222 protein-coding genes, 1 tRNA gene, 1 rRNA gene and 3 riboswitches (1 of these 227 only partly in view) are annotated in these 228,450 nt (G+C 51.4%); of the genes, 115 read left to right on the top strand and 109 right to left on the bottom strand.

What is annotated here, in order from left to right:
- The 3 genes from Q7T66_RS01165 to Q7T66_RS01155 all read left to right on the top strand — a co-directional run.
- Positions 1-469 carry the 3' portion of an asparaginase domain-containing protein gene (locus Q7T66_RS01165; protein WP_304931414.1) on the top strand. It extends 17 nt beyond the left edge of the window, so 469 of the gene's 486 nt are visible here — the last part of the coding sequence; its start codon lies off the left edge, out of view; the stop codon is at positions 467-469.
- Positions 470-759: 290 nt separating this feature from the next.
- A complete protein-coding gene (locus Q7T66_RS01160; RefSeq protein WP_304931413.1) occupies positions 760-2,604 on the top strand; it encodes a DUF4153 domain-containing protein in 1,845 nt (614 codons plus the stop codon).
- 273 nt (positions 2,605-2,877) lie between these two features.
- Positions 2,878-3,105 (top strand): Lar family restriction alleviation protein, encoded by a 228-nt coding sequence (locus Q7T66_RS01155; RefSeq protein WP_304931412.1) that lies wholly within the window; start codon positions 2,878-2,880, stop codon positions 3,103-3,105.
- 173 nt (positions 3,106-3,278) lie between these two features.
- Here the strand turns inward: Q7T66_RS01155 and Q7T66_RS01150 are convergent, their stop codons facing one another.
- The 7 genes from Q7T66_RS01150 to rpmH form a co-directional block, all read right to left on the bottom strand.
- Entirely contained in the window at positions 3,279-3,404 is a 126-nt protein-coding gene (locus Q7T66_RS01150; RefSeq protein WP_304931411.1) for a hypothetical protein, read from the bottom strand.
- Positions 3,405-3,703: 299 nt separating this feature from the next.
- Positions 3,704-5,932 carry an NADP-dependent isocitrate dehydrogenase gene (locus Q7T66_RS01145; protein ID WP_304931410.1) on the bottom strand — a complete coding sequence of 743 codons (2,229 nt, stop codon included), beginning with the start codon at positions 5,930-5,932 and terminating at the stop codon, positions 3,704-3,706.
- 136 nt (positions 5,933-6,068) lie between these two features.
- A complete protein-coding gene (mnmE, locus tag Q7T66_RS01140) occupies positions 6,069-7,469 on the bottom strand; it encodes a tRNA uridine-5-carboxymethylaminomethyl(34) synthesis GTPase MnmE (RefSeq protein ID WP_304931409.1) in 1,401 nt (466 codons plus the stop codon).
- Positions 7,470-7,580: 111 nt separating this feature from the next.
- A complete protein-coding gene (yidC, locus tag Q7T66_RS01135; RefSeq protein WP_304931407.1) occupies positions 7,581-9,296 on the bottom strand; it encodes a membrane protein insertase YidC in 1,716 nt (571 codons plus the stop codon).
- 18 nt (positions 9,297-9,314) lie between these two features.
- The gene (yidD, locus tag Q7T66_RS01130; protein ID WP_112990398.1) at positions 9,315-9,581 is read right to left on the bottom strand and encodes a membrane protein insertion efficiency factor YidD; all 267 of its coding nucleotides are present in this window, start codon (positions 9,579-9,581) and stop codon (positions 9,315-9,317) included.
- Positions 9,578-9,988 (bottom strand): ribonuclease P protein component, encoded by a 411-nt coding sequence (gene rnpA / locus Q7T66_RS01125; RefSeq protein WP_304931404.1) that lies wholly within the window; start codon positions 9,986-9,988, stop codon positions 9,578-9,580. Before rnpA ends, yidD begins: the two co-directional genes overlap by 4 nt.
- Positions 9,989-10,000: 12 nt before the next feature.
- On the bottom strand, positions 10,001-10,135 hold the full coding sequence (rpmH, locus tag Q7T66_RS01120) for a 50S ribosomal protein L34 (RefSeq protein ID WP_011872825.1): 135 nt from the start codon (positions 10,133-10,135) through the stop codon (positions 10,001-10,003).
- A gap of 343 nt (positions 10,136-10,478) precedes the next feature.
- Here rpmH and dnaA point away from each other — a divergent pair, with 343 nt between their 5' ends.
- The 5 genes from dnaA (at position 10,479) to Q7T66_RS01095 (ending at position 21,886) form a co-directional block, all read left to right on the top strand.
- Entirely contained in the window at positions 10,479-11,861 is a 1,383-nt protein-coding gene (dnaA, locus tag Q7T66_RS01115; protein ID WP_304931403.1) for a chromosomal replication initiator protein DnaA, read from the top strand.
- 429 nt (positions 11,862-12,290) lie between these two features.
- On the top strand, positions 12,291-13,397 hold the full coding sequence (gene dnaN / locus Q7T66_RS01110; RefSeq protein ID WP_304931401.1) for a DNA polymerase III subunit beta: 1,107 nt from the start codon (positions 12,291-12,293) through the stop codon (positions 13,395-13,397).
- Between the two features lie 340 nt (positions 13,398-13,737).
- Positions 13,738-16,245 carry a DNA topoisomerase (ATP-hydrolyzing) subunit B gene (gene gyrB, locus Q7T66_RS01105; RefSeq protein WP_304931399.1) on the top strand — a complete coding sequence of 836 codons (2,508 nt, stop codon included), beginning with the start codon at positions 13,738-13,740 and terminating at the stop codon, positions 16,243-16,245.
- A 132-nt stretch (positions 16,246-16,377) separates the two neighbouring features.
- On the top strand, positions 16,378-20,943 hold the full coding sequence (locus tag Q7T66_RS01100; protein WP_304931398.1) for an ATP-binding protein: 4,566 nt from the start codon (positions 16,378-16,380) through the stop codon (positions 20,941-20,943).
- A gap of 85 nt (positions 20,944-21,028) precedes the next feature.
- A complete protein-coding gene (locus Q7T66_RS01095; RefSeq protein WP_304931397.1) occupies positions 21,029-21,886 on the top strand; it encodes a DUF6216 family protein in 858 nt (285 codons plus the stop codon).
- Between the two features lie 160 nt (positions 21,887-22,046).
- Here Q7T66_RS01095 and Q7T66_RS01090 read toward each other — a convergent pair whose 3' ends face one another.
- Positions 22,047-22,328, bottom strand: coding sequence for a hypothetical protein (locus tag Q7T66_RS01090; RefSeq protein ID WP_304931396.1), 282 nt, complete (start codon positions 22,326-22,328; stop codon positions 22,047-22,049).
- A 350-nt stretch (positions 22,329-22,678) separates the two neighbouring features.
- On the opposite strand from Q7T66_RS01090, the gene Q7T66_RS01085 reads away from it, so the two are divergent.
- Entirely contained in the window at positions 22,679-23,791 is a 1,113-nt protein-coding gene (locus Q7T66_RS01085) for an NADH:flavin oxidoreductase/NADH oxidase (protein WP_304931395.1), read from the top strand.
- Positions 23,792-23,865: 74 nt separating this feature from the next.
- Here the strand turns inward: Q7T66_RS01085 and Q7T66_RS01080 are convergent, their stop codons facing one another.
- Positions 23,866-24,456, bottom strand: a complete 591-nt coding sequence (locus tag Q7T66_RS01080) for a hemerythrin domain-containing protein (RefSeq protein ID WP_304931394.1) — start codon at positions 24,454-24,456, stop codon at positions 23,866-23,868.
- A gap of 279 nt (positions 24,457-24,735) precedes the next feature.
- Here Q7T66_RS01080 and Q7T66_RS01075 point away from each other — a divergent pair, with 279 nt between their 5' ends.
- Positions 24,736-25,998, top strand: coding sequence for a YihY/virulence factor BrkB family protein (locus Q7T66_RS01075; RefSeq protein ID WP_304931393.1), 1,263 nt, complete (start codon positions 24,736-24,738; stop codon positions 25,996-25,998).
- A 177-nt stretch (positions 25,999-26,175) separates the two neighbouring features.
- Here the strand turns inward: Q7T66_RS01075 and Q7T66_RS01070 are convergent, their stop codons facing one another.
- Positions 26,176-26,589, bottom strand: a complete 414-nt coding sequence (locus tag Q7T66_RS01070; protein ID WP_304931392.1) for a hypothetical protein — start codon at positions 26,587-26,589, stop codon at positions 26,176-26,178.
- A 344-nt stretch (positions 26,590-26,933) separates the two neighbouring features.
- Between Q7T66_RS01070 and Q7T66_RS01065 the strand changes: the two genes are divergently transcribed.
- Positions 26,934-27,308: a DUF427 domain-containing protein gene (locus tag Q7T66_RS01065; RefSeq protein ID WP_304931391.1), complete on the top strand. Its 375-nt coding sequence runs from the start codon at positions 26,934-26,936 to the stop codon at positions 27,306-27,308.
- A gap of 68 nt (positions 27,309-27,376) precedes the next feature.
- Positions 27,377-27,538, top strand: coding sequence for a hypothetical protein (locus Q7T66_RS01060; protein WP_304931390.1), 162 nt, complete (start codon positions 27,377-27,379; stop codon positions 27,536-27,538).
- A gap of 35 nt (positions 27,539-27,573) precedes the next feature.
- Here the strand turns inward: Q7T66_RS01060 and Q7T66_RS01055 are convergent, their stop codons facing one another.
- Both Q7T66_RS01055 and Q7T66_RS01050 read right to left on the bottom strand, forming a co-directional pair.
- On the bottom strand, positions 27,574-29,253 hold the full coding sequence (locus tag Q7T66_RS01055) for an FAD-dependent oxidoreductase (RefSeq protein ID WP_304931389.1): 1,680 nt from the start codon (positions 29,251-29,253) through the stop codon (positions 27,574-27,576).
- Between the two features lie 222 nt (positions 29,254-29,475).
- Positions 29,476-30,048: a hypothetical protein gene (locus Q7T66_RS01050; protein ID WP_304931388.1), complete on the bottom strand. Its 573-nt coding sequence runs from the start codon at positions 30,046-30,048 to the stop codon at positions 29,476-29,478.
- 244 nt (positions 30,049-30,292) lie between these two features.
- Here Q7T66_RS01050 and Q7T66_RS01045 point away from each other — a divergent pair, with 244 nt between their 5' ends.
- Positions 30,293-30,511 carry a hypothetical protein gene (locus tag Q7T66_RS01045; RefSeq protein WP_304931387.1) on the top strand — a complete coding sequence of 73 codons (219 nt, stop codon included), beginning with the start codon at positions 30,293-30,295 and terminating at the stop codon, positions 30,509-30,511.
- 114 nt (positions 30,512-30,625) lie between these two features.
- On the opposite strand, the gene Q7T66_RS01040 is transcribed toward Q7T66_RS01045, so the two are convergent.
- The 7 genes from Q7T66_RS01040 to Q7T66_RS01010 all read right to left on the bottom strand — a co-directional run bounded on the left by Q7T66_RS01040 (position 30,626) and on the right by Q7T66_RS01010 (position 37,725).
- A complete protein-coding gene (locus Q7T66_RS01040) occupies positions 30,626-30,850 on the bottom strand; it encodes a hypothetical protein (RefSeq protein WP_304931386.1) in 225 nt (74 codons plus the stop codon).
- A 99-nt stretch (positions 30,851-30,949) separates the two neighbouring features.
- Positions 30,950-32,098: a DSD1 family PLP-dependent enzyme gene (locus Q7T66_RS01035; protein WP_304931385.1), complete on the bottom strand. Its 1,149-nt coding sequence runs from the start codon at positions 32,096-32,098 to the stop codon at positions 30,950-30,952.
- A gap of 8 nt (positions 32,099-32,106) precedes the next feature.
- Positions 32,107-32,841, bottom strand: coding sequence for an amino acid ABC transporter ATP-binding protein (locus tag Q7T66_RS01030; RefSeq protein WP_304931384.1), 735 nt, complete (start codon positions 32,839-32,841; stop codon positions 32,107-32,109).
- Positions 32,838-33,518, bottom strand: coding sequence for an ABC transporter permease subunit (locus Q7T66_RS01025; protein ID WP_304931383.1), 681 nt, complete (start codon positions 33,516-33,518; stop codon positions 32,838-32,840). The genes Q7T66_RS01030 and Q7T66_RS01025 overlap by 4 nt, the downstream gene beginning before the upstream one ends.
- 11 nt (positions 33,519-33,529) lie before the next feature.
- Positions 33,530-34,261, bottom strand: a complete 732-nt coding sequence (locus Q7T66_RS01020; RefSeq protein ID WP_304931382.1) for an amino acid ABC transporter permease — start codon at positions 34,259-34,261, stop codon at positions 33,530-33,532.
- An 82-nt stretch (positions 34,262-34,343) separates the two neighbouring features.
- Positions 34,344-35,240 (bottom strand): glutamate/aspartate ABC transporter substrate-binding protein, encoded by an 897-nt coding sequence (locus tag Q7T66_RS01015; RefSeq protein WP_304931381.1) that lies wholly within the window; start codon positions 35,238-35,240, stop codon positions 34,344-34,346.
- 126 nt (positions 35,241-35,366) lie between these two features.
- A riboswitch (glycine riboswitch) is annotated at positions 35,367-35,464 on the bottom strand.
- Positions 35,465-35,548, bottom strand: a riboswitch (glycine riboswitch).
- A 275-nt stretch (positions 35,549-35,823) separates the two neighbouring features.
- Positions 35,824-37,725 (bottom strand): methyl-accepting chemotaxis protein, encoded by a 1,902-nt coding sequence (locus Q7T66_RS01010; protein ID WP_304931380.1) that lies wholly within the window; start codon positions 37,723-37,725, stop codon positions 35,824-35,826.
- A 379-nt stretch (positions 37,726-38,104) separates the two neighbouring features.
- Here Q7T66_RS01010 and Q7T66_RS01005 point away from each other — a divergent pair, with 379 nt between their 5' ends.
- Positions 38,105-38,710 (top strand): trans-aconitate 2-methyltransferase, encoded by a 606-nt coding sequence (locus Q7T66_RS01005; RefSeq protein ID WP_304931379.1) that lies wholly within the window; start codon positions 38,105-38,107, stop codon positions 38,708-38,710.
- Positions 38,711-38,776: 66 nt separating this feature from the next.
- Here Q7T66_RS01005 and Q7T66_RS01000 read toward each other — a convergent pair whose 3' ends face one another.
- The gene (locus Q7T66_RS01000; RefSeq protein WP_304931378.1) at positions 38,777-39,508 is read right to left on the bottom strand and encodes an OmpW family protein; all 732 of its coding nucleotides are present in this window, start codon (positions 39,506-39,508) and stop codon (positions 38,777-38,779) included.
- A 393-nt stretch (positions 39,509-39,901) separates the two neighbouring features.
- Here Q7T66_RS01000 and Q7T66_RS00995 point away from each other — a divergent pair, with 393 nt between their 5' ends.
- Positions 39,902-40,267, top strand: coding sequence for a hypothetical protein (locus Q7T66_RS00995; RefSeq protein WP_304931377.1), 366 nt, complete (start codon positions 39,902-39,904; stop codon positions 40,265-40,267).
- Positions 40,268-40,319: 52 nt separating this feature from the next.
- Here the strand turns inward: Q7T66_RS00995 and Q7T66_RS00990 are convergent, their stop codons facing one another.
- From Q7T66_RS00990 to Q7T66_RS00960, 7 genes are all read right to left on the bottom strand, one after another.
- Positions 40,320-41,552, bottom strand: a complete 1,233-nt coding sequence (locus tag Q7T66_RS00990; RefSeq protein WP_304931376.1) for a M20/M25/M40 family metallo-hydrolase — start codon at positions 41,550-41,552, stop codon at positions 40,320-40,322.
- An 88-nt stretch (positions 41,553-41,640) separates the two neighbouring features.
- A complete protein-coding gene (locus Q7T66_RS00985; RefSeq protein WP_304931375.1) occupies positions 41,641-42,915 on the bottom strand; it encodes an allantoate amidohydrolase in 1,275 nt (424 codons plus the stop codon).
- A 70-nt stretch (positions 42,916-42,985) separates the two neighbouring features.
- Positions 42,986-43,714, bottom strand: coding sequence for an amino acid ABC transporter ATP-binding protein (locus Q7T66_RS00980; RefSeq protein ID WP_304931374.1), 729 nt, complete (start codon positions 43,712-43,714; stop codon positions 42,986-42,988).
- The gene (locus tag Q7T66_RS00975; RefSeq protein ID WP_304931373.1) at positions 43,695-44,351 is read right to left on the bottom strand and encodes an amino acid ABC transporter permease; all 657 of its coding nucleotides are present in this window, start codon (positions 44,349-44,351) and stop codon (positions 43,695-43,697) included. Before Q7T66_RS00975 ends, Q7T66_RS00980 begins: the two co-directional genes overlap by 20 nt.
- Positions 44,348-45,019 (bottom strand): amino acid ABC transporter permease, encoded by a 672-nt coding sequence (locus Q7T66_RS00970; protein ID WP_304931371.1) that lies wholly within the window; start codon positions 45,017-45,019, stop codon positions 44,348-44,350. Before Q7T66_RS00970 ends, Q7T66_RS00975 begins: the two co-directional genes overlap by 4 nt.
- 84 nt (positions 45,020-45,103) lie before the next feature.
- Positions 45,104-45,883 (bottom strand): transporter substrate-binding domain-containing protein, encoded by a 780-nt coding sequence (locus Q7T66_RS00965; protein WP_304931370.1) that lies wholly within the window; start codon positions 45,881-45,883, stop codon positions 45,104-45,106.
- A complete protein-coding gene (locus Q7T66_RS00960; RefSeq protein ID WP_304931369.1) occupies positions 45,880-46,755 on the bottom strand; it encodes a GntR family transcriptional regulator in 876 nt (291 codons plus the stop codon). The genes Q7T66_RS00965 and Q7T66_RS00960 overlap by 4 nt, the downstream gene beginning before the upstream one ends.
- 384 nt (positions 46,756-47,139) lie before the next feature.
- Between Q7T66_RS00960 and Q7T66_RS00955 the strand changes: the two genes are divergently transcribed.
- Positions 47,140-47,502, top strand: coding sequence for a YgiW/YdeI family stress tolerance OB fold protein (locus Q7T66_RS00955; protein ID WP_304931368.1), 363 nt, complete (start codon positions 47,140-47,142; stop codon positions 47,500-47,502).
- A gap of 103 nt (positions 47,503-47,605) precedes the next feature.
- On the opposite strand, the gene ahpF is transcribed toward Q7T66_RS00955, so the two are convergent.
- Entirely contained in the window at positions 47,606-49,201 is a 1,596-nt protein-coding gene (ahpF, locus tag Q7T66_RS00950) for an alkyl hydroperoxide reductase subunit F (protein WP_304931366.1), read from the bottom strand.
- Positions 49,202-49,290: 89 nt separating this feature from the next.
- Positions 49,291-49,854 carry an alkyl hydroperoxide reductase subunit C gene (gene ahpC, locus Q7T66_RS00945; RefSeq protein ID WP_304931365.1) on the bottom strand — a complete coding sequence of 188 codons (564 nt, stop codon included), beginning with the start codon at positions 49,852-49,854 and terminating at the stop codon, positions 49,291-49,293.
- Positions 49,855-50,218: 364 nt separating this feature from the next.
- On the opposite strand from ahpC, the gene Q7T66_RS00940 reads away from it, so the two are divergent.
- The 6 genes from Q7T66_RS00940 (at position 50,219) to Q7T66_RS00915 (ending at position 54,009) form a co-directional block, all read left to right on the top strand.
- Complete coding sequence (locus Q7T66_RS00940; RefSeq protein ID WP_304931364.1) at positions 50,219-51,085, top strand: pirin family protein; 867 nt, start codon at positions 50,219-50,221, stop codon at positions 51,083-51,085.
- A 208-nt stretch (positions 51,086-51,293) separates the two neighbouring features.
- Positions 51,294-52,058 (top strand): class II aldolase/adducin family protein, encoded by a 765-nt coding sequence (locus tag Q7T66_RS00935; RefSeq protein WP_304931363.1) that lies wholly within the window; start codon positions 51,294-51,296, stop codon positions 52,056-52,058.
- Between the two features lie 78 nt (positions 52,059-52,136).
- The gene (locus Q7T66_RS00930; protein ID WP_304931362.1) at positions 52,137-52,322 is read left to right on the top strand and encodes a 4-oxalocrotonate tautomerase; all 186 of its coding nucleotides are present in this window, start codon (positions 52,137-52,139) and stop codon (positions 52,320-52,322) included.
- Positions 52,323-52,404: 82 nt separating this feature from the next.
- The gene (arfB, locus tag Q7T66_RS00925; protein WP_304931361.1) at positions 52,405-52,815 is read left to right on the top strand and encodes an alternative ribosome rescue aminoacyl-tRNA hydrolase ArfB; all 411 of its coding nucleotides are present in this window, start codon (positions 52,405-52,407) and stop codon (positions 52,813-52,815) included.
- A 124-nt stretch (positions 52,816-52,939) separates the two neighbouring features.
- Entirely contained in the window at positions 52,940-53,515 is a 576-nt protein-coding gene (locus Q7T66_RS00920) for a GreA/GreB family elongation factor (RefSeq protein WP_304931360.1), read from the top strand.
- Between the two features lie 104 nt (positions 53,516-53,619).
- Positions 53,620-54,009 (top strand): hypothetical protein, encoded by a 390-nt coding sequence (locus tag Q7T66_RS00915; RefSeq protein ID WP_304931359.1) that lies wholly within the window; start codon positions 53,620-53,622, stop codon positions 54,007-54,009.
- A gap of 124 nt (positions 54,010-54,133) precedes the next feature.
- Here the strand turns inward: Q7T66_RS00915 and Q7T66_RS00910 are convergent, their stop codons facing one another.
- Positions 54,134-54,262 (bottom strand): hypothetical protein, encoded by a 129-nt coding sequence (locus Q7T66_RS00910; protein ID WP_304931358.1) that lies wholly within the window; start codon positions 54,260-54,262, stop codon positions 54,134-54,136.
- A 10-nt stretch (positions 54,263-54,272) separates the two neighbouring features.
- A riboswitch (TPP riboswitch) is annotated at positions 54,273-54,373 on the top strand.
- A gap of 74 nt (positions 54,374-54,447) precedes the next feature.
- Here Q7T66_RS00910 and Q7T66_RS00905 point away from each other — a divergent pair.
- Positions 54,448-56,640, top strand: coding sequence for a TonB-dependent siderophore receptor (locus Q7T66_RS00905; RefSeq protein ID WP_304931357.1), 2,193 nt, complete (start codon positions 54,448-54,450; stop codon positions 56,638-56,640).
- Between the two features lie 56 nt (positions 56,641-56,696).
- On the opposite strand, the gene Q7T66_RS00900 is transcribed toward Q7T66_RS00905, so the two are convergent.
- The 3 genes from Q7T66_RS00900 to Q7T66_RS00890 form a co-directional block, all read right to left on the bottom strand.
- Complete coding sequence (locus tag Q7T66_RS00900; protein WP_304931356.1) at positions 56,697-57,227, bottom strand: ATP-binding protein; 531 nt, start codon at positions 57,225-57,227, stop codon at positions 56,697-56,699.
- Complete coding sequence (gene pnuC, locus Q7T66_RS00895; RefSeq protein ID WP_304931354.1) at positions 57,224-57,832, bottom strand: nicotinamide riboside transporter PnuC; 609 nt, start codon at positions 57,830-57,832, stop codon at positions 57,224-57,226. The genes Q7T66_RS00900 and pnuC overlap by 4 nt, the downstream gene beginning before the upstream one ends.
- 152 nt (positions 57,833-57,984) lie before the next feature.
- Positions 57,985-58,482, bottom strand: coding sequence for a pyridoxamine 5'-phosphate oxidase family protein (locus Q7T66_RS00890; protein WP_304931352.1), 498 nt, complete (start codon positions 58,480-58,482; stop codon positions 57,985-57,987).
- Positions 58,483-58,575: 93 nt separating this feature from the next.
- Here Q7T66_RS00890 and Q7T66_RS00885 point away from each other — a divergent pair, with 93 nt between their 5' ends.
- From Q7T66_RS00885 to Q7T66_RS00835, 11 genes are all read left to right on the top strand, one after another.
- A complete protein-coding gene (locus tag Q7T66_RS00885; RefSeq protein ID WP_304931350.1) occupies positions 58,576-58,890 on the top strand; it encodes a hypothetical protein in 315 nt (104 codons plus the stop codon).
- A gap of 234 nt (positions 58,891-59,124) precedes the next feature.
- On the top strand, positions 59,125-60,633 hold the full coding sequence (locus Q7T66_RS00880; protein ID WP_304931349.1) for an ATPase domain-containing protein: 1,509 nt from the start codon (positions 59,125-59,127) through the stop codon (positions 60,631-60,633).
- Positions 60,634-60,642: 9 nt separating this feature from the next.
- Positions 60,643-62,160 carry a response regulator gene (locus Q7T66_RS00875; RefSeq protein WP_304931348.1) on the top strand — a complete coding sequence of 506 codons (1,518 nt, stop codon included), beginning with the start codon at positions 60,643-60,645 and terminating at the stop codon, positions 62,158-62,160.
- A 91-nt stretch (positions 62,161-62,251) separates the two neighbouring features.
- Entirely contained in the window at positions 62,252-62,629 is a 378-nt protein-coding gene (locus tag Q7T66_RS00870; RefSeq protein ID WP_304931347.1) for a response regulator, read from the top strand.
- A 163-nt stretch (positions 62,630-62,792) separates the two neighbouring features.
- Entirely contained in the window at positions 62,793-63,554 is a 762-nt protein-coding gene (locus tag Q7T66_RS00865) for a CerR family C-terminal domain-containing protein (protein WP_304931346.1), read from the top strand.
- Positions 63,554-65,038 carry an efflux transporter outer membrane subunit gene (locus Q7T66_RS00860; RefSeq protein ID WP_304931345.1) on the top strand — a complete coding sequence of 495 codons (1,485 nt, stop codon included), beginning with the start codon at positions 63,554-63,556 and terminating at the stop codon, positions 65,036-65,038. The genes Q7T66_RS00865 and Q7T66_RS00860 overlap by 1 nt, the downstream gene beginning before the upstream one ends.
- A gap of 32 nt (positions 65,039-65,070) precedes the next feature.
- A complete protein-coding gene (locus Q7T66_RS00855) occupies positions 65,071-66,342 on the top strand; it encodes an efflux RND transporter periplasmic adaptor subunit (protein WP_304931344.1) in 1,272 nt (423 codons plus the stop codon).
- Positions 66,343-66,350: 8 nt separating this feature from the next.
- The gene (locus Q7T66_RS00850) at positions 66,351-69,461 is read left to right on the top strand and encodes an efflux RND transporter permease subunit (protein WP_304931343.1); all 3,111 of its coding nucleotides are present in this window, start codon (positions 66,351-66,353) and stop codon (positions 69,459-69,461) included.
- A gap of 72 nt (positions 69,462-69,533) precedes the next feature.
- Entirely contained in the window at positions 69,534-69,890 is a 357-nt protein-coding gene (locus Q7T66_RS00845) for a glutaredoxin (protein WP_304931342.1), read from the top strand.
- Positions 69,891-69,900: 10 nt separating this feature from the next.
- Entirely contained in the window at positions 69,901-70,653 is a 753-nt protein-coding gene (locus Q7T66_RS00840; RefSeq protein ID WP_304931341.1) for a PIG-L deacetylase family protein, read from the top strand.
- A gap of 31 nt (positions 70,654-70,684) precedes the next feature.
- A complete protein-coding gene (locus tag Q7T66_RS00835; RefSeq protein WP_304931340.1) occupies positions 70,685-70,924 on the top strand; it encodes a hypothetical protein in 240 nt (79 codons plus the stop codon).
- A 27-nt stretch (positions 70,925-70,951) separates the two neighbouring features.
- On the opposite strand, the gene Q7T66_RS00830 is transcribed toward Q7T66_RS00835, so the two are convergent.
- Together Q7T66_RS00830 and Q7T66_RS00825 are read right to left on the bottom strand one after the other, a co-directional pair.
- Positions 70,952-71,299 (bottom strand): antibiotic biosynthesis monooxygenase, encoded by a 348-nt coding sequence (locus tag Q7T66_RS00830; RefSeq protein ID WP_304931339.1) that lies wholly within the window; start codon positions 71,297-71,299, stop codon positions 70,952-70,954.
- A gap of 91 nt (positions 71,300-71,390) precedes the next feature.
- Positions 71,391-71,891, bottom strand: a complete 501-nt coding sequence (locus tag Q7T66_RS00825) for a hypothetical protein (protein WP_304931337.1) — start codon at positions 71,889-71,891, stop codon at positions 71,391-71,393.
- A 264-nt stretch (positions 71,892-72,155) separates the two neighbouring features.
- Between Q7T66_RS00825 and Q7T66_RS00820 the strand changes: the two genes are divergently transcribed.
- Positions 72,156-73,259 carry an acyltransferase gene (locus tag Q7T66_RS00820; RefSeq protein WP_304931335.1) on the top strand — a complete coding sequence of 368 codons (1,104 nt, stop codon included), beginning with the start codon at positions 72,156-72,158 and terminating at the stop codon, positions 73,257-73,259.
- A 13-nt stretch (positions 73,260-73,272) separates the two neighbouring features.
- Here the strand turns inward: Q7T66_RS00820 and Q7T66_RS00815 are convergent, their stop codons facing one another.
- The 5 genes from Q7T66_RS00815 to Q7T66_RS00795 form a co-directional block, all read right to left on the bottom strand.
- Positions 73,273-74,973, bottom strand: coding sequence for a phosphoethanolamine transferase (locus Q7T66_RS00815; RefSeq protein WP_370691585.1), 1,701 nt, complete (start codon positions 74,971-74,973; stop codon positions 73,273-73,275).
- Positions 74,974-75,158: 185 nt separating this feature from the next.
- Positions 75,159-76,430, bottom strand: a complete 1,272-nt coding sequence (locus Q7T66_RS00810) for a HAMP domain-containing sensor histidine kinase (RefSeq protein WP_304931333.1) — start codon at positions 76,428-76,430, stop codon at positions 75,159-75,161.
- An 8-nt stretch (positions 76,431-76,438) separates the two neighbouring features.
- On the bottom strand, positions 76,439-77,128 hold the full coding sequence (locus tag Q7T66_RS00805) for a response regulator transcription factor (RefSeq protein WP_304931332.1): 690 nt from the start codon (positions 77,126-77,128) through the stop codon (positions 76,439-76,441).
- 49 nt (positions 77,129-77,177) lie between these two features.
- On the bottom strand, positions 77,178-77,372 hold the full coding sequence (locus Q7T66_RS00800; RefSeq protein ID WP_304931331.1) for a DUF1653 domain-containing protein: 195 nt from the start codon (positions 77,370-77,372) through the stop codon (positions 77,178-77,180).
- A 31-nt stretch (positions 77,373-77,403) separates the two neighbouring features.
- Positions 77,404-77,685 (bottom strand): hypothetical protein, encoded by a 282-nt coding sequence (locus tag Q7T66_RS00795; protein WP_304931330.1) that lies wholly within the window; start codon positions 77,683-77,685, stop codon positions 77,404-77,406.
- Positions 77,686-77,882: 197 nt separating this feature from the next.
- On the opposite strand from Q7T66_RS00795, the gene Q7T66_RS00790 reads away from it, so the two are divergent.
- The 3 genes from Q7T66_RS00790 (at position 77,883) to Q7T66_RS00780 (ending at position 80,736) form a co-directional block, all read left to right on the top strand.
- Positions 77,883-78,605, top strand: coding sequence for a response regulator (locus tag Q7T66_RS00790; RefSeq protein ID WP_304931329.1), 723 nt, complete (start codon positions 77,883-77,885; stop codon positions 78,603-78,605).
- Positions 78,602-79,675, top strand: coding sequence for an ATP-binding protein (locus tag Q7T66_RS00785; RefSeq protein WP_304931328.1), 1,074 nt, complete (start codon positions 78,602-78,604; stop codon positions 79,673-79,675). Before Q7T66_RS00790 ends, Q7T66_RS00785 begins: the two co-directional genes overlap by 4 nt.
- 167 nt (positions 79,676-79,842) lie before the next feature.
- Positions 79,843-80,736: an EF-hand domain-containing protein gene (locus Q7T66_RS00780; RefSeq protein WP_304931327.1), complete on the top strand. Its 894-nt coding sequence runs from the start codon at positions 79,843-79,845 to the stop codon at positions 80,734-80,736.
- A gap of 7 nt (positions 80,737-80,743) precedes the next feature.
- Here the strand turns inward: Q7T66_RS00780 and Q7T66_RS00775 are convergent, their stop codons facing one another.
- Both Q7T66_RS00775 and Q7T66_RS00770 read right to left on the bottom strand, forming a co-directional pair.
- On the bottom strand, positions 80,744-81,883 hold the full coding sequence (locus Q7T66_RS00775; protein ID WP_304931702.1) for a PQQ-dependent sugar dehydrogenase: 1,140 nt from the start codon (positions 81,881-81,883) through the stop codon (positions 80,744-80,746).
- A gap of 123 nt (positions 81,884-82,006) precedes the next feature.
- Positions 82,007-82,237, bottom strand: a complete 231-nt coding sequence (locus tag Q7T66_RS00770) for a DUF6139 family protein (RefSeq protein WP_304931326.1) — start codon at positions 82,235-82,237, stop codon at positions 82,007-82,009.
- A 335-nt stretch (positions 82,238-82,572) separates the two neighbouring features.
- Here Q7T66_RS00770 and Q7T66_RS00765 point away from each other — a divergent pair, with 335 nt between their 5' ends.
- Entirely contained in the window at positions 82,573-82,782 is a 210-nt protein-coding gene (locus Q7T66_RS00765; RefSeq protein WP_304931325.1) for a hypothetical protein, read from the top strand.
- Here the strand turns inward: Q7T66_RS00765 and Q7T66_RS00760 are convergent.
- From Q7T66_RS00760 to Q7T66_RS00740, 5 genes are all read right to left on the bottom strand, one after another.
- Positions 82,747-83,574, bottom strand: a complete 828-nt coding sequence (locus Q7T66_RS00760) for a ParA family protein (RefSeq protein ID WP_304931324.1) — start codon at positions 83,572-83,574, stop codon at positions 82,747-82,749. The genes Q7T66_RS00765 and Q7T66_RS00760 overlap by 36 nt on opposite strands.
- 158 nt (positions 83,575-83,732) lie before the next feature.
- Positions 83,733-85,265: a PepSY domain-containing protein gene (locus Q7T66_RS00755; protein ID WP_304931323.1), complete on the bottom strand. Its 1,533-nt coding sequence runs from the start codon at positions 85,263-85,265 to the stop codon at positions 83,733-83,735.
- A 12-nt stretch (positions 85,266-85,277) separates the two neighbouring features.
- A complete protein-coding gene (locus Q7T66_RS00750; RefSeq protein ID WP_370691584.1) occupies positions 85,278-87,458 on the bottom strand; it encodes a TonB-dependent receptor in 2,181 nt (726 codons plus the stop codon).
- A 198-nt stretch (positions 87,459-87,656) separates the two neighbouring features.
- Positions 87,657-87,881, bottom strand: a complete 225-nt coding sequence (locus Q7T66_RS00745) for a hypothetical protein (RefSeq protein WP_304931322.1) — start codon at positions 87,879-87,881, stop codon at positions 87,657-87,659.
- Positions 87,882-87,978: 97 nt separating this feature from the next.
- Entirely contained in the window at positions 87,979-88,374 is a 396-nt protein-coding gene (locus Q7T66_RS00740) for a DUF2946 domain-containing protein (protein ID WP_304931321.1), read from the bottom strand.
- A gap of 218 nt (positions 88,375-88,592) precedes the next feature.
- Between Q7T66_RS00740 and Q7T66_RS00735 the strand changes: the two genes are divergently transcribed.
- The 4 genes from Q7T66_RS00735 to Q7T66_RS00720 all read left to right on the top strand — a co-directional run bounded on the left by Q7T66_RS00735 (position 88,593) and on the right by Q7T66_RS00720 (position 90,884).
- The gene (locus Q7T66_RS00735; protein WP_304931320.1) at positions 88,593-89,240 is read left to right on the top strand and encodes a DUF2238 domain-containing protein; all 648 of its coding nucleotides are present in this window, start codon (positions 88,593-88,595) and stop codon (positions 89,238-89,240) included.
- Positions 89,241-89,259: 19 nt separating this feature from the next.
- Entirely contained in the window at positions 89,260-89,814 is a 555-nt protein-coding gene (locus tag Q7T66_RS00730; protein WP_304931319.1) for a DUF1003 domain-containing protein, read from the top strand.
- Between the two features lie 12 nt (positions 89,815-89,826).
- Complete coding sequence (locus tag Q7T66_RS00725; protein ID WP_304931318.1) at positions 89,827-90,306, top strand: thioesterase domain-containing protein; 480 nt, start codon at positions 89,827-89,829, stop codon at positions 90,304-90,306.
- A gap of 239 nt (positions 90,307-90,545) precedes the next feature.
- Positions 90,546-90,884 carry a DUF3144 domain-containing protein gene (locus Q7T66_RS00720; protein ID WP_304931316.1) on the top strand — a complete coding sequence of 113 codons (339 nt, stop codon included), beginning with the start codon at positions 90,546-90,548 and terminating at the stop codon, positions 90,882-90,884.
- Positions 90,885-90,989: 105 nt separating this feature from the next.
- On the opposite strand, the gene Q7T66_RS00715 is transcribed toward Q7T66_RS00720, so the two are convergent.
- Complete coding sequence (locus Q7T66_RS00715; protein WP_304931313.1) at positions 90,990-91,292, bottom strand: antibiotic biosynthesis monooxygenase; 303 nt, start codon at positions 91,290-91,292, stop codon at positions 90,990-90,992.
- 266 nt (positions 91,293-91,558) lie between these two features.
- Here Q7T66_RS00715 and Q7T66_RS00710 point away from each other — a divergent pair, with 266 nt between their 5' ends.
- Together Q7T66_RS00710 and Q7T66_RS00705 are read left to right on the top strand one after the other, a co-directional pair.
- Positions 91,559-92,014: a CreA family protein gene (locus Q7T66_RS00710; RefSeq protein WP_370691592.1), complete on the top strand. Its 456-nt coding sequence runs from the start codon at positions 91,559-91,561 to the stop codon at positions 92,012-92,014.
- Between the two features lie 24 nt (positions 92,015-92,038).
- A complete protein-coding gene (locus tag Q7T66_RS00705) occupies positions 92,039-93,061 on the top strand; it encodes an AI-2E family transporter (protein WP_304931309.1) in 1,023 nt (340 codons plus the stop codon).
- Positions 93,062-93,143: 82 nt separating this feature from the next.
- On the opposite strand, the gene Q7T66_RS00700 is transcribed toward Q7T66_RS00705, so the two are convergent.
- Complete coding sequence (locus Q7T66_RS00700) at positions 93,144-94,391, bottom strand: TIGR03862 family flavoprotein (protein WP_304931308.1); 1,248 nt, start codon at positions 94,389-94,391, stop codon at positions 93,144-93,146.
- 220 nt (positions 94,392-94,611) lie between these two features.
- Here Q7T66_RS00700 and Q7T66_RS00695 point away from each other — a divergent pair, with 220 nt between their 5' ends.
- Both Q7T66_RS00695 and sugE read left to right on the top strand, forming a co-directional pair.
- A complete protein-coding gene (locus Q7T66_RS00695) occupies positions 94,612-95,184 on the top strand; it encodes a DNA-3-methyladenine glycosylase I (RefSeq protein WP_304931307.1) in 573 nt (190 codons plus the stop codon).
- 641 nt (positions 95,185-95,825) lie between these two features.
- Entirely contained in the window at positions 95,826-96,146 is a 321-nt protein-coding gene (gene sugE / locus Q7T66_RS00690; RefSeq protein WP_304931306.1) for a quaternary ammonium compound efflux SMR transporter SugE, read from the top strand.
- 61 nt (positions 96,147-96,207) lie between these two features.
- On the opposite strand, the gene Q7T66_RS00685 is transcribed toward sugE, so the two are convergent.
- The 3 genes from Q7T66_RS00685 to Q7T66_RS00675 form a co-directional block, all read right to left on the bottom strand.
- A complete protein-coding gene (locus Q7T66_RS00685) occupies positions 96,208-96,741 on the bottom strand; it encodes an SET domain-containing protein (RefSeq protein WP_304931305.1) in 534 nt (177 codons plus the stop codon).
- 379 nt (positions 96,742-97,120) lie between these two features.
- Complete coding sequence (locus tag Q7T66_RS00680; protein WP_304931304.1) at positions 97,121-98,821, bottom strand: methyl-accepting chemotaxis protein; 1,701 nt, start codon at positions 98,819-98,821, stop codon at positions 97,121-97,123.
- Between the two features lie 101 nt (positions 98,822-98,922).
- Positions 98,923-99,420 (bottom strand): chemotaxis protein CheW, encoded by a 498-nt coding sequence (locus tag Q7T66_RS00675; protein ID WP_304931303.1) that lies wholly within the window; start codon positions 99,418-99,420, stop codon positions 98,923-98,925.
- Between the two features lie 437 nt (positions 99,421-99,857).
- On the opposite strand from Q7T66_RS00675, the gene Q7T66_RS00670 reads away from it, so the two are divergent.
- Positions 99,858-101,483: an NAD(P)/FAD-dependent oxidoreductase gene (locus tag Q7T66_RS00670; protein ID WP_304931302.1), complete on the top strand. Its 1,626-nt coding sequence runs from the start codon at positions 99,858-99,860 to the stop codon at positions 101,481-101,483.
- A gap of 81 nt (positions 101,484-101,564) precedes the next feature.
- Here Q7T66_RS00670 and corA read toward each other — a convergent pair whose 3' ends face one another.
- Complete coding sequence (corA, locus tag Q7T66_RS00665) at positions 101,565-102,530, bottom strand: magnesium/cobalt transporter CorA (RefSeq protein WP_304931301.1); 966 nt, start codon at positions 102,528-102,530, stop codon at positions 101,565-101,567.
- 146 nt (positions 102,531-102,676) lie between these two features.
- Entirely contained in the window at positions 102,677-103,555 is an 879-nt protein-coding gene (locus Q7T66_RS00660) for a M15 family metallopeptidase (RefSeq protein ID WP_304931300.1), read from the bottom strand.
- 167 nt (positions 103,556-103,722) lie between these two features.
- Between Q7T66_RS00660 and Q7T66_RS00655 the strand changes: the two genes are divergently transcribed.
- Positions 103,723-105,258 (top strand): B12-binding domain-containing radical SAM protein, encoded by a 1,536-nt coding sequence (locus Q7T66_RS00655; RefSeq protein WP_304931700.1) that lies wholly within the window; start codon positions 103,723-103,725, stop codon positions 105,256-105,258.
- 55 nt (positions 105,259-105,313) lie between these two features.
- On the opposite strand, the gene Q7T66_RS00650 is transcribed toward Q7T66_RS00655, so the two are convergent.
- Together Q7T66_RS00650 and Q7T66_RS00645 are read right to left on the bottom strand one after the other, a co-directional pair.
- Positions 105,314-105,529, bottom strand: a complete 216-nt coding sequence (locus Q7T66_RS00650) for a DUF3717 domain-containing protein (protein WP_304931299.1) — start codon at positions 105,527-105,529, stop codon at positions 105,314-105,316.
- A gap of 43 nt (positions 105,530-105,572) precedes the next feature.
- On the bottom strand, positions 105,573-105,713 hold the full coding sequence (locus Q7T66_RS00645) for a hypothetical protein (protein ID WP_304931298.1): 141 nt from the start codon (positions 105,711-105,713) through the stop codon (positions 105,573-105,575).
- Here Q7T66_RS00645 and Q7T66_RS00640 point away from each other — a divergent pair.
- Positions 105,712-107,397: a SulP family inorganic anion transporter gene (locus Q7T66_RS00640; protein ID WP_304931297.1), complete on the top strand. Its 1,686-nt coding sequence runs from the start codon at positions 105,712-105,714 to the stop codon at positions 107,395-107,397. The two genes, Q7T66_RS00645 and Q7T66_RS00640, sit on opposite strands and share 2 nt — an antisense overlap.
- A gap of 125 nt (positions 107,398-107,522) precedes the next feature.
- The gene (locus Q7T66_RS00635; RefSeq protein WP_304931296.1) at positions 107,523-108,095 is read left to right on the top strand and encodes a DUF2062 domain-containing protein; all 573 of its coding nucleotides are present in this window, start codon (positions 107,523-107,525) and stop codon (positions 108,093-108,095) included.
- Between the two features lie 109 nt (positions 108,096-108,204).
- Here Q7T66_RS00635 and Q7T66_RS00630 read toward each other — a convergent pair whose 3' ends face one another.
- On the bottom strand, positions 108,205-108,975 hold the full coding sequence (locus Q7T66_RS00630; RefSeq protein WP_304931295.1) for a TerC family protein: 771 nt from the start codon (positions 108,973-108,975) through the stop codon (positions 108,205-108,207).
- 339 nt (positions 108,976-109,314) lie between these two features.
- On the opposite strand from Q7T66_RS00630, the gene Q7T66_RS00625 reads away from it, so the two are divergent.
- The 7 genes from Q7T66_RS00625 (at position 109,315) to Q7T66_RS00595 (ending at position 115,996) form a co-directional block, all read left to right on the top strand.
- Positions 109,315-109,713 carry a gamma-glutamylcyclotransferase family protein gene (locus Q7T66_RS00625; protein ID WP_304931294.1) on the top strand — a complete coding sequence of 133 codons (399 nt, stop codon included), beginning with the start codon at positions 109,315-109,317 and terminating at the stop codon, positions 109,711-109,713.
- Between the two features lie 78 nt (positions 109,714-109,791).
- Entirely contained in the window at positions 109,792-111,531 is a 1,740-nt protein-coding gene (gene argS / locus Q7T66_RS00620; protein WP_304931293.1) for an arginine--tRNA ligase, read from the top strand.
- A gap of 10 nt (positions 111,532-111,541) precedes the next feature.
- The gene (locus Q7T66_RS00615; protein WP_304931292.1) at positions 111,542-112,177 is read left to right on the top strand and encodes an SPOR domain-containing protein; all 636 of its coding nucleotides are present in this window, start codon (positions 111,542-111,544) and stop codon (positions 112,175-112,177) included.
- Between the two features lie 26 nt (positions 112,178-112,203).
- Entirely contained in the window at positions 112,204-112,875 is a 672-nt protein-coding gene (locus Q7T66_RS00610; protein WP_304931291.1) for a thiol:disulfide interchange protein DsbA/DsbL, read from the top strand.
- Positions 112,876-112,994: 119 nt separating this feature from the next.
- Positions 112,995-113,780 carry an SDR family oxidoreductase gene (locus Q7T66_RS00605; RefSeq protein ID WP_304931290.1) on the top strand — a complete coding sequence of 262 codons (786 nt, stop codon included), beginning with the start codon at positions 112,995-112,997 and terminating at the stop codon, positions 113,778-113,780.
- Between the two features lie 17 nt (positions 113,781-113,797).
- Positions 113,798-114,934, top strand: a complete 1,137-nt coding sequence (locus tag Q7T66_RS00600; protein ID WP_304931288.1) for a hypothetical protein — start codon at positions 113,798-113,800, stop codon at positions 114,932-114,934.
- Between the two features lie 276 nt (positions 114,935-115,210).
- The gene (locus Q7T66_RS00595) at positions 115,211-115,996 is read left to right on the top strand and encodes an SDR family NAD(P)-dependent oxidoreductase (RefSeq protein ID WP_304931287.1); all 786 of its coding nucleotides are present in this window, start codon (positions 115,211-115,213) and stop codon (positions 115,994-115,996) included.
- A gap of 114 nt (positions 115,997-116,110) precedes the next feature.
- Here the strand turns inward: Q7T66_RS00595 and Q7T66_RS00590 are convergent, their stop codons facing one another.
- Complete coding sequence (locus tag Q7T66_RS00590; RefSeq protein WP_304931699.1) at positions 116,111-117,175, bottom strand: MBL fold metallo-hydrolase; 1,065 nt, start codon at positions 117,173-117,175, stop codon at positions 116,111-116,113.
- 173 nt (positions 117,176-117,348) lie between these two features.
- Between Q7T66_RS00590 and Q7T66_RS00585 the strand changes: the two genes are divergently transcribed.
- From Q7T66_RS00585 to Q7T66_RS00560, 6 genes are all read left to right on the top strand, one after another.
- A complete protein-coding gene (locus Q7T66_RS00585; RefSeq protein WP_304931286.1) occupies positions 117,349-117,756 on the top strand; it encodes a YchJ family protein in 408 nt (135 codons plus the stop codon).
- A 57-nt stretch (positions 117,757-117,813) separates the two neighbouring features.
- Positions 117,814-119,160 (top strand): adenosylmethionine--8-amino-7-oxononanoate transaminase, encoded by a 1,347-nt coding sequence (gene bioA, locus Q7T66_RS00580; protein WP_304931284.1) that lies wholly within the window; start codon positions 117,814-117,816, stop codon positions 119,158-119,160.
- Positions 119,157-120,341, top strand: coding sequence for an 8-amino-7-oxononanoate synthase (gene bioF / locus Q7T66_RS00575; RefSeq protein WP_304931283.1), 1,185 nt, complete (start codon positions 119,157-119,159; stop codon positions 120,339-120,341). The genes bioA and bioF overlap by 4 nt, the downstream gene beginning before the upstream one ends.
- A 1-nt stretch (position 120,342) precedes the next feature.
- Entirely contained in the window at positions 120,343-121,077 is a 735-nt protein-coding gene (gene bioD, locus Q7T66_RS00570) for a dethiobiotin synthase (RefSeq protein WP_304931282.1), read from the top strand.
- A gap of 35 nt (positions 121,078-121,112) precedes the next feature.
- Positions 121,113-122,132 (top strand): biotin synthase BioB, encoded by a 1,020-nt coding sequence (gene bioB, locus Q7T66_RS00565; protein ID WP_304931281.1) that lies wholly within the window; start codon positions 121,113-121,115, stop codon positions 122,130-122,132.
- A gap of 112 nt (positions 122,133-122,244) precedes the next feature.
- A complete protein-coding gene (locus Q7T66_RS00560) occupies positions 122,245-123,183 on the top strand; it encodes a hydroxymethylglutaryl-CoA lyase (protein WP_304931280.1) in 939 nt (312 codons plus the stop codon).
- Between the two features lie 139 nt (positions 123,184-123,322).
- Here the strand turns inward: Q7T66_RS00560 and Q7T66_RS00555 are convergent, their stop codons facing one another.
- The 3 genes from Q7T66_RS00555 to Q7T66_RS00545 form a co-directional block, all read right to left on the bottom strand.
- Positions 123,323-125,221 carry a TRAP transporter large permease subunit gene (locus Q7T66_RS00555; RefSeq protein ID WP_304931279.1) on the bottom strand — a complete coding sequence of 633 codons (1,899 nt, stop codon included), beginning with the start codon at positions 125,219-125,221 and terminating at the stop codon, positions 123,323-123,325.
- A complete protein-coding gene (locus Q7T66_RS00550; protein WP_304931278.1) occupies positions 125,218-125,886 on the bottom strand; it encodes a TRAP transporter small permease subunit in 669 nt (222 codons plus the stop codon). The genes Q7T66_RS00555 and Q7T66_RS00550 overlap by 4 nt, the downstream gene beginning before the upstream one ends.
- 95 nt (positions 125,887-125,981) lie before the next feature.
- On the bottom strand, positions 125,982-127,127 hold the full coding sequence (locus tag Q7T66_RS00545) for a TRAP transporter substrate-binding protein (RefSeq protein WP_304931277.1): 1,146 nt from the start codon (positions 127,125-127,127) through the stop codon (positions 125,982-125,984).
- A 575-nt stretch (positions 127,128-127,702) separates the two neighbouring features.
- Here Q7T66_RS00545 and Q7T66_RS00540 point away from each other — a divergent pair.
- The 6 genes from Q7T66_RS00540 (at position 127,703) to Q7T66_RS00515 (ending at position 131,602) form a co-directional block, all read left to right on the top strand.
- Complete coding sequence (locus Q7T66_RS00540; RefSeq protein ID WP_304931276.1) at positions 127,703-128,182, top strand: GNAT family N-acetyltransferase; 480 nt, start codon at positions 127,703-127,705, stop codon at positions 128,180-128,182.
- Between the two features lie 133 nt (positions 128,183-128,315).
- Positions 128,316-128,648, top strand: a complete 333-nt coding sequence (locus Q7T66_RS00535) for a YnfA family protein (protein WP_304931275.1) — start codon at positions 128,316-128,318, stop codon at positions 128,646-128,648.
- Positions 128,641-128,886 carry a DUF1289 domain-containing protein gene (locus Q7T66_RS00530; protein ID WP_304931274.1) on the top strand — a complete coding sequence of 82 codons (246 nt, stop codon included), beginning with the start codon at positions 128,641-128,643 and terminating at the stop codon, positions 128,884-128,886. The genes Q7T66_RS00535 and Q7T66_RS00530 overlap by 8 nt, the downstream gene beginning before the upstream one ends.
- 70 nt (positions 128,887-128,956) lie before the next feature.
- On the top strand, positions 128,957-129,418 hold the full coding sequence (locus Q7T66_RS00525; RefSeq protein ID WP_304931273.1) for a hypothetical protein: 462 nt from the start codon (positions 128,957-128,959) through the stop codon (positions 129,416-129,418).
- Positions 129,419-129,523: 105 nt separating this feature from the next.
- On the top strand, positions 129,524-131,026 hold the full coding sequence (locus tag Q7T66_RS00520; RefSeq protein WP_304931272.1) for a DNA-3-methyladenine glycosylase 2 family protein: 1,503 nt from the start codon (positions 129,524-129,526) through the stop codon (positions 131,024-131,026).
- A gap of 84 nt (positions 131,027-131,110) precedes the next feature.
- Positions 131,111-131,602, top strand: coding sequence for a methylated-DNA--[protein]-cysteine S-methyltransferase (locus Q7T66_RS00515; RefSeq protein ID WP_304931271.1), 492 nt, complete (start codon positions 131,111-131,113; stop codon positions 131,600-131,602).
- On the opposite strand, the gene Q7T66_RS00510 is transcribed toward Q7T66_RS00515, so the two are convergent.
- The 7 genes from Q7T66_RS00510 to Q7T66_RS00480 form a co-directional block, all read right to left on the bottom strand.
- Positions 131,603-132,184, bottom strand: coding sequence for a peroxiredoxin (locus Q7T66_RS00510; RefSeq protein ID WP_304931270.1), 582 nt, complete (start codon positions 132,182-132,184; stop codon positions 131,603-131,605).
- Between the two features lie 141 nt (positions 132,185-132,325).
- The gene (locus tag Q7T66_RS00505) at positions 132,326-133,117 is read right to left on the bottom strand and encodes a carboxylesterase (protein WP_304931269.1); all 792 of its coding nucleotides are present in this window, start codon (positions 133,115-133,117) and stop codon (positions 132,326-132,328) included.
- Positions 133,118-133,183: 66 nt separating this feature from the next.
- Entirely contained in the window at positions 133,184-133,528 is a 345-nt protein-coding gene (locus Q7T66_RS00500; protein WP_304931268.1) for a DUF4870 domain-containing protein, read from the bottom strand.
- A 207-nt stretch (positions 133,529-133,735) separates the two neighbouring features.
- The gene (locus Q7T66_RS00495) at positions 133,736-136,402 is read right to left on the bottom strand and encodes a DNA topoisomerase III (protein WP_304931267.1); all 2,667 of its coding nucleotides are present in this window, start codon (positions 136,400-136,402) and stop codon (positions 133,736-133,738) included.
- Positions 136,403-136,669: 267 nt separating this feature from the next.
- Complete coding sequence (locus Q7T66_RS00490) at positions 136,670-137,146, bottom strand: DUF494 family protein (protein ID WP_304931266.1); 477 nt, start codon at positions 137,144-137,146, stop codon at positions 136,670-136,672.
- A 267-nt stretch (positions 137,147-137,413) separates the two neighbouring features.
- Positions 137,414-138,541: a DNA-processing protein DprA gene (gene dprA, locus Q7T66_RS00485; RefSeq protein WP_304931698.1), complete on the bottom strand. Its 1,128-nt coding sequence runs from the start codon at positions 138,539-138,541 to the stop codon at positions 137,414-137,416.
- 123 nt (positions 138,542-138,664) lie between these two features.
- Positions 138,665-139,765, bottom strand: coding sequence for a LysM peptidoglycan-binding domain-containing protein (locus Q7T66_RS00480; RefSeq protein ID WP_304931265.1), 1,101 nt, complete (start codon positions 139,763-139,765; stop codon positions 138,665-138,667).
- A gap of 175 nt (positions 139,766-139,940) precedes the next feature.
- Between Q7T66_RS00480 and def the strand changes: the two genes are divergently transcribed.
- From def to cls, 4 genes are all read left to right on the top strand, one after another.
- Positions 139,941-140,471: a peptide deformylase gene (gene def / locus Q7T66_RS00475; RefSeq protein WP_304931264.1), complete on the top strand. Its 531-nt coding sequence runs from the start codon at positions 139,941-139,943 to the stop codon at positions 140,469-140,471.
- A gap of 127 nt (positions 140,472-140,598) precedes the next feature.
- Positions 140,599-141,552 (top strand): methionyl-tRNA formyltransferase, encoded by a 954-nt coding sequence (gene fmt / locus Q7T66_RS00470; RefSeq protein ID WP_304931263.1) that lies wholly within the window; start codon positions 140,599-140,601, stop codon positions 141,550-141,552.
- Between the two features lie 237 nt (positions 141,553-141,789).
- Positions 141,790-145,566, top strand: coding sequence for a methionine synthase (gene metH, locus Q7T66_RS00465; RefSeq protein ID WP_304931697.1), 3,777 nt, complete (start codon positions 141,790-141,792; stop codon positions 145,564-145,566).
- A 13-nt stretch (positions 145,567-145,579) separates the two neighbouring features.
- Positions 145,580-146,887: a cardiolipin synthase gene (gene cls, locus Q7T66_RS00460; protein ID WP_304931261.1), complete on the top strand. Its 1,308-nt coding sequence runs from the start codon at positions 145,580-145,582 to the stop codon at positions 146,885-146,887.
- Positions 146,888-146,900: 13 nt separating this feature from the next.
- Here cls and Q7T66_RS00455 read toward each other — a convergent pair whose 3' ends face one another.
- A complete protein-coding gene (locus Q7T66_RS00455; RefSeq protein WP_304931260.1) occupies positions 146,901-147,689 on the bottom strand; it encodes a class II glutamine amidotransferase in 789 nt (262 codons plus the stop codon).
- Between the two features lie 254 nt (positions 147,690-147,943).
- On the opposite strand from Q7T66_RS00455, the gene Q7T66_RS00450 reads away from it, so the two are divergent.
- Positions 147,944-149,155, top strand: coding sequence for an alpha-D-ribose 1-methylphosphonate 5-triphosphate diphosphatase (locus tag Q7T66_RS00450; RefSeq protein ID WP_304931259.1), 1,212 nt, complete (start codon positions 147,944-147,946; stop codon positions 149,153-149,155).
- Positions 149,156-149,194: 39 nt separating this feature from the next.
- Here the strand turns inward: Q7T66_RS00450 and Q7T66_RS00445 are convergent, their stop codons facing one another.
- From Q7T66_RS00445 to Q7T66_RS00405, 9 genes are all read right to left on the bottom strand, one after another.
- Complete coding sequence (locus Q7T66_RS00445) at positions 149,195-149,863, bottom strand: tRNA (guanosine(46)-N(7))-methyltransferase TrmB (RefSeq protein WP_304931258.1); 669 nt, start codon at positions 149,861-149,863, stop codon at positions 149,195-149,197.
- 157 nt (positions 149,864-150,020) lie between these two features.
- A complete protein-coding gene (locus tag Q7T66_RS00440; RefSeq protein ID WP_304931257.1) occupies positions 150,021-150,278 on the bottom strand; it encodes a DUF3567 domain-containing protein in 258 nt (85 codons plus the stop codon).
- Between the two features lie 209 nt (positions 150,279-150,487).
- On the bottom strand, positions 150,488-150,856 hold the full coding sequence (locus Q7T66_RS00435; RefSeq protein ID WP_304931256.1) for a GTPase: 369 nt from the start codon (positions 150,854-150,856) through the stop codon (positions 150,488-150,490).
- Positions 150,853-151,575, bottom strand: a complete 723-nt coding sequence (locus tag Q7T66_RS00430; protein WP_304931255.1) for a response regulator — start codon at positions 151,573-151,575, stop codon at positions 150,853-150,855. The genes Q7T66_RS00435 and Q7T66_RS00430 overlap by 4 nt, the downstream gene beginning before the upstream one ends.
- Positions 151,576-151,634: 59 nt before the next feature.
- Positions 151,635-153,935, bottom strand: coding sequence for an ATP-binding protein (locus Q7T66_RS00425; protein ID WP_304931254.1), 2,301 nt, complete (start codon positions 153,933-153,935; stop codon positions 151,635-151,637).
- A complete protein-coding gene (locus Q7T66_RS00420; protein WP_370691583.1) occupies positions 153,932-154,516 on the bottom strand; it encodes a DUF4390 domain-containing protein in 585 nt (194 codons plus the stop codon). Before Q7T66_RS00420 ends, Q7T66_RS00425 begins: the two co-directional genes overlap by 4 nt.
- Before the next feature lie 51 nt (positions 154,517-154,567).
- Positions 154,568-155,884, bottom strand: a complete 1,317-nt coding sequence (gene rsmB, locus Q7T66_RS00415; RefSeq protein ID WP_304931253.1) for a 16S rRNA (cytosine(967)-C(5))-methyltransferase RsmB — start codon at positions 155,882-155,884, stop codon at positions 154,568-154,570.
- Between the two features lie 433 nt (positions 155,885-156,317).
- Positions 156,318-156,662 carry a DUF1840 domain-containing protein gene (locus Q7T66_RS00410; RefSeq protein WP_304931252.1) on the bottom strand — a complete coding sequence of 115 codons (345 nt, stop codon included), beginning with the start codon at positions 156,660-156,662 and terminating at the stop codon, positions 156,318-156,320.
- 119 nt (positions 156,663-156,781) lie between these two features.
- On the bottom strand, positions 156,782-157,330 hold the full coding sequence (locus Q7T66_RS00405; RefSeq protein WP_304931251.1) for a hypothetical protein: 549 nt from the start codon (positions 157,328-157,330) through the stop codon (positions 156,782-156,784).
- A gap of 175 nt (positions 157,331-157,505) precedes the next feature.
- On the opposite strand from Q7T66_RS00405, the gene Q7T66_RS00400 reads away from it, so the two are divergent.
- From Q7T66_RS00400 to Q7T66_RS00390, 3 genes are all read left to right on the top strand, one after another.
- Positions 157,506-158,291, top strand: coding sequence for a 5'-3' exonuclease H3TH domain-containing protein (locus Q7T66_RS00400; RefSeq protein ID WP_304931250.1), 786 nt, complete (start codon positions 157,506-157,508; stop codon positions 158,289-158,291).
- A gap of 39 nt (positions 158,292-158,330) precedes the next feature.
- Positions 158,331-158,576 carry a hypothetical protein gene (locus tag Q7T66_RS00395; RefSeq protein ID WP_304931249.1) on the top strand — a complete coding sequence of 82 codons (246 nt, stop codon included), beginning with the start codon at positions 158,331-158,333 and terminating at the stop codon, positions 158,574-158,576.
- Positions 158,577-158,672: 96 nt separating this feature from the next.
- Positions 158,673-158,984: a hypothetical protein gene (locus tag Q7T66_RS00390; protein ID WP_304931248.1), complete on the top strand. Its 312-nt coding sequence runs from the start codon at positions 158,673-158,675 to the stop codon at positions 158,982-158,984.
- A 108-nt stretch (positions 158,985-159,092) separates the two neighbouring features.
- Here Q7T66_RS00390 and Q7T66_RS00385 read toward each other — a convergent pair whose 3' ends face one another.
- From Q7T66_RS00385 to Q7T66_RS00370, 4 genes are all read right to left on the bottom strand, one after another.
- Positions 159,093-160,649, bottom strand: a complete 1,557-nt coding sequence (locus Q7T66_RS00385; RefSeq protein WP_304931247.1) for an amidase family protein — start codon at positions 160,647-160,649, stop codon at positions 159,093-159,095.
- 98 nt (positions 160,650-160,747) lie between these two features.
- Positions 160,748-162,271, bottom strand: a complete 1,524-nt coding sequence (locus Q7T66_RS00380) for a YifB family Mg chelatase-like AAA ATPase (RefSeq protein WP_304931246.1) — start codon at positions 162,269-162,271, stop codon at positions 160,748-160,750.
- A gap of 41 nt (positions 162,272-162,312) precedes the next feature.
- Complete coding sequence (locus Q7T66_RS00375) at positions 162,313-162,666, bottom strand: aminoacyl-tRNA synthetase (protein WP_304931244.1); 354 nt, start codon at positions 162,664-162,666, stop codon at positions 162,313-162,315.
- 183 nt (positions 162,667-162,849) lie between these two features.
- Positions 162,850-163,089 carry an accessory factor UbiK family protein gene (locus tag Q7T66_RS00370; RefSeq protein ID WP_304931243.1) on the bottom strand — a complete coding sequence of 80 codons (240 nt, stop codon included), beginning with the start codon at positions 163,087-163,089 and terminating at the stop codon, positions 162,850-162,852.
- A 229-nt stretch (positions 163,090-163,318) separates the two neighbouring features.
- Between Q7T66_RS00370 and Q7T66_RS00365 the strand changes: the two genes are divergently transcribed.
- The 8 genes from Q7T66_RS00365 to ptsP all read left to right on the top strand — a co-directional run bounded on the left by Q7T66_RS00365 (position 163,319) and on the right by ptsP (position 171,198).
- Positions 163,319-164,062 carry a TorF family putative porin gene (locus tag Q7T66_RS00365; protein WP_304931242.1) on the top strand — a complete coding sequence of 248 codons (744 nt, stop codon included), beginning with the start codon at positions 163,319-163,321 and terminating at the stop codon, positions 164,060-164,062.
- Positions 164,063-164,088: 26 nt separating this feature from the next.
- Positions 164,089-164,427, top strand: a complete 339-nt coding sequence (locus Q7T66_RS00360) for a P-II family nitrogen regulator (protein WP_112990278.1) — start codon at positions 164,089-164,091, stop codon at positions 164,425-164,427.
- A gap of 10 nt (positions 164,428-164,437) precedes the next feature.
- A complete protein-coding gene (locus Q7T66_RS00355; protein WP_304931241.1) occupies positions 164,438-165,961 on the top strand; it encodes an ammonium transporter in 1,524 nt (507 codons plus the stop codon).
- Positions 165,962-166,164: 203 nt separating this feature from the next.
- Complete coding sequence (gshA, locus tag Q7T66_RS00350) at positions 166,165-167,463, top strand: glutamate--cysteine ligase (protein ID WP_304931240.1); 1,299 nt, start codon at positions 166,165-166,167, stop codon at positions 167,461-167,463.
- A 167-nt stretch (positions 167,464-167,630) separates the two neighbouring features.
- Positions 167,631-168,584 (top strand): glutathione synthase, encoded by a 954-nt coding sequence (gshB, locus tag Q7T66_RS00345; protein WP_304931239.1) that lies wholly within the window; start codon positions 167,631-167,633, stop codon positions 168,582-168,584.
- A 66-nt stretch (positions 168,585-168,650) separates the two neighbouring features.
- Positions 168,651-169,058 carry a PTS sugar transporter subunit IIA gene (locus tag Q7T66_RS00340; RefSeq protein WP_304931238.1) on the top strand — a complete coding sequence of 136 codons (408 nt, stop codon included), beginning with the start codon at positions 168,651-168,653 and terminating at the stop codon, positions 169,056-169,058.
- A gap of 31 nt (positions 169,059-169,089) precedes the next feature.
- Positions 169,090-169,359, top strand: a complete 270-nt coding sequence (locus tag Q7T66_RS00335) for an HPr family phosphocarrier protein (RefSeq protein ID WP_304931237.1) — start codon at positions 169,090-169,092, stop codon at positions 169,357-169,359.
- Positions 169,360-169,449: 90 nt separating this feature from the next.
- Positions 169,450-171,198: a phosphoenolpyruvate--protein phosphotransferase gene (gene ptsP, locus Q7T66_RS00330; protein ID WP_304931236.1), complete on the top strand. Its 1,749-nt coding sequence runs from the start codon at positions 169,450-169,452 to the stop codon at positions 171,196-171,198.
- A 38-nt stretch (positions 171,199-171,236) separates the two neighbouring features.
- On the opposite strand, the gene Q7T66_RS00325 is transcribed toward ptsP, so the two are convergent.
- Together Q7T66_RS00325 and Q7T66_RS00320 are read right to left on the bottom strand one after the other, a co-directional pair.
- Positions 171,237-171,821 carry a chromate transporter gene (locus Q7T66_RS00325; RefSeq protein WP_304931235.1) on the bottom strand — a complete coding sequence of 195 codons (585 nt, stop codon included), beginning with the start codon at positions 171,819-171,821 and terminating at the stop codon, positions 171,237-171,239.
- Positions 171,818-172,408: a chromate transporter gene (locus Q7T66_RS00320; protein ID WP_304931234.1), complete on the bottom strand. Its 591-nt coding sequence runs from the start codon at positions 172,406-172,408 to the stop codon at positions 171,818-171,820. Before Q7T66_RS00320 ends, Q7T66_RS00325 begins: the two co-directional genes overlap by 4 nt.
- A gap of 456 nt (positions 172,409-172,864) precedes the next feature.
- Here Q7T66_RS00320 and Q7T66_RS00315 point away from each other — a divergent pair, with 456 nt between their 5' ends.
- Together Q7T66_RS00315 and metW are read left to right on the top strand one after the other, a co-directional pair.
- Entirely contained in the window at positions 172,865-174,022 is a 1,158-nt protein-coding gene (locus tag Q7T66_RS00315; protein ID WP_304931233.1) for a homoserine O-acetyltransferase, read from the top strand.
- On the top strand, positions 174,019-174,630 hold the full coding sequence (gene metW, locus Q7T66_RS00310) for a methionine biosynthesis protein MetW (protein ID WP_304931232.1): 612 nt from the start codon (positions 174,019-174,021) through the stop codon (positions 174,628-174,630). Before Q7T66_RS00315 ends, metW begins: the two co-directional genes overlap by 4 nt.
- 8 nt (positions 174,631-174,638) lie before the next feature.
- Here the strand turns inward: metW and Q7T66_RS00305 are convergent, their stop codons facing one another.
- Complete coding sequence (locus Q7T66_RS00305; RefSeq protein WP_304931694.1) at positions 174,639-176,009, bottom strand: MFS transporter; 1,371 nt, start codon at positions 176,007-176,009, stop codon at positions 174,639-174,641.
- 188 nt (positions 176,010-176,197) lie between these two features.
- Positions 176,198-177,166 carry a chemotaxis protein gene (locus Q7T66_RS00300; RefSeq protein WP_304931231.1) on the bottom strand — a complete coding sequence of 323 codons (969 nt, stop codon included), beginning with the start codon at positions 177,164-177,166 and terminating at the stop codon, positions 176,198-176,200.
- A gap of 226 nt (positions 177,167-177,392) precedes the next feature.
- Between Q7T66_RS00300 and Q7T66_RS00295 the strand changes: the two genes are divergently transcribed.
- The 3 genes from Q7T66_RS00295 to Q7T66_RS00285 are packed head-to-tail and all read left to right on the top strand — an operon-like array spanning position 177,393 to position 180,266.
- Positions 177,393-178,037, top strand: coding sequence for an SAM-dependent methyltransferase (locus Q7T66_RS00295; RefSeq protein ID WP_304931230.1), 645 nt, complete (start codon positions 177,393-177,395; stop codon positions 178,035-178,037).
- Between the two features lie 14 nt (positions 178,038-178,051).
- Positions 178,052-179,074 carry a DUF6352 family protein gene (locus Q7T66_RS00290; RefSeq protein ID WP_304931229.1) on the top strand — a complete coding sequence of 341 codons (1,023 nt, stop codon included), beginning with the start codon at positions 178,052-178,054 and terminating at the stop codon, positions 179,072-179,074.
- Between the two features lie 19 nt (positions 179,075-179,093).
- A complete protein-coding gene (locus Q7T66_RS00285; protein ID WP_304931227.1) occupies positions 179,094-180,266 on the top strand; it encodes a putative sulfate/molybdate transporter in 1,173 nt (390 codons plus the stop codon).
- Between the two features lie 6 nt (positions 180,267-180,272).
- Here Q7T66_RS00285 and Q7T66_RS00280 read toward each other — a convergent pair whose 3' ends face one another.
- The 3 genes from Q7T66_RS00280 to Q7T66_RS00270 all read right to left on the bottom strand — a co-directional run bounded on the left by Q7T66_RS00280 (position 180,273) and on the right by Q7T66_RS00270 (position 184,541).
- Positions 180,273-181,427: an MFS transporter gene (locus Q7T66_RS00280; protein ID WP_304931226.1), complete on the bottom strand. Its 1,155-nt coding sequence runs from the start codon at positions 181,425-181,427 to the stop codon at positions 180,273-180,275.
- Between the two features lie 198 nt (positions 181,428-181,625).
- Entirely contained in the window at positions 181,626-183,587 is a 1,962-nt protein-coding gene (locus tag Q7T66_RS00275; protein WP_304931225.1) for a PhoX family phosphatase, read from the bottom strand.
- A gap of 174 nt (positions 183,588-183,761) precedes the next feature.
- Entirely contained in the window at positions 183,762-184,541 is a 780-nt protein-coding gene (locus Q7T66_RS00270) for an exodeoxyribonuclease III (RefSeq protein WP_304931224.1), read from the bottom strand.
- A 176-nt stretch (positions 184,542-184,717) separates the two neighbouring features.
- Between Q7T66_RS00270 and pyrE the strand changes: the two genes are divergently transcribed.
- From pyrE to Q7T66_RS00255, 3 genes are all read left to right on the top strand, one after another.
- Entirely contained in the window at positions 184,718-185,383 is a 666-nt protein-coding gene (gene pyrE / locus Q7T66_RS00265; protein WP_304931223.1) for an orotate phosphoribosyltransferase, read from the top strand.
- A gap of 27 nt (positions 185,384-185,410) precedes the next feature.
- Positions 185,411-186,025, top strand: coding sequence for a DUF4124 domain-containing protein (locus Q7T66_RS00260; RefSeq protein WP_304931222.1), 615 nt, complete (start codon positions 185,411-185,413; stop codon positions 186,023-186,025).
- 95 nt (positions 186,026-186,120) lie between these two features.
- Complete coding sequence (locus tag Q7T66_RS00255; RefSeq protein WP_304931221.1) at positions 186,121-186,501, top strand: hypothetical protein; 381 nt, start codon at positions 186,121-186,123, stop codon at positions 186,499-186,501.
- 173 nt (positions 186,502-186,674) lie between these two features.
- Here the strand turns inward: Q7T66_RS00255 and gatB are convergent, their stop codons facing one another.
- The 3 genes from gatB to gatC form a co-directional block, all read right to left on the bottom strand.
- The gene (gene gatB / locus Q7T66_RS00250; RefSeq protein WP_304931220.1) at positions 186,675-188,135 is read right to left on the bottom strand and encodes an Asp-tRNA(Asn)/Glu-tRNA(Gln) amidotransferase subunit GatB; all 1,461 of its coding nucleotides are present in this window, start codon (positions 188,133-188,135) and stop codon (positions 186,675-186,677) included.
- Between the two features lie 60 nt (positions 188,136-188,195).
- Positions 188,196-189,653, bottom strand: a complete 1,458-nt coding sequence (gene gatA, locus Q7T66_RS00245; RefSeq protein WP_304931219.1) for an Asp-tRNA(Asn)/Glu-tRNA(Gln) amidotransferase subunit GatA — start codon at positions 189,651-189,653, stop codon at positions 188,196-188,198.
- A gap of 81 nt (positions 189,654-189,734) precedes the next feature.
- Positions 189,735-190,037, bottom strand: coding sequence for an Asp-tRNA(Asn)/Glu-tRNA(Gln) amidotransferase subunit GatC (gene gatC / locus Q7T66_RS00240; RefSeq protein WP_304931218.1), 303 nt, complete (start codon positions 190,035-190,037; stop codon positions 189,735-189,737).
- 313 nt (positions 190,038-190,350) lie between these two features.
- On the opposite strand from gatC, the gene Q7T66_RS00235 reads away from it, so the two are divergent.
- From Q7T66_RS00235 to Q7T66_RS00210, 6 genes are all read left to right on the top strand, one after another.
- Positions 190,351-191,394 carry a rod shape-determining protein gene (locus Q7T66_RS00235; RefSeq protein ID WP_112990254.1) on the top strand — a complete coding sequence of 348 codons (1,044 nt, stop codon included), beginning with the start codon at positions 190,351-190,353 and terminating at the stop codon, positions 191,392-191,394.
- Between the two features lie 161 nt (positions 191,395-191,555).
- Positions 191,556-192,548 (top strand): rod shape-determining protein MreC, encoded by a 993-nt coding sequence (gene mreC / locus Q7T66_RS00230; protein WP_304931217.1) that lies wholly within the window; start codon positions 191,556-191,558, stop codon positions 192,546-192,548.
- The gene (gene mreD, locus Q7T66_RS00225; protein ID WP_304931216.1) at positions 192,545-193,060 is read left to right on the top strand and encodes a rod shape-determining protein MreD; all 516 of its coding nucleotides are present in this window, start codon (positions 192,545-192,547) and stop codon (positions 193,058-193,060) included. Before mreC ends, mreD begins: the two co-directional genes overlap by 4 nt.
- A gap of 34 nt (positions 193,061-193,094) precedes the next feature.
- Positions 193,095-195,002 carry a penicillin-binding protein 2 gene (mrdA, locus tag Q7T66_RS00220; protein ID WP_304931215.1) on the top strand — a complete coding sequence of 636 codons (1,908 nt, stop codon included), beginning with the start codon at positions 193,095-193,097 and terminating at the stop codon, positions 195,000-195,002.
- Between the two features lie 89 nt (positions 195,003-195,091).
- On the top strand, positions 195,092-196,195 hold the full coding sequence (gene rodA, locus Q7T66_RS00215) for a rod shape-determining protein RodA (protein ID WP_304931214.1): 1,104 nt from the start codon (positions 195,092-195,094) through the stop codon (positions 196,193-196,195).
- 67 nt (positions 196,196-196,262) lie between these two features.
- Positions 196,263-197,321 carry a septal ring lytic transglycosylase RlpA family protein gene (locus Q7T66_RS00210; protein ID WP_304931213.1) on the top strand — a complete coding sequence of 353 codons (1,059 nt, stop codon included), beginning with the start codon at positions 196,263-196,265 and terminating at the stop codon, positions 197,319-197,321.
- Here the strand turns inward: Q7T66_RS00210 and rsmI are convergent.
- Positions 197,318-198,289: a 16S rRNA (cytidine(1402)-2'-O)-methyltransferase gene (gene rsmI, locus Q7T66_RS00205; protein ID WP_370691582.1), complete on the bottom strand. Its 972-nt coding sequence runs from the start codon at positions 198,287-198,289 to the stop codon at positions 197,318-197,320. The genes Q7T66_RS00210 and rsmI overlap by 4 nt on opposite strands.
- A gap of 12 nt (positions 198,290-198,301) precedes the next feature.
- Between rsmI and Q7T66_RS00200 the strand changes: the two genes are divergently transcribed.
- From Q7T66_RS00200 to Q7T66_RS00170, 7 genes are all read left to right on the top strand, one after another.
- Positions 198,302-199,603, top strand: coding sequence for a penicillin-binding protein activator (locus tag Q7T66_RS00200; RefSeq protein ID WP_304931212.1), 1,302 nt, complete (start codon positions 198,302-198,304; stop codon positions 199,601-199,603).
- Between the two features lie 7 nt (positions 199,604-199,610).
- Positions 199,611-199,985: a YraN family protein gene (locus Q7T66_RS00195; RefSeq protein WP_304931211.1), complete on the top strand. Its 375-nt coding sequence runs from the start codon at positions 199,611-199,613 to the stop codon at positions 199,983-199,985.
- A gap of 55 nt (positions 199,986-200,040) precedes the next feature.
- Positions 200,041-200,649: a phosphoheptose isomerase gene (locus tag Q7T66_RS00190; protein ID WP_304931210.1), complete on the top strand. Its 609-nt coding sequence runs from the start codon at positions 200,041-200,043 to the stop codon at positions 200,647-200,649.
- Positions 200,630-201,283, top strand: coding sequence for a BON domain-containing protein (locus Q7T66_RS00185; RefSeq protein WP_304931209.1), 654 nt, complete (start codon positions 200,630-200,632; stop codon positions 201,281-201,283). The genes Q7T66_RS00190 and Q7T66_RS00185 overlap by 20 nt, the downstream gene beginning before the upstream one ends.
- 96 nt (positions 201,284-201,379) lie before the next feature.
- A complete protein-coding gene (locus Q7T66_RS00180; protein ID WP_304931208.1) occupies positions 201,380-201,970 on the top strand; it encodes a LemA family protein in 591 nt (196 codons plus the stop codon).
- Between the two features lie 102 nt (positions 201,971-202,072).
- Positions 202,073-204,037: a M48 family metallopeptidase gene (locus Q7T66_RS00175; RefSeq protein ID WP_304931206.1), complete on the top strand. Its 1,965-nt coding sequence runs from the start codon at positions 202,073-202,075 to the stop codon at positions 204,035-204,037.
- Between the two features lie 114 nt (positions 204,038-204,151).
- Positions 204,152-204,676 (top strand): TlpA disulfide reductase family protein, encoded by a 525-nt coding sequence (locus Q7T66_RS00170; protein WP_304931204.1) that lies wholly within the window; start codon positions 204,152-204,154, stop codon positions 204,674-204,676.
- A 38-nt stretch (positions 204,677-204,714) separates the two neighbouring features.
- Here Q7T66_RS00170 and prmC read toward each other — a convergent pair whose 3' ends face one another.
- From prmC to Q7T66_RS00135, 7 genes are all read right to left on the bottom strand, one after another.
- The gene (gene prmC, locus Q7T66_RS00165; protein ID WP_304931203.1) at positions 204,715-205,557 is read right to left on the bottom strand and encodes a peptide chain release factor N(5)-glutamine methyltransferase; all 843 of its coding nucleotides are present in this window, start codon (positions 205,555-205,557) and stop codon (positions 204,715-204,717) included.
- Between the two features lie 13 nt (positions 205,558-205,570).
- Entirely contained in the window at positions 205,571-206,062 is a 492-nt protein-coding gene (locus Q7T66_RS00160) for a disulfide bond formation protein B (protein WP_304931201.1), read from the bottom strand.
- Between the two features lie 82 nt (positions 206,063-206,144).
- Positions 206,145-207,227, bottom strand: coding sequence for a peptide chain release factor 1 (gene prfA / locus Q7T66_RS00155; protein ID WP_304931692.1), 1,083 nt, complete (start codon positions 207,225-207,227; stop codon positions 206,145-206,147).
- A 123-nt stretch (positions 207,228-207,350) separates the two neighbouring features.
- Positions 207,351-208,640: a glutamyl-tRNA reductase gene (hemA, locus tag Q7T66_RS00150; protein WP_304931200.1), complete on the bottom strand. Its 1,290-nt coding sequence runs from the start codon at positions 208,638-208,640 to the stop codon at positions 207,351-207,353.
- 94 nt (positions 208,641-208,734) lie between these two features.
- Positions 208,735-211,134 (bottom strand): CHASE2 domain-containing protein, encoded by a 2,400-nt coding sequence (locus tag Q7T66_RS00145; protein WP_304931199.1) that lies wholly within the window; start codon positions 211,132-211,134, stop codon positions 208,735-208,737.
- Between the two features lie 20 nt (positions 211,135-211,154).
- Complete coding sequence (locus tag Q7T66_RS00140) at positions 211,155-212,564, bottom strand: FecR domain-containing protein (protein ID WP_304931198.1); 1,410 nt, start codon at positions 212,562-212,564, stop codon at positions 211,155-211,157.
- Between the two features lie 32 nt (positions 212,565-212,596).
- On the bottom strand, positions 212,597-213,286 hold the full coding sequence (locus tag Q7T66_RS00135; protein ID WP_304931197.1) for a response regulator transcription factor: 690 nt from the start codon (positions 213,284-213,286) through the stop codon (positions 212,597-212,599).
- Between the two features lie 429 nt (positions 213,287-213,715).
- Here Q7T66_RS00135 and Q7T66_RS00130 point away from each other — a divergent pair, with 429 nt between their 5' ends.
- A complete protein-coding gene (locus Q7T66_RS00130; protein WP_304931196.1) occupies positions 213,716-213,892 on the top strand; it encodes a hypothetical protein in 177 nt (58 codons plus the stop codon).
- A gap of 184 nt (positions 213,893-214,076) precedes the next feature.
- On the opposite strand, the gene Q7T66_RS00125 is transcribed toward Q7T66_RS00130, so the two are convergent.
- Both Q7T66_RS00125 and Q7T66_RS00120 read right to left on the bottom strand, forming a co-directional pair.
- Entirely contained in the window at positions 214,077-214,397 is a 321-nt protein-coding gene (locus Q7T66_RS00125) for a PsiF family protein (RefSeq protein ID WP_304931195.1), read from the bottom strand.
- Between the two features lie 401 nt (positions 214,398-214,798).
- Positions 214,799-214,874, bottom strand: a tRNA-Phe gene (locus Q7T66_RS00120).
- Between the two features lie 134 nt (positions 214,875-215,008).
- Between Q7T66_RS00120 and Q7T66_RS00115 the strand changes: the two genes are divergently transcribed.
- The 3 genes from Q7T66_RS00115 to Q7T66_RS00105 all read left to right on the top strand — a co-directional run bounded on the left by Q7T66_RS00115 (position 215,009) and on the right by Q7T66_RS00105 (position 218,942).
- Entirely contained in the window at positions 215,009-216,214 is a 1,206-nt protein-coding gene (locus tag Q7T66_RS00115; RefSeq protein WP_304931194.1) for an FAD-dependent monooxygenase, read from the top strand.
- 68 nt (positions 216,215-216,282) lie between these two features.
- The gene (locus tag Q7T66_RS00110) at positions 216,283-217,002 is read left to right on the top strand and encodes a DsbC family protein (protein ID WP_304931193.1); all 720 of its coding nucleotides are present in this window, start codon (positions 216,283-216,285) and stop codon (positions 217,000-217,002) included.
- 149 nt (positions 217,003-217,151) lie between these two features.
- Positions 217,152-218,942 carry a M61 family metallopeptidase gene (locus Q7T66_RS00105; protein WP_304931192.1) on the top strand — a complete coding sequence of 597 codons (1,791 nt, stop codon included), beginning with the start codon at positions 217,152-217,154 and terminating at the stop codon, positions 218,940-218,942.
- Positions 218,943-219,007: 65 nt separating this feature from the next.
- On the opposite strand, the gene trpC is transcribed toward Q7T66_RS00105, so the two are convergent.
- The 6 genes from trpC to rpe all read right to left on the bottom strand — a co-directional run bounded on the left by trpC (position 219,008) and on the right by rpe (position 224,597).
- Positions 219,008-219,808 carry an indole-3-glycerol phosphate synthase TrpC gene (gene trpC / locus Q7T66_RS00100; protein WP_304931191.1) on the bottom strand — a complete coding sequence of 267 codons (801 nt, stop codon included), beginning with the start codon at positions 219,806-219,808 and terminating at the stop codon, positions 219,008-219,010.
- A 74-nt stretch (positions 219,809-219,882) separates the two neighbouring features.
- The gene (trpD, locus tag Q7T66_RS00095; protein ID WP_304931190.1) at positions 219,883-220,917 is read right to left on the bottom strand and encodes an anthranilate phosphoribosyltransferase; all 1,035 of its coding nucleotides are present in this window, start codon (positions 220,915-220,917) and stop codon (positions 219,883-219,885) included.
- Positions 220,918-220,959: 42 nt separating this feature from the next.
- Positions 220,960-221,523 (bottom strand): aminodeoxychorismate/anthranilate synthase component II, encoded by a 564-nt coding sequence (locus tag Q7T66_RS00090; protein WP_304931189.1) that lies wholly within the window; start codon positions 221,521-221,523, stop codon positions 220,960-220,962.
- Positions 221,524-223,020, bottom strand: coding sequence for an anthranilate synthase component I (gene trpE / locus Q7T66_RS00085; protein WP_304931188.1), 1,497 nt, complete (start codon positions 223,018-223,020; stop codon positions 221,524-221,526). It lies immediately after the preceding gene.
- A gap of 207 nt (positions 223,021-223,227) precedes the next feature.
- Complete coding sequence (gene gph, locus Q7T66_RS00080) at positions 223,228-223,857, bottom strand: phosphoglycolate phosphatase (RefSeq protein WP_370691591.1); 630 nt, start codon at positions 223,855-223,857, stop codon at positions 223,228-223,230.
- A gap of 74 nt (positions 223,858-223,931) precedes the next feature.
- The gene (gene rpe / locus Q7T66_RS00075; protein ID WP_304931187.1) at positions 223,932-224,597 is read right to left on the bottom strand and encodes a ribulose-phosphate 3-epimerase; all 666 of its coding nucleotides are present in this window, start codon (positions 224,595-224,597) and stop codon (positions 223,932-223,934) included.
- 233 nt (positions 224,598-224,830) lie between these two features.
- Here rpe and apaG point away from each other — a divergent pair, with 233 nt between their 5' ends.
- Complete coding sequence (apaG, locus tag Q7T66_RS00070; RefSeq protein ID WP_304931186.1) at positions 224,831-225,205, top strand: Co2+/Mg2+ efflux protein ApaG; 375 nt, start codon at positions 224,831-224,833, stop codon at positions 225,203-225,205.
- A 9-nt stretch (positions 225,206-225,214) separates the two neighbouring features.
- Here apaG and Q7T66_RS00065 read toward each other — a convergent pair whose 3' ends face one another.
- Positions 225,215-225,355, bottom strand: coding sequence for a hypothetical protein (locus tag Q7T66_RS00065; RefSeq protein ID WP_304931185.1), 141 nt, complete (start codon positions 225,353-225,355; stop codon positions 225,215-225,217).
- 14 nt (positions 225,356-225,369) lie between these two features.
- Between Q7T66_RS00065 and Q7T66_RS00060 the strand changes: the two genes are divergently transcribed.
- The 3 genes from Q7T66_RS00060 to Q7T66_RS00050 form a co-directional block, all read left to right on the top strand.
- A complete protein-coding gene (locus Q7T66_RS00060) occupies positions 225,370-226,590 on the top strand; it encodes a murein transglycosylase A (RefSeq protein WP_304931184.1) in 1,221 nt (406 codons plus the stop codon).
- A 40-nt stretch (positions 226,591-226,630) separates the two neighbouring features.
- A complete protein-coding gene (locus tag Q7T66_RS00055) occupies positions 226,631-227,407 on the top strand; it encodes an enoyl-CoA hydratase (protein WP_304931183.1) in 777 nt (258 codons plus the stop codon).
- 535 nt (positions 227,408-227,942) lie between these two features.
- Positions 227,943-228,450: ribosomal RNA gene (locus Q7T66_RS00050) — 16S ribosomal RNA — on the top strand; the annotation flags it as partial.

Raw genomic sequence — 228,450 nt, 5'->3', positions numbered from 1 at the left:
CGCCACTGGTGGCACATTCGATAAACATTACGACGAAATCGAAGGCAAGCTTGGTTTCGGCCACGGCCATTTGCCGCATGTGATCAAGCGTGCACGCATCACGGTGCCGATTCAGCTGGAGCAATTGCCCTTCCTCGATTCACTCGATATGCATGATGCCGATAGACAGCGCATCGCCGCATCGTGTCTGCGTGCGGATGAAACCAGTATTGTCGTCGTGCATGGCACCGATACCATGCGTGAAACCGCTGAAGTACTGGCTGCGGCGCAATTGCCTAAGACCATCATCCTGACCGGCGCGATGGTGCCATATGAAGTGAAAAATTCGGATGCGCTATTCAACTTCGGATTTGCATGCGGTATCGCGCAAGCTTTGCCGCACGGCGTCTACATCGCGATGAACGCGCAAATTTTCACGTGGAATAACGTGAAGAAAAATCGCCTCAAGGGCGTATTTCAAAAACGCTGAATCCGATTCGGTCGCCCAAAAAAAAGCCCGCAGCCTTACGGCACACGGGCAAAAAATCCAATACATGAAGAAGGACATACACATCGTAACAAGCGATTGTTACTGCTGTATGACGTCTGAAGATTTCTGATGGGCTGGGTTAAGCTGGCAACAGTCATGGCCAATTGCCACTGTTACACTCTATTGATAGGTGCGCTTCACCTAGGAAGATTGATGCAGACTGACTATCGTCAGCGCTCTGCCGACGATCCGCAGCACTGATTACAGAACAAGGGAGATCAACGATGCACATGGCAACAGCAGAGGATGAGCAGTCCATACCGAAAGCTATCGTAAGCGGCCGCGTCGCAAAGTTGCGCCTGGCAACGGGTTTGCTTCAGGGCGTGATCCTTTACGCACTGTATTGGTTGTTCAAAAACACTGCCTTGCCCAACGCGAACATGTATCTGTTTGCACCGCTGGTGTTGTGCGCGCTGTTTGTGCCGATATTGTTTGTCTCTGGCCTCGGCCATCTTGATAATCGCCGCATCACCAAGTGGATGATAGGTGCTGCGTTGATCTGCATGCTTCTCACAGTCTGCGATGTGTGGCGTTCGGGCCATGTGCAGTTTGATTGGCTCTCGTTCGCCACCGTGAAGACTGAATATTCCGCCTCTGCTTGGCTGCTGACTTTTCTGCCTGTGGGTTTTTACATCGCACATGCGCTGGTGTTGGCGGCAGCGCGTGACGGTCGCAAGGTCGCGACGTATCCATCGTATTTTGAAATGGCGTGGAAGCTGATCATCCAGATCATGTTCGCCTTGCTGTTTGTCGGCGTGCTGTGGCTGATCCTATGGTTGGGTGCGAACCTGTTCATGCTGATCAAACTCTCTTTCCTGCATGACTTGCTGCAGCGACCATGGTTCTTCGTGACGGCGACGACGTTTGCTTTCGCCACGGCCTTGCACATTACCGATGTGCGTCCCGGCATTGTGCGCGGCATACGCAGTTTGCTGCTGGTGTTGATGTCATGGTTGTTGCCGATCACGACCTTGATTGTTGGCGGCTTTTTATTGAGTTTGCCTTTTGCCGGACTCGAGCCTTTGTGGGCAACACGTCACGCAACATCAGTATTGCTGGGCGCAACGGCAGTGTTGGTGCTGCTGATCAATGCGACTTTCCAAGGTGGTCAACTCGGCACGCAAGTCACGGCTTTCTTGCGCATCGTTGCGCGCGTGGCATGTGCGCTTTTGTTGCCGATGACGCTGATTGCCATCTACTCGCTTACCTTGCGCGTGGAGCAATACGGTTGGACCACGGACAGGATTATTGCCGCGGCATGTTTGTTGGTCGCGAGTTGTTATGCCTGCGGATATTTCTGGGCGGCAGTCGAGCGCAAGGTGTGGCTGGAGCGGATTGCACCTGTCAATGTCATGACGGCTTTCGTCATTCTGGGCGCCTTGCTTGCGCTGTTCACGCCGATTGCTGATCCGGCACGTTTGTCGGTCAACGATCAAGTCGCACGTCTGGAAAGTGGCAAGGTCAGCGCAGCAAAATTCGATTTCAACTATCTACGCTTCGATGGCGCGCGTTACGGTAATGAAGTGCTGCAGAAATTCAAGCTTACGACCACAGGCCCCGATGTCGCACTGTTGAACAAGCGTGCCGAAGAAGCTTTGCAAAGAAAAAATAAATGGGATGGGGAAAATCGTTTACCCGTAGCCGACAAAATTGCGCGCTTGGCGAATATCACCGTATGGCCAGATGGTAAAAGCTTGCCAGCGAGCTTTGCAGAAATGGATTGGAGCGCGTTTGAAAAGAACCATCTCTTCCCGCAATGTCTGCTGTTCCAAGACAAGAAGTGCGACGTCTATTTGATGGATTTAAATGGCGATAACAAAACAGAAATCCTGATCAAGAACGCAGAAAATTTTCGGCAGGCGGTCGTTTTCAGCTTGCAGACAGATGGCAAGTGGCAGCCTACGGGTTTGATAAATGGCATGAGTCTCGATTGCAAGGATGTCTCGCAGGCCTTGGCCGAAGGCCGTTATCAATTGCTACCTACGCCATTCAAGGATGTGCAGATCGCCGGCCAACGGCTATCTGTAGAAGCGTGGCCAACTGACCAGAGTAAATGCGCAGATGCGAAAAATTAACCGTCTGCGCTAGCGTATTGATCATCGTATCAAGATGCGCTGCAGCCGGGCCTGATGACGATGCATCATTTCAAATACAGACAATTTGTAGGGATAAAAAACCTGGCATCGAATTTTGTACTAGAATTTAAAACAGGCGGTGTGCAGATGTAAGCCACTTGTCAGGAATAAAAGCCAATATCAAATCAGGAGGATTCAGCTGAACTCTTAAGTATCTAAGTTATCGAACGAGATCAAATAGAGAGACAAATTGCAATCACTTAGGAGGAAAAAATGGATGCAGAATTAAAACCTTGCCCAGTTTGCAACAGCGAAGCAGAGCTGAAAGAAGCCCATTACCTTGAATCCGAATTGCCTTACAGCTATGTGCACTGTACCAATGAAGCATGCACATTGAATCACAACGCAGCACATTTCAGCGGTAGCAAATCCGAATCCAAAAACGATCAGGATGCGGTTACGGCTTGGAATAAACGGCAACAAATCCCCGCTCATCATTAACAGCACATTGCTTCACGCAAAGAAAAACAGCCCGAATAATCGGGCTGTTTAAGTTTTGAGGAAACCAATCCCAGACTTGGATGCTGAGTCTTATCTCTAAATGAACGGTAAATCTTAATCGGGTCTTGTTTGGTGTATTTATATTAGCGGTCTAGCCGCAAGTTTTAGTTCGCTTATCGTGAAGCCGCGACGATTACTGGCGAGCCTTCTGAAGGGCTTTCTGCCATCACCATGCTGGCGCAGAAAAAGCTTAGCGCTGCAGCGGCGGAAATCAAACTGATAGTAGGTAATTTGCGCATGTTGATTACTCCAATATTGCTTTTTTTAGTCTATGGGTTGGCGCGTGGCCGGTATGAGGATAATAGGCAAATCGCTGTAAGACTTGTATCAGCGCCCTCCTCATCTTGCTGTAGGAAAAGATGAGTTTGTTGCAAACTCTAATCGCAGCCTCGCTTTTCAATTCAGGATTCCAGTCGCAGGCGGCACCGCCGAATAGAAAAAAGCCCCATTTCACGTCTCCGTAAAATGGGGCTTTTTATTGCCTAAATCTAGTCCAAGCCTAAACGCTTAGCCCGGGTTTGGCATGGCGCTTCTTACCTTAGGCGATTGCGTCCAGCACTTGATTCAGAGTTTTGCTAGGGCGCATAGCCTGGCTGGTTTTGGTCGTATCTGGATGGTAGTAACCACCGATATCGACTGCCTTGCCTTGCGCCGCTTTCAATTCAGCGACGATGGCGGTTTCATTGTCGGTCAAGGCTTTGGCCGGTGCTGTGAAGTGCTGCTGCAAAGCGGCATCTTCAGTTTGTTCTGCCAAGGCTTGCGCCCAGTACAGCGCGAGGTAAAAGTGGCTGCCGCGATTATCCAGGCCGCCGACTTTGCGTGCTGGCGATTTGTCGGTATCGAGGAACTTGCCGGTCGCCTGATCCAGTGCTTTTGCCAATACCAAAGCCTTGGCGTTTTTGTTGACTTGACCCAGGTGTTCCAGCGATGCGGCCAGCGCCATGAATTCACCCAGCGAATCCCAACGCAGGAAATCTTCTTCGACAAACTGTTGTACGTGTTTAGGTGCCGAACCGCCGGCGCCTGTTTCGAACAAGCCGCCACCAGCCATCAAAGGCACGATGGACAACATCTTCGCGCTGGTACCCAATTCCAGAATCGGGAACAGATCTGTCAAATAGTCGCGCAACACATTGCCGGTGACCGAGATCGTGTCCTTGCCTGCGCGTATGCGTTCCAGCGTGAAGCGGATGGCTTCTACCGGCGACAAAATACGCAGATCGAGTCCAGCGGTGTCATGGTCTTTTAAATAGACATTTACCTTGGCGATGATTTGCGCATCGTGCGAGCGTTGCGCATCCAGCCAGAACACGGCTGGCGTGCCGGTCGCGCGTGCGCGATTGACTGCGAGTTTGACCCAGTCCTGCACCGGCGCATCTTTGGTTTGGCACATGCGGAACAGATCGCCAGCTTCGACTTTTTGCTCGATCAATACTTTGCCGCTGGCATCGACAACGCTGACTACGCCATCAGCAGCGATCTGGAATGTCTTGTCGTGCGAACCGTATTCTTCAGCCGCTTGCGCCATCAGGCCGACGTTAGGCACACTGCCCATCGTGACTGGATCGAAGGGGCCATTCCTTTTGCAATCGTCGATCACGACTTGATAAATACCGGCGTAGCAGCGATCAGGAATTACCGCCTTGGTGTCTTGTAACTCGCCTACAGCATTCCACATCTTGCCGGAATCGCGAATCATCGCAGGCATTGATGCATCGACGATCACATCGCTAGGAACGTGCAAATTGGTGATGCCCTTGTCGGAATTCACCATCGCCAGTGGCGCGCTGCGTGCATACAGTGCTTGAATATCTGCGGTGATTTTTGCTTGTGTATCGGCCGGCAAGGTTTTGATGCGTGCATATAAATCGCCGATGCCGTTGTTAGGATCGAAGCCAACCTCTTTCAACGCATCTGCGTATTTGCTTAATACATCTTCGTAATACACCGCGACCACCTGACCGAAAATAATCGGGTCAGATACTTTCATCATCGTGGCCTTCAGATGCACCGAGAACAAAACGTTCTTGGCTTTTGCATCCGCGATTTGCGCTGCGAGGAAGATACGTAATGCATTGCGGCTCAATACTGCGGCGTCGATGATCTCGCCAGCTTGAACGGCTGTCTTTTCTTTCAATACAGTTTTACTGCCATCGGCAGTCGTCAGTTCAATCTTCACATTGCCGGCTTCAGCGATCAGCGCGGATTTTTCGCTGCCATAAAAATCGCCACACTCCATATGCGCGACATGTGTTTTTGAATCGGCAGACCAAGCGCCCATTTTGTGCGGATGTTTGCGTGCGTAATTTTTTACAGACAATGGTGCGCGACGATCGGAGTTACCTTCACGCAGAACCGGATTGACCGCACTGCCCTTGATCTTGTCGTAACGCGACTTAGCATCGCGCTCTGCATCGGTCTGCGCATCGTCAGGATAGTTCGGAAGTTTATAACCTTGTTGCTGCAATTCCTTGATCGCTGCTTTCAATTGCGGAATCGACGCACTGATGTTTGGCAGCTTGATGATATTGGCTTCCGGCGTGGTCGCCAGTTCGCCGAGTTCGGCCAAGGCTGGTGCAATCTTTTGCTTCTCATCGAGGAAATCAGGGAAGGCCGCAAGGATGCGCGCCGCCAAAGAAATATCACGGGTTTCCACAGCGATACCGGATGAGCGGGTGAATGCCTCAACGATAGGCAGCAGTGAATAAGTCGCCAGCGCAGGCGCTTCGTCAGTAAGTGTGTAAATGATTTTTGAGTTGTTGGACATGGTCTTGAGCTACGTGGCGGTGTAAGGGAAATTCAATGCGTCGACCGGCAAGTTTACTATCGATCGACACATTGAGTTTTATTGCGGAAAAAGCCGGCCAAATTGACTATCTTGTTTAGGCTTTTCAAAGACAGAATTATTTGCCAATACAAAAGCGACTGAAGATTACGCCAAGCAAATCGTCCGATGTAAATTCACCAGTGATGCTGCTCAAACGATCTTGCGCCAGTCGCAATTCTTCAGCGAACAAATCGAGTGCCGGATCAGTTGCTTCGCTATCGTGTGCTGCGTGTTGCGCCGCCAGTTCCAGATGATCGTGTGCGGATTTCAATGCGATCAAATGACGTTCGCGTGCCATGTACAAGGACTCGCCGGTTTGCTGCCAGCCGACCAGATGCAACAATTCACCGCGCAATAAATCCATGCCAAGTAAATCGGTGGCGGATATATAGATGTGGGTTGCATCCGGCATGCGATCAATCGTCGGTCTATGGCCGGACAGATCGATTTTGTTCCAGATGCGCATTACCGGCACGTTGGCTGGGAAGCGTGCAGCGATTTCTTCATCGCCCTTGGTCGGGCCGCGATTGGCGTCTAGCATGTGGACGATGACGTCAGCGGTTTGCACTGCAGCCCAGGTGCGTTCGATACCGATGCGTTCAACTTCGTCACCGGCGTCAGCCGCATCGCGTATGCCGGCCGTGTCGATCACATTGACTGGTATGCCTTCGATCTGGATAGTCTCGATCACTTTGTCGCGCGTGGTGCCAGCGATCGCAGTCACGATGGCGATGTCGCTACCGGCAAGCGCATTTAACAACGATGATTTACCCACGTTCGGTTGTCCGGCCAAGACGATGTTCAAGCCGTCGCGCAGTAACGCACCTTGCGATGCCTGGCTGAATACTTTTTGCAATGCTTCGCGTATGCCGTTGAGCTGACCACGTGCATCGGATTTTTCCAGGAAGTCGATTTCTTCTTCAGGGAAATCCAGCGTCGCTTCGACCAGCATGCGCAGGTTGATAATCTTGTCGACCAAGGTCTGTATGGTTTTTGAGAAAGCGCCCGACAGCGATTGCGATGCCGACTTGGCTGCAGCTTCTGTCGATGCCTCGATCAAGTCGATGACGCTTTCGGCTTGCGCCAGATCCAGCTTGTCGTTCAGGAATGCGCGGTGCGTAAATTCACCCGGCTCTGCCATACGCAAACCGATATCAACGCCGGCTTCCAAACAGCGTGTCAGCAGCATTTGTAAAACAACCGGGCCGCCGTGACCTTGCAACTCGAGCACGTCTTCGCCAGTATAGGAATGCGGGGCCTTGAAGTAGATCGCCAAGCCTTGATCGATGACGCTGCCATCGGTATTCAGAAAGTCGAGGTAGGTCGCGTGACGCGCTTGCAGGGATGAGCCCTTGTCAGCGCCGCATACCGCGGTCATCACACTGGAAAGATTTTTGCCGGAGACGCGCACGACGCCGATGCCGCCGCGACCTGGCGCGGTGGCGATTGCTGCGATGGGAGAGGAATCAAATGTCATGTGTAATTTATAAACGGTTTAAATGGTGAGCGCAACAAAAAGCCCGTGTAATTGCACGGGCTTTTTGAGGTAAAACAATTCTTTGTCGAGAGACAGAGTAGAGCGTTTAGCTTATACAGCTTTGCCTACCAGTTTCTCGTTGATGAACCATTGCTGTGCGATCGACAGAATGTTATTCACAACCCAGTACAGCACCAGACCAGCCGGGAAGAAGAAGAACATGATCGAGAACACGATAGGCATCCACATCATGACTTTGGCTTGAATCGGATCAGGCGGCGTTGGATTCAACTTGGTTTGAATGAACATCGAGATCGCCATCAAGATAGGCAAGATACCAATCGTCAGATGGAAACCAAAGATGTGATACGAACCAAACAAGATATCTGGTGACGCCAAATCGTGTACCCACAACCATGATGCATTGCGGATTTCTACGCTGGCCAGCAAGACCCAGTACAGCGAAATGAAGACCGGAATCTGCACGATCATCGGGAAGCAACCGCCGATAGGATTGATCTTCTCTTTCTTGTACAACTCCATCATCGCCGCATTCATTTTTTGCGGTTCGCCTTTGAAGCGGGTACGGATGTCAGTCATCTTAGGCGTGACCAGTTTCATCTTCGCCATGCTGCGATAACCGGCTGCCGACAATGGGAAGAATGCGAGTTTGATCACGATCGTCAAGACGATAATGGTCCAACCCCAGTTGCCGAGGATTTGGTGAATCTGAATCATCAACCAGAAAATCGGTTTAGCGATAATCGTCAACCAGCCGTAATCCTTGACCAGATCAAAGCCAGGAGCAACTGCTTCCAGACGTTTCGATTCTTGCGGACCGGAGTACAAGGTTGCGTCCATTGACGCAGTCGCGCCTGGTGCGACAGTACCCATAGGCAAAATGGTGCCGACTGCGTACAAATTGGTCGCCAGTTTTTTGGTGAAGAATTCGCGCGCTGTATTACCAACTGGTACGAATGCCGAAACAAAGTAATGCTGCACCAGCGCGATCCAGCCGCTGTCGCCTTTCAAGACGTGTTCGACTTTGCCTTTTTCGATGGACTCGAAAGTGACTTTCTGGAACTTGTCGGTATCGGTGTAAATCGCAGGACCGGTGAAGGTGCTCGCCATGAACATCGAGCCGCCGCCAACGCCAGAGCCGTCATGTACCAGTTGCAGATACAGCGATGGAGTAATTGACGCGCCTGTGTTGTTGACGACATCATGTTTGACATCGACTTTGTATTCGCCACGTTTGAAGGTAAACGTTTTGATCAGCTTGACGCCTTGTTGCTCGGACTGCAGTACCAATTGCACTTGATCAGCGTTATCCAGCGTGCGCGGACCTGCGACTGCGGTGAACGTCGATTTGTGATTTGGATATGCTCCACCGATCAAACCGGTTTGGCCGAGATATGAATGTGCTGCATCGGAATTGAACAGCACGACGTTCTTTTTCTCGTCGCCACTTTCGTGATGTTGCAACAATTCCAGACGACGAACTTCGCCGCCGGCGGTATCGATATCAACCTTGATCAGATCTGTCGTGATCGTGATGACTTCACTTTTAACCGGAGTCACGCCACCAGTTGGTACGCCGGCGGCACCGTTCGCACCGCTAGCCGCTGCAGTAGTAGTAGCGGTCGGCACATCTGCAGTTTTCGCAGTGTTGTCGGTAGTCGCTGGGGTTGCAGGTGTCGCAGCTGTTTGTGTGGTCGGGTTATCGAAGAAAATCGATGGCTTGCCGGTATAACGATTGTAGTTATCCCACAGCAACAGCAACGAAAACGAGAAAATAACCCACAGGACGGTACGTTTGATATCCATAAGTGTCTTAATCAGTAATCAGGAATGGCCGCAACCGCAAGCGGTTGTAGAAGTAGTTTTTTCGGATGACGATTTTTTTGGCACCGGATCATGGCCGCCGGGATGCCACGGATGACATTTGCACAGACGTTTGGTCGCCATAAAGCTGCCCTTCAAGGCGCCATACTCGCCAATGGCTTCCATCGCATAAGCGGAGCAGCTTGGATAAAAACGGCAATTCTGCCCGAGGAAGGGGCTGATGCCCAACTGATAAGCGCGTACCAGTAATAACAGGATGGTCTTCATTTTTGCCCTTCTGGCAAAACCGGCGTTACATTCTGAGGCCGATTTTGTGAAGCAAATAGCCGTGTTAATTCTTCTCGCAATGCGACTTTCAGGCTGACCGTGGTGGCAGGCCCTTTTTTCGTATTGACAGAGTGTGACAGGCGAACGATGCAATCGATGGACGGCAATGCCGTTTGTCGAAACAGTTCACGCGTCACGCGTTTGATCGTATTGCGCGTCACGGCGCGAGGCGCGAGGCGTTTGGCAGCGACCACACCCAAACGGGCATGCGGCAGTTCGGTAGCGCGCGTATAAAGAACAAAATGCGCGGTACGATACACGGGTCGCAAACGAAAAACGGATGAAAATTCATCCGTTTTAACGATCCGCCGATCGCGTGCAAAGTCGAGCGAACGATCGCCGGTCACGCCATTCGCTTATTAAGCAGCGAGGCGTTTGCGGCCTTTGGCGCGACGTGCGTTAAGCACAGCGCGGCCACCGCGGGTTGCCATACGGACGCGGAAGCCATGGGTGCGCTTGCGGCGTACGACGGAAGGTTGGTAAGTACGTTTCATGTTGGTCTCGCTAATCGGCAAATAATAAATCGGAAGTCACGCGCCCATCGCCAAATCTCTGGCAGCTGGTGCATGCTGAGCCGTACGGCGACAACATAAATACCAACACCCTGGGTAGTGAACCCTGAATTAGACAGCATTTTCTGCTTCCCTGTCAATCACTTAGCGCATTTGTGCGACTTAGTTGCTCGATAATTACTTGATGAAATAAGCGTCCAGCCTGTGGATAACTCTGGCCGGTCAGGTTAGAATAGGCCAACGCGTGGCATGCCACCAGGCATATAAATAGACCACCCAAGGGCAGTAACGCAACACCCCTGTATCAATTCAAGTAGACGATTCAATGGAAAATTTCTGGCAGAGTTGCTCCGCCCAGTTGGAGCAGGAGTTGACGCCTCAACAATATAGTGCGTGGATCAAACCGCTCGCCCCCCTCGATTACGAGGATGGCAGATTGCGGATTGCTGCGCCGAATCGCTTCAAGCTGGATTGGGTGAAAACGCAATTCGCCAGCCGCATCACCAGCCTCGCCGCGCAGTTTTGGGAAGAGCCGGTCGATGTGCAGTTCGTCCTCGACCCACGTTTGAATGCGCCCAAAAAACCGACAGCGCAATCCAGTGTTGCTCCCAGTCAATCTGACGACGTGCCGTCCAATGTGTTGGAGCCGATCCCGTCCAACGCGACAGATCACACACCGCGCCGCGATCAAAGCCGTATTAATACAGCGCTGACATTTGACAGTTTTGTCACCGGTAAAGCCAACCAGTTGGCGCGGGCCGCCGCGATCCAGGTTGCGAATAATCCAGGTAGTTCATACAACCCACTGTTTTTATATGGTGGTGTCGGCCTGGGTAAAACCCATTTGATCCACGCCATCGGCAATCAGGTACTGGCTGATAATCCTAACGTCAAGATTCGTTACATCCACGCAGAACAGTATGTTCGAGACGTAGTGACCGCTTACCAGCGCAAAGGTTTTGACGATTTCAAACGGTATTACCATTCACTCGATCTGTTGCTGATTGACGACATTCAATTCTTTGGCGGCAAGAGCCGCACGCAGGAAGAGTTCTTCTACGCGTTTGAAGCTTTGATTGCAGCCAAGAAACAAATCATCATTACCAGCGATACCTATCCGAAAGAGATATCGGGCATGGATGATCGCCTGATTTCACGTTTTGACTCGGGTTTGACGGTTGCCGTCGAGCCACCAGAGCTCGAAATGCGCGTCGCCATTTTGCTCAAAAAAGCCGTGCAAGAAGGTGTGACCTTCTCCGATGACGTGGCGTTTTTCGTTGCTAAACATTTACGTTCCAATGTCCGTGAGCTGGAAGGTGCCTTGCGCAAAATCCTCGCTTACTCACGTTTCCACGGCAAAGACATCACGATTGAAGTTGTCAAAGACGCACTGAAAGATCTGCTGTCGGTACAAAATCGCCAGATCTCAGTCGAGAATATTCAAAAGACCGTCGCCGACTTTTTCAATATCAAAGTTGCCGATATGTACTCCAAGAAGCGTCCCGCGAATATCGCGCGGCCACGCCAGATTGCGATGTACCTTGCCAAAGAATTAACGCAAAAGAGTCTGCCGGAAATCGGCGAATTGTTCGGCGGTCGCGACCATACGACGGTTTTGCACGCAGTTCGCAAGATCGCTGCGGATCGCGGCAAGAGCCCGGAATGCAATCATGAATTGCATGTCCTGGAGCAAACTTTAAAAGGTTAAAGGTAGGAGCCTAAGCAAAATTCTGCTGCCTATCAGCCTGTGGATAACTTTGTGGATATCCTCGGTATAAGTTGTGAATAGCAGGTGAATAAGTAAGAAGACAGAAAGAAGCGCCAGAAAATGGCGTGGAACCGGCTTTTAGGCGGGTCTTTCTGTCAAAATACGGGTTGTTGTTTACAGGTTTAATTATCAGTGCCGATTCAGCAAAAAGAGCGTCATTTTCATTCAGCCTTTAACGGGTGATAGAACGATGAAAAAGTCGCAAAAACAAAACGAATCGCGAACCGATAAAAGCCAGTGTTTTACATTTGTCTTTAAGCTCATCAAGTGTAGGTACTGGCTAAGCAAAACAAGCAAGTTGCAGCACGTCTGCACCGCGCATGGCAATAATGAATACCGCACCGTTTAACCATCGATAAGGATCTAACTATGCAATTGGTCAAAACCCAACGTGACGCGCTTCTACGTCCGCTGCAGATTGTGAGTGGTATTGTCGAGCGTCGGCACACATTGCCGATTCTGGCCAATATCCTCATACGCAAGGATGGCGAGCGCGTTTCATTCCTGTCGACTGATATCGAAGTGCAGATCACCACGCACGCACAAGTCGGTAGTGGCAACGATGTTGCTTCGACGACTGTCGCAGCACGCAAGTTGCTCGACATTTTGCGCGCGCTGCCGGATTCCGGCGACGTCTCACTGACACTCACCAACAAGCGCATGACTGTGCAGTCGGGCAAGTCGCGTTTCGCTTTGCAAACATTGGCTGCAGAAGAATTCCCAACCGTTGCGCAAGCCGAGCAATACAACGCCAAAGTCACGCTGCCGCAAAAAACATTAAAGCACCTTTTCAACATGGTGCACTTCTCGATGGCGCAGCAAGACATTCGTTATTACCTGAATGGTTTGTTGCTCGTCGTTGATGGCAAAAACGTCATCGCCGTTGCAACCGATGGTCATCGCCTTGCATTCTGCCAAGTCGCAACCGAGCAAGAGTTCGCGCGTCAAGAAGTCATCATTCCGCGCAAAACGATTATCGAATTGCAGCGCCTGCTGGAAGACACCGATCAGCCTGTCGATCTTGAGATCGCCAACAACCAAGTCAAGCTCACCTTCGGCGACATCGAACTGATCTCGAAGCTGGTTGAAGGCAAGTTCCCGGATTACACCCGCGTCGTACCTAAGGGTTATAAGAACAACTTCACGATCGGCCGCGATGCCTTGCTGCGTTCGCTGCAGCGCGCTGCGATCATGACGTCCGACAAGTTCAAAGGTGTGCGTTGCATCATGAGCCCGGGCAGCATGAAGATCAGCTCGACCAATGCCGACCAGGAAGAAGCAGTCGAAGAAATTGAAATCGATTACGGCGGCGATAGCGTCGATATCGGCTTCAACGTGACCTACCTGCTGGATGTATTGAACAACCTTAAAGGCGACAGCATCAACATCGCTTTGGGCGACGCCAATTCATCTGCATTGATCACGGTGCCGGACAATCCGGACTTCAAATACGTCGTCATGCCGATGCGTATTTGATCCGGAATTCGACCCGAATCAGCAGTCATAAAAACGGGGCAAAACGCTTTAAAATCAGCGCTTTGCCCCCATGTAGTTAAGAGTAAAAAGTAGTAAGCAGAACGTACACAAAATGTATTAGTACGCTGAGTTAGATAAGTCAGTACTGACTTGCTAAATTTCAAATTAGTTTGAGCAGTTTTCCGTAATACGCTTTAGCAGCACGCAACATGAGTAAGAGGCCAAGCCAGCGCATTTATCCGCGCAAGCCAGTTTGTCCCCCGCCGTCGAAAGTCGAGCAGCGACATAAAGACCCCCTCGTTTTGCGCAAGTAATCAGTAACCGTTTTTTAAAGGTAGCCATGTCCGCGATCCCGAACGACAACACCCCGCAAACGCCATCCGCGCTTTCCGCCGCATACGGCGCATCGTCCATCCAGATTCTTGAAGGTCTGGAAGCCGTGCGCAAACGCCCGGGCATGTACATCGGCGACACCTCGGACGGCACCGGCCTGCATCACTGCGTGTTTGAAGTGCTGGACAACTCCATCGATGAATCCCTGGCCGGTCATTGCACCGAGATCCACGTCACCATCCATTCCGACAATTCGATTTCTGTCACCGATAACGGCCGTGGTATTCCGACCGGTATCAAATGGGACGACAAGCACGAGCCTAAACGCAGCGCTGCAGAAATCGTCATGACCGAATTGCACGCAGGCGGCAAATTCGATCAAAACTCATACAAAGTCTCCGGCGGTTTGCACGGCGTCGGCGTGTCGTGCGTCAATGGTTTATCCAAACTGTTGAAGCTGACGATTCGTCGCGACGGCAAAAAACACGAGATGGAATTCGTCCGTGGCGTGCCACAGAATCGCGAGATCGAAACCATCGACGGCATGGTCGTTTCCCCGATCAAAGTCGTTGGTGAAACCGACAAGCGCGGCACCGAAGTTCACTTCTGGGCCGATGAAGAAATTTTCAACAATGTCGAGTTCCACTACGACATTCTCGCCAAGCGTATTCGCGAACTGTCCTTCCTCAACAACGGCGTCAACATCAAACTGACCGACCAGCGTACCGGCAAGGAAGAAGTGTTTGCGTTCGAAGGCGGCACCCGTGGTTTCGTTGAATACATCAACAAAGCCAAGAGCGTCTTGCACCCAACAATTTTCCAGGCGACCGGCGAACGCATGTCGGACCAGAACACCAACGTCAGCGTTGACGTCTCCATGCAATGGAACGACGCCTACAACGAACAAGTGCTCTGCTTCACCAACAACATTCCGCAACGCGACGGCGGCACTCATCTGACCGGCCTGCGCGCCGCGATGACGCGCGTCATCAACAAATACATTGAAGAACACGAGTTCGCCAAAAAAGCCAAAGTCGAAGTCACCGGCGACGACATGCGCGAAGGCTTGACCTGCGTCTTGTCAGTCAAAGTACCTGAACCAAAATTCAGCTCGCAGACAAAAGACAAACTCGTATCGAGCGAAGTACGCGGCCCGGTTGAAGAGATCGTTGCTAAAACTCTGGCCGATTACCTGCAAGAAAAGCCAAACGACGCCAAAATCATTTGCGGCAAAATCGTTGAAGCCGCACGTGCGCGCGAAGCAGCACGCAAGGCGCGCGACCTCACCCGTCGCAAAGGCGTGATGGATGGCCTCGGCCTGTCCGCCAAGCTGGCCGATTGCCAGGAAAAAGATCCAGCCCTGTGCGAACTCTACGTAGTCGAAGGTGACTCCGCGGGCGGCTCCGCCAAGCAAGGTCGCGATCGCAAGTTTCAAGCGATCCTGCCACTACGCGGTAAGGTCCTCAACGTCGAAAAAGCCCGCTTTGAAAAAATGCTCGCCAGCGAACAGATCACCACGCTGATCGCAACGCTAGGCACCAGCATCGGCGCGGACGAATTCAATATCGAAAAGCTGCGCTATCACCGCATCATCATCATGACCGATGCTGACGTCGACGGCGCCCACATCCGCACCCTGCTGCTCACGCTGCTGTATCGCCAGATGCCGCAACTGGTCGAGCGCGGCCACGTCTACATCGCGCAACCGCCGCTGTATAAGGTCAAGCACGGCAAGGACGAACGTTATCTCAAAGATGATGTAGAAGAAGCCATCTACATGATGCAGATCGCATTGAACGACGCCGTCCTGATCCCGTCAGAAGGCGCAGCGCCTATCAGCGGCGACGCCTTGTCCGAACTGGTCCGTCAATACAACACCGCCAACGCCATCATCAACCGCCTAACACGCGCAGTCGATGGCGCAGCACTCACCGCCATCATGACCGGCGTTACGCTCGACCTCAGCGACAGCGCTGCAGCAGAAGCATCGGCGATCCGTCTGCAAGACGGCATCGGCGAGCCATCGGTCACCGTGCACACCAAGTACGACGAACTGTCCGACAAGTACGCATTGCGCATTCACCGCATGTACCACGGCAACGTCAAAGTCAGCGCCATCGACGCCGACTTCGTCACCGGCCCGGACTACACCGTACTGGCCAACGCCGCTGCAACCTTCAAGGGTTTGATCGGCGCAGGCGCAATGGTCCAACGCGGCACCGGCGAGAAAGTCAAAACCATCGGCGTCAACGACTTCCATCAAGCGATGAACTGGTTGCGCAGCGAAGCAGAACGCAACGTTGGCAAGCAACGCTACAAAGGTCTGGGCGAGATGAACCCATCGCAACTGTGGGAAACAACCATGGACCCAACCGTGCGCCGCTTGTTAAAAGTACAGATCGAAGACGCGATCGCAGCCGATCAGATCTTCACTACATTGATGGGTGATGATGTTGAACCACGCAGAGCGTTTATTGAGTTGAATGCGCTGTCTGCTGGGAATATTGATATTTGACTTGGCACGTAGCGTTGAAGTGAATCAATGCCAAAGAAAATAAAAAAGCTCCGTTATGGGAGCTTTTTTTATTTAGCCATACGTCATATACCGCAGTTGACCGGTGTAGATGCCCTATAAAGGAATAAGCAGATGAGCATCGCAGGCATACGTTCCAACCGAGGGGACAGTTATCAGACATTGGTGGCATTTGATTGGGCATTGGACGTGCTGTCCAACCCAAATTATCAATGGCTAGAAATCGATTCGATAATCTATTCAGTGGACGACGTTGTAGTTGGCAAAGCTGACGGAACTCTGATTGCTTGTCAGTGCAAAAAGAATCAGGTTGATTTCAAAGCGTGGACAACAGTCGAACTCGGAGACGAGATAGACAAAGCTTCCCGTTTGTTAGCTAGTAACCAAAATGCGGAAGTGCGCTTTTACTCACGAAACAACTTTGGCGCGCTTGCAAAACTTCGGGAATATTCGGCAACGCAACATGATGAAACCAGCTATCGAGTGAGTTTAAGTAAAGAGCATCAAGGAACAGATGCAGCTTTGTCTGCAAGGCTTGCGATATCTGCCTCTAGTCTCTCTGTCTTTGAATTCTTGCGCCGAACAAAGTTTGTGACAAGCGATGAGCTGGATCGCATGGAGACTCTACTACGAGAACGCTTACGAAGTATGGTGAGCAATCCTGATTCTGTATTTAATGGACTTTGGACATGCCTCGATCAACTTGGCGCTCGAATAGGCCATGAAAGCGCATCCGCTACTATTCAGCATCGATTAACTAAAGATGACCTGAAGACCATTGTTCATAAGTCTGGAGGATTGCTGGTTCCACCCATGGACCTTGCAGAGATACGTTTATCGTTTTCCAGCACCTCTGCCATCGGCAGATCGTGGCGGCGAGATATTGCAGGCCAGCGCATTATCAACCCAATAGTGAATGAGCTACTCGCAGCCATTGATGAAAAAAAGAGAGCTATCTTGCTCACCGGGCTTCCGGGGTCAGGAAAAACCTGTGTGATGCTTGCATTGCAAGAGGCATTGGAAGAGCGCGTAAAAATCTGTTCTGACATCGTGCCCCTCTTTATTCAATCTCGTGAGTTTGCCGATTTTTCTTCGTCCGAAGATCGCAAAGCTCAAGGTCTGTCTGAGCAGTGGGTTGAAAAAGCGTCTCGTCTGGCTGACGAAGCAGACGTGATTGTAGTCATTGACTCTTTGGATGTGCTGTCTATCGCCCGAGATCATCGTGTATTGAAATATTTTCTCGCTCAAATTGACCGGCTGTTATTGATTCCAAATATCACCGTCGTTACATCTTGCCGTGATTTCGACAGGCATTACGACCGACGAATTGCGGAGCGACAGTGGAATTGCGAATTGAAGTGCCAGCCTTTGGACTGGGATGCCGAAATCGTGCCGTTACTCGACACGTTAGGCATTGCAACTTCCACTATCGATACCGTTACTCGTGAATTGGTCAGAAATCCACGCGAGTTGGCATTATTTGTTGAGCTTGCTGAGAGAGATGGTAGTTTCAACGTTGTGACTAGCCAAGCTTTAGCTCAGCGCTATCTTGAGATCATCGTTCGAGCTAATGATTCGCTGGGCGATGCGGCGATACAGGCAATTGAAACGATGGCCTCAGAAATGCTGAAGCTAAGAAGCTTAGCAGTGCCATATCAGCGCTTTTCTGCCTCGCAGGATATTCAGCGGGAGCTGTGTAGTCTCAACGTACTGCAAGAAACGCAGGATGGGAAGCTGACGTTCGGACATCAAACTTTACTGGATGTGCTGGTTATAAGTGGGGCTGTGCGTAGTGGCGTTACGTTGAATGAATTTATACATGATCTACCCCCTGTTCCTTTTGTACGCCCCAGTATTCGGAGCTTTGTTTCTCAGTTGTCCCTAGGAGAGCGCCGTGAATTTAGAAAGCAACTCAGAGCAGTATTGACTGGAAATGCGGCATATCACATTAGGCGTTTAGTAGCAGAATCATTTGCTGAGCAAATACCTCACGACGGTGATTGGCCGCTGATACGTGATTTGCAAGAAAAACACCGTGACGTTTTCCAGGTGATTTACGCTTCAGCAACGGCAATTGAGTGGCATCATTTTTGGCTCAAGCATCTAATTCCTTTCTTTAAATCGACGCACGATATAGAGGGATTGGCAACCCATGTACATCGTATATCGCTGTGGAGCAATGAGGATTGCGCAGGTGTACTGGCGTTTTGGATGGATGTGCTTTCCCTTGATTGGCTTGATGGCAGCAGATTTGCAGAGCGGCTAGACATTCATCTGTACCAAATCAAATCAGAAAACTTAGGCCTAGTTGTTCCATTGCTTAAACGGCTACTTGATATGAGCCGATCTGAGCACAGCTTTCTTGGTCGAGTCGTTGCTCGTTGTGTGGCTGTAGGAGTGATGGAAGACTCTTGGCTATGGCGCTATATGACAGATGGTATTAGTGAGAAGGATTTACTTGAGTACAGATTCGATAACAAGCTGCGTTGCCGAGCCCATGAATTCGGCGACCAAAATAAGAATTTTCTTCGTCAACATATGGAGCAATCGAGCGCTTTACTTGATCTCGCGTTGGATTCAATCGAGCGGTGGAGTATTTCGCATGCGTCCAGTTATGGAATTAACCGCTATCGGCATGGATTTCTAGACGATACATCTTACGGTAATACACACAGTCAGCAAGATATCAGACACGCAGACAGTATGAACATTTTGCTGGACGCAGTTGAAGCAGCCATTCTTCATCACTCAACAACAAACTCAGCCTGGTGGGAAACCAACCGTGAACGTCTTTGTTTCAATCAAGAAGGTGCTTTGCTCTATTTCGCCATCCTTGCTTGCACCGCATCGCCAGAATTCAACGTTGATTTAATTGGCCGCATGTTATGCGATCAAAAAATGTTGGAATCTGAACTCGCCTACGAGTTAGGAACATTATTGCAGTCGGCTTTCAGATTCCTTGATGCTTCAATACAAGACGCCGTTATGGCAAATATTTTGTCTGTGCGTGATGAGAGGATCGCCGACGAAAGTAGGTATTTTTGGATATTAAAAGAGCGATCTGAATTGATCGTAGCTATCCCTTGCCACCTGCGTCTGCCCGAAGTGCAAGCGGTGGTGGATGAATATGAACAAATAGCTGGGGTATTAATTCGTCAACCGGATATTCGTTCAAGTGGCGGTATGGTCAGAGCGCCATTTTCGTTTGAAATATTTCTTGGTTGTAGTGACCGCGGTGTGCTGAGCTTGCTTGCACACTACAATGGCTATTCAGATCATCACGGGTTTGGGCCTGACTTTTTGGTCGGCGGTGCGAGCGAAGTTGGCTGGCAACTAAGAGAGGCTTCATCTCGCCATCCAATCAGATTTTTGGACTTGCTATCTTCTAGTTGGATAGATATTCCTGAAAGGTTTAGAGAAGACATCATGGAAGGTGTCGCAACATACTTAAACCACCGTTATGGCAACTTACAAACCAACGAAATGTGGCTTCCTGTCGAAGAGCCGAATGCACCCCTATTAGCGAGTCAAATTCTTGATGAGCTAGAACGACATCCAAACGACTGGCGGCACCGTCGTTCTGCGGCCAAAGTATTGGAAGCCTGCGCCAATGTCATAAACGATTCCAATAATGCTGAGCGGTTAATATTCTTAAGTATAGGTTTTGCTAATCTTCAAGAAGACGATCCAATCAAGGGAGACAAAGTTGGTCTGATCGAGTTAGGCATCAATATGGTGAAGGGCGACGTTGCAGAAGGCTTGATGATTTTAGCCAATAATCTTCAGGAACACGGCATCGTTTTTCCTGAGTTACTTGAGCCCACATTACGTCGTTTTGCTAATGATGAAAACCCTGCGATTCGCGCTCTTACCTTGCGTCGCTTACCGTATTTGCAAAGTAAGAATCATATTCTAGGCTGGGATTTGTTTCATCTTTCGATGCAAGATGCGAAAGGACTGTGGCAAATTGCCGAACCATGCCTTTATTACGCGTATCACAATCATTTTGAAATAATCGGCCCTTTGTTGGCGCGTTTGCGCAACGAAGGCAACGGTAAAGATCTAGAGACATGGGGCCGCATTTCGGCTTTATCAGCCATGACTAGGAATATCGAATTTGACGAATTCCTAAGCAACTTGACCGCTTTTGATAACACAGAGGCATGGCGGGGCGCGGCTACTGTCTGGACAAACTCGGAAAATATCCGGCTGCATCGAGAGCAGTGCCTTACTGGTTTGAGTGCTGGTTTAAATGCAGAAGGTCTTCATGCCAAAAAGGTTGCGGGGCAGATAGATCGTATTTTCGATAATAAAGCAGTCGCTATTCCGATAGCGTTGATCCAACGTTGTATTTCTATATTCGAAAACGATTCCGAGAACAAACATCATCGTCTCTTTGGATTTCATGAATGGTTAAATGCGACTTCCGAGGTTAATCCAGAACACGCTTTGACTGCATCAGAAATTTATGTGGCCTATATCAGCCGTAGCAAGCCCGATCTATACGACCATAACAATAGTCTTACTCAGCTTATGACCCGTCTCTTTGCTGAGGCAGAAGAAAGAGAAGAGTCTGATAGTGGCGCGATGCTACAACGCGTTGTGACGGTGCAAGACACGTTACTCTCGTTGGGACTTAATGGTGTCGTCGATTGGTTGAAAGCTGCAGAGCGGCCTTAATATTAATATGGTGGGCGGTACGCCAATATAGTCGACAACTGCGGTGTCGTTGCTGCCTATATTTTTATAAATTCGGGAGAAAAGAATGCTGGAAGGGATTCGCGGCGGGCTAAATCTTTTGGGAAGTTTTGGTGTTGCATTGCCAGTCTTCGCCATAATTGCTATGGGAATAGTGGGGTTTATGATTTGGAAACGAACTCGTTCGATGCATCCGTTGATGGCGCGGATTTGGAGAGTTTTTCATGGGAACAAGGATTGCAAAGACACAACTGTAGGCGCATTTCTTGATGAGCAAGCAGCATTAATGGAGTTCCGTTTTATCACAGGAGTAAATGTCCGCACTCGTAAGCAAGCGCATGCGGTTATTGATTGGACTCGTAAAAATAATGAAGATATTGGTGATGTGGCTGCGTGTGGTTTTTATTTTGATTTAGAAAGACCGGCGCTAAAAGAAAAAGAGCATTTACCACGCAAAGGGATACTTTTTTTAGGACTGATATGCGCGACATTTTCGTTTTCAGCTACGGTTTTATTCACATTTGGTATTACGGTAGACAGAGCTTTATTACAAATGAAAGAAAGTGGTACGTATTTTTTCTTGTCGGAGGAATACGCAAAACCACTGTTCTCCAAGCAGGGCGTTTCGACGAGTCAGTGTAAAGACAGAAGTAGTTTATTGGAAGGATCTTTCAGTCCCAATGACGCGCAAACTATTTGCAAACTGCTTGGCGAAGAAAAATTAGCAACATACATAAAGACCACTGTAAAAGAGCAACGAATTGCGTTTGGCTTTGTTGCTTTAATTTTTGCTTGGTTCTTTAGAGAAATTCTTGGATGGTTTAGACATGGCACTAATGCTCAGAGCATGAATCTGCGGTTGACTTCAGTAGCTGGTTCGCTGCAGTTGAATTTGTGCGATGAAGAACAACGAATATCTAGTTAGGTTCTTGATCTTTGCCATACATACGCGAGAGAGCTCTGTTTGAAGTTGTTGTCCTGGCTAACGCTGCATCGATATGATTCAAAAGTAAAAAGGGCAGTACTACTTAATCAGATTAAGCAGTACTGCCCTTTTCGTTCAGGCATTTAAGCCAGCAAAATTATTAGTGGTGCTTGTGGTTATGCTTGTTCTTCTTTGGTTTTTTGTGTGGCTTGTGATTGCCATTGTCGTGGCGGTCATGATGATCTTCCGCACGCCATTGCTCAGCGCGTACGCGACGTTCACGCCAATCGTTTTCATATTGAGGCTGCACATATACCGGGCGTGGCTCAACATAGCGGCCTGGCAGACCAATGTTGACGTCAACGCTTGCGGCGATACTTGAGCCAGCTGCAATCAATGCGAGTCCGGCTAACAGTCCACCGATGATTTTTGTTGTTTTCATTATTGTTCCCCTTTAGATGATCGGCAGGCCAGTGTTGTGACACCGGCCGTATGGTATCCAGATAAGCGGCGCTTATGTGGTTTGCCTTCAGTCTGGCGACGAGTGCTTGCATCAATACGATAACGTGGTTGATAAAAGACTCCCTCCGCGGACGGAGTATGGCTCACCTGGCACGGCTGCACGGTGCGCTGACGAACATAGGGAAAATACTTTGGGGTGCGAGGGATGGGCACGATCACTGCGGCCAATTTGTATGACAGGCTGAGTACATCTAAGTAGATTCAGGCCACGTCTGCAGCAAGTGCGCGGGTCTGCTACTCTAATTCGCTCATCCATCAATCGGATCAATCATGAGCAAACTGTTTTCGCCCTACACCCTCCGCAGCCTCACCCTCCCCAATCGAATTGTCGTTTCCCCTATGTGCCAGTACTCCGCCGACAACGGTGCGGCGACTACGTGGCACATGATTCATCTCGGCCATCTCGCCTTATCGGGTGCCGGCATGTTGATGATTGAGGCGACGGCGGTTGAGTCGGCAGGGCGCATCACGACTACGGATCTGGGTTTGTGGAATGACGCTAACGAGGCGGCGCTGGTGCCTATCCTTGCTGCGATCCGCCAGCATTCCAATATTGCCGTGGTCATGCAGCTTAGTCATGCGGGGCGCAAGGCGTCGAGCAAGTCGCCGTGGGAAGGCGGTCAAGTGTTGCCGGTCGCGGAAGGTGGCTGGATAACGTATGCGCCGTCGGCTGTGCCGCAGAAGGAAGGCGAAGTCGAACCGTTGGCGCTGGATGCCGCAGGACTGCGTCGCGTGCGTGATGCATTTGTGTTGGCGGCCAAACGCGCTGCGCGCCTTGGTATCGACGGGCTTGAAGTGCATGCCGCGCATGGTTATTTGCTGCATCAGTTTCTGTCGCCGATTGCGAATAAACGCACCGATGAATACGGCGGCTCGCTGGAAAATCGCATGCGCTTTCCGCTGGAAGTATTCGACGCAGTGCGCGCAGTTTTCCCGGCAGATAAACCGGTGGGTATTCGCGTGTCAGCCACTGACTGGATGGAGAACGGTTGGAACCTGGAGCAGACCATCGCCTTCGCCGCTGAGTTGAAAAAACGCGATGTCGATTGGATCGATGTGTCTTCAGGTGGCATTTCACCTTTGCAGAAAATTACGATCGGGCCGGGTTATCAAGTCGCCTTTGCACAAGGTGTGAAGGAAGCGACAGGCGTCGCGACAATGGCAGTGGGCTTGATCACCGAGCCGCAACAGGCAGAAGACATCATCGCTAGTGGCAAAGCCGACTTCATCGCAATGGCGCGTGGCCTTTTATACGATCCACGTTGGCCGTGGCATGCGGCAGCTGCGCTTGGTGCGACTATCGAAGCGCCGCCGCAATACTGGCGCTCGGCTCCGCATGGTCTAAATAAAATATTTGGCGATACGGTGTTTGGCGGGCGTTGACGTTTGAGAGGAATACCAATGAGGTATTCCGCAAGATCGTTACTCTTCCAGTTTGTATCGCCAATGATTGAGACTTAACGTATTTCAGCTCGCGGTTTGGCGAGACGCTTGAGCGCAAGCATAACTGCAGCCGAGCCGGCTATCCACGCCATCGTACTGCCGGAAAATCCAATCGCTGTATCCATCGCAATTTTGCCTGCTTTGGGCGCCACCAACTCCAAGCGGCGCTTCGTCATTTGCACACCAAGCTCGCTTAAGCGGTCTTTGTTGTAGGTGAGTTCGGCTTTTGGCAGTAGTACGGTTTCTTCATCCGCAACGTGATGAATCACATCGCGCATCAACTGCATAACGATCTCGTTATGGCGGCTACTTGACGCACTAGTCGCGCGCAGTTCGGCGATCAGCTCACGCATTTCCTGATGTTCGGGCACGCTTTTTTGCAGCACATCGTTTTGCGCATCAAGCATTTCCATCGCCGGATAAAAAATCTCTTCTTCCAGCGTCGCGTGGATCTCCAACGCGTTGCAAATCGTATCTGCCAGGGCCTTCCTGACTTTGGGATTTTTGTCTGCAGTGTATTGATGGAAGGTGACCAGTACATGCGAATGGTCAAAACGAATCATGTCAGTAATGGTGGGGGATAATTTTTTCGACAGGCTAAACATGGTGTATCTCCTAAGAATGTATGGAGGGTCTGGTAGTTTGAGAATAGCGCTTGAGCAGGCTGTTGCGGATAAGAGATACACGTATTCTTCTGTAGGAAATACTGCAAATAAAATAGACATTGATTGCCAGAAATAGATGAGCCTGCAGCCTGGGTTGATATGTAAATAATTCGACCTTCGGCAGCAGCTAAAACCTTGTGTTCATATGTGAGCTTGCGTACCGAAAAGCCCAAGTGAATTTGATTTACTGTTCAATACTTAAATGGTTGAAAGAGAAAAATGGACGCGCCTGAGTCTGCCGGCAGGGAATCAAACAATCATTTATTGCCAGGCGCTGATAACGCGTTCGCTAATAAAAATTCTCCACCAATTTCTGCTGGCGAAATAGGTATAGGTATCGCATGTGCTGCCGGTATCAGTTACGTTTTAACGCGCAAGCGCAAACCTCGCGTCTCTGCCGTCAAGGTGGCAAGGCCGGTCAAGAAAATCAACGAAGATCAGATCAGCGTTCCTCATCAAGCCATCCTCTTTCTTAAATTGCTTTTGCCAGTAGTGCTTGCCTCGGACGCTGACGTAAAAACAAAGAAGTCATTAAGCGATCCAGACAAGGTTGTTGAGTTACCTGAGCAATACCAAAAAGATCCGGCGCCCGACGTCGCCACCATCGCGCAGGGCAATCGCTTGCAGCAAGCGTGGCAGCTGACCAAGGCCGCAGTCAATGCGTGGCTGGACGACTTTGCGCCTAGCATGGGCGCGGCTATCGCTTACTACACAATATTTTCCATCGCCCCCATGCTGGTGATTGCGATTGCTGTCGCGGGCTTTATCTTTGGACAGGATGCAGCGCAGGGTGAAATCGTCTCCCAGTTGCGCGGCATTATTGGAACCGAAGGTGCGGTAGCGATACAGGGATTGTTGAAATCTGCCAGCGAACCTGCCGAGGGCATCGTCGCCACCGTGATCAGCGTCATCACATTGGCAATCGGTTCGACGGCCGTCTTCGCAGAGTTACAAAGCGCGCTTGACCGCATCTGGCGCGTACCAGTTGCGGTAAAAGAAAACGGCATCTGGGCATTGATCCGCACGCGCTTGTTGTCCTTCGGCTTGATCCTCGGTCTGGGTTTTATGTTGATGGTGTCGCTGGTCGTCAGCGCTGGTCTAGCCGCATTAGGTAATTGGTGGGGTGCGTGGTTTGAAGGATGGGAAGTCGTCTTGCAAATTCTCAATCTGGTGATTTCATTCTTTGTCTTTGCGGGCTTGTTCTCTGTCATTTACAGATTCATGCCGCGCGTGCGTTTGTCTTGGCACGATGTGTGGGTAGGCGCGGTCGCCACCACGATCCTGTTTATCATCGGCAAATATTTGATTGGTTTGTATCTCGGTACGACCGGCATGACGACAGGATTCGGTGCGGCCGGCTCGTTCGCATTGCTGCTCGCTTGGATTTATTATTCGGCGCAGATATTTTTATTAGGTGCCGAGTTCACGTGGATCTACGCGAATAATTTCGGCTCTAAAAGACGGTCGCTTAAAGTTCTGTGAATTAAAGTTTGTTGCATGTGGATGATTCAGCTGTGGTCTGTTGGTGAAGTTAAGTGTGCGGGAATTTTCGTAGAGCGAATGTAATGCTGGCGATGCCAGCTTGCTTCGATAAAAGCACTCCATGATGTGACAAACAAAAGCCCCGATAAATTGGGGCTTTTGTTTAGTGTGAAACTCTTATTCTTTGCTTGCGGATTTTTTGCTGGTAGTAGCTTTATCCGAAACGGCTTTCTTGCTGTCTTTGCTCGGTTTGTCCGATGTCGCTTTGGCCGGTTTCGCTTTTACTGTTTTGGCAGCGGTGGTTTTGCTTGCTGCTTTGGCGGGCTTGGCGGATTTAACGGCTTTAGCTTTGACAGGCGTTGAGGCCTTCTTTTTCTCAGCACTTTTCGCAGTATCTGCTGGGGTAGCAGCGCGTGGCTGACCTTTGATTTCGTTATGATACTTTGCCGCGGCCGCGGCTTTTTTCACAGCTTCCTGGGCAATGTTTGAGGCCTTGATTCTTGCCTTCTCTTCTTTGCTGCGCTGATGCGCTTCGTCTTTATTGCCGATTCTGTTTGTCATAGTGATCTCCTCAGTGAAAATTAAGCACATGGCTAATTCAGTTCAATCCTGAAAGTCAGGAGTGCATGCCCATCAAAGTATCAGGCTAGCGAGCAGAGGTATGTGCGAACCCGAACACTGGGCGCGAGCAATGCGGATCAAGTTTGTAGAAGTTTTTCGCTATGAATATCGGTCTGGATCTGTGCCAAACATCAAGCTCGTCTGTTGAAATTGATTTTTTACCGAGCTTGCAGAGTGACAACAAAGTAGTCGTCTTCAACTTTGATAGACAATAAGCGTTAAGCTGTTTCTTCAAATACTTTTCGCCGCGACTTTATCTAGCGGCTACAAGCCGCAGGTTATATTTCACGCCAACGAAAGAAGGAAGAGAAATCATGGAAGACAAGCTCGTCAAAATTCCCGGCCCCGATCATCCGATTACGCTCACGCCAAACCTTACACGCATCAAAGTTACCGTAGCGGGGCGCGTCATTGCCGATACGACGGACGCATTGACCTTGCAGGAAGCATCGTATCCGCCAGTGCAATACATTCCGCGCAAGGATGTGGATATGTCGCAACTTGAGCGCAGCAATCACGTGACGTATTGTCCATACAAGGGCGATTGTTCTTACTACGGCATACCCGCAGGTGGCGAGCGTCCCGCGAATGCGGTGTGGACGTATGAGATGCCTTATCCGGCAGTTGCTGCGATCAAGGAATACGTCGCTTTTTATCCGAATCGTGTGGATGCGATTGAAGTCGGTTAACGATGAATTGTGTATGCACGCAGCAAAGCTATTTGCTACGTGATCGAATGTACTTTGAAAGTAATGGAATGAAACCACCTGCTCAATATTTCATCAGCCGCTTCATCTTGGTGTTGCTGGCTTCTTCCATGCTTGGTGGATGCGGCGGCTATGCACGCACACCGAACAGCAATTCAGGCGTGGAAATGTACGGCGTGATTGATGTCGGCGTGCAGCACGACAGTCGCTGAATGCTTAGCTTTGTTTGCGTTGCGTTTATACCGCATCAGCTTTCGGCTAAAAACTGATGCAAGGCTTGAATCGCCGCCGAGCCTTCGCCCACTGCAGCTGCTACGCGCTTGACCGATCCACTCCGCACATCGCCTACTGCAAAGATGCCAGGATTGCTAGTTTCCAGATGATGCGGTGGACGTTCTAATGGCCACTCAACTCCTTGCACTTGCGGGCCCGTCAAAACAAATTCTTTATCGTCCAGCTTGACACATTTGTTGAGCCAGCTCGTGTTGGGTTCTGCGCCTAGGAATAGAAAGACGTGTTCGACGTTAAATGCCTTTGGTGTTGCATCACGCGTTTGACACATCACGCATTGCAATTTGTCTTCACCTTTTAAATCTACAATTTGCGTGTGCGTATGTAGCGTGATGTTGGGTGCAGCGTCTATTCTCTGTATCAAATACTGCGACATGCTGGCGGCGAGTCCGCTGGAGCGCACCATGATGTGCACGTGACGTGCGTGACCAGCAAGAAATACCGCAGCTTGCCCGGCTGAGTTGCCGCCGCCGACGAGGATCACGTCTTCGTTCGTGCAAAAAGTTGCTTCCATAAACGACGCGTTGTAATAAATGCCGCGCCCTTCGTAGCGTTCAAGATTGTGGATGGATGGCTTGCGATAACGTGCGCCGGTGGCGATCACTACCGAGCGCGCTTGGATGTGCTCGCCATTGTCGAGCGCGATGTCGAACGTTTTGCCGGCACGACAATCGAGAGAAGTAACTTCTATAGGCACCGCAACTTCTGCGCCGAACTTGCGCGCTTGCGACAAGCCGCGTCCCGCCAATGCCACGCCAGAAATCCCGGTGGGAAATCCAAAGTAGTTTTCTATCTTGGAACTGGTGCCCGCTTGTCCGCCCGCAGCCTTGGTGTCCAGTACCACGACGCTCAATCCTTCCGATGCGCCATATACCGCGGCGGCTAATCCTGCCGGACCTGCACCGACTACCGCGAGATCAAATTGCTTGCCATTGAGATTATCGGCACTCATGCCCAGTGCATCGGCTAGTTCACGATTGTTAGGCTTCTTCAGTACGACGCTGCCCGGTGTGACGACTGCTGGAATATCCGCTAACGAAATGTCGAAGCGTTCCATCAACGCCGCAGCGGACTCATGTTGCTCTACTTCGAAGTAAGCAGCCGGTTGCCCGTTGCGCGACAAAAATTCGCGTAGATTAAGTGAGTGTGCAGATTGGCGCGAGCCGAACACGATGACGCCGCTGCCATCTTTGTCCTGGATAAATGCGACGCGCCGCAAGATATAGGCGCGCATGATCAGTTCGCTCAAATCTGCTTCGGCAACGACGAGTGCGCGCAAGCATTCTTCATCGACGACGATCATTTCGCATTCAGTTTGTGTAATGGCAGTCGCAACCGCAGCCCTGCCAGCCAAGGTGCCGATATCGCCAGTGAACATACCCTCGCCAAATGTGCCCAGTGCGCGCGATCGCAGCGCGGTGCCGCGTTCGATCTGGATAGTTCCGGCGACAATGACATACATGCTGATATGCCGTTCGCCTTGCGTGAACAGCACATGATCAGCAGGAAAGCGTCGCCGCTCCCCGTACTTGCTCATCAATTCAACCTGCGCTGCTGTCAGCGCCGGAAAAAGTTGATGACGACGAGCCTGAAAAAACGACTGCAGCGCGGCTTCTGAATCTGGCGTATCTGACATGCGACTCTTTCTGTTGGAAGATGGAAGTCGAGCGACGGAACAATCAACTGTTGACGATTCGGTTACTGATGCAATTACCTTTAATATTGCCACGAAGGTTTGATGAGTGTCGCGCGCTTTGTTTAAATTAGAAGCTCATAGTTCTAGAATGTCGATTTAGATATTCAAGATACTTGTCTTGCACTTGCTTAGTGCATTATTGGTGACGGCGTGACCAAAAAATCAAGCCGGATTCGCTATCCACCAATAACCAATACCACTATCGTTGCGTAGTACGTAACGCACGTTATTAACAAATCGCTGCGGGAATTTTCCACCATCGTTATTCGCGCTGGACTCTTGCATCATGTCGTATGCCAGCGCCGATGCTTTTTGTTGATTCAGATTTGGACTGGTCGCTTCGGCAATGACTTCTGAAATCGCCAGTACAGCTCCACGATCAATTACATCTGGATTGCCGGCGACTACAGCCGTGACGCTGATGATCCGCCCAGTCTCTTTCGAGACGCTCACAGTCAGTGACGTTTGATTGGTGAAAGCCTGCTTGAAATAGTCGTGTACCGCACCGTGCTTGACGTCGAATTTTCCAATGCGAAATGACTGCCCGGATGATTTGGCTGCAGCATTAAAGGCATCAACGAATTGTTCCGTATTGAATGTGAACTCAACTTCCTTGGTGATGCTGACTATTTTAGTAGGTGCCTCTATCACGTCAGACGATGCGGTCTTGACGTCGCTACTTTTGCTACACGCGATCAAACAGAGCGCCAATATGACGCAAGCTAGTTTCTTCATGTCTCCTCCATAAACCGTTCGACCTCGTGCAAATCGATGGTTGTTTCTTTTGTACAAACGGATTCGTTGATCCGCTTTAATGGAAGATTACACCAAGCAGTCCCGGCTTGCGATCAGCTCGATAAAACTCGTTAGTTGCTGATAACACGGCAATATTTATGTGGAAAATCAAACAAAAGACCGGACAGATTAAATCAAAAAAGCAACGTAAAATAATCACATTAATTACACGCAAGGAATCAACATGAAACCAATTCCAGTAGATCAAATACAGATCGTCTGGTACCAGGACTCCATTTCTGGCGAAACGATGTCGTCCGGCATGGGCGGCAAAACGGTTAACTTTTGGGTGCACATGGAATTCTTTCCGCGCGAAGTGACCGAGGCTTTTCTGATGGACGAAGGCGAGCCGCGACCGCATCCAAAAATTGGCTGGTCGTATGCGCGTGGAATGTTGCGTTAATTGATGGCGTTGCTGAAAATAAAAGCGCGCCGAGTTTCAGGCGCGCTTGATGTGGATGTCTTGATTAGAGAGTTACTGCTGCAAGGCGACTATCGTAAATTTTGATAGTGCTGCTTATTTCGGAAACATGTCGAATGCTTCGCCAACTTTGAGCGCGACCAGGTCGTACAGCGAGTGTCGCGGTTGCGGGCCGGCACGTTCAAAGCCTTCTACCGTATCCGGCTCGACGCCTTCAGGTGGTGGTACAAATTGCATCCACTCTTCGTAACCCGGGTGATCTTTCAGGTTGCGATTAAGTTCATCCAGAAACTCTTGCGTACTCAGTTTTTTTTCAGCCATGATGACCTCCTAGAAGAATAATTCATCTTAGCATGTCACATTAGATACGACAGTGCGCTACGCCGCATAAGGCAAGGCACTGCCAGCTCTCTTCGCTTCTTAAAACAGCGCACCACGTGCCAGCACCGGCCATGCCTGCTGCACGACATCGCCACGGATTGCAATCAACCAGTCGTGCAGATTGACGGTGGGGTCGCAATGGCTAGGGATTATGCGTACCTTGTCGCCGACTTGCAGCGGCACTGCATCCGGCCCCGGCACAATGGTGGTGTGCTCATCCGATAAGGTTTTTACCGACCAGCCCGGCAGTTCTATGCGCGGCAAGCCTTGATCCACTGCAAATGCTTTCAAGCCGCCATCCAATACCGCATGGCCGGGCTGCATGCTGATCACGGTGCATAGACCGAATAGCGCGTGGCGCAAGGGCGCGCTGCCTACTTCCAGTTTGTTGGCGGCGTAATCGGTATCCATCAACGCGTAGGAGCCTGGCTGCACTTCGGTGTACAAAGCGGAGTCGGCTTCATACCCGTAAGTGCCGGTGCCACCGCCGGTAATGACGGGACAAGCGAAGTCGGCGGCTTCCAGTTGCTGCACGATGGAGCGTACTTTTTCTACTGCGGATGTCACGGCGGCAGCACGTTGTTCGGGTTGGCGCATGTGCTGAGCCGAGCCGCGAAACGCGTGTATGCCTTTGAAATTTAAATGCGGTGCGTACTGCGCAATGGCTTGCGCCAATGCCAGCGCTTGATCGCCGTCGATGACGCCGCAACGTGCATGGCCGATATCGATTTCCACCAATACATCGAGTTGCGTGCCTTGGCTGCGTAGGGCATGGCCTATCTGCTCGACTTGCAAGGCGTGATCCACGCACACACCTATTTTTGCTTGCCCGGCCAACACGGCGAGGCGCGCGGCTTTGCGTGTGCCGACTATCTGGTTGGTGATCAATACATCCTTGATGCCTGCTTGTACAAAAACTTCGGCTTCGCTGACTTTTTGGCAGCAGATGCCATGCGCGCCCGCTGCTAATTGCAGATGCGCGATAGCTGGTGTCTTGTGTGCTTTGCCGTGTGGACGTACCAGCAAGCCTGCCTGCAGGATGCGCGCGTGTACTCGTGCCAGGTTGTCTTCAAAGGCATCGAGGTCTATCAGCAACGCTGGCGTATCTACGTCAGCCAGCACGTCACCGACAGCGGCTGGCGCGCCCTGCATGCAAGCACCGATTACGGATAAATCTTTTTGCGTCATGTATTTTCCTAATGCGGAAGTATGTTGGAGAGGAAATGCTGCGCGCGTTCCGAACGTGCTCGCAGGTTACCGAAGAATTCATCCTTACTGCAATCTTCGACGATAAAACCTTGATCCATAAAAATGATTCTATCCGCTACTTTACGAGCAAAGCCCATTTCATGGGTGACGCACATCATGGTCATGCCTTCTTGCGCCAGCTCGACCATGACATCAAGGACTTCGTTGACCATTTCCGGATCGAGCGCTGAGGTCGGTTCATCGAACAGCATGCAGATCGGATCCCTCGATACCGCACGAGCAATTGCCACGCGCTGGTGCTGACCACCGGAGAGTTGCGCGGGATATTTATCGGCTTGCGCCTTGAGGCCGACGCGCTCCAGATAGAGCAAACCTTTTTCCATTGCTTCCTCTTTGCTGCGATTCAACACATGGATTTGTGCCAGCGTCAGATTTTCACGGATGGATAAATGCGGGAACAGTTCGAAGTTTTGAAACACCATACCGACGCGTGAGCGCAGCTTTGGCAAGTCAGTGTTGTGCGCATTGACCGATACGCCATCGACTGAAATTTTGCCGGTTCTAAACGGCTCTAAACCGTTGACGGTTTTGATCAAAGTCGATTTGCCCGAGCCAGATGGGCCGCACACAACGACGACTTCGCCTTTTGCGATTTGCGTTGAACAATCGGTGAGAACTTGAAACTCACCGTACCACTTCGATACACGATAAATATCGATCATGATTTTGTTGCTCCTGATAAGCGCTTGACCAGCGAAGACGCGGTGAAGCAGATAATGAAATAGACGGCGCCAGCGATCAGCATCATTTCTTCGATGCGGCCATCGCGTTCGCCTATGCCTTCGGCGGCAGTAAAGAAATCCGCCAGCGAGATGATGTAGACCAGTGAAGTGTCTTGAAACAGCACAATCAATTGCGTCAGCAATAGCGGCAGCATGTTGCGAAATGCCTGTGGTAATACCACCAATCGCATCGCTTGCAGGGGACGCATGCCCAATGCAAAAGCTGCAGACAGCTGACCTTTGGCGACACTCTGTATACCGGCACGCATGATTTCCGCGTAATAAGCAGCTTCAAATAATGCGAAGCCGATCAATGCCGACAGCAGACGCGTGTCCGTGTTTTGCGGCACCCACGGCAAGCTCTTCAGAAACTGCGGCACCACTAGATAGAAGCCGAGCAGCAGCATCGCCAGCGGCATTGAGCGGAAGAAGTTGACATACGCTGCGGCAAAAAGCGACAACATGCGAAAGCGTGACAGTCGCATCATCGCCAACGCCGTGCCCCAAATCAGCCCGACTACCAACGCGGTGCCAGCAACCTTGAGTGAGATCACCATCCCTTCCATCAATACGCTGAAGGCTTCCGGCGTAATAAAACTAAAGTCCAGACCTAACATGATGATTCCTTTCAGCGGCCTGTGGTGCCGGGTATGCGTACGCGTTTTTCCAGCATATTCATCGCCAGCATGACCACCAGATTGATGAGCAAATAGCAGGCAATCACGGCAACGAAGGATTCATAAGCGCGCGCGGTGTAGTCGTTCAATTGGCGCGTGCGGGCGAACAGATCGATCACGCCGATGGTGGCGGCGATGGATGAGTTCTTGAAGATGCTCAGCATCTCGGATGTCATAGGCGGCAGGATGGTGCGATACGCGATCGGCAACAACACATAGCGATAAGTCTGCGGTAGCGTGAAGCCCATCGCCAGCGAAGCATTACGCAAGCCGCGCGGCACTGACTGGATGCCGGCTCTTACTTGTTCACACACGCGAGCAGCGGTGAAGAATCCGAGACCGATGGTTGCAGTGACGAATGCGGTGGTCGCAGGTGGTTGCGCGAACAACCAGTTGCGTGTGCTCTCGGGCAAAAACTTTGGTGCCAGGTAATACCAAAGGAAGAGCTGCACGATTAGCGGGATGTTGCGCACTACTTCAACATACGCGGCGGCGATAAAAGCCAAGGTGCGATTGTTCATGGTGCGCATGACGCCGAGCACCGAGCCCAGCACGAATGCGATGATCCAGCCGAGCACACCCATCTTGACCGTGGTCCAGAAGCCGGAGATCAGCCAGTCCAGATAGGTTTCGTGGCCGCTCGCGGATTCGAGGAAAATTCCCCAATACCAGTCGTAACTCATGATGATTTCCTTGTTATGTACAGGCGTGTTGAGACAGAGCGGCAGTCGCCGCCGCTCTGTTATTACAGCTATTGTTGTGTGCTTACTGGATAGCGATGTCGTTCGGCTTGGCGTACAACTGTTTCAAGTCTTCCGACATCGGGAAGTCGAGCATCAGTTGACGTGGTGGGATAGGTGCTTCAAACCATTTTTTGTAGATAGGCATGATCTTGCCGGACTTCATCAAGTCGGCAACGACGCCATCGACCGTTTTCTTGAACGCTGGATCATCTTTGCGCATCATGCAGCCATAGACTTCGCGCGATTGCGGTGTGCCGACTACATGCCATTTTTCTGCGTTCTTAGATTTTGCGCGCTCACCGTACAGGATCGCGTCATCCATCATGAAGGCAACGGCGCGGCCGCTATCGACTGACAAAAATGCCTGGCCGTTTTCCTTGGCGGCGATGATGTTCATGCCAAGTTTTTTGTCTTCATTGACCTTGTTCAGCAGACGCTCCGAAGTAGTGCCTGCTGTGGTCGACACATTCTTGCCCTTGAGATCAGCGAAATCCTTGATGCCGGAATCCTTGGCGGTCAGCAGACGTGTGCCGATGATGAAGATGCTGTTCGAAAATGCAACTTGCTTTTGACGATCTTCGGTATTGGTGGTGGTCGAGCACTCCAGATCCAGTGTGCCGTTTTGCATCAACGCAATGCGGTTTTGTGCAGTGAAAGGCAGGATGCGATATTGCAGATTTGGAATTTTCAAATCGGTTTTAAGTTGCTCGACGACCTTCATCATGATGTCGACTGAGTAGCCGACGAACTGTGTGCCTTCGAGGTTGTAGCTAAAGGGCGCGGTGGATTCGCGTGCACCCAATGTGATCATGCCGGTGTCTTTGATTTTTTTCAAAGTGCCGGTGAGTTCTTGTGCGTGAACAGCACCCGCGAGCAAGCCGAAGGTCAATGCAAGTGCAATACGATTAACGATTTTCATTTGTTGATTCCTGAAAGATTGACAGCGACGCAAAACATTTCGTGCAGACATCGTTGATGTCGGAAGCACTGATGCTTAGCTATGGGTAGAGCTGACGATGGGTCAACATCGCTCGCGTCGAAAATTAGCCGCCCCTCTGTCCTATTTACCTGAGAGTTTCACGGGCAAGCCCGCTTTCCCCTTCGGTGGATTGCGTAAATCGCAGTCTCTCTCCAGATCAGCCAAATTACGCCGCAGTCGTTGTTGCCTGAGTGATTATGGGGATGCACCTTCGGCGGGGTATGAGCCCTCTCTCCTGCGGAGTACTCTTTATGCAGCAATTGTTGTGCCATAAAAATCGCACGCTCTTGGTGAATCAGAGGGTGATTTTTACAGTGTTTCTTTAACAATAAATAAAGTGGTGTGCGATTTATTGCGACGAAGTAGGTTGAAGAAAACGATGAAGAGTTAATGCTGTGTGGAAGGTTGTCTTGCCGGAGTTATTTGATTCGTACCGCAAATCAATTTATGCATTTGGCCATTTATATAGTGGCCAAATGCATTTGTGGTGATTACGTTTTTGCTTTGAAGTTGTGCAGCTGTATTACTCTTTATATACGCCGCAACCGATGATCAGATTTTCATAGCGGTCCAGATACATGGATTTGGCTTCGACCTGTTTAGAGATTGGGTTGAGGAACATATAGTCTTGCCAGCCTTTGCCGGTGTTCTGAATGATAGCGATACGTTCTCTGACGAATGGATTGCCGGCGCCATCTTTCGCGTCAATCAAGTCTTTGCCTATCAGCGCTGGATTGGCGCCATGCGCCAGATTGCGGCCACTCATGTCGTACACAACGACGTATAAATCGCGATCGCAGAATTGACCGAGCTTGTTGCTGATTTCTGCAAATGTTTTTTCAGGACCTATTTCGTACATCGATTCGATCGCCTTGCTGACCATTTCTCTTGCTTCGGCTGTGGAGCCGTGGCTGCCGCTCTTGATAGTGAAGATGCTGACGACGTTGATCAACTCGGTGGTTTGCGTTTGCAATGCTTCGGCTGATGCTGCAGCCTGTTCTACCAACGCAGCATTTTGCTGTGTGACTTGATCCATCTGCGCGATGGCTTTGTTGACTTGTTCGATGCCTATGCTTTGTTCGCGGCTGGCGGTACTGATCTCGGTCATGATGTCATCGACGCGTTTTATGCTGCTGACCACTTCATCCATCGTGGTGCCCGCATGCGCTACCAGCTTGCTGCCGCTTTGTACTTTGTTGACCGAGTCTTCGATCAGCGATTTGATTTCGCGTGCTGCTGCTGAGCTGCGTTGTGCCAGGTTGCGTACTTCACCTGCGACGACTGCAAAGCCGCGACCTTGTTCGCCTGCGCGAGCCGCTTCTACCGCTGCGTTCAAGGCAAGAATGTTGGTTTGGAAAGCGATGCTGTCGATAACGCTGATAATGTCGACAATTTTCTTCGACGATTGATTGATCGAATCCATCGTGTTGACGACTTCAGCGACTACGTTGCCGCCTTTAATCGCGACTTGTGACGCGGTTCTGGCCAACTCGTTTGCTTGCACTGCATTCGCTGCATTTTCTTTCACGGTGGAAGTCATCTCTTCCATCGCGGATGCGGTTTCTTCGAGTGAGCTGGCTTGCTGTTCTGTGCGTGATGACAGATCCAGATTGCCGGCTGCGATTTCGCGTGTGGCGGTGGACAAGGTTTCGGTACCGTGACGAATGGTCCATACAACGTTCGCCAAACCTTGGCCGATGCCGTTGATGGCAGACAGTAGCTGGCCGATCTCATCGACACGTTTTGTTTCGAGTCGTGTAGTCAGATCGCCGCTGGCAAGTTGTCGGGCAACTTTTGTGGCCTGGCCAAGTGGACCGGTAACAGTTTTGCGTATGACGCTGTACAACAGCGTTGCCAAAATCAGCAATGCGACGAGTGCAGCCGCGCCCGACATATTGCGCAAGGCGGTCGCTTCGCGGGTGAATTCGTGGGCGTAAGTATCGCCGACCACGACCCAGTTCTTATCCTGTACGTAGGTGAAGGCGGCGACGCGATCGGGTGAACCCGCATCAGCGGCAGAGCGATAGTGAATCACGCCGTCTTTTTTACTGAGGATTTCCTTGATGTAGGCGCGGCCGTCAATGGACTTATCGGCGAGAATATTTTGACCTTCATTGTTGGCTGCGATGATGAGCTTGCCGTAATCCGCGCCGGCATTTGCATCGAGTACGTAATAGCCGCCGGTAGTGCCGACTTTAAGTGACAGCAATTTGCTTTTGATCAGGGCCACATCGTTGCTCATGCCGACGACTAACTTGCTCTTCGCAGTGACTTCTTCCGCCGCGCGATGTTCCAGCATGTCGGAGGTTGCTTGCCCGGTTGCCCAGACAAAAATGCCGAAGACGACGGCAATCAATAGGAAAGAGATAGCAGCCAATTTTACGCCGACACCAAGCCTTGCTAGATAACGCTTTACGCTGTTCATCGCTTACTTCCATTCATGAATGTAGAGATCAAAAGATTGCCTGGCGGCGACCATTCTTGATAGAAACATCATAACTGTATACATACGATTTTTGCCGAAACCGACTCTCGCAGAAGGTGAAATGTTGTGTACTCGCACCAAGGCGGGGCGACACTGTTACAAAATCAAGAGCTCGGGAGTACGCAGAGCTGCGTATTCCGCAGAATTAATTTTTTTATAATCGTTTAACATTTGATGTCTCTGCACTCTGTATCGACCAGTTTCTGGAAAACAATAGTGATTGAAATACGCTGTTAAAACCCGATGTTTGATATGTGGCGCCGCACCATTAATCTGATGCTGGCGAAATGAACGCTTATGCACTAAAACATGCAAGCACATGACGAATCTAAAAAGTTACAACGCAATTGCTGATACTTGGGCCAAAACCAGGACCGCGTTTTATGGTCGCGAACAGATTTATCTGGATGCATTTCTCAATGGCTTAAGTGTGCCATCGCCTATTCTAGATCTTGGTTGTGGCACTGGTAAGCCGATGGCCGAATACATCATGCATCGCGGCCATGAAATCACTGGCGTTGATCAAGCACTGGGTTTACTGAGACATGCGAGTGCATCTTTCCCGCAAGCTGTCTGGATCGAGTCGAGTATTGAGAACTTCACGACACAACAAAAATTTTCAGGAATCATCTGCTGGGATGCGTTATTCCACATCGAGCGATCGCAACACGAAGGTTTGTTGCAGCGTATGTGTGATTTGCTGGATGAAGACGGTAGATTGATGCTGACCATGGGCGGTTCTGCACATCCGGCTTTTGAAGATACGATGCTTGGCGAAATCTTCTTCTACGATTCGCATCCCCCTGAGAAAGTGCTGGAGTTGCTCGGCAAGTTGGGATTCGAAATCGTGATTGGGGAATTCATGAATCAACCTACGACTGGCCGAGATAAAGGGCGTTATGCCATCGTGGCGCGTAGAAAGTAGCCGCGAAACTAAAAAGCGGCTGGTCTGATATCAGACCAGCCGCTTTTTATGTGATGCTAGAAATGATTAGAACTTGTACCCCAGCGAAATGAATGTCACGTAAGGATCAAGCGTCAAATTGGTTTGGGAACGGGAAATGACTGTTCCACCTGCGGTTTTGCCTGTGATATACGCATCTGTGTCCAATGGAATGTAAGACAGAGACATTCCGAGAGACCAATTTTTATTGAAGTTATAAGTCACACCTACGTTGGCAACAGGTGCCCACGAGGAGCTAAGTTCGGCGCTGGCAGTACCGCCAGGTACTGGTGCGGCAAGTGCCTGCATGGATGATGATAGTTGGACGCTTGTATACCAAACATGTGTAACGCCAAGGCCAACAAATGGACGCCATTTATCATTGGCCCCGCCGAAATACCATTTCGCAACAATAGCAGGGCTCCATTGTTTGGCGGTACCAAGCTGTCCGCGCGAGGCTAATGTGCCTTCACCTTTCAGTTTAAATTCAGGTGGTATCCCTGCATCCAGTGCAACAGCAAAGTTATCAGTGAAAAAATGTGTGAATGCTATCCCGAGAGTGTCGGCACTGCCTACACTAGCACCGCTTCCTGCATTGGTACCTGGGGTCGGGAAAGTCTGTCTTAATGGCTCGCTGGAATCATCCGTATACAAATGAAACCAACCAACGTTGACGATGTTATCGCCCGCACTTTGCGCAGCAGCAGGCAAAGAAAAAGCCGCGGCTAATGAAAGGGCGGCGACTTTTGACATTACGCGGAAAGGCAAAGGTGTTTTCATTTACTAGTCTCCTTTTGTGGGCCAATCTATACATCGCTTCTTTGAGCGATGCCGTCTCGTATGTAATAACTGTCATGACAACAATATTTTCACATTGGTCTTGCAACGTGTTTTGAAATAATAGCCCTATTCTTTCAACTTTAATGTGAACTATCGAACGGATTGGTTTGTACGCAACATGTTTTCATATGGCGTGCTTACTCAAGGAGAATCAAATGTATATTGGAATAGGAACCCTACTCGTCATCATCGTGCTCTTTTTAATATTTCGATAATTTCGTCAGGAACATAAAAATACCGTCTAACGACGGTATTTTTTATTGTGCGCAGTGATTTGCTTTATCCTCTCGCCTATAGATGCCTCGCGCATCCACGCATTTGATAAAGCCCCTCATGAACAAGATAGACGCAATCAAGCTGGTCAATCAAGACTTGCACGCCAACCTGCTGACCGAGCGCAACACGATATTTGCGACGGTTGTGCCCTACGCTGGCGATGAAGGTTGGTGGCTAAATATTCCGCTGTCCGGCTTTCGCCAGGAACAGCATTTTTTGCTGTGTAGTGAAAGAGCCAAGGTCATCCGTCACATCAGGATCAAGGCCAATACCATCTTGAGCCCGGCGACCCGGTTTCGCTGCAAGGATCAAACGGCGGATGTCTTTATCTCGGCAAAGAATACAAAGCGAGTGGTCGATACGCTTCCGGGCGGTAGCAAGTTCAGTTTCGACAAATATCTATTCGGCGAATACAGCTTCTAAACAGGCTGCGGGCGCTTGGTTCTTGCTTAATCCTTCACGCCCGCTTGTGCAGTTACGCCAATAGTTCGACCAGACTCCACGCGATCGCTTTGGTCGCAACCGGCAAGGTAAACAGCGGGACTTTTTCATCTGCTCGGTGACCATTTGCTTCCAGTAGCGTGCGTGGTCCGGCGCCATACATCACAGTGGCAACGCCGGCTTCCGCATACAGGCGCGCATCGGAATACAGCGGCACGCCTATTGGTGTGACTTCGTCACCGAGTGCAGTCGATGCTTCTGCACAAACGATATCGCGCAAGCGTGCTGCATCGCCGACCGGCTTGAACGGACTGGCTAGAAGAATACGTTCTACAGCGCAGCTGATGCCCGGCAAATCCTGTAAGGCTTTTGCTATCACGGCGCGCAATTCTGCTTCGACCTCGGTGGGGATTTCTTCCGGGATGATGCGTCTATCGAGTCGCAAGGTGACTTCGTCTGGTACCACATTGGTATTAATGCCGCCAACGATGGTGCCAACGACTAGTGTTGGTGATGTAATGCCGGCAGTCGCTGAAGTGCGGCTGTGCAAGGTATCGCGATAGCTGTAGAGCGCGTTGAGTAAACGCGTTGCGGCTTCCAGTGCGTCGTAGCCGGTATCGGGACGAGCTGCGTGTGCGGAAATGCCGCGCACTTTCATTTCCAGATGTAGGCAACCGTTGTGCGCCGTGGTGACATTGTATGAAAAACCTGCGCAGATTGCGTAGTCTGGCTTCGTCAAACCTTGTTGCAATAACCAACCTGGACCAGCCAGGCCGCCGGTTTCTTCATCGTAGGTAAAGTGCAATTCAACATTGCCGCGCAAAGGTACAGCCAATTCTTTCAATGCACGCAGGGCAAATGCGTAAGTGGCGAAATCGGATTTCGAAACCGCTGCGCCGCGACCTATCATCCAGCCATCGCGCACTGTGGCGGAATAAGGATCAACGCTCCAGCCCGCGCCAGGTGGCACCACATCACCGTGTGCATTCAGCGCCACCGTTGGTCCATCTGCAAAGTGTTCGCGCACAATCAGATTGATCGCGCTTTCGAGCCCAGTGCTACGGGCGAATTCATTTGGTACTGCATGTTGCTCTACCGTGAACTGCATATCTTCCAGTAATGCGGCTGTCATTAATGCGTGTGGTGCGCAATTGCCCGGGGGATTGTCGGATGGGCATTGCACGACCTTCGCCAGAAAATCAATTTGTTCAGCGGCGTGTTGATCGACCCATGCGGCGATCTGTTCCTTGAGTAAATTTTTATCCATCTTGTCGATTCAGTTCTTAGAATAATCAGCTTGCAACGCCATCTTGTGAAAGCGCATGCAGCTAGTTGAAAGTAATTGTTCAGTACGCTTAGGATGTCTTTTTGCTTGCCGACAGCGTGTCGAAATGTTCTACAAAATCCATAAACACATCAGCCGCTAATGCAGCATCTTGCATCTCCATCGTTTCCAGCGGATTGTGGCTAATGCCGCCATTGCCACAACGGACGAACAACATTGCGATAGGTGCAACTGCCGCAATCGCCATCGCATCGTGACCTGCACCGGATGGCAGGCTGCGTACTTTGCAGCCTTTGCGTTCCAGTGCTGCATGCCAACCTTGCTGCAACCAATCGGCGCACACCGCGCTGGATGTTTCGTAAGTTTTTTTCAGAGTGCTGCGCACATCACGTTGGACACAGATGCGTTCGAGTTCTGCCGTAATGTCAGTCGTCGCCGCGAGGCGTTCTGCATCGTCACCGGCGCGCACATCCAGCGACAAAACGACGTGTCCTGGTATGACATTGGTTGCGCCATTCGGTACGTTCCATTGACCGATGGTGCCAACCAGATCAGGGATGCGGCTGCAGCGCTGTTCAACATACAGCGCGAATTCTGCTGCGGCCATGGCTGCGTCGTGGCGCATCGTCATCGGCACGGTGCCAGCGTGACCGGCGACCCCTTTGAATTCCAGCATATAGCGCGTGGCGCCGGCAATCGCGGTGACTACGCCTAGCGGTAAGTCTTCATTCAGTAGCACCGGTCCTTGTTCGATATGCACTTCTACAAACGCCGCGATGCTGCCAGGTGCAGCGGCGGCTGCAGGAATTTGCATAGGGTCGAGATCTGCGGCTTTCATCGCGTCGATCATCGTCACACCTTGATCGTCGGTGTGTTTCAACACGCGTTGTTCGAAGGTGCCTGCAATCGCACGACTGCCGAGCATAGGCGCCTTGAAGCGCACGCCTTCTTCTTCACTAAACGCGACCACTTCAATCGGGAAGGGAAAACGTTTGCCTTGTTGGTGCCAGTTCGCGATACAAGTGATAGGCAATAAAATTCCCAGCAAACCATCATAAATACCACCGTTGCGCACGGTGTCAAAATGCGACCCGGTCATTAGCACCGGCACCTTCGCGTCGCTACCTTCGTAACGCCCGATGATATTGCCTGCCGCATCACGCCGTACCGACATGCCGGCGTCGCGCATCCATGCCGCGATCTGTCCGGCGGCGCCACGATGCGCGGGCGTCAGATAGGTGCGCGTCATCATGCCGTCTTGCTCAGTATATTGCGCCAGCAAATGCAGACGCTCCATGATCTCATTGCCGATGACTGACGTGGCCTGGTTAAAAATATTGCTCATTATTAAATCGTTTACTAATTTTTAATTCGTTGAATGTTGCTCGGATGATGATTACTTCGGTGATTACTAATCAGGCAGCTATGCCTAAAAATTGTTTCAGTTCCGGTGTTTGTGGATTTGCAAAGATGTTTTCCGGCGCACCGATCTCATGCACTTTTCCTTGATGCATGAAGACCACGCGATCGCAAACTTCACGCGCGAAGCGCATCTCGTGTGTGACCATGATCAGTGTCATGCCTTCATCGGCCAGGCTGCGGACCACACTCAAAACTTCATTCACCAATTCCGGATCGAGGGCGGATGTTACTTCGTCGCACAGTAAAGCTTGTGGCTGCATGCTCAGTGCGCGTGCGATGGCGACACGTTGTTGCTGTCCACCCGAAAGCTGCTCCGGAAAGCTATCGAATTTTTCACCTAATCCGACGCGCTCCAGATTCTTGATCGCCAATGCGCGCGCATCTTTTTCCGATGCGCCTTTGACGATCATAGGAGAAATCATCACGTTGCGACCAACCGTCAAATGCGGGAATAGATTGAATTGCTGAAAGATCATGCCGACTTTCAAACGCAGATTACGCAGCTCAAGTTCGCTCTTCCCAAGGTGCGCACCAGCCACGCTGATCGCGCCTTCGTCTATGCTTTCCAGCCCGTTAATACAACGCAGCAAGGTACTTTTACCCGAGCCGCTTTTGCCTATGATGGCAATCACTTCACCCGGATCGACATCCAACCGGATACCTTTCAGTACCTGATTGCTACCGTAGCTTTTCTTGACGTTGTCAATGGCGATGAGAGGCATTGAATTTCCTTTCCAGGAATTGGCTGTACTTGGATAAAGGCCAGCAAAGAATGAAGTAGAAGAAACCGGCGGCCGCATACACGGTGAACGGCATGAAGGTGGCGTTGGTAATAACAGTGGCAGCTTTCGATAATTCAACGAAACCGATGATCGAAGTCACCGCAGTGCCTTTGACGATCTGCACGCTGAAACCGATAGTCGGCGGAATCGCAATCCGCAATGCTTGCGGCAAAATTACATAACGCATTTGCTGCACGTAATTCATCGCCAGCACCGATGATGCTTCCCACTGTCCCTTTGGAATTGCTTCGACGCAGCCGCGCCAGATTTCTGCAAGGAAGGATGCGCTCCACAATGTCAGCGTCAAACCTGCAGCCAGCCATGCTGGTACTTCGATGCCGAATAAGGCGACGCCGAAGAACACCAGGAACAACTGCATCAGCAACGGTGTGCCTTGAAATACTTCGATGTAAACACGGGCAAAATTGCGCAAGGCTCTGTGCTTCGATGAGCGTATGAACAAAATCAATAGGCCCAACATGCCGCCCAATACAAAGGTGGCCAGCGACAGGACGATAGTCCAGCGACCAGCCAGCAACAGATTGCGCAGGATGTCCCATAGCGAGAAGGAAATCATGTGCTTCTCCTTCCGGAGATGAAGTGCGTGCCTATCAAGCGCAGTATCTGCCGCAGAATAATTGCCAGCACCAGATAGATCGCTGTCGCCACCAGATACGCTTCAAACGCGCGGAAGTTGCGTCCTTGTATGAAGTTGGCAGCGAACGATAATTCTTCTACAGCGATCTGTGAACAAACCGCAGAACCCAACATCACGATCACAATCTGGCTGGATAAAGCTGGCCAGATTTTTTGCAATGCTGGCCGCAAGATGATGTGACGAAAAATCTGTACGCGCGTCATCGACAAACTGAGTGCTGCTTCAATCTGTCCACGTGCGACAGCGACTACACCGGCGCGGATGATCTCGGTACTGTAGGCGCCGAGATTGATGATCATGGTCAATAGTGCGGCTTGCATTTCAGTGATTTGCACGCCGATGCTGGGTAAGCCAAAGAAGATAAAAAATAGCTGGATCAGAAACGGTGTATTGCGTATCAGTTCGACGTAGGCGCTGACGATGGGCCGCAACCAGCGCGGTCCTTGCGTACGCGCCCACGCGCCGAAGATGCCGACCGCGACACCGAGCACGCCGCCGACCGCGATCAATTCCACCGTAGTGATCACGCCCTTGATGAGCACGCCGGTGTAATCGAAGGTCGACAGAAAATCAAATTGGTAAGCCATGATGTGCCCACTTCCTGCTAGGTATGTGCATTCCAGACCAGCTTTATTTATGCATCCGCAGCCGTGACTGCGGATGCGCCTTCTTTACAGATTCGCCGGCAATGGCAGACCCAGCCATTTTTCAGTCAACGCGCTCAGTGAACCGTCTTTCTTCGCTTGCGCGATGATCGCGTTCACTTTTTCTTGCAATTTTTCTTCGCCTTTATTCATGCCTATCGAGCATGGCGAATCCTTGATCAGGAATTTTGTTTCCGGCTTCTTCGGTGGATTTTTTGCGATGATGGATGCAGCAATCACGTTGCCGGTCGCGACCAGTTGGACCTGGTTCGACAGGAAGGAACTGATGGTGCCGTTGTTGTCTTCATAGCGTTTGATGGTGGCTGTCGCTGGAGCAATTTTCGACAGTTCCAGATCTTCAACCGAACCGCGTGTGACACCGATTGTTTTTCCTGCGAGGTCAGCCGGGCCGGCGACTTTCTGATCAGCTGGTCCAAACACGCCGTTGAAGAATGGTGCGTAGGCTGCGCTGAAGTCGATGACTTTTTCACGCTCAGGATTTTTGCCCATGCTGGAAATCACCAGATCAACCTTTTTGGTTTGCAAATATGGAATGCGATTGGCGCTGGTGACAGGAACCAGTTCAACTTTGACGCCAAGTTTTTGTGCGATCAAGGTAGCGACATCAATGTCCAGGCCTTGTGGTTTCATGTCGGTGGTGACAGAACCGAATGGTGGGAAATCTTGCGGTACGGCGACGCGCAGTACGCCTTTTTTCTGAATGTCGTCAAGCGCATCGGCGCGCGCAAAGCTGGTGAACAAAAGAGCGCCGGCCATCAGGCCGATCAGGATTTTAGAGAGCTTCATTTTTTCATTTCCTTTCCAGTTGAATACGAAGAGACGTGCGACAGGGATGACGAGATGCTTGCTGCAGTGGCCGCCCGGCTCGTCTTTACCCGTGCGGTGGTTTTATTTGCTACTGGTTTTCTGGTGGCGCTGGGGGCAACAGATGCATGTTTGCCGGTGCTGGCTGTTGACTTCGATTTCTTCGCTGCAGAAACGGGTGTCAATGCGGTGCGTAATGCATTGAGTGGGTCGTTGGGGATGACGTCGTACAAGGTGCTTTCAACGACGTGCAAGTGATCCAGCATCAAGCGTTCGGCCTCGTCGATGTCTCCACTTTCAAGCGCTGCAACAATGTGTACGTGGTCTTCGCAAGAGTCAACTGCTTGCGATGATGATTGGCGCAACATTGCGGTCAGCGTGGTGCGTGCGGTGAGGTCGCGCAAGGTTTCGGATAAAAGGTTGTTACCCAGGCATTCGCACAGGCAGACATGAAAGTCTCCCAGCAAATAACTGCGAGCGCCGACGTCGTCACCAGCTATGGCGGCTTGCTCACGTGTGATGTGGTCGCGTAACTGGGCGATCGCATCTTTGCTCAATGGACGTGCGTGGCGCAACAGACCAAGTTCGATTACGCGGCGTGCCTCAAATGCTTCGCGGGCTTCGCTGGCAGTCGGTTCGATGACAAACCAGCCGCGGCGTGCGCTGACCATCACGATGCCGCGCGTGGCCAGCCGCATCAATGCTTCGCGGATGAGTGTGCGCGATACGCCAAACAGATCGGCCAATTGCTGCTCGCCGAGGCGGGTGCCGGGCGCAAGTTGCTTGGCCAGAATCGCTTCGGTAATGCGGGCGGCGATCTGGATCGACGATTTGAGGGAATGTTCAGAAGTCATACCCAAGCTTCAGCAAATTGCATGCCAATCTTGTGGACAAGTCTGGTATACAAGATTCGCGTTGAAGGTTTTAGCTATGAAAATGCGGTAGAAATACAAAGTCCAATCCAGCTTGCATCAACGTCGCCTGCGCCGATTTGGCGATCACTATTCAGGTGCAAACGAAGGATTTTGGTGCATGTTTAAGTGTCGCTGCGGCGGCTTTAGTGCGAATCGAGACCAGCACAAAACAGCGATGTCCTTGCCGAATTTACTTCGGTAACACGTGAAAAAGTTTCGGTAATGCAGCTTTTTCGAGCAGTCATCTTCGTTTAATTCAGTGGAACTTGCCTGTGCGATAAGGGACTAACTGACGCGAAAATATTTGTAATTAAAAGGAATGAAATGAAAAATACACACATCGCAGCACTCATCATCGCCGTGTCGGCTATGGGATTATCAGCAGCCGCATCCGCGCAATACGTAGGTCCTTCATCCCAAGCCACGGCAACTTCCATTGCGCAAATCCTCAAGCATCCAGTGGATGATCAGCAAGTGACGCTGAGTGGCTTTCTCATTAAAAAAGTTGGGAATGAGAAGTATATTTTTTCTGATGGCAAATCAGAAATCCGGGTCGATATTGATGACAAACATTTCGTCAATATGAAACTCGATGCAAAAACCAAGGTTGAAATTCGCGGAGAAGTTGAAAAGGATTTTCTGGAAACACCTGAAATCGATGTCGATGTGTTGACTCTGGCAAAATAAACTTTATCCGAAATCACAGGATTGCGAAAAAATTAAACCTGTGATTTTCAGTGCAATAAAAAAAGCCGCATCGCTGCGGCTTTTTTGTGCGTGCGATTAAAGTTTAAGCAGTGACTGCTTCACCTTTAACTTCAACGACTTCTTCATCAGTATCTGAACTGCGGATCAGATGATCGAAAGCACTCAACGCTGCTTTTGATCCTTCGCCTACTGCAATCACGATCTGCTTGTACGGCACTGTTGTGACGTCACCCGCAGCAAATACACCTGGCACTGAAGTCTGGCCACGCGCATCGATTTCGATTTCGCCGTGACGCGACAAGGCAACGGTGCCTTTCAGCCATTCGGTATTTGGTACCAGACCGATCTGAATGAAGACGCCTTCGAGTTCTACGGTTTTGATCTCCTCGGTCTTGCGATCCTTGTAGACCAAGCCATTGACACGTTTGCCGTCGCCAGTAATTTCTGTCGTTTGTGCCGACGTGATCACGGTAACGTTTGCCAAGCTGTGCAACTTGCGCTGCAATACTGCGTCGGCACGTAACTCTGCACCGAATTCGACCAGCGTGACATGGCCAACGATACCGGCCAAATCGATCGCAGCTTCGACACCGGAGTTACCGCCACCGATAACCGATACACGTTTACCTTTGAACAGCGGACCGTCGCAATGCGGGCAATACGCTACACCTTTGTTACGGTATTCGTTTTCGCCCGGCACGTTGATGGTTTTCCAGCGTGCACCAGTTGCGAGGATCACGGTTTTGCTTTTCAGCGAGCCGCCATCTTTCAGTTTGATCTCGATCAGTTTGCCCGGCACCAACTCGGAAGCGAGTTGCACGTTCATGATGTCGACGTCATAGCTGCGCACATGCTGCTCAAGAGCGACGGCGAATTTCGGACCGTCGGTTTCCTGTACTGATACGAAGTTCTCGATCGACAAAGTATCCAGCACCTGACCGCCGAAACGTTCCGCCACCACACCGGTACGAATACCTTTGCGTGCTGCATAAATTGCAGCTGCTGCACCCGCAGGTCCGCCGCCCACGATCAACACATCGTAGGGTGCTTTTGCGCTGAGCTCTTCTTGCTTACGCTTGTTACCGCCGGTGTCGAGTTTGGCCAAAATTTGTTCGATGCTGACGCGACCTGATTCAAACGGTTTTCCGTTCATGAAGGTCGTCGGCACGGCCATGATTTCGCGTTCTTTAACTTCGTCCTGGAACAAACCACCATCGATCGTGATTGCACGAATGCGTGGGTTGATCAAGGCCATGACGTTAAACGCCTGCACGACTTCCGGACAGTTATGGCACGACAAAGACATATACGTTTCGAAGGTGTAGTCGCCGTCCAGATTACGGATCTGTTCGATGACCGAGTCTTCGAGTTTCAATGGATGGCCGCCGGTTTGCAGCAAAGCCAGTACCAGTGAAGTGAATTCGTGGCCCATAGGAATCGCGGCGAACTGAATGCCTGCGTGTGCATCTGGGCGTTTGATTTGAAAAGACGGTTTGCGCTCGTTGTCGTCGGTGCGCTCGATCAAAGTGATCTTGTCGGTCAACACAACGATTTCTTGCAGCAGTTCCTGCAACTCACGAGATTTGTCGCTGCCATCGAGTGACGCGACGATCTCGATCGGTTGCACGATCTTTTCCAAGTAAGCGGTTAATTGGGTTTTGAGATTGGCATCCAACATGATGGTCCCTGCTTTCTTTACAGTTTGATAGAGGTCTTGCACGTCCGGACCACACGGTCCGGACATTTGCTTCAATTACAAATTGCTACTTAGATCTTGCCAACCAGGTCCAGTGATGGAGCCAAGGTTTTTTCGCCTTCTTTCCATTTCGCTGGGCACACTTCGTTTGGATGCGAAGCGGTGTATTGAGCAGCTTTCAGTTTGCGCAGTGTTTCCGAAACGTCACGTGCGATTTCGTTCGAGTGGATTTCCAGAGTTTTGATGATGCCGTCTGGATTGATCACGAACGTACCGCGCAATGACAGACCTTCTTCAGGAATGTGCACGCCGAATGCGTTGGTCAGTTGGTGAGTTGGATCGCCAACCAATGGGAATTTTGCTTTGCCAACTGCTGGCGATGTTTCGTGCCAAACTTTGTGCGAGAAGTGAGTATCGGTTGTGACGATATAAACTTCTGTGCCCAGTTTTTGGAATTCAGCATAGCTGTCAGCTGCATCTTCAACTTCTGTAGGGCAGTTGAATGTGAATGCTGCTGGCATAAAAATCAGGACAGACCATTTACCCTTCAACGATTGCTCGGTGACTTCAATGAACTTGCCGTTATGGAAAGCTTGGGTCTTAAAGGGCTGGACTTGGGTGTTGATAAGAGACATGTCGTGTTTCCTTCAGGGTTAATAATTGGTGTGAGTACGAATAATAAGTGGGTATCAATCATTTGTATAATTGATTTACTTTAGTCATTCGATTTGTTTTCGCTATCGACTTGGCGGTTAGCTAGTCAAATTTCGTAACGAATTGACTATTATGCAGCTTTACGGCTTTTGGTGTTGTCGGGGCGAAGGTACCGCAGTAAAAGCCGTTTGCCGAGCAGAATTCGCCTCGCCGCTTTCATATATAGGGCCTGTAGCGCAACTATTCAAACAAACTGGCCTTGGCAAAATACCCGCAGAAGCACGCCGGCTCTTGCTTTACGCCGCGTCAGCCCGCATATAAGTAGCTAACCGAAAGGACAGTTTCATGAAAAAAGTCATCCATGTATCCGACGCGCCACGCCCACATTGGGTAGGTGACGGCTTCCCGGTGCGCTCTATGTTTTCGTATCACAGCCACGGTAAACAACTCAGCCCCTTCCTGCTGCTGGATTACGCTGGTCCGGCTGAATTTGAAGCGGCGGATCACCCACCGGGCGTCGGCTCGCATCCGCATCGCGGGTTTGAAACGGTCACTATCGTCTACAAGGGCGAGGTCGAACATCGCGATTCCACCGGCAAAGGCGGCGTGATTGGCCCTGGCGACGTGCAATGGATGACGGCTGGCTCAGGCATCCTGCATCAAGAATTTCATTCGGAAGAATTTACTCGTACCGGCGGCGCACTGGAGATGGTGCAGCTGTGGGTCAATTTGCCGGCAAAAGACAAGATGGCAGCGCCCGGCTATCAAGCGATCGTCAATAACGATATTCCGGTTGTGGCTTTACCGAACGATGCGGGCAGCTTGCGCGTCATCGCCGGTGACTACGACGGCCGGGCCGGACCAGCGCATACCTTCACACCCATGCAAGTGTGGGATTTGAAGTTGAAACAAGGCAGCACGAGTGAGTTCACTTTGCCTGAAGGCTGGAATTCGGCCTTGATCGTGTTGCACGGAACGGTGCTGGTAAATGGCAACAGCGTCGCGCGCGAGGCGCAGATGGTGTTGCTGGATAGCGCAGGCAGCAAGGTCGCTATAGAAGCGAATAACGATGCCGTCGTGTTGCTGCTCAGCGGCGAACCTATCGACGAAGAAATCGTTGGGCACGGACCTTTCGTGATGAATACTCAGGCTGAAATTATTCAGGCGATTGATGATTTCAATAGCGGTCGTTTCGCGCAGATTCCTGCGTAGTTTTTTGTGACTGGAAAGCATGTCGGTATTTTGCTGGCATGGCTTTTCTTTTTCCTGCGCGCTTCTTCGTGCACCTCGAGGCACGTACACAGCGAATCTCCTGCGCTCAAGCCGGACATAGCACCGCTAATGACTTTATAATTTGCGTCTGTATTCGCACGCCAATGTGCGAAGCGCATTTTCATTTCAGATTTCAATGCAAGGCAATATGAATACTCAGTCCAACAAAGCTGCGCCCCAAGGCATCAGCGAAGCCGAATGGCAAGTGCGCATCGATCTCGCCGCTTGCTATCACTTGTGCGCGCTGAAAAATTGGGACGATCTGATCTACACGCATATTTCTGCGACGGTGCCCGGTGAAGAAAATCATTTTTTGATCAATCCATTTGGATTGCGCTTTGAAGAAATAACCGCGTCGAATCTGGTCAAGATCGATTTGCAAGGCAAGATCATTGGCGATCAAAACGTACGCGTGAACGTAACTGGCTTCGCGATTCATGGCGCAGTTCACAGCGCGCGTACAGATGCGATGTGCGTGATGCATTTGCATAATGAAAACGGCGTGGCGGTCGGTATGCAACAAGGTGGCTTGCTGCCGCTGTCGCAACACGCGATGCGTTTTTTTCAGCAAATGGGTTATCACGATTATGAAGGTTTGGCCTTGTCGCCAGTTGAGCAGACGCGCTTGATAGAGCGCCTCGGCAGTTATCCAGCGATGCTGTTGCGCAATCACGGCACGCTGATCAGCGGCCGCACGATTGCCGAAGCTTATACGCTGATGGATACGCTGGATAAAGCCTGCGCCTTTCAATTGAAAGCACAATCCGGCGGTGGCGCATTGAACATTCCGCCACCTGCAGTCTGCGCAAAAACCTATAAGGAACTGCTGGGCGACGGTTCGCCGGAGGGCATACTCGAATGGCCCGCATTGTTGCGCAAGCTGGATGCGGTGTCGCCTTCTTATCGCAACTGATTTGCCAAACGCATCAACGTATTTAAATATCGCTTCAGAATTTATTGCTTAACTAAAATTCACTAAAAAGGAAAACCCATGCCAACCATCAACGTCCAATTATTCGAAGGCCGCACCGTTGAACAAAAACGCGCATTCGTCAAAGCAGTGACGGAAGCAACTGTCGCTACGCTCGGCGCCAGTGTTGAATCAGTCGACATCATCATCGAAGAAGTGAAGCGTGAAAACTGGGCAACCGGCGGCAAGTTGTGGTTCGACGTCTGAACCAAATCAATGACGCAAGCTGCCCTAACAAGCGGCCGCTTGCAATCAACACGCCGAACTATTCGGCGTGTTTTGCCTAAACATGCAGATCACTGATTCACTCGCAATCGACGATTGCGAAATCGATCTGACCGCCATCCGTGCGCAAGGCCCGGGTGGACAGAACGTAAATAAAGTCGCGACCGCGATTCATCTACGTTTTGATATTGGTGCGTCTTCATTGCCGGATTATTTGAAAAAGCGCTTGCTCTTGCTGAACGATCAACGCATCACCAAAGAAGGCGTGATCGTCATCAAGGCGCAGCAAGGTCGCAGCCAGGAACAAAGCCGCGAAGAAGCCTTACGCCGTCTGCAAGAAATCATCGCCGGCGTCACCATCCTGCCGAAAGCGCGACGCGCAACCAAACCTACTTACGGTTCTCAACGTAAAAGACTAGACACCAAAAATGCACGCGGCCAGACCAAGGCCATGCGCGGCAAAGTCGCACTCTGAAATTCTTTTCAAGTCGTATTCAAAACAAGGTCTCCTGCAACAAGCTCGTATGTGATCTAGCGTACTGACATTCAGCATCCTTGCGGCGATGCTGTTAGCTCAATTATCGTGAGGCCTATACATCATGAACAAAGCCTTCGTAAAAGAAAGCGACGACGAACCATTGTCGACTTTGCCGGAAATGCCGGCCGGTGTGCGTAACTACATTACGCCCCATGGTTATCAAAATATGCAGACCGAGTTGCGAAATTTACTCGGATCTTTGCGTGCAGCGAATGCGACAGACAGTGGCGAGCGCGATAGGGATTTGATCGCCGATTCATCTGAAATACCTATGCGCGAAATGGAACAGCGAATTCACTATTTGCAAGTACGTTTGGACACGGCAGAGATAGTTGATCCATCTGTGCATATCGACGAACAGCAAATATTTTTTGGTGCCACGGTTGCTTATCAGAATGAACAGGGTGAGCAACATACTGTGACGATTGTCGGTTTGGACGAATTGGATCCGACCAACGGCAAGATCAGTTGGTTGTCGCCGGTTGCACAAGCTTTGTTGAGTGCATTTGAAGGCGATAGCGTAATGTTGCAAACGCCGGCTGGCGATGAAGAGCTAAACATTCTGACCGTGCTTTATCCAGCCAAGGTTGAACTGGATGCGAACAGCACAGGTCTTACTAACAAGAGCGTTGAATAAGGTAAATGTATTCAACCTGCTTGGATAAAGATTCACCTTGCCAATATTTAAAGCAGCAAGTAAATCGCGCAAGGTTTTACTGCGATACAAAAAAGGAGTTCTATATGGCACACGATAAAAAATCAGGTGATAAATCCAGAGAACCTATTGATGCTTCGGATAACACCAAGAAGCGCGGTACCGATGCGCATCAAGAATCGTTGTTGGACAGTGCACTGGATGAATCCTTTCCAGCGAGTGATCCTGTTGCAGCTGTAGCGCCAGTGCCATTGGCCACTGAAAAATCCGGTCAAAAATCGGTGCAGCAAACCGCCAAGGAAGAGTTGCTGGACGTCGGCATTGAAATGACTTTTCCGGCCAGCGATCCGGTTTCTGTTTCGTCAGGGATTACGCGTATCGAGCGTTCGCCGGATTCGGTTGATGCACATGACGATCATCAAAACAGCAATGAAGTCAGCGAAAATGAAAAGGCAGCCAAGAAATCCGGTAAGTAAGTTTTCTTGATAGCCTTGACTAATCATTGTTAGCAACAATCCGGGCAGTCGCGGCACCTTAAGTGATGAATCAAGGTCTTGATTCATCACGCGTCCTTCTCTTTACTATTCCCAAACTATCTCGTCAGCGTGGTGTTGGATAATCCCAACGCCATGCTAGTGGTACGCCTTCCATAAATTGACCGTGGTTAAGATCGACGATATTTGCAACAACTTTCGTTAAAAAGGCGGTTACGGGCGCTACTTTTTCCATGTTAGTATCCGCTCCACGCTAGGGGTCCTGAAGACAAACGTCTTCGGGTGAGATGAAACCCTTGAACCTGACCTGGATAATGCCAGCGTAGGGAAGCGCAAAGCACCTCAAGGTTTTTATTCCGCCAGAGATTCTTTGTTCGTTCCTTCGCACGTTTGTCCATAACGCGATTGAGTGAGCAAAATATGTCCGCATTTCCTTCCCGTCACAAACTGATTGCTTTGGCTGTTGCCTGCGCGTTTGCGCCTGCTGCTTTTGCACAGACCGCTGACAATTCCGATAACGTTTTGCCTGAAGTGGTCGTCACCTCGGGGCCGGTCGATGGCATCGCACGCAATGCGAGCGTCGGTGGTTTTTCAGAAGCGCCGCTGCGCGAAACCCCCGCGTCCATCAGCGTCATCACTCACGAACAAATGCAGGAACGCAGCATCCGCACCGCGACCGACGCAGTGAAGTACGATGCCAGCGTGCAGAACTCATACAACGCGGTGGGTTTGTCAGATTGGTTTGCGATCCGCGGATTTACTCTCGATATGGGAAGCAACTATCGCAAGGATGGCATGGTGATTCTTGCGCATTCCGCTATCCCGATGGAAAACAAAGAGCGCTTGGAAATCCTCAAAGGCCTGGCTGGTTTGCAAGCCGGCATTGCGTCTTCAGGCGGCATTTTGAATTATGTGACCAAGCGTCCAACCGATGCGCCTTTGCGTTCGGTAACGTTTGAAGTGCGCGAGCGCGGCTCGATCTACGGCGCTATCGATCTTGGTGGCCGTTCGGACAATGGCGTATTCGGCTATCGCATCAACGCAGCGGCAGAAGATACCAAGTCCTATGTGCAGGGATCGAATGGCGATCGCAAGTTTGTATCAGGTGCGTTCGACTGGCGATTGAGCTCGCGCGCCTTGCTGTCGGTCGATATGGATTATCAGCACAAGTCGCAACTGACCGTGCCAGGCTTTCAATTACTTGGTCTGGATCAGCGCTTGCCGACCGGCGTGAGCGGCAAAACCATGTTGAATAATCAGACCTGGAGTTTGCCGGTTACTGATGACACCAATAATCTGGGCGTCAAATTCGAATACGAGTTGAATGACAATTGGCGCACTACGCTGCAGGCAAACAAATTCGAATTGCGTCGTGATGATGCAGTTGCGCTATCTTCAGGATGTGCAACTCCCGGAGAAGTTTTAAATTTCGGCTATTGCTCAAATGGCGACTTTGGACTGTATGACCTGCGTAGGGACAATGACAAACGGTCTGTCATGACGACGCAAGCTATGTTGCAAGGTAAGTTTGCGACAGGCAGTATTGGCCATGAATTGACAACCGGTTTGTCTACGCTTAACAGAAGAGACAATTTTGCTGATTATTTATTCAATCCGACAGTCGGTAATTTACAAGGCAATATCTATACAACGCCACAAAGAGATTTGGTTCTGCAGCCAACCAATCCAGTAGGACTACGTCGTAAAGAAGAAGAGCAATCTGTCTTTGTTCAAGATGTAATGGCGTTAAATGAGCAGTTTAAATTGCATGCCGGCGTACGCTATACAAAATTGAAGCGCGTTCAGTTCAATGCAAATGGTGGTTTAATTCGAACCACGGATGACGACTACGTTTTGCCGAACGTCGCCTTGGTCTACAGCCCAACCAAGACCTTGTCTTTCTATGCATCCACTTCGCAAGGCCTGGAGCCAGGTGGAGAAATTCCATCGGGTCTGTCAAATGCCGAATCTGTTCTTGATCCATACAAGTCGAAGCAGCTTGAGTTTGGAGTTAAAGCAGACATCACTCCAGACGTGAGTGTTTCCGCCGCCTTGTTCCAGATCAAACGTCATAACGAATACGCGCATGCATCGTCTGACGATGCGACCGCATCAATTGATGCGTACGTAACTGCAGGCGAGCAAGTTAATCGCGGTATTGAATTCGCTGCGCAAGGTCGCGCTACACGTGACCTTATGTTGGGCGCGAGCTTCGTCGCATTGCAAGCCAAGGCAGAAGGCACCGGCGATCCTGATATCGAAGGCAAGCGCGTTGGCAACGTGCCGAAATTCAAATCGGCGATTTACATGGATTACGCATTACCGCAAATGCCGGCGGTAAAACTGAATGCAACGTGGATTTATTCGACGAGCAAGACCTTTGCACCGAATAGCCAGATTGCATCGTTGGACAAAAAAGTCGATGGCTATCATGTGTTGAATCTGGGTGCGCGCTACGCAACCAAGTTTGGTAACACGGCAACGACCTTCCGCTTCGGAGTCGATAACGTTTTCAATAAATTCTATTGGGGCGATGCATCGAACGCATTTGGTGGTTACTTGATTCCAGGTGCGCCGCGTGTGTTCCGCTTATCGACGCAACTCGATTTCTAAAATCTATACGCGCAATAAAAAACGCCGCTTTCAAGCGGCGTTTTTTATTGGCAGTTTCAATTGATTTTATGCTGCGCGAGATAGCTCGCTATCTGTGAAATCCGTTGCTGCGTACTGCCATCCACCAGCAAATACTTAACGCCACCGCCATCCAGTTTGCGCAGTAATCGGGCGTGGATTTGTTGTCGTACAGAGTCTGATTCGCGCTGCAAACCATCGGGTATCCACGGCGTGGTGGGTGCTGTCACGATGGTCGCTGCATAATCATGCAGACTTGCCAGTGCATTCAACTCCGCATCCGCCTGGCCAAAATAGTGTTCACTATAAACCACCGTCATCAGCGGCGAGGTATCGCAAAACATAAAACGACGCGCAAGTGCTTCGCTTTTTTTCTCGCGTTCACGTTGCGTGATGGCGATCGGCAGTTGTTCCTCTTCCCATGGCGTGCGTTGTTTTGATTCGACAAATTCACGCAGATATTCGGCAACCCACACCGTTTGATAATGCGCCGCGAGCGCCGCTGCCAGCGTTGATTTTCCTGTCGATTCTGCACCGAGTATGGCAATGCGTTGTATGGTCGCGCTCATATTATTGATTCCTTTGCAGCGAAGGATTTTTTCCAGGCGAGCAGGCCGACCAATGCGAGGATCGCGAACAAGCCATACAGGACGGCGCTGAGGTACAGATCTTTGTGTAGATACAGGCCAATGTAGAGCAGGTCGATTCCTATCCACAGATGCCAGTTCTCTATTGTCTTGCGCGTCAATAGATATTGCGCGACCAGACTGCCTGCGGTCAGAAATGCGTCGATATGCACAACATCAGTATCGGTAAATGCTTGCAGGATTGCCGCAACAATTGCGTAAGCTAGTGCCCAAGTTGCCGCCACAATGAGCCAGCCTTTTGTCGTCAGGCGCGAAACGGCAATTCCCTGTCGATCACCACCGCCGAACAGCCATTGATACCAACCCCATAGCGAAATCGCGACAAAGACAAATTGCAGCGCCATGTCGCCATAAATTTTCGCTTCATAGAAGACGATCGCATACAGCCCGGCCGAAGCAATTGCAAACAGCCACGCCCACGGCGATTGCTTGATGTTCAGCAAGACCATTGCAATTGCGAGTGTAAATGAGAGTATCTCTAACGATGAAGTATTGATCAGGCCGAGCAGGAGGAAAGTGTCGTTCATGCAGTGCTGCGAGCCGAGATTGGATGTAAGTCAGCACATGCGTGCGGGAATCTCGCAGTATAGAGAAAAAACATCCAGCGCAGCACGCGAATGAGCCGCTGCGCTGTGTCTAGATGTCGAATGCAGAAGATCGATTAAATAATCGTAAAACGTTAGAGTTTGATTTCCACGTGTTCGCCGACATCGCTCGGGCGCTGGCCAGTCAGCACGCCTTTGGCCATCGCAAATAATTGAGTCATTTTGCTCGATGCGCTGTCCCAATATTCAGCATCACGAATATCTACGTTGATTAAAGCAAGGTGCGGGTCATCTAGCCCACCCGGGAACCACGCGCCCACCATCGGATTCCACAACTCTTCCGCCTTTTCGCGATTCTTAATCAACATCGCGCGGCCGGATATCGACACATACAAGCTGTCTTCAGGTTTAGCGAAGGTTACATTGACCGACGGTTGCGCCTGCAGGTTTTTAACGAAAGCAGATTCATCCGACGTAAAAAACCAGAGTTGACCTTGCGTATCGATTTGCTGGCTGGTCATGGGACGGCTGGATAAAGACAGATCGGGATTGGTCGTGGTGAACATACCAAATTTGACGTCTTCTACCTTGTCACGTAATGCGGCTAATTGTTCTTGATGTCGGGTACTCATGTTGCGCTCCTTAAGGCATGGGATATGTGCTGACGTGCCCAAGGTAGCGCGTCGCCGCTTGCACTTCAGTGCGCCAGCACACGTACGTCCCATATGAATACTGGAGGATTTTGTCGGAATTTTCTTACGGCAGATCGCGCTGAAATCCTATGGTTGCTACGGGTCAATTTGGATAAATTAGCAACTCTAAAAACTTTTTACAAAATTTCACAGTGTTGTAAAGAAATTAATGAACATATGGCAAAAATCTGGATCAACTTAATTAAATCCTTATCTTTTTTTGGGATGTTTGCTGCAGCCGCATGGTTCTTCGTAATGCCTGATTTTGCGGCTGTTTTGACAGGGATTTTGTCGTTGTCTGCTTTCATGTTTACTTTCCTGCCGGTGGCTACCGATCAGCAGACTTAAGAAATCTGTTCATATTATTCACCACTCTTTTCGTATTTATTTCAATACAAGCCGAGCCAGATGCTGCTGGGTACTTCACCGCCGAACGAAATTTCGTTTTTTGATGAAAATTACAATGCTTTCCCAGTAGCTCGAAAAATCATTGCATCGTAGTTTTTCCCGCGCTCGATGGAAGACACGCTGACGGCGTGTCAAGAAAATCAGGGAATAAAAAATAAAAAGGGAGGATGTTGCATGATTCAAAATAATAAAAATTTAGATTCGGACAAAGTCCTTTCAACTGGCATTCCGGGACTCGACAATATTCTGAGTGGCGGTTTGACACGTGATCGTTTGTATTTGATTGAGGGAGAGCCAGGAACCGGCAAGACCACGGCAGCTTTGCATTTTCTTGCAGAAGGGGTGCGGTTGGGCGAGTCAGTTGTCTACATCACCCTGGCGGAAACGGCAGAAGAATTGCGTGATGTTGCTGAATCGCATGGGTGGTCCATGGATGGAATATATATACATGAAGTTGTGCCTTCAGAAAATATTCTCGAGCCAGACCAACAGTACACGATGTTTCATCCGTCGGAAGTAGAGATGAGTACGACGACGCAGCTAATTCTTTCTGTCATTGATGAGCGCAAGCCCACGCGTGTAGTACTCGACTCATTATCCGAGTTGCAGTTGCTAGCAGAGAATTCCTTGCGTTACCGTCGTCAGGTTTTGGCATTAAAGCAGTTCTTTTCAAATCGTTCTTGCACCGTCATGTTTCTCGATGATCGTACTGCATTCAATGGTGATTTACAGGTGCGCAGTATTGCGCACGGTGTGATCGTACTTGAGCATTCGAGTAAGGACTATGGTGCTGATCGACGTCGTGTCCGTATTGCAAAATATCGTGGCAAGGCCTTCCGCGGTGGCATGCACGATTATGCGATTATTCGTGGTGGCATCGTGGTATATCCGCGCTTAGTCGCGTCTGACACGCGCGTACAGAAAGCACAGCACCAATTAACTACAGGTTTGGATGCCTTGGATAACTTGTTGGGTGGCGGTTTAGAAGAAGGCTCGAGCACCTTGTTGGCAGGACCTCCCGGTACGGGCAAGTCTTCGTTAGGCGTACAGATTGTATACGCTGCTTTGCAGCGCGGTGAGCGGGCCGCGATGTTTTTGTTTGAAGAATCAAAAAATAAATTATTGAATCGGGCAGACAGCTTCAACCTAAATTTACGCCCCTACGTTGATAGTGGCGCGTTGACGATTCAGCAAATTGATCCGGCCGAATTATCGCCAGGTGAATTTTCAGACGCGGTTTGCAAAGAAGGACTGAACAAAGCAAAAGTCATTGTTATCGACAGTTTGAATGGTTACTTGCATGCGATGCCGGATGAACGTTTCCTGACCACGCATTTGCATGAACTATTAACATTCTTGGGCCAATTGAATGTTGTAACTATTTTGGTGGGCGTACAGCACGGGATGTTGGGCGGCAATATGACTACTTCGGTGGATGCTAGCTACTTGGCCGATAACGTGATTATGTTGCGCTACTTCGAAGATGCGGCAGAAGTTCGTCAGGCGATCTCCGTATTCAAAAAACGGGCGAGCACACATGAGCGCACCATTCGCGAGTTGACTATTACTCGCGATGGTATTTCCATCGGACCGATTTTGCGTGGCTTCCACGGCATACTGACTGGTGTACCGACTTATGTTGGTGATCCCCTCGGCCATAAATCCGACCTGATGTCGGATTGATCGCTAACCATGAATAAACGGATACTTATCTATGCGCCAGAAGGAAAAAATGCAAAGCTTGCAGCGCAGGTATTCGACGCGTCCGATATAGAGCACCACATTTGTGCTGATGTCAGTGAACTGATGCTGGAACTGGGCCGCGGTGTCGGTGCACTTCTAACCGTTGAAGAATCACTGACCGCTTCGGTGCTCCAGCCCTTGATGCAATATGTGAATGCGCAGCCAACCTGGTCCGATATTCCGATTCTGTTAATGACTAAACGAGGTGCAGATTCCTCAAGCGTGCAGCATGCGGTTACCAGCTTGGGGAATGTGACTCTGCTGGAGCGGCCAATACGCATCAGTGCTTTGTTAAGTGCGGCGCGTTCTGCCTTGCGTGCGCGTACGCGTCAGTATCAGGTGCACGACGCTGATTACCGCAAGGATGAATTTCTCGCCAGTCTGGGTCATGAGTTACGCAATCCATTAGCGCCTATCCGTACCTCGGTCGGCTTGCTCAAACATTTGTATCCCGATCTGGCGCCGGTTGCCAAAACGTATGCGGTGGTTGAGCGCCAAATTGTGCATTTGACGCGACTGGTGGACGATTTGCTTGATGTGGCGCGTATCACCAGCGGCAAGGTTGCGCTGCAGCCTGCGCCTATCATGTTGTCCGATGCGGTAACGCACGTGATGGAAATATGCGGCGGGCTGGCAGAAAGTAGAAAACATTGGATAGAAATCAGCTATCCATCCGAGCCGATATTGTTGCAAGCAGATCGCGCGCGACTCGTACAAACATTGGCGAACGTGTTGGCGAATGCGGTCAAGTTTACTCTGACGCCGAACCGAATTATTTTTAACACTAAAGTTGAAGACAACAACGCTATATTCTCGATACGCGATTTTGGTATCGGGCTGGAGGCGGAATCGCTGTCAAGCATCTTCGATATTTTTGTGCAGGCACAAACCTCGGCAGGCCAGGCACCATCCGGATTGGGTATCGGCCTGAGTTTGGCAAAACAGTTTACTGAAATGCATGGCGGCACCATCGACGTAAAAAGCGATGGTCTGGGACATGGCAGTGAATTCATACTCACCTTGCCGATTGTTGTGCAATCTGAAATTGGCAGTGTGGAAAAAAACGCAACGACAGAACAATCATTCACACAAGAAAGTGCACACTCGCGTATCTTGATCGTCGACGATAATCAAGATGCCTGCGATACATTGTGCGCCTTGTTTGAAGCCGATGGTTACACAGTCTCCGTTGCCTATGATGGATATCAGGCGGTAGAGGTCGCGAAGGAAGTACTACCGGGTGTTATCGTGCTTGATATTGGTTTGCCTGGCATTGATGGATACGAAGCGGCGCGCCGTATACGAAAGCTGCCGGGCGGCGAAAAAATTCGAATGATCGCGCTCACAGGCTGGGGCCAGGAAAACGACAAAAGACTGGCGATGGAGGCAGGCTTTGATCACCATCTTGTGAAGCCAGTCGATTTCAATGTATTAAGCACGTGTATTGCCGAACGCCGCGTAGCGTGACGATGTGTGGTGCCCGCAGTAAAGCAAGTTTGCTGGACGCGAACATTGCTGAAACATATAAATTTAATTAAACAAAATTGCAGGCCATAAAATGAAAACTCCGGACAAGCGCTTACGCGTTTTACTCGTTGAAGATAATAGCGACGCATTGGAAGGCATGGTCGAAATGACCGACTTTCTTGGACATCAACCGCATGGCTGCTTAAGCGGAGAAGATGCGCTGGTCATGCTGCGTCAACAGCCCTTCGATTTGATGATTACCGATATCGGCTTGCCGGGTATTTCCGGTCTCGATCTGGCGCGCCAGGCGCGTGAAATTCAGCCAGTGGAAATTGTTGTTTCCAGTGGCTACGCCCGCGGCCCGGACGTCATGCCCAATGTCGGTTGGTTGATGAAGCCGTTTGGCATAGACGAATATGCGGCCTTGCTTGAGAACGCATCCAAACAAGAAAAATCGCCTAGCCTCTAACTGACTGGTCTTGTACTTATTTTTGTTGATGCAATATTAAAAGAGCCTGAATTCTGCAGGTTTGACTAGTCCAATTCCCGTTTATCACAGGTTTTAAACAGTTTAATGCAATCAAATGATTTAATTAAATCATTTGATTGATTTATGTGCTTTAATACGGCTCATGAAACCTGCCATCACACCCACTCCGTCCAAACCTCACGCCAGCGCCTCTAAAGAAGCTGCCGAGATCGGCGATACGCGCAAGCCACGTTCTGATGGTGAAGAAGCGCGTGGTCGTCTGCTCATGGCGGCCCTTCGTTTGTTCGCCGAAAAAGGTTTTGCCAAGACTTCCACGCGTGAAATCGCGCAAGCGGCCGGCGCCAATCTGTCCTCTATCAAATATTATTTCGGCGATAAAGCCGGTCTCTATCGGGTGGTCTTTAGTGAGCCAATGGGGACGGCGTGCCAGGAAATTGATCTGTCAGATCCGAGTTTGAGTCTCCGTGAGGTGCTGCGTCTTTTCTTTGAAGATTTTGTCATGCCTCTCAAACAGGGTGACGTCGCACAACTCGCCGTGCGCCTGCATTTTCGCGAAATGCTGGAGCCGACTGGATTGTGGATGGAGGAGATAGAAAGGCATATCAAACCCTCGCATCTCGGGCTGGTCGCGGTATTGCTGCGTCATTTGAATTTATCCAAAGCCGACGATGATGTGCATAGACTGGCGTTCTCACTGGCGGGCCTTGCACTGCAACTTTTCGTCATCCACGACGTGGTCAACGCGATCCGTCCCAAGTTGTTCGATACGCCTGCTGCGGTTGATCAATGGGCGATGCGACTGGTTGATTTTGGCGAAGCAATGGTCGCGATGGAAATTGCGCGTCGGCAGACTTTGCTTGGCTCAACCGCATCGGCGCCCTCTAAAAAAACAAAAAAATCATGATGAAAAAAACTCACCTCGTTCTTGCCGTCAGCCTGCCGCTATTGCTGAGCGCATGTGCGCTGAATGCGCCGCCTGACAAAGTCTCCGTTAGCACGCCATCACAGTGGTTTTCGCCTATGCCGAAAGCCCCGGTTGTTGACAGCAATGCTGCAAGTTTGCCTCATCACGGCACGCTGACCGATTTATCGCAATGGTGGCAACAGCAGAATGATCCGTTGTTAGTTGAGCTGATTCAATCAGCACAAACGGTAAGCCCTACTGTCGCCACTGCTGTTTCGCGTATCGAACAATCGCGCGCTTCGCGGGTCGCTGCCGAAGCCGCATTGATACCGAAACTGGATGCGTCGGTTAGCTCCAGTCGCACCAATACGCAAACCAATTTACCTTTGGGAACAACCACACAAGCTGCTTTGCAGCCATCGTGGGAGGCGGATATATTTGGCGGCAATCGCGCGACCAGCAGAGCAGCGTTGGCGCGTTTGCAAGGCGCACAAGCGAACTGGCATGACGCACGCGTCTCTGTCGCAGCGGAAGTCGCGAATCGTTATTACAGTCTGCGTACCTGCAACAAACTCGCACTTGTGACTACCGAAGATGCCGGTTCGCGCGCAGAAACTTCGCGCTTGTCTGACCTGAGTGCCAAGGCAGGATTCCAGGCGCCGGCGACGGCAGCGTTGGCGCGTGCCAGTGCTGCGGAAGGTCGCGGTCGTGCGACCCAACAAATTGCCTTGTGCGATCTGGATGTAAAAGCCTTGGTTGCATTGACGGCGATAGATGAGCCGACGCTGCGCAAAAAAATCAGCGATACACCTGCGCCGGATACGTCGACCACGGTGCTGGATATTTCCAGCCTTCCAGCACAAACCTTGACGCAACGCCCTGACGTGTTTATCGCAGAGCGTGAAGTTGCCGCAGCCAGCGCCGAAGTTGGTAATGCACAGGCTCAGCGCTACCCACGCTTGAGTTTGAGTGGATCAATTGGCGTGGCGAGTTTCCGTTCGAGTGGTGTAACGACCAACATGGATACATGGTCGGTAGGCCCGGTATCGCTGACTTTGCCATTGTTTGATGGCGGTGCGCGCAGAGCAAACGTCACCGCAGCCGAAGCAAATTACGACGCAGCAGTGGTCAGCTATCGCAGTAGTGTCCGACAAGCAGTACGCGAAGTAGAAGAAGCTTTGGTGAATTTGCAAAGTACCGCAGCTCGCAGTGAAGATGCGCGTGTTGCAGTGGAAGGCTATCGCGCCTCGTTCAATGGTTTTGAAGCATTGTACAAAAACGGCCTGGCCAATCTGGTTGACCTGGAAGAGGCGCGTCGTCTGCGTCTGGCATCTGAGTTGAACGCAGTATCGCTGGAACGTGAACGCATGTCTGCATGGATTGCACTATATCGCGCCGCTGGTGGTGGCTGGGTCAATCCTGATTCTGCTGCAGCCAATAATTCAAGTTCGGATGCAGCTCCGGTAACAAGCACACAGCAATAAAAAATAACGCGAAACAATAACGGACTAATAATATGAAACGTTTCAGTAAAAAAACCATCATCATCGCCGCCATTGTGCTGGTCGTATTGATTGCGATCATCGTCGTACTCTTCGGCGGCAAACCGGCTGCAGAGAAAAAGAAAGAGGACACTGCGCCCAAGGCTGCGCTAACCGTTACCACCGCACAGCCATCGCAAGCACGTCTGCCGATCAAGATGAGTGCAAACGGTACGATTACCGCTTGGCAGGAAGCAATCATCGGTAGCGAATCGAACGGTTTGCGTTTGACTGATGTACGCGTCAACGTTGGTGACACAGTACGCAAGGGTCAAGTACTGGCAACTTTCTTCGCTGGTACGACGCAAGCTGAGGTGTTGCAGGCACGCGCCAGTGTGATGGAAGCGGAAGCCAATGCGGCCGATGCAAAAAATAATGCCGAGCGTGCACGCACTCTGGAAAGCAGTGGCGCTCTGAGTACGCAACAAATCAATCAGTATCTGACTACAGAACAAACCGCCAAAGCCAAAGCTGATGCAGCGCGCGCAACCTTGTCTGCGCAAGAATTGCGTCTGACACAAACGCAAGTACTGGCGCCGGATGATGGCGTGATCTCGGCACGCAATGCAACCGTAGGTGCAGTGGTTGGTGCAGGCACTGAACTGTTCCGTTTGATCCGCCAAGGTAGATTGGAATGGCGTGCAGAAGTTACTTCAACTGAGCTCGGCAACATTGCTACCGGTACTCCCGCGTTAATCACCGCAGCCAACGGCACAAAAGTCAAAGGCAAAGTCCGCATGATTGCGCCGACTGTTGATGCGCAAAATCGTTCTGCGATCGTCTATGTTGATTTGTCAGCTGCTGCAACAGGATCATCGCCAGCACGCGCAGGTATGTTTGCTACTGGCGAATTCGACCTCGGCATGTCGTCGGCGATCACTGTGCCACAACAAGCGATCGTGATTCGCGATGGCTTCAGCTATGTATTCCGTTTGAATGCAGACAATCGCGTTACGCAAATCAAGATTCAACCAGGCCGTCGTTTGGTGGATAGCATTGAAGTGGTGTCTGGCATCGATGCAAATGCCGTCGTGGTTGCGAATGGTGCCGGCTTCTTGAATGATGGCGATTTGGTAAAAGTTGTTGCAGCGACCGCCTCAGAGCCAGCAGCGACGACTAGCAGCGATGCAGTAGTGCCCACAGCTACCGCCAGCAAGCCTGCCATTTCGCAAGATGCTGCGACTGTCAAACAAGCTGGCAGTGCGCCAGCCGCGCCGACAGTTGGCGCACCACAGACGACCAAATAGGAGCAAGCGTGAATTTTTCTTCGCTTTCAATCAAGAACCCGATCCCGGCCATCATGCTGTTTGTGTTGCTGAGTCTGGCGGGTTTGCTCTCGTTCAAGTCTAGCGCCGTACAGGACTTCCCTGATATTGAATTGCCGATTGTTACCGTTACCGCATCCTTGCCTGGCGCTGCGCCAGCTCAGCTGGAAACGGAAGTTGCGCGCAAGATCGAGGATTCAGTTGCGACTTTGCAAGGCATCAAAAACATTTACACCAAGGTTCTGGATGGCCTGGTAACTGTCACCGTTGAATTCGTATTGGAGAAAAACATCTCTGATGCGGTCAACGATGTGCGCGATGCAGTGGCGTTGGTGCGGGCTGACTTGCCTAGCGAGTTGCGCGATCCTTCCGTTACCAAAGTATCGACCGCCGGTCGCGTTGTATTGACCTTCACCGCTGCGCCCGCCGAAGGCAGCAAGATGGATGAGCAAGAGCTCAGCTGGTTTGTCGATAACACAGTGTCGAAGCGCGTATTAAGTGTGCCCGGTGTTGGCGCTTTCAAACGGGTGGGCGGCGTCAATCGTGAAATCCGGATTGAACTGGATGCCGCAAAAATGGCGGCCTTGAATGTCGCTGCTGTTGATGTCTCGCGTCGTCTGCGCCTGGTGCAACAGGAAGCGCCGGGCGGACGCGGCGATGTCAGCGGCGCCGAACAGGCTGTGCGCACCATTGGCACGGTCAAGAGCGCTGCCGAACTGGCACAAATGGATATCCCTTTAGCCGACGGCCATCACATTCGTCTCGATCAGGTAGCGAAGGTGACCGATACGATTTCCGAGCGTCGTTCTTCGGCGTCGCAGGATGGCAAGACCGTTGTCGGCTTCGAAGTCTTCCGTACCAAAGGTGCGAGTGAGCTGGATGTCGCCAAAGGTACGCAAGACGCCATCGCAGAACTGCAAGCCACAAATCGCAACATCGTTTTCAAACAGGCTATCGATAACGCGAAACCAGTCGAGGAAAATTTCGACGGTTCGATGGAGCTGTTGTATGAAGGCGCCTTGCTGGCCGTGTTGGTCGTGTGGTGGTTCTTGCGCGACTGGCGCGCCACCTTGGTCGCGGCTGCTGCGTTGCCGCTGTCCGTGATCCCGACCTTCCTCGGCCTGAAATATTTCGGCTACACACTCAATACTGTGACTTTGCTTTCGCTCGCGCTGGTGGTCGGGGTGCTGGTCGATGATGCGATTGTCGAGATCGAAAATATTTCGCGACATCTACGCATGGGCAAGACGCCTATGCAGGCAGCTATGGAAGCTGCGGATGAAATTGGTATGGCGGTTATCGCCACCACCTTCGCATTGGTCGCGGTGTTCTTGCCGACTGCGTTCATGGCCGGTATTCCAGGTCTGTTCTTCAAGCAGTTTGGCTGGACCGCGGTGCTGGCGATTCTAGCGTCTCTATTAGTGGCGCGATTATTGACACCTATGATGGCTGCGTACATTCTGAAGCCGGTCAAGGCGCATGAAGAAAAAGACAGCTGGTTGATGAAGCGTTATATGGCGACGATGAAATGGGCGTTGACGCATCGTTTGACAACGGCGATTGCCGCCGGCATATTCTTTATTGCATCCATCTTGTTGGTGCCGCTCTTGCCTACCGGTTTTGTACCGGCTGCTGATCGCGCACAAACACAAATCAATATCGAGCTGCCGCCAGGTAGTACGCTGGCAGAAACCACGTCCGTTGCCGAACGCGTAAGTGCGGCTGTGTCGAAAGACAAGAACATCACCAGTATCTTTAGTTCGGTCGGTGGCGGTTCCAGTGGCGATGCATTCGCACCGGGTGCGTCTGCAGAAGCGCGCCGCGCCGTGTTGACGCTGACAACTACACATCGTAACGACAGGCACGAAACGATGGCGGCGATAGAGTCGGGCATACGCGCCAACATTGCAGACATTCCTGGCGCGCGTTTCAACGTTGGTCCACCTGATAGTGGCGTCAAGATGCAATTGGTATTGCGCAGTGAAGATCCAGTTGCCTTGCAGCAGGCAGCACAAAAAGTCGAACGTGAACTGCGTACCTTAAAAGGAATTGGTAATGTCAGTTCCAGTGCCTCGCTGGTACGTCCGGAAATTATCGTACGTCCCGATTCGGCACGCGCAGCAGATCTCGGTGTGACTGCAGCGAGCATAGGTGAAACAGTCCGCGTCGCAACAGCTGGCGATTACGATATGAACTTGCCCAAGCTTAATTTGAGCGAACGTCAGGTGCCTATCCTCGTCAAGTTGCCGGATAACGTACGCGCTGATTTGTCAGCGATCGAACGTCTGACGGTGCCGGGCAAAAACGGTCCTGTGATGTTGGGCACCGTTGCCAGCGTCACGATGGAAAGCGGACCAGCGCAGATTGATCGCTTGAATCGCAGTCGTAATGTCACGCTTGATGTTGAGCTCGGCAGTCGTTCGCTGGGCGATCTGAATGCAGAAGCACGTGCCTTGCCATCGATGCGTAATTTGCCGCCATCAGTGAAAATTGCCGAGCTGGGTGATGCGCAAGAGATGTTGCTCTTGTTTGAAAGTTTTGGTTTGGCGATGCTGATTGGTGTGCTGTGTATTTACGGCGTACTCGTATTATTGTTCAAGGACTTCATGCAACCGATCACGATTCTGGCGGCTTTGCCTTTGTCTATCGGTGGTGCGTTCGTGGCCTTGCTGCTCACCGGTCGCGCCTTGTCCATGCCGTCGATGATTGGTCTGATCATGTTGATGGGTATCGTGACGAAGAACTCGATTCTGCTGGTTGACTACGCAATTCTTGCGCGACAGGAAGGCATGAATCGCTTCGACGCGCTGGTTGATGCCTGCCACAAACGTAGTCGTCCGATTTTGATGACAACGATTGCGATGGGCGCAGGCATGATGCCGCTGGCACTGGGCTGGGGAGCCGATCCTAGCTTCCGTTCACCGATGGCGATCACCGTGATCGGTGGTTTGATTACATCGACCTTGCTGAGTTTGTTGGTGGTGCCTGCGGTATTCACGTATATCGATGATCTGGAACACTGGATGAAACGCATGATGCGCAAGGCGCGCGGCATTAAAGAAGAATCATCAGTGCCACCGCAAATCGCGTTGGAAAAGTAAAAGCAGTTTTTGCTTAACGTTGGTATCGATGTCGATACCAACGTTGGCTGATTTAAAAAACCAAGGAACATCATGACTCGCCCTGTTTTAAGTTCAGAAAAGTTGTCGCCAGAAGTCGCTGCCTATATGGCTAGCTACCATCAACAAACTGTCAATGAAGTAGCCAGTACAGTCGCCACTAACAAGATAGTAGTGGTCGGCATGGGCATGAATCCCTTTGTTAAGAAAGCACGTGCCGCTTTGTCTGAAGCTGGCGTTGATTTCAAATATCTTGAATACGGCAATTACTTTTCGCTTTGGAAGCCACGTCTGGCGATCAAGCTGTGGAGTGGCTGGCCGACGTTTCCGCAAGTTTTTGTCGATGGTAAATTAATCGGCGGTTACAAAGAATTAGTGACGGCATTGAAAGCCGGTACGATCACTCGTTGATAGAGGTCTGATGGTGTTTTCTTCACTGGATACGTCGGCTAAAAATTCAGCGCTGAACCTGCTTCAGCTATCTTTGCCATCGCCACTCACCATCGTGGTGCTGGCGCCGCATCCGGATGACTTCGATGCAATAGCTGCGACGCTGCGATTTTTTCATCGGCGTGGCGACGTCATACATTTAGCCGTGCTAACGACGGGTGCGAGTGGTGTTGAAGGCGGTTACGCTGGTGCGCATACTGATGCTGACAAGGCAGCCTTGCGTGAGCAGGAACAACGCGCAAGCTGTGCATTTTTCGGCCTGCCGCTTGAACGTTTGAGCTTCTTGCGTTTGCCGACAGATGAAAAAGGCAACCCGCGTCTTGACGTAGATAATCACGAACGAATAAGCGACTATTTATTGTCGCGCACGCCGGATCTGGTATTCATGCCGCATGGGAATGACAGCAACGTCACGCATCAGCGTACCTACGCCTTGTTTCGTGCAGTTGCGCTAGCCGAACATTTGCAACTGTGGGCAGTATTGAATCAGGATGCGAAAACGGTGGCGATGCGCACTGATTTATTTACCTCATTCGATGCGGCAACTGCGACATGGAAAGCCGCGATGTTGCGTCTGCATCAATCGCAACATCAGCGTAATCTGAATACGCGTGGTCATGGATTTGATGACAGGGTGTTATCGATCAATCGAAAATGCGCTGTCGATTTGAAACTGGGTGACGATGAATATGCCGAATGCTTTGAACTGGAACGCTTCGGCTAAAGAACTAAGAACAGTAATAGAGGATTTGAAAATGGCTTGTGATCACAAAGAAGTATTGGATCTTGCAAAAGCGGGAAGCTGGGAAGAGGCGCACGCGTTAGTGCAAGTGCATGGCGATGTGTTGTCGTGCCAGATTCACGGTTATCTGCACCGTGTTGAAGGCGATTTGAGCAATGCCAGTTATTGGTACAGCCGCGGCAAAACGAGTGTGCCGAAAAATACGCTGGATGAAGAATTCGATCGCTTGAGCGCAAAGCTCGCTGAAGCTTGATAGTCGTCAGCGAACTGTTTTAACAGCTCAGGCTTTATGCACCTGACGTGAATCCGTCGGTGCTTCGGCTCTCTCATTGAGCCCGTAATCGCGCAGCACATGCGCAACCCGCAGCCGATAATCGGCAAAAATATTTCCGCGTCCCGCAGCTTGCACCTTGCGATGCTCTTCCAGATTGCGCCATTGCTTGACTGCTTCTTCATCGCGCCAGTAAGACAGCGATAGAATTTTCCCCGGCTGACTCAGACTCTGAAATCGCTCGATGGATATAAAACCATCTATCTTGTGCAGCAGTGGTCGCAATGCTGCAGCCGCATCCATGTAATCCTGCTTGTACTGGTCGTGTGGAATGACTTCAAAAATAACGGCAATCATGTGAATGCTCCCTTGATGATGTCTCCGCCATATTCCTGTAGCAATGTATGCGGCAGAATTTTTAGCGAATTGTTTAGCAAGTCATTTAGAACTAGGGCCTGCGAAATTCGTTTTCTATCCACTGCTCTGCACTTGCACGCGTCAACTTGAAGTTGGGTGCGACGCGTACTTCTGCAATTTGATCGCCACCGTCATCCAAGGCACTCAGCATCGCATACGGATCATCTTCATCCGGCACGATATCCAGATTAACGGTAATCGTTGCCGATGCAGTATTCACGACGACGCTTTTATGCAGCGTCGCATGCAGTTGCTGCTCATGTCTGCGCAAGACTTCTGATGCAGTTTTCACTAGCGTGTGAAACGCTGGCGTATCAAGCGGCTTCGGATTCTTTTTGTCGCGGCCCATGGTCCACGGGCCGACCAGCGCTGGTTCTGCTTCACCATCCTTGATCATTTCGACCGCCCAGCCTTCATCATCATCGTTCTTGATCACGCGCGCGGTCCAGCCGTCGTCGCGCCACATGCGTGGCTCGTGAATTGAACCGTTTTGATCTTGCTCGGAATAATTTTGTGTTTCGTCGTTGTTCATTGAGGTGCGCTTATTTCATCTGGTCAGGGTGCATATCATAGTGGCTTTTGCATCGGCTGTACGACAGCACTTCAGATGCGTCTATATGGCTAAATTGTATGCAAAACAGGTGTGGAGCACGGTAGGAGCGCACGGAATCTGCAAAACGGCGCGAGTGCGTGTAGACTTGCGCCCTTGCGCAGCTTATCGCTAGTAAAGATAAGCCTGCTGTACACGCCGACCGCCGTCGGCATCAAGAATAATAATCCTAGAAGTCAGAATTCCATGCGTACTACCTCCAGAATGCCTTGTGTGGATGCACTCAAGGCGATTGCCTGTTTATTGATTGTGTTGCATCACCTCGCGTTTTACGGCCCGATGTCGGATGCTGCGCACACGCTCGTCCCAGCCTTGATCGATTTGTTTTATCAATACGGTCGGATGGCGGTGCAGGCGTTTTTTGTGATTGCAGGATTCTTGATGGCGGCGAAATTTGCGCCGCATGGCAAAGCTTTGCTGACGCAACCTGTGCACGCGATTTATCAGCGCTACTTGCGTTTGGCGATCCCGTATCTAGTCGCATTGGTGTGCGCTATCGTATGCGCAGCGCTGGCACGTGCCTGGTTGACGAATGATGCGATTCCGGACGCGCCAACTGCGATGCAATTGCTGTCGCATGTTTTTTTCCTGCAGGATTTGGTCGGACAAGATGCCTTGTCCGCTGGTGTTTGGTATGTGGCGATAGATCTGCAACTCTTTTCGCTGGCAGCATTGCTGATGTGGTGTGCAGCGCGGGTTGAGGCACGTTTTACAAAACTGAGTTTGCTGGGACCGATTGCGATCGCCGTGTTGACTGCGACCTCGCTGTTCTTCTTCAATCTGCAGAAAGATTTGGATACGACGGCGTTTTACTTCTTTGGCTCTTACGGTTTGGGTGCGCTGGCTTATTGGGCGTCGCGTCGCGAAGACGGCATGTGGTGGCTGGCGCTGTTAAGTACTGCGGTGTTAGCGGCTTTGCTGTTTGATTTCCGCTCGCGTATCTTGGTGGCTGGCGGCGTGATGCTGGTGCTCGGTCTTGCTCGTCAAACCGGCGCGATGGAAGCGATGCCTATGCCACGCTTCCTGGTTTATCTGGGACGTATTTCGTATTCAGTTTTTTTGATTCACTTCCCTTTGTGTCTGGTCGTGAACGCAGTATTTTTCCACTTCTTCCCTGAGCAAGCGATCGCCAGCCTGATCGGCATGACGGTCGCATTAGCGGCAAGTGTGGGCGCTGGTGCGCTGCTGTTCAAATGGGTTGAAAGCCGACCAATGACCAACAGAAAACGCTTGCTGGCACCGGCCGGCTTTATGGTCAGCGGCATGTTGGCGGCGCAACAAGCCAGCTAATTTCAGACTAGTTTCAAGCCTTGCAGCCTGCGCTTAGATCCAGCGATTTGTCGTAGTGCGTAGATTCGATTTGCAGCATGCCCAGGATAGAGTGAAACAGATTGTCCTGGCTGACCGGCGTGTTGGCCAATTTGCTCATGCAATCCTTGTTCACGCCAAAGCTTGATGCAAATCCTGGCGACATCCACATCACCATCGGTATCTGTGTTTGCTCTTTCGGCGCGATCGAATAAGGCAAACCATGCAGATAAATTCCGTGTTCACCCAACGATTCACCATGATCTGACAGATACAGCATGGCTGTGTCGTAGGTGGTTTGCGTTTTCAAATAATTGATGGTCTGCGCCAAAAAGTGGTCGGTGTACAGCACGCCATTGTCATAGGTGTTGACGATCTCTTCCTTGCTGCATTTGCTTAAGTCTGCGGTATCGCAAGTCGGCGTGAAAACGCGCATCGCGGCCGGATAACGTTTGTAATATGCCGGGCCGTGATTGGCCAGCTGATGCAGGACGACGAACATATTACCCTTCTTGGCTTTTTGTATTTCGCCATCCATGCCATTGAGCAGAATCTCATCAAGGCAGCGTTCGTCATCGCACAGCGCGGCGTTTTTGCTATTGTCCAGATGCTGTTCTTCCAAGCCATCGCATACACCTTTGCAACCAGCCTGATTGTCGCGCCACAGCGTTTTTACGCCTGCGTGGTCGATTACGTGTAATAGCGATTCATGCGCGCGTATGGCTTTTTCATCGTAGTTGCGACGGCCATAGGTTGAGAACATGCACGGTACCGATACTTCAGTGTTGGTGCCGCATGAGGTTGCATGCGTGAAGTTGATCACATCCAGCTTGCTTAATTCAGGCGTGGTTTGATGTGCGTAACCATTCATGCCCCAGTTCGCAGCGCGCGTGGTTTCGCCCACGACCAGCACGAATAACATAGGCTTTGTACGATTGTTCCAGCCGGCTGCCATGTGCGCATCTGCACTGATGGGAATTTTAGGGGTGTTGGCTTGTGCGGTATCGGCGACCACAACGCGCGCCAATGAGAACAAATAATTACTTGGTGTGATCAAGAAGCGCACTTCTTTTTGATTGCGCATCAAAGAAGAAAAATCCTGAAACACCAGCATGATGGCGCCGCCAGCGATGACGAATGCACCCACCAGATAAGCGATGCGCATCAGCGTGGCACGACGCCAGGATGTCTTCGTCAGACGCAGCTTCCACACCAACAGTGATGGCAGCACGCCATAAACCAACATATGAATACAGAAGTTCAGCGAGAATAATTCGCTGGCTTCCTTGACGTCCGTGCGCAGAATATTTCTGACCATTTCCGAATTGAAGAAAACGGTGTACTTGTCCATGTAATACGTTGCTGCCGCAGTGACGATAAACAGCAGCGTCAAGATAGGTTTGGCGCTCCAGCGATTCAGCACGATAAAAAGTCCGACGCTCTGCAAGGCCGTGATGGCAATAAACACCGCTGCGGCAAACAACCACGAGCTCGCATGCGACCAGTCGCGCTGAGCCAATGCGGCGGAGAAAAACAGATGATTACAAGTGATTGAAAAAAACAGGCTGGCAAGAATCGCCAGCCTTTCAACGCCTATGGCGGGGAGACGATCAAACGGGAAAAAAGACGCGTGGCTGCCGCTTTGCGGAAGGGCAACCGGGCTGTTTGCAAGGTGAGATGTTTTCAAGACGCACACCGACTTCTATATGAGAAGTCGCTACGCTATCGAGGGCGCCGTTAAGTGGGCGTTAAGGTGCCGGAGCGGGTCTAAACCGAGGCAAAGACAGATCAAAAGCGGCTCAAATCCATGTGGTCAAAATGACATGGAAAGAATCGCTCTTATCCAATCACAAAGGCAGCAATAACGCGCTTATGTACCTGTTAAACCGTTGTGGAGACTGGCTCAGACGGGAAGGTCAGTATGAAACGACTGCCGCCGCCGTCAGGCGTCTGATGTTCTATCTGCCAGCCCAAATGATCGGCGACGCGTTTGACTATCGCTAGGCCCAGGCCGGAGCCGACGTGAGGGTTTTCCTTGCCGCGCACGAAGCGCTCGAACAGTCGCGCACGTACGTTTTCCGGCACGCCGGGACCATTGTCTTCTATGGTTAATTGATGCGCAGCGAGCTTGATTTTGACTGTGCCTTGTTCAGTGTATTGGCAGGCATTGCGCAACAGATTGCCGATTGCAATTCCGGCCAATTCGGTGCGCGCATACACCCACACATCGCCCACATCTTCGAACACGATTTGTACGGGTTTGTCGCCCAACAATTGCTGGCAGCGCTCAATCTCGCGCTCGATCAAATGCGTGAGCGACAGCTGACTACCACCTAATGTTTCTGGCGATTGCGACAGCAACAGCAAAGCGCCTACGCGTTCAGATGCTTCTGCCGCTACTCGGCGTATGCGCTCGGCGACTGCCAACTCATCTGGCGATCCAGCGAGCTGTACTTTCAATAGCTCGGATGCGCCCAGCATGATGGTGAGTGGCGTGCGCAATTCGTGGCTGACGTCGCCGGTAAACAATTTTTCATCAGCGAGAAAGCGCTGCAGTTGATTGGTCCGTTTGGCGAATGCGCGGGCCAGCATGCCGATTTCATTTTGCGTATCCAGCGATGGTAATTCGGACGGATCATCATTGCGTTCAACCGCTTCGGCCAATGCCGTTACTGGCGCAATGATCAGTTTTGACGAAGCCAATCCCAGAAAGATGGACAGCAACATACTGGCGAAAAAACCTGCGGTTACTGCAATGAAAATAAGTAATTCTGTATCTTCAAAATCGGTAGTGTCGTCGCTTAGAACAAAGCGATGGTTATTCATATTGCGCACGACTACATGCAATTCTGTTTCGCCGATTTCAATTTCGTGGATGCCGTTAGGTAGCTTGCGAAATGTCTCAGGAATATCGTCGTCAACGTAAAAAGTGATATCCGGCGGCAGCTCGTATTTATCGTTACTTAAATATTGACCAATGATTTGGTTCGTTAATTTATCGAGGTTGTGATCGATCAATTTCGCTTCTGCCATTTCAACAGCGACATACGATGAAAGCGAAAAGAAGCTGCACAAAATGAGTGCCATCAATATGAATGTGCCAGCGATGCGTCGTCTTAGCGACTGCTTGCTTTTCGATGGATTGCTTGTCATTTCACGCTTCATTTTCGATCTTCATTTTCATTTACCAGACGATAACCGCTGCCCGGCAAAGTACGCAGCATAGGCGTGACAAATGGTCTATCCATCGCCTGGCGCAGCGCATGGATGTGCGTGCGCAATGCATCGCTATCCGGTGGATCATCACCCCAGATTTCACGCAATAATTCTTCGCGCGTGATCAGTGCCGGCGCTTTGCGCATCAAGGATTCCAGCAGCTTGTAACCAGTTGGTGTCAGTGCAAGTTTGTGTCCGGCGCGCGTGGCTTCGTAACGACTGAGGTCGAAGCGCAACTCGCCGAATTCCAGTATGTGTTCTACCGTTTCATTGCGAGCACGACGTACCAGTGCTTTCAAGCGAGCTTCGAGTTCTATCAGTGAAAACGGTTTGACCAGATAGTCGTCGGCGCCTACTTCAAAGCCGACCAATTTGTCTTTGACGGTATCGCGTGCAGTCAGCATCAGAATCGGTGTCGCGAGTCGTCGCTCTTTGCGCAATTGGCGGCAGACTTCAATGCCATCAAGGCCGGGCAATTCAAGATCCAGCACGATGACGTCGTAGTGCGATTCGATGGCGCGCGCGACGCCAGCGGAACCAGTGAGCGCGACATCCAGGGTGTAACCCAATGGTTCGAGAAAACCATACAGGTTGGCGACGATGTCCGGATTGTCTTCGATGATCAGTGCGTACACATTATCTTTCCGTTCAAGCGATGCATTGAAGTCGCGCTACTGAAGATATTTATTCGTCGATCGCGGTAAACCGTTGCATGGATTTACCTTCGTGTTCGATGATTTCAAAGAACACTTTTTCCGGCCGGGTCCAGAACGAACCATCGGCCGCGGTGTACACGATCATGACCGTTTCCGGATCCGATTCGAGTTTAGCGGCGCATACAAAATCGTAAATGCCGCCTTTGTAATGTCTGAATTGCATAATTTTTATCCCCGCAATTTATGACAACACTTCATTCCATTTTTGCAATCCAGCTACCGACAACCAATACCAAACCGATATTGATGGGAATGTTAATGCCCTTGGTTGCGCGGCCGTAAGCTTTGAGCAGATTCAATACTGCAAAGGCGCCCCACAACAGTAAATTGCCACCGCCACGTAGCCAGTCGGCTTGCTCGGTACCGGTGAATAATTGATGCGCACCGGCCAAGGCCAGATACAAACACATTGCCGCAAGAACCAGGCGCGTGCTCTTTTTTTGAAGAATTTGTTCGAAAGTTTGTCCAGAAAACATATGAGCTCCATTTGATGTGCCGTTATTGTAAGTGAGTACGGCGACAGACATCGTTTATCGGCATCTTTTATCAGCATGTTTTGCAAAAATTTGAGGGCGGTTTGGCAAGCTGAACTGGCTTGTGAGATTATCCGCTCAATTTATCGGCGGCAAAAATACCGCCAACAATGCAGACAAAACAGAACATGGAATGCGAAATGAGCGAAACGACAACGGTACTGATCGTCGATGACGACGAAGAAATTCGCGACTTGCTGGCGAACTATCTGGCTGGATTTTCCATTCAGGCGCAGGCGGTGGGCGACGGTGCCGCGATGCGCAGTGCAATGGCAGAGAATCGCTTCGATGCGATCATTCTCGATCTGATGTTGCCGGGCGAAGATGGTTTGTCGCTGTGTCGGCAACTACGCGCGAGTACCGATATTCCCATCATTATTTTGACTGCACGTGGCGAGTCGACTGATCGCGTGGTCGGTCTGGAGCTGGGTGCGGACGATTACGTGATGAAGCCGTTTGACCCACGCGAACTGGTGGCGCGCATACACACGATTTTACGCAGGACCAAGGATGGAAAGAAGCGTGAACAGGCCGCGGATGGCAGTGACGAGCAATGGCATTTTGAAGGATGGACCATCAATCGCCTGGCGCGTCAGCTGATCACGCCGCAAAAAATGGTGGTGCCTTTATCGAATGCAGAATACCGCTTGCTGAGCGTGTTTATCGAACGACCGCATCGCGTGTTGAGTCGCGATCAGTTGATGGATGCGGCGCGCGGACATAACGTCACGGCATTTGATCGCAGTATCGATTTGCTGGTTTCGCGACTACGACAAAAGCTGGAAGAAGATCCGAAAGATCCAAAATTTCTGAAGACGGTACGCGGCGAAGGCTATCTGTTTGATGCGAAGGTTGTGCGATGAAACGCTTTTTGCCGAATACCATTTTCGCGCGCTTGTTTGCGCTGATTGTGCTGGCGATTATGGTCAGCCATGTGATGACCTTCATCCTGGTCGTGAATTTCTATGGACGTGACTTTCCACCTCCGGGCTTTAGACAGCATGCCGAAGTTCAGTCAGGTGAGTTCTCTGAGCATCGCCGACCGCCGCCAGCAACATTGAAGATTGCCGGTTTTGAACTGCCACCTTTACCGCCAGGATTGTGGATAGGCATCATCATGCAACTGCTGACGCTGACTGCGACTGCTTGGTTTGGCGCACGATTCCTGGCGAGACCTATGCAGCAGATTGCCCATGCATCGGCGCAGCTGGCGAATAATTTATACAGCGTGCCGATGAAGGTGCAAGGTCCTGATGAAGTGCGCCAGACTGCCAGTGTATTTAACGATATGCAGCACAAGGTACGTGAGCAAATCGAAGAACGTGAGCGTTTTTTGGCGGCGGTGTCGCACGACTTGCGCACCCCGCTGACGCGTATGAAGTTGCGGATAGAAAATCTGGCTGAGAATTATGCAAAGCCAAAATTGCGTGACGATATCAGCGAGATGGCAGTAATGCTGGACGCCACGCTGGATTATTTGCGTGGACGTGTCTCCAACGAAAATTTGCAACTGCTCAATGTGCAAGCTTTGATCGAGGTCATCGTCGAAGATGCGAGTGCAAATGGCGACAGTGTTCGCATGCAGGGCAATGCCGAACCTTTGTTCACCAAGCCTATCGCGTTGCGTCGTTGCCTGACGAATCTGGTGGAGAACGCTTTACGCTACGGCGAGGATGCGGTGGTGTCGTTAATCGATACGCCGACCACGCTGGTGATCGAAGTGCGCGATCATGGGCCTGGTATTCCGCCAGAAAAAATGGCGGCAGTGTTCGAGCCTTTTGTCCGCCTCGATGCTTCGCGCAACAAGGCGCTGGGAGGCGTTGGTTTGGGATTGTCGATTGCGCGTGAAGCAGCAATGCAATGCGATGGCCGGCTGACTTTGCGGAATGCGCCGGATGGCGGATTGATTGCCAGTATTGCTATCAAACGTTGAGGGTTAGGCTCAGAAGAGCGCTCAGTATTTTTCCGTTTTGTGCTTGATTTGCCGAATGTATCAAACTTGATACAAACCGCACATGCGATGGATACATAGACCTGACATGCTCAGTTCGTCAGCATGGGAATTGGTGTCTCTGCCGGCGTCAATCAAAGGGGAATAACATGGCAATTAGTGGCGTAGGCAGCGGCAACAGTGCATGGACAGTACAACGTCCCGATGCGACAAAAATAGCGAGCGACTTGTTCGCCAAGGTGGACACCAGCAACAAGGGCTATATCGACAAAGCCAGTCTGCAATCCGCACTGGGCGGTAACGCTGCGGATTCTGCATCTGATGTGGACCAGCTTTTTAGCCAGATCGATTCCGATCAAGATGGCAAGATCACCAAACAAGAATTAACCGATGGGGTCAAGCAGTTGTCCGATGCGCTGGATGCGCAATTCGACAGCTCACGTGTAGCGCGCGCTAGCGGTGGTCAACAGCCACCAGCACCGCCTTCGACCGATGATATTTTCGCCAGCCTTGATACAAAAAATCAAGGTTATATCGACAAGGAAGAATTGCAGGCAGCCTTCGATGTCAATTCAAGCGATAAGGCAGCGAATACAGAAAAGGTCGAACAGCTTTTCAAAACGCTGGATGCGGATGGCGATAACAAGATTACCAAAGCTGAGCTGAGTACTGGCCTGCAGCAAATGGGTGGACCAGAACAGCAAGCTGACGGTGCGGTTGGTGGCGTCGATGCAAGTGCGGCGGCTGGGTCAGCGAAACCGGCAGGTGGTGCGCGTCCATCTGGTTCCGGTGATGAATCATCTGATTCGGATAGCACTTCTTACGAAGCCGCTGACGCGAATAAAGACGGTACGGTCAGCTTGCAAGAACTCGTCACATATCAGGCGAGCCATCCGACTACTGAAACATCAGAAAGTGATGCGCAAAACAGCATGCAAGCCGTGCTGAAAATCGTTGCGCAACTGACGCAGACTTATGGTCAGTTCGATCAAACTATCGCGAATAGTGCGACTAGCCTGAACACGATTTCAGAAACGGCCTGATCGTACTCTACTGCGCGGGCAGCAAACGCAATAGCTGCCCGCGTCCTTCATCCGTTAATACGTATAACAAGCCGTCCGGCCCTTCTCGCACATCGCGTATGCGTTGTTCGATATCCGGCAACAAGCGCTCCTCGCGTACGACCTTGCTATCCTTGATTTCCAGTCGCGCCAGATAACGGAATTTGAGCGAACCGACGAATAAATTCCCCTGCCATGCCTTGCCATATTTATCGCTGCGCAGAAATGCCATGCCTGAAGGTGCAATCGATGGCGTCCATTGATGCAGCGGTTGCTCCATGCCAGTTTTTGAAGTTTGGCCTTCGCCTATTTTTCCGCCGCCATAATTTTCACCGTAAGTGATGACTGGCCAGCCGTAATTCTTGCCGGCTTGCTCCTTATTGATTTCATCGCCACCTTGCGGCCCATGTTCATGCGTCCATAGTTGTCCATCAGGGCCAAGCGTTGCGCCTTGGACGTTGCGATGGCCGATGCTCCATATCTCTGGCAATGCGCCGGCCTTGCCGACATACGGATTGTTCGCAGGGATAGAACCGTCTTTGTTGATGCGGATGATTTTTCCGTGATGCGTGTTCAGGGTTTGCGCATCTTGCATGCGACTGAAGCGATCGCCCAAGCTCAGGAATAAAGTGCCGTCGGTATTTTCAACAATGCGGCAACCGAAGTGCGCGCGGCTATTGAATTTAGGCTGCTGGCTGAACAATACTTTTACTTGTTCCAGTCGTTTGCTGTCATCAGATAAACGTGCGGATGCGAGTGCGGTTGAATTGCCATTGCCGCCGGTTTTTGCATTGGCTTCTTCGCTATAACAAAAGTAGATGGTGCGATTGCTGGCGAATTTGCTATCGGTAATCACATCCAGCAAGCCGCCCTGACCGTCGGCTTCAATTTTAGGTAGGCCGGTAATTGGTGCTGACGGTGCTGAGCCTGCTTGCACCATGCGCAGATTGCCGGAGCGTTCTGTGACGAGCATGCGTTTGCTATCGATGAATGCGACCGCCCACGGATGATCAAGATTTTGTGCGATGACTTCGGTGCGTATGCCGTTTGCTTTGCTGGCGTCTTGTGCGGATGCAGAAATGATCGTTGCGCAGGCAAGCGTCAAAACGATGCTGTTGCCGATGCGCATGCGAACGGACGCATTAGTCGTGGAGGATGCGTGCATATAGTTGATCACCAAAGAAGGATAAAACCCGGCCGCTCACATGCAGTGAGCTAGAGCCGGTTTAGATAAGAATACTAGTGCGTTGATCTATAGATCTTTGACGCTGGTGATGGCATATCCCTTGGCTTCGATTTGTGCCATTGGTTGATCGATCGCAAAATCTGCCAGATGCGTTGCACCGTCATCCAGATCGACTGCGCGATCTGTCGGCTCCCAGTCAGTGTTGACGACTTCTTCTGGAATCATGTTGCCTTCAGGGACAGCCAGATAAGAAAAGTGGCCAGCGTGCTCTGCTCTTCTATAAATATCTATGCGCATGAGAAATCCTTTGAAAAGTGGGATGACCTTTTGTGACTCTACATCGACAGAATGGTTGCGTGAAGTCCTGAATCAAATTTGTATGAATTACACGATTGGCCTGGATCTTGCCTTAAAGCTACGGTTGGCATTAATTTGTTGTCAATGCGGGCGGGAAAGTGCGAAATGTGACGAATTTCATACATTTTGCACGCTGATACGCGCTTTATATGACAAAAATGGTGTTTTTTTATAAAGAAACGTTACATCCAGACAATGAAAGTCTTGCACCATATTGGTGTTTGCTACATTCTAGGAGGAGTAATGCGGACTACTCGATTCTGTGAGAGGTATTCATGTTGAAATTTGATTTTTCAGTGAAGACGCGCGAAGGCCAAAAAATAGAAAGCATCGTGATCGGTGGGATGGATCGCGCAGATGCCGAACGCAAATTAAAACAGATGTATAGACATTGCGAAGTATTGCGTTGTGATATCAAGGGCCAGGTAATGCGCCCAGGAATTGCTCACTCAGTTGACGACATTCTGTCCCTCATCTCGCGCTAATTCGGATTCTTCTGTTTCTTTGATTTTGATAAAGCCGTCGGCTAGTAACTCATCGAGCAGACTGTCGTAGTCTTGCGCGCCGCGGCTGTTTGGCGCGTGCTCGAAAATAGTTTTGTTATACGCCGGGCTCTCCGCCAAGCTGACATTTTCCGAGATGTGCGTGCGACAGACATCCGCGCCAAATTTATCTTCCAGCATCTTGCGTACTTCCCACGCCATCTTGCGGCGCCCATCAAAACGCGTCAGCAGATAACGTCTGTCGATGCGACGCTTCAATACCGGTTCCAGTGCTCTCAAAGTTTTATCGATTTGCATCGCGCCTTTTGCCGATAGATGATCGGCCGATACCGGCACGATCATGCAGTCGCACGCGAAGATCGCATTCAAAGACAAGACTCCGATCAATGGACAGCAATCAATCATGATCGGCGTTAGCTCGTCATTCAATTTCTCTCCACGCAAATGTGCGTTGAGCATATTGACGACGTCATAGCCTTTACCGAATAGCGTATCGACTTTCGAAAGTTCAAGATGTGCGGGAATAATGCGGATGTCGTTATTCGGTGAGATACGCACCAACTCGCGTAAGGGGCGATTGCGTTGGAATAAACTGAGTATCGTATCGTCGCCAGAACTGGCGACGACGTTGGCGATGGAGCTTAAATGCGCTTGCGGATCCAGATCGATGCCGTAGGGTAAACATCCGCGCCGCATTAACGCCGCCGCGAGATTCAGAGCAGTCGTGGTTTTGCCCACGCCGCCCTTCTGGTTGAATACCGTGACTATCGTCATAAGCTTTCCGCCTCTGTTACTACGATGCTATTTGCATGCAGTTTCAGAATAGTAACATTCGCTTATTTCTAGGCATCAAGTATTACTGCTCGATTGTTTTCTGCAAAATTCACACGTATGGAATGCGCACTTCACTTGCGGTGTATTTGTATGGCTTTTTAAACGGCTCTCAGTTTTTTCCCTAATCTGCGCCATCCAATAATGACGCCAGTAATGCTGAGTGCAGCGCCTCCTAAACTTAATAGAATCAGCAGCATGTCCCACAGTGGACGACGCTCCAGCAGAGGCAACCAGTCCCAGCTGTGCAGCATCGCAAAGAGCCAGCGACTCGTACGTCGATGGCTATCGATCTTGCCAAGTACGGTGCCCGTATGCAAATCAATGTGTACCCAGGTAGCGTGCGGATCATCAAAAATCACCCTTAATATAGGTAAGGGCTTCTCGCTGCCGCCACCCATCGTGTGTGGGTCGCGTGCGTAGTAATAAAGATCGTATTGATTGAGCTGCTCGACACTTGCTACTGGCTCAGGTAACAGTTCTCTGGCACTGGCTAGTAGTGCGTCGGGATCGATAACCCGCGGCTGTGCTGTCTGACTATTTAGAAGTGTAGGTGTGCCTGCTGCGCCATACGCTTGCACCGTGGTTTGTGCAAGCGTCTGAGTCCAGCGTAACTCACTAATCGGGCGATTAACCGCAGCTAGCAAAGTTTTAGGCGCGGCATCTTGTGCGGAAATAGTCAGCGCTCCTCCCTGCATCAACTCGGTTTGCAATGGCGGTGCGCCGCTGTTAAATATGCGCCAAGGGTTCATCGACATCAGGCCGCTGAAGATCCACGTGATCGTGATCAACGCAAACAGCAAGCCTGTGATGTGATGCCAACGCATGACTCCAACATGATAGGGTGAGCGCGAGCCACTACGATAAGGCTTGGAAAATCGCCAACGCATAATGCCGACAATTGTCCCAGCTACTGCAGCTACCGTACCGAGGACGGACAACCAGATGACGATATCCGCTTGGTAGGGATCGAAAAAGTTGCCGCGAAACGGATAAAGCCAGTGTATCCATGCGCCCGCATAATTCCATACACGTTCGGTACTAGTTGCGTCGCGCACGACTTCGCCTGTTGCGCCAGAAACATAAATCTGCGTTCCCTCTTCGTCAGCAAGTTGAATACGATGCAAAGGACGGTGCGCATCCAATCCGCGCGAATGGGTAAATGCATCTTCATCCACGCTGTCGAGATAAGTGACAGGTATGCCATTACCTGCATATGCAGCAGCACTGGCAAGCGCGTGCGGAACATCCACACTGCGCAAGCGCTCGCCGCTTTGTGCATCGATGACCACCGTACCTTTGCCGGGAGGCGTTCGCTTATGTCCAGACGCATCGTGATTCGTACTCTTCGGAATGACGAGATAAACCGGCTTGCCACCACTCGCATTCGCCAGCCGCAGTTCAGTCAACGGACCCGTGATGTCTGCAGCATCAAGTGCCTGCTTCGGCGAAAGCAGATTGAGCTGAGCATCAAGTGCTGGCAAGTGTTGCAGGCGTTCCCGTTCCGTGAGTTTGGGATAGCCGATATACATCATGACCACACCCGAGATAAACCACATCGCAAAGAAGACGCAGGCAACAATTCCTAGCCACCTATGTGTTAAGAACAAATAACGTTTAAAGCGGATGCGCATCAGTTTTTCCGATTAGAAGTTGATACGCAGCGTCACATCTGCGGTACGTGGCGCACCGAGATAGGCCGAAGTAGCACTGACGTTGGCGGCGTAGAGCTTATCGGTGACATTGCGGATACGGCCTATCAGCGAGACGTTGCGATTGATCTGATAGCCCATTCCTAAATCAATCAATGTATAACTCGGCCAAACCATTGTATTGGCGGCATCAGCATAAACCTTGCCGACACGGCGAATGCCGATATTGGCTTGCAGAGCCTGCGTAATAGCATATGAGGTCCACAGATTTGCTACAGTTGCCGGTATGTTGGTTGGTGTTTTACCTGCGAGCGAAACACCGCCTTGTCTCAAATCCTCATACTGTGCATCGACATAGGTAAAGTCACCGCGTATAGCCCACTGACGTGTGGCTTGCAAGCCAACTGACAGATCAATACCCTTGGCACTTTGTTCTCCCACCAGTACTGTCAACGCACTATTGTTGGGGTCTTGGCTCGCAATGTTCTTGCGATTGATACTGTAGATTGCTGCAGTCGCATTTCCTTTTCCTTGCCAGAAATCCAGCTTGGTGCCGACCTCTAACTGACGCCCCGTTGTGAGTTCAGTATTGGTAATGGCGTTCGCAAAAGACGCTGTCGCAAGCGAGCCCGCTGGTGGATCGGCTGCCGTCGCATACTGCACATAGGTCATCGCACCAGGAGCGACATCCCAGACCAACCCCACACGGCCGGTTGTCGGGTTGTAGCTGCGTTCATAACTGGCTGGACTACTTGCGGTTACCGCGCCACGATTGATCAGGTTCAAGTCAATACGTTCATGACGCAATGCTGTTACGAGATTCAACGCTGGTAGCAGTGCGGTGTGGTTTTCTACATATAGCGCAGTAGTTGTTATCTTGTTGCTCATGCTAGGTACGAAACCTGGCGTCATACCCGGCACATTAAAGAAATTTTCCGTCACAAAGTTGTAGGGATCAACGGTGCTCACTGTAGCGGGTAAACTTTTTGGATAGCGAGTCTGCTTATTTAATGCCATATCCAAACCGAAGGACCAGTCGCTGCGATGCCCCGCGATTTCTCCTTTATATGTGCCGTCAATTCGATTGCCGACCACGTCTTGTTCATGTCGCTGCAGTAAAGCCCCCGAGCGAATCACCGCCGTGTTGCTTGCGTTAAACCTGTAACTTTCGACGTTGCGATAATCACGCTGAGCATCATATGCGTAAAAAGTATTCTTGAAATGCAGAGCATCATTGACCTGCAAATCAGTGATTGAACGCAGCCATTGCACACGCTGCTCATAGATGCCATCAGCACTGTTATAGTTTTTGAAGCGCGTGCCTTCATCTACCCGCAAGGTGCCAGTAATTGGATTAAGCAACGGTGTACCCCAGTAAGGACGATCAACAGTATCGTTCTGATACTCATACGCTAGAGTATGAGTAAGGCCTCGTCCGAAATCAGACAGTAATGAAGTTGCTAATTGGGTGGAATGTGTTTTGGTGCCATCTGTCCAGCTATCAGAATGATGGTCATTCAAATCGATGCGTACGTAATGCGATGGAGTGCCTGAGTCATCGCCGGCAATGCGACGATTCAATCCGATCGATGCCTCCTTCAAGCCCTCGCTTCCTAAACGTAGGCGTCCTTCGGAAATATCGTCACGTTGAGCGATCTTTGTAATGTAGTTGATCGAACCACCGACGGCACCTGCACCATATAAAAAGCTGGATGGTCCACCGATGGCTTCGACGCGATCATAAATCCAGCTATCGACTGCTCTGTTCGCGATTGTGTAATTCAAATCGATGCCGTTATACAACTGGCTGACAGAGCCGCCACTAAAACCACGATAGCGAACGGTGATGTTGCCCGGCGCGTTATGTGCGGTAACGCCGGGAATGGATTTAAGAATCTCCTGCGTATCTTCTGCGCCACGTGCATCTATGGTGGCACGGTCTACTACGGTGACAGTTGCTGGCGTTTCGCGTGGTGTCAGGCCAAGACGACTCATTGATGTAGCGGGAGTATCCAGATTGATTGTGCCGTTTGCCGAGGGTGCAATTACCTCAACAGCGGGGAGCGTCGCCTCGGTTGTCGATTGTGCGTGAACCTGACGCATAGGCATAGCCGTTGCAGAAAACAGTAATGCCAGCAAAAGCGCTGTCCTTGCCGGTTTAAAAGAATCTGCCATGCGTGTGAAGTCGTGAGGACTAATGCGAATAACGCGATAGGATTCGCAACGATCTGCCACTAAAAGCACTATTGTGTGTTGTGAGAATCTTGGTGAAGACATGTCTGTTTTCTTTTCTGAATAAATATATTTAACGCTCGCCGTACATCGTTAGGCGGGGCGATAACGCTGGTGTCTCATGCAGGTCTCAGCGCTGCTTCAATTTGCTATGCCGAGCGCAGCACGGCTCGTGATCACACATGACGGAGCACATGCAGAATGACGCGCATCAGCCAGGTTCTGGATCGGAAGCAGTTGCATTTCAACTGCAGGCAGTGAGGCTGGCATTTGCGCGAGGGTGTAGCGATGCACGGCGTACGACAGTGATGCAACGCAGACGGCAATGACATTCAGTGCAATAAAAAACTTGCGTCGGGTAGACATGACAAGCTCCTGTTTCGATAGAGATGATCGATAAAGATCAACACCGACATGTGTTCGCCTGCAATCAGCAAGCGCGACTGTCGGGCCTTAACGAAAATCAGGAAAAAGCGGGAGGAGCGCGAGGTTGTGCAGCGGCCCATGCAAACAGCGGGCGCGATGACTGATAGAACAGGGAGGGAAGGACATGATCGCCAGCGACAACCGGCATCACGAAATCAGGTGAAGGCGGCATGCCTGCCGACACAGTGTGGTTCAAGCAAAACGGGCAATGCTCGAAGTGCATCGCTTTTTCGACAGGTACCGGGGTTTGTGAATTCTCTGCATCGACCATCACCATCTTGCTGCCGGTAACGGTACAAATTTCCATCCACGCATTCGGTGCGTTTTTGGCAGCGGCGACCGCGTGAGAAATCGAAGGCGCAAGCGATGCCATCAAGATCGCAAAACAAGCGATCCATGTAGCAAATCTATGCGTGGCTTTCGTCATTCTCATGGCAGGTTTTACCGGGATGAGGTTTCAATTAAAGTTGTGTATCGGTCGCCGCATATATAAACACGGCTTACAGACACCTGCTTTGCGGCTGATTATAGCCGGGCTGTTACCCAAAATGTCAGGACGAATTGTCCAATGTGTCGCGTGATTGCAGCATTATCGTAATATGGGCGGCAACGATTTATTGTTGCTACCCATATTTTTAGAAAATCGACCTCATGCAAATCGAATCATCAAATCTTGCCGATCCAGCACAACGCAAGCAATTGCTGATTGCCGCCGCGATCCTGATTATCGCCTTGTGCATTTCCGCCATTCGTCCCTACGATAGAGCGACATGGATTATGGAAGTCATGCCGGTGCTGATTGCGCTGCCTGTTTTGGCATTTACCTACAAACGCTTCCCGCTAAGTAATCTGTTGTACTTCCTGATTTTTCTGCATGCACTGATTCTGATCATTGGCGGCACGTATACCTATGCGCGCGTGCCAGTTGGTAATTGGGTGCAGGATTGGTTATCGCTGGCACGTAATCCTTACGACAAGCTTGGCCATTTTTGGCAAGGTTTGGTACCGGCTTTGGTCGCGAAGGAAATCTTCGTGCGCGGGAATTATGTGAACGGTAAAAAGATGGTCGCCTTTTTATCGATTTGCGTCGCGATGGCGATTAGCGCCTGGTATGAATTGCTCGAATGGTGGGCGGCGCTGATCATGGGGCAGGGCGCGGATGAATTTCTCGGTACGCAAGGCGATCAATGGGATACGCAATCCGACATGTGGATGGCATTTCTCGGTGCAACGGTAGCGATGATATTGCTGGCGCGGCTACACAACCGCCAGTTGCAACGCTTTGTGCCACTTAAGTAAACAAGTATCAGGAAAAATCATGCACAAGCACGACGCAGCGGCCCAAAAATTATTTGGAAAATCTTACGAACAATTGGACGACAGTGCGCAAAAAGTTACGCACCACGTCGCCGCCCGTACACACATCGCGCGCGATACCGGTAAGGATTATGAAGCGAAAGCCAGCCGAGGACAGCGCGCTGCGGATGCGGTCGCTGCATTTGGTGGCTCATGGACTTTCATCGGTTTATTTGGTGCGATCATGTTCATTTGGATATTGTTGAACTCCTTTGTTCTGCTGCATTACGACAAAGCTTTCGATCCCTATCCTTATATTTTATTGAATCTGGTTTTATCGATGTTGGCCGCGATTCAAGCGCCTGTGATTCTGATGTCGCAAAATCGACAGGCAGAAAAAGACAGGCTGAATGCGAAGCACGATTACGAAGTGAACTTGAAGGCTGAGCTGGAAATCATGTTGCTGCATGAGAAGCTGGACGCACTAAGAGAACAACAGTGGAATACTTTGCTGGATATTCAAAAAGAACAGCTGGTCTTGCTGACGCGGCTAAGCGAACCAAGGCGAGCTGACTAGTCGCAAGCATCAATGCTCACAGAGCATGTGGAGAAAAATTTGAATGAGCAAGCAGTGCAGAAATATCTGCACGATCACATCCCACTATCCAAAGCGATGCAGGTAGAAGTACTGAGCGTCAAGCCCGACGAAGTTGTTCTAAGCGCACCGCTCGCACCGAATATCAATCACAAGGAAACCGTGTTTGGCGGCAGCGCTTCCGCGGTCGCGATTCTCGCAGCATGGTCTTTGCTGCATACAAAACTGAAAAGCACTGCGATCAATAGTCAGCTGGTTATTCAAAGCAATACGATGAACTATCTATTGCCGATCAACGGCACGTTCACCGCGCGCTCGTTTATCGAAGGTGCAGCTGATTGGTCACGTTTTGTGCGCACGCTGCAGCGTAAAGGCCGTGCGCGCATCGCGGTAACCGCGGTGCTGGAATACGAAGGGCAGCAGGTTGGGCGTCTGACGGGCGAATTTGTTGCCTTTGCAACCGAGGCGCACTAAGCGCGTAGGGGAAATTGCTCTGCCCGGCAACTTTAGTCAAACGTGGCCTACGTCAATTAAGGCGTTTTAATTTTGCGCTATAGTGCTGCAAACGCAAAATGCAATGCTGTTCAAATCCGCTGGCAACTTGGTTTAAAGCCGCAAGGCAAAATCTGCCGCGCCAGAGAATGCTCAGCATTTTTAGCTGCTGAATCTGTTAATACAACTCTTATTCCATATTTTTAATTTAGATAATCATCATGAGCGACGACAACTTCCAAGCCAAAGACATTTCCCGTAAACCGCCTGCACCACCGGACCCAAATCAAAAATTTTGGGATATGGCGGATACCTTTATCCAGCTTGCGAACGAGAATTCAAAAGGTGCAGCAGCAGGTCAAGTCTGTGCTTCGATGATGTTCGCGAGCGCCCGTTTCGGTGCGTTCGTGGCATCGGGTGATGCGCCATCAGAGGCGACCTTCAAGGATCAGATTGAAGGTGCGGTTACGTACTTCCGTACCGAATATGAAAAGATGTTGCGTGAGAATTTCCGCGATTATGCAGAGAATTTCAAAGGCTATCATCCTGAGAAAAAATAAGGATGCGAGCATATTGCTCGCACCATAAAAACCTCGCCTCTGGTAATCCAGTCGCGAGGTTTTTTTACGCGTGTACTTGAGTGCTGCGGGCTCTCAGCAGAGGACTTAAGCCGATTTCGACAATTGATTGAAATGCTCAACAGTCGGTGGGCCAGCAAAGAATGGGCCGACGATAGCGCGCCAATCCTGGAACGCCGCTGACTCACGGAAATCGACGGTATGGTTTTCCAGCGTTTCCCAGTAAATCTGCACTACATAGCGCTCAGGCGTCTCTATGCATTTGTTGATAACGTGTCCCTTGTAGCCTTTTGCATTGGCGATGACTTGTTCCAGCCCGCGCTGCACGGCGGCGTCAAATTCGGTTTGCTTGCCTGGCTGGATGCGGATATCAACGAGTTCGAGAATCATGATCGGTTCCTGTAGAGATGAATGGATGCGGAATTATTACATTTTGGCTCAGACGCTGCAGCTATTCCCGCATCGTCGGCCAGAACGCATCGATAGAATTTGTTTGATTGCACCACTGGTCAGTTGCCGACTATATGCGTAATCTGTCTGCTTGGCGTAGCAAGTAGAGTGCGTGGCTAGCGAGATGCCGCACTTACGACTGTGAAGGTGCGTGCTAACTTGTTAAAAACAAAGGAGAAATCATGCGGAAATTTTTTGCAGTAACCATGCTCATCGCGACTGCATGTGCATTGCCTGTGCATTCGGAAGAAATTGGCGAAGTCAGTACCGTATTTCGTTTCCTCGGCAAGAATGATCGCATCGTGATCGAAGCGTATGACGATCCAAAGGTAAAAGGCGTGTCCTGCTTTGTCTCGCGTGCGCGTACCGGCGGCATCAGTGGCACTGTCGGCTTGGCGGAAGATACTGCCGATGCATCCATCGCCTGCCGTCAGGTCGGTGACGTATTGCAGTTCGTCGGACAATTGCCGAAACAGGAAGATGTATTTTCCGAGCGCCAATCGATTTTATTCAAGCGCTTGCATATTGTGCGCGTGGTTGATCCTGTGCGTAATACACTGGTGTATCTGACCTATTCCGACAAGCTGATTGAAGGCAGCCCGAAGAATGGCGTGGCAGCAGTATCGGTGCCGCACAATAATCCTATTCCTTTGAAAAAATAATCCTTCACCTGTATCGGCGCATTCATGTCCGTCCCGTCAAAACCTAGTCTGAGTCACGTAGCAATTGCTTCTTATGTCATGGCCGCTGCAGCATTGCTGCTCGTCATGCATCAGGGTTTGCTGGCGGCATTGTTCTCCGGCTTGCTGGTGTATTCGCTGGTGCAGCAGTTAGCTCCCAAGTTGGGTAAAAGGTTGGTCGGTCGCAGAGCGCAGGTCGTCGCAGTTGCCTTGTTGAGCGTCGTGATAGTGACCGTTTTGATAGCCATCATTTGGGGTTCGATTGCGTTTTTCAGAAGTGACGCTGGACGGATATCGGTTCTTCTGCAAAAAATGGCCGACATTCTGGAAGCCTCGCGCAGTCAGATTCCAGCATGGCTGGCGACGTATATTCCGGTCGATGCAGAAGCATTGCGCGAGATGATTACGAATTGGTTGCGTTCACATGCACTCGAGGCGCGTTCCATGGGACGTGAAGCGGGACGCATTTTGGCGCACGTACTTATAGGTATGATCATTGGTGCGATGGCGGCCTTGTATGACACGACATCCTCGACACCTGCTTACCGTCCGCTTGCTGCCGCTTTGCACGCGCGCGTGGTCGCTTTGCACAATGCATTCCGCAATGTTGTTTTCGCACAGGTACGTATCGCGGCAATCAACGCAGTGTTGACTGGCATTTATCTGATCGTGATTTTACCTATGGCCGGCGTCGAATTACCGTTGCGTAAAACCATGGTCGCCGTCACCTTCTTTGTAGGCTTGTTGCCGGTGCTGGGCAATCTGATTTCCAACACCATACTGGTTATCATCGGCTTGTCGCATTCGCTGCATATCGCGATGACTTCATTGCTGTTCTTGATGACGATACACAAGCTGGAATATTTCCTGAACGCGAAAATCATCGGTCAACACATCAACGCGCGCACCTGGGAATTATTGGCGGCGATGCTGGTGATGGAATCGATCTTCGGCATTCCCGGTGTGATCGCAGCGCCGGTGTTCTATGCCTACGTCAAGAAGGAATTGTCGGATAAGGGGATGGTGTAGCACGCGTTGTCCACTGTGTTCACTGCGCGTTGAATGCTCGCGCTGATGCAGATGTTGCATCAGTGCTGATTGATTTAGATGATCAATTGGCTTTTGCTTCGAGCCATGCTGCTGCACCAAGACCTGCGCTGCGGCCGCTGGCAAAACAGGCGGTAAGCAGATAGCCGCCGGTCGGTGCTTCCCAATCCAGCATTTCACCAGCGCAAAATACGCCGGGCATGTTTTGCGACATCAACTGTTCATCCAGCGCTTCAAATAACACACCGCCTGCACTGCTGATCGCTTCGTCGAGTGGACGCGTCGCGATCAGTTTCAAAGGCAAGGCCTTGATGGCGTGTGCGAGTTTCTTTGGATCGGCATAGTCTTCCTTGCTGGCGCATTCGCGCAGCAAGCCAGCCTTCACGCCGGTAATGCCAACCTTGCTTTGCAAATGACTGGACATTGAGCGTGAGCCACGTCCTGCTGCGACTTCGGCTAGTACGCGTTCATATGTTTTGCCGGGAGCCAGATCCAGATGTAAAGTCGCGCTGCCGTTCTTGACGATTTGTTCGCGCAGAGGTGCAGACAACGCATAAATCAAACCGCCTTCAATGCCATTCGATGTGATGACGCATTCGCCCTGACGCTTGATCTCATTGCCATCGATATCCATACAATCAGCGATGACGGACTTCAGCGGTTGACCGGCAAAGCGTTCTTTAAAATGCTCACTCCACGCGATATCGAAACCGCAGTTTGCCGGTTTCAATGGCGCAGCATCTATGCCCTGTTGCGCCAGCAATGGCAGCCACGCACCATCGGAACCAAGTCGCGCCCAACTACCGCCGCCTAATGCGAGTACGACAGCATCAGCTTGCACGGTTAATTCACCGTCAGGCGTGGCAAAACGCAGTGCTTGTTTATCGTCCCAGCCCAACCAACGATGACGCATGTGAAAAGTGACACTCGCATCGCGCAGGCGTTTCAACCATGCGCGCAATAGCGGCGCAGCTTTCATGTCAGTCGGGAATACGCGGCCGGAAGATCCAACGAAAGTTTGAATACCAAGTTCGTGTACCCATGCACGCAAAGCTTCCGGGCCGAAGCTCTCCAGCATAGGTGCGATGTGCGCTGCACGTGTACCGTAGCGCGATAAAAATCCTGCACCCTCTTCGGTATGCGTCAGGTTCATGCCGCCCTTGCCAGCCAACAGAAACTTGCGGCCGACGGATGGCATTGCATCGTATAAATCCACCGCGATGCCTTGCGCAATCAGCACTTCAGCCGCCATCAATCCGGCTGGTCCGCCGCCGATGATGGCTACTTTGCGTGTTGATGATGTAGAAGGCATACGTCAATGAGGTAGGTGATAACAGACAAAATTTTTGCGTGTCGCTTGCGTGCAGAAACATACGGCGCTGCGATCTTACTTGCGCACGACGCTTTCGAATCAAGGCGCCATTCTTGATCAAGCTATAAATTTGTACAAGCGATTAAATGCGCATGTATGATCACGCCGCGCTTAAGCGATAATATTCTGCATCTGTTCACTCATCCGCACATTCCAAACCATGACGATCAAACGCTGTAGCTGGGCCAGTCCCACCAATCCGCTTTATCTGAAATATCACGATGAAGAATGGGGCGTGCCCTGCCACGATGAAACCCGCTTGTTCGAGATGTTGAATCTGGAAGGCGCGCAAGCAGGCCTGAGTTGGTCGACCATACTCAACAAACGCGAAAACTATAGAGCCGCCTTCGATCAGTGGGATGCTGAAAAAATCGCCGCTTACGACGCAACCAAAGTTGCCGAGTTGTTAGGCAATGCGGGTATCGTGCGCAATCGCCTGAAAGTGGCTGCGACCATCAACAATGCACAAGCTTATTTGCGCTTGCGTGAAGAAGTCGGCAGTCTGGATAGCTTTTTGTGGGCTTACGTAGATGGCAAGCCGATACTAAATACGCGCAAGAGCATCAGTGATACACCAGCCAAGACGCCTTTGTCGGATCAATTGTCCAAGGATCTGGCCAAGCGCGGCTTCAAGTTTGTCGGCTCGACCATCATCTACGCGTACATGCAGGCGATCGGTATGGTGAACGATCATGCGAAGGATTGTTTCTGCTACAAGGCACCCAAGATATAAGCGCAGACGCAGGCGGCCTTGCTTGCGGGCAAAAAAAAGCCCGCTACGGGAGCGGGCTGAATCTATATCAAAGGAGGAGACATAGAGGAGACAACCGAAGTATAGGGCGACGCCCCTGACCAAGGCCAATTCTCATTTCTGATATCCGATATGCGATTCGTGAATACCATTCTAGAGGCACTATAGCCATGTTTGGTATTCCTGCTGCCTCAGGTAGAATTTGTGCTCAACAAAAAAGCGGGCAAAAAAAAGCCCGCTCAAAAGAGGCGGGCTAAATCTATATCAAAGGAGGAGACATAGAGGAGACAACTGAAGTATAGGGACTGTTGCCGCGTCGCACCAATTTCGATTCGCAATATCAGACATTCGCTTTGTGAATACCATTTGTTTTCTTGCCTTAAGTAAAAAAAAATCCCCGTTTTGATGCATTTCTTCTAGTTCTCTTTCAATTGAGCCAACATATTCTGTGTGCTCAGCCAAACATTTCGTTCTTTGCTAAGATTTGATTGCGCATCAGTAACGCCGATTGTCGGTAAACAGCATCATGTTTCCCGATGTGCGTACTTCTCTTAAGGCGTGGGGACGACCTCACCGCCTCATTATCAATCGAGGACGGCCTCGGCAATATGAGGAATCAAACTATGCCTTGGCTTATTCTTGTAATCGCAGGTCTGTTCGAAGTTGTGTGGGCTATCGGCCTGAAATACACCGATGGCTTTACGAAGTTGTGGCCGACAGTGGGCACCGTGACGGCGATGGTGATCAGTATCGCGTTGCTGGGCTTTGCGATGAAAACATTGCCGGTGGGGACTGCTTATGCAGTGTGGACCGGCATAGGTGCGGTGGGTACGGTCACTCTGGGGATGATATTGCTGGGTGAACCGGCTACTGTGGCGCGCATCATCTGTATTCTGTTGATCGTCAGCGGGATTATCGGACTGAAGATTTTTAGCCCGAGCTAATCGGTAGTTATCGTTGTAAAAAAGGCGGGTGACTTTTCAGTCATCCGCCTTTTTTATTTCATCAGTCTTTTTTGCTTTTCTTCGCTTTGGTCTTTTTCTTGGCCTTCTTTTTTTCTGGCGGTGCCAGCATCGTGTGGCGGCACGTCTCTGCGCCGCAACGGCATTCGTAGGCTTTCTTCAACGCCTTGGTCTGCTTATCTTCAACCACCAGGCCGTAGTCGTAGTTCAATTCTTCACCGCGTTTGATATCGCGCAACGAATAAATATTGACGCGCTTTTTCTCTTCGCGTGCTTCGCAGTTAGGTTCGCATGCGTGATTGATCCAGCGCGCATCGCTGCCATCGACACCACCATCGATCATTTTGCCGCTTTCCAGGCTGAAGAAAAACGTGTGATACGGGTTCTCTGGGTCCAGGCCGTGTCGTTTGGAGGCTTCTTTATCGCTGATGCGCTCGCCTTCGTACTCGATCAGAAAAGTATCCGCTGGAATATTACGGGTGGCGAAGACGCCGCGCCCGTGTACCGGGGAATTTCTGACGATAATCGCTGGCTTGGCGGAAGGTGTGGCGGCGGTTTTCTTGCTCGGTGATGTCATGTTCAATTCAGTGAAAAATGAGAGATGTGAGGAGCGATTCAAGTTCAACAGTCATTCGCAAGAAGCATTCCACTTGCCTGGCGCACTATTGTCTATCAAAGCTCGTACAAGAACAATTGCCGCGCTACTTTTTTATCTGTAATTACAGCCGATGCTTGTTACCGGGCCATTACATCATCACGGCTGTCATACGGATTTTTCGTTCAGGCTTTGCCTATACGCCGCCAAAACATAAGGAATGAATAGCGCTCGGCCATCTGCTCGCCCAATGAAAAATGCATGCAAAGCAGACGAACTGTTTTGCATGCATCTTGTACTGCGCCGAGTTTCAGGAGGAGCGAAGCAGTCTTTGCCCTCGTCCACCAGCTATTTGCTCGGCTTAAAACTCTTCCCAGTCATCGCCGCTTTTCTCAGTGGTGATCGTCTTTTGCGGTTTGGCCGCAGCCGGCTTCTGAGTCGTGGTCAATCTGGCTGCAGGTTTTACCGATTTCAACGCTGGCGTTGCACGCTTCGCGATGGGTGCCGGTGGAGCGCTGTTACCACTCAGGCGGAAGATACTGACCGCGCGCGATAACTCGACAGCTTGATCCTGCATGCTCTGCGCCGCAGCCGCAGCCTGTTCGACCAACGCAGCATTTTGCTGTGTCATCTCATCCATCTGGCTGATGGCTTGATTGACTTGCTCGATGCCGTCGCTCTGTTCCTGGCTAGCCGAAGTGATTTCACTCATGATATCGGCCACATGTTTGACCGAGGTGACGATTTCTTCCATCGTGCTGCCGGCTTGATCAACCAGTTTGCTGCCGACGTCGACTTTGCTGACCGAGTCATCGATCAAGGCCTTGATCTCTTTTGCGGCGCTGGCGCTGCGTTGTGCCAGATTGCGTACTTCACTCGCAACCACTGCAAAACCACGACCTTGTTCGCCAGCACGCGCCGCCTCCACCGCAGCGTTTAGCGCCAGGATGTTGGTCTGAAACGCGATGCTATCGATCACGCCGATGATGTCGACGATCTTGCGTGAACTATCCTTGATCGATCCCATGGTCGTGACGACTTGACTAACTACGCTGCCGCCTTTGACCGCGACTTCGGATGCCGATACCACCAACTGATTTGCCTGCCGCGCATTGTCTGCATTCTGACGCACGGTCGATGTCAGCTCTTCCATCGAGCTGGCGGTTTCTTCCAGTGAGCCGGCTTGCGATTCTGTACGGCTAGACAGGTCGGCATTGCCGGAAGCGATTTCGCCGGAAGCAACGGTGATGGTTTCCGTACCGCGACGCACGCTGGAAACCGTATTCGCCAGGCTCTCGTTCATGTCCTTCAGCGCTTGCAATAACTGTCCGGTTTCATTGGTGGAATCCACATGAATTTGCTGCGTCAGATCGCCGCTGGCCACACTTTTTGCAATGTGTACTGCTTCGGCCAAAGGACGTGCAATCAAGCGGATCAGCCAGAAGGCCATGAAGCCTGCCAGCAGCACGCCGAAGATAATGGTGGCGATCGAGATATTGCGCACCATCGTAAAACGACGTTGTGAATCTTCGAACTCTTGATCCGCGACGCGCAGTTGTATCTCGATCAGCGCGGCGACGCCAGCGCGCACCGGCAAGATCAATTCTTCCATCGGGCCGTTGACGATTTCTGTCACACGCAACACGTTACCGCCACGAGAAGCAGCGATCGCTGGAGTCAGAGCCTTGTTGACGAAGGCGGCGCGATCAATGGCAAATTTCTCCGTCAAGGCTTTTTCTTCCTGCGTCGCAGAAGTCGCCGCATAGGCGTTGAATGCCGCATCGATTTGCTTCTCGCGCTTTTCTATCGCATCCATTTTTGGAACGATCAGGCCGGGGTCGCCATAAATCGATGTCACCAGATCAAGCTGATTGATCGTCAGTTGCGAGATCACCGTATTTAACTGACCTAGCGAAACGGTTCTATCTTCATAGACAGTCTTCAAGGCTTTGTTGGTGGTATCAAGTGAAGTGAGTCCCAGAATGCCGGTGACGACCAGCAGCAGGGAAAGTATGCCCATCACGAACAGGAGCAGCGATTTGATTGTTATATTTTTTAGCATGTCAGTCTCGAAGCAAACAGATGTGAATCAATACAATCAAGATAGCTATCCGTGATTGCAGCGTGGGAGTCTTGCTGATGAGGTGTGACGGAGTAGTGTCGTCAGGTGAGGTCGGGATTACCCAAGCCCATTTCAGCGCTGGACATCAACTTGTCGATATCGATCAATATCAACATGCGTTCATCTATCGTCCCTAGTCCGACCAGATAATCAGACGCCATGGAACTATTCATGTCTGGCGCTGGTTTGATTTGCTCGGGACTCAAGGTAATGACGTCCGACACGCTATCGACCACCATGCCAACCACCCGACCGCTGACGTTCAAAATCACGACAACGGTGAATTGATCGTAGGTCGGTGTGCCAAGATGGAACTTGATGCGCATGTCGACGATAGGCACGATGATGCCGCGCAGATTGACGACGCCTTTCACGAACTCCGGTACGTTAGCGATGCGGGTGACAATATCGTAGCCGCGCAACTCCTGAACCTTTTGAATCGAGATGCCGTACTCTTCTTTGCCCAGCGTGAAAGATAAAAATTCCAGTGGGCCATTTGCTGCAGTGACAGATTGTGCGCTGTTCGCGGTTGCGTTCATGTGCACTCCTTTCCCAGTCTCCGTTATGCGTTCTATGAACGTCTCTTTTTGTTGAGTGGATATACACCGTCATCGCAGTGCAAGACTGCAATGGCGTCATTTACCATAATCAATTAGTTTCCGAGAGTCAATGCAGCGCGCGCCTAACTCAGCATTTCTCGGCATTTAAAACAACATGCGTTGCGCGGACGATAAAGCCGCGTTGTCTCAGGAGAAACCTTGGGCAATTTCAGTGCAAATTCCTAGCGAAAAATCGTGAAATCGCAAGAAAGTGTTAAATCCTGCGTGCGCATTCGTGGCAATTTATTCGAGACGATTCTTCACATCGAAATGGATGCGCAACTCATCCTTGATTTGAATAAAAACGACTAGAGTAAAATAGCGCGCTGCCGACTGAAACAGGCAGATGATTTTTACAAGATTGGCTAGAAACAAGCATGCTGCGACTCACTGACGTTCAACTCCCCTTAGACCATACCGAAGAAGACCTTCTGGCTGCGATCATCGCGCGTCTCGGCATCAAAGCCGAGGACCTGATCCAGCACACGGTTTTCCGTCGTGGTTACGATGCGCGCAAGAAAAACGCGATCATCATGGTCTATACGCTAGACGTCGAAATCCGCGATCAAGACAAGCATGCGAAGCGCTTGCAAGGCAATCGTCACGTCACGATTGCGCCCGACACCAGCTACCATTTTGTGGCAAAAGCCCCGGCGGATTTGACTACGCGTCCAGTCGTGATCGGCTTCGGCCCTTGCGGTATTTTCGCGGCATTGATACTCGCGCAAATGGGCTTTCGCCCAATCATTCTGGAGCGCGGCAAGGAAGTACGCGAGCGCACCAAAGACACCTTCGGCCTGTGGCGCAAGCGCGAACTGAATCCGGAATCGAATGTGCAATTTGGCGAAGGCGGCGCCGGTACTTTTTCCGATGGCAAGTTGTGGAGCCAGGTCAAAGATCCCAAGCATTACGGTCGCAAGGTCTTGATGGAATTTGTGAAAGCCGATGCTCCACCAGAAATCATGTACGTCAGCAAGCCGCACATCGGTACTTTCCGCCTCGTGAAAATGGTCGAACTGATGCGCGAAGAGATCGTCAAGCTGGGCGGTGAATTCCGTTTCGAGAGCAAGGTCGATGACATTGAAATCGAAGACGGCAAAGTGTGCGGCCTCAAACTCTCTGATGGTTCGCATATAGCAAGCGATCACGTCGTATTGGCGATCGGCCACAGCGCCCGCGATACCTTCGAGATGTTGCATGCACGCGGGATTTATCTGGAGCCGAAGCCGTTCTCCATCGGCTTCCGTATCGAGCATCCACAATCGTTGATCGACGCTTGTCGATTGGGGCCAAACGCCGGTCATCCAGTCTTGGGCGCAGCCGATTACAAACTGGTCTATCACGCGAGTAATGGCCGTTCGGTCTACAGCTTCTGCATGTGCCCAGGCGGCACGGTGGTAGCTGCATCATCGGAACCGGGTCGCGTCGTCACTAACGGCATGAGCCAGTATTCACGCAACGAACGCAATGCCAACGCCGGCATCGTGGTCGGCATTACGCCGGCTGATTACCCCGGCAATCCGCTGGCCGGTATGGAGTTTCAACGCCAGTGGGAAGAGCGCGCATTCGAGCTCGGCGGCAGCAACTACGATGCGCCTGGCCAGTTGGTTGGCGACTTCATCGCCGATAAGCCTTCGACTGAATTCGGTTCTGTGATCCCGTCCTACAAACCGGGCGTCAAGCTTGGCGATTTGAATACATCGTTGCCTAGCTACGTGATCGCAGCGATACGCGAAGCATTGCCAGCGTTCGAAAAACAGATCAAGGGTTTCTCGATGAACGACGCGGTGTTGACCGGTGTGGAAACGCGCACCTCGTCACCGATCAGCATCAAACGTAACGACGACGATTTGCAAAGCATCAACACGCGTGGCTTGTTCCCGGCTGGTGAAGGCGCAGGTTATGCAGGCGGCATCATGTCGGCAGCGATTGATGGCATACGTGTAGCAGAGGCGTTGGCGCTCAGCATGTTGGATAGTGTGAAGAACGGTACAACGAAGTAAACCTCAATTAAAACTCGTAATAAAAAACGCCGCAATCTTGCGGCGTTTTTTATTTCAAACAAATATATCGAATCAATAAATCTATAACCAGCCGGATTTTCTGAAGCGGTAGTAAAGATAACCGCACACGCTGCTCACCATCAGTACCGACACCGGATAACCGTACTTCCATTCCAGCTCCGGCATGAACTTGAAGTTCATCCCCCACAAACCGAAGAAGGCAGTCGCCACCGCAAAAATCGCAGCCCATGCGGCGAGGCGTTTATTCACTTCGCTTTCTTCAATTGTGACCATGGACAGATTGACCTGAATCGCGGTGGCGATCGTTTCACGGAAGGCATCGGCCATTGCGTTGATGCGATACAAATGATCGCCAATGTCGCGGAAGTAATCGCGCGTGCTTTCGCACAGATTCGGTACGCGTCCACCGTAGAGTTTGCTGACCGCTTCCATCAATGGCGCGACCACATGCTTCAGCATCACGACTTCGCGCTTGAGTTCATATAAACGTTCGATGTTGGCGCGCTGTGAACCTTTGTGGAAAATTTTCTCTTCTATCAATTCCAGTTCGCTTTCCAGCGCTTCCACCACCGGGAAGTAGCGATCAACCACGGCATCCATCAATGCATACAGGACGAAGGCGGAACCTTTACGTAATTGTTCCGGCTCCCGCTCACAACGTGCACGCACTCCGAGAAAGCCTTGTGCGCTGCGATTGCGCACCGACAGAATGTAATTAGGGCCGACGAAGATATCCAGCTCGCCGATGTGGACTGTGCCTTCGACCATTTCAGCCGTTTTCACGACCGCAAAGAGTGAGTCACCATATTCTTCAACCTTGGGGCGTTGATGACCGTTCATCGCATCTTCAATCGCCAGGTCGTGCAAGCCGAATTCTTCCTGCATCTGCTCGAGTTCGGCTGGTTCGGCATCCTTCAATGCGACCCACACAAAGCAGTCGGGGCGCTTCAGGTAATCGCTGATTTCTTCAATCGAGATATCGGATAATTTATTGCCATCCTGATAGGCAACGCAGTTGATAAGCATGGGCAAAAATCTCCGGAATGGGGCGCGATTTTGATCGGTCGTCGATGCGCGAGTGTACACGTGCTCGCGGTCTGTTCGTCAAGCATTCGGTGCGGTGCAATTTGCACAAAATACGACAGGGATAGATAACTAACGTCGCTGCAAGTTCATGGTTGACCGATGTTGACGCGATCAATCGCAGTCACGCATTTGGCTTTCACTGTGTTTGCTTTAACAGCACCTGTTTTTTCGATATCAGTGTTTGCCGATTTTTCCTTGCGGGCACAGCTCCGATAATTTTCTACATACGCATTGAAAACAGTTTGCGCCTGCGCAACTGGCAAAGCCGCCAGCCGTTTTGCCAGCCCTCGACTGATTTGAAAATGCTGGTAATCGATGGGCGCATCCCAATCACCGCCCCAGATCAGGAAACCGTTATCGGCGAACACGTCCACCACTTCTTCCGCCATCCCTTTACGCGTGGGTTTGCCAGGACGCACGGCCAGACGATTGGCATAGGCACTTCCAATAGCAGGCAAGTAAGCGGCCTTGCCGCCTTCTTCAAACTGCACAAATGGATTTTGCACCGGGTTGATGTCGATGGCAGCGCCGTAAGCATGCAGCGAGGGTGCGCTGCCGTTGGTCACGGCGCGGTCGTTGAAGGCCGAGGTATTGTTGTCGCGCATCGATGCCATATCGTCACCCATGTAGTGATCCATTAACTGCGCACCGGCAATCGCGAATTTTTTCTGCAATAGCGTATCGAAGATTGCCTGCACATGATCTACTACGGCAGCCATTACCATCACGGCGCCGTCGTCATGTATTTTTCCGTCAAATCCCAGATAAGAAAAATGCACGATGCGCAGTTGCGGGCAGCTAACAGGCGCAGTTTTATGCAAGACGCCCAGATCCTGCATGGTGCGACACATATTGGTATCGACCTCGACAATGCGCGATGTAGGCGACTTTGCCGCCTGACTATTCATCGCAACAAACATCAGCAACAGCAGACTGGATCCGGCGATATGCGATAAAGATGGCATGAATTGTTCTTTTGGAAATGGATGGCGTCTCAGCTTCGCATGACACGAAATATGCGGGCAAAAGAATGACTCATTATAGGAAGAGACGGCGGCCAGATGTGCGCAAACTGCGTGTTTTTCAATCGAGGCGGCGTAGAATGAGCGCTTCCCTACCTGTTGCGCTTGCCATGACCATTCTGCTTTCCACACTTAACGCCCGTTACACGCATGCCTCACTGGGTTTGCGCTGCCTGCTGGCGAACATGGGCGAGCTGCAAAGTGTGACGCAATTGCAGGAGTTCGTACTCGGCGCGCGTGCCACCGATATGGTCGAAAAGCTGCTCGCACATAATCCGCGCATCATCGGCTTCGGCGTCTATATCTGGAACGTCGAAGAAACCACCAAGCTGGTCGCGCTGCTCAAGCGTGTCGCACCCGAGGTTGTAATCGTGCTCGGCGGTCCGGAAGTTTCCTACGAATCGAATGAGCAAAGCATCGTGCAGATGGCTGATTATCTGATCACCGGTTGGGGCGATGTCACCTTCCCCGATTTGTGCAGACAGATTTTGAACGGCCCCAAGCCTTTGATGAAAACGCATCTCGGCGTGCAACCGCCGCTGTCTGAATTACCGATGCCCTATCAGCTCTACACCGACGAAGACATCGCACATCGCACGCTGTATGTAGAAGCCTCGCGCGGCTGTCCATTCAAATGCGAATTTTGTTTGTCGGCGCTGGATAAAACCGCATGGCCTTTCGATATTGATATCTTTTTGGCCGAGCTGGAGATCTTGCATGCACGCGGTGCGCGTCTGTTCAAATTCGTCGATCGTACGTTCAACCTGAATATCAAAACCAGTTTGAAGATCATGGATTTCTTCCTCGCCAAGCTGGCGGCGAATCCTGATGATCCGGTCTTCGCACATTTTGAAGTGGTGCCCGATCATCTGCCCGATGCCTTGAAAGAAGGCATCATGAAATTCCCGCCTGGTACCTTGCAGTTTGAAATCGGCATTCAAAGTTTTAATCCGGAAGTGCAGGCGCTGGTCAGCCGCAAACAAAATAACGAGAAGGCTGCAGAAAATATCCGCTGGCTATGCGAGCACTCGCATGCGCACATGCACGTCGATCTGATTGCGGGTTTGCCGGGCGAAGATATCGCCAGCTTTGCACGCGGCTTTGACAAACTGGTTGCGCTGCAGCCGCATGAAATTCAATTCGGTATTTTGAAGCGTCTGCGCGGCACACCGATTATTCGTCACACCAAAGAGTACGGCCTCGTATTCGATCCGCATCCGCCTTATACAATTCTGGCGACTGATCGCATCAGCTTCAATGAGATGCAGCAACTGGTGCGCTTTGCGCGTTACTGGGATTTGGTTGCCAACTCTGGGCGCTTCACGAATACCTTGCCGCTGATTCTGAATGCGGCCATGACAGATTCTCCGTTCTTCAATTTCATGCAGTTATCGAACTGGTTGTATGAAACGACTGATGCCACCAATCGCATTGCGCTAGAACGCCTCGCCGTGTTGGTGGCGAAATGGCTGGTCACTATCGGCATGGATGAAGAACAAGTTGCGACCGTGTTGCGCAGCGATTACGCGGGGCAAGCGAATACCAAATTGAAGGCGCAGGCCAGCAAGAAAGCGGAACATACAGCTGAGAAAAAAGCGGAGCATGCAGCGCTGCCGCAACGTCAGGCGCGCCACATGGCTGCCTAAATTTTTTACTTGAGTTGTTTGATGTAATTGTTGAAGTGATTATTGCAGCAAATTTTTAGGCAGCTTGTTTGCGCCAGCCTTCTATTAATTGCAGGCAGACAGGATCGAGTGCTTCTAGCGGAGTAGTTTTTTGTCTGTGAAAAATCATCAGCGCATACAGCTTTGCCAAGCCATTTACTTCAGGCGATAGCGCGCGTTCTTCGCCGGTTGATGGGCGTTCGGTGCGCCAGTAATTGATGATCTGTTCCAGTTCGGGCAATGTGATATCCATAAGCTTATTGTACCCGCCGAAAAAGATGCGGTAAAACGGTGGGTCATAGGTCTTGCACCGTGGAAAAATTAAAAGCAAGCTTAGGCAGTTTTGTCCGCGGCACTTCAATATCTTGCAGCAGTTTATTTTTTGCTGGTGTCGTTTTTGATTTTGTACCTACCATCGTTATTGTTTCTGTCTCCATGAATACAGCTTTCGACATCAAACGATTCTTCCCCTTTCTGCGCTGGCCGCGTCCAACTCTATCCTCGCTGAAAAGTGATGCATGGGCTGGCTTGAGCGTTGGTATGGTGTTGATTCCGCAAGCGGTTGCGTATGCAACGCTGGCTGGCATGCCGGCTGCGACGGGTTTATACGCGGCCTTGATTCCAAGTTTGATCGGTGTGTTGTGGGGTTCATCGGCATTGTTGGCAGTTGGTCCTGCTGCGCTGTCCAGCTTGCTGGTATTCGGTTCGCTGTCGTCGCTCGCTGTGCCAGCGTCCGAACAATGGGTCGCGCTGGCGATCTGGTTGTCTATCTATTCTGGCGCGATACAGTTTTTGCTAGGGGCATTCCGTCTCGGTCGTCTGAGTAATCTGGTGTCGCAACCTGTGATCGTCGGCTTTATCAATGCGGCGGCGATCATCATCATGATGTCGCAATTGCCTACGCTGTTTGGTGTGGTGGATATTTTCAGCACGCATCCTGTTGCGGTACTGGATCGCGTGATCGCCGATCCATCGCATATGTTGATGACCAGTGCATTTGGTTTGGGCACGCTGTTGCTGTTGGTACTGAGCAAACGCTTCTTTCCTACTTTCCCTAGTTTGTTGTTCATTACGATCTTAGCGACTGCGCTGAGCTGGGCGCTTGGTTATTCAGCAGCGGGCGGCGAAGTGGTTGGTGAAATCGCCCGCGGCTTGCCGCCGCTCGTATGGCCGTCATCGATTTCATTTGAACATCATCGCGAACTGTGGTCGGCTGGTTTGGTATTGGCCTTGATCAGCTTCACTGAAGCGATGTCTAGCTGTCGTGTACTGGCGCGCAAGCGGCGCGAACGCTGGGATGAAAATCAGGAATTGATAGGTCAGGGCTTGGCGAAAGTGGCGAGCGGATTTTCTGGTGCGTTCCCGGTCAGTGGATCTTTCTCACGTTCTGCGCTCAATTTATATGCTGGCGCTACCAGCGCCTGGGCCACGGTTTTCACACTGGTTTGCGTATTGGTCTGTCTGTTGTTCTTCACGGACCTTTTATATTTCGTGCCGCGCTCGGTGTTGGCTGCGCTGATTATCATGCCGGTGTTCAGCCTGTTTGACTTTGGCGCGTTCAAGCGACTGTTCACGATTTCACGTGACGATGGCGTGATCGCAATCGTGACCTTTATTGTGACGATCGCTGCAATGCCGCGTTTGCATTGGGGCGTAATGGCCGGCATCGTGCTGACGATGGTCTCGTACTTATATCGTCACATGCAGCCGCGCATCATCGAGGTCAGCGAACATGCAGACGGTACTTTGCGCGATAGACAGCGTTTCGATTTGCCGCGTTTGGCGAATGATTTATTGGTGGTGCGCATCGATGCAGCCTTGAATTTTTTGACTGGCGGTGCGCTCGATCATTTTGTGGTTGAGCAATGCAGTCGCGATCCGCATATCAAGCGCTTGCTATTATGCGTGGGCTCGGTCAACGATATTGATGCAACCGGTGTCGATACGCTGGAGTCCTTGCAGATCACGCTGAAAAGCATGGGCATCGATCTGTATGTGTCCGCGATCAAGAAGCAAGTGTGGGACGTACTGGAAGATGCCGGCTGGATAGAAGGCTTGAATCAGGATCACATCTTCATGACGGATCGTGAAGCCATCGCGGCGCTACGTGCTGCAAAGTAATTCGACTATTTGATGAGCATCGAGAATTCCATGTGGATTCAGATGTCCAATTTTTTCTCAATTTAATTTGCCGACTTCATGCCTTCAGGCATGTCTTAGTGTTGAGCAACAGGAGCAGTGTTTACATGCGTCGTAGCCGTTTTTTCAAGCATATTCCGACCTCAGAGAGCATTCAGCAAAATCGTTTCCTGAAACCATTTAGTCGTTACCTGCATCATCATTTTTTGTGGCAGTTCAACCGGCGCGGTGTGGCGGGTGGGCTGGCAGTTGGCTTGTTTGTCGGCATCGCGATTCCATTTGCACAGGTATTGTTTGGCACGATAGGCGCAATTTTTTTGCGGGTTAATTTACCTATCGCCGCATTCGCCACGTTTGCAACCAACCCATTCACAGTGCCACCGCTTTATTACGCGGCGTATCGTTTGGGTAATTTCTTGATTGGATCGGACGAGGCGTCCGCTGGTGCGGGCTTAGGCCCGGGTATGTTTGAGAAGGTCGTCAACGAGCAAGGTCAGGTCACTCATTGGTACGACAATTTGATCACCTGGGTACAAACAGTAGGCCCCGAATTAATGACAGGCTTGCTCATCATCGCGGTGGCATCGGCCGTCGCTGGTTATGTGTTGGTAAATGTGATCTGGCATTTTCAGGCACGTTATCGCTGGCACAAACGACGCTCGCGCATCTGCGTAAAATGAGCGCATAGCTTGCTGAAAAGCGAGTGAGTCCTAAAGAATAAAAACGTAAAAAAGGGGCGGCATCTGTTTAAGATGCCGCCCCTTTTTATTTACTGCGCTTACTTAGTGTTTACTTAGTCTCTGCTGCGTTTTTCGTATCGTCCGAATATGACGCGTGCAAATGCACAGGCGCGGGCTTGGCTTTGCGCATGCGGATATTGATCAGCTCCACGATCAATGCAAACGCCATCGCGGTATAGATGGTCACTTTTGGCACATGGTAATCAAAACCTTCGGCAATCAACACCACACCAATCGCTACCAGGAAGGCCAGCGCCAGAATTTTGATTGATGGATGGCGTGACACGAAGCGACCGATAGGCCCGGCGAATAACATCATCAAACCGACCGAGGCAATCACTGCCGCCACCATCACCTCTATGTGATCGACCATGCCGACTGCAGTGATGATCGAGTCCAGCGAAAACACCATATCAACCACCATAATTTGCAAGATGACCGCTGTGAAGGTTGCCTGCACCGCGCTGGACGCGTGGCCTTCTTCGCCTTCCAGCGATTGATGAATCTCGCCTGTGCTTTTCCAAATCAGGAAGAGTCCACCGCCTATCAAAATCAAATCTCGCCCCGAAATTTCTTGCTTGAACACAGTGAACAACGGTTCGACCAAGCCTACGATCCAAGCCAATACCATCAACAAACCTATCCGCATAAACATCGCAATGAACAGACCGAGCTTGCGGGCGAACTCGCGGCGTTCGACTGGCAGTTTGTCGACCAGGATGGAAATAAAAATGATGTTGTCGATGCCGAGCACGAGTTCCAGCGCGGTCAGGGTAAAGAAGGCCAGCCAGATTTGCGGGTCTGAGATGAGTTCGATCATGGGCAATTCTCCAGTGACATTCAATGTGAAAACGAAGCGCAGATTCTGTGCTGCAACGACGTTGTGATGTGGTGGCTGATGTCTCCAGTAGTTCTATTTTTTCTTAACGTTTTCTTGACATCTTCAGTCGTAAATAACGTGTTTCAACATTAGCAGGTAACGTTAAGCGCGCCAACAAGATCATGTTGAGCGCTGGTTTTCTGGCGACAGATTTGAGGCTTTATTTACTCACTCGATGTTGGTGGCGCATGCAGTGGTTTAGTCCGCACCGTAAAATAAGCGTGGCTATATAAATTAACGAAACCAAATAAACTAAACCGCATTTCAAGCAAAACTCGCATGCATATATTCACTTACGGTTCGCTGATGTTCCCGGAAATCTGGCAGCGCGTCGTGCGTGGCGATTACCTCTCGGCACCCGCCGTCGCGTCAGGCTACGCACGCTATGCGCTGGCCGACGACAGCTATCCCGGCATGATCGTCAGCGAAAAAGCCTCGGTAGAAGGCGTGCTGTACTTCGATGTGGACGCGCAAGACCTCGCCGTGCTGGATGCATTTGAAGGCAGCGAATATAGGCGCGATTCAATTGATGTTGTGATAAATTCAGGTGAAAGCGCGATAGCGTGTACTTACATTTTTATGGCGGAACAAAGACTGTCCGATTTGCCGTGGGAGCCGAAGGGCTTCCAGATGTCGCGTTTCATAGACTCTTATTGCCACGACAAATTGGGCGGATGAACGCTGGCTAGCCAGTATAATTCCGCCTACGTTTATTCCAATTCAAGGCGCGGTCTTGCACCGCCAGAAACAAATCCCATGCTCGCAGCACAAAAACAACGTCTCACCGAACTCTTCCAGGCCGCAGTTGCACCGCTGGTCGCCGGCACTGAACTCAATCCGACCGTCACGCTGGAGCGCCCGCGCGATCCTACCCACGGCGATGTCGCTTGCAATCTGGCAATGCAAATTGCCAAGCCGCTCAAAAAGAATCCACGCGAAGTTGCGCAGGCGCTGGTCGCTGCCCTTCTCGATAATCCGGCCAATCGCGATTTGATCGAATCGGCAGAAATCGCCGGTCCAGGTTTTATCAACTTGCGTTTGACCGCGGCTTCACGCCAGGCCGTTGTCAAAACCGTGTTGCGAGAAGGTGCGCAATACGGCAAGAGCGAGCTGGGCGCAGATAAAAAAGTCGTCATCGAATTTGTTTCCGCCAACCCGACCGGCCCGTTGCACGTAGGGCACGGTCGCCAAGCCGCCTTGGGCGACGCGATGTCATCGCTTTTCGACGCGCAAGGCTACGACGTCACGCGCGAGTTTTATTACAACGATGCCGGTGTACAAATCGCCACGCTCGCAACGTCAGTGCAAGCGCGCGCCAAAGGTTTGAAGCCGGGCGTGGAAGGCTGGCCTGAATCGGCTTACAACGGCGACTACATACAAGACATCGCCAACGATTTCATCGCGAAGAAAACCGTTTCCGCCAGCGATGGCGTACCGGTCACTGCCAGCGGCAACATTGACGACATCGAATCGATACGCACATTCGCCGTCGCGTATTTGCGTCGCGAACAAGATCTGGATTTGCAAGCATTCGGCGTCAAGTTCGATAACTACTATCTCGAATCATCTTTGTACAACGATGGCAAGGTTGTACAAACCGTCGATGCCTTGATCAAGGCCGACAAGACTTATGAACTGGATGGCGCGCTCTGGTTGCGCACCACCGATTATCGCGACGACAAAGATCGCGTGATGAAAAAGACCGACGGCACTTACACTTACTTCGTGCCTGACGTCGCGTATCACACAGTCAAATGGCAACGCGGCTTTACACAAGCGATCAACGTCCAGGGCAGCGATCACCACGGCACCATCGCCCGCGTGCGTGCTGGTTTGCAGGCACTCGATATCGGGATCCCGCAAGGCTATCCAGATTACGTGTTGCACAAGATGGTCACCGTGATGAAGAACGGCGAGGAAGTGAAAATTTCCAAACGCGCCGGTTCCTACGTCACGCTGCGCGATTTGATCGAGTGGTCGAATGGCGAAACCGCTGAAGGCGAAGTGCGCGATCTGACCCGTGGCCGTGACGCCGTACGTTTCTTCCTGATCTCGCGCAAGGCCGATACCGAGTTCGTATTCGACGTCGATATCGCGTTGACGCAAGGCGACGAAAATCCGGTCTACTACGTACAATATGCGCACGCGCGTATTTGCTCGGTGTTGAAGCAAGCCGAAGGTTCTGACTTCGATGAAGCCGCGTTGGTGAATGTCGATCTGTCGCCATTGACCGCACCGCGCGAAGCATCGCTGCTCGCCAAGCTTGCCGAATATCCAGAGACCTTGCAAAAAGCATTGGAAGAACTCGGCCCGCATCAAGTCGCATTTTATTTGCGTGACTTAGCAGGCGAATTGCATAGCTACTACAATGCAGAACGCGTGCTGGTAGATGACGTCGCATTGAAGATGGCGCGCATTGCCCTGCTGCATGCAACACGACAAGTATTACGTAACGGTCTGGCCTTGATTGGCGTTTCAGCACCGACCCGGATGTAACAGGAAACTTATGACTAAGAACACGAATAGCAAAAGCAAATCGAAAAGTAAAAAGCAGGCAGGCGGCACGCTACTCGGTTTGATCATCGGCCTTATTCTCGGCTTGGGTATTGCAGTGGGCGTCGCGATGGTGATTTATAAAACACCATTGCCGTTCACGAACAAAGCCGGCAACGTTGATAGAGCCGCACCAGCCAGCAATGAACTGAGCGATCCAAACAAACCGCTGTACGGCAAAAAACCGCCAGCCAAAGAACCGTTGCCGGTTCCTGGCGCGCCAGCACCTACCGTTTCTGAAGAAACCATCAAGCCACCAGTTGTCGACAAGGCAACCGCAGCTAAAGAAAAAGCGCAGCAAAAAGTGGAAGCGGCCAAAGCCGAAGCCGCCAAAGCCGAGAGCGCAGATGAAAAATGGATCTACTATCTGCAAGCTGGCGCGTTCGGCGCAATGGCCGATGCAGAAAGCATGAAAGCCAAACTGGCATTGATGGGTTTTGAAGCCACCGTTTCCGAACGCCAGGCAGAAACCGGCACCTTGCATCGCGTGCGCATCGGTCCTTTCGGCCAGCTGGAAACAATGAACCGAGTTCGCACCAAGTTGTCTGACAATGGCGTCGATGTCGCAGTCGTACGCATCGGAAAATAAAATTGGCACATAAGGAAAGGTCTACCATGCGTTTTTTTAAACATCTGTTGGCAGTCGCAGCAGTAGCAAGTTTCAGTTTGATGGCCTCCACCGCTGGCGCGTCGCCGGCAGCTCCGGTCAACGGCACCGATTACCGCACGCTGGAAAAAGCGCAGCAAACTGACGCCGGCAAAAAAGTCGAAGTCACAGAATTCTTTTGGTATTCCTGCCCGCATTGCAGCGCACTCGACCCATCACTCGAGGCGTGGATAAAAAAGAACGCTGACAAGATCGTCTTCAAACGCGTGCCGGTCGCCTTCCGCGATTCGTTTATCCCGCAACAAAAGCTCTACTACACGATAGAAGCATTGGGTCTGGTCGACACACTGCATCCACGTATCTTCCGTGCGATTCACTCAGAGCGTCAGCCGCTGGATACGGACAAACAAATCCTCGACTTCATCGCCAAGCAACCAGGCGTAGATATCAAGAAATTTACCGAGACCTACAACTCCTTCGGCGTACAAACCAAAGTTGGTCGCGCAACGCAATTGCAAGCGGCCTACAAAGTTGACGGCGTACCGATGATCGCGATTGACGGCCGTTATGTCACCTCGCCATCCATCGTCGGCGCATCGCTGGGCAATCGTCCAGAAGCTGTGTTGCATGAAGCGACATTGCAAGTGATGGATCATTTGGTTGCCAAGTCCGCCAAGTAACTCGACGCGTTTTAAATAAATACTGTTGCTGAAATTTTCAGCAATCATGTAAAACAAAGAAGTCCGCAACTCGCAAGAGGGCGGACTTTTTATTTGAGTTGGAAATAATGGGAGTTGCCATGCAAGCAAAACGAGTTTTCATCACTGGTGCATCCAGCGGCCTGGGCGCAGCACTCGCGCGACAGTACGCGAACCAAGGCGCAACGCTAGGCCTAGTCGCACGACGCGGCGAAGTCTTACGTGAACTCGCCGCCAGCTTGCCGAACGCAGAACGCCATCGCATCTATGCGCTCGACGTCAAGGACAGCGCAGCACTTGCGGACGCCGCCGCCGACTTCATCGCCGCTGCGCAAGGCATAGACATCGTCATCGCCAATGCTGGCGTATCACGCGGGACGCTGACTGAGTGTGCAGAAGATCTGCAAGTCTTCGAACAAGTCTTCGCCACCAACGTCACCGCAACCGTCGCAACGTTTGCACCATTTATCGCGACGATGAAGGCGCAAGCCGCAGCGGGCCAAGCCGGCGCACGATTGGTCGGTATCGGCAGTGTCGCCGGCATACGCGGTTTGCCGGGATCAGGCGCTTACAGCGCGTCCAAAGCTGCGGTCATCAGCTATTGCGAATCACTGCGTGTGGAATTGAAGAAGGACGGCATCAAGGTTGTCACGATTGCGCCTGGTTATATCGATACGCCTATGACGCAGGTGAATGATTATGCGATGCCGTTTTTGCTGCCAGCTGAGAAGTTTTCTAAGCGAGCCGTGGCATCGATCGCATCCGGTTGTAGTTATCGCGTGATACCTTGGCAAATGGGGGTCGTCGGGAAGTTATTGAGAATGCTGCCGAATGCGCTTTACGACGCGTTGTTTTCAAATGCCCCAAGAAAGAAGCGAAATATTTAATTAACAAGGGACGCATGATGAAAACCGATTTTCAAGAAATCAGTCATTCCGGCGGAATAATTACGTTTTATATTAAAACGACGATAGAGGGCAACAAAGGTTACAGCGTTGGAATCCGTGGAAGCCGACCAGTACCAATGGTTTGGATTCAAGTCTATGCGCTTCCACAAGGAATTGTGGTTGAAGCGCTACCAATTGTTGGTATGGGAGTTGCCCAAAATTCACCCACTATTCCAGGATCGCTACCTGTTTTTATATGTTCCGATAGTGAGGGTAAGTTCGGTCATAACTGCCCTTCTTGTGATGGTTACTGGCGAAGCGGGCCATGGCCAAATATTTGTCCATATTGTGGACTTTTGGCTCCCTGCCATGATTTCTTATCGCATGCACAAAAACGCTACGTAAAACATTACTGTGAAGTGCTTCATACGGCGTTATGCGAGCATGAAAATGCAGAGCTTCAGATTGATATGGATAGCGTTGCTGACGCAGCGGGGACGGATAGAGATAAACCTGCTTTTTATGTTTCTGAAGAAAGCCAACAGCATAAATTTATTTGTAACTCATGCGGCGAATTTAACGATGTATTGGGAAAGTACGGATACTGCTCACTCTGTGGAACAAGGGTTGATTTGTCCGATTTTGAACTGGCTACAATCCATGAAATACGCACCCGACTCAACGGAGGGTCAAGCCCAGAGACGTGCATTCGAGATGCGGTTTCCGCGTTTGATTCTTTCTTGTCACAATACGCCAAACAACTAGCCAATTTAGTGCCAATGACTGCATCGAGAAAGCTGAGGTTAACAACAAAGCGGTTTCATAATTTAACGGAAGTCTTAAAGATATTTAGTCAATGGTTTGATATTGATCTTGTTGCAAAAATTAAGGAATCTGACGTGCAGTTTCTAACCTTGAAATTCCATCGGCGCCATATCTACGAACATAATGGAGGTGAAGTTGATTCAGTTTATCTTGCTAAAAGTGGGGATCAATCAGTGCGATTAAAGGAAGTAATTTATGAAAACAAAGAAGATGTTCATAAAACTTTGGATTTATTGATGCGAATAGCGAACAATGCCCACGATGGATTTCACGCAATATTCCAGCCAAATCCTGAACCAATAGCTGCATACAAAAGAGCCAGAATTTAATGGATTTGAAATCTAATAATTCCTTCGCAATGGCTCATCCATTTTAAAACCTCATCAAACCAAAGCTTGTGCAACTGAGCCAGCGCTTCGTCTAGGCATAATTCTTCATCCAGAATCAACAGCTTAAACCGAGAAATTGCTGATGCTGCGACCAAAAAAACGCACGCTATTTCCTGCTCGCAGGAAATTTAGAATGCATAGTAGGCGTCAGCATCGAATTGCTTGTTGTCGTAGACTACAAAACACCGCAGCGTCAATTCACATGGAGAAAACATCATGGATTTAGGCTTGAAGAACAAACTGGCTTTGGTATCCGGTTCAACCAAAGGTATTGGCTTTGCCATCGCGACGGGGCTGGCGCGCGAAGGGGCGCAGGTGATTATCAATGGCCGCTCACAGCAATCGGTCGATGCTGCATTGGATGGGTTGCGCAAAGCAGTCCCGAGCGCGCAGGTGTTCGGCTTTGCGGGTGATCTTTCCGATCCGCGTCAGATTGATGCGCTGGTTGCTGCTTATCCTGCGGTCGATGTGTTGGTCAATAATCTCGGTATTTTCGATCCCAAATCGTTTGAAGAAATTCCAGATGAAGATTGGCTACGTTTCTTCGATGTGAACGTCATGTCCGGCGTGCGTCTGTCTCGCGCTTACCTTGCGGGTATGAAGAAAAAGAATTGGGGACGCGTGGTCTTTATCAGTAGCGAGAGTGGTATTCAGATTCCGCTGGAAATGATTCATTACGGTGTGACCAAAACGGCGCAGATCAGTCTTGCGCGCGGCCTGGCAGAACATTGCGCCGGTACCGGCGTAACAGTGAATTCAGTGTTGCCGGGACCAACGAACTCGGAAGGCGTGTCTGATTTTGTTGAAAAACTATCTGGCAACTCAATCGAGTCGTTCGAGAAAGAGTTCTTTGAAAAAGTACGTCCTACATCGTTAATTAAGCGCTTCACGACACCGGAAGAAATCGCCAACATGGTTGTCTATGTTTGCTCCGAGGCGTCGTCCGCTACCAACGGTGCGGCATTGCGTGCGGATGGCGGCGTTGTGCTTTCGGCGTTTTAATCTCGATCGAGATTATTGAGGTTGGACTGAGTCAGAAATCCGTATTGCATCTTGATGTAAATTTCTGATTCAGCAAGCGCCATTTGCAATGGCGCTTTTTATTTTCGAGCGTGATCAGCGGACTCTGAATCTGATCGTGCCATCGGCGCAAATGTCTCGCTTCAAAATTCCATCAAACCAAAGCTTGTGCAAATGCGCCAGCGCTTCGCCCAGCGCAAAACTCAATTGATGTGAATCCAGCTTGCGTACAAACATGATCGGCACGATGTCGGCTGCTGATTGTGGTGTGACGCAGGCGTCCAATACTTCCTGCAAGCGCGCGGCGTGATGATCGACGTACTGCTGTATGCGCGTATGCAAACCGCGGAAGGGTTTGCCGTGTGATGGCAGTACTAGTGTGTCGTCCGGCAAATCCTTGTATTTCAATAACGAATCAAGAAATTGTTGTACCGGATTCGATTCCGGTTCGATCGCAAAGACCGAGACATTAGTCGAGATGCGCGGCAAGACCATGTCGCCGGAGATCAGTACGTTCAATTCTTTGCAATACAGCGATGCATGTTCGGGCGCATGGCCGAAGCCGGTGATGACGCGCCATGTGTTCTCGCCTATGCGGAAGTTTTGCGTGTCGTGTATGCGCACATAGGTCAGCGGCACGCTTGGTACAAGTGTCGGGTAATAACTGCGGCGGCCTTCCAGCTCTTGCAACATTTGCGGATCAGCGAGGCCGTGCAGTTTGAAGAAGGGGAACATAGCCGTGCCGTCTGAACCCGGCAAGGCGGCCGACATCATTCTCGCGAACGTGTATTCGCCGGTCGTCATCCACAGCGGTACATTCCAGCGGCTGCAGATCCAGTCGGCGAGGCCGACGTGATCGGGATGGCAGTGTGTGCAGATGACGCGTATGACCGGCAGGCCTTCCAGTTGCGTAGCAAAAATTTGCTCCCACGCGTCGCGCGTGGCGTCATTCGCGATGCCGCAATCGATGATGGTCCAGCCTTTGACCAGGCCGCTTTCACCTTCGACTGACTCTTTCAGCAGCCACAGATTGATGTGGTTCAGCGCAAACGGCAAACCCATGCGCAGCCACTTGATGCCGGGCGCGACCTCGAACGCGCCGCCAACGTCGGGCAAGGTGTCGTCAAAAGGGTAATTCAACTGGGCTTCAAGCAGATTCATCAAGATCTCGCGTGGGGCAATACGGTTCACATTCCAGTCGGGCGCGCCTACAATAGCTTCCTGAAACACTATGGCAACGCCTTGAGGCTGCATTTTGAACATCAAGCGCCATTTTAAACGGTGCATTAGTGCGGCGCTCCAAGATTGCTAAGGGTAAGGCAGGCAAAGAAAGTATGGCAAAACAAAATTCCACGGCGAGCGCCGCTTGCCCTTGCGGCAATCATGGTGGCAAAGACAGTTACGCGCTATGTTGCAAGCCTTTCCACGATGGCACAGACGCTCCGAATGCCGAAGCACTGATGCGCTCGCGTTACAGCGCGTATGTGTTGGGTCTGATGCATTACGTGCATGCGACGTGGCACGCATCTATGCGCCCGCCTTTGACGGATTTTGCACACGATGCAGCGACTAAATGGCTGGGACTGGAAGTGAAGAAATTTGTGCCGGGCGAAACCGAAGCAACGGTGGAATTTGTTGCGCGCTCCAAAAGTGGTGGTCGCGCACAACGGCTGCATGAAGTCAGCCGTTTCGTCAAAGAAGATGGCCGCTGGTTTTATATAGACGGCGTGTTTCCCGAATAAGTTGTACCGCGTTTGCAGTGGCAAACGCATGGCAAGAATACGAGCGAGGTTGGCGAAATGAATAACATACCTGGCAAACAAAACGATCTGGTCGCGCGCAGCTTGCGTAGCGTTTGGCATCCGTGCACGCAGATGCAGCATCACGAAACATTGCCGCTGATCCCCGTCAGTCACGGTCGCGGCGCGTGGTTGTATGACGTCAACGGTAATCGCTATCTGGATGCGATCAGTTCATGGTGGGTCAATTTGTTTGGTCACGCCAATCCGCGCATCAATAGCGCGCTGAAGGCGCAACTCGATTTGCTGGAGCACGCGATGCTCGCCGGTTTTACGCACGAGCCGGTGGTGCAATTGTCGGAACAACTTTCTGCACGCACCGGTCATGTACTCGGTCATTGTTTTTACGCGTCTGATGGCGCGTCGGCAGTTGAGATCGCGTTGAAGATGAGCTTTCACGCGTGGCGCAATCATGGCAAAACTGCCAAGCGCGAGTTCGTTTGCCTGAAGGGCAGTTATCACGGCGAAACCATAGGCGCGCTCGGCGTAACCGATGTCGCGATTTTCCGCGATGCCTACGATTCTTTGCTGCAGCATGCACACGTCGTCGCGAGTCCTGACGCACGCGCCGCTGAACTAGGCGAATCCGCTGCCGATGTCGCACGTCGCGCCGCGAAAGATCTGGAAAAATTATTGCAGGAACGCGCACCACACATCGCTGCCATCATCATCGAACCATTGGTGCAATGTGCGACCGGCATGGCGATGCATGATCCTGTGTATCTGCAGGAAGTGCGTTTGCTGTGCGATAAATATGAAATCCACATGATCGCGGATGAGATTGCGGTTGGTTGCGGTCGCACTGGTACTTTCTTCGCGTGTGAACAAGCGGCGATCTGGCCTGACTTCTTGTGTCTGTCGAAAGGCATCAGCGGCGGTTATCTACCTTTGTCTTTGGTGATGACACGCGATGAAATTTATCAATCTTTCTACGACGTCGATGTGAAGCGCGGCTTTTTGCATTCGCATTCCTACACGGGTAATCCGTTGGCCTGCCGCGCGGCGTTGGCGACGCTGGCGATTTTTGAAGAAGACGATGTCATCAATAGCAATCGCGCACGTGCTGCACATTTGAGCAAGGCGCTCGCACCGTTGGCTAATCATGCGCTAGTCGCGAACTTCCGCCATCGCGGGATGATGTGGGCCTTCGATGCAGTGGTCGATAGTCCGCAAGCGGCAGCGACTTTCTCACAACGCTTCTTCTCGACGGCGCTGGAACATGAGTTGTTGCTGCGCCCTATTGGCAACACGGTGTATCTGATGCCGCCGTACATCTTAAGCAGTGAAGAAATCGAAGGTCTCGCCGCGCGCGTGCAAACCGTTTTTGCCAAAGTGATGGCCGCATGAGCAAGTTGATCGCGGGACTGGATGCGCAGCTTGCGCAAATTGATGCGCAAAGTTTGCGTCGTCGCCGTCGCATTACCGAGTCGCCATCCACGCCGCGCGTGCAAGTTGATGGTCGCTCCATGTTGGCGTTTTGCAGCAATGATTATCTAGGTTTGGCGGCGCATCCAAAAATCATCGCAGCCTTGCAGCAAGGCGCAGAACTCTATGGCGCAGGTAGCGGCGCATCGCATTTGATTAGCGGTCACTCGCGCGCGCATGCAGCGCTGGAAGATCGCCTCGCACAATTCGTCGCGCCGCAAATCGAAAACGCGCGTGCGCTGTATTTCTGCACCGGCTATATGGCTAACCTCGCGATACTGAGTGCGCTGGCTGGCAGCGATGCTGACCTGTTTTCAGAATCCTTGAATCACGCATCCTTGATCGATGGCGCGCGTTTATCGCGTGCGAACGTACAGGTTTATCCGCACGGCGATATCGATAAATTATCTGCGCTATTCGCCGCCAGTACTGCCGCGAAAAAAATGGTCGTGACCGATAGCGTCTTCAGCATGGATGGCGATCTGGCTGATTTGCCACGCTTACTGGCTTTGTGTGAACAACACGATGCTTGGCTGGTGGTCGATGATGCGCATGGCTTTGGCGTGCTCGGCGCGCATGGTCGTGGTGTGCTGGAACATTTCAATCTGCGTTCGCCGAATCTGGTTTACATGGGCACGCTAGGCAAGGCTGCTGGCGTTGCCGGTGCCTTCGTCGCGGCGCATGCGAGTGTGATCGAATGGATGGTGCAGCGCGCGCGTCCGTACATTTACACCACCGCTGCGCCGCCAGCTGTTGCGCATGCCTTGCTGACCAGCCTGGATATTATTGAAGGTGCGGAAGGCGCAGAACGTCGCGCCCAATTGCAAAGTCTGATCGCACAATTTTCAGAATCCCTGCAATTGACTAAGTGGCAGGCAATGGCATCCAGCACCGCGATTCAACCGGTCGTGATAGGCGCGAATGATGTGGCGATGCAAGTTGCGGCGAATTTATATGAGCGCGGCTTCTGGGTGCCGGCGATTCGTCCGCCGACTGTGCCGGCTGGTACCGCGCGTTTGCGTGTGACTTTGTCGGCTGCACATACCGCTGACGATGTCGCGCAGTTAGTCGGTGCGCTGCATCAATTAGAAAAGGAGACCTGAGGTGACAGCATCTTTCAGTTGTTTCGTAACCGGCACTGATACTGAAATCGGCAAGACGCTGATTTCGACCGCGATCCTGCATGCGCTGGTTCAAACCGGCGTGCGGGCTGCAGCCATCAAATCTGTGGCGGCCGGCGCGCATCCGATTCAGACAGCCGATGGCGAGGTCTGGCACAATGACGACGCTGACGCTTTGGCGCAGGCTGCAAATGTCGTTTTACCAAGAAATTTGGCAGTTCCGTATATGTTTAAAGCCGCCGCTGCGCCGCACGTTGCAGCGAAGTTGGAGTATGTTGTGATCGATATCGCGCATATTCGCAGCTGTTACGCGCAAGTTGTTGAAATGGCAGATGCGGTGGTGGTGGAAGGCGTGGGCGGTTTTTGCGTTCCCTTGACGGATGATGCCAATACTGCAGATTTGGCCCAACAACTGGCTTTGCCGGTCATAATGGTGGTCGGGCTGCGGCTCGGTTGCCTGAATCACGCTTTATTGACTGCCGATGCGATCGCTGCACGTGGTCTGAAGTTGGTGGGTTGGGTGGCGAATACCGTCGATGCTGGCATGGCATATGCTGGGGATAATGTGGAAGCATTGTCGGCCCGTTTGTCCGCACCGTTGCTGGGTTGTGTGCCGCGTTTGTCTGTTGATGGTGATCAACAACATGCGCCCTTGCCTGCTGCAGCGGCTGCTTTTCTGGATTTTTCGTGTTTGCCTGGCTGGCCCAAGTCAGCCTGACAAACATTAGCTTTGAATTTTAGTCAGGAGTTTTTATGTCGTCGCAACCAGTAACCTTCCAAGCGCCAGTCGCTGCTATCGTCCCGACCACGTGGCCGGTAGATGATGTGCTCGCTTTGTTCAATCTGCCATTCAATGAATTAATGTATCGCGCACAAACCGTGCATCGCGAAAACTTCGATCCGTCTGAAGTCGAATTGGCGACTTTGCTGTCGATTAAAACCGGCGGCTGCCCTGAAGATTGCGGCTACTGCCCGCAAGCTGCGCGTTACGACACTGGCGTAACGGCACAAAAGATTTTGCCACTGGAAGAAGTATTGGCTGCCGCACGCGAAGCAAAATCGCACGGCGCGACGCGCTTCTGCATGGGTGCTGCATGGCGCGAACCAAAAGATCGCGATCTCGAAAAGGTCGAAGAGATGGTGCGCGAAGTGAAAGCGATGGGCATGGAAACCTGCGCGACGCTCGGCATGCTCGGCGAAGGCCAGGCTGAAAAACTGAAAAACGCCGGCCTCGATTACTACAATCACAATCTCGACACCGCACCTGAATTCTATTCAAACGTGATCTCGACCCGCGACTACCAAAACCGTATCGACACACTCGGTCGCGTGCGCGGCGCCGGCATCAAGGTTTGCTGCGGCGGCATCGTCGGCATGGGCGAATCGCGTTTGCAACGCGCTGGCCTGATCGCGCAATTGTGCAATATGGATCCGTATCCTGAATCGGTACCGGTCAACAATCTGGTGCAAGTCGAAGGCACACCTTTGCACGGCACTGATCCTATCGATCCTTTGGAATTCGTTCGCACTGTCGCGGTGGCACGTATCACGATGCCTAAAGCGCGCGTACGTTTGTCCGCAGGTCGTCGTGAAATGGGCGAAGCGATTCAAGCGCTGTGCTTCGTTGCTGGCGCGAACTCGATTTTCTACGGCGACAAATTGCTGACGACCGGCAATCCTGAAGCGGTAGCGGATCAGGAGTTGCTGGAAAAGCTCGGCATGCATACCCGTAAAACTTCGATCGATGCGCGTTGCGATGTAACACCATCGTAAGAGTTTGATGCTTGGTTGATGTGTTGAATTTATATAAGCGGCCGGTTGAATCTTCGACTGGCCGTTTTTACAGCTAAAGTAGATTCGTTCTGATTATTGTTTTATCGAGGTGATGCAATTGATTTCTTCCAGCCTGCCGAAAGCCGTCAAGATCATCGAAGTTGGTCCGCGCGATGGATTGCAAAACGAACAGCAAACCATCAATGCTGACGTCAAGATCGAACTGGTGAATCGCTTGTCGCAAGCTGGTTTCGTCAATATCGAAGCGGCATCATTCGTCTCGCCAAAATGGGTGCCGCAAATGGCGACATCGACGGAAGTGATGGCCGGTATTACGCGTCGGCCTGGCACTTTGTATTCGGCTTTGGTGCCGAACATGAAAGGTTTCGAAGCAGCATTGGCCGCAGGTGTGGATGAAGTGGTGATCTTCGCCGCAGCGTCGGAAGCATTTTCACAAAAGAATATCAATTGCTCGATAGCCGAATCGGTAGAGCGCTTCCGCGATGTGGCGCGTGCGGCCAAGGAAAACAATTTACGTTTGCGCGGCGCAGTGAGTTGCGCTTTCGGTTGTCCGTATCAAGGTGAGGTATCGACAGACAGCGTAGCGAGCGTAGTGCAGCAATTGCGCGATCTTGGTTGCGATGAAATTGATATTGCTGACACGATAGGTGTCGCAACGCCGCGTCATGTGCAAACGGTGATGCAACGCGCAGCGCAGGAATTCCCGATTGCGGGTTTGTCCGGTCACTTCCACGATACTTACGGTCAGGCGTTGGCAAATATTTACGCGAGCCTCGAAGTCGGTATCACGATTTATCACGCATCGGTCGCGGGTCTCGGCGGTTGTCCGTACGCCAAAGGTGCGACTGGCAATGTTGCGACCGAAGATGTGTTGTACATGATGCGCGGCCTCGGTATAGAAACCGGTATCGATTTCGACGCGGTGGTCGATGCGGGGCAATTCATTTCTGAAAAACTTGGTCGTAAGGCAGTCAGTCGTGCAGGTAATGCGATTGCAGCGAAGCGGCAAGGTGCCGCTGCATGCGGATAAGCGCAAAATGATTTGAATACTTTGAAAACGAAAGCACGTTAAAAAATACAAATCGCAGCAGAATAAAAAAACGGGATGCGCCAAATTGGCCGCATCCCGTTTTTACTTTACGACGCTTGATTACCGCGTCGCTCAGCGATCAATTCCCATACAGGAATTCCGGTAACCACAAGGTCATACCCGGCCAGACGTACATCAGGATCATGCAGAGAATCACGATGAACATGTACGGCATCATGCCGGCAAAAATCTGGTTCAGCGTGACATGTTTAGGTGCCACTCCTTTCAGATAATAGGCCGACATCGCCACCGGTGGTGACAGGAAAGCTGCTTGCAGATTGACGAATACCAGCGTGCCCCATAACAAGGGATTGATGTCAAAGTGATGCAGCATAGGCAGGAAGATAGGGACGAAGATCACGATGATCTCTGTCCATTCCAGCGGCCACCCCAGCACGAAGATAATCGCTTGCGACAGCAACATGAATTGCAGCGGCGTCATGTCCAGCGACAACACCCATTGTTCGACCAGCGCTTGTCCACCGAGGATCGCAAACACGGCAGAGAAAATCGCTGAGCCGACAAACAGCCAGCACACCATCGCCGTAGTTTTAGACGTCAGGAAAACTGCTTCCTTGATCTTTTTCCACGTCAGTGATTTGGCTTGTATCGCCAGCAGGAAGGCGCCGAACGCACCAACCGCCGCAGATTCAGTTGCGGTGGTGATACCGAACAAAATCACTGCGAGCACGAGGAAGGTCAATGTCGCCAGCGGCAGCGTCGATGACATCAGCAGCTTGAGCAACTGGAACAATTCCGCTTCCATGATCCAGTAGTAATACGCCAGCAACAGCACCGAGATCACGACTGCAATCGAGAAGGTGATGTAGAAGCCGGATGGCGGGCCTGTATATTCATGCACAGGGGTTTGCAAATCTGCGTCGCCCATTGCCTGCAGGCCTTCTGGTTCAGTTGAAACGGTATCAACAGGATCACCACCCAGTTCTTCTGGTGGCGCTTCTGCCAGTGCGTTTGGATCGCTGGCGGTGCTGCCCAGAGCTTGAGGTGCGTCAGTAGGGGCAGATGCTGAAGAGAGTTGCATTTCTTCGGCAACGGCGCGCGTGGACACAACTTCATCCGGTTGCTGATGGATCACGATGAACCACCACACGGTAGCCAAAGTCAACGCGGTAATCGCCAGCGGCATCAATGCGGCCATCAGATTTTTCAGCAGCTTCCAGTAGGTGATACCCACGCCTTCGATCTCTATGCGCATCGCTTTTCCTGGCATTGCGACTGCTGCCAATAATGCCGGCAGCATTTTGCGGGTATACGCTTGCTGCAGTTTCACAGCCCACGGATCGACCGGAATATGCGTGGCGCTTTCTGGCAATTTCGGCGCAATCTTCGGATTGATCATGGCCCAGCCGATGATGTACACCAGATACAGAAACGCGAGGAAGAAGCCCGGTAACATCGCAGCTGCATATAGTTTGACGATCGACTCACCCGCGACGGCAGCGAACACAATGATCATCACCGATGGCGGGATCAAAATACCCAGCGTGCCGCCAGCCGTGATGACGCCTGCTGCCAGCCGTGTGTCATAACCTGCTTTCAACATTGGGTTGAAAGCGATCACGCCCATCAACACGACCACTGCACCCACCAATCCGCTTGCGATGCCCCAGAAGGTACAAACGATCAGCGAAGCGACAGCCAGCGATGCCGGTACACGACGGAAGGCGAGCTGGAAGGCGTAGAACATTTTATCCACCAGCGCCCCTCGCTCCATCACGTAGCCCATCAGCACGAATAGCGGTATCGACACCAATACATCATTGGTCATCGCGCCATACGCACGCTGCACCATCAAATCGAATACCCGATTGTGAAACCACGATTGCGATGGATCGTAAAACGCGATGAAGCCGAACGCAGTACCTAGCCCCATCAATGTGAAAGCAGTCGGAAATCCCATCAGGATCACGACCACGATCAGGGCCAGCATTAACATTCCCATTGCCGGTTCGCTCATAGCTTTACTCCATCGCCCATGCCGCGTTGTTTTGCCGTCTCTTCAATTGAATGCGCGCGCTCGATTGCGTCCTTGCGCGTTTCTGCATCGACGTATTCACTATTGGCTAGCTGCTGTTCGACGACATCAATCTCTTCAGCGTCTTTCAAACGTGCAGGCCATTCACCGTTTTTCAGGCAAACGACACAGCGCACGATTTCCGCTATACCTTGCAGCATCATCAATCCACCCGCGAGTGGAATGATGGCTTTGAAGTGGTAGATAGGCGGCCCGTTCGCCGTCAGTGTGGAGTGCTCGTTGATGCGCCATGAGTCGCCGGCATATTCCCATCCCGCATAGCAGAGCGCGAGTATGCCGGGAATGAAGAAAACGAAATACAGCACCAGATCAAACGATGCCTGCGTGCGTGGTTTCATGCTGCTGTAAAGAAAATCGCCGCGCACATGGCCGTTTTGCGCCAAGGTGTACGCGCCACCTAGCATGAACAATGTGCCGTACAACATATTGGTGGCGTCGAAGATCCAGGCGGTGGGGGCATTGAGAAGATAGCGCTTGAAAACTTCGGCGCATATCAACAGCATCAGACCAACGATCAACCAGGACGCGGCTTTACCGGCCCAGGTATTGACGCGATCGATGCCGTAGAGAAAATTCTGGACGGTCATGAAGACACCTTTTACAAAATAACAGTGCTGCTGGAAAAACGGGCATCGATCCGGATCAGTAATCAGGAAAGATGCCCGTTCGATTCAGTCAATCATCAGGATTTGGCCGGTGCTTTTTTCTGTCCAAAGTAATGATTGAATGCCATGCGGCGGTTATTGTTGGTGTCCATGTCCCAACGCATTGCGCGTTCCGCAAAGACGCGCTGCGATTTTTCAACTTCCTGGAACAGTGGATTGTCGGCGCCTTTTTTCTTGACGACGTCGTCCCAGATTGTCAGCTGGGTTTGCAGGATGGCGTCAGGTGTTTTGTAGAACTTGACGTTGTCCTTGGTTTGCATTTCGCGATAATCCTTGGAATAGCGATCGATTGCTTTCCACGACATATCGGCTGATGCGGCTTCGACGGCATTGGCGATGATGGCTTTCATCTTCGGTGGCAATGCATCGTATTTGGTTTTGTTAAAGCTGATCTCGAATTGCTCCGAGCTTTGATGGAAGCTTTGCAGCATGCAGACTTTGGAGACGTCAGGGAAGCCGAGCAGGCGATCCGAACTGGCGTTGTTGAACTCTGCGCCATCCAGCAAGCCGCGATCCATCGCCGAGACGATTTCGCCACCTGGCAATGCATTCACCGCTGCGCCCATCGCTGTAAACAAATCGATCGCGAGGCCATTGGTGCGGAACTTGAGGCCTTTCAGATCATCGGTTTTGGTGATTGGTTTTTTGAACCAGCCTAGCGGTTGAGTTGGCATCGGTCCGCTGAGGAAAGACGTGACGTTGGCGCCTATCGATGTGTAGAGTTTTTCCAGCAGCTCTTTACCACCGCCGTATTTATGCCATGCCAGCACCATGTTCGCATCCATGCCGAACACCGGGCCTGAGGTCCACAATGCAATCGCACTTTGCTTGCCGTAGTTGTAGCCCATGACACCGTGGCCGCCATCCAATGTACCTTTTGATACCGCATCCAGCAGACCAAATGCAGGGACCACTGCACCAGCCGGCAGCACGTCAATCTTCAGTTCACCGCCGGTCATGTCATTCACTTTTTTAGCGAAATCCAGCGCGTATTCGTGGAAGATATCTTTGCTAGGCCAAGTACTTTGAAAGCGCATCTGCGTCACAGATTGCGCGGTGGAGATCATTGGAAAACTGAGGGCGGCTGCTGCGGTGCCGGCGGTTGCGGTACCCAGAAACTTGCGGCGGGCGGTGGTCTTGTTCTGATCGTGATTCTTCTTCATTGTGTATCTCCTTTTATATTTTTAGAAATAACTTTGATTCATCACCGACAGACAGCATCCATATGAAATGGCGGCCGGGCTGACGAGCCTAGAATGCGCTTTAACAAAAAGATGTCAAGGTGCGATGCAGCAAGTTCCAGGTTTTTTGCTCAGTGATTTGAGGCTTGGGTGACGGTGTCTCCTTCTTTTTTATTGATGCGATGCCGTGCTTCTTGGTTGACGTCTAGCGCGTCTAAGGCAAAGCGGTAATACAGCATGCTGCTACAGAGCAGGTTGGCGTGTTGACGTAAAATGCCGTGGCCTGCATCAATCTTGATGAGATGAAAATAACGCCGGAGCGGACTTCATTTTTTGCCAGTAGGTTTATCTGGTTAAAATGACTTCACTATTTTCCTGCACTTAATTGATTTGCCATTATTCGGGCCATTCCCTTACGTGATGCTTACAGCTGCATTAACTTATATTTTGAAGTGACTTCGTAATCAGATGCAAACAATCAAATTGATTCAAATTGGTGCGGCAGGTAAGCCGCTATCCAGCGTCGGCAATGCTATTTCTGCAAAGCGTCATTACTGATGCACGTCCAGCTCATTCCGATTGATAAAAAAGGCCAGCCGACGGATGTCTCCGGCCGTCTTGATATGCACGTTAAGCAAGTGTGCAAGGCGACTGCCGAGTTGTATCGCAACAGCGGTTTTCTCGCGCCCTGGATAGGCTATTTAGCCGTGTACGATAGACGCTTGGTCGGTGCTTGTGGCTTCAAGTCACCGCCGCAAAAGGATGGAGATACGAAGAAGGTCGAAATCGGATATCTCACCTTTCCGAAATTCGAGGGACAAGGTATCGCCACCGAAATGGTGCGCGAGCTATTGCATATTGCACATGCAAGCGATGCGACGCTCACTGTCGTTGCGCACACAGAAAATGTCGAAAACGCAGCAAATACGATATTAAAAAATCTGGGCTTTCAGTTTGTTGCGGAACAGGTTGAGCCCGATGGCGACGTCGTGTGGCAATGGCATCGTACTTTGGCGCGCAAAGCCGCGCGTAGCTAAGTAGCTGCATCCGACTTCTATAGCTTGCCCGGCAGACGTTCGCTCTCCTTGTGCATGGAGTGCTCGATTGAATGCCGAGCTGGGTCAATAGAATGGATTAAAAAATCGGTGGAACAGCCACAGGAAAATTCCCATGTTTGAAATCAAAACCATCGCGTTATTCGTTGTCACTGCGCTTGCAGAAATCATCGGCTGCTATTTGCCGTATCTGTGGTTGCGTCAATCCGGTTCGGTATGGTTGCTGATTCCAGCGGCTTTCAGCCTCGCGCTGTTTGCCTGGCTGCTTACGCTGCACCCTGACGCCAGCGGGCGCGTCTACGCCGCGTATGGTGGCGTCTACGTCGCAGTTGCGCTGTGCTGGTTGTGGGCAATCGACGGCATCAAGCCATCGGTGTGGGACGTGGTTGGCGTTGCCTGCACTTTGCTAGGCATGGCGATCATCATGTTTGCACCGCGCAATGCGTAGTAAAAAAGTTGATCCTGCCGAATTCAGTCAACGGCTGGCCAGCATTAATCTGGAAGACAACACAGATATTCTGCCTTCACCGTGCATCGGCATCTGCAGGGTAGATACAAGGACACATTTCTGCGTAGGCTGTTTGCGTACCATAGATGAAATCGCCACATGGGGTGGCGCCAGCGAAGGTGACAAGCGCCTCATTTGGCAGGCGCTCCAGCAACGGTACGATGCGAGCTTGTCCTGATGGCAAGATAGACGGCAAATTAAATAATATGTGCGATCATCCGTCGCATGAAATTTTTGGAAGAAGTGCAATGGAACTGAATTTTTACAAGCCTGCCACAACGGTCAACGGTCCTGCATACAGCCGCTGGTTCAAGCTGTTGGCGACAGTTTTTTCTGCCACGCTGGTGGTGTATGCAATCGATATCGCGCGTCGATTTCCGCTGCTGGAGTACGGGTTCAGCGTGAAGGCATTGCTGGTCTTTGCTGCATTGATGTTAGCCGTCAGTTACTACTGGTTTTTGCGGTCGAGAATTACGATCGACGAAAAAGGTATTACGCAAACCTGGATGTACAACCGGCAAGTCGAATGGCGCGACGTGCGCAGCGCCAAGATGATAGGCGTGCCCTACGCCGGTTGGATATTCCCGCCGCGATTGGTGGTTCGCACGGGTAATTCCTTCACTACCTTCAACGGTGGCACCCAAGAAATCTTGATCGAGTTCGCACAAATATCGCTGGCATTCCAGATGCAAAAAATGGCAGGGAAATAATCTGGCTCGTAGGTTGAAGCGCGCCATTCAAGCATATTGTCAGCAAAGCCAGCCTTGTCCGAAAACGGCTAGACGCTACTAGATCCTGCGCGTATAAATACGCCCATGGACATCCCCAATAGCAATCACATGCAGGACAATGCGACTCTGACGGATGAGAGTTGCTATCGCGCCTTAGCAGCAAAAGATGCACGTTTCGACGGCGTGTTCTTCACCGGCGTTAAAACTACCGGCATCTATTGCCGCCCTGTCTGCTCGGCCAAAACACCGCGCGCATCATCGTGTTTATTTTTCAGTACTGCCGCTGCAGCGGAAGCCGCGGGTTTTCGTCCCTGCTTGCGTTGCCGTCCCGAGCTTGCGCCGTATGCACTCCAACAAAATCTTGCGTACGCCGTGTGGCAGCGCATCGCTGCAGGCGCATTGAATGATGGCGATACAGAGAGATTGGCGGAAGAAGTCGGTTTGTCATCGCGGCAATTGCGCCGCGTTTTGTTGCAGCACTTTGGCGTGACGCCGATCGAGCTCGCGCAAACGCAACGACTTTTGTTTGCAAAAAAATTGCTACAGGAAACGCGCTTGCCCATGAGCGACGTCGCGTATGCGGCAGGCTTTGGCAGCATACGCAGATTCAATGCGCTATTTCTCACGCGCTATGGCATGGCACCAACCAGCATACGGCGCGCCGCTGAAAAATTATCCAGCAATGGTAACGATGCCATCACCTTGCGTCTTGCATACAGACCGCCATTTGCATGGACAGAAATGCTGCATTACTTGTCAGGGCGCGCAATCGCCGGTGTTGAAACTGTGATCAAGGATGACACTGGTGCGATGTCATATGCACGTAGCGTGCGGCTCGGCGAAGTAGACGGCTGGTTGCATGTGCAACACCTTCCTGAAAAAAATCAAATCGAGTTGTCATTATCGGCCTCGCTTGCACATGCGTTGATGCCTTTGCTGGCACGCATACGCAGCCAGTTTGATCTCGATGCCAATCCTGAAGTCATCGCTGCGCATTTAGCCGATGATCCCTTGTTGCTAAAGCAGATCAGCAAGACGCCAGGTTTGCGTGTGCCTGGCGCTTTTGATGTATTTGAATTGGCGATACGCGCAGTGCTCGGCCAGCAAGTGAGCGTAGCAGGTGCGACGACGTTGTCAGGACGTCTGGTTAATAAGTTTGGCAGCCCGACAGACACGCCGTTCATCGGTGTGACGCATCACTTCCCAACGCCGGAAAGACTGGCACAGGCAAGCACGGCAGATATTATCGCGATCGGTTTACCGACCGCGCGTGCCGATGCGATACGAAATCTCGCACAGTTTGCAGCAGAAGATGGTTTGAAAATAAAGCCGGGTACGCCCTTGCCCGAAGTACTTGAGCATCTAAAAAGTGTGCGCGGCATAGGTGATTGGACTGCGCAATATATTGCAATGCGCGCTTTGCGATTTACAGATGCCTTTCCTGCTGGCGATCTGGGTTTGCAAAAAGCGGCGATTGAACTTCAGGGCAGCGTGCGCCTGACGGAAAAACAATTGTTATTGCGTGCTGCAAACTGGTCGCCATGGCGCGGCTATGCAGCGCTGTTGTTGTGGCATTCGCTGGCTTGATGATTCATATCATTGCTCAGGCGATAGCGGATTTGATTGGCGATTTTTAATATAGCAGCCGACATTACGGTTCAAAGGAACATCATGATTTCATTCATAAAACATCCAAGCCCGATCGGCGTCTTGCTGATCGCGGCAACTGACGCTGGCATTTGCGGCATTTATTTTGAAGAACACAAACACTTCAAAGGCAAAGATAGTTGGCTGGAAAAACCAACGCAAGCGGCGATTCAGCATTTGAAGAAAGCCGCGACGCAGCTGGATGAATATTTTGCCAGACAACGTACCGAATTTGATGTCGCACTGGATATGACCGGCACTGAATTCCAGCGCGGCGTATGGACGGCCTTGACTGCGATACCGTTTGGAAAAAGTGTCAGCTATGCACAGCATGCACAAGGATTGGGCAATCCAAAAGCGCTGCGCGCAGTAGGTTCAGCCATCGGAAAAAATCCCGTGTCCATCATCGTGCCCTGCCACCGCGTGATCGGTTCATCAGGCGCGGTGACAGGTTATGCAGGTGGTGTGGAGCGCAAGCGCTTCTTGCTCGCGTTGGAAGATATCGCGGTCAGTTAATTACTTGCCGCCGTGAGATGTCAGCCATGCAATTACATGTTCGGCATCAGCGTCTGACGGGAACACCGGATAAAACACTTCTTCGATTTTTCCTGCGCGAATAATCAAGGTAAGGCGCTTGATCAAACCAATTCCTGCGAAGTGAAAGGTAGGCAGCTGCAAGGCTTGAGCAAAAGTAAGTTGCGCATCGCTCAGCAAAGCAAATGGCAGATGCAATCTTTCAACCAATTCGCTTTGATAGGTCGTGTCTTGCGTGCTCAGACCATACACCGTCGCGCCCAACGCTTTTAATTCCGCATAATGATCGCGATAGGCGCAGGATTGCGGAGAGCAACCGCGTGCGCCTGGGATGGCGTTCCACGCAGTCATGCCACCCGGCAGTTCTTGATCGGGTCGCCCGGTTCTCGGATAACAATACACAACGATCCAGGGCGAGGTATCTTTCGATAGATCGACTTTCGCTCCTGAGGTCGCCTGCAATGCAATCGACGGCAGCGTCAAGCCACGCAAGTGATCGCACGCTCCATCGTCTTGAGGAACGGGCAGATTGTCGGGAACGGATAGCAGATTATCTGTGCGCATATCTGAGCTGCGTTGATGTAAAAAACGAATTATAGATTGGAAGACGTCACGTCTTTTCTTCTGCCATGCTTCTGTTTTTTCAGTACGTCGATATTTGGAATGAACGACAGAAGGCTTGTCTACATCAAGCCTTCATTCACATTACCGCGCGCTGATGTCCTTGGTCCATCGAACAATTTCGTCTATCGATGCAGATGGCGCGCCCACATGTGTTGCATCGGGCTCATACAGCACGGTGAGCGGGTTGGCAGGCAGCGCGTTGAACATTTCCTGTTTGACCTTCGCCAAACCCGGATGGTCGGCCTTCGGTGCGATAAATAATACAGGTGTGCGCGGATTTACATTCTTCGTTGCATTGATCTGGTTCAATGCGCCTTCTGGATTGAACCAGTCGAGATACAAAGTCGCAGTCGTATTCACAGGCGTCAGTCCCTTGGAACCTTCGTAATCGGAGAAGCGGGCTTTTTCATTTCCCTTGCCTTCGGCGATCATCTTGCGTGCATCAGCAACGGCAGCGCCCAGTTTTTCCTGGAAAACAGGACTGCCTACATTGCCGCCCGGTGCGATCGCGATGATGCCGTCAACCACATGCTTGTTTGCAAAATAGATTGTGAATAATCCACCTTGGCTATGGCCGGCCACGAACACGCGACTTGCGCCCTTGCTACGCAATGTCGCAAGGGCTGATTCAACCTCTGCTTCGGCAGCACTCACGCTGGCATCATAATCGCGTCGCGCTGACCAAGGCATGTCGAGATTCGCGACGAGATAACCTTTTGCTTCCAGTGCGGATGCCAGTTCAGCTACATTTCGCGTTGGCGTGCCACCCTTGCCGTGCATGATCACTACGCCGATTTTCGGCGCGACGTCATTCGCCGCAAAGGCCGACATCGCGAACAATGCACTCGCCAGAAAAGCTATCAATCGTTTCATGAGCGTTCCATTCTTGTTTGCTTGTGTGACGTACGCGCAGACGCCATACGGCTTCTGCCTAGCTTTTTATTGCACCAGACGAACCGCAAACGGATAGCGATATGCTTGACCCTTGGATGCGGCAATCGCACCGAGTATGCAGAAAATCAAATTGGCGACATACAGAATTGGCACCAGCACAAAGCCAATCAAGATAAACGCCAGCACCCATGCAATCAAAAATCCTATCGTGATAGTGATCTGAAAATTCAATGCTTCCTTGGCTTGCGAGTTGGCAAAGCCTGGGCTGTCCTTCTTCACGATCCAGATAATCAGCGCACCAATGAATCCAGTAAAAATCCCCAACAGATGTGCGAGCATCGCAATATTGCAATCGTCTTTGCTTGGACTACCTGCTTCGATTTGATCCATGAAAACTCCCTAGTTGGTTCGTACAAGATTACGTTGAAAGATGATGCGGTGTGAATTTTGTGGCGTGATGAATTGTTATGGGAAACAGCATAAGACGACAAGGCTGGCTTTAGCAACAGTAATAAGTTTTGCTGCAAACAAGAGTAAGCGCTACAAAGCAGAAGGGGCGCTTGATGCGCCCCTTCTGTAATGTGAAGAACTCTGATTTTACGCCGCCGCTTTTTTAGCCGCCGGTTTCTTCGCTACTGCTTTTTTGGCAGGAGCTTTCTTAGCCGGTGCCTTTTTCGCAGCCGGTTTCTTCGCCGCTACCTTCTTGGCGGCCTTGGCCGGTGCTGCTTCAATCGCTGTTTCTTCCGCATCGTCAGCTACCTTCGCCGCCTTGCCTTTACCCGGCACCTTCTCTTTGCGAGGTTCAAATTCAAAGCTGGTTTTGCCATCTTTGCCTCTGACTAGATACGCCTTGAATGCGCGACGTGTGCGTTGCGAAACGAATCCTGGCAACAAATCTGTCTTGCCTTCGTTGAGTAGTTTGCTCATTTGCTCAGGCAAAATTTCCTGTTGCAGAATGATGCGGCCGCTGCGGAAGTCGCAGGTTTTTGGTTTTGCTACCGAGTTTTCGCAGACATAGGACAAAGGCATTTCGTACACACCGCCTGCGCATTTTGGGCATGGGCCGATAGGCGTTTGTTCGCTGAAATCTACAGGCTCTGCATTTTCATCATCGTTCTGGCCGAAATCGAATTCCAGTTTGAAGTTTTTGATTTCTTCGTCGCGTGAAATTTTCAGAACGGCAGCGAACGGACGGCCCATCTTCGAGCGGAAGCCTTGCAGTGGACCGATGGTTTTATTCGTCAGCAGTTCTTCAACCTCAGCGACTTCAAACTGACGGCTGCCTGGCGTTTTGCTCATCGAGAATTCACACTTGGTGCAAGCGAATCGACGATAGTTTTCCTTGACCACGCTGCCGCAATTCGGGCACGGTGTTTTGAGTGTCGCGTAATCGCCAGGAATCGTATCGTTGTCGTATTCCTTGGCGCGCTTGACGATCACTTGCGTCATCTGTGCGATCTCGCGCATGAAATCTTCGCGCGTGATTTTGCCGCGTTCCATTTCCGACAGCTTGTATTCCCACTCGCCTGTCAGTTCCGGTGCAGTCAATTCGTTTACGCCGAGGCCGCGCAACAAAGTCATCAACTGGAATGCCTTTGCGGTCGGCATCATTTCGCGACCTTCGCGCAGCAGGTATTTCTCGTTCAGCAAACCTTCGATGATGGCGGCGCGCGTGGCTGGTGTTCCCAAGCCTTTGCCGGTCATTGCGTCACGTAGATCGCTGTCGTCGATCAACTTACCTGCGCCTTCCATCGCGGACAACAGGGTTGCCTCTGAATAGCGTGCAGGCGGTTTGGTGACGAGGCCATTGGCGACAACCGATTCGGTTTTTACCTTTTCGCCTTTGGCGACAGGTACCAAGGTGCCGCTATTTTCCGGATCTTTTTCATCGATGACTTCTTTGCCGTAGACCGCGAGCCAGCCCGGGTTGGTCATGACCTTGCCTTCAGTTTTGAACTGATGACCGGAGACTTCGGTAAAGCGCGTCGTGACCTGGAATTCTGCCGCCGGGAAGAAGATCGACATGAAGCGACGCGTCACGAGGTCGTACAACTTCTGTTCCGGCTCGGACAGATTCTTCGGTGCTTGCGTGGTCGGGATGATCGCAAAGTGATCACTGATTTTCGTGTTATCGAAAATCCGTTTGTTCGGCTTGACCCATTTATTATTCAGGATCTGCTTGGCGAACTGATGATAGTTATTGTTCTCGGCGACGACTTCAAGCGTTTCCAAAACAGTCGGCAAATAATCTTCCGGCAGATGGCGCGAATCGGTACGTGGATAGGTCAATACTTTATGACGTTCGTACAGCGCCTGCGCCAGACCGAGTGTGTTCTTCGCGGAGAAGCCGAAGCGCGCATTTGCTTCACGCTGCAGGCTGGTCAAATCGAACAGCGCTGGCGCCATCGATGTAGTCGGTTTCGATTCTTCGGTGACATTGCCCATCTTGCCGCCACGACAGGCGGCGACGATGGATTCTGCAGCAGCTTTGCTCCACAGACGTTCGGCGCGACGCTCTGGATCGACTTCATCCTTCTTGAATGCGGTATCCAGCCAGCGACCTTCATAGATGCCGGCGGCGCAAATGAATTCTGCGCGCACTTCCCAGAAATCGCGCGAGACGAATTTTTTGATCTTCTCTTCGCGTTCGACCACGATCGACAGCGTCGGTGTTTGCACGCGACCTACGGTCGTCAAATAGAAGCCGCCTTCTTTTGAATTGAACGCGGTCATCGCACGCGTACCGTTGATGCCGATCAGCCAATCGGCTTCGCTACGGCAACGTGCGGCGTCGGCCAGCGGCAGCATTTCGGCGTCGCTACGCAGGTTCTTGAATGCTTCGCGGATGGCGCCTGGCGTCATCGATTGCAGCCACAGGCGCTTGATCGGTTGTTTGGCTTTGGCATTTTGCGCGATCAGGCGGAAAATCAGTTCGCCTTCTCGCCCGGCATCGCATGCGTTGATCAGGCCGGTGACGTCCTTGCGCTTGATCAGCCTGTTCAGCACCTTGAGGCGCGATTCGGTTTTGGCGATCGGGTTGAGCGCAAAGTACGGCGGGATCATCGGCAGATGCGTGAAGGTCCACTTGCCGCGTTTGACATCGAATTCTTCCGGCACCGCGATTTCGAGCAGGTGACCGACTGCGGACGACAGCACGTATTCATCAGATTCAAAATAGTCATCATGCTTGGTAAAGCCACCAAGCGTTTTCGCGATATCGTTCGCGACCGAGGGCTTCTCGGCAATGATGAGGGTTTTTGTCATGGTCAGGTAATCTCTAAAGAAGGTGCCGACACACATAGCTGCGTGCAGGTTGAGGAATACAGCTTATGGCGAGGGCGGCTTTTTCAAGAAGACCCGCGCTAATATAAGAGTTGCATAGCCGTCAAGCGGCCAATGATAAGCGCGTTGCGGCGAAATCCGCAAGCTTGTGACAAAAGAGAAGTGAAATGGGAATAACGGGTGTTGCTGAAGTGACATGTCCGGCGCTTGTAGATTTGCGGCCGGACATGCTTGAGGCTTTATGACTTGTTAGTGCAGCATGCGCGGTTCGGCATCGTCATCATCGAGAAAGAGTTCGTCGAAGATCAGGCCGTCAGGCTCTTTGCCCTGGCTCCACAAGACCATCAAGACGATGACTTTGAGCTTATCCAGAGAAATCGGCGATTCGCCCGCAGCCAGCGCGCGCTCGATCACGATTTCGCGTTGGATAGGGTTGATCAGCTTGGCCGATTCAAGGAATTGAATGAAGCCGATTGCTGGTGTACCGATCACGTCGGTTTCGCGGTCAGCATAAATGCGGGTGCCGAACGAGAACGCCGTCTGATGCGGATAGGAATCGGAAAATTCGTTGGTGGTTTCGGCCAGTGCAGTGAGCCAACCCAGCGCTTTGGAAATTTCTTCTTCCTCAAAGCCGATGGCGGACAATTTTTTTGTCAGCGCATCAGAGTCCGGGCAGGCATCAGGCCGGTAGTAGGTTTCGTACAGATAAACTAGAACATCAAACATGGCGTCACCGTAGCGCTTAGGTTAAGACGACACCATCGCTAGTGTCGTCAGGATCGGATGCGTATGAATCACGCTCTTTACACAACGAATTACAAAGAGGTGTTACGACAGCGGCAGATCAAAGACAGCGCTTACTGGGTTCAAGGATACCCTAAAAATGCTGATGCCAACAGTGTTAGAGAATTTTGTGGCGCAGATGCGATGTCAAAGTGAGATGACAGTTTCGCATGATGCGGCTTTGATAATTGTGCGGTTATTAACTTATGTTCAACCGACGCGGCGATACAGGCCGCCTGGCAATATTTCCAGCATGCCATTCAGCTCTAGCGTCAGCAGTTGACCATTCAATGTTGCAATGTCAGTTTGGCAGCGTGCGGCTAATGTGTCTGCATCGACTGGATCGAAACCTAATGCGTGCAAGAGCAACGCAGATTGCGGATCGGAGGCAGGATCGGCGCTTGCTATGGAATTTGCTGCGGTTGATGTCGCGATTGAAGCGTACTGTAATTCTTCCAGAATATCTTGTGCCGATTCCACCAGTTTGGCGCCTTGCTTGATCAACTGATGACAGCCTTTTGATAGCGGTGAATGTATCGAACCGGGAATAGCGAACATATCGCGCCCTTGTTCTGCCGCCATGCGCGCAGTGATCAGTGAACCTGATTGCAACGCTGCTTCGACTACCAATACACCGCGCGCCAAACCACTGATGATGCGATTACGACGCGGGAAATTCGATGCGATCGCCGGCATGCCAAGTGGATATTCGCTGAGGATGCAACCGACTTCAGCGATTTGATGCGCAAGTGAGCGATTGCGCGCCGGGTAAACCAGATCGGCACCGGTGCCGATGACAGCAATGGTCGAGCCCGCGCTGGGTGTTTTTTCAATCGCCAGCAAACCACCGCGATGCGCTGCCGTGTCTATTCCCAAAGCCATGCCAGAAACGATGCTTAAGCCAGCCAAACTTAAAGCTTCAGAAAACTTTTCTGCATTGACGATGCCTTGCGTGGTGGCATTGCGGCTGCCGACGACTGCGAGCGATGGTCGCGATAATAAATCCACGCGACCTTTGGCGTACAGCAGGATCGGCGGATCGGGAATTTCCAATAATGCAGGTGGATAGTCGGCGTCCGCCAACGTGAATACATAATTGCCGGGGTGCGCGGCCCATGTCTGCGTTTGTTCTATCAGTGCGCTGACTGTTGCGGATATCGGCGCAAGCAATGCATGCGTGATGCGATCAGGGACGACTTGATTCAGCGCAGAGAATTCAGTGGTGAAAATGTTTTCCGGCAGGCCGAATGCGATGAGTAACTTGCGTGCAGTCTCGGGCCCAACGCCCACGGTTTGTTCGAGGCGCAACCAGCTTGCAAGATCGTCTGGCGCCGGCATCAAGCGGGCACAGTGCGATAAATCGGCAGCAGAAATGAAAACCGGCCCTGCAGCTTCGACATCAAATCGCATATTTGTAAGCGCATGATGTGTAGCGGCAGGGCCGGAAGATGGATGACTTGATTACTCAGGAGATCTGGCGACGTCTGCAATCTGTACGGTATCGGTAACCTGCATCACCAAGCCGTATGAAATATTGTTGAAGACACGGAAGATCAACAAGGTGCCGTAGGTTTCATCCGGCAATTTGATCAGGTTGCGACCTTTGCCTTCGGTGCGATCTGCGGTGATTATGCCTAGCCGTTGCAACTCAAGTACCGCGCCAATATCGATGCCGTCCTTGCTGCCACGATTGATAGACACGATTTGATTCTGGCCCGCTTGGGACACGCCGCCATACACGGCGACGATTTGCGCATCGACTTGCTGTTCAGGCGCATGCGGCACGTGATTCATGAAAGGCTGAGGTTCGACCGCGATCAAACGATCGTGCACGCCCATTTCTTCCTTGACGTTGGTCACGGTGAAAGTGTGCGGCTCATTGTCAGCTCTGCTCAAGCGCTGCAATTTCAAGGTGCCGAGGTAGACGGATTCATAACCGATGATTTGTTTTGTCGCTGGGTCTTTCAGCGGCTTGCCCGGACGGAAAGCTTCAAATTCAGTGTGGCCGCCCAACTCGCCGCGCACATATGCTTTGTCGCCATTGCCCAGATAAACGTGGCCCTCTTGCACTGCCACGATGCGTGGAGCGCCATTGAGTTCGCCAGCTTCAATAATCAAGGGCTTGGTCAAAAACGCCTGGATTTCTGCCAGAGTAATGGTCGAGATCGCATCGGTAGGCGCATCTGACGAGCGTACTTGTGGCGACAGGCGCACGGTAGATGAATCGTTATAGTCGGTACCTGCGCCGCGGCCCAGACGCAATTTGCCGGCTACACGATCAAAATAAATAACTTGTCCCGGATAGATCCAGTGCGGATTGCGTATCTGGTCGCGATTCAAATCCCAGACTTGTGGCCAGCACCAAGGTTTCTCTAAAAATTTCCCCGAAATGCCCCACAAAGTATCGCCGCGTACGACCACATGCTGATCAGGCGCATTAGACAAAAACGCGCAGCTTGTTTTGCCGGCGACTGCTTTTGTCGACGTTTGGGCATGGGTAGTAATGGGTAAAACGACTGAGGTTAAAGCGAGGAAGAGTGCAGCTGTGCTAAAATTTTTCATGGTTTGTCCGGTGAGCTTGACCAATTGTGACGCCATTACTGTGCTGCAGCATGTTATGAGTGAAATAACACATTCGTCAAAAAACTTGCTAAATTGAATCAAATTCTGCACATAAATCATTGAAGTAGCAAGAAAACCACGCTATTAACCTGCCGCCTTGTTGCGCAAAAGCTGTATGTCCATATTAAATATTCTGCGATACCCCGATTCAAGGCTGCATAAAATTGCCAAGCCGGTCACCGTATTCGATGCGCGCATCAAGACCTTGGTCGCCGATATGGCGGAAACCATGTATGACGCGCCTGGCGTTGGTCTAGCCGCGTCGCAAGTCGACGTGCACGAGCAAGTGATCGTGATTGATACGTCGGAAACCCATTCCGAACTGCGTGCCTATATCAATCCCGAGCTGATCTGGGTCAGTCCTGAAATGCAAATCTACGACGAAGGTTGCCTGTCGGTGCCTGGCGTGTATGACGGCGTCGAGCGCCATGCCCAAGTCAAGGTGCGTGCTTACGATGCAGATGGCAAACAGTTTGAGCTGGAAGCCGATGGCCTATTGGCGGTGTGTATCCAGCATGAAATGGATCACTTGAAAGGCAAGGTATTCGTCGAATATCTGTCGCCGCTGAAGCGCAATCGCATCAAGACCAAGCTGCTGAAGGAAGAACGCGAGCTGAATCGTCACAACAAGGCCGCGCAACGCTAATCGGCAAGATTAGCTGCGCTACTGCAATCGCTGCTTAATCGTTCTACTGCTTTCAGCCTGAGATTTTGGCAAATGCAATTGCGCGCAAGGGTTCGCATAGTCGGCTTGTAGTACTACAATTCGTCCCATGAAAATCATATTTGCCGGTACGCCGGAATTTGCGGCAATTGCTTTGGCAGCCTTGCACGCGGCTGGTCACGAGATCACGCTCGTGTTGACGCAACCCGATCGCCCTGCCGGTCGCGGCATGCAATTGCACGCGTCTGCCGTCAAACAATTCGCGTTGGCGCACAACATCCCTGTGGCGCAACCGATCTCCTTGAAGCTGGATGGCAAATATCCCGATGTCGCAAAAGAAGCGCACGACTTGCTGCACGCAACGCCCCACGATGTGATGGTAGTCGCGGCGTATGGTTTGATCTTGCCGCAATCTGTGCTCGACATTCCACGTCTCGGCTGTCTGAATATTCATGCCTCATTGCTGCCGCGCTGGCGTGGTGCCGCACCGATACACAGAGCGATTGAAGTTGGCGATGTAGAAACTGGCGTCACTATCATGCAGATGGAATTGGGTTTGGATACCGGCCCGATGTTGTTGATGGAACGCTTGCCGATTGCAGCCGACGATACGACGGCCACTCTGCATGACAAACTGGCAAAACTGGGCGGCGACATGATCGTCGAGGCTTTGGATAAATTAGAGCAAGGCGGTTTGACGGCAACGCCGCAGCCAGAAGCTGGCGCTAACTACGCGGCGAAAATTGCGAAGGAAGAAGCCACGCTAGACCTGACACAGCCGGCTCAAGAACTGGCGCGCAAGATACGCGCATTTAATCCTTTCCCGGGTGCGATGGGTATTTGCAATGGCACACCAGTCAAGTTTTGGCAGGCGGAAGCAGTTGAGTCTTCCAATCACTGGCAAGCGGGCCAGGTTATTTCGGCGAATGCGCATGACGGTGTGGTGATCGCTTGCGGTGATGGCGCATTGCGTGTGACCGAATTGCAAAAGCCTGGCGGCAAGCGTTTGCCTGCTGCAGAATTCATTAAAGGCTTCCCTTTGGAAGATCAGAGATTCGACTGATTTCTGCCGGTTTTCATAGGTGGCGCTGCATTCCGCAAACCCTTGATTTCACGTATAATTTTTACTGCGCCGATTTGATTGAACAAGTCAAAACCAGCTTGCGGGCGCCAGACTAAATTCCTCACGAATTTGTTCTAAAAATACTGCTAAAGCGGCGCTTGGTAACCCGGTCCCGTTTTACAGACCGGGTTTTTGCATTTTTGCATGGCAACGATAATCACCAATAAAGAATTCACGATGAAACGCGACGCTATTTCCGATACTGAAGTCCTTTTGCGCGACCTGATGGCGCGCCGCATCCTGATTCTGGATGGTGCGATGGGGACCATGATTCAGCAGTACAAGCTGACAGAAGAGGATTATCGCGGCGAGCGTTTTGCCGATCTGGCTGCTGCTGGTATTCATGTTCCAGCGGGTAGAGAATTGTTCGTCAAAGGCAATAACGAATTGCTCTCCTTGACGCGTCCGGATGTGATCAGCGCGATCCATGAAGAATATCTGGCCGCTGGTGCCGATCTGATTGAGAGCAATACCTTCGGCGCCACCACGGTCGCGCAAGACGATTACCACATGGGTCATTTGGCTTATGAAATGAACGTGGCTTCTGCGCGTCTCGCGCGTGCTGCTTGCGACAAGTATTCGACGCCGGACAAGCCGCGCTTTGTTGCTGGCGCATTGGGGCCGACACCAAAGACTGCGTCGATCTCACCGGACGTAAACGATCCTGCCGCGCGTAACGTCACCTTCGATCAACTGGTTGCTGCGTATTTGGATCAGACGCGCGCGCTGGTGGAGGGCGGCGCGGATGTGCTGCTGGTCGAAACTATTTTTGATACGCTGAATTGCAAAGCTGCACTGTTCGCGATTGATCAATTTTTTGAAGAGTCAGACAAGCGTTTGCCGATCATGATTTCCGGCACGGTGACCGATGCATCGGGCCGTATTCTGTCGGGCCAAACTGTTCCTGCATTCTGGAATTCCATTCGCCATGCAAAGCCGCTGACCGTTGGTTTGAATTGCGCACTGGGTGCGGCATTGATGCGTCCGTATGCAGAAGAATTGTCGAAGATAGCTGATACCTACGTTTGTATTTATCCGAACGCGGGTTTGCCTAATCCTATGAGTGATACCGGCTTCGATGAAACGCCGGATGTGACTTCATCGCTGCTGCAAGATTTCGCAAACAGTGGTTTCGTTAATATCGCCGGTGGCTGCTGCGGTACCACGCCCGCTCACATACGTGCGATTGCCGAAACGATCAAAACCATAGATCCACGTCTGGTCCCATCCGTTGAGCCGACCTTGAAGTTGTCAGGTCTGGAGCCATTCGTCATTGATGATCATTCCTTGTTCGTCAACGTCGGCGAGCGTACCAACGTCACCGGCTCGAAAGCGTTCGCGCGCTTGATCATCAACGAGCAATACGATGAAGCATTGGCTGTCGCACGTCAGCAAGTGGAAAACGGCGCGCAAGTCATCGACATCAATATGGACGAGGCGATGCTTGATTCGCAGGCTGCGATGTCGCGCTTCCTGAATTTGATCGCATCCGAGCCAGACATCGCGCGCGTGCCTATCATGATCGATTCGTCGAAATGGTCGGTCATCGAAGCAGGTTTGAAATGCGTGCAGGGCAAGGCCATCGTCAATTCGATTTCGATGAAAGAAGGCGAAGAAAAATTCCTGCACGAAGCAAAGTTGTGCCGTCGATATGGCGCAGCTGTAATCGTGATGGCCTTCGATGAAAAAGGTCAGGCGGATACCTTTGAGCGCAAGATCGAAATCTGCGAACGCGCCTACAAGCTGCTGATCAAGGAAGTCGATTTCCCGCCGGAAGATATTATTTTCGATCCGAATATTTTCGCGATCGCGACCGGTATCGAAGAACACAATAACTACGCCGTGGACTTCATAAATTCGGTTCGCTGGATCAAAGAAAATCTGCCGCACGCGAAAATCAGCGGCGGTGTATCGAACGTCAGCTTTAGTTTCCGCGGCAACGACCCGGCGCGTGAAGCAATCCACACCGTGTTCCTGTATCACGCGATCAAAGCCGGCATGACGATGGGTATCGTCAACGCCGGCATGGTTGGCGTGTACGACAATCTGCCGGCAGAGTTGAAAGAACGCGTCGAAGACGTCGTGCTGAATCGTCGCGAAGATGCGACCGAGCGCATGATCGAAATCGCCTCGACTTTGAAGGCCGGCGACAAGAAAGAAGAAGCCACGCTCGAATGGCGCAGCGGCACCGTGCAGCAACGTCTGGCGCATGCGCTGGTGCAAGGCATCACGCAATGGATCGTCGAAGATACCGAAGAAGCGCGACAGGAATTGCTGGGCAACGGCGGTCGTCCTATCCACGTGATCGAAGGCCCGTTGATGGACGGCATGAACATCGTCGGTGATCTGTTTGGTCAGGGCAAAATGTTTTTACCGCAAGTCGTTAAATCGGCGCGCGTGATGAAGCAGGCCGTTGCGCATCTGATTCCATTCATCGAAGAAGAAAAACGTTTGCTGCAAGAGCAGACCGGTATCGTCAGCAAGCCAAAAGGCAAGATCGTTATCGCCACCGTCAAAGGTGATGTACATGACATCGGCAAAAATATTGTGTCGGTCGTTTTGCAGTGTAATAACTTTGAAGTCGTCAACATGGGCGTGATGGTGCCGTGTTCGGAAATCCTCGCGAAAGCGAAGGAAGAGAAAGCCGACATCATCGGTTTGTCCGGCCTGATCACGCCTTCGCTGGAAGAAATGGCTTACGTCGCCAAAGAGATGCAGCGCGACGAATACTTCCGTGGCTTGAAAACACCTCTGCTGATTGGCGGCGCGACTACCAGCCGCGCGCATACCGCAGTCAAGATCGCGCATAACTACGATGGCCCGGTTGTCTATGTGCCGGATGCCTCTCGTTCGGTATCAGTCGCGCAATCGCTGCTGACGCCGGAAAGTCGCGATGCCTACATTGCAGATATAGCGACAGATTACGAGCGTATACGCGTGCAGCATGCGAACAAGAAAGCTGTGCCGATGTTGACCTTGGCAGATGCGCGCAAAAATAAAATGAAGCTGGATTTCACCGGCAAGAACGCGCCGGTCAAACCCAAGTTTATCGGCCGTCGCGTCTTCAAGAATGTTGATCTGGCGACGATTGCGCAATACATCGATTGGGGTCCGTTCTTCCAGACCTGGGATTTGGCAGGGCCATATCCGGCGATTTTGAAGGATGAAGTGGTAGGCGATGCTGCGACCAAGGTATTTGCTGAAGGCCAGGCTTTGCTGAAAAAGCTCATAGACGGTCGCTGGCTGACAGCGAACGGCGTGATTGCACTTTTGCCAGCGAACACGGTCAATGATGACGATATCGAAATTTATACCGATGAAACGCGCACCGAAGTCGCTTTTACCTATTACGGTGTGCGGCAACAGACAGTCAAGCCGCTGATTGATGGTGTACAACGTCCTAATCAGTGTCTGTCTGACTTCATTGCGCCTAAATCATCAGGCATCGCTGATTACATCGGACTGTTTGCGGTAACGACAGGTTTGGGTATTGAAAAGTACGAGAAGCGTTTTGAAGATGCGTACGATGATTATTCATCGATCATGCTGAAGTCGCTGGCTGATCGTTTGGCCGAAGCATTTGCCGAACATTTGCATGAGCGGGTGCGCAAGGATTTATGGGGTTATGCACCTGACGAGTCGCTGGATAACGAAGCGATGATCAAGGAAGAGTATCTCGGCATACGTCCGGCGCCAGGTTACCCGGCGTGCCCGGAACATACGGTAAAAATCGATATGTTCAAGGTCTTGCAGGCAGAAGAAATCGGCATGATGCTGACTGAATCGTTTGCGATGTTCCCTGGCGCTGCGGTATCCGGTTTTTACTTCGGTCATCCGGAAGCAAAGTATTTTGTAGTCGGCAAGATCGGCGACGATCAAGTCAATGATATGGTCGAACGCCGCGGCGCATCCAAGGAAGATGTGGAGCGTTGGCTGGCACCGAATTTATCCTGATAAGGTTTTGAATATGCGCACAAGAATAATCTGGAAAGAACGCCCATTAAAAAGCAAACTCCTGATTATTTTTGTCAGCGTGGCCGTCACCCTGCTGCTGGTGTTACTGGGCCTGAACCTGTCGCTGGGCAGTAAAAAAGTACAAGAAGAAATCCCGCGTCTTTATTCAGTCGCGGATCCGCAATTCGAGCGCTCCATGGGCGCGTTGATGGGCCCGGCCATCGTCGGCGGCAATCGCACCCAGGCTTTGCTGAACGGATCAGAAATTTTCCCGTCCATGCTGCAAGCGATACGCGGCGCGCAAAAAACCATTAATTTTGAAACCTATATCTATTGGTCGGAAGCCATAGGCAAAGAGTTTGCCGAAGCCTTCGCCGAACGCGCGCGCGCCGGCGTCAAGGTGCATGTACTGATCGATTGGGTAGGCAGCAGCAAGATGGACCAAGCCTATCTGGATACGATGGAACAAGCTGGCGTAGAGGTACAAAAATATCATCCGCTCAAGTGGTATAACGTCGCGCGCATCAACAACCGCACGCATCGCAAATTACTGGTGGTTGACGGCAAGATAGGTTTCACCGGTGGCGTGGGCATCGCTGGCCAATGGACCGGCAATGCCGACAGCCCGGACCATTGGCGCGATTCGCATTACCGCGTTGAAGGCCCGGTGGTCGCGCAAATGCAAGCGGTGCTGATCGACAACTGGATCAAAACCACCGGCAAGGTACTGGATGGCCCTGACTATTTCCCGGTGCTGAAGCCGGTAGGCGACGATCACGCGCAGGTGTTCAGCAGTTCGCCGCAAGGCGGTAGCGATAGCATGCGTCTGATGTATATGCTGGCAATGACGGCAGCGGAAAAATCTCTGCATCTGTCGATTTCCTATTTCGTGCCGGACGAGCTGACGCGCCAGATTTTGATTGATGCCGCAAAGCGCGGTGTCAAGGTACAGATTATCGTGCCCGGCGAACACATGGATGTCGATCTGGTAAGACGCTCTTCGCGCAGTATGTGGGGCGATCTGTTGCAGGCCGGCGTAGAGATTTATGAATATGAGCCGACCATGTATCACTGCAAGGTGATGATCGTTGATGGCTTGATGGTGTCGGTTGGTTCGACCAACTTCGATGATCGTTCATTTCGGATGAACGATGAAGCCAATCTGAATATTTATAATGCGGCATTTGCAGAGTCGCAGATAACTGTGTTCAACGACGATCTGAAACACGCACGCCGCATCACATACGCGCAATGGAAGCAGCGCCCATTCAGCGAAAAAATGCACGAGCATGTCGCCGGCCTTCTAGGCCCGTTGCTGTAATCTGCGCTACAGTTTAGGCGGCCGATTCAGCCAGTGACCCTATAGGTTGGCCGTCTATGAATACCTTCAATTCACCGGCTGCAAATTGTGTCCACGTTTCATTCGTCGTCAAGGGCGCAGTAACGATGATCGCCACGCGATCGTTCGGCGTCGTCACCTCTGAAAAATCTACTTTCATATCTTCATCGCACAGCACGGCTTCGGCAAATGGATACTGGCGCACGATGTAATGCAGATTGGTTGAGCAATGCGCAAACAATGCAGAGCCGTCCGACAACATCATATTGAAAGTACCGTGGGCCGCGATCTCGCTGCACAGCTCATCAATTGCCTTAGTCAATTGCGGCAGTGTCGGCAGTGAGTCGTCGAAACGCCGACGTAGTTCCTGCAAGATGTAGCAGAACGCTGCTTCGCTATCGGTGGTGCCTACCGGCTGATAAGGACCATTCAATTCCGGATTGAAATCCTTCAAATCGCCGTTATGTGCGAAGACAAAATAGCGTCCCCATAATTCACGCACGAAGGGGTGACAATTTTCCAGTGCGACACGGCCTTGGGTTGCCTTGCGTATGTGAGAAATGACATTCTTGGATTTGATCGGGAAACGTCGTATCAGCTCTGCAACCGGTGACTCGACCGCCGACTGATGATCAACGAAATGACGCACGCCCGCACCTTCAAAAAAGGCGATGCCCCAACCATCATTGTGAATATCGGTACGACCGCCACGCGTCGCAAAGCCGGTGAAGCTGAATACGATATCGGTGGGAACATTGCAATTCATTCCGAGAAGTTGACACATGTGTTTTCGTAAATTTATCTGGTAAAGCGAGATGCTTAGATTGAAACAGGGTTTTCAACACAGTATCACGACTCGCCTTTGGGTTTGTCATTCGTGCGGAGCAGATAGCTTTGATTATCTGTCGCGTTTTGTGCATAAAGTGGCGAAATATGGCACGCATTTCCTGTCGAAATTGAAATGTCAAAGTCCCGTCATAATCGGCAACTAGCATTGGCTCAATTAATTTATTTGTTAACTTATCCATTGGGTGACTTATGAGCGTGCGAAATTTACTGATCCAAGGTGGCACCAGCCTCGTGCAAAATGCGCAGGGCGAAACTAACTGGAGCACCAAGGCGATAGCAACCTCGCACGCCTGCATAGACAGCATTACGGCCTCATCGAATGATTCCGCGCGCCCGCCTACAATGTTCGACGCTGGTGGTTTGCTGGTGTTGCCGGGTATGGTGGATATTCATGGCGATGCGTTTGAGCGGCAATTGCAACCACGGCCTGATACTTTCTTTTCGCACGATATTGCGCTGGCGGATACGGATAGACAATTGGTCGCCAACGGCATAACCACCGCTTGCCATGGCCTGACTTATTCGTGGGAAGGCGGTTTGCGTGGCCGTGAATCTGCGATCGCTTTGCTGGAACAAGTTGCGCGACAACGCAAGACGGCACACGTCGATCACCGCATCCATCTACGTTTTGAAAATCATCACATCGATGGTTTGGCAGATGGCTTGCAGTGGATACATCAGGGGCGGATTGATTTCTTCGCGTTCAATGAACACTTGCCGACTATCGCAGAAAAATCCTTGTCGCCGGAAAAACTGGCCGTCTACAGCGAGCGCGCTCGTTGCGATACCAATACTTATCTGCGTCGTTTGAAAAAAGCGCAGGAGCGTGCGGACCAAGTGCCCTACGTTATTGCGACCTTGGCCAAAGCTTGCATCACACGCGGCGTGCCTATGGCTTCGCATGAGGATCAGACATTCTTGCAGCGTGAGCGGTATCAGGAACTGGGCGTCAACATTAGCGAATTTCCACTGACGCAAGAAGCCTTGCTGACTGCGATGGGTCTCGGCAACCAAGTGGTCATGGGTGCGCCGAATGTATTGTTGGGCGGCAGTCATTGCGGCAATCTGGCAACTGAGGATGCAGTGAAGAGCGGCATGTGCGACATGCTGGCTTCTGATTATTATTACCCGGCGATGTTGCATGCGCCCTTCAAACTCGCGCACATGGGTTTGTGTACGCTGGCGCAAGCATGGTGTCTGGTAGCGCAAAACCCGGCGCGTGCATTGGGACTGGAAGATCGCGGACATATCCGCAATGGCGGTCGCGCCGACATGATCATGGTTGAAGTATCGGCCGCAGGGACGGCGCGTTTGGTGGCGACAATTGCCGCTGGCAAGATCGCCTACTGTGCCGATCCTGCGCGCTTGCACATGCCGCATCCATACGAACTGGCAGCCTGATCATGGCGTGGATGTTTTGATTTGTATGTAGCAGTTGATCTATGAAAGTTGTATCTGACAACGCCACAACGCATGTCCAGATGCTTGATATTTTTGTTCGAACGGCGTCATCGTCTGTTCGGGCACATACGGCAGACAACTCACTTCTTGCTGCGTTGCCTGCGTCAAAGCCTTGCTGAATTCTTCAATATAAATACGCCAGTTGCTGCGGCATTCCAGCGCTCCACCGAGCGCAACGATAGTCGGGAAAATAGCGTGCCCATGCCAGCGCCGAGCCAGATGCACACTTTTCGGCCATGGATTTGGATACAGAATGTAATGATGCTCCAGCTTTATTTCGCTCTGCAATAACAGCCGCCAGTAGTCCACCAGATCTGCACGCACCCGTGTGTAATTCGTCGGCATTAAATGCGGCCATTGCGTATTGCGCGCAATACGATCTGCCGATTGATCGACACCAATCACAAAGTGATCGGGGAATTGCGTCGCCAGATGCAGAGTCGATAAACCGACCCCACAAGCTGCATCGAGAATCAAAGGCTTGGCACCTGCAGCTTGCCAAGCGTCTATGCTGGTCTCAAATGCTGCGCGATTGTAATCAGTGATTGGTTTTTGAAACGGATGTGCAAGGTGCTTCGCAAGCAGTCCATCCAAATGTTGATGCACGTCGCTTTGGCTGCTGCTGATTTGATGAGAGTTCGCCTGCATCGCGATAAAACGAGAAAAATTGAATAGAAGAATTGCAAGGAGAACTGCAATGAGAATTGCGCTTGCGCTTCACCAGAATGATAAATGAAAGTTGATTAAATCGGGCGCAAAAAAAAAGCGACCCCCAAGGGATCGCTATGGCAGCTACAAAGTATTGTTAATGAAACACGACAGCCTGGCTCATGAATGAATCATAGTTGCCAAGAAAATCATCGATCTCTTCCACGCTGGGTTCAGAAGCAATCAAATCCTTCACTTCACGGCGAAACGATTCTGCCAATGCACCGGCAATAAATACTTCGCGCTTCGAAGGTTTATCCATGATTTCGTAACCACCAAAACGCAATGCATCCTGATCGGCATCCGCACCGAATTCCACTACGCTGTATTGATCGCTGTTGTAGATAACATTCATATAATCTCCTGGCGGCTATGCAATAAAAATCATTGCGTTGATACAGAAATGGCGCAGATTAGAAAAATTTCAAGTCCTAAGCAATGTCCTTAGCTTATAACTTGGTAACGGCGCGTAACAAGAAATATTGAGAAGAACTAACGATCGTTAACAATGTGAGCGAAATGACATTGTTAAGTTCATTTTTTGGAATTGCGTTTTTTGATTTTTTATTGCGTGCTGCACACGATATCGTCTGTGAGCGTTATTAAAACGTCATACGGCGTTTGTGTGAGAAAGAGGCGGAGTTGTTCTATGTGCTCGCTATTGGCGACGCTGATGTAAAGCCGTGCCGGCTTGGTGCGCAAAATGCGATTTAAATGCACGCGCATGATCATGTTGCCGACGCAGCACATGCAGCCGGGAGCAATGCGGGCAATGGTCAGATTGGGGCTGGACGCGAGGGTATCGAGTTCGCTGAGGCCGTCGGGCAAACCTTCGAGAATGATGGCGGTTTGCAGGCTGCTATCGATGTTGCTGAGAATGACGGCTTCGCGATCTTTGGCTCGCGCGCCCATCACCAGAGACGTCAGTGTCATAGTCCTTTTTTTGCAATCTTGCCGGGCTCGACGCCTAACTGTTTGAGCTTGCGGTAAAGGTGGGTGCGTTCCAGCCCGGTTTTTTCCGCGACGCGTGTCATGCTGCCGCCTTCCTGGCCGAGATGATGTTCAAAGTAGGCGCGCTCGAAGGCGTCGCGTGCTTCGCGCAATGGCAATTCAAATGAGGCGGTGAAAAATTGTGTATCAGCTGACATCAGCGATACCGGAATGCTGGCTTGATAGCTGAGGTTGGAAGTCGATGGCAGATTTTTATCTGCAGACAAATGATGCGATTGCATATCGTTGGATGCGATCGGCGCGCGCACCGGGATGGAGGCAACGCGCGTTACTTCCTGTCCGCGAGAAATACCTTGCTGCACGGCTTTCAACAGCTTTTGCAGCGAGATAGGTTTTTCGAGGAAGTTGAGCGCGCCTATGCGGGTTGCTTCGACGGCGGTATCGATGGTGGCGTGGCCAGACATCATGATCACCGGCATCGTCAGCAAACCATCGCGTTGCCATTCCTTGAGCAAGGTTACGCCGTCTGTATCCGGCATCCAGATATCCAGTAAAACCAAATCAGGTTTTGCAGCAGCGCGCAATTCCCGCGCTTGCTGGGCGTTCTCCGCTGTAGACACGACATGCCCCTCGTCCCCCAAAATTTCGGAGAGCAATTCGCGTATTCCCATTTCGTCGTCAACAACTAGAATGTTTGCCATCTGTTCACCTCCCTCAACGTAGTGTCATCTTCTATACAAGTCCTGTAGTTCGAACTTTGTCAGGACGATAACTTTAACAGTAAAATTGCTATTTTTGCACCATTCGCAGTGGTTCGATTTTTAATGTCGATACGCCCACCGTGTTCTTCAATAATCTTCTTCACCATTGCAAGACCTAGGCCAGTCCCGCGCGGTTTGGAAGTAATGTAGGGTTCAAATGCATGCGCCAGAATCTTTGGCGAGAAACCGGGGCCATTATCGGTAATCGTTAGTTGCACCGCGTTACTGACAGCGCCGTCCGAACTTCGATAATGAATTTCTTCCGTAATAATATCAATACGAGCGGCTGTATCCTTGTTTGTGCGATCTGTTACGGCGTCTTGCGCATTCTGCAGCAGATTGTGGATGACCTGACGTAATTGTGTTGCGTCGCCCATGATGGACGGCAAGCCATCGGCTAAATGTGCGTGAATGATATCGCGCTCATCGCCAGCCAGATACAGATGCAAAATTTCTTCTATTAACGCATTCAAGTCCAGTTCGGATAACACGGCCGGCGGTGTTTTTGCATAATCACGGAAATCATCGACCATGCGTTTCATTGCGGTGACCTGATTGACGATGGTTGCGGTGCTGCGTTCCAGCACTTGCGCATCCTGCTCGTTCAATTTTCCTTCCAGCTTCATGTGCAGACGTTCGGCCGACAACTGAATCGGCGTCAGCGGATTTTTGATTTCGTGCGCCAGACGGCGTGCGACTTCGCCCCATGCAATCGAGCGCTGGGCTGAGATCACATCAGAAATATCATCGAATACCACGACATAGCCGCTATCGCGTGCCGCTGGCAAACGTGAGCCGCGAGCAAGCAATGAAATATCGTTTTCTGCTTCTGGTCCGCCCATGCGGCGTGGCACGTCGATCTGATGCTGCCAATGCAAATTCTCGGTGGCGCCGCCCGCTGCGGACTGCGCACTTTTTTCTGAAAACGATTGTGTGATGACTTGTGCAAATGCGCTCAGGCCTTCGATTTCTTTGAGCGGCTTGCCTATGTGCTGGGCGAAGTCGTGTTCCAGAATACGTTCTACCGATTCGTTACAGGTGACGAGTTTGAAATTTCTATCCAGCACCATCACGCCCGCTGACATATTCGCGAGTACTGATTCCAGATAGCCTTTGGCGTTTTCCAGTTCAGTACGATTTTTTTCTACCGAAGAGCGTGCGTCGAATAATTGTCGCGTCATCGTGTTGAAAGATTGCGTCAGCGTGCCGAGCTCATCCGAAGTCGCGACAATCGGTCGCGGCGAGAGATCACCCTCGGCCACCGCCTTGGTTCCTTCCGCCAGCAACAGCAGTGGTTTGGCCAGATCGCTGGCGATCAGGAAGGCACCGGCGATCGCACCAAAAATCGCCAACAACAAAGTCAGCGTCAAGGTCACGATGTAGATTTTGCGCAAACCGGTGCGGGCAATATAGCGCTCTTGATATTCGCTGTAAGCCACACGTAGCGCTTCGGCATTGGTCGCTAGTTGTTCCGGTACTGGTTGCAATAATTGCAGATAGCGCGACTCGCTTTGCAGAGACAAACCCTTGCTTGAACTCGGGATTGCGACGACGACGCGCAGCCGCAGGCTATTGGCCGGATTGGCGGCTGGCGTCGTAATCGTATTGGTTTTTGCGTCGGTGACTGAGGGACTATTGTCTTGAAAATCGGTGTTGCCTTCGATGACTGCATAGCCCCGCGTCAGCCTGGCCTGGCGCAACATGGCTGCAGTCGGCAGATCTGGCAGGAAGGCGCTGAGCTGCGAGCCAGAGCTTGCTACCATCTGACCGTTGGCGGTGACGATGACTGCTTCTTGCGATAAATTTTGATCGCGTATGCGCGAGAGTTGTGTGATCTGCGTAGCGTCGGATGAATCTGATAATTCCAGCGCCATGTTGCGCGCTTTGGTGCGTAATTCATCGAGGGAAGAGTCGAGCGCAGCGCGACCCAGATTGAGGCCGGACTCAAGCGCGGATTCAACCCGTACATCGAACCAGGATTCAATCGAGCGCGAGACAAACTGCACGGACACCGTATAAATTACTGCGCCCGGCAAGATGCCTATCATCGCAAATAACAATACCAGCCGCGCCATCAATTTGGAGCCGAATTTGCCGCGCTTGTAGCGTTTGTATAAACGTATCAGTAACAGCACAACCAGCGTCAGCAAGGCTGCTGCAACGACTGCATTAAGAATCAGCAGCCAAGGATAATTTCGTTCAAACAGGTTGGAGTTTTCTGACGCGGAGGCCAGCATGAATAGCAGGATACTGATAACGGCGCCGCCAACTACCAGCAAATACCGAAGTAACCTGGTCACTGCCGTTCCGCCGTATAGAGGAAGTGCTTCCAGTTTGAGGTCAGGCGCCAGTCACTGCTATTGAGTGCATGCACCTGAAATGGTTTTGGAAGCTGAGCAACGTCGAGCTGCATGCGAACCGAGACAGAATAAGTCTCGCCGACTTTCAATTCATTTCTGTCCGCGACGACCCAGCGGTTCGGACGACGAACTAAAGAGAGTGCATCGTCAAGCGTAGAAAAACTTTGTTGCAGACGTCCAGTAATCGCCGCGTGATATTGCCGCGTCAGGACGTTGTAGGAAATACGTATGGTTTGCGAGTCGACTACTGCTTTGGCATCAAACCAGTACCAGCGCGGTTTGGTGATTTCAATTTCGGTGGTGAAGTACAAGGGAATGCCGCGATTCAGTGCGTCTTCCAGTCCGCGATTCAACTCAAACACAAAGGTCGACGAGAGTCGATAACCTTCACTACTGTCTTCCAAATGCGCTTGTTCAATTTCAATACCGTCCGCCGCCTGTGCGGTTACCAACTGCAGCGAGAACGCCAGCAGCAAGGTGGCGCATAGCCAGTAGAGGGAAGTGGAAAAGTTTTTTTTCACGCGTGAGGACAGTGCAATCGCCTGGCAGATTGAATGGGTTGAATATAAAGGTCAAGCACCGGATTTTTGAAACAGTGCGTAAAACAGGCCGTCATGGTCGTTTTCCAAACTCGTGCTTGGTAACAATTGTCCCGGCGCCGGTAATCTGGTCGCATTATTGCGCACAGCAAACGCAGCTGCTTGCGCTTCTGATTCTTGCGGCCACAAGGAGCATGTCACAAATAGCAATTTACCATCCGGTCGCAGCATCTGCCAAAGGTTGTCGAGAATTTCGCCAGAAATTGTTGCAAGCTGCGCAGTATCGCTTTTGCGCCGCAGCCAGCGGATATCAGGATGACGGCGCACGATGCCGGATGCAGTACATGGCACATCGGCCAGAATGCGATCGAAGGGTTTGCCATCCCACCAACTGTTTTCGCTGGCGTCGCCGGTCAGCAAGTTTGCCTGTAATTGCAAGCGCTCTAAATTTTCGGTGATGCGCGCCATGCGACGTTCGTCGCTATCCAGTGCGATCAGTTCGACATTGGCTGTTTCCAGAATGTGGCCGGTTTTTCCACCAGGCGCAGCACATGCATCCAGCACGCGCATGCCATCTTGCACATCCAGCAAAGGCGCGGCTAACTGAGCGGCGGCATCTTGTACAGAAACCAAGCCTTCGATGAAGCCAGGGATTTGACTGACTGGAGTTGCCTGCGCGAGTCGCACGGCAAACGGTCCAATCTGCGTGGCCGCAATACCTTGTTGCTCCAGCATTGCAAGGTAATCCGCAACATTGGTTTTGCGCTGGTTGACACGTAGGGTCAGTGGCGGCGCAGCGTTGCCGGCGGTCAGTATCGCTTGCCAGTCCTTTGGATAAGCCGAACGCATGCGATCTATCCACCAATCCGGATAATTCCAAACAGCCATTTGCGTGCCGGCTGCACTTTTCATTAACGCATCGCGCTCACGCAAAAAGCGTCGCAGGATCGCGTTGACCATGCCTTTGGCATGCGCCATGTCCGGATCTGCGGCTGCTGCTGTCACTGCTTGATCGACCACCGTGAAATCGCTGTAACGCGCGCCAGCTGTTGCGGCTTCTGGATCAGAAATCAGCGCCAGCGCACAACATAGCAAGCCGTGCAAAATTGCCGGCTCGGTTTGCTTGGTCGTCATCGCATTGAGCAAAGACTCCGCGCGACCGATATGGCGCATGCAATGATATGAAATATCCTGAATTGCACCGCGTGCTTGCGGCGTTGCGCTGGTTTGCGCAAAAATCCGCGCCAGCGATTGTGGCAATGCGATGCCACGACCAACATCTGTGACCGCCTGCGCAGCACCGTGCAGAGTAAAGGAAAGTGAATCAGGTTTTAAATGAATAGTTGCCACATTAGATTTTCGTTAGGGCGGGTTGCCGAGCGCGATGCAGTGATCGTTCCAAGCTGTTCCTGCCTGAGCAAACTTGCAAGAATGACCATGCAAAATGCCCGTGATTTTCAATGACGTGATTGTAACGGCAGCGGCCTGTCCGCGCGCGTTATGGTGGGATAAATTGCGGAAGTTCATGGCTTTGTTCGTTGAGTGGAATTCCGGCAATGGATTTAACTGGAATTTAACAAGACTTGCGGGGCGATGAGATTTGCAATGACGTCGAACTTGCTTGACCGAAGTTGCTTGAATCTAGCAAGAGCAGTTTCGATATTACAAACTGCTCCGCTTACATAAAGTATGACTAGTTGGAGTAGAGCTTGTCGTGTTGCTTAAGCGCGCCGGCGTAGTTTTTTGATGACTGCCGACGCGACTTAAAATATTTCAATTTCGCTTAAACGCCCCACATCACATCTTTGTTTTCTTCTCGTGCGGCGCGCAGCATTTCAAGTAGCGGATAGGCTCGTGACGAAAAATGCACAGCCTCTGGTTGTTCGTGATCGTTGTCGTCACCATCTTCGCCATGATGGGCAACGATGTCGCGTTGTACCGCTTCGGACGCGAAGTGCGCCTTGCTTTCTGTTATTTCGCCTTCCAGCAATTTGATGGCATTGGCTGTTTCTGCTGCGGTAATGACACCGCGTTTATGATCTTTATGCAGAAGGTCGAGAATACGTTTGGCATGTTCTTCATACATCAGGACCTCGGCCGCAGCTTTGGATTTAAACGTAATTAACATGAGCATCCTCCTTGATGTGAGCTTGATAAAACGATAGCACGATTTCAAAACGGCTTCTAGCGCCGTTATTCATTCCTGTCTTTACAGGATATACCTCTAAAGACAGAAATGCTTGTGTGCTAGTTCAATTTGAATGAAGAGAAGAACGTCGTCACCACATCGCGACTAATCGATTTCTCGGAGCCGACAACGATCAATTGATAGACGCGTTTTTCCTTCGCCAGAAAGCGTGCAAACAAAATGCGATTTTGTCCGTTCGCAGTCGCACCTAGCGCTTCAATTTCTGTCAATGCGATTGTGCCTGGAGCATTAATGGATTGCGGCATGGTCAATACTTTTTCCTGTTTGACGGTGCCACCGATATTGTTGATCATCGCGGTCTTCATCGCCGCCAGCGAAACCTGCGCTTGCGTGGCGTCCGGCAATTCCGCACTGCCGACAGCGAAGGTGACGCCGTCGACTTCGGATGCGACCATCGTCATCGAAACTTTAATGTCTTTTAAATCAATATCGCGTGTGTGCGTGGTTGGCTTGGTCGGTAACGCAATGACATACGGCGCGTTATCGCTACGTATTTCGCGCCAATCGTATTTGGGCGAGCAGGCACTGAGCAATAGAAGGCCGAGCATGAAAGTTATATTGCCGAATGGTGTGCTTGGAAAATTCATGATGATGGCTTCGTAGGCGAGGCAGCTATGGTACACCGCGCGCTGTGTGGATCTATTTTTCAGGCCCGCACATATACATTGATATGCATGGAATGTTTAACTCGATGCCAAGGCGAGTAAAATCTTCGAATTCTAAAAAAGCAATTATTGAAACCGAGTCATAAGGCCACAACTCATGGGAAAACTGCTGGCGATCGACGGGCTGAACATTGTGCGGCGTGTGTACGAAGCCAATGTCGAGCCCGATTCTTCGGCCAAGGCCGAAAGCGCACTGCGGCATTCGCTGACCTCGTTCCGCAAATTGCTCGCAACGCATGAGCCTACGCATGTGTTGCCGGCTTTCGACTTTGGCGGTCATACCTGGCGTCACGATTTGTACGCGCGCTATCGTGAAAACCGTGAGCCTATGCCTGCAGTTTTGAAAGAACGTCTACCGGATTTTTACGACCAATTAACTGGACTCGGACTCAAGGTGGTTGAGATACCAGAAGTGGAAGCCGACGACGTCATTGCAACCGGCGTCATGCGCTGGTTGGCCGAAGGTCGTGGCGATGCCATCATCGCGTCAACCGACAAGGATTTGCATGTGCTGATTGCGCATGGCGCCACGGTGTGGGATCACTTCAAAAGCGAATGGCACGACAGCAAATGGGTGGAAGATAAATTTGGTGTGCCGCCAGAAAAATTAACCGATCTGTTGGCCCTGATGGGCGACGTGTCGGACAGTATTCCCGGTGTGTCTAAAGTGGGCGTGAAGACTGCCGCCAAGTTGTTGCAGAGTTACGGCAGCATCGAACGCATCATGGCTGGCGCCGGCATACTCAAAGATGCATTGGGTGAGCGCCTGCGCAAGGACAGCGCGCAGCTCGCCATTTCTCGCCAACTGGTTGAACTGAAAACAGATGTGCGCATGGGCGTGACATGGAACATGCTGGCCTTTGATGCCACGCACATCAATTAATACACATCACGCACTTTACTATTTTGAAATCGAACTTTTATGACTGAAACCAATCAAGCCTATATCGTCCAGCAACGCAAAATGAATCCGGGCGAAAAAGATTTACCGGTTTATGCAAAAGCCATGCGTAGCAAAGAAGGTGTATTCGAAGGCGTGTCGTTTATTCGCAATCGCGAAAAGGCATCCGTCATGACGCTGGCAGAAGCGCAAGAAGCAGTCGCTTGGGCCAAGAAGAAAAAGCCGCTGGCTGGTTTGTATGAAACAAGCATTATTCCAGCGGAATAAATTCGGCTGCATGCAATATGCATTCGTAGCAAAGCACTAAAGCTCGTTGCCCGGATATGGTTGAAAAATTTTGAGACTTATGGCGAAAGGATATGTATGAACTTAACTATGCGACGCATGATTACCAGTGGCGCTTTTGCTTGCGCAGCATTGAGTGCGGCTGGGTATTCTTTTGCATCATCTCCTGATGCATGGCAGGTCTTGTACGACACAACGGCTCAAGCTTGTTTGAAGCAAAGTGGTTTAAAAAAAGCCAAGGTGATTGAAGGGCCAGTATTGTTTTCCAATACGATTCTGTACAAGATCAAAGGTGTCTGGCCGCAAGCGCATATGAAGGATAAGACCGGCAAAGTATATTGCTCGCATCCTTATCCAAATGGCGAACCTGAAATTGTCGATGCGCCTTGATTGAGTGAACGCGTACGATTCACCAATCTCTATTTCCCTGAGTTTTTAAAACTGCTGTTGCCCGCACGATGTAATCACATCGATGGGCAACAGCATTAGCACTCCTGCTTATTTCAATTCAGGTGTAGTGCTTGGTGGTTTGCGAACCTTGGTTGCCTGTTCAAATGCATAAGCTACTTTGACCAAGGTTGCTTCATCAAACGGTTTGCCCATGATATCCATGCCGATAGGAACGCCTATCGGCGCGTTGGCGCTAGGCTTTGAAAAACCGATCGGCACTGTAAATGCAGGGAAGCCGGTCATCGCAGCCAGGATACCGTTGCGATCAGCCTGATTCAATTCACCAATTGGAACAACCAAACGCTTCTGCAATGGATAGATGATCGTATCGACATTCTGTTCTTTCATGCGCATCAACAAGCGATCGCGCAAGCCATCCAGTTTCGACAAACGCAGCAAGTATTCCTTTTGTTCACGTGGCGTTTCAATTGCATTTGATGTGGTCAGGAATTTTTCCAAGGTTGGTTTGTTGAACTTGCCGGACGCAATAAATTCGCTCAATGTTTTCACAGGTGTTGCATCGCCCAGGCTTTGCAGGTACGCATTGAACAGAGGTTTGAATTCCCATTTTTGTACATCGTAGTCATTGTTGATTGCGCCAGCATCGAACATCGGATCATCAATTTCGACTACGGTTGCGCCGGCTTTTTTCAAAGCGGCGACGGCATTCGCCATCGCAAGATTAACTTCTTCATGTTCAGGCTTGGTGCCCAAAAATGTTTTCAAGACAGCGATGCGTGCGCCTTTCAAACCCTTGGCATCAAGATAAGCCGTATAGGTTTTTGGAATGTGGCTGGCGCCGCGTGCGCTAGTCATATCTGCGGCGTCGAAGCCTGCGATAGCGTCGAGCATGATCGCTGCATCAGTCACGGTGCGCGTAATCGGTCCGACCACGTCTTGCGTATCCGACACCGGCATCACGCCAGCGCGGCTGACCAGGCCCAAGGTCGAACGAAAGCCAACTAATGCATTGGCCGAAGCGGGCGAGCGTATTGAGTTGACTGTGTCGCTACCCAAACCTGCAGTGGCAAAGTTGGCAGCAATTGCAACGCCAGTGCCGCCACTTGAGCCGCCTGGTGTGCGCGTCAAGTCATACGGATTGCGGGTTTGTCCGCCCAGCGAGCTGACAGTCGTGCCGGACAATGCCAGTTCATGCATATTCGTTTTCATCAAAATGATGGCGCCGGCTTCGCGCAGCTTGCGTGTGACAGTGCTTTCAATCGCTGGACGTACACCTTTCAATGCTTCCGAGCCGCCGGTGGTTGGCATGTCCAAGGTGTTGTAATTGTCTTTGGCGGCGATTGGAATGCAGTGCAAAGGTCCGCTCAGTTTGCGGGTCTTTTTAAATTCAGCATCTTTGGCTAGCGCGAGTTCATGTGCTGCAGGATTAATGGTCAACACGGCATTCAGCGCGGGGCCTTGTTTGTCGTAGGCTGCAACACGCGCGAGATAGGCGTCTACCAAATCAGTGCAACTCAGCTTGCCGCTTTTCAGGGCAGTTTGAATTTTGCTGATCGATGCTTCTTCGATAGGAAATGGTTGTGCTGCGTGTGCTGTGATCTGCAGAAGGGCCGTAAGGGAAAAGGCGAGAGCTTTGAGTTTCATGGCATGTCCTTGGTTGATGAATGCGTTATGTACGCAATTACCATGCCTGTGACATGTCAGATTTTGGTGCGTTAAATGATCACTAAGTTGCTGATTGATCATTGTTCGCGTAAGGCGCGTCGATATTGAATCGCTTCCGCGATGTGTGCTTGCCTGATGGTTGAAGCATTACTCAGATCAGCAATCGTGCGGGCGACTTTCAATACACGATGATAGGCGCGAGCTGACCAGTTCAAGCGGGTCATCGCTGTGCGTAAGAGCTGTTCACCGGCTTCATCTGGTTTGCAATAACTATCCATCTCAGTGCCGGACAACAAATTATTGTGTTTGCCTTGCCGCGATAGCTGGCGCTCGGATGCATGCGCAACACGCGCGGCGACATGCTCCGAAGATTCACCGGTCGATTGTTTGAGCAAGTCTTCATGCGCAAGTGCTCCGACGTGAATTTGCATGTCTATGCGATCAAGCAAGGGACCAGAAATTTTTCCCTGATAGCGCGCAATTACATCGGGTGTGCATCGGCATTTATTCGCTGGATGTCCCAAGTAGCCACATGGACATGGATTCATGGCGGCGATCAATTGGAATCTTGCCGGAAAATCCGCCTGTCGTGCGGCGCGCGAAATAGTGATCTGTCCTGACTCTAGCGGTTCGCGCAAAACTTCCAGCACCGCCCTGCTGAATTCGGGCAATTCATCGAGGAAGAGCACACCGCGGTGAGCTAAAGAAATTTCTCCCGGCCGCGGTGTGCCACCACCACCAACTAGTGCAACACCAGACGCCGTATGGTGCGGCGAGCGAAATGGCCTCACCTTCCAACGCGCAGTAGTAAAGCCGCTGGTCAGGGATTGAACGGCTGCTGATTCCAACGCTTCATCATCTGTCATCGGCGGCAAAATGCCTGCAAAGCGGGCGGCCAACATCGATTTGCCAGTACCGGGCGGACCAACCATTAATAAACTGTGTGCTCCTGCAGCTGCCACTTCCAAAGCACGTTTTGCTTGTGCCTGTCCTTTTACATCCGCCAGATCAGGGTAGCTCGGTCGCTCACTTACCGGTGCTGCGATATGGCGCGTCAAACGCGCATCCGGATCTGTGGCGGCGAAGTGCGCGCAAACCTGTAACAACGAATCTGCCGGAAAAATTGTGACATCCTTTACCAAGGCAGCTTCATCGGCATTCATACGCGGCAAAATGAATGCGCGTTGCTTGCCGCTTTTATCGCTGCTGCGATGCATGGCGAACGTCATTGCCAGTGCGCCCCGGATAGGACGCAGTTCTCCTGATAAAGAGAGTTCACCTGCAAATTCATACTGCGCTAATTTGTCGGCAGGCATTTGGCCCGACGCGGCGAGTATGCCGAGTGCGATGGGCAAATCAAATCGACCCGACTCTTTTGGTAAATCTGCTGGCGCGAGGTTGACGGTGATTCTTCTTGATGGGAATTCGAAACCTGCATTCTGTAAAGCCGCACGTACGCGATCCTTGGCTTCCTTTACTTCAGTCTCCGGCAAACCAACAATCATAAAAGAAGGCAATCCATTCGCCAGATGAACCTCTACCGTTACTTCAGGCGCTTGCATTCCTGCCAGCGCACGACTCGTCAAAACGGCTAGGCTCATGAGACTCCTTGGGATTTACTGCGGGTCAGCGGATGCTGTAATCAGTGTTTGCAGTGCTTGGCGTGTTCTAAGTGAGCAATAGCCGCTTTGACGATCGCGTATCTCAATGCTTGATCTTGGTTCGGATGATGCGAGATATGCACAACGATGGTGCCAATATGGATAGCCTTGCCGTGCGGATCGTCGGCAAGGTCTTGAAAGGTGATAGCGAATGCGTATTCTGCAATCAATGGGCCGCAGGCTTGCCAGTCGCGAGTCCATTTGGGCAAAATCTGGGTGTTTTCCCATAAAGAGCCGGCACTCTCGTAGAACTCTTCGATGTTGTGATGTCCCCGCAACTGCGCCAGATGGCGCTCTTGGGCGATGCAACTACGGAAGTACTCTTCGTCGCTCATGCGCATGGCGCCCCCTGTTATTGGGATGGTATTGCCGGCTTCTCGTGAAAACATAAAAGCAATCCGCCGTTGGTAAATTGCGGCACGCTGAGTTTGCCGCCGAGATATCAAGTTTGTCGCATCTATATAGTTAGCATGCGAAAACGAATAAGCCCGCGATTTACCAATGCTGGCGGAGTGTTCTTATTTTTTCAGTTGTGCTTCCAATGCAGTTACTTGTGCTTCGAGTGCTTCTAATTTGGCGCGGGTGGTCGCAAGCACTTGCGCTTGCACATCGAATTCCTCTCGTGTGACCAGATCCAGTTTCGAAAATCCCTGGCTCATCATCGCTTTTACATTTTTTTCAATGTCTTTGACCGGCGAGTTCTCCAGCACTTGATTGATCTTGTCTTGCATGTCGTTAAAAAAATTAGGCTTTTCCATTTTTTCCTCTGAAGGGGTAATTATTTGCACCTACTCAGTGCAAATTATGTTTATATGCTCCACAGAAGTGCGCGCATGGGTTTTGGTAGCTTGAGAAAATAGTTTTGGGTAAGGATTAGTAGTGAAAATGATAATACATTCTATCTAAAAAGCTGGCATGAGTCCTGCTAAATGTAGACCTGAGGACAACCAATGTTGGTTTCTATATTTAACTCTTAAAGGGAATATCATGAAAAAACTGATTCTTGCAGTCGCTGTAATGGGTGCATTCGCTGGTGTTGCTAACGCACAAGAAGCTGCTACCGCTACTCCAGAGCATACTTTCACAGGTAACGTTTCAGTGGTCACCGATTATCGTTTCCGTGGTGTTTCACAAACTTTCAATCAACCAGCGATTCAAGGCGGTTTTGACTATTCCCATTCTAGCGGTTTCTATGTCGGTAACTGGAACTCAAACGTAAGCGGTAACTCGTTCACAGATGGTTCGATCGAAATGGATCTGTACGCTGGTTACAAATTTGCGATCACACCTGATTTTACTGCTGACGTCGGCGCACTGTACTACTACTATCCAGGCGCGGATACATCAGCTGGCGTGTCATACAACACTACAGAAATCTATGGCGCGATCACTTACAAATGGTTGACTGCTAAATACAGCCACGCAGTATCTGATTTCTTTGCTGTTCCTGACTCAGACGGTTCGGGTTACCTCGAGTTGAACGCAGCGTTTGAAGTTGCGGACAAAACGACATTAGGTCTGCATGTTGGTCATCAAAAAGTGCGTCACAACAGCACAGCTGACTATACCGATTACAAAATTTCCTTGGCACGTGACTTTGGTTTTGCAACCATCGCTCTGGGCGTAACTGCTACAGATATCGACGGTGACGGCTTGGTGACATCGTCAAGCGGAAAATCGAAAAAAACTGCTGACACAAAAGCAATCTTGTCGATCTCCAAAGCTTTCTAATTTAAAAAATAACGTAAGAGGTTCAAATGAAACTGATTACCGCAATTATCAAGCCCTTCAAGTTGGATGAAGTGCGGGAAGCCTTGTCTGCGATCGGCGTTCAAGGCATTACCGTGACTGAAGTCAAAGGCTTCGGTCGCCAAAAAGGTCATACCGAGTTGTATCGCGGTGCGGAATACGTGGTGGATTTCTTGCCAAAAACGAAAATCGAAGCAGCGGTAGATGACACGATCGTTGATCGCGCTATCGAAGCAATCGAAACCGCGGCGCGTACCGGCAAAATTGGCGATGGCAAGATTTTCGTCTATGACCTGCAACAAGTCGTCCGCATCCGCACCGGTGAAACCGGTAAAGAAGCACTTTAAGGGGAATGAGATGAGTATCAAGAAAATATTCGCAAGCGCCCTGGCAACTGGTGCTTTGTTGGTTGCCGTAGGTTTTTCGGCACCGGTGATCGCTGAAGAAGCAGCTGCTCCTGCAGCTACGACTGAAGCAGCAGCGGCGCCAGCTGCTGCAGCACCGGCAGCAGCGCCTGCTCCAGCAGCGGCCGCAGCTGCACCAGCTGAAGCGCCAGCCGCACCGGCACTTGTGCCGAATAAAGGCGACGTGGCGTGGATGTCGATTGCAACCATCCTCGTGATCATGATGTCGATCCCTGGCTTGGCACTGTTCTACGGCGGTTTGGTTCGCTCGAAAAACATGTTGTCCGTGTTGATGCAAGTCTTCATGGTGTTCTCGGTGATCGTGGTGTTGTGGTGTGTGTACGGCTACTCGCTGGCATTCACACAAGGCGGCGCGTTCATTGGCGGATTCGATCGCTTGTTCCTGAAAGGCATCACGGCTGAAACAGTCGCTGCTACTTTCAGCAAAGGTGTCGTGATTCCTGAGTTCAGCTTTGTCGCTTTCCAAGCTACGTTCGCGGCTATCACTTGTGGCCTGATCGTTGGTGCGTTCGCAGAACGTGTGAAATTCTCCGCAGTCCTGTTGTTCATGGTCTTGTGGTTCACATTCTCGTACTTGCCTATGGCTCACATGGTCTGGTTCTGGCCTGGTCCTGATGCTTACACAGATGCTGCTGCTGCTGAAGCTGCTACTTCTGTATCAGGCTGGTTGTTCCAAAAAGGCGCACTCGACTTCGCTGGCGGTACCGTAGTTCACATCAATGCTGCTATCGCAGGCTTGGTTGGTGCATACGTTATCGGCAAACGTGTTGGTTACGGTAAAGAAGCGATGGCTCCTCATTCGCTGACCATGACCATGATCGGTGCTTCGTTGCTGTGGGTGGGCTGGTTCGGTTTCAACGCAGGCTCCGGTCTGGAAGCAAACGGCCTGTCGGCTTTGGCAATCGTCAATACTCTGTTGGCTACAGCTGCTGCAGTTTGCACCTGGACCTTCGGCGAATGGATGGCTAAAGGCAAACCTTCAATGCTGGGTGCTGCATCCGGTGCGGTTGCTGGTCTGGTTGCGATTACACCTGCTGCCGGTTTCGTCGGCCCAATGGGTGCACTCGTAATCGGTCTGCTGGCTGGTATCGTCTGCTTGTGGGGTGTAAATGGTCTGAAACGCTTGTTGGGCGCAGATGACTCACTCGACGTGTTCGGTGTGCATGGCGTTGGCGGTATTCTCGGTGCGATCCTGACCGGTGTATTTGCTGATCCAGCACTCGGCGGCTCAGGTATCTATGACTATGTTGCTAACGCTGTTGCTCCTGATTACTCGATCATGGGTCAAGTCTGGATTCAAACCCAAGGCGTGATCACTACAGTGATCTGGTCTGGCGTCGTTGCTTTCATCGCCTTCAAACTAGTTGACCTGGTTATCGGTCTGCGTGTTCCAGAAGAAGAAGAGCGCGAAGGTCTGGACATCACCAGCCACGGTGAGTCGGCTTACCACTCGTAATCTGTTTCTCCTGACCCGCACAAGCGGGTATTCAAAAGCGCCTCCTCGTGAGGCGCTTTTTTCGTTTGGGGCTTTAAAATTGCCCTTCAGCCCACACCTAGATAGATCAAATTGAGCGGATAAGCTTGCCGAACCGAGGGCGCAATCGGCGTTTCCCGTTTAAAATCAGCGTCAATTAACGATAGTTCAGCAAAAAGGTTTATATGGTTCCGCATCTCGTCACGGCCTTGAACGGTCCGTTGCTCGACCTTGAAAAAAAGATTCTCACCGCCACGCCAGCCATTGAGCGCTGGTTCAGGCTGGAATGGCAAGAACACACGCCGCCTTTTTATTGTTCGGTCGATCTGCGTAATGCCGGTTTCAAGTTGGCGCCAGTCGACACTAACCTTTTTCCAGGCGGCTTCAACAATCTTTCGCCGGAAATGCTGCCGTTGGCGGTGCAGTCTGCAATGGCGGCGATTGAAAAATATTGTCCCGATGCCAAGAATCTGTTGCTGATTCCTGAAGGGCATACGCGCAATACGTTCTATCTGCAAAACGTCGCGCGTCTGATGCAGATCTTCCGCCAAACCGGTTTGAATGTGCGTCTCGGCACGCTTAATCCTGATATCACCGCACCAACGCCGATCGAACTGCCGGATGGCACAACCTTGACGCTGGAGCCGCTGGAGCGCTCGCACAATGGTCGTCGCGTCGGCCTCAAAAATTTCGATCCCTGCACCATTCTGCTGAATAACGATTTGTCAGCTGGTTTGCCTTCGATCCTGGAAAACATCAACGAACAAAACCTGTTGCCGCCTTTGCATGCTGGCTGGGCGGTGCGTCGTAAAACCAATCATTTTGCCGCCTACGATGAAGTGGTGAAGAAGTTCGCCAAGATGATCGATGTCGATCCATGGATGCTGAATCCGTATTTCATGAAGTGCGATAACGTCAATTTCAATGAACATACTGGCGAAGACAGATTGGCCGCGAATGTCGATACCTTGCTCGCCAAGATGCGCAAGAAGTACAAGGAATACGGCATCAAGGAAAAACCATTCGTCGTCGTCAAAGCCGATGCCGGCACGTATGGCATGGGCATCATGACCGTGCACGATGCGAGCGAAGTCAAAGATCTGAACCGCAAGCAACGCAATAAAATGTCTGTCGTCAAAGATGGTTTGGAAGTCACAGACGTCATCATTCAAGAAGGTGTGCCAACGTTTGAACACATCAACGAATCAGTCGCTGAGCCTGTCGTCTACATGATTGATCGCTATGTTGTAGGCGGCTTCTATCGTGTTCATTCCGAGCGTGGCAATCACGAAAACCTGAATGCGCCTGGCGCGCATTTCGTACCGTTGGCATTTGCACATCAACATGCATTGCCTGATTACCAGGCCAAACCCGGCACCGCAGCACCGAATCGTTTTTACATGTACGGTGTCGTTGCGCGTTTGGCTTTGCTGGCCGCATCGCTGGAAATGGAAAAAACCGATCCTAATCCGGAAGTGTATTAAGCGATTTAGCAAAGAAGCAGAGTGAGGCAAGTGTCTCGCTTTTCTTCAGTGAGTTACGTATTTCGTTGTAGTTGATGAAGACACTCAATTACGCAGTAGCAGTTTTCAAACAATTAAACTTTGTCCTGCAGGTATCGCAGGCAAGATGATTTCTCAGGATGTATCGAATGAAAATAGCTTTCGTATGTGATCCGCTGGATGGCTTCAAGATTTACAAAGACAGCACTTACGCGATGATGGCCGAAGCGGCGCGCCGCGGATATGCGATCCATGTGTTTCAGCACAAGGATATGGCGTTCGAAGGCGGCAAAGTGGTGGCGAATATTTCGCGCGTGACATTGACCGGCGACAACGACGATTGGTATCGTCAGGACGCGCCAGTCGCGCAGGAACTGTCGGGCTTCGATGCGATTCTGGAGCGCACCGATCCGCCTTTCAATATGGAATACATCTACGCAACGTATTTGCTGGAGCTGGCGCAGCAACAAGGTGCGCGTATTTTCAACAAGCCGGAAGCAGTGCGCAGCTTCAATGAAAAACTCGCGATTGCGCAATTCCCACAGTACATCGCACCGACCTTGGTCAGCAGCGATGCGGTACGCATCAAGGCTTTCCACGGCGAACATCGCGACGTTATTTTGAAACCGCTGGATGGCATGGGCGGCGCCGGGATTTTTCGCGTAAAAGACGATGCGCTCAATCTTGGTTCCATCATCGAGACGCTAACCGATAATGGTCGTCAAACTATCATGGTGCAGCGTTACATTCCTGAAATCACCGAAGGCGATAAACGCATTCTGTTGATCGGCGGTCAGGTCGTGCCATATTGCCTGGCGCGTATTCCGCAAGGAACAGAAATTCGCGGTAATCTCGCTGTCGGCGGCATAGGTGTGGCGCGCGAAATATCCACACGTGATCGCGAAATCGGCGAAGCTTTGGCGCCCATCCTTTTAAAAAGAGGCTTGTTACTGGTAGGATTGGACGCAATTGGTGATTACATGACCGAATTAAATGTGACCAGCCCGACGTGTTTCCAGGAAATCAAGCAACAGACTGGTTTTGATGTTGCCGCGATGTTTGTGGATGCGCTGGAAAAGCAGACTGAAACGTGGAATTCGTAAGTAAATAAACGACGTTGCCAGAAATTTTAAGTAAGTTGTTGTAAAAATTCAGGTTAAATAAAGCAGATGGTTGGTATCCTGTTATTGACGCACGCACCTTTGGGGCAAGCCTTTATCTCGGCGGCCACCCATGTGTTCCGATCGCTTCCGGAAAAGCTGGAGTCTGTCGATGTTACGGCCGATCAAGACACTTGTGAAGTCGAACAACTTGCGAAGAAAGCCATCGCTGGTTTGGACGACGGCTCCGGCGTGTTGGTCATTACCGACGTCATGGGCGGTACGCCATCGAATTGCACCTTGGGTTTGTGCAATGTCGAAAATGTTGCGGTGATTGCGGGTATCAGTTTGCCGATGTTGTTGCGAGCAATTACGTATCGTCAGGATACGCTCGATGTTGTAGTGGAGATGGCATTAGCCGGTGGTCAAGGAGGCGCGGTCAGAGTAGACAACCGCGTACGACTCTCGGCGAATTGATTAACTGATTTAAATAATTCTTATAATAAAAATGATTGAACAAGAGATTGAGATTGTCAACAAGCTGGGTCTGCATGCACGCGCTTCCGCCAAGCTTACCCAGTTAGCTGCAAAATATCAGAGTGAAGTCTGGATGACGCGCAATAAACGCCGCGTCAACGCCAAGTCCATCATGGGTGTGATGATGCTGGCAGCCGGCAAAGGCTCCAAGGTCATGTTGGAAATCAATGGCCCGGACGAACAAGAATGTTTCGACGCAATTGCATTGCTGATTCAAGATAAGTTCGGTGAAGGCGAATAATCAAGCCAGAGTAAATAGCAGGCATTCAGCTTGCATGCACGGGCTTGTTTTTCAAGCTGCCTTCAGCTTCCACTGATACGGACTGACTCGATGACTTCTTTCACGCTACACGGCATCCCAGTATCGCGCGGCATCGCCATCGGCCGTGCGCATATCCTCGCTCCCGCTGCGCTCGACGTACAGCATTATCTAATCGCCGATGACCAGGTCGAAGCGGAAGTCGCACGCCTGCAATGCGCCATTAAAACCGTTCACACCGAACTGCAAACCATCTGGAGCGAACTCCCGAAGGACGCGCCAGCTGAGCTCGGCGCGTTCATCGACGTGCATGTATTGATCTTGTCGGACCCGATGATTTCTGAAATGCCGCTCGATATTATTCGCTCGCGTTATTACAACGCCGAGTGGGCGCTGGTCACACAGATTGAAGAGTTATCGGCACAGTTTGAAGAAATCGAAGATACCTATTTGCGTGAACGCAAAGCCGATATTCAGCAGGTCGGTGAACGTATTCTGAAAGCCTTGACCGGTAGCGCTAATTTCCTGCCCAAGGTTGATGGCAACGAAGGCAGCGTCAGCATGATCGTTGTGGCGCACGATATTTCGCCAGCCGACATGCTGCAGTTTCGCGATCGCGCCTTTAGCGGATTTATCACCGATGTAGGTGGACAAAACTCGCATACGGCGATTGTCGCGCGCAGCCTGGATATTCCCGCAACGGTTGGCGTTTCGAATGCGTCGACGCTAATAGAGCAAGGCGACTGGCTGATCATCGACGGCGATGCCGGCGTAGTAGTGGTCGCGCCAACCTCTGTCGTACTCGAGCAATATCGCGAGAAGCAAGCGCGCCAGACACGCGATCGTAAAAAACTCGGTAAGCTGAAAAAAACGCCATCGCTCACCATCGATGGCACGGCGATCACCTTGCTTGCGAACATCGAATTCCCCGACGATTGTGCGCACGCGATGGATGCTGGCGCGCATGGTATCGGCTTGTTCCGCTCTGAATTTTTATTCATGGGCCGCACCGGGCACGCACACAAGTTGCCGACCGAAGACGAGCAATTCGAGTCGTACAAAAAAGCCGTGATCGCAATGAAGGGTCGTCCAGTCACGATCCGCACTTTGGATATTGGCGCTGACAAACCTATGGATTTCGCGGAGCAGACTGCGCTGAATCCGGCGCTGGGTTTGCGCGCTATTCGCTTCTGTTTGTCCGAGCCACAAATGTTCATGACGCAATTGCGCGCGATTTTGCGTGCATCTGCATTTGGTCCGATCAAATTGCTGGTGCCGATGTTGGCACACGCATTTGAAATCGATCAAACACTGGCGATGATCGCGCAGGCAAAAGCACAATTGCGTGAAGAAAAAATAAAATTTGATCCAGTCTTGCCGATAGGCGCGATGATTGAAATACCAGCCGCTGCATTGACGCTGCCATTGTTTATCAAACGTCTGGATTTTTTGTCCATCGGTACCAACGATTTAATCCAGTACACATTGGCGATTGATCGCGTCGATCACGAAGTCGCGCATCTATACAATCCTTTGCATCCGGCGGTTTTGTATTTGCTGTCGTCCACGATTGCGATTGCGTCCAAAGCTGGCGTGGCGATTTCGGTATGCGGTGAGATGGCTGGCGATATCCAGATGACACGTTTGCTTTTGGGAATGGGTTTGCGTGAATTCTCCATGCATCCATCGCAATTACTCGCGGTGAAGAATGAAATTTTGAATAGTGATTTGAATGTGCTGACGCCAGCTACCCGAAAAATATCGCGTCTGTATGAGCCGAAAGCGATCAACGAAGCCGTTGAACAATTACGTTTATTGTAATCGGACGAGAGTAGAAAATTTACTTCTGCTGAGAGTTGCTAGACCAGGCCCAGCCATCCTAGCAGTGCCCCGGCGGCCAGCAACCACAAGATGTGTATGCGGGTTTTCAATATCAGTACGATAGTGAGCACCGTCAATATCCACAGTGGCCAATCTTTTGCTGGCTCGTCATGGATACTGGCCAAAATCCAGCCTGTTGCAAATACCAAGCCGACCACCACCGGCCCCATTCCCAATTTGAACGCACGCACTGCACGCAGATCGCGATTGCGATGCACCCAGCGCGTCGCCATGTAGGTGAACGCAGTGCTCGGCAACAGGATGCCTACCATGCTGAGTGTCATGCCGAGCAAGCCGGTGGCCATGCCGCCAGCATTCAAACCGATATTCCAGCCCATCAACGCAACAAATAAAATATTCGGCCCCGGCGCTGCCTGCGCGATCGTGATCGATGTGCTGAATTGCGGTTCGCTCAACCAGTGCTGCTCAGCCACCAGATACCTATGCATCTCCGGCGCTGATGCAAGCGCGCCGCCGACTGACAGCAGCGACAGCGACATGTAATGCAAAAATAAATTCAGCCAGTCGCTTGCTTGCAATGACAGATGTAGTGTCTCGGTCATTTTGCCAATTTTCTATAGGCGAGTGCACAGCCGACAAAGCCGAGACCAAACAAGGGATAGATCAGCGGCAGTCGCAGCAAGGCGACGGCGATGAAGCACAGCGCGCTCAAGGCAAAGCAGATACGCATCCCCAACGGATTTCTCTTGAGCGCGCTGATCAACCTGAACCCCGTCGCCAGAATCAAGCCTGCCGCAACAGCACCCATTGCGCGCAAGGCATGGACGACGTTGGGATGGTTGGCATACGGCGCGTACAGAATCGCAATCAACAGAATCAGCATGAGCGGCATCAACAACATGCCGGCGCAGGCCGCAAGCGCGCCAGGCAGACCGAAATATCGACCGCCGATAATGATCGATAAATTGACTACATTCGGCCCCGGCATGATTTGCGCGACGGCCCAGTCTTCAATGAATTCTTCTTGTGTCAGCCATTTCTTTTTGTCGACCAGCTCTTGCTGCACGATCGCCATGACGCCGCCAAAACCTTGCAGCGCAAGCAGCGTGAAGGAGATGAACAGATCGGTGAGTGACTGCGGCCTGGGCTTTTCGTGGGGCGCTGTTTCGGTTGCTGGCTGGATATTCATGAGTGAGGGTAGATGATTGCTCGAGCAATGTCGTGACCGTGACAATAGACCTCAAGTCTGTGCCTGCAGTTTATCACTCGTAAAGGTTTGCATATATGGAACCGGCGCGCCTTGGAACCTTGCTTTTATGCGCGACAAATCCGTCTTTAGGGGATGGTCGTTTCGATATGAACAAGAGATGTCGTCATTCAGACTAAAGTTGCAAGATTTGCATGGCTGGCGTTTGACGGCAGCGTACGACTTGTTTATTCTTACGTCATGGCGCCGATTTGACATCAGCTTGCGGGCGCATAATAAATACGGCTAAAGCGTACTCAATATTGAGTCTCGAATTTAGCCCGCTAAGCTGACCGCTTTTCGGGCTTTTTTGCTTTTTGGAATACCAGAGAAAACCAGTGCTGTATCGGTGTTGTATTTCAGCGCCGCATTTAAGCATCCTTCTCGTGAATAGATAACATGACCTCTCTCGGAATCGTTGCACCGCAATCCATGTTTTTCTCGACGCCGCTGCCTTTGCAGAGCGGTGCGCAACTTTGCGACTACACATTGGTGTACGAAACTTACGGCACCTTGAATACCGATCATTCGAACGCGGTATTGGTGTGCCACGCGCTGAATGCTTCGCATCATGTTGCTGGCTATTACAGCGAAGATGCCAGCACTAAAGGCTGGTGGGACAATATGGTTGGTCCGGGCAAGGCGCTGGATACCAATAAATTCTTTGTCATCGGCGTCAACAATTTGGGCTCCTGTTTTGGTTCGACCGGGCCTATGCACAACAATCCGGCGACTGGCAAACCATACGGTGCGCACTTCCCTGTGGTGACGGTTGAGGACTGGGTGCAATCGCAAGCGCGTCTTGCCGACGCATTAGGCATTCAACAATTTGCGGCAGTGATGGGCGGTTCACTGGGCGGTATGCAGGCGCTGGCGTGGAGCATTCTTTTTCCTGATCGTTTGCGTCATTGCGTGGTGATTGCATCGACGCCGAAATTGACTGCGCAAAATATTGCCTTCGATGATGTGGCGCGACAAGCGATTCTGACCGACCCGGATTATCACGGCGGCGATTTTTACGAGCATGGCGTGGTACCGAAGAATGGCTTGCGTGTGGCGCGCATGTTGGGCCACATCACCTATTTGTCGGATGACGACATGGCGGTGAAGTTCGGTCGCGATCTGCGTTCCGGCGCGTATCAATTCGGTTTCGGTATCGATTTTGAAATCGAATCGTATCTGCGCTATCAAGGCGACAAGTTCTCTGAATATTTTGATGCGAATACGTATTTGCTGATTACCAAGGCGCTTGATTATTTCGATCCTGCGAAAGATTTCGGCGGCGATTTGACCAAGACTTTATCGAAGACGCGCGCAGAATTTCTGCTGGTGTCGTTTTCCAGCGATTGGCGCTTTGCGCCTGAGCGCAGCCACGAAATGGTGCATGCGCTGGTCAATAACAAACGTATTGTTACCTATGCAGAAATCGATGCGCCGCATGGCCATGATGCTTTCCTGCTCGACGATCAGCGTTACATGAATGTAGTGACCGCGTATTTTGCGCGCGCCTACAAGGAAATTGATGGCGGCAGTTTGAAAGCAGGAGCAAGCGCATGAACTTCGAACAATTAAGCGCACTGCGTCCCGATCTGGCTTTCATCGCGCACTGGGTCGGTAACGGTACGCAAGTACTTGATCTTGGTTGTGGTGACGGCGTGATGCTCGACTATCTGCAAACCGACAAGCAATGCAAAGGCTACGGAATTGAAATCGACGATGACAAGATTCCGGAATGCGTGGAGCGTGGCGTGTCGGTTATCCAGCGCGATCTGGAAGCCGGCTTGGCGATCTTTGCCGATAATGCTTTCGATACAGTACTGTGTTTATCGGCGCTGCAAATGATGAAGAATGTCGAAGGCGTGCTGCGCGATATTTCTCGCGTCGGTCGCGATGCGATCGTGTCCTTCCCTAATTTTGCATACTGGCCGCACCGCATTTCTCTATTGCGCGGTCGTATGCCGGTATCGAAAAGTCTGCCGTATGAATGGTATGACACACCGAACTTGCGTTGCGCAACGATCAAGGATTTTGAAGAATTGGCGAATGAGGTCGGGCTGGAAGTAGTGGAGTGCGTGGCACTGCAAGACGGTCATCCAGTGTCTTTCTTGCCAAATTGGCGCGGCACCCTTGCGGTTTTTCGTCTGCGCAAAAAACAGGCAGCTTGAAAGATAATTTAGATTTCAGGCTGCACTGCAGCTTGTTCTTTCCGTTGCTCTTTCGACCCTGACGTTTTATTCGCCCTGGCAGAAAACCACAACAAAATAATCACCGGCACACCCAGCAGCGCAGTCGCGGTGAAAAAATTACTGTAGCCGTAAGCATCGACATACGTGCCGGAATATCCTGCCAAAAATTTCGGCAACAACAACATCATCGAGCTCAATAACGCGTACTGCGTTGCCGAATATGTGATGTTGGTCAGGCTGGATAAATAAGCGATAAATGCCGCGCTGGCGATGCCGCTTGCAAGATTGTCGCCAGAAATAACCAGCACCAACATCGTCACATCGTGGCCGTGACCAGCCAGCCATGCAAACAGCAAATTGCTGGCCGAACTCAAAATTGCCCCCAACGTCAGGATGCGCATCATGCCAAAGCGCATCGAAAGCGCACCACCGATAAACGCCCCAACCAAAGTCATTATGACGCCAAAGATTTTGGTGACGGCCGCCACTTCATCCTTGCTGTAACCCATATCGACATAGAACGGATTTGCCATGATGCCCATCACCACATCGCTGATGCGGTAAGTAGCGATCAGCGCAAGGATCAATACTGCTTGCCAGCGATAACGCAGGATGAAATCGCGGAAGGGGCCGACCACGACATCATCCAGCCATGCGGCAACATTTTTGGCCGGCGGCAATTCGCGACGTATAGGTTCTTTTGAAATCAATACCGTCAACACGCCAACCAGCATCGATGCGGCCATCGCCAGATAGGCAACGTGCCAGGCGCCAGCTTGATAACTGCCGCCATCGACTACTTCGGCGCGTGCCGCTATCCACAAGACGCCCGCACCGGCCCAGATCATCGCGAGTCGATAGCCGGTTTGATAACCGGCTGCGAGCGCGGCTTGTCTATCTGTGTCGGCGGATTCGATGCGGAAAGCATCCAGCGCAATATCTTGCGTTGCTGAACCGAAGGCGACCGCAAGCGCGCACCACACGACAGGTTGTAAAGCGATATGCGGATCGTTGAGTGCCATGCCGACCAAGCCGGCGATGATGGCGCCTTGAGATAACAATAACCAACTGCGGCGTCGCCCCAGCCAACGTGTCAAAAATGGAATCGGCATCCGGTCGACCAGTGGCGCCCACGCCCATTTGAATGCGTAAGCCAGGCCGACCCAGCTCAGATAACCAATCGTGCTGCGATCTATGCCCGCTTCGCGCAACCAGAAACTGAGCGTGCCCAGCACCAGCATGAGTGGCAGACCTGCAGAAAATCCCAGAAACAACATGCGTACGGTAGCGGCTTCACGGTAAACCTTGAGGGTGTCCGACCATGAATGCTGAGGCGCGTCGCTCTTGCGGAAAATCATTCTGCTTACCTTGATGAGTGGGCTGACCGACTGATAGTCAGCAGGGACAGATGCTGACACAAGAGCGCGCATGCGGCAAGCCGCAGCACGGCGTGAAAAGCAGGAATTGGATGTAGATGAAGATGATGCTGAGAATTACGGTGATGGATAACAGCCATCACCGTCAGACTTGAAGAGACGATATCTACTTATTTGCGAGCCTTGGCCAAAACGTCGAGCAAGGTTGCTGCCAGTTCTTCCGCTTTGAATTTGGCGGTATACGCATCGGCACCCACACTTTTGACATGAACCTCATTGGTTGCGCCGGACAAGGACGAGTGAATGACAACCGGAATTTTACTAAAGCGCGTATCGCCTTTGATCTTTTTGGTCAGCGTGAAGCCATCCATTTCTGGCATTTCCAGATCGGTCAGCACCAGTGCGACTTTATCAACTGCGCTCTTGCCTTCTTTGCTGGCGGCATCACTGAGTTCGTTCAGCATATTCCATGCTTCAAGCCCGGTTTTCGCCATGACAAAGGGCAGGCCCATTGCATCCAGACAGCCACTGATCAGCATGCGGGCTGAAGCCGAATCATCGGCAGCTAAAATGACTGCACCCGGCGGCAACGAGGCCGAACTATCTATCGTGTCAGGATCGATATCCGCGCCATTGGACGGCATCACATTGCGCAAGATTTGCTCGACGTCCAGCACTTGCGCCAAACGCGTGTTATTCAAATCGGCATCGAGTTGCGCGATGCTGGTGATCGTGCCGCCGCCGGCAGCAGCGCCTTCGGCTGCGCGTACCTGGCTCCAGTTCAGGCGGACGATTTCATCGACTTCTTCTACCGCGAACGCTTGCGTGGTGCGCGCGAATTCCGTCACCATCAAAATGTTCAAACCGGTAGCCGGCGTGCATCCGAGTGCTGCTGGCAAATTGATAACAGGGATCAGCTGGCCTCGAATATTCGCCATGCCCATGATGTGCGGTGGCGAGTTGGCAATCGAATTAACCGTCGGCATCGCCATCAATTCGCGCAGCTTGAATACATTAATGCCATACACTTCGCTAGTCTCTGAATGCGGAGAAACACCGAGACGGAACAGCATCAGTTCAAACTTATTATTCGACGTCAAACCGGAGCGTTCGTCAATTTCCCTTTGTGTCGTATCCATCATGTCTCCAGTATTTTTATGGGCCCGCGATTTTGATCGCAGTGCCTTGTTGTCAGTACGACTGCAGCGACCAAACCTTGTCGTCACTGCATAGCTATTCTGCTCCCAAACCTGTTAAATGAAGGTTAAATATTGCTTCATAAGCGTTGCAGTTTATGATGGCGTCTTCAGGCTGTATCTTTCATGCACAGTTTTAATCATTTCGCATTACCGTGAGCGCACTTTTATGTTGATCATTACCATTAAACAAGGCAAGGAAAAAAGCCTGCTCGAACGCCAGCCGTGGATTTACGCTTCCGCGGTTGAACGTGTAGATGGCAAGCCAGCCGAACGCATGAAGTCGGGCGCCACCGCGCTGATTCATTCGTCTTCGGGAAAATTTCTGGCGCGCGCTGCGCATGCACCCAAGTCGCAGATACGCGCACGCGTCTGGAGCTTCGACCAAAACGAACCCATCGATCACGCTTTGATCAAGCGTCGCGTCAAAACCGCTGTGCACAAACGCATAGCTGCAGCCAATGGCAAAAGAATCGGCGCCGCCAAACGTTTGCCATTAGTAATCGGCGATGAAGATGAACTCTCGGGTTTGGTGGTGGATTGGTACGGCGATCGTGACGGCTTTTTGATTTGTGAATTTCAATCGGCTGGTGTCGATGCATGGAAAGTCGCGATCGTGCAATCGTTGATGGCAGAAACCGGGTGCGCGAATGTCTATGAAAAAGCCGATGAACTCATACGCAAAGGCGAAGGCTTGCCCGTGAACTATGGCGTGCTTGCTGGTGACGAACCACCGGATGAAATGATGTTCACTGAAAATGGCGTGCGCTACGCGCTTGATCTTAAAACCGGCGACAAGAAATTTTTTAAATAAATCCATCTCACACAATGCCGACATCAAGCGACTTCTGGCCTCATTCTGGTTTCACTCTCACGCAACGCGATGCTGACGGTCGTCTCGTACTGACTGATGAATTGTTGCGTGCATGGTGGCATAGACCTGAAGTGGCGCCTGTCGCCGAATCTTGCGCGCATGAATTGGCTTTACATGCGGCTCTATTGGCAGAGCCACGCCGTGCGGTAAGCGAGAACGAGCTTGCGAAATTTGACGATGCCGATGCGCGCGATAACTATCGCGTGTTACTGGCGTGGCGTGATCGCCTGCTTGCCGCGACTTCGCTGGAGGCAGCTTATCTCGATATTTTTCGCGCGGGAACTGTCACCGTACCGCCGGTTTTCATTGATCAGTTAGTACAGATTATTGTGCACGGCATGCTGGAAAATACGGAAGAGCCTTTGCAAGTTCGGGCTGCTGAATTATTTTTCCGCCCGCAAAAAGTCGCCATCGAAGAAGGCGCCGTCATGCTGGCCGACGCCGCAACAGTAGATCTGCACGCGACTGGCGGCAACTACGGCGATATTGGCAGATTGCTCATTGAAGCGAATACCAAACCGCGTCGTGTTGAACTCGATGTCATCGATCAAGAGAATGCAGAAACGTATTGGGCGCGCAATGAACGTCACGATACTGTCGTCAGTTTTTCTTACAATCGCGCTGCATTGATCGCGTTCTGCCGCGTAATTGAAAAATGGATAGCTCATTTTTACAGCGTTGCCGTGGTGGTCAGACCGCTGCGTTCTATTGAAGCCAAGCACTGGGCCTGGCATATCGGCCTGGATGCAGAAGCGACCGGTATCTTGAATGATCTATATGCCGGCGTTGAATTGGACGAGGCGCGCAATCGCCGTATCTTGTCATTGTTCCAGCTGGATTTTGTCGATCCCTCAGTAGTGCGGTCCGATGTGGCCGGTCGCTCGGTTTATCTTGCATGTGCGATGAACACTTCAGATGTATTGCGCATCAAGCCGCAAAACCTCTTGTTGAATTTGCCGCTAGCGTCGATTTCTTGAATCCATTTTTTGGAAAATCGTGAGCGAAGCTAGTCATCCTCTTCCTGAACCAGCAACACCCAGCGGCAATCGCTATGACCGCATGGAGTGGGCCGGTGCGTTTGGCGATCTCGGTACCTTGATCCCGTTTATTGCCGCTTACATAGGCGTGCTAAAGATGGATCCATTCGGCGTGCTGTTTGCGTTTGGTATGGCGATGCTGGTGACGGGTTTGTATTACAAGACGCCGATTCCTGTGCAGCCCATGAAAGCAATTGGTGCTGTCGCGGCATTGCAGGCAGTACAAACCGCCATCGTTACACCAGCAGCTGTGTATAGCGCCGCGCTGGTCACCGGCATTGCATGGCTGTTCCTCGGCTTGACCGGACTTGCTACGCGCTTGGCGAAGATGGTGCCGCCGGCAGTAGTGATAGGCATCGTGTTCGGTTTGGGTTTCGGCTTCATGCTGCAAGGCATACGCATGATGCAAAGTGACTGGTTAATTGCAGTCATCGCCGGCGCTGGCACCCTGCTGTTGATGGGAAATAAAAAAATCCCGGCGATGTTTGTATTACTGAGCTTCGGTGCATTGGTTGGTGCAATACAAAATCCTGTGCTGCTGGATGCAATATCGAAAACAGGCATTGCGTTTCATACGCCGACGTTTGCGTTCAGCGAACTGTCCTTGAACCAATTCTTTGTCGGCGCCGTGTTGCTCGCATTGCCGCAATTGCCGCTGACCTTGGGTAATGCCGTGATCGCTATCAAGGAAGAAAACAACCGCCTGTTCCCGCAACGTAAAGTGACGGAAGGTGGCATCTCAATTTCGACCGGCATCATGAATTTGTTTGGCGCGTCGGTAGGCGGCGTGCCCATGTGTCATGGCGCGGGCGGCATGGCGGGGCATATTGCATTCGGTGCCAGAACTGGCGGCTCAGTCGTGATTCTGGGTGGGGTGTTGCTGGTGCTGGCCTTTTTCTTCAGCGATTCTGTCGACCTGTTGTTCAAACTTTTCCCTGCTGCTGTATTGGGTGTGATTTTATTTTTAACCGGCGCGCAATTGGCACTTGGTTGCAGCGCTTTTCCAACGGATAGATGCGCACGCGCAGTTGTATTGTTGACCGCTGCACTTTGCATGTGGAATGTAGGTGCCGGATTTGTGGTCGGCATTGCATTGCATCACGCACATCAGCGCGGCTGGCTGAAGATGTAACGTCTGTTACTCCAGCCAGCGTGCCCGACTGGCTGTAATCGCAATTGCAATCGCCATCGCGCCTATCAATCCAATCGCGACCTGCATGCCCCAGCCTTGCGCCAGAAAACCGATCACTGGCGGCCCGATCAAACCACCGCTGTAACTAAAAGTTGCGACCGCGGCCAACGCAGTTGAGCCGTGACGACCGGCCGCGCTGAAGACGAATGGAAACACCGCAGCAAAACCAGCACCGGCTAGCGCGAAGCCGATCAGCGTGATTGGAATACTCAAAGCAGCAATGGCGATGAAGATGCCGAATGCCGCGAAGAGTGCGCCGCAAGCCACGACATTGCGCGCGCCGAATCTATCCTTCAGGCGATCGCACACCAAGCGCGCCAACAACATCAATGCTGCAAAGCCGGCGTAGGCCAAAGGCGCGACACCATCGTGCGCGCTCATTTCATCTTTCATGAAGACGCCGCTCCAGTCCGCAATCGAACCTTCAGCCACCGCTCCGCAAAAACCGATGATGCCGAGTGCGACCAGCGGGCCGTGCGCGACGGCGAACAAGGCCTTGCTTTCTGCATGCACGATCTGATCAGGTGGCAGCGCTTGATAAGCGACATACAAAGGGAGCAATAAAAGCAGCGATGCAATACTGAAATGCATCAGTGGCGTAATCGCGAAGCCGGCCATCGCGCTGCCAAGTAGCGCACCGCACACTGCCCCGAGGCTGAACCATGCATGCAAGGTCGACATGGTCGAACGTCCTGCCGCTTTTTCGTGCGCAGTGCCGATTGCATTGATCGCGACATCAAAGCAACCTGACCCTGCGCCCAGGCCAATCGCCACGATGGCAAGCCACAGCATGCTTGGTGCAAGCGCCAGACTTGGCAAAACGATGATCAAACCCAAGCCTGAATACCAGGCGGCGCGACGGCCACCGAATTTGTTCACCATCCATGCTGCTAATGGAAATGATCCCACTGCGCCAAAGCCACCACCCAACAATACGATACCCAATTGCGAAGGGCTCAATTGCAAGGCATCACGTATCGCCGGAATGCGCGCCGCCCACGATGCATAGATCACACCGAGCAAAATAAAAAGAAAGGGTGTGGCGATGGAATGAAAGCGCGAGAAGCGTGAGGTTACTGGCAATGAAGATTCGTTAGGCATGGGATGTAGATGCGGATACAGCAGACTGACTCAGGACTGGATTGTAAAGCGTTAGCGACATCTGCGCGCAGTCGATTTTAGAATCTGTCGCCCGGCACGAGCAAAATAAAAGCGGAGTCGTGGCTCCGCTTTCATTATCAGGGTGGAATCTCAGATCGATAAGTTCGTCTATCCAAAACTTCCGCAATTTCTTGCCGATTATTTTTTAGATAAAGTGAACTGTGTTGCTTCTGCAGTCAGATAACCCACGGCCGCACCGAATCTATCGTTGTAATTAGCCTTGATCAGCGGGTCGAGAGTGTCTTTCACCTTGCCGTGCAATTTCCCACTCCAGTCGCCAGCATGTTGAAAATTACTCGTGATGTAAGTCCATCCATTGATTTCATCGGCAACATGCAGGCCCGTAGCTTCCGCGCCAGCCGGCATAGCCATGATGCGCGACAATTTTTTCGTGTCGACGTTGTAGGCCCACAAAAAATTATTCACATGTGTGCTGCTGTCTTCACCTATGAATAGCGTACGCATTTTTTCTGAGAATTTCAGGTTGTCGGGGTTCGCAATTTTTTCTGGATTGGCAAGATTGCCTAGTGCGTCGGCGGGAATGTCTTCGCCTATCAGCAAGGCCTTGGTTTTGATCGGTACCCATTCGCTCTTGATCGCGCCGTCGCTGGTATCCTTTTGATCACCGTCCAGATTGTGCGCGAATACGCCGCCAGCTACGATTGCTTTGTTGATCGTAATGCCCGTTGATGCGCGCCATGCCGGATCATTTTTGACCATCGAGTTCTGAATGTTCTGCAGCGCCGAATACGCGATCTTGTCCTTGATGTTGACTGTCGTGCCTTCCATCTTGGTGAAACCCATGCTGGCGCCGACCAGATTCGCGTAGCGATGTGTTTCGAGAAAAGCGGCGGCTTTCTCCATGCCTGGTTTTAGCTTGATCCAATTGGCAATGCCATCGGCAAAAATTTTGGTGTAGCTTGTGTCGAGCGGATCGGTTTTCACGCTGGTCATAATGTCGCCAGGCTTCAAGGTGTCGGCCAGCTTTTCGATTTCGGCACTGGTTGCATGCCCCAGTTTGATCCAGCTTAGTGTTGCGCCTAATGCGGAGATATCGACTGAAAAACCTGCGCCAACTTTTGCGACATATAAGGTGCCGGCGGACAAATCTTTTTCTCTATCTGCGACGAACATGAAGAAGCCGCCATTGGTGTAATCGTCACCCATCAATACGGTGCGATTGTCTGGCATCACTTGTATCAACTCGTGCGAGATGCGGCCTAGGCAATAGTGTTTTTTGATAGTGCCACTGCCGTCTGGATTTATTGTGACTTCAGGCAGATGGCCGTAGTGATAAGGGTTGGCTTTGCTTTCATCGCCAAACAAATTTTTGCTGTATTTTTTGAAGAAATTATTTTCGGAGATGAACTGCGCATCCGGTTCGTATTCCTCGCTGGATAAATGGGTGTTCCATGGCGACAGGCTGGAGCCGCACGTGATCCACAAGCCGTGCGCGGTGGATGTATCGACGTTGTGATATTTGACCAAGCTGAGTTTGCCGGTCTGTTGATCTTGATCCAGCGTTAATACAGCGATTGGCGACGGCAACGTACCGTAGGCGTTGTTTTTGTCAGTCGCGGCACCAAGTTGATCGCGCGTTAGATATTCAAACTGGACGACGGCGAAAACTGCTTTACCTTTGATGCCTGTCACTGTCGGATTTGGTATTGATAACAACGATGTGCCGTCCGGTGAATCGGAAAAGAATTGACGCTCCTTGCCTGCAACCGATTTGTCGATGATCGGCTTGTTATGTATGTCGAAATAGCCACCGCTCAATATCGTGCCGCCTTTGCCATCCGGTACTTGTGCGCCGGTGATGAAGAAGGGTTGATACGCCAGTTTGTAATGTTGTGTGCTGCGATCGGCGTAATGAACATTGAGTGTCGATCCGACGGACGTCGTCGCCATCGCAGCAGCATCAGCCAGCGTTGGTGCGGCCATCGCGGTAAAACTGGTCGATACGTATTCTGCCGACGTGGATTGTTTTGTGACGCCGCAAGCAGCGAGCAGCGCAGACGAGGCGCCCAACGGCAATAACGGTGCGCTGGCTAGAAATTTGAGTGTTTGGCGGCGAGAAAGCGAAGTGTGAGCTGACATGTTTTTTCCAGGATAAGGTGAGTTGCGCGCGTGTGACCGCAAAACCTGAAATAAATGGTGTCGTGCTTTCCTGCGGCTAAGGAATTATAAAAACGCTTTATGACGGCTTCGTGAAAAGTGGTGTTGCTATAGTGCCGCTGACCGAGCAGCACGCGCTGCTCGGTCACAGCAATACTATTTCCAGTCGTAATCAACGATCAGCGGCGCATGGTCGCTGAAGCGTTCATCTTTATAAATCGAAGCAGTCTGTGCTGTTTTGGCAAATGCGTGTGTCGCAATTTGATAATCGATACGCCAGCCCACGTTCTTGGCCCACGCCTGACCGCGATTGCTCCACCATGTATAGGATTCCTCCGTAGTGGTCGGATGCAGGTGGCGATATGCATCCACCAGTTCGACTTCGTCCAGTACACGCGTCAGCCACGCACGTTCCTCTGGCAGGAAGCCGGAATTCTTCTTGTTGCCCTTGTAGTTTTTCAAGTCGATTTCGTTGTGCGCAATATTCCAGTCGCCGCAGATAACAAATTCGCGGCCTAGCGCTTTCAAGGTCATCAAATGCGGCAGGAACAAATCCATGAAACGGAACTTCGCCTGTTGCCGTTCTTCGCTAGACGAACCGGATGGGCAATAAACCGAGATCACGCTCAGGTTGCCGAAGTCGCATTGCACATAGCGGCCTTCGGCATCGAACTCGCTACAGCCAAAACCAATTTGCACATTGTCCGGTTTGGTTTTGCAATACACGCCAGCGCCCGAGTAACCTTTTTTCTCGGCGTAGTGGAAGTAGCCGAAGTAGCCTTCCGGCGTCAAAAACTCCGGTGTCATGTCAGTGGCTTGCGCCTTCAATTCCTGTACGCAGACAAAATCCGCATTGTGTTTCGCCATCCACGGGAAGAAACCTTTTCTAGCGGCGGAGCGTATGCCATTCAGATTGGCAGAGATAATTTTTAACATGGCAGTGGTTTAAAAAATGAGGCGCTCAGGATAACCGATTCAATGCTGTTGGTCTGCAGGCGGTCAGGCATGCCCTTTGCATTTACCGGCATGTAGTTCCGATAACGATTTAAAATGTGGCCTTAGTCGCTTAAATTGCGACAATTTTCGTCACTTTTATCCGTTATGGAGTTGCTTTGAACAATTTACGGCAAGAATTCATCAAGTTTTCGGTTGATACCGGCGTATTGCGTTTCGGCGAATTTGTTACCAAGGCCGGTCGCACCTCGCCCTATTTTTTTAATGCAGGCTTGTTCAACCAGGGCGGCACGCTGGCGCACCTGGCAGAGTTTTATGCGCAGACGCTGATCGATTCGGGTATCGAATTCGACATGTTGTTTGGGCCGGCATACAAAGGCATCACGCTCGCTTCGGCGACCGCAGTGGCGCTGGCGAACAAAGGCCGTGACGTGTCGTTTGCTTTTAACCGCAAAGAAGCAAAGGATCACGGCGAAGGCGGCACGATGGTCGGCGCCAAATTGCAGGGACGCGTAGTCATCATTGACGATGTGATTTCCGCAGGTACTTCAGTGCGCGAATCGGTCGACATGATACGCGCTGCAGGTGCCACGCCGTGTGCAGTATTGATTGCGCTGGATAGGATGGAACGTTCTGGTGCAGACGATGCATTGTCTGCGCATTCAGCGGTGCAGGAAGTAAGCAAGGCCTACGATATGCCGGTGGTATCGATAGGCAATTTGTCGGATTTGTTTGAATACCTGTCGAATGCCGGAGCTGATTCCGTACAGGCGCAATACAAGGATGCCGTTGCTGCTTATCGCAAAAGGTACGGCGTGACATAACAGCAGTCGTTCTATTTCGGGAGTGAAATGATAGGTGCGGCCAAGACACTGTTTTGCTTCTCGATATGCATCGCGTCGGGTGCACACGCCACCATCTTCATGTGCAGGGATGCATCCGGACGCACGCTCACTTCCGATCGGCCGATTCCCGAATGCGCGGATCGCATCGTACGCGAATACGGCAACACTGGCACTCTGAAAAGAGAAATCGCCGCTCCGCTTACTGCGGAACAAAAACGCGAAAAACAGCTGCAGGACGACAAGAAAAAAGCTGAGGCCATTGCGGCCGACGAACAGAAAAAATCCGATCGCGCCTTGTCTGCACGTTACCGCAGCGAAGAAGACATCACCATCGCCCGCAAGCGCGATACCAGCGTCATCAGCGATCAAATCGCCCAGCAAAAAAAAGCATTGTCAGTCGCCTATAAAGACCTGATCGATGCGCAAGTCACTGTCGAAGCACAAAAGAAAAAAGGCCTGGTGTCAGCCGGCATGCAATACAAACTCGACCGGGCGGATCAAACCGTGCGTGATTTAAACGTCAGGGTTAGTGACAGTGAAGTCGAGCTTGCGCAAGTCCACGCCAAATACGATGTGACGCTGCAGCGTTATCGTGAGATAGCGACAGCATCCGCTCGATAAGAGTTCTGCGCTATATTAAATCTCTCTGTGGTTTACCTATTGCCATTACGCCGTTAAGTGGCTTATTTATGTGTATGGGATAGCGAAAATTAAAAATGAGAAAAATCTTTTTTAGCGCCATTGCGCGCATGACTGCCGCAATATTTATTTGCGCTTGCAGCTATGAAAATTCATTTGCTGAACAATCTAACCAAAAGGTTAGGGCAGGAGATCATGCTGTAACAAAGCAGGGTTCATTTATGTGCCTCACTGCAGATGGAGCAAGCGCATTTGTTGAACATGCTATTCAAGGTGAAAAAACAAAGCTAGAACAAATACTTAAAACTGGGAGTTGCTCTTTAGTTCGTGATGGCATGAAAGTTAAAGTACTCGCTGTTCGAGACAATGTTTCTGAAGTTGTTCGAATTGACGTCACATCCCCCACGCCGCTTTGGGTAGGAACTAAGTTGCTTCAACCAGTCTTCTTAGCGCGTTAATGAGATAAAAATAGCAGCGATGTAGATCAAGATGCAATGACTTAATATGATTCGGGGAGCGTGTGACGTTAGGCGATGGGCATTATTGGGAACGAGAGCGCTAAGAGAATAAAATTTTGGTAAAAAAAGCGCGCTCATTTTACGGAGCGCGCTTTTGTTTATGGCTTACTTAATCAAGCCATCAATTTTTTCTTCAACAGCTCGGTAAGCTGCGCTGGATTGGCCTTTCCTTTGCTGGCCTTCATCGCCTGCCCCATCAAAGCGTTGATTGCCTGCTCTTTACCGGCGCGATATTCCTCGACGGATTTCGCATTGGCTGCGAGTACGTCGTCGACAATTTTCTCCAGCGCACCGCTATCGGAGATTTGTTTCAAACCTTTCGATTCGATCACTTCATCTGCCAGCGTTGCGCTGCCCGATTTGGCTTCCCACATTGCGCTGAATACTTCTTTCGCCAGCTTGTTTGAGATCGTGCCGTCTGCGATGCGTTGCAATAACAAGGCGAGTTGTGCTGCTGCGACTGGGGAATTTGCAATCTCGATGCCTTCGCGATTCAGTGTCGACGCAACGTCGCCCATCAACCAGTTGGCAGTTGGTTTGGCTTGCTCTTTGCCTGCAATGGCCGTGACCGCTTCAAAGTAATTCGCCATTGCTTTGGATTGCGTCAATATCGCTGCATCATATTCCGACAAGCTGTAATCGCGCACAAAGCGTTCACGCATTGCGCCTGGCAATTCCGGCATAGCGGCTTGTACGCGTGCCATCCATGCTGCGCTGACGACGAGTGGTGGCAAATCCGGATCGGGGAAGTAACGATAGTCGTGCGCGTTTTCCTTGCTGCGCATTTCGCGTGTTTCTTTTTTATCCGGATCGTACAGGCGCGTTGCTTGCACGACGCGGCCGCCGTCTTCGATCAATTCGATTTGACGGCGAACTTCGTAGTTGATCGCATCTTCCATGAAGCGGAAGGAGTTCAAGTTTTTGATTTCGCAACGTGTGCCGTATTCTTTTTGTCCAACTGGACGTACCGAAACGTTGGCGTCGCAGCGGAATGAGCCTTCCTGCATATTGCCGTCGCAAATGCCGATCCATGTGACCAGTGTATGCAAAGCTTTGGCGTAGGCAACCGCTTCCGCCGCGCTGCGCATGTCGGGTTCTGTGACGATTTCAAGCAGCGGTGTGCCGGCGCGATTCAAGTCGATGCCGGTCATACCTTGGTAATCTTCATGCAGCGATTTGCCGGCGTCTTCTTCCAGATGCGCGCGTGTCAATTGCACGGAACGGATTTCTGTTTTGCCGTCGACTTCCATCGCGAACGATACGCGACCGCCTTGCACGATAGGCAAATCCATCTGGCTGATTTGATAGCCCTTAGGCAGATCAGGATAGAAATAATTTTTACGCGCAAACACCGAATGCGGTGCAATCGTTGCACCAATCGCCAGGCCGAATTGAATTGCGCGTTCGACTGCACCGCGATTCATCACCGGCAATGAGCCTGGCAATGCCAGATCGACCGGCGAAGTTTGTGTGTTTGGCTCAGCGCCGAATTGCGTCGGCGAGCCGCTGAAAATTTTTGTCTGAGTCGTCAACTGCGTATGCGTTTCCAGACCGATTACGACTTCCCACTGCATGATGTTTCCTTACTCGCTTGTTAGCGTATGTGACTGCGTATTTTGTGTGCGTGTGCGTATTTATTCTGCAGGCTGGCGCAAATGCCAATCAGTCGCTAGCTGATATTGATGCGCGACGTTCAGCAGTTTTGCTTCGGCGAAATAATTACCAATGATTTGCAGGCCAACCGGACGCTTTGCATTCTTTTCGCCCTGACCGAAACCGCAAGGGATCGACATGCCCGGCAAACCTGCAAGGCTGGTGGAAAGGGTAAAAATGTCGGCCAGATAATTTGCGACTGGATCGTCAGCTTTATCGCCCAGATCCCATGCTACTGTTGGCGCAACTGGGCCCATGATGACGTCGCATTTGGTAAAGGCTTCCTGGAAATCCTGCGCGATCAAACGGCGAATTTTTTGCGCTTGCAGATAGTAGGCATCGTAATAACCATGCGACAAAACGTAAGCACCAACCAGGATGCGGCGTTTGACTTCATCGCCAAAACCTTGCGCGCGTGTCTTGCAATACATGTCGGATAAATCGGTGTAATCCTTGGCGCGAAAGCCGTAACGCACGCCGTCGAAGCGACTCAGATTGGACGATGCTTCGGCTGGTGCGATGACGTAATACGTTGGAATCGACAGCTCGGTTTTCGGCAGCGAGATATCGACCAGCGTGGCGCCCAGTTTTTCATATTCTTTCAGCGCAGCGCGTACAGCTTGCTCTACGTCGGCGGATAAACCTTCGCCGAAATATTCGCGCGGTATACCGATTTTCAAACCTTGCAGCGGGACATTCAAATCGCGTGTGAAATCTTCTTTCTCGCGTTCGATGCTGGTCGAATCACGTTCATCGAAGCCGCACATTGCATTCAGCAACAAGCCGCAATCTTCCGCAGTTTTTGCAATCGGGCCGCCTTGATCAAGAGACGATGCAAAAGCGATCATGCCGAAGCGCGACACGCGGCCATAGGTTGGTTTGATGCCAGTGACGCCACACAAAGCGGCTGGTTGGCGGATCGAGCCGCCGGTGTCGGTTGCGGTTGATGCAGGCGTCAGACGCGCTGCAATTGCAGCAGCAGAGCCGCCGGACGAGCCACCTGGAATTGCCGTTTTATCCCACGGATTTTTGACTGCGCCGAAGTAGGAATTTTCATTCGACGAACCCATCGCGAATTCATCGCAATTCAGTTTGCCCAAGGTCACCATGCCAGCCTGGTTGAAGTTTTCAACGACGGTGGCGTCGAAGGGACTGACATAGTTTTCCAGCATCTTCGAGCCGGCGGTAGAGCGCCAGCCGCGTGTGACAAAAATATCCTTGTGAGCGATAGGCACGCCGGTCAATACGCTTGTGTCGCCACTCGCAATACGTTGATCTGCGGCGGCTGCTTGTTGCAGCGTCAGCGCTTCATCCACATGCAGAAATGAATTCAAATCGCTGGCCTTGATCCGGTCCAGGAATAACTTCGACAATTCAGTCGCAGAGACTTTTTTAGTCTGCAGCAGGACAGATAATTCTTTGATGGTTTTGGTATGCATGATCAATATCGGTGTTCGGTTGCGGAACGATGTTTGTTCCGATTGCGCGTCGCATGGTTGCTGCTGAAAACGCGCTAAAACTTATTCAATAACTTGCGGCACCAGATACAAACCATCTTGCGTGGCGGGTGCAACTTGCTGGTAGTCGTCGCGGCGATTTTCTTCGCTGACTTTGTCTTCGCGCAGGCGCAGCGACAGATCCGGCAGCAGCATGGCGATTGGATGGTTTAAAGGTTCGACGCCAGTTGTATCGACCGCGCTCAATTGTTCTACGAGCGCAAAAATGCCATTCAGCTTATCCAGAGTTTGTTCGGATTGCGCATCGGTAAGGTCAATTTGCGCGAGCGTCGAGAGGCGTTTTACATCGGAAAGTGCTAGAGACATGGTTGGATCGCGGCCGGGCCGCAGTTTAATGTTAAGAAAATCAGAAAAGAATCAGGGCGTGCAAAAGTCTTCTTGTGCCGACAAAAGCTTCACAAAATGAAGCATTACGCTTACATTTTTGGCGTTTTGGACGGCTAATTTAATGTAAATTATAAGGTAGAATATCGGGTTAATGCCTTGCTGGCGCTGATATTGGGCTGCCGCAGGTAATAAATGCTTGGTTATTCAGTTAGTTACATCGTCGCTGACTCATTACTTTCTTATTTTCTTTCATATTTATTAAGCGCGCCACCGCTGCGCACCGGGACAATTCATGTTTGGATATTTACGTAGTTATTTTTCGAATGACCTGGCAATTGACTTGGGTACCGCCAATACTCTGATTTATGTTCGTGGCCTGGGTATCGTGTTGGATGAGCCGTCAGTTGTTGCGATTCGCCAGCAAGGCGGCCCGAACGGCAAAAAAACCATCATGGCCGTCGGTAAAGAAGCCAAGCAGATGCTGGGTAAAGTACCGGGCAACATCGAGGCGATCCGCCCGATGAAAGACGGCGTGATCGCCGACTTCACAGTCACCGAGCAAATGCTCAAGCAGTTCATCCGCATGGTGCACGACACCAAACTCTTTAAACCTTCCCCACGCATCATCATCTGCGTTCCTTGCGGTTCTACCCAGGTTGAGCGCCGCGCGATTCGCGAATCTGCTCTGGGCGCAGGCGCTGCACAGGTTTATCTGATTGAAGAGCCGATGGCTGCAGCGATCGGTGCCGGCTTGCCAGTATCAGATGCGACTGGTTCGATGGTGGTCGATATCGGCGGCGGTACGACCGAAGTCGGCATCATTTCGCTGGGCGGCATGGTCTACAAAGGTTCGATCCGCGTTGGTGGCGACAAATTCGACGAAGCGATCGTCAACTACATCCGTCGTAACTACGGCATGCTGATCGGCGAACAAACTGCTGAAGCGATCAAGAAAGAAATCGGTTCGGCTTTCCCAGGTTCAGAAGTGCGCGAGATGGAAGTCAAAGGTCGCAATCTGTCCGAAGGTATCCCGCGTTCATTCACGATTTCCAGCAACGAGATCCTCGAAGCGCTGACCGATCCTCTGAATAACATCGTTTCCGCTGTCAAAAACGCACTGGAACAAACACCGCCAGAACTCGGTGCCGACATCGCTGAAAAAGGCATGATGTTGACCGGCGGCGGCGCCTTGTTGCGCGATCTGGATCGTTTGATGATGGAAGAAACCGGTTTGCCTGTGATCGTGGCCGAAGACCCGCTGACTTGCGTGGTACGCGGTTCGGGCATGGCGCTGGAACGTATGGATAAACTGGGTTCGATTTTCTCTTACGAGTAATTCGACCAAACGTTTTTATCGACACGCTTATCTAACGGGCTGACATGCACACTGTCATGAAAGCACAATTCTTTGTAACGCAAGCTGCCGCTGCAGGACGCAAGGTCCTGACAGCGCAGTCTGCACAGATGGTCTTCGGCAGGTTCGCCAACAAGCATTAAATGGAATACAGCCCGCCACCACTCTTCAAACAAGGTGCCTCGGCACGAGCAAAGATGGTGTTCTTCGCCCTGATCGCATTGATCCTGCTAGGGGTTGATTCGCACATGCGCTCGCTCGCCGTGGTGCGCCAAGTCATTTCCACCGCCTTGTATCCGTTGCAGGTTGTGGCGCTCGCACCGCGCGATGTCTTTTATTCGATAGGCGATTATTTCACCTCTCTCTCCGATACCAAGTCGGAAAACGAAAAACTCAAATTGCAGCAAACAGCCAACGCGCGCACCTTGCAGCAAGGTCAGCAACTGTTGGCGGAAAATGCGCAACTGCGTCATTTGCTCGGTACCAGCGAACGCTTGCCGGTGAAGTCAGTGATGGGCGAAATTCTGTACGACACGCGCGATGCGTTCACACGCAAGATTGTGCTGGATCGCGGGATTCAGCATGGTGTAGAACTCGGTCAGCCGGTGATTGATCATATCGGTGTGGTGGGGCAGGTCACGCGCGTGTTTCCATTTACTTCTGAAGTCACATTATTGACCGACAAGAATCAGGCGATTCCGGTGCAAGTGGTGCGCAATGGCTTGCGTAGCGTGGCGTATGGTCGCGGCCAATCGAATGTACTCGATCTGCGCTTCATGCCGACCAATGCGGATATTCAAAAAGGCGATGTGTTGGTGACTTCCGGTATTGATGGCGTTTATCCTGCGGGCCTGGCGGTTGCCACGGTGTCGCTGGTTGAAAACAAATCAGCAGATTCATTTGCGCGCATCGTGTGCCAGCCTTCCGCAGGTCTGGATCGTAATCGTCAATTGCTGATTCTGTTGACGGCGAACAAAGCCGAGCCGCGTGCGCCAGACGATACCAAAGACAAGAACGCAAAAATGACCGGCATCTTGCGGCACGCTGCAAGTCGCACCAACGGTACCTCGGGCAAAGGCATCGTTGAAACGCCGCCCGTGCCTTCATCATCTCAGCCGGCCACATCAACACGATGAATCATCAGCCACATTACATACTGTTGCCAGCCAGCCCGCTGTTTATTGCGGTTAGTTTGATAGGCGCTTTTTTACTGAACTTGCTGCCGTGGGGACAACTGATAGGTATACCGGATTTTGTCGCGTTGATCCTGGTGTTCTGGAGCATGCATCAGCCGCGCAAAGTCGGCATCGGCGTCGCATTTTGCATGGGCTTGCTGATGGATGTGCATGATGCTGCCGTGCTCGGTGAAAATGCACTGGCTTACACGCTGCTGTCTTACTTCGCGATCATGGTGCATAGACGTGTGTTGTGGTTCCCTGCCCGCATACAAGCGCTGCATGTGTTCCTGTTGCTGTTGGTGGCGCAGGTAGTTGAGCTGATCGTACGCTTGATGGTGGGTGGCAGATTTCCAGGCTGGTTGTACTTCACCGAAAGTGCTGTGGCTGCTTTGTTATGGCCGCTGGTCGCATGGATATTACTTGCGCCGCAACGTCGTGCCATCAATCGCGACGATACGCGGCCGATTTAATGTGCGACATCCGACAAGCCGGTGTTGACGCCGTATGACTGAATTAAAAAATACCGAACGCGAACTACATCTCTTCCGCCTGCGCTTATCCGTGGCGGGTGCACTGGTGTTTGTCATGTTTGCGTGTTTGATGGCGCGTTTCATTTGGTTGCAGGTGTACAAACATAACGATTATGTCGCGCAAGCCGAAGACAATCGCATTTCCGTAGTGCCGGTCGTACCTAATCGCGGCTTGATTCTGGATCGAAACGGTGTGGTCCTGGCGCGCAATTATTCGGCCTACACACTGGAAATCACACCATCCAAAATCGATGGCGATCTTGAAGCAGTAATCGATGACTTGGCCACGCTGGTCGATATCCAGCCTAAAGATCGCCGTCGCTTCAAGAAGCTGCAAGAAGAGTCGCGCAATCTCGCCAGCTCGCCGATACGCGTACGCCTGACCGACGAAGAAGTCGCACGATTTTCTGCGCAACGTTATCGATTCCCAGGTGTTGAAATTCAGGCGCGCCTGTTCCGTCAATATCCGCTCGGTGCAGTCGCCTCGCATGTCATCGGTTACATAGGCCGCATCAATACGCGTGAAGCCAAGGACATCGATGAAAGCGACGACGCGGCCAACTATCGCGGTACCGAACACATCGGTAAAGAAGGCCTGGAAAAAAACTACGAAGATAAATTGCACGGACGTACCGGCTACGAAGAAGTGGAAGTCTCCGCTGGTGGTCGTCCTATTCGTACCTTGTCGCGCACTGCCGCGACACCTGGCGATAACCTGATTTTGTCTATCGATGTTGAACTGCAAAAAGTGGTCGAGCAGGCTTTTGGCAATCGACGCGGTGCATTGATTGCGATTGAACCTTCGACCGGCGATGTGCTGGCTTACGTATCGATGCCGACCTTTGATCCGAATCTGTTTGTCGAAGGTATCGATCAGCAGAATTGGGATTTGCTGAATAATTCGCCCGATCATCCTCTGTTGAACCGTCCTTTGTCCGGTGCGTATCCACCAGGTTCTACCTATAAACCATTCATGGCTTTGGCTGCGCTAGAGCTGGGTAGGCGCAAACCGTCCGATGCGATTGCTGATCCAGGTTACTTCTGGTTTGGTAACCACAAATTCCGCGATGATAAAGAGGGCGGACACGGCATGGTCGATATGTACAAGTCGATCGTCCAATCTTGCGATACCTATTACTACTTGCTGGCCAATGATCTGGGCGTCGATACGATTCATGACTTCATGAAGCCGTTCGGCTTTGGTCAGAAGACCGGTATCGATCTCAAATTCGAACGGACCGGTGTGTTGCCATCGACGGCATGGAAAGCTGCCGCGTACAAAAAGCCTGAGCAAAAAAGATGGTATGCCGGCGAAACGATTTCGATCGGCATTGGTCAAGGTTATAACTCGTTTACTCCTTTGCAGTTGGCGCATGCAACCGCCACGCTGGCCAATAATGGCATCGTCATGAAGCCCCATCTGGTCAGAGAAATTGAAAATGGCGTAACGCGCGAACGTACGCTGACAGTGCCGAAAGAAAGTTACCGCATACCATTGAAGCAAGAGAATATCGACATCATCAAGAATGCGATGGTGGGTGTTAATAAAGAAGGTACCGGAGCCCGCGTGTTTTCAAAAGCGGAATATGTTTCCGCAGGCAAGACAGGTACAGCGCAAGTGATCGCGATAAAAAAGGGTGAAAAATATGATGCGAGCAAAATCTCGGATCGACACCACGATCACGCTTTGTACACAGCGTTTGCACCGGCCGACAATCCACGTATAGCGATCGCCCTCATCGTTGAGAATGGTGGTTTTGGTGCTGCGTCTGCTGCACCGATTGCGAAGGCTGCGATGGATTTTTATTTGCTGGGCAAGCGTCCTGACGTCAAGGCAGCTGTCAAAGCTGCACCTATTCCAGAAAATGAACTTACGGATTAATCCATGACGATTTCTCGCCCTCCGTTCAAGCATGGTTTGATGCGATTGTTATCGCATGCAAACCTGCGAGCATTGCGATCGGAGCGCGCATGAACAAGCGTTCGCCATGGCAAGTCATTCAGCCGTATGTGCAGGTATTCGATGGCCCCTTGATTTTGATCGTCGGCTTGATCCTGACCCTGGGCACGATCACGCTATATTCTGCCGGCATCGATTTCCCTGGCCGGGTTGAGGATCATGTGCGCAACATCATGATCGCCTTCATGGTGATGTGGATTGCGGCGATGATTCCGCCGCAGACACTGATGCGCTTTGCGGTGCCGCTATACATCGTTGGTGTGAGTTTGCTGATAGGTGTCGCGATGTTTGGTCTGATCAGAAATGGCGCACGACGCTGGATCAATATCGGCATGATCATTCAACCATCCGAAATCATGAAGATCGCGATGCCGATGATGCTGGCGTGGTTCTTTCAAAAACGTGAAGGCATGACGCGCTGGCGCGAGTTTTTGGTTGCGGGTTTGTTGCTGGTCGCACCTGTCGGTTTGATCATGCGTCAGCCGGATCTAGGCACATCCTTGCTGGTATTGGCTGCCGGATTTTATGTGATCTTCTTTGCCGGCTTGTCGTGGAAAGTCATCGTGGCAGCCGTGATAACAATGCTGGCCAGTTTGCCGATAGTCTGGACCATGATGCATGACTATCAACGAGGCCGGGTACTGACGCTGATTGATCCAACCACTGATCCGCTAGGCAAGGGATTTCATATTATCCAATCGACGATTGCGATTGGTTCTGGTGGCATGACTGGCAAAGGCTGGTTGAATGGCACGCAGGCACATCTGGAATTTATTCCCGAACGCACCACAGATTTTATCTTTGCAGTCTTTTCAGAAGAGTTTGGCCTGATCGGAAACAGCATCTTGTTATTGCTATATTTATTGCTGATCGGGCGCAGCATGATTATTGCGGCGAATGCACCGACCTTGTTCAGCCGATTATTGGCGGGCGCGATCACGATGATTTTCTTCACCTATGCATTTGTGAACATGGGCATGGTCAGCGGTATTTTGCCGGTGGTCGGCGTACCTTTGCCATTTGTCAGTTATGGCGGTACCGCATTCGTCACGCTCGGTTTGGGCGTGGGTATTTTGATGAGCATACAGCGCCATAGAAAATTGATGCAAAGCTGATATGAGACTGTAGGTTCACTGCTTGCCGTCAGCGTGACAGGCAAGCAGCCATCATCAGGAGTAAGCAATGCAATTGAATTTCTTCACATCCAATTTTTACACCTCGCGCATTCTGGTCTTGCTACCGATTCTAGCGCTGGCTGCCTGTAGCAGCGTACCTCTCGAAACCTCTACATCCGGCAAGCCACAGGCGCGTTCTGGTAGCGCAACGCATCCAGTATTGCCGCCCGCCGGTTCCGGTCGCGGTGGTTATTACAAAGATGATGGTCCGGGCGATGTGACGCCAGAAGGCTTGCTGGAATTGCCAGACGCAGAGCCGCGCATTGAGCCGTATTCAACGCGCGGTAACAAGCCTTACGTGGTGTTCGGTAAAAAATATACGCCGATTACCGATGAGCAGCCTTTCAAGCAGACTGGGCGCGGTAGCTGGTATGGCAAGAAATTCCACGGTCAAAAAACTTCATCCGGCGAACTCTACGATATGTACAAAATGTCGGCCGCACACCCGACTTTGCCGATTCCTTCGTATGCGCGCGTGACGAATATCAGCAATGGCAAACAAGTGATCGTGCGCGTTAACGATAGAGGCCCGTTTCATTCGAGCCGCGTAATCGATCTGTCGTACACCGCGGCTTTGAAGTTGGGTTACATCGGGCATGGCAGTGCTGAATTGCAAGTCGAGCGTTTGTTGCCGGCTGATATAGAACAAATTCTGGCGAATGAAGGCAACGCATCTACATCCGCTGTCGCGATGGAGGCGGTTGCGATGCCGGTTACGGAGGCTACGCAGTTGGCACCAGCGGCGATACAGCCGGTTGCGTTTGTACCGGAGCGGAATGCTTCGTCAACAGTGACTACAACTACGAACGTGGTGACAAATACGACGCCAATTGCGAGTGGATTTTATTTGCAGTTCGGCGCGTATTCACAAGCGGCCAATGCAGAAAGCGTACGCACACGTCTGGCGCAAGATGCGGGCAATGCCTTGCCGCAGTTGACGGTCGAACCGTCGAACAATTTATTCCGTTTGTACAGTGGTCCGTTTGCTACGCGCGAAGCCGCCGCGGCTGCCGCTGCGCAAGTGCAGGGAACCGCCGGCGTTAAACCATTTGTGGTTCAGCGTTAATCTTCATCCGCTTCGCTGTTGGCTTTCATTTGCAGCGCACGGTCATACAAGGCATTTTTCTTTTGTCCTGTGATGTGCGCGGCAAGTGTCGCCGCCTGTTTGACTGAGCATTCCTGTAAAAGAATCGTCAGGATGCGTTCGGCTTCAATTTCATCCTGATCACCGGCGGCAGGTGCGCCTTCCAGCAGCACGACAAACTCACCTTTTTGCCGGTTCGCTTCCGCATTGATCCACGCATGCGCTTCGGCCAATGTGCAGCGATGAATTTCTTCAAACATCTTGGTGAGTTCGCGTGCGAACACGACGTGCCGGGCCGGCTCGAACATCGCTACCAAGGCATCTACGGTTTCAATGATGCGATGCGGCGCTTCGTAAAACACCATCGTCGCAGCTACGCTTTTTAGATTGAATAAAACTGTTTCGCGCTGTTTGGTTTTGGCTGGCAAAAAGCCGACGAAATAAAATTGATCATTCAGCAAGCCGCTGGCCGATAACGCCGCCACTGCAGCAGATGCGCCCGGCAAGGGCACGACGCGCAAGCCTGCATTACGTACCGCATCAACGATGCGTGCACCCGGGTCGGATACTGCAGGTGTGCCGGCATCCGATACCAATGCAATCCGTTCGCCCGCCTGCAAACGGCGGATCAATGTTTCCGCCACTTCACGCTCATTATGTTGATGTGCCGCGATGAGTTTTTTTGACAAGCCATAGCGCGTTAAAAGATGGCCGGTATTGCGCGTGTCTTCGCAAGCGATGGCATCGACTATCGATAAAGTGTGCAAAGCGCGCAACGATATGTCACCTGCGTTCCCGATCGGAGTGGCCACCACATATAATGTCGCCGAAGGATAAGTCTGCCGCTCGACGTCGCGTACTACTTCATGCAATAAATTCGGGAGTGCATCATGCAAGGTGTCTTGCATAAGCGGCAAGATCGTGGATGTGCTGTCGGTTGGTTCAGTCATTGGGAGAATCGGATGTTGGGAAATTTAGCGAGAATGTTTGTGCTGGCTGCGGCCATCAGCGGATTGTGCGCGCCTGTACAGGCAAATACAACTGCTGTTATCGGTGGCGCTATCAACGCGGCTAACAGCGCTTTTCCAAGTGTAACCGGCATTCAAGCCCAGCGTTCAGTCTTGGATCGTATGCAACTCGCGCAAACCGATCTTGCTTTGCCGCGCGAAGACAACGACGATTTGAGCAACGGCCCGATTATCGAAGCGGTGGAAATGCCAGTAGTCGTTACTCGTCTGCCACCTGTAAGAATTGCGCTGTTATTGCCACGTCGCTCAGAGTCACTGGCACAAGTTGCTGACGCGGTGCGTTCCGGCTTCATGGCGGCGTATCAATACGAGCCAGCAAACATAGTCGTGAATCTGGTGGAAACCGGCGATTCTGCACAAGACGTATTGTCCGGTTATCTGGATGCTGTGATGCGTAACGACATTGTGGTCGGTCCATTGACGCGCAGTGGCGCGACCGCGATTGCGCAAAATGGCAACGTTAGTAAACCGACGATTGCATTGGCCCAACTCGATGCTGCAGATGGCACTGAAATGCGCTTGCCAACAAATATGTTGGTGATGGGTTTGTCGATAGAAGATGAAGCACGTCAGATCGCCGATTGGCTGGGCGCGCGCAAGGTTGGACTCAAGGCATTTGCGATTTCTACCAATGCATCGTGGCAGCGTCGTGCGGTAAAAGCATTTACGACGGAATGGCGTCACCTCGGCCTGGCATCAGAAGCGATGGAGTTAGGCATGACCGGCACTTTCATCAATGCCAACGCGCTGGTGCAATTGAAAAAACGCATACAGACTGAAAAGCCGGCACTGATTTTTGTCGCGCTCGATGCCGCACAAACCATACAACTGCGTTTGGCGATCGGTGGTGACGTACCTTTGGTTGGCACCTCGCAGTTGAATCCGCTGGCTTTGGCTGATTGGGCGGGCGCGGATAAATTGATGGATCTGGAAGGCGTGCGTATGCTCGATATGCCATGGCAATTGCAGTCTGATCACGCCGCCGTGATGGCCTATCCTCATTTGACCAAAACTGGCGAACAGCGCATCAGTCCTGATATCGAACGTCTGTATGCGCTAGGCATCGATGCTTATCGGGTCGCACACAATATCGCGATCAAGCAAAACGAATTCAATCTGGATGGCGTAACCGGCAAACTGGCAATTCGTTTTGGTCAGGGCGCACCACATTTTGATCGCATCATGCAGCCAGCAATTTATCGCGACGGCATCGTGCAGCCGCTGGAAACGCCTTGATACGCGTATGCGTCTACCTGCCTTCCTGAGTCGGCCGCGGACTGCCAAACAGATCAGCGGGCAAATCGGCGAGGACGATGCGCTCGCTTATTTACAGCAACAAGGTTTGACGCTGGTAGAACGTAATTTCCGCTGCAAAGGTGGCGAAATCGATCTGATCATGCAAGCGAAGGACACACTGGTTTTTGTCGAAGTCAGAAAGCGTGCCGACAAGGATCACGGTGGTGCAGCCGCCAGCGTCACGCCCGCCAAGCAAAAACGTCTGATCATTGCGGCGCACATTTTTCTGCAGCGTTACAAGATGCCACCCGCCTGTCGCTTCGACGTGATTGCAATCGATGGCAACGAGATGAGCTGGCTGAAAAACGCAATCGAATCCTGAATCCTCCCATGCCATGCGACTTCTCGCGATGGACTGCTCTATAATTCACGACACCATGATCAATCAACGCATACTCAGCCACTTCCATGAAAGTGCCGAGCTGAAAATTCAAGCCGCCTCACTATTGGCGCGTCCTATCGAACAAGCGGTGGAACTAATGTTCGGCGCCCTGTCTAACGGGAACAAGATTCTGGCCTGCGGCAATGGCGGTTCTGCTGCTGACTGCCAGCATTTTTCGGCGCAGTTGGTGGGACGTTTTGAAAGAGAACGTTTGCCATTGCCAGTGATTGCACTGACAACCGACACCTCGATCCTGACCGCCATCGGCAACGACTACAGTTACCAGGAAATTTTCAGCAAGCAGGTACAGGCATTCGGGCAATCCGGCGACGTCTTGCTCGCGTTGTCGACATCCGGTAACTCGGCCAATGTGATTGCCGCCATTGAAGCAGCGCTTGAGCGCGATATGCGGGTAGTCGTAATGACCGGCAAAGGCGGCGGCGCGATGGCAAAATTAATTACCGATGCAGATGTACATATCTGCGTCCCGCACGACCGTACTGCACGCATACAGGAAGTGCATTTATTAACGATACATTGTTTGTGCGACGGCATCGACGTCGCATTATTTGGAGGGGATGAGAATGATGGATTTGAAGCGTAGTTTGAATGCAGTACGACGTCCGATGGCTGCCGCACTGATTTGTGGTGCTGTGCTGGTAAGTCTGCAAGGTTGCGTCGGCATCATGGTCGGCGGCGCTGCAGTTGGTGCGCTGGCAGTGACTGACCGCCGCACAATCGGTGCGCAGACGGAAGACAAGGCAATCGGTTTCAAGGCTGACAGCCGTATTTACAGTGTTATTCCGCAAAGCGATAACGTTAAGGTCACCAGTTTCAACCGCAAGGTTTTGTTGACGGGTGAAGTGCGTGCCGAAGCATCGAAGGCAGCCGCCGAGCGTGAAGTGGCTGCAATCGAGGGTGTGCAATCGGTCATCAATGAGCTGGGCATAGGCGAAGCATCCAGCTTCTCGTCACGTTCCAATGACACGCTCATTACTGGCAAGGTCAAGGCATCGTTCCTGGATCAGAAAAATTTCTACGGCAATGCTGTCAAGGTGGTGACCGAGCGTGGCATCGTCTATCTGATGGGACGAGTAACCGAGCGTGAAGGCAATATTGCGGCTGACATTGCGCGCGGCGTAGATGGCGTGCAAAAAGTGGTCAAGGTTTTTGAATACATCTCGGAAGAGGAATACCGTCAGCTCACCACGACAACAGACAGCACACCACCAAAATAGTCATAAATAATACCGCCGACCAACAATCGGCGGTTTTGCGATGCTATATTAAGCCGCGCGACAGTTTGTCGCGCGGCTTTTTCATTGGGAGAGACCATGACAGCAGTGCTCGTTTTACTAGCCATCATCGCAGTCGTCATATTCTGGGGTGTTGGCGTTTATAACCGCATCATCGCTTTGCGCAATTATTTCCAGAATGCGTTTTCTCAAATCGATGTGCAGCTCAAGCGTCGCTACGACCTGATTCCTAATTTGGTCGAAACCGCCAAAGCCTATATGGCGCATGAGCGCGAAACCCTGGAAGCCGTTATCTCGGCGCGCAATCATGCGGTCGATGCCAACAACAAAGTCTCCGGCAATCTGGCTGATGGCACTGCATTCAAACAGATGGTCGCTGCAGACGGTGTGCTGAACGCATCGCTCGGTAAGCTGTTTGCATTGTCGGAAGCCTATCCCGACTTGCAGGCAAATCAAACCATGATGCAATTGAGCGAAGAACTCAGTAGCACGGAAAATCGCATCGCCTTTGCACGTCAGGGTTACAACGACAGCGTGATGTCATACAACGTAGCGATCCAGCAGTTTCCCGGTTCGGTGATTGCCAATTCCTTCGGTTTCAAAACCGCAGAGTTGCTGGAATCGACAGAGTCGCCGGAAGAACGCAAAGCGATCAAAGTTGCGTTCTGAGCGTTAAGTGCATCAACATTCAGCAGTGGGCGAGCGTAGCCGCATGGGTCTAGCCTCTGTGTCCGTGCGTCATACGCGCGCAGCAAAATCCCGCGCAGCGACATGAATTTCTTCGAGCAGCAAGATCACGCAAGACGGCAGACCAAAATGCTGGTGCTGCTGTTCGCGCTCGCCGTGATTGCCATTGTGCTTGCGGTTAATTTTGCGATGGCCTTGATTTGCATCTACGCACAAGGCGGCTCTTTCTCAGGCCCCCACTCATATCCACGCGGATTTTTCGAAACCAATACGCTCATCACGCTGATATTGATAGGCGGCGGCACCTTGCTTGAGATGTTTAATCTACGTGATGGTGGCGACGCCGTGGCGCGCATGGCCGGTGGCCGCATGGTCGAGCCGAATACGCGCGACATGTTGGAACGCCGTTTGCTGAACGTCGTGGAAGAGATGGCGCTCGCATCCGGCATTGCCTGCCCTAAGGTTTATTTGCTGGACAAGGAAGCATCGATCAACGCATTCGCAGCGGGCTACAACCCTAATGAAGCCGTCATCGCCGTCACGCGCGGCACGCTTGATCGCTTGACGCGCGATGAACTACAAGGCGTGGTTGCGCATGAATTCAGTCACATTCTGAATGGCGATATGCGTTTGAATATTCGCTTGATCGGCGTGTTGTTTGGCATACAGATGTTTGCCGATTTCGGCAGACAGATTATGGAAGCCGGTGTGCTGGTCACCGAAGAAGATTCCTTGGTCAAGAAACGTACGCCAGTGCACATCGCATTTTTTGTAGTTGGCGCTACGCTCTTTGCTATCGGTTATATCGGCTTGTTCTTCGGACGAATAATCAAATCGGCAGTCTCGCGGCATCGTGAATATTTGGCCGATGCCAGTGCCATTCAATTTACGCGTAATCGCGATGGCCTCGGCAATGCCTTGCGCAAGATCGGTGGCTTGATGAAAGAAGGGCGTGCTGTCTCGCAGATCCAGCACAGGAATGCAGAGCAGCTGTCGCATTTTTTCCTGAGCGCAGTACGGCCCAGTTTGTTGGCAGGATGGTTTGCGACGCACCCATCGTTGTCCGAGCGCTTGCGCCGTATCTATGGACGCGATGTGGCAATGATGGATGCGCCTACGCTCGCTGTCCGAGAACTTCCTACTTCGCCAGCGCTTGCTGATATTCCGTATGCTGCTACTGCGCTGGTCGATGCAGTGGAAAATGCGCATGCCGCCAGCGATGAAATCGTCGCAGTTGCGACTCAGGCATACGGAGTAAGTACGCTCGCCAAAATCAGATTGTGTCCAGAGATCGACCGCGCAGTGCATGATCCATACGGCGCTCCCTTGCTGGTTTACGCGCTATTGCTTGATCCTGCTCAAGATCAAAGTCCGCAGCAAAAATGTTTGATTGAGCATCTGCCAAAACAAGCTGATCAGGTTATAAAACTTGCCGCCGCGATTGCACGTTTACCAGCCAATGCGCGTTTACCTTTACTCGATTTGGTGGTGCCGGCACTGCGGCAATTACCGATGGCAGATCGTGATGCCATGCTCTCGCAATTTCAACGCATGATAGCCAGCGATCATCGTGTGAGCTTGAATGAATTCGTTTTGCAAACTGTACTGGTGCGCCGTCTTGCTGCACAGGCGAATCGCGCGGTGCATGTTAAATATTCCGTAGTGACTGAGCTGAAACCGGAATGTCATGTTTTGTTTTCTCTGGTTGCACATGTGGCAGCGCCATTGTTGCAACACCCTGCTCATTCCTTGTTTATGCGCGCGGCAGATTTTTCTCCGCATCTGTTTCTGTGTGAAAAAGACTTAATAGCGATCTCTGCTTTGAGTTACGGAAAAATAAAAACCGCATTGGACAAAGCCAATCAGTTGGCACCATTGGCGAATCCCGCATTGATCAAATCCTTGCTGGCAATCGCCGGTGAATCGCCCTTGCCGCTATCGTTGGCCGATTTGCTGCGAGCAATGTGCGCAGCGATTGAAGCGCCTATGCCAGCCGCAGTCGCCACTGTCTACACCGCATCAGGGTGGCCGGATGCCTCATTGTCATAAAAGCTGATAACTATCCTTAGCTTTTCCGACTAAACACTGAGCGCTGGACCTGACTATAATGGGCGCAGCTTCAAAGGTAAAAGTACACAGGCGTCACATCCCGGATTGTCGATTATGCAAACATCAGTTCCCGCAGCTCCCAAACGTAACTGGCTCAAGCTGGTGGCATTACTTATTGTCATCGCGATCGCTGTGGTTGGTTACTTGTCGGTGTCGCATAAAAAAGTGATTCCGGACGTGACCTTCGTCAATTTGCAGGGCAAGAAAATCACATCACAGGATTTGCGCGGCAAGGTTGTGATGATTAATTTTTGGGCAACCTCGTGCGTGACTTGCGTGAAAGAGATGCCTGAGATGATAGAGACCTTCAAGAAATACAATGCGCAAGGTTTGGAGTTTGTTGCAGTCGCTATGGCTTACGATCCACCTAACTATGTGTTGAATTTTGTCGAGACGCGCAAGCTGCCATTCACCGTGGCGCTTGATACGCAAGGTACGCTGGCAAAATCTTTTGGTGATATTCAATTGACGCCGACCACGTTGGTGATCGACAAGGATGGTCACATCATCAAGAAATATGTGGGGGAACCTGATTTCCCCGCCTTGCATCAGTTGCTGGAAAAAGAACTGGCTGCTTGAGTTGATGGTCTAGGTTATTGCAAACCGTATTACTGAATTCAAGCGCGGGATTTCTTGCCGCCGCTCACACGTTCGATGTTTGCCAGATCACGCCAGCTTTGTACTTCCGTGTAGCCATCTTGCTTCAATAAGTCACGTACAGCTTCAGCCTGATCGTAACCATGCTCCATCAATAACCAGCCATCGTCAGACAGATAATCTGCGGCCTGTTTGCTGATAATGCGCAATGCCGACAAGCCATCTGCATGATCGGTCAACGCATCTATCGGCTCAAAGCGTAAATCACCTTCAGATAAATGACGATCGTCAGCGACGATATAAGGTGGGTTGGAAACGATCAAATCAAATTGTTGTTCAGCGACTTGCTCTGCTAATGCCGTGAACCAGTCACTACGCAAAAATTCAACTTCAACCTGATTATTTTGTGCGTTGCTTTGCGCGACAAGCAATGCGCTTTCACTCACATCGAGTGCGGTAACTTGCGCATCGCGACGCGTGTGCGCAATCGCAATGGCAATTGCGCCAGAGCCGGTGCCCATATCCAATACGCGACCATCTTGCGGCAAATGCTGCAAAGCCAATTCAACCAGCAATTCAGTATCCGGACGCGGAATCAACACAGCAGGATCGACTTTAAATGTCAGCCCGAAAAATTCGCGTTCGCCCAGCAAGTAAGCCATGGGCTCACCTGCGACGCGACGTTGAAACAAGGTGTTGAGTTGCGTTGCTTCAGCATCGCTGAATGCGCGCTCGGCTTGCGTGATCAGTTGCACGCGGGTCAATTGCGTGACGTGACCAATCAGCATGCGCGCCTCCAGTTGCTCTACTGGCGCGCGCTGCATGACGGCAGCAATCGTAGTGCCTGCAAGAATAGGCGTCATGTGCGCGAGCGTATTAAAACGAAGCGTATCCAGACTTTTTCTGGAAAGCAGTGCGCAGCAGGAAGATGGCAATCACGACGAACCACACCAGCGACCATTGTGGCAAAGACAGTCCAAGGATGGGTGCATATGCGGTCGTGCATAAACCATCAGCCTGAAACAAAAACGGCAGCAGCTTGGCGGTAGGAATCGTATTCAACGATGTTTCCAAAGGATCGATGCCGCAAGATACGGTTGGGTTGGCCTTGATATAAATGTGCCAGCCCGCGACACCGGCGCCTGCGAGAGATGCCAATGAGGCCAAGGCTGCACCAACTTTGGCGGTCGCCTCTTTACGGAATGCGCTAATCAGGCAGATGATGGCGATTGCAGCAAACGCGTAACGCTGGATCACGCACAGCGGACATGGCTGCATATTTTCGACATGCTGCAGATACAGTGCAAAGGCTAACAGCGCCAATGATACGAAGGCGACTGCGAGTAAAACGGGTTTAGCTTTTTTCATTGTTTGATCCTGGAAAAACAGTGCTCGGTATGAGTCGTATCCATCAAGTAAGTTGCATCAAATGCGCTTGTCTCCAACATCATCAATTGACGTCGGCCAGCGCGGCCAGCAAATCCGCTTGATGCTCTGCCGCCAGCGCATTAGTCAGCTCGGCCAGATCGCCATCCATGATGAAATCGAGTTTGTACAAAGTCAGATTAATGCGGTGATCGGTCATGCGGCCTTGCGGGAAATTATACGTGCGTATGCGTTCGCTGCGATCTCCCGAACCGATCAAGGATTTGCGTGTCGCCGCTTCCTTCGATTGCTGTTCGCGCAATTGCACATCCTTGATACGCGCCGCCAATACTTTCAATGCGGAGGCCTTGTTCTTGTGCTGGCTGCGATCATCCTGGCATTCAACCACGATGCCGGTCGGTAGATGCGTGATGCGCACTGCGGAATCGGTTTTATTAATGTGCTGACCACCGGCGCCGGATGCGCGATACGTATCGATGCGCAAGTCGGCTGGATTGATGTTGACGTCTTCGACTTCATCGGCTTCCGGCATCACTGCGACGGTGCAAGCTGAAGTGTGGATGCGACCCTGGGTTTCTGTAGCGGGTACGCGTTGGACACGATGGCCTCCGGATTCAAATTTCAATTTTGAATATGCGCCATTGCCGACCACCCGCACGATCACTTCCTTGTAGCCGCCAACTTCCGATGCAGACTCGGACACCATTTCTATTTGCCAGCGATTACGCTCGGCGAAACGTGTGTACATGCGCAGCAGATCGCCGGCGAATAACGCGGATTCATCGCCACCCGTACCGGCGCGAATTTCCAGAAAAATATTCCGCTCGTCGTTAGGATCTTTCGGCAGCAGCATTTTTTGCAGATCGATCTCAAGCTGTTCCATACGCGCTTTGGCAGCGGTCATTTCTTCTTGCGCAAATTCCTTCATGTCAGGATCGGACAGCATGCCTTGCGCGTCCTTGATGTCGTTATCGGCTTGCGTGTAATTACCGTACAGCGCCACCAGCGGGCCGAGCTCTGCATGTTCGCGCGTGAGCTTGCGGTAGTTGTCCATATTGGACGTGACCTCTGGCTGCATCAGCAGCACATTCACTTCAGCCAAGCGTTCGGTCAATTGATCGAGCTTGCTGAGCATGGATGGTTTCATCATGGTGTTCGGTCTTGTATGCGTGGGTTAATTCTGGTGGCTTGCAGCAGTTCTTGAAACTGATGGCAAACAAAGATTCTGCAAACACTGCTGCGCAGCGTGCAGATAAGCGAGAGAGCGTCGCTAGCGCTTGGTACGGAAGAGTTGCGGTAACAGAGCAGCAAGGCGCGCGCGTTCGTCGCCCTGTGCATTGTTCAAGGCCTGTTGTGGGCCATGCAGAAATTTTGCAGTCAAGCCTTTTGAGAGTGCTTCCAGGACTGCGTCGATGTCTTCACCTTTCGCCAGTAATTTGCGCGCACGATCCAGTTCTATCATGCGCATCAGTTCGCTGGATTCATGCAAATCCTGAATCACTGGCACTACTGCGCGCGCATCCATCCAGTGCATGAAGGATTGCACACGCGTTTCGATAATCGCTTCTGCTTGCGCCACTGCGGCTTGGCGATTTTCCACACCAGTTTTGACAAAGGTGCCGAGATCATCGACGGTGTAAAGAAAGACGTCATCGAGACGGCCGATTTCCGGTTCGATATCGCGCGGCACGGCCAGATCAACCATGAACATCGGTTTATGGCGGCGCGCTTTGATCGCGCGCTCCACCATGCCGAGACCAATGATAGGCAATGACGAAGCAGTCGATGAAATAACGATGTCGTAGGTTGCTAATTGATCCGGTAAATCTGCAAGGCGAATCGCGCGACCGTTGAAGCGATGTGCGAGTACTTCGCCCCGTTCAAGTGTGCGATTGGCGATCGTGAGTGATTGTGGATTTTGTGCGGCAAAGTGCGTGGCGCACAACTCGATCATTTCACCGGCGCCTATGAACAGGACGTTTTGTTCAGAGAGCTTATCGAAAATGCGTTGCGACAAACGCACCGAGGCAGCTGCCATCGATACGCTATGCGCGCCGATTTCTGTCGTGCTGCGAACTTCTTTCGCAACCGCAAACGTGCGCTGGAACATTTGATGCAAATACGTGCCGAGTCCACCGGCAGCGTCTGCTTGGCGCACCGCATCTTTCATCTGCCCAAGAATTTGCGGTTCGCCCAAGACCATTGAATCCAGACCTGACGCGACGCGAAATGCATGGCGTACTGCATTATCTTGCGGCAGTGCGTACAGGAAGGGACGTAATTCAGAGTAAGGCAGCTTGTGATAATCCGCGAGGAAGTGCGCGGTCAAATCAATTGCTTCAGTCACGCCGCCTGGTTGACGACTGGCCGCATACAGCTCAGTGCGATTGCAGGTCGAAAGGATTGCTGCTTCATCCGAAATATTTTGCTGATCGCTGCGGCCATACCAACCTCGTGCGGAAGCCACTGCTTGACCGAGTTGGTCAGCAGGAAAGGCTACCTTTTCGCGCAGAGAAACAGGCGCGGTAGTGTGGTTGAGGCCGACGGCTAGCAGTTGCATTTATGGCACCAACATTCGGATGGAATCGATGCATATTATAGCCTGTTGCACTATGGCACGAGGCTCTTGCCGCTAGGCATCCAATGATGCGTTTTTATAGCGCTGAAATATCGCGATATAGCGGCAGACTAAGCGTGAAAGTGGTGCCTTCGCCCGCTACGCTGACGAAGCTAATTTCGCCTAAATGGCGTTCGATAACGGTTTTGACAAAGACCAGCCCCAAGCCGACGCCATCGTGGCGCGGTTGATTAGGCAAATCGACACGTTGAAAACGCTGGAAGAGTTTGCTCTGATCGGCTTCGGCAATGCCATAACCCTGATCGCGAATGCTGCAGACGACGCGCGTTTGTTCGCCATCTTGTTCCGACCACAGTGAGCACAAGATCGTGGTGTGATCGGGACTGTAATTGATTGCATTTGACATCAGATTACTCAGCGCACGGGTCAGCAGGGTACGGTCGGCATTAACTGGATATTCACCTTCCGCGATATCGACTTTAAGATCGATGTGTCGGCTTTTTGCCAGCGACCACATTTCATCGGAGGCATCAAATAACAAGTCCTGGAAATCGACTTCTTCGAGTCGATATTCCTGCGATTCCGCACGCGCTAATTGCACAAAATTATCCGCCAGGCCTAGTGTCTTGCGACAGGCTTTTTCAATCCGACTAAAGAGTTCCTGCTGTGGCAATTCGGAAGAGCTTTCATGCTGTAGTTCCAGCAAGGCCAGTATCGATGCTTGTGGTGCGCGCATGTCGTGCGACAAAAAGCGCAAGGTTTCATCACGGCTGCGTTCGATCGCACGTATCGTTGAGATATCCAGAATGCTGACAATCCAGCCGGTCAGCAAATTCGTGGCCGAATAACAAGGGCCGCTTTTAACCAGCAGATCGCGACCAGTGTGATCTTGCGCAGAGACGCCGTTGAGCAAGGCTTGCGCATGACCACGATCGAGCAGATGCGGCCAGTCAAAAGAGAGATTGATGGCTTGATCGACAGGCACCGGCATTTTGAGTTGCGCCAATAATTCAATGACCGACACCCCGCGCACATCGTCACGTCCCAGGCTCCAGTAATAATCTTTTGCATGTCGGTTGGCCAACAGGATGTGGCCGTCGACGGATGTAACCAGCGTGGCATCCGGCAAATTATCCAGATTGTCAGAAACAAACTGGCGCAAATCACGCACGCGACGCGCGGCTTTTTTCATGGCACTGATGTGCTGTTCCAGCACATCAGTGCCATCTTCGCTTGTCGATGTAGTTTTTTCTTCCGGCAGCAAATGTGGTTCTCTATCTAGGCGCGCAAATTCCTGACCTAGATAATTGATGGCGGCTTCCAGTCGTCGCCAACTCCATAAAGGATAAGACACCACGATCGCAATGATGGCGACTGATGGCGGCAGCCAGATGTCCATGAAGCGCAAACCAATATAGCTGGTGGCAACTGTAACCAATAACCAAAAGCCTGCAGCGAACAAAGCGCGGCGCGGCGACAGCAGCAAATATCCCAACATCGCCATAAATACTGGAATGCTGGAAAACAGTGCCGTCTCTAGTGGCGTGGCGAAATGTATACTTTTTCCCTGCAATAAATTGCTGAGTATTTGCGCATGAATCTCGATACCGGGCATCGCCCCGGTACCACCGGAAACCGGTGTCGGATACGAGTCTGTCATGCCCGGTGCAGTAGCGCCTATCAATACGTATTTGTCAGTGAAAAATTCAGCAGGGACTTCACCGCGTAATACCGCCACGTATGGGATTGATTGAATGTAGCCAACGTTGCCAGCGAACGGAATATACATTTGGTCCGCCCGCTGCCAACTGTCTATGCCCGCGATATTCGTTTGCACTTCGCTTTTAGGCGGTGCGGATATCGCTTGTTGCGATTCGCCTAGGCTGAGCAGCGCGGCAGAAAAATTTTGCCACCACCAGCCATTGTTCCCTTCCCGTAAAAATACACTGCGTACCACGCCATCGTTATCATGCGTCAAATTGATATGGCCTAAGGCGCCGGCTGCGTGTGCCAGTTCAGGCGCAGGCAATCTTGCGGTCAAGCCGTAGCCTGCATTGGTGATGGTCAACGGCAAGACAGTGCGGCCGTTTTCTTGCAAGGCATCAGCCAGTTTTTGGTCTCCGGATAAAGTGCCGTCGCTTGGCGCCGGTTCTGGCTCAGACAAGATGACGTCGAATCCGATTGCGCGTGGATGCGCTTTATTCAGTTGTTTGAACAGTTCGGCATGTGTCGCGCGCGGCCATGGCCAGCGGCCCAGTTGCGTCAGACTGTAGTCATCAATAGCCACAATGATGATGTTGTCCGGAGTTGGTTTATTGACCGTTGATAAGAACAAGTCATAGCGCGACTGATCCAGTCGACTCAACCCATTTTGCCAACTTACTACCGCTGCAATCGCGATCAAAATGAAGAGCAGCGCCAGCCATTCGCGCAGCGCGAGACGGCGCCTGAATGGGGTAAACCAGCGGATTTTCATCAAGGACAGGATGGTGCGACTTAACGGAAACTATTGCGCGAGATTTCTTTCGGACGCAAGGGATTTCCGTCATTGATGATCCATTGATCAGTGACGATCAATGTTTGTGCGAACGAGAACGGGTTGCTGCTGCCATCGGCATTGACACTTTGTACGCGCGCGAAATAAGTGCCAAAGGATGGACGCGGAAGTTTGATCTCATTGCCAGTGACACTGGTGCTGAATAACAGCCAGCTGAATTCCAGATCACGTGCAACTTGTACGTTGTACTTTTGGTTGGCAGAACCCGGCCAGCGCAGCACCAATTCCTTCAGATTGCCATCGGCGACAGATGGCGCAGCTTGCGTAGGTAGTGCTTTTACTGATTCGCGATTTCTGATGTTGGCAGCCATCGTGCGCGGCATGCCTTCCAGCCCGAATTTATCGATCGCGGCAATGCGTATGAAGTAATTGCCTTCCTGAATATTGTTGATCACGACTTCATTGGAATTGCTATTGGCTTCTGCCAGCAAATTCAGCAGCTCGCCATCTTGGGCGATTTGAACGTGATAGGCGCGCGCATCGGCGATCGGTTCGATGTTGAATTTCGCGGCGTCATCCTGGCGATAAGGTGTGTCGGCCAGTTTTGGTGGCGGCAGCAAATCGATTGCAGGTCCGATCACATCGCGCGTGATGATATTGCCTTTGGCGAGTGCTAGTAGTCGGGTTTCCGGTGCTTGTTGCGAACCAGTAGCGACGCGGCCTTCCAATACTTCAGTCGCGACTTTTTGATTGTTGATGCTGACGCGGAATAATGTGCCGCGCACGCCGGCAACAGACAAGGGCGTATGAACTTCGAAGCGGCCACGATTCACATCCAGCGGCGACACGCGAGACACAACACGACCGCGCATCAATTTAACTTCTGTGCGTGGGCTGGCGGTATACAGGGATTTACGCAGTTTGGTAATCAGTACGCTGCTGTTGGATGGCACAGAAACACGCGATTCATCAACCAGTGCAATCGTCAGGAAGCTGTTTGCTTCGGTTGTAATGCGCATGCCTTCAGTGATACGGCTACCGATATTCAATATTGTGGAACTGCCATCTGCTGCTATTGCAGTGATGGAGCCATTGCGTGCAATCACGGTGGCTTCGCTAGGTTCATCAGCCAGCAGTTCTGCCGGGATGATGATCGCAGTGCCGATAGGGATGTTGCTGTCTTTGTTGATTTTATTGGCTTGACCGATGGCGACCCAGTTGCCGGTTTTGGTCGTCAGGCGTTGCGCGATGGAGATCAGGGTGTCGCCCGACTGGGCGTAATAGGTGATGCTGGCTGTGTTGACTCTGATGCTGCCCGGGGTTTGAGCGGAAACGGGCAAACTGACGAAGAGGAGTGACCCTATCGTCAGTGCCGCGACCAGCATCAATTTTTGAAAGGGAATGCGCATGTCGTCTCTCCGCGCAAACCATGTGCGCTAGCTTAACCAGTCATTTGTTCCAGGCGATAGCCGTAGCTATATACCGGAGCCAGTCGAAAACCATGTTCTGGACGCAATTGTAGCTTGCTCCGCACTCTGGATACATGAGTGTCCATGGTTCGGGATGGAATTTCTACATCACGAGCCCATACCGCTTCCAAAATGTAGGCGCGGGACAACGGACGCCCCAGATTGCGGAAGAACAGCAAAGCCAGATCAAACTCTTTTTGCGTGACTTCAATCGGCGTGCCCGACACGGTCAAACGCCCGGTACGTGCTTCGAATATAAAGTTGCCGAACTGGATCTGCTCGATCGGATTTTGGCTCGGATAAGCGCGGCGCAGCAAGGCTTGTACGCGCGCCAGCAATTCGCCACGACGAATTGGTTTGATCATATAGTCGTCGGCGCCAGCAGCCAATCCCGCCACGATGTCGTCTTCGCCAGAGCGGCTGGTCATGAACAGCACCGGCAAATTAGCCGGCAGCTTTTCGCGCGCCCAGCGCAACACGTCCGCACCGCTAAGGTCTGGAACCTGCCAATCAATAATCAACATGTCGAAACTTTCCCGACGCAACTGATTCAGTAATTCCTTGCCGCTTTGAAACGGGTGGCAGAAATGACCAGCTGCGTTGAGAACTTGACAGACTAAGTCGGTCTGGCTGCGGTCATCATCAAGTACGGCAATTCGCATAATTTTGGCGCTTAAGAGCGTGTTGTATTTCGTTTCCCTAATTTAACAAAGTATTCCCACACTGGGTCTTCAACTGTTCTGATGTGACAATATTTCACAAAATACGGGGGTGAATATCTGATATTTATGGCTTTTTTGCCTCATGACAGACTTTTTCTGACTTCCGAGACCGCTAAAATGCACTCCCATAAATTGGGGGGCAACAAAACTTTCTAAGTCGCGTCAATTTTTGACTCGGTGGCAACCCGGAATTGATAGATAGGCGGCTAAGGGCTTCGATAATTTTGGCAATTTCTTCTGATGCGTTGCGAGCGGCGCTATGAATGTCGAGTGCGTCACAATGTTGATTAAATACCATTGATTGTTTCGTGAAATTTTCTATAGTGAAAGTGCAATAACCGAGAAGGTTGGAACTGACCGGAGGCAATCATGAAAGTCCATCTCTTTGATTCCTGGCATCTCCCGCATTTCGCTCACTCTACTGCGGACGACAGAGATGCCGAATTCGACATCCTGACGCTGCTGGCATTTTCGATCGGCGTTCCGTTGCTTATTCTGGGAGGGTTATCGCTTATGCAGATACTGTTTGGTTGGACTTTGCTTTAAATCTGAATTTGGCTGGAACTGCGTCGCATGACGACGCCATAGCGTGTGTGTACACGTTTGCTTGATATGAATTATCGCTGGTAGCGCGTAGCTGCTGAATGAACAAAAACGGGCAAGGCACTGAATGTGCCCTGCCCGTTTTTGTTGGCTTTAACTGAAGTAAAGGCCGGCGGTATTCTTAAACTTATTTCTTGGACAAGCAGGTTTTCATGAATTTTTTGCGCTCATCGCCCTTCATGGCGGTGGCGTCGTCATTGCATGCCTTCATTCTGTCGCGTTGCGCTTGTTGTGCTGGCGTCGCCTTGCTGTCCCCACCGCTGAGGCAGGTTTTCATGAACGCTTTGCGCTCATCGCCTTTTTTGCCGGTGGCGTCTTTATTACAACTTGCCATTTTCTCTTGCTGAGCAAGTTGCGCCGGACTAGGAGTTTTTGCCGGAGCAGGGTCGGCCGCAAATGCACAGGTGGCAAAAGCGCTGGAAACGAGGAGTGCTAGAAGTTTATTCATTGGAGCCTCTCAAATAGAAGTTGAATAGTTTTTTGTTTCGGACGAGACAGGCAATTCAGACTTGCATGATCAAAACGATTGCAAAAGTATTCACGTTGACAGCAGACGACAAAACAAAAATGAATCTATCTGCATTCCCCGATTAGACATTCCGAAGGATGATGCTTCGGGCAAACAGCACTATCTACTGCACGACGACGATGAGCGCTCGCTAGTTTTTTGTCAAATGTATATTTGAAGGCTATATGGAAAATAAAAAACGCAGCTCGGAAAAACGAGATGTTTGTCTGGCGCGCACTTTTTTCGCGTCGCAAATAAATTGATGTGGCATGAGCCGAAGAAACTCGTGACGCAGAATTGAAAAACCCGTGCAAATCAATGATTTGCACGGGTTTTAATCTTGGTGGCCCGGGGCGGAATCGAACCACCGACACAAGGATTTTCAATCCTCTGCTCTACCGACTGAGCTACCAGGCCAAGGCGCGCAAGTATAGCAAAACTATTGGAATATGCAAGCGCTTCATTCAAATTGATTTGATTGCAGCCGCTATAATGATCTCACTCAAACAAGTTTTTGTCGTTCTTCATCTTCTTTTCACAGGTTCGGCTTTATGCATATACAAAGCGACGTTTGTATTATCGGCGATGGCGCCATTGGCAAAGTGGCCGCGCTCGGGTTTGCGCAAGCAGGATTGAAAGTTACTTTGCTTAGTCCGCTCAACCCGCTTCCTGCGTCTATCAATAAAGCAACCTCTGCCGCAGAAGCCTGGGATGTTCGGGTCTACGCCGTTAATCACGTCGCGCATCATTTATTGTCCTCGGTAAAAGTATGGGAGGCGCTCGATGCTTCACGCGTGCAGCCTGTCGATTCCATGGTGGTGAAGGGCGATGCTGCCGGCGCACTGGCATTCGATGCTTACGGCGCGCGCGTCGGCACTCTGGCCTGGATCGTGGAAGATCGCAATTTGAATCAGGCATTGGATGCTGCCTTGAAGTTTGCTTCAAACGTAAAAACTGTCCACGGTCGCGCCACCGATTTAAAAATTGAAGATAAAGCTGCCAGCGTGCAATTGGAAAATGGCGATACCTTAAGCGCCGAGTTGGTGATCGGTGCGGACGGCGGCCAATCTTGGGTGCGCGCGCAATGCAATATCGATTTCGATTACCGCCCTTATGGTCAACGCGCGATCGTCAGTAATTTCGCATGTGAAAAACCGCATCACGGCATTGCACATCAATGGTTCTCGGTAGAAGAAGGCATCATTGCCTTGTTACCTTTGCCCGGCAATCAAGTGTCGCTGGTATGGTCTGCGCCGGATGCGTTGGCCGATATTTTGTCGCGCGAATCGTTGGCGCAAGTAGCTGCGCGCTTGAGCGCATTGGCCGCAACTGAGCTCGGCACCTTAACGCCTTTGCAGCCGGAATTGGTGAAATCATTTCCTTTGTCATTGATTCGTCCGCGCGCAATCACCGCGCCGCGAGTTGCATTGATCGGCGATGCCGCACACGTTTTGCATCCGCTCGCAGGGCATGGAATGAATCTGGGTTTTGCCGACGTTGCCGGTTTGATCAAAGCGGTTGTTGAGCGTGGCGATCATCGCGATTGCGGCGATGCACGCGTGCTGGCGCGTTACGCGCGTTCGCGCAAGGAAGATATACTGCTGATGCAATTGGCAACCGATGGCTTGGCTCGCTTGTTTGGCACGACATTCGAACCTTTACGCATAGCGCGCAATTTGGGATTGAACTTGGTGAACAAGTTGCCGGTCTTAAAAAGACGTTTGATCGGCCATGCCGTCGGCGACAAAAATCAGTAACGAATATTTAGTATTTTGTTTGGCAGCTCGCATCAGCTTCTGCTCAAAAATTTAATTGGAAATGAACAATGAAAATGATCAAAGCTGCGGTCGCAGTATTGCTGGGTTTGACTTTTGCTTCTGCGTTTGCGGAAACCGCACAAGAAGCTGCCGTAAGAAAAGCAATTGAACCACGTCTGGGGGAAGAGGCAAAAATCGCTTCCGTCACCAAAACCCCTTATTCCGGTTTGTTTGAAGTGCAGGTAAACGGCGACATTATTTATACCGATGCGAAAGCGCAGTATTTATTTGTAGGTCGGATCGTTGATACCAAAACCTATCAGGATTACACCAAGGCGCGCCTGGACGAAATCAACAAGGTTGCGTTCAGCGACTTGCCACTCGAGCTTGCGATGAAGCAGGTTAAAGGCAATGGCAAGCGCGCGATTGCAGTGTTCGAAGATCCGAACTGCGGCTATTGCAAACAATTCCGCAAGACTCTGGAAGGCATTAACAACATCACTGTGTACACCTTCATGTACAACATCTTGTCACCGGATTCGATTACCCGTTCGCGTAACATCTGGTGCTCAGTCGATAAAAACAAGGCATGGGACGACTGGATGTTGAATGGAAAAAATCCTGCACCTGCGCCAGAGAATTGCGTCGCTCCACATGAAAAAGTATTGGCACTCGGCCGCAGCATGAAAGTCACTGGCACGCCAACCATCATCTTCACAGATGGTTCGCGCATCCCAGGCGCAATCGACGCCAAAACATTGGAAGCCAAGCTTTCATCAATCAAGTAATACCCGCTCTCGATTATTCAAACGGCCACCTTGCGTGGCCGTTTTCAATTGAGCTTTCACATTCTTTACGCGCTATCGAAGCGCGCATGCATGCGCGTGTCGGCGTATGCAGCTAAACTAGCGCCATCGTATTCCTTCCACGGCACAGCATGAAAAACGCAATTTATTACAGCATTGTTCCCAAAGATTTGGCCGCGCATCTGTATGCGGTCACGGTGACAGTCAATCAACCGGATGAAATTGGGCAGTGCTTCTCATTGCCGTCATGGATACCGGGCAGTTACATGATTCGCGAATTTGCCAAGAACATCGTGCAAATCAGCGCGGAATCAAACGGCAAAAAAGTCGGCTTGAGCAAACTCGACAAGCACACTTGGATCGCGGATGAATGCAGCGGACCATTGGTTGTCAGCTATGACGTTTATGCGTGGGATTTATCGGTACGCACTGCGCATCTGGATCAAACGCATGGTTTTTTCAATGGGACCAGCGTTTTTCTACGCGTGCAAGATCGTGAAGAAAGCGTGCACATCGTCGATATTCAAAAGCCGCAAGGCGAGGATTTCGAACAATGGCGTGTCGCCACCGCGATGCGCCAATTGGATGCCAAGCGCTATGGCTTCGGCACTTACATCGCTTCTAATTACGATGAGCTGATTGATCATCCGGTTGAACTTGGAACCTTTGCGCTTGCTACTTTCAAGGCACACGGCGCACAACATGACGTTGTGTTTACCGGCAAGATCCCGAATCTCGATTTGCCACGCCTGACCGCAGATCTAAAGAAAATATGCGAAGCACAAATCGCATTCTTTGAACCCAAGACCAAGCGCGCACCGGTAGATCGCTATGTTTTCATGACGATGGTCGTTGGTGATGGTTATGGTGGTCTCGAACATCGCGCCTCCACTGCGCTGATTTGTTCGCGCGCCGATCTGCCGGTAAAAGGGCAAAAGGAAATGAGCGATGGTTATCGCACCTTCCTTGGTTTGTGCAGCCATGAATATTTCCATACCTGGAACGTCAAGCGCATCAAGCCTGCGGCATTTGCGCCCTATGATCTGGCGACTGAAAACTACACACCACTGCTGTGGTTGTTTGAAGGCTTCACCAGTTATTACGACGATCTGATGTTGGTGCGCAGCGGCGTGATCGACGAGTCCGCTTATCTGAAGTTAGTCTCGAAAACCGTTAATAGCGTATTGCGCGGCAGCGGTCGCCATAAACAAAGTGTGGCTGAATCGAGTTTCGACGCGTGGGTTAAATACTATCGGCAAGATGAAAGCGCGACTAATTCCATCGTCAGTTATTACACCAAAGGTTCCTTGGTCGGCCTCGCACTTGATCTGACTATCCGCGCTGAAACCAAAGGCAAGAAATCGCTAGACGATGTGATGCTGGCCTTGTGGCAGCAATACGGCCGTGATTTTTATCAGGACGGTGCAGAGGGACGCGGCGTGACGGAAAATGAAGTCGATGATTTGTTCGATAGCGTTACGGGTTTGAAATTGACTCGCTTGCTGGATCGTTGGGTGCGCGGAACTGATGACCTGCCTTTGGCGAAATTGTTGACACCATTCGGCATTGCATTTGCAGATGAACGCAAGAACGGCAAGCCAAGTTTGGGATTCCGCACAGTGCGCGATGGCACCGATTGCAAGGTAGCAAACGTGTATGAAAACGGCGCGGCACATAAAGCCGGTGTATCAGCTGGCGACGTCTTGGTTGCTATTGATGGCTTGCGCGTAACGGGGACAAATCTGGATGGTGTGCTCAGTCGTTATCGCGCTGGCGATGCGATAGACCTGCATGTATTTCGTCGCGATGAATTGTTGAGCTTGAAGGCGAAACTGCAGGCATCCGATGCGCCGAATGTGACGCTGACGGCAGAAGCGAAGCCGACGACGGCAGTGCGACTACGCGATGCTTGGCTTCAATAATGACTGTTTGAAAAAGCAGAATAAACATAAACTGCGATAGCGCTCGCTATCGCAGCTTCAATGTTTTAGTTGAACAGGCGGCTTAATTCCACACCTGGTTCAGGTGCGCGCATGAATGCTTCGCCAACCAGAAATGCGTGTACATCAGCATCGCGCATTCTCTTCACATCATCGGGCGTGACGATCGCGGATTCGGTAATCACCAATTTATCCGGCGAAATACGCGGCAACAAATCCAGCGTGGTTTGCAGTGAAGTTTCAAACGTGCGCAAGTTGCGGTTGTTCACGCCCAACAAAGTCGTTTTCAAACGCAGAGCGGCCGTCAATTCTTCGGCGTTATGCACTTCCACCAGCACACTCATGCCGAGCTCATGCGCGCAAGCTTCCAGTTCGGCCATCAAACCATGATCCAGACCTGCGACGATCAACAAAATACAATCCGCACCCCATGAGCGCGCTTCATACAACTGATACGGATCGATCATGAAATCCTTGCGTAATACTGGCAAGGAGCACGCAGCGCGCGCTTGTTTCAAATACTCAGGTGCGCCCTGGAAGAATTGTACATCTGTCAGTACCGACAAACAGGCCGCACCATGTTGTTCATAGCTGACAGCGATTTCTGCAGGATGAAAGTCTGGGCGAATCACGCCTTTGGAAGGCGATGCCTTTTTGATTTCTGCAATGATGCCGGCATTGCCGCTAGCAATTTTCTGACGCAATGAATTTTCAAAACCACGTAGTGCTGCGCGCGCTTCCTTATCGGCTTCGACTTCGCTACGCAAACTTGCCAGGCTGCGATACTTTTTTGCAGCGGCGATTTCGTCGGCTTTGACTTCCAGGATTTTATTCAGAATGTCGGACATAGTGATTCAGTTCAAATAGTGATGCAGATAAGGCAGGTCGTGTGGCGTGCGTAATTCGCGATCAGTTGGTCGCGTCAGGCTTTGCCTAGTGCTTGCGTGACACTAACAAATTGTTCCAGCTTGGCACGTGCCGCGCCCGACGCAATTGCTTCACGCGCTTGCTTCAAGCCATCGGCGATAGAGCTGGCGACACCAGCTGCGTACAGCGCTGTGCCGGCATTCAGTGCGACGATATCGCGTGCCGCTCCATTAACGTTATCCAGCGCTTCGAAAATTTTCACTTTCGATTCCAGCGAATCGGCAACTTTCAGATTGCGGCTGGCGATCATTTGCAAACCAAAATCTTCTGGATGGATCTCATATTCGCGAATCTCGCCATTGACCAATTCACCAACCATGGTTGCAGCGCCCAGCGATACTTCATCCATATTGTCGCGGCCCCAGACCACGATTGCATGCTGCGCACCAAGGCGTTGCAATACGCGGACTTGGATGCCGACCAGATCAGCGTGGAAGACGCCCATTAAAATATTTGGCGCGCCAGCCGGATTCGTCAGTGGGCCGAGGATATTAAATATCGTGCGTACGCCAAGTTCCTTGCGCACTGGCGCTGCGTGTTTCATCGCCGCGTGATGATTCGGCGCGAACATGAAACCGATGCCGGTTTGCGCAATCGACTCTGCTACCAACTCCGGCTTCAAATTGATATTCGCGCCCAGTGATTCCAGCACATCGGCGCTACCTGATGACGATGACACGCTGCGCCCGCCGTGCTTGGCAATGCGCGCGCCTGCAGCTGCTGCCACAAACATCGAAGCCGTAGAAATATTGAACGTGTTGGCGCCGTCGCCACCAGTGCCGACAATGTCGAGCAGATTGGTGGTGTCGGCCAATGGCACTTTGGTAGAGAACTCGCGCATGACCTGTGCGGCCGCTGCGATCTCGCCTATGCTTTCTTTCTTCACGCGCAAGCCCATGGTCAGCGCCGCGATCATGACAGGCGACATTTCGCCGCGCATGATTTTGCGGAACAGGTGCAGCATCTCATCGTGGAAAATTTCACGGTGATCGATGCAGCGCAACAGGGCTTCTTGATCAGTAATCGGCATGGCGTGACTTTCTGTATTCAAATGGCGACCAGCATTATCCATTTAGCGGACAAGGAAGTTTTTCAACAGCGCGTGACCGTGTTCCGACAGGATGGATTCCGGATGGAATTGCACGCCTTGTATATCGAAATCCTTGTGACGCACGCCCATGATTTCGCCATCTTCTGTCCACGCCGTCACTTCCAGGCAATCCGGCAATGACGAACGTTCGATCGCCAGCGAGTGGTAACGCGTGATCGTGTACGGACTAGGCAAATCCTTGAAGACGCCAACGCCTGTATGTTCGATAGTCGAGGTTTTGCCGTGCATGACTTGCTGCGCACGGATGACCTTGCCGCCAAACGCCGCACCAATTGCCTGATGGCCGAGGCATACGCCAAGGATAGGCAGCTTGCCGGCAAATTGCTGCAACACAGGGATAGAGACGCCAGCTTCATGCGGTGTGCAAGGGCCGGGCGAAATACAGATGCGCTCCGGTTTCAATGCAGCGATTTGTTCCAGCGTGATTTCATCATTGCGCACCGTGTGCACGTCTTCGCCCAACTCGCCGAAATACTGCACCAGGTTGTAGGTGAAGGAGTCGTAGTTATCGATCATCAGTAACATTTAAATCTCCCCATCCAAACCATCTTGTACTTGTTCCGCAGCGCGTAAAACGGCGCGGGCCTTGTTCTCAGTTTCCTGCCATTCCATCTCGGGTACCGAGTCGGCGACGATGCCGGCGGCGGCTTGCACGTACAACATGCCATCCTTGATGACGCCGGTGCGGATTGCGATTGCCAGATCCATTTCGCCACCGAAGGACAGATAACCGCAGGCGCCGCCGTAAATGCCGCGCTTGGTTGGTTCAAGCTCGTCGATGATTTCCATCGCACGAACTTTAGGCGCGCCAGATAAAGTACCGGCCGGGAAAGTCGCTTTCAATACATCCAGATTCGACAAGCCATCTTTCAATGTGCCTTCGACGTTGGAGACGATGTGCTGTACGTGGGAATATTTTTCAATGACCAGCTTGTCGGTAACTTTGACGCTACCAGTTTCTGCAATGCGGCCGATGTCGTTGCGCGCGAGATCAATCAGCATCACGTGTTCAGCGATTTCTTTTGGATCGGCCAGCAATTCTTTCGCCAGGATCGCGTCTTTTTCTGGCGTCTCGCCACGTGGGCGTGTGCCTGCCAAAGGACGAATCGTGATTTTCTTTTTGCCGTTTTCTATGGACTCATTGCGCACCAGAATTTCCGGTGACGCACCGACGATTTGCATGTCGCCGAAATTGTAAAAATACATATACGGCGATGGATTCAGCGAGCGCAGTGCACGATACAAAGTCAGCGGTGCATCGACATACGGCTTCTTGATGCGTTGGCCGATTTGCACTTGCATCAGATCGCCAGCCATTACATATTCTTTGGCTTTGGTGACAGCGGCGAGATAATCTTTTTTATCGAATTCACGAATTGTATCGGTGCGCATGGACGCGGATGTCACTGGCGCTTCGACTGCTCTATGCAATTTGGCGCGCAAATCTTTCAGGCGTTGACGGCCTTTGGAATACGCTTCCGGCTGAGTTGGATCTGCATACACAATCAGATAGAGCTTGCCCGACAGATTGTCGATAACGGCGAGTTCTTCCGTCAGCAGCAACTGTATTTCTGGCAGGCCGAGATCATCTTTTGGCGTGCTGTACGCGAGGCGGCTTTCTACATGGCGCACAGTGTCGTAGCCGAAATAGCCGGCCAAGCCACCGCAAAAGCGTGGCATGCCAGGCAGAATCGCTACTTTATAGCGCGCCTGAAATTCCGCTATAAATTCAAGTGGATTGCCTTCAAAGGTTTCGACGATGTCGCCGTTGCGTACCACTTCAACACGCGTGCCGAAGCTGCGCATCAAGGTGTTGGCAGGCAAACCAATAAAGGAATAGCGCCCAAAGCGTTCGCCACCGACAACGGATTCCAGCAAAAAGGTATTTTTGCCGGCATCCTGGGTTTGCGCCAGTTTGAGGTAAAGCGAAAGTGGCGTTTCCAGATCGGCGAATGCTTCGGCGACCAGTGGAATACGGTTATAGCCTTGCGTGGCCAGCGATTTGAATTCGAGTTCAGTCATGGGTTCTCTCCGGACCGCTATTGTAGACGAGCGGGTTGGTACTTTAATAAGTAGTTCAAAAAACGTTGCTGATCGCGCGGGTATGCAGGAAAGGCAAAGACGATCAACGGCAAGTGGCGTTTAGCGCCAGATTTGCCAGCCTCGCCATAGCCAAGCCTCATGCGCGCCTGGTGTCGTGAGTCGTTTTTTGTCGAGAGACATGATGATTTATGTTGGTGAAATAAGATGTGCCGCGTCTAGCAGCGAAGAAACTATACCATCGCTATCGACGTCTTGTATAGACTGCCCGTGGTTGTAGCCATATGGAACGTTGAGAACTTTGCAACCTGCGGCGCGTGCGGCCTGCGAGTCGTTGATTGAATCGCCGATGGCCACGACTTCGGATGGATGTAGTCCAAAATCTTTGCAGACTTGCAGCAACTGCATGGGATCGGGTTTCTTTTTCGCAAAAGAATTGCCGCCGTAAACGATTTCAAAATAAATGCCCAGGCCGGTTTTTTGCAGCAGCGGTAAGGCAAATGCGATCGGCTTGTTGGTGACGCAAGCCATCCGTAATCCTTGGTCGCGCATGGCTTGCAAGCCTTCGTGCACGCCGGGATAAGCAGTGGCGAACTCGCCATTGACGTCGGAATAATGTTTTTCGAACAGTGCCATCGCCTCTTTGAAGCGCGATTCTACTTCGCTCGCGGAAAAATCCACACCTATGCTTTGCCGCACCAGATTCTCCGCGCCTTTGCCGACGAAACTGATCGCGGTGTCCAGCGTGATCGGTCCCAGACCAAGATCTGCGCGCATGCGGTTAATCGTGATGTGCAAATCCTGTGCGGTGTGCAGCATGGTGCCGTCGAGATCGACGATGACGCCACGGATACCGTGCAGGATTTGGTTTTCAGTTGCGCTGGAAGACAAATTTATACCTTCGCCAATTCGACGCGCATCGCATCGATGACGGCTTTGTAATCTGGCTTGCCGAAAATAGCGGAGCCGGCGACAAAAGTATCTGCGCCTGCGCGTGCCGCGGCTTCGATGTTGTCGACTTTGATGCCGCCATCGACTTCCAGCATGATGTCTCTACCGGATTCATCGATCAATTTGCGTACGGCTGCGATTTTTTTCAGCGTATGCGGAATGAAAGATTGACCGCCAAAGCCTGGATTGACCGACATCAACAGAATGATGTCGAGTTTGTCCATCACGTGTTCCAGATAATGCAAAGGCGTGGCGGGATTGAATACCAGCCCGGCTTTGCAGCCGTTATCGCGGATCAATTGCAGCGTGCGATCAACGTGCTCGGATGCTTCCGGATGAAAGGTAATGATGTTGGCGCCGGCTTTGGCAAAATCCGGGATGATGCGATCTACCGGCTTGACCATCAGATGCACATCGATAGGTACTTGCACATGCGGGCGTATCGCTTCGCATACCAATGGGCCGATCGTCAGATTTGGAACGTAATGGTTATCCATCACGTCGAAATGGATGATGTCAGCGCCGGCGGTGACGACGTTGCGGACTTCTTCCCCAAGACTGGCGAAATCGGCGGAGAGAATGCTGGGGGCGATGCGATAGTTGGCCATGGTAGTGACTTTGTAAATGAAGCTGCTATTTTACCCTGTGGTCTTCGGGCTGCGTTCTGCAAGTTGATTCCGTAAGATGATCCGTGGCGGTCGGCGTATCCGATTTTTATACTTTCGGTTTGCGACTGCTATATATAGTGGGTGATACAGAGCGCAGGTACGCGCTATCATTCGACTTACCTATAAATTTGAAATAAAACGCGGCAAAGCCTGCGCGGCACTAGAGGAATCACATGGCATCCTACGAATTCACCGTTCACGTCACTACGCAATATCTGGAAGAGCAATCCGATCCCGATCATTCCAATTATGTGTTCGCGTATGCGATAAAGATCAAAAATACCGGAACTGTTGCCGCACAGCTTATCTCTCGGCATTGGGTCATTACTGATGCCAATAACCACATTGAAGAAGTGCGCGGATTGGGCGTGGTCGGCAATCAGCCTTTGCTGCAGCCAGGTGAGCAATACGAATACACCAGCGGCATGTCGATGGCGACGCCGCAGGGTTCAATGGCGGGGGAGTATTTTTGCGTCGCGGAGGATGGCGAGCAGTTCGTGGCAAAAATTCCTGAATTTGTTTTGTCCTTGCCGCGCACTTTGCATTAAGTCGCTGGTCTATTCAGACTTGTCGTCTTTTGGCGGAGTTGATTTCTTCGTTGGTGGCGTTGCTTTCTTTTGACCAGAGAACATCGTCCACCACACGATAAAGATCAGCAAGCCCAGCGCGATTCCCGCTTCCACAAATAATAGCCACATTGATCATCACTCCCATGTCATTTATTCGCCTTAGTTTACTCGCATCCATTTTGTTTGCCCTTGCTTCGTGCTCCAGTGTGCGTCCGCCCGAGCAGCCAGTTGTCGTCGAACCGTCGGCGCCAGTTACGGTTCCTGCAACGCCAGGCAAGCCGACCATTTCGCCCGGCGATCTGCCTGGCTTGCCTCGTACCGAGGTCAATCCTGCGTTGCGGCCAGTGACATTTGCGGCATTGCCGGGATGGAAGGACGATGATCAGCGCGAGGCTTTGCCCGCATTTTTGTCGTCTTGCGTTGTCATGATTCGTCGTCCTAACTGGAATGCGGCATGCACGGCAGCGGCAAATCTGGATGGTAACGATGAGAATGCGGTACAGCAGTTTTTTGAACGTTACTTCCAGCCGTATCGCGTGTCGAACCCTGATGGCACCTTGTATGGCACGGTAACTGGCTACTACGAACCTTTGCTGCAAGGCTCGCGCAAACGTGGCGGCAAATATCAAACTCCGTTGCATCGTGCGCCTGATGACATTCTGACTATTGATTTGGTGAGTGTGTTTCCCGAATTGAAAGGTCAGCGTGTGCGCGGTCGTTTGGCCGGCAATAAAGTGGTTGCTTATCCTTCTCGTGCGGAACTGAGTCAGTCGAACGCGCTGGTCGGTAAGGAAATTGTCTGGGTAGACGATCCTATTGACGCATTTTTCCTGCAGGTGCAAGGTTCCGGCCGCGTGCAACTGGACGATGGCAAAGAACAAGTGCGGATTGCGTATGCTGATCAAAACGGTCATCCATACAAATCGATTGGTCGTTATCTAATAGATAAAGGCGAGTTGACGCTGGATCAGGCGTCGGCGCAGGGCATCAAAGCCTGGCTGAAGGCTAATCCCAAGCGCCAGCAGGAATTGCTGAATGCAAATCCAAGCTATGTCTTTTTCAAGGAAGAAAAAGTAAACGATCCCAACGTTGGGCCGAAAGGCGCATTGGGCGTGCCGCTGACGCCGCAGCGTTCGATCGCGGTTGATCCACAATTTATTCCGCTGGGCGTACCGGTATTTTTGGTCGCGACGCTGCCAGCGAGTAAAACTCCGTTGCGTCGTCTGGTCATGGCGCAAGATACCGGCAGCGCAATCAAGAATCCGGTGCGCGCTGATTACTTCTGGGGTTTTGGTGCGGAAGCGGGTGAGCAGGCAGGCCGCATGAAGCAGCGCGGCGAGATGTGGGTGTTGTTGCCGAAATGATGTTCTTCTAATAGTGAGTGTAGGTTTACAGGAGCTATTCATGCAATACGAAAATATCCTCGTTGAGATTCACGGCAAGGTCGGCCTGATCACTCTTAATCGGCCTGCCGCATTAAATGCGCTCAACGATAAATTGATGGATGAATTGGGTTTGGCCTTGCAATCGTTCGATGCGGATGATGACATTGGCTGCATGATCATTACCGGTAGCGAGAAAGCCTTTGCTGCCGGTGCGGACATCGGCGCAATGGCGACTTACTCTTATATGGATGTATATAAAGGCGATTACATCACGCGCAACTGGGAGCAGATTCGCAGCGTACGCAAGCCTGTCATCGCAGCGGTAGCTGGTTATGCGCTGGGCGGAGGTTGTGAGCTGGCGATGATGTGCGACTTTATTATTGCGGCGGACACGGCGAAGTTTGGCCAGCCCGAAATCAAGCTGGGCATTATTCCTGGTGCTGGCGGGACACAGCGTTTGCCGCGTTCAGTGTCGAAATCCAAGGCGATGGATATGTGTTTGACGGCACGCATGATGGATGCGGCCGAAGCCGAGCGTGCCGGCTTGGTGTCGCGCGTAGTTGCTGCGGACAAGTTATTAGAAGAAGCATTGTCTGCCGCAACCGTCATCGCGAATATGTCGCTGCCTATGGTCATGATGATCAAAGAATCCATCAATCGTGCCTATGAAACAACGTTGGCGGAGGGCGTACAGTTCGAGCGCAGACTTTTTCATAGCACCTTCGCAACAGAGGATCAGAAAGAAGGAATGCGTGCATTTGTAGAGAAGCGCGCAGCGAAATTCAAGAACCTTTAAGGCCTGCATAAAAAGTAATTTCAAAAGAAATAAACTATTTACGCGAAAGTGCTTGCCAAGGTTTGAAGTGCTTTGCTATAGTTCGGCTCCCGTCGCAGAACAAGCAGCGAAACGCAGAGTGTAGCGAGCTGAATTGGGTGTGGCGGGGGTGTAGAAGTGGTGGTTGAAGTTGGCGTTTTTGTTAGTCGTTTTGAAGAAATTTGAAACGAATCTTTTTAAAAAGTTTCTTAAAAAGATGTTGACGAAAACGAAGACATGCCACATAATCTCATCTCTCTGCTGCTGACGAACAAAACGATTCGCAGCGCCGCTAAAACAGCGAAGCAGACAAGAAGTTCTTTAAAAATTAACAGTCGATAAGTGTGGGCGTTTAATGGAAGCGCGACTATCAAGCTTGCTTGGTGGTTATAACTTTAAATATTAAATGCTCACAAAGAAATATAGATACTTTCGGTTAAACGAAAGTACCTGTCAGTATTTTGAGTGAGCGACCGGTTCGAAAGAACCATGTCAGCAATGACATTAAACAGAGATTGAACTGAAGAGTTTGATCCTGGCTCAGATTGAACGCTGGCGGCATGCCTTACACATGCAAGTCGAACGGCAGCACGGGAGCTTGCTCCTGGTGGCGAGTGGCGAACGGGTGAGTAATATATCGGAACGTACCTAGTAATGGGGGATAACTATCCGAAAGGATAGCTAATACCGCATACGCCCTACGGGGGAAAGCTAGGGACCTTCGGGCCTGGCGTTAATGGAGCGGCCGATATCTGATTAGCTAGTTGGTGGGGTAAAGGCCCACCAAGGCGACGATCAGTAGCTGGTCTGAGAGGACGACCAGCCACACTGGAACTGAGACACGGTCCAGACTCCTACGGGAGGCAGCAGTGGGGAATTTTGGACAATGGGCGCAAGCCTGATCCAGCAATACGTCGTGTGTGAAGAAGGCCTGATGGTTGTAAAGCACTTTCAATTGGGAGGAAAAAAGTAAGGCCACGACCCTTGCTCTTGAAATTACCTTTAGAAGAAGCACCGGCTAACTC

It is taken from the genome of Herminiimonas sp., assembly GCF_030655415.1.
Note: the sequence above shows the minus strand (reverse complement) of the source record. Positions and strands in the feature narration are given on the sequence as shown.

What these genes read in the sequence shown, in the direction of transcription:
- Q7T66_RS00490 (WP_304931266.1), bottom strand. Translation starts at nt 137,146, where the DNA reads ATGTTTGATGTTCTAGTTTATCTGTACGAAACCTACTACCGGCCTGAT.
- gph (WP_370691591.1), bottom strand. Translation starts at nt 223,857, where the DNA reads ATGCTGCACACCGCACAGGATTTGCACATCACGATTAACCGCATGCGC.
- Q7T66_RS00405 (WP_304931251.1), bottom strand. Translation starts at nt 157,330, where the DNA reads ATGAATTTTCCAAGCACACCATTCGGCAATATAACTTTCATGCTCGGC.
- Q7T66_RS00335 (WP_304931237.1), top strand. Translation starts at nt 169,090, where the DNA reads ATGATTGAACAAGAGATTGAGATTGTCAACAAGCTGGGTCTGCATGCA.
- Q7T66_RS00855 (WP_304931344.1), top strand. Translation starts at nt 65,071, where the DNA reads ATGAAACGTTTCAGTAAAAAAACCATCATCATCGCCGCCATTGTGCTG.
- metH (WP_304931697.1), top strand. Translation starts at nt 141,790, where the DNA reads ATGAAACGCGACGCTATTTCCGATACTGAAGTCCTTTTGCGCGACCTG.
- Q7T66_RS00760 (WP_304931324.1), bottom strand. Translation starts at nt 83,574, where the DNA reads ATGACGATAGTCACGGTATTCAACCAGAAGGGCGGCGTGGGCAAAACC.
- fmt (WP_304931263.1), top strand. Translation starts at nt 140,599, where the DNA reads ATGAAAATCATATTTGCCGGTACGCCGGAATTTGCGGCAATTGCTTTG.
- Q7T66_RS01090 (WP_304931396.1), bottom strand. Translation starts at nt 22,328, where the DNA reads ATGAAAACAACAAAAATCATCGGTGGACTGTTAGCCGGACTCGCATTG.
- Q7T66_RS00705 (WP_304931309.1), top strand. Translation starts at nt 92,039, where the DNA reads ATGTCCGTCCCGTCAAAACCTAGTCTGAGTCACGTAGCAATTGCTTCT.
- Q7T66_RS00235 (WP_112990254.1), top strand. Translation starts at nt 190,351, where the DNA reads ATGTTTGGATATTTACGTAGTTATTTTTCGAATGACCTGGCAATTGAC.
- Q7T66_RS00400 (WP_304931250.1), top strand. Translation starts at nt 157,506, where the DNA reads ATGGGAAAACTGCTGGCGATCGACGGGCTGAACATTGTGCGGCGTGTG.
- rpe (WP_304931187.1), bottom strand. Translation starts at nt 224,597, where the DNA reads ATGGCCAACTATCGCATCGCCCCCAGCATTCTCTCCGCCGATTTCGCC.
- Q7T66_RS00845 (WP_304931342.1), top strand. Translation starts at nt 69,534, where the DNA reads ATGACTCGCCCTGTTTTAAGTTCAGAAAAGTTGTCGCCAGAAGTCGCT.
- Q7T66_RS00730 (WP_304931319.1), top strand. Translation starts at nt 89,260, where the DNA reads ATGCACAAGCACGACGCAGCGGCCCAAAAATTATTTGGAAAATCTTAC.
- Q7T66_RS00810 (WP_304931333.1), bottom strand. Translation starts at nt 76,430, where the DNA reads ATGACAAGCAATCCATCGAAAAGCAAGCAGTCGCTAAGACGACGCATC.
- Q7T66_RS00885 (WP_304931350.1), top strand. Translation starts at nt 58,576, where the DNA reads ATGAATACTGGAGGATTTTGTCGGAATTTTCTTACGGCAGATCGCGCT.
- Q7T66_RS00600 (WP_304931288.1), top strand. Translation starts at nt 113,798, where the DNA reads ATGAAAACCGATTTTCAAGAAATCAGTCATTCCGGCGGAATAATTACG.
- Q7T66_RS00305 (WP_304931694.1), bottom strand. Translation starts at nt 176,009, where the DNA reads ATGATTTTCCGCAAGAGCGACGCGCCTCAGCATTCATGGTCGGACACC.
- Q7T66_RS00090 (WP_304931189.1), bottom strand. Translation starts at nt 221,523, where the DNA reads ATGTTACTGATGATCGATAACTACGACTCCTTCACCTACAACCTGGTG.
- Q7T66_RS00960 (WP_304931369.1), bottom strand. Translation starts at nt 46,755, where the DNA reads ATGACTTCTGAACATTCCCTCAAATCGTCGATCCAGATCGCCGCCCGC.
- Q7T66_RS00440 (WP_304931257.1), bottom strand. Translation starts at nt 150,278, where the DNA reads ATGAATGTTATCTACAACAGCGATCAATACAGCGTAGTGGAATTCGGT.
- Q7T66_RS01050 (WP_304931388.1), bottom strand. Translation starts at nt 30,048, where the DNA reads ATGAAGAAACTAGCTTGCGTCATATTGGCGCTCTGTTTGATCGCGTGT.
- Q7T66_RS00630 (WP_304931295.1), bottom strand. Translation starts at nt 108,975, where the DNA reads ATGATCGAACTCATCTCAGACCCGCAAATCTGGCTGGCCTTCTTTACC.
- def (WP_304931264.1), top strand. Translation starts at nt 139,941, where the DNA reads ATGTCCATATTAAATATTCTGCGATACCCCGATTCAAGGCTGCATAAA.
- Q7T66_RS00675 (WP_304931303.1), bottom strand. Translation starts at nt 99,420, where the DNA reads ATGAACGCAACCGCGAACAGCGCACAATCTGTCACTGCAGCAAATGGC.
- Q7T66_RS00650 (WP_304931299.1), bottom strand. Translation starts at nt 105,529, where the DNA reads ATGGATATCACATTGCCCGAACTGGAACAGATCATCAATTACTGGCGC.
- Q7T66_RS00935 (WP_304931363.1), top strand. Translation starts at nt 51,294, where the DNA reads ATGAATACTCAGTCCAACAAAGCTGCGCCCCAAGGCATCAGCGAAGCC.
- bioF (WP_304931283.1), top strand. Translation starts at nt 119,157, where the DNA reads ATGAGCAAGTTGATCGCGGGACTGGATGCGCAGCTTGCGCAAATTGAT.
- Q7T66_RS00645 (WP_304931298.1), bottom strand. Translation starts at nt 105,713, where the DNA reads ATGGAGACAGAAACAATAACGATGGTAGGTACAAAATCAAAAACGACA.
- Q7T66_RS00480 (WP_304931265.1), bottom strand. Translation starts at nt 139,765, where the DNA reads ATGAAAAATTTTAGCACAGCTGCACTCTTCCTCGCTTTAACCTCAGTC.
- Q7T66_RS00685 (WP_304931305.1), bottom strand. Translation starts at nt 96,741, where the DNA reads ATGACATCACCGAGCAAGAAAACCGCCGCCACACCTTCCGCCAAGCCA.
- Q7T66_RS00535 (WP_304931275.1), top strand. Translation starts at nt 128,316, where the DNA reads ATGTTTGAAATCAAAACCATCGCGTTATTCGTTGTCACTGCGCTTGCA.
- arfB (WP_304931361.1), top strand. Translation starts at nt 52,405, where the DNA reads ATGCAGATCACTGATTCACTCGCAATCGACGATTGCGAAATCGATCTG.
- Q7T66_RS00525 (WP_304931273.1), top strand. Translation starts at nt 128,957, where the DNA reads ATGGAACTGAATTTTTACAAGCCTGCCACAACGGTCAACGGTCCTGCA.
- yidC (WP_304931407.1), bottom strand. Translation starts at nt 9,296, where the DNA reads ATGGATATCAAACGTACCGTCCTGTGGGTTATTTTCTCGTTTTCGTTG.
- trpD (WP_304931190.1), bottom strand. Translation starts at nt 220,917, where the DNA reads ATGCCGATTACTGATCAAGAAGCCCTGTTGCGCTGCATCGATCACCGT.
- apaG (WP_304931186.1), top strand. Translation starts at nt 224,831, where the DNA reads ATGGCATCCTACGAATTCACCGTTCACGTCACTACGCAATATCTGGAA.
- trpC (WP_304931191.1), bottom strand. Translation starts at nt 219,808, where the DNA reads ATGTCCGACATTCTGAATAAAATCCTGGAAGTCAAAGCCGACGAAATC.
- Q7T66_RS01055 (WP_304931389.1), bottom strand. Translation starts at nt 29,253, where the DNA reads ATGTCAGATACGCCAGATTCAGAAGCCGCGCTGCAGTCGTTTTTTCAG.
- Q7T66_RS00980 (WP_304931374.1), bottom strand. Translation starts at nt 43,714, where the DNA reads ATGCCTCTCATCGCCATTGACAACGTCAAGAAAAGCTACGGTAGCAAT.
- trpE (WP_304931188.1), bottom strand. Translation starts at nt 223,020, where the DNA reads ATGACTGAACTCGAATTCAAATCGCTGGCCACGCAAGGCTATAACCGT.
- Q7T66_RS00140 (WP_304931198.1), bottom strand. Translation starts at nt 212,564, where the DNA reads ATGCGCATTCCCTTTCAAAAATTGATGCTGGTCGCGGCACTGACGATA.
- Q7T66_RS00890 (WP_304931352.1), bottom strand. Translation starts at nt 58,482, where the DNA reads ATGAGTACCCGACATCAAGAACAATTAGCCGCATTACGTGACAAGGTA.
- Q7T66_RS00260 (WP_304931222.1), top strand. Translation starts at nt 185,411, where the DNA reads ATGATAGGTGCGGCCAAGACACTGTTTTGCTTCTCGATATGCATCGCG.
- Q7T66_RS00965 (WP_304931370.1), bottom strand. Translation starts at nt 45,883, where the DNA reads ATGAAGCTCTCTAAAATCCTGATCGGCCTGATGGCCGGCGCTCTTTTG.
- Q7T66_RS00735 (WP_304931320.1), top strand. Translation starts at nt 88,593, where the DNA reads ATGCAAATCGAATCATCAAATCTTGCCGATCCAGCACAACGCAAGCAA.
- Q7T66_RS00870 (WP_304931347.1), top strand. Translation starts at nt 62,252, where the DNA reads ATGAAAACTCCGGACAAGCGCTTACGCGTTTTACTCGTTGAAGATAAT.
- Q7T66_RS00445 (WP_304931258.1), bottom strand. Translation starts at nt 149,863, where the DNA reads ATGCAGGCGAACTCTCATCAAATCAGCAGCAGCCAAAGCGACGTGCAT.
- Q7T66_RS00355 (WP_304931241.1), top strand. Translation starts at nt 164,438, where the DNA reads ATGAGTATCAAGAAAATATTCGCAAGCGCCCTGGCAACTGGTGCTTTG.
- Q7T66_RS00130 (WP_304931196.1), top strand. Translation starts at nt 213,716, where the DNA reads ATGAAAGTCCATCTCTTTGATTCCTGGCATCTCCCGCATTTCGCTCAC.
- Q7T66_RS00765 (WP_304931325.1), top strand. Translation starts at nt 82,573, where the DNA reads ATGTTGAAATTTGATTTTTCAGTGAAGACGCGCGAAGGCCAAAAAATA.
- prmC (WP_304931203.1), bottom strand. Translation starts at nt 205,557, where the DNA reads ATGACGCCTATTCTTGCAGGCACTACGATTGCTGCCGTCATGCAGCGC.
- Q7T66_RS00195 (WP_304931211.1), top strand. Translation starts at nt 199,611, where the DNA reads ATGCGTCTACCTGCCTTCCTGAGTCGGCCGCGGACTGCCAAACAGATC.
- Q7T66_RS01040 (WP_304931386.1), bottom strand. Translation starts at nt 30,850, where the DNA reads ATGGCTGAAAAAAAACTGAGTACGCAAGAGTTTCTGGATGAACTTAAT.
- Q7T66_RS00725 (WP_304931318.1), top strand. Translation starts at nt 89,827, where the DNA reads ATGCTCACAGAGCATGTGGAGAAAAATTTGAATGAGCAAGCAGTGCAG.
- Q7T66_RS00680 (WP_304931304.1), bottom strand. Translation starts at nt 98,821, where the DNA reads ATGCTAAAAAATATAACAATCAAATCGCTGCTCCTGTTCGTGATGGGC.
- Q7T66_RS00315 (WP_304931233.1), top strand. Translation starts at nt 172,865, where the DNA reads ATGACCTCTCTCGGAATCGTTGCACCGCAATCCATGTTTTTCTCGACG.
- Q7T66_RS00380 (WP_304931246.1), bottom strand. Translation starts at nt 162,271, where the DNA reads ATGAGCCTAGCCGTTTTGACGAGTCGTGCGCTGGCAGGAATGCAAGCG.
- Q7T66_RS00825 (WP_304931337.1), bottom strand. Translation starts at nt 71,891, where the DNA reads ATGAACAACGACGAAACACAAAATTATTCCGAGCAAGATCAAAACGGT.
- gatB (WP_304931220.1), bottom strand. Translation starts at nt 188,135, where the DNA reads ATGCAGTGGGAAGTCGTAATCGGTCTGGAAACGCATACGCAGTTGACG.
- Q7T66_RS00795 (WP_304931330.1), bottom strand. Translation starts at nt 77,685, where the DNA reads ATGTTTTCTGGACAAACTTTCGAACAAATTCTTCAAAAAAAGAGCACG.
- Q7T66_RS00715 (WP_304931313.1), bottom strand. Translation starts at nt 91,292, where the DNA reads ATGATTCTCGAACTCGTTGATATCCGCATCCAGCCAGGCAAGCAAACC.
- Q7T66_RS00270 (WP_304931224.1), bottom strand. Translation starts at nt 184,541, where the DNA reads ATGTTAAAAATTATCTCTGCCAATCTGAATGGCATACGCTCCGCCGCT.
- Q7T66_RS01150 (WP_304931411.1), bottom strand. Translation starts at nt 3,404, where the DNA reads ATGCGCAAATTACCTACTATCAGTTTGATTTCCGCCGCTGCAGCGCTA.
- Q7T66_RS00770 (WP_304931326.1), bottom strand. Translation starts at nt 82,237, where the DNA reads ATGCGCATAGATATTTATAGAAGAGCAGAGCACGCTGGCCACTTTTCT.
- Q7T66_RS00255 (WP_304931221.1), top strand. Translation starts at nt 186,121, where the DNA reads ATGAGAAAAATCTTTTTTAGCGCCATTGCGCGCATGACTGCCGCAATA.
- mrdA (WP_304931215.1), top strand. Translation starts at nt 193,095, where the DNA reads ATGACTGAATTAAAAAATACCGAACGCGAACTACATCTCTTCCGCCTG.
- dnaA (WP_304931403.1), top strand. Translation starts at nt 10,479, where the DNA reads ATGGAAAATTTCTGGCAGAGTTGCTCCGCCCAGTTGGAGCAGGAGTTG.
- Q7T66_RS00435 (WP_304931256.1), bottom strand. Translation starts at nt 150,856, where the DNA reads ATGACACTGACGTCTCTGGTGATGGGCGCGCGAGCCAAAGATCGCGAA.
- Q7T66_RS00900 (WP_304931356.1), bottom strand. Translation starts at nt 57,227, where the DNA reads ATGAGCGCGACCATACAACGCATTGCCATACTCGGTGCAGAATCGACA.
- Q7T66_RS00340 (WP_304931238.1), top strand. Translation starts at nt 168,651, where the DNA reads ATGGTTGGTATCCTGTTATTGACGCACGCACCTTTGGGGCAAGCCTTT.
- Q7T66_RS01045 (WP_304931387.1), top strand. Translation starts at nt 30,293, where the DNA reads ATGAAACCAATTCCAGTAGATCAAATACAGATCGTCTGGTACCAGGAC.
- Q7T66_RS00710 (WP_370691592.1), top strand. Translation starts at nt 91,559, where the DNA reads ATGCTCATCGCGACTGCATGTGCATTGCCTGTGCATTCGGAAGAAATT.
- Q7T66_RS01160 (WP_304931413.1), top strand. Translation starts at nt 760, where the DNA reads ATGGCAACAGCAGAGGATGAGCAGTCCATACCGAAAGCTATCGTAAGC.
- yidD (WP_112990398.1), bottom strand. Translation starts at nt 9,581, where the DNA reads ATGAAGACCATCCTGTTATTACTGGTACGCGCTTATCAGTTGGGCATC.
- bioA (WP_304931284.1), top strand. Translation starts at nt 117,814, where the DNA reads ATGAATAACATACCTGGCAAACAAAACGATCTGGTCGCGCGCAGCTTG.
- Q7T66_RS00170 (WP_304931204.1), top strand. Translation starts at nt 204,152, where the DNA reads ATGCAAACATCAGTTCCCGCAGCTCCCAAACGTAACTGGCTCAAGCTG.
- Q7T66_RS00550 (WP_304931278.1), bottom strand. Translation starts at nt 125,886, where the DNA reads ATGACCGTCCAGAATTTTCTCTACGGCATCGATCGCGTCAATACCTGG.
- Q7T66_RS01145 (WP_304931410.1), bottom strand. Translation starts at nt 5,932, where the DNA reads ATGTCCAACAACTCAAAAATCATTTACACACTTACTGACGAAGCGCCT.
- Q7T66_RS00695 (WP_304931307.1), top strand. Translation starts at nt 94,612, where the DNA reads ATGACGATCAAACGCTGTAGCTGGGCCAGTCCCACCAATCCGCTTTAT.
- cls (WP_304931261.1), top strand. Translation starts at nt 145,580, where the DNA reads ATGCGCACAAGAATAATCTGGAAAGAACGCCCATTAAAAAGCAAACTC.
- Q7T66_RS00390 (WP_304931248.1), top strand. Translation starts at nt 158,673, where the DNA reads ATGAACTTAACTATGCGACGCATGATTACCAGTGGCGCTTTTGCTTGC.
- Q7T66_RS00275 (WP_304931225.1), bottom strand. Translation starts at nt 183,587, where the DNA reads ATGTCAGCTCACACTTCGCTTTCTCGCCGCCAAACACTCAAATTTCTA.
- Q7T66_RS01100 (WP_304931398.1), top strand. Translation starts at nt 16,378, where the DNA reads ATGAGCATCGCAGGCATACGTTCCAACCGAGGGGACAGTTATCAGACA.
- Q7T66_RS00295 (WP_304931230.1), top strand. Translation starts at nt 177,393, where the DNA reads ATGTTGATCATTACCATTAAACAAGGCAAGGAAAAAAGCCTGCTCGAA.
- Q7T66_RS00320 (WP_304931234.1), bottom strand. Translation starts at nt 172,408, where the DNA reads ATGAATATCCAGCCAGCAACCGAAACAGCGCCCCACGAAAAGCCCAGG.
- Q7T66_RS00375 (WP_304931244.1), bottom strand. Translation starts at nt 162,666, where the DNA reads ATGAGCGACGAAGAGTACTTCCGTAGTTGCATCGCCCAAGAGCGCCAT.
- Q7T66_RS00545 (WP_304931277.1), bottom strand. Translation starts at nt 127,127, where the DNA reads ATGAAGAAGAATCACGATCAGAACAAGACCACCGCCCGCCGCAAGTTT.
- Q7T66_RS00615 (WP_304931292.1), top strand. Translation starts at nt 111,542, where the DNA reads ATGACTAAGAACACGAATAGCAAAAGCAAATCGAAAAGTAAAAAGCAG.
- Q7T66_RS01070 (WP_304931392.1), bottom strand. Translation starts at nt 26,589, where the DNA reads ATGTGCTTAATTTTCACTGAGGAGATCACTATGACAAACAGAATCGGC.
- Q7T66_RS01095 (WP_304931397.1), top strand. Translation starts at nt 21,029, where the DNA reads ATGCTGGAAGGGATTCGCGGCGGGCTAAATCTTTTGGGAAGTTTTGGT.
- argS (WP_304931293.1), top strand. Translation starts at nt 109,792, where the DNA reads ATGCTCGCAGCACAAAAACAACGTCTCACCGAACTCTTCCAGGCCGCA.
- Q7T66_RS01000 (WP_304931378.1), bottom strand. Translation starts at nt 39,508, where the DNA reads ATGAAAACACCTTTGCCTTTCCGCGTAATGTCAAAAGTCGCCGCCCTT.
- Q7T66_RS01075 (WP_304931393.1), top strand. Translation starts at nt 24,736, where the DNA reads ATGGACGCGCCTGAGTCTGCCGGCAGGGAATCAAACAATCATTTATTG.
- Q7T66_RS00360 (WP_112990278.1), top strand. Translation starts at nt 164,089, where the DNA reads ATGAAACTGATTACCGCAATTATCAAGCCCTTCAAGTTGGATGAAGTG.
- Q7T66_RS00830 (WP_304931339.1), bottom strand. Translation starts at nt 71,299, where the DNA reads ATGATTGCCGTTATTTTTGAAGTCATTCCACACGACCAGTACAAGCAG.
- Q7T66_RS00700 (WP_304931308.1), bottom strand. Translation starts at nt 94,391, where the DNA reads ATGCCTTCTACATCATCAACACGCAAAGTAGCCATCATCGGCGGCGGA.
- Q7T66_RS00515 (WP_304931271.1), top strand. Translation starts at nt 131,111, where the DNA reads ATGATTTCATTCATAAAACATCCAAGCCCGATCGGCGTCTTGCTGATC.
- Q7T66_RS00450 (WP_304931259.1), top strand. Translation starts at nt 147,944, where the DNA reads ATGAGCGTGCGAAATTTACTGATCCAAGGTGGCACCAGCCTCGTGCAA.
- dnaN (WP_304931401.1), top strand. Translation starts at nt 12,291, where the DNA reads ATGCAATTGGTCAAAACCCAACGTGACGCGCTTCTACGTCCGCTGCAG.
- Q7T66_RS00540 (WP_304931276.1), top strand. Translation starts at nt 127,703, where the DNA reads ATGCACGTCCAGCTCATTCCGATTGATAAAAAAGGCCAGCCGACGGAT.
- Q7T66_RS00875 (WP_304931348.1), top strand. Translation starts at nt 60,643, where the DNA reads ATGAATAAACGGATACTTATCTATGCGCCAGAAGGAAAAAATGCAAAG.
- Q7T66_RS00055 (WP_304931183.1), top strand. Translation starts at nt 226,631, where the DNA reads ATGCAATACGAAAATATCCTCGTTGAGATTCACGGCAAGGTCGGCCTG.
- gatC (WP_304931218.1), bottom strand. Translation starts at nt 190,037, where the DNA reads ATGTCTCTAGCACTTTCCGATGTAAAACGCCTCTCGACGCTCGCGCAA.
- Q7T66_RS00800 (WP_304931331.1), bottom strand. Translation starts at nt 77,372, where the DNA reads ATGCAATTCAGACATTACAAAGGCGGCATTTACGATTTTGTATGCGCC.
- Q7T66_RS00135 (WP_304931197.1), bottom strand. Translation starts at nt 213,286, where the DNA reads ATGCGAATTGCCGTACTTGATGATGACCGCAGCCAGACCGACTTAGTC.
- Q7T66_RS00840 (WP_304931341.1), top strand. Translation starts at nt 69,901, where the DNA reads ATGGTGTTTTCTTCACTGGATACGTCGGCTAAAAATTCAGCGCTGAAC.
- Q7T66_RS00280 (WP_304931226.1), bottom strand. Translation starts at nt 181,427, where the DNA reads ATGCCTAACGAATCTTCATTGCCAGTAACCTCACGCTTCTCGCGCTTT.
- Q7T66_RS00410 (WP_304931252.1), bottom strand. Translation starts at nt 156,662, where the DNA reads ATGTTAATTACGTTTAAATCCAAAGCTGCGGCCGAGGTCCTGATGTAT.
- Q7T66_RS00115 (WP_304931194.1), top strand. Translation starts at nt 215,009, where the DNA reads ATGCATATACAAAGCGACGTTTGTATTATCGGCGATGGCGCCATTGGC.
- Q7T66_RS00610 (WP_304931291.1), top strand. Translation starts at nt 112,204, where the DNA reads ATGCGTTTTTTTAAACATCTGTTGGCAGTCGCAGCAGTAGCAAGTTTC.
- Q7T66_RS01080 (WP_304931394.1), bottom strand. Translation starts at nt 24,456, where the DNA reads ATGTTTAGCCTGTCGAAAAAATTATCCCCCACCATTACTGACATGATT.
- Q7T66_RS00505 (WP_304931269.1), bottom strand. Translation starts at nt 133,117, where the DNA reads ATGAAACGATTGATAGCTTTTCTGGCGAGTGCATTGTTCGCGATGTCG.
- Q7T66_RS01060 (WP_304931390.1), top strand. Translation starts at nt 27,377, where the DNA reads ATGAAACCACCTGCTCAATATTTCATCAGCCGCTTCATCTTGGTGTTG.
- Q7T66_RS00755 (WP_304931323.1), bottom strand. Translation starts at nt 85,265, where the DNA reads ATGCGCATCCGCTTTAAACGTTATTTGTTCTTAACACATAGGTGGCTA.
- Q7T66_RS00785 (WP_304931328.1), top strand. Translation starts at nt 78,602, where the DNA reads ATGAAACGCTTTTTGCCGAATACCATTTTCGCGCGCTTGTTTGCGCTG.
- Q7T66_RS00930 (WP_304931362.1), top strand. Translation starts at nt 52,137, where the DNA reads ATGCCAACCATCAACGTCCAATTATTCGAAGGCCGCACCGTTGAACAA.
- ahpC (WP_304931365.1), bottom strand. Translation starts at nt 49,854, where the DNA reads ATGTCTCTTATCAACACCCAAGTCCAGCCCTTTAAGACCCAAGCTTTC.
- Q7T66_RS00060 (WP_304931184.1), top strand. Translation starts at nt 225,370, where the DNA reads ATGTCATTTATTCGCCTTAGTTTACTCGCATCCATTTTGTTTGCCCTT.
- Q7T66_RS00190 (WP_304931210.1), top strand. Translation starts at nt 200,041, where the DNA reads ATGATCAATCAACGCATACTCAGCCACTTCCATGAAAGTGCCGAGCTG.
- Q7T66_RS00520 (WP_304931272.1), top strand. Translation starts at nt 129,524, where the DNA reads ATGGACATCCCCAATAGCAATCACATGCAGGACAATGCGACTCTGACG.
- Q7T66_RS00820 (WP_304931335.1), top strand. Translation starts at nt 72,156, where the DNA reads ATGCGTACTACCTCCAGAATGCCTTGTGTGGATGCACTCAAGGCGATT.
- bioB (WP_304931281.1), top strand. Translation starts at nt 121,113, where the DNA reads ATGTCGTCGCAACCAGTAACCTTCCAAGCGCCAGTCGCTGCTATCGTC.
- mnmE (WP_304931409.1), bottom strand. Translation starts at nt 7,469, where the DNA reads ATGACATTTGATTCCTCTCCCATCGCAGCAATCGCCACCGCGCCAGGT.
- Q7T66_RS00880 (WP_304931349.1), top strand. Translation starts at nt 59,125, where the DNA reads ATGATTCAAAATAATAAAAATTTAGATTCGGACAAAGTCCTTTCAACT.
- Q7T66_RS00635 (WP_304931296.1), top strand. Translation starts at nt 107,523, where the DNA reads ATGCGTCGTAGCCGTTTTTTCAAGCATATTCCGACCTCAGAGAGCATT.
- mreC (WP_304931217.1), top strand. Translation starts at nt 191,556, where the DNA reads ATGGAATACAGCCCGCCACCACTCTTCAAACAAGGTGCCTCGGCACGA.
- Q7T66_RS00660 (WP_304931300.1), bottom strand. Translation starts at nt 103,555, where the DNA reads ATGCCATCTTTATCGCATATCGCCGGATCCAGTCTGCTGTTGCTGATG.
- Q7T66_RS00865 (WP_304931346.1), top strand. Translation starts at nt 62,793, where the DNA reads ATGAAACCTGCCATCACACCCACTCCGTCCAAACCTCACGCCAGCGCC.
- Q7T66_RS00920 (WP_304931360.1), top strand. Translation starts at nt 52,940, where the DNA reads ATGAACAAAGCCTTCGTAAAAGAAAGCGACGACGAACCATTGTCGACT.
- Q7T66_RS00835 (WP_304931340.1), top strand. Translation starts at nt 70,685, where the DNA reads ATGGCTTGTGATCACAAAGAAGTATTGGATCTTGCAAAAGCGGGAAGC.
- Q7T66_RS00105 (WP_304931192.1), top strand. Translation starts at nt 217,152, where the DNA reads ATGAAAAACGCAATTTATTACAGCATTGTTCCCAAAGATTTGGCCGCG.
- Q7T66_RS00365 (WP_304931242.1), top strand. Translation starts at nt 163,319, where the DNA reads ATGAAAAAACTGATTCTTGCAGTCGCTGTAATGGGTGCATTCGCTGGT.
- ahpF (WP_304931366.1), bottom strand. Translation starts at nt 49,201, where the DNA reads ATGTTGGATGCCAATCTCAAAACCCAATTAACCGCTTACTTGGAAAAG.
- Q7T66_RS00555 (WP_304931279.1), bottom strand. Translation starts at nt 125,221, where the DNA reads ATGAGCGAACCGGCAATGGGAATGTTAATGCTGGCCCTGATCGTGGTC.
- Q7T66_RS00530 (WP_304931274.1), top strand. Translation starts at nt 128,641, where the DNA reads ATGCGTAGTAAAAAAGTTGATCCTGCCGAATTCAGTCAACGGCTGGCC.
- Q7T66_RS00500 (WP_304931268.1), bottom strand. Translation starts at nt 133,528, where the DNA reads ATGGATCAAATCGAAGCAGGTAGTCCAAGCAAAGACGATTGCAATATT.
- Q7T66_RS00180 (WP_304931208.1), top strand. Translation starts at nt 201,380, where the DNA reads ATGACAGCAGTGCTCGTTTTACTAGCCATCATCGCAGTCGTCATATTC.
- Q7T66_RS00590 (WP_304931699.1), bottom strand. Translation starts at nt 117,175, where the DNA reads ATGAATCTGCTTGAAGCCCAGTTGAATTACCCTTTTGACGACACCTTG.
- Q7T66_RS00455 (WP_304931260.1), bottom strand. Translation starts at nt 147,689, where the DNA reads ATGTGTCAACTTCTCGGAATGAATTGCAATGTTCCCACCGATATCGTA.
- Q7T66_RS01015 (WP_304931381.1), bottom strand. Translation starts at nt 35,240, where the DNA reads ATGAAAATCGTTAATCGTATTGCACTTGCATTGACCTTCGGCTTGCTC.
- Q7T66_RS00110 (WP_304931193.1), top strand. Translation starts at nt 216,283, where the DNA reads ATGAAAATGATCAAAGCTGCGGTCGCAGTATTGCTGGGTTTGACTTTT.
- Q7T66_RS00125 (WP_304931195.1), bottom strand. Translation starts at nt 214,397, where the DNA reads ATGAATAAACTTCTAGCACTCCTCGTTTCCAGCGCTTTTGCCACCTGT.
- Q7T66_RS00780 (WP_304931327.1), top strand. Translation starts at nt 79,843, where the DNA reads ATGGCAATTAGTGGCGTAGGCAGCGGCAACAGTGCATGGACAGTACAA.
- pnuC (WP_304931354.1), bottom strand. Translation starts at nt 57,832, where the DNA reads ATGAACGACACTTTCCTCCTGCTCGGCCTGATCAATACTTCATCGTTA.
- Q7T66_RS00395 (WP_304931249.1), top strand. Translation starts at nt 158,331, where the DNA reads ATGACTGAAACCAATCAAGCCTATATCGTCCAGCAACGCAAAATGAAT.
- Q7T66_RS00655 (WP_304931700.1), top strand. Translation starts at nt 103,723, where the DNA reads ATGACCATTCTGCTTTCCACACTTAACGCCCGTTACACGCATGCCTCA.
- Q7T66_RS00750 (WP_370691584.1), bottom strand. Translation starts at nt 87,458, where the DNA reads ATGGCAGATTCTTTTAAACCGGCAAGGACAGCGCTTTTGCTGGCATTA.
- Q7T66_RS00955 (WP_304931368.1), top strand. Translation starts at nt 47,140, where the DNA reads ATGAAAAATACACACATCGCAGCACTCATCATCGCCGTGTCGGCTATG.
- Q7T66_RS00300 (WP_304931231.1), bottom strand. Translation starts at nt 177,166, where the DNA reads ATGGATACGACACAAAGGGAAATTGACGAACGCTCCGGTTTGACGTCG.
- Q7T66_RS01010 (WP_304931380.1), bottom strand. Translation starts at nt 37,725, where the DNA reads ATGAACAGCGTAAAGCGTTATCTAGCAAGGCTTGGTGTCGGCGTAAAA.
- Q7T66_RS00625 (WP_304931294.1), top strand. Translation starts at nt 109,315, where the DNA reads ATGCATATATTCACTTACGGTTCGCTGATGTTCCCGGAAATCTGGCAG.
- mreD (WP_304931216.1), top strand. Translation starts at nt 192,545, where the DNA reads ATGAATCATCAGCCACATTACATACTGTTGCCAGCCAGCCCGCTGTTT.
- Q7T66_RS00495 (WP_304931267.1), bottom strand. Translation starts at nt 136,402, where the DNA reads ATGACAAAAACCCTCATCATTGCCGAGAAGCCCTCGGTCGCGAACGAT.
- Q7T66_RS00975 (WP_304931373.1), bottom strand. Translation starts at nt 44,351, where the DNA reads ATGATTTCCTTCTCGCTATGGGACATCCTGCGCAATCTGTTGCTGGCT.
- Q7T66_RS00670 (WP_304931302.1), top strand. Translation starts at nt 99,858, where the DNA reads ATGCTGCGACTCACTGACGTTCAACTCCCCTTAGACCATACCGAAGAA.
- Q7T66_RS00995 (WP_304931377.1), top strand. Translation starts at nt 39,902, where the DNA reads ATGAACAAGATAGACGCAATCAAGCTGGTCAATCAAGACTTGCACGCC.
- rsmI (WP_370691582.1), bottom strand. Translation starts at nt 198,289, where the DNA reads ATGACTGAACCAACCGACAGCACATCCACGATCTTGCCGCTTATGCAA.
- Q7T66_RS00595 (WP_304931287.1), top strand. Translation starts at nt 115,211, where the DNA reads ATGGATTTAGGCTTGAAGAACAAACTGGCTTTGGTATCCGGTTCAACC.
- rodA (WP_304931214.1), top strand. Translation starts at nt 195,092, where the DNA reads ATGAACAAGCGTTCGCCATGGCAAGTCATTCAGCCGTATGTGCAGGTA.
- Q7T66_RS00905 (WP_304931357.1), top strand. Translation starts at nt 54,448, where the DNA reads ATGTCCGCATTTCCTTCCCGTCACAAACTGATTGCTTTGGCTGTTGCC.
- ptsP (WP_304931236.1), top strand. Translation starts at nt 169,450, where the DNA reads ATGACTTCTTTCACGCTACACGGCATCCCAGTATCGCGCGGCATCGCC.
- Q7T66_RS00325 (WP_304931235.1), bottom strand. Translation starts at nt 171,821, where the DNA reads ATGACCGAGACACTACATCTGTCATTGCAAGCAAGCGACTGGCTGAAT.
- metW (WP_304931232.1), top strand. Translation starts at nt 174,019, where the DNA reads ATGAACTTCGAACAATTAAGCGCACTGCGTCCCGATCTGGCTTTCATC.
- Q7T66_RS00740 (WP_304931321.1), bottom strand. Translation starts at nt 88,374, where the DNA reads ATGAGAATGACGAAAGCCACGCATAGATTTGCTACATGGATCGCTTGT.
- Q7T66_RS00510 (WP_304931270.1), bottom strand. Translation starts at nt 132,184, where the DNA reads ATGCGCACAGATAATCTGCTATCCGTTCCCGACAATCTGCCCGTTCCT.
- Q7T66_RS00910 (WP_304931358.1), bottom strand. Translation starts at nt 54,262, where the DNA reads ATGGAAAAAGTAGCGCCCGTAACCGCCTTTTTAACGAAAGTTGTTGCA.
- Q7T66_RS00585 (WP_304931286.1), top strand. Translation starts at nt 117,349, where the DNA reads ATGGCAAAACAAAATTCCACGGCGAGCGCCGCTTGCCCTTGCGGCAAT.
- gatA (WP_304931219.1), bottom strand. Translation starts at nt 189,653, where the DNA reads ATGCATACCAAAACCATCAAAGAATTATCTGTCCTGCTGCAGACTAAA.
- Q7T66_RS00210 (WP_304931213.1), top strand. Translation starts at nt 196,263, where the DNA reads ATGCAATTGAATTTCTTCACATCCAATTTTTACACCTCGCGCATTCTG.
- Q7T66_RS00985 (WP_304931375.1), bottom strand. Translation starts at nt 42,915, where the DNA reads ATGAGCAATATTTTTAACCAGGCCACGTCAGTCATCGGCAATGAGATC.
- Q7T66_RS00940 (WP_304931364.1), top strand. Translation starts at nt 50,219, where the DNA reads ATGAAAAAAGTCATCCATGTATCCGACGCGCCACGCCCACATTGGGTA.
- dprA (WP_304931698.1), bottom strand. Translation starts at nt 138,541, where the DNA reads ATGCCGGCGCCAGACGATCTTGCAAGCTGGTTGCGCCTCGAACAAACC.
- Q7T66_RS00065 (WP_304931185.1), bottom strand. Translation starts at nt 225,355, where the DNA reads ATGTGGCTATTATTTGTGGAAGCGGGAATCGCGCTGGGCTTGCTGATC.
- Q7T66_RS00175 (WP_304931206.1), top strand. Translation starts at nt 202,073, where the DNA reads ATGAATTTCTTCGAGCAGCAAGATCACGCAAGACGGCAGACCAAAATG.
- Q7T66_RS00385 (WP_304931247.1), bottom strand. Translation starts at nt 160,649, where the DNA reads ATGAAACTCAAAGCTCTCGCCTTTTCCCTTACGGCCCTTCTGCAGATC.
- Q7T66_RS00990 (WP_304931376.1), bottom strand. Translation starts at nt 41,552, where the DNA reads ATGGATAAAAATTTACTCAAGGAACAGATCGCCGCATGGGTCGATCAA.
- Q7T66_RS00185 (WP_304931209.1), top strand. Translation starts at nt 200,630, where the DNA reads ATGATGGATTTGAAGCGTAGTTTGAATGCAGTACGACGTCCGATGGCT.
- Q7T66_RS01020 (WP_304931382.1), bottom strand. Translation starts at nt 34,261, where the DNA reads ATGAGTTACGACTGGTATTGGGGAATTTTCCTCGAATCCGCGAGCGGC.
- Q7T66_RS00720 (WP_304931316.1), top strand. Translation starts at nt 90,546, where the DNA reads ATGAGCGACGACAACTTCCAAGCCAAAGACATTTCCCGTAAACCGCCT.
- Q7T66_RS01065 (WP_304931391.1), top strand. Translation starts at nt 26,934, where the DNA reads ATGGAAGACAAGCTCGTCAAAATTCCCGGCCCCGATCATCCGATTACG.
- Q7T66_RS01025 (WP_304931383.1), bottom strand. Translation starts at nt 33,518, where the DNA reads ATGTTAGGTCTGGACTTTAGTTTTATTACGCCGGAAGCCTTCAGCGTA.
- Q7T66_RS00745 (WP_304931322.1), bottom strand. Translation starts at nt 87,881, where the DNA reads ATGTCTACCCGACGCAAGTTTTTTATTGCACTGAATGTCATTGCCGTC.
- Q7T66_RS00370 (WP_304931243.1), bottom strand. Translation starts at nt 163,089, where the DNA reads ATGGAAAAGCCTAATTTTTTTAACGACATGCAAGACAAGATCAATCAA.
- Q7T66_RS00200 (WP_304931212.1), top strand. Translation starts at nt 198,302, where the DNA reads ATGTTGGGAAATTTAGCGAGAATGTTTGTGCTGGCTGCGGCCATCAGC.
- gshA (WP_304931240.1), top strand. Translation starts at nt 166,165, where the DNA reads ATGGTTCCGCATCTCGTCACGGCCTTGAACGGTCCGTTGCTCGACCTT.
- Q7T66_RS01030 (WP_304931384.1), bottom strand. Translation starts at nt 32,841, where the DNA reads ATGATCGATATTTATCGTGTATCGAAGTGGTACGGTGAGTTTCAAGTT.
- Q7T66_RS00775 (WP_304931702.1), bottom strand. Translation starts at nt 81,883, where the DNA reads ATGCGCATCGGCAACAGCATCGTTTTGACGCTTGCCTGCGCAACGATC.
- hemA (WP_304931200.1), bottom strand. Translation starts at nt 208,640, where the DNA reads ATGCAACTGCTAGCCGTCGGCCTCAACCACACTACCGCGCCTGTTTCT.
- Q7T66_RS00915 (WP_304931359.1), top strand. Translation starts at nt 53,620, where the DNA reads ATGGCACACGATAAAAAATCAGGTGATAAATCCAGAGAACCTATTGAT.
- gshB (WP_304931239.1), top strand. Translation starts at nt 167,631, where the DNA reads ATGAAAATAGCTTTCGTATGTGATCCGCTGGATGGCTTCAAGATTTAC.
- Q7T66_RS00640 (WP_304931297.1), top strand. Translation starts at nt 105,712, where the DNA reads ATGAATACAGCTTTCGACATCAAACGATTCTTCCCCTTTCTGCGCTGG.
- sugE (WP_304931306.1), top strand. Translation starts at nt 95,826, where the DNA reads ATGCCTTGGCTTATTCTTGTAATCGCAGGTCTGTTCGAAGTTGTGTGG.
- Q7T66_RS00145 (WP_304931199.1), bottom strand. Translation starts at nt 211,134, where the DNA reads ATGAAAATCCGCTGGTTTACCCCATTCAGGCGCCGTCTCGCGCTGCGC.
- Q7T66_RS00605 (WP_304931290.1), top strand. Translation starts at nt 112,995, where the DNA reads ATGCAAGCAAAACGAGTTTTCATCACTGGTGCATCCAGCGGCCTGGGC.
- Q7T66_RS00290 (WP_304931229.1), top strand. Translation starts at nt 178,052, where the DNA reads ATGCCGACATCAAGCGACTTCTGGCCTCATTCTGGTTTCACTCTCACG.
- Q7T66_RS01005 (WP_304931379.1), top strand. Translation starts at nt 38,105, where the DNA reads ATGACGAATCTAAAAAGTTACAACGCAATTGCTGATACTTGGGCCAAA.
- Q7T66_RS00970 (WP_304931371.1), bottom strand. Translation starts at nt 45,019, where the DNA reads ATGGCTTACCAATTTGATTTTCTGTCGACCTTCGATTACACCGGCGTG.
- prfA (WP_304931692.1), bottom strand. Translation starts at nt 207,227, where the DNA reads ATGAAACCATCCATGCTCAGCAAGCTCGATCAATTGACCGAACGCTTG.
- rpmH (WP_011872825.1), bottom strand. Translation starts at nt 10,135, where the DNA reads ATGAAACGTACTTACCAACCTTCCGTCGTACGCCGCAAGCGCACCCAT.
- Q7T66_RS01155 (WP_304931412.1), top strand. Translation starts at nt 2,878, where the DNA reads ATGGATGCAGAATTAAAACCTTGCCCAGTTTGCAACAGCGAAGCAGAG.
- Q7T66_RS00160 (WP_304931201.1), bottom strand. Translation starts at nt 206,062, where the DNA reads ATGAAAAAAGCTAAACCCGTTTTACTCGCAGTCGCCTTCGTATCATTG.
- corA (WP_304931301.1), bottom strand. Translation starts at nt 102,530, where the DNA reads ATGCTTATCAACTGCGTTGCCTATCAGGATGGCAATAAATTATCCGAT.
- gyrB (WP_304931399.1), top strand. Translation starts at nt 13,738, where the DNA reads ATGTCCGCGATCCCGAACGACAACACCCCGCAAACGCCATCCGCGCTT.
- Q7T66_RS00430 (WP_304931255.1), bottom strand. Translation starts at nt 151,575, where the DNA reads ATGGCAAACATTCTAGTTGTTGACGACGAAATGGGAATACGCGAATTG.
- Q7T66_RS00560 (WP_304931280.1), top strand. Translation starts at nt 122,245, where the DNA reads ATGCAATTGATTTCTTCCAGCCTGCCGAAAGCCGTCAAGATCATCGAA.
- Q7T66_RS01085 (WP_304931395.1), top strand. Translation starts at nt 22,679, where the DNA reads ATGAGCAAACTGTTTTCGCCCTACACCCTCCGCAGCCTCACCCTCCCC.
- Q7T66_RS00790 (WP_304931329.1), top strand. Translation starts at nt 77,883, where the DNA reads ATGAGCGAAACGACAACGGTACTGATCGTCGATGACGACGAAGAAATT.
- Q7T66_RS01035 (WP_304931385.1), bottom strand. Translation starts at nt 32,098, where the DNA reads ATGACGCAAAAAGATTTATCCGTAATCGGTGCTTGCATGCAGGGCGCG.
- Q7T66_RS00860 (WP_304931345.1), top strand. Translation starts at nt 63,554, where the DNA reads ATGAAAAAAACTCACCTCGTTCTTGCCGTCAGCCTGCCGCTATTGCTG.